The organism is Escherichia sp. TW09308, from assembly GCF_000208565.1.
In the GTDB taxonomy this organism is placed as follows: domain Bacteria; phylum Pseudomonadota; class Gammaproteobacteria; order Enterobacterales; family Enterobacteriaceae; genus Escherichia; species Escherichia marmotae.
Map to the genome: position 1 here is coordinate 2,125,723 of NZ_AEME01000001.1, position 230,686 is coordinate 2,356,408.

At 51.5% G+C, this 230,686-nt stretch carries 203 protein-coding genes, 5 pseudogenes and 1 riboswitch (2 of these 209 running past the window's edge); of the genes and pseudogenes, 85 read left to right on the top strand and 123 right to left on the bottom strand.

The window, feature by feature from the left end:
- The 19 genes and pseudogenes from pstB to asnC form a co-directional block, all read right to left on the bottom strand.
- Nucleotides 1–550 carry the 5' portion of a phosphate ABC transporter ATP-binding protein PstB gene (pstB, locus tag ESM_RS0110210; protein WP_000063126.1) on the bottom strand. It extends 224 nt beyond the left edge of the window, so only the first 550 of its 774 coding nucleotides appear in the window; its start codon is at nucleotides 548–550; its stop codon lies off the left edge, out of view.
- A 90-nt stretch (nucleotides 551–640) separates the two neighbouring features.
- Nucleotides 641–1,531: a phosphate ABC transporter permease PstA gene (gene pstA / locus ESM_RS0110215; RefSeq protein ID WP_001252002.1), complete on the bottom strand. Its 891-nt coding sequence runs from the start codon at nucleotides 1,529–1,531 to the stop codon at nucleotides 641–643.
- A complete protein-coding gene (gene pstC / locus ESM_RS0110220) occupies nucleotides 1,531–2,490 on the bottom strand; it encodes a phosphate ABC transporter permease PstC (protein ID WP_000741620.1) in 960 nt (319 codons plus the stop codon). The genes pstA and pstC overlap by 1 nt, the downstream gene beginning before the upstream one ends.
- 86 nt (nucleotides 2,491–2,576) lie before the next feature.
- Nucleotides 2,577–3,617 (bottom strand): phosphate ABC transporter substrate-binding protein PstS, encoded by a 1,041-nt coding sequence (gene pstS, locus ESM_RS0110225; RefSeq protein WP_000867170.1) that lies wholly within the window; start codon nucleotides 3,615–3,617, stop codon nucleotides 2,577–2,579.
- A gap of 310 nt (nucleotides 3,618–3,927) precedes the next feature.
- A complete protein-coding gene (glmS, locus tag ESM_RS0110230; protein ID WP_000334041.1) occupies nucleotides 3,928–5,757 on the bottom strand; it encodes a glutamine--fructose-6-phosphate transaminase (isomerizing) in 1,830 nt (609 codons plus the stop codon).
- A 161-nt stretch (nucleotides 5,758–5,918) separates the two neighbouring features.
- On the bottom strand, nucleotides 5,919–7,289 hold the full coding sequence (gene glmU, locus ESM_RS0110235) for a bifunctional UDP-N-acetylglucosamine diphosphorylase/glucosamine-1-phosphate N-acetyltransferase GlmU (RefSeq protein ID WP_000933745.1): 1,371 nt from the start codon (nucleotides 7,287–7,289) through the stop codon (nucleotides 5,919–5,921).
- 376 nt (nucleotides 7,290–7,665) lie between these two features.
- Complete coding sequence (locus ESM_RS0110245; protein WP_001251965.1) at nucleotides 7,666–8,085, bottom strand: F0F1 ATP synthase subunit epsilon; 420 nt, start codon at nucleotides 8,083–8,085, stop codon at nucleotides 7,666–7,668.
- 20 nt (nucleotides 8,086–8,105) lie between these two features.
- Nucleotides 8,106–9,488 (bottom strand): F0F1 ATP synthase subunit beta, encoded by a 1,383-nt coding sequence (atpD, locus tag ESM_RS0110250; RefSeq protein ID WP_000190506.1) that lies wholly within the window; start codon nucleotides 9,486–9,488, stop codon nucleotides 8,106–8,108.
- Nucleotides 9,489–9,514: 26 nt separating this feature from the next.
- Nucleotides 9,515–10,378, bottom strand: coding sequence for a F0F1 ATP synthase subunit gamma (gene atpG / locus ESM_RS0110255; protein ID WP_000896498.1), 864 nt, complete (start codon nucleotides 10,376–10,378; stop codon nucleotides 9,515–9,517).
- 50 nt (nucleotides 10,379–10,428) lie between these two features.
- A complete protein-coding gene (gene atpA / locus ESM_RS0110260) occupies nucleotides 10,429–11,970 on the bottom strand; it encodes a F0F1 ATP synthase subunit alpha (RefSeq protein ID WP_001176745.1) in 1,542 nt (513 codons plus the stop codon).
- Between the two features lie 12 nt (nucleotides 11,971–11,982).
- On the bottom strand, nucleotides 11,983–12,516 hold the full coding sequence (atpH, locus tag ESM_RS0110265; protein WP_001288591.1) for a F0F1 ATP synthase subunit delta: 534 nt from the start codon (nucleotides 12,514–12,516) through the stop codon (nucleotides 11,983–11,985).
- Between the two features lie 14 nt (nucleotides 12,517–12,530).
- On the bottom strand, nucleotides 12,531–13,001 hold the full coding sequence (gene atpF, locus ESM_RS0110270; RefSeq protein WP_001052219.1) for a F0F1 ATP synthase subunit B: 471 nt from the start codon (nucleotides 12,999–13,001) through the stop codon (nucleotides 12,531–12,533).
- A 61-nt stretch (nucleotides 13,002–13,062) separates the two neighbouring features.
- Nucleotides 13,063–13,302 (bottom strand): F0F1 ATP synthase subunit C, encoded by a 240-nt coding sequence (atpE, locus tag ESM_RS0110275; protein ID WP_000429386.1) that lies wholly within the window; start codon nucleotides 13,300–13,302, stop codon nucleotides 13,063–13,065.
- Between the two features lie 46 nt (nucleotides 13,303–13,348).
- Nucleotides 13,349–14,164, bottom strand: a complete 816-nt coding sequence (atpB, locus tag ESM_RS0110280) for a F0F1 ATP synthase subunit A (RefSeq protein ID WP_000135618.1) — start codon at nucleotides 14,162–14,164, stop codon at nucleotides 13,349–13,351.
- Between the two features lie 8 nt (nucleotides 14,165–14,172).
- On the bottom strand, nucleotides 14,173–14,553 hold the full coding sequence (atpI, locus tag ESM_RS0110285) for a F0F1 ATP synthase subunit I (RefSeq protein ID WP_000116664.1): 381 nt from the start codon (nucleotides 14,551–14,553) through the stop codon (nucleotides 14,173–14,175).
- A 616-nt stretch (nucleotides 14,554–15,169) separates the two neighbouring features.
- Nucleotides 15,170–15,793: a 16S rRNA (guanine(527)-N(7))-methyltransferase RsmG gene (rsmG, locus tag ESM_RS0110290; RefSeq protein ID WP_000932858.1), complete on the bottom strand. Its 624-nt coding sequence runs from the start codon at nucleotides 15,791–15,793 to the stop codon at nucleotides 15,170–15,172.
- Nucleotides 15,794–15,856: 63 nt separating this feature from the next.
- Nucleotides 15,857–17,745, bottom strand: a pseudogene (mnmG, locus tag ESM_RS01000000124595) (tRNA uridine-5-carboxymethylaminomethyl(34) synthesis enzyme MnmG).
- A 378-nt stretch (nucleotides 17,746–18,123) separates the two neighbouring features.
- A complete protein-coding gene (mioC, locus tag ESM_RS0110300) occupies nucleotides 18,124–18,567 on the bottom strand; it encodes an FMN-binding protein MioC (protein WP_000763754.1) in 444 nt (147 codons plus the stop codon).
- An 89-nt stretch (nucleotides 18,568–18,656) separates the two neighbouring features.
- Nucleotides 18,657–19,115, bottom strand: a complete 459-nt coding sequence (gene asnC, locus ESM_RS0110305; protein ID WP_000433019.1) for a transcriptional regulator AsnC — start codon at nucleotides 19,113–19,115, stop codon at nucleotides 18,657–18,659.
- A gap of 151 nt (nucleotides 19,116–19,266) precedes the next feature.
- On the opposite strand from asnC, the gene asnA reads away from it, so the two are divergent.
- Nucleotides 19,267–20,259, top strand: coding sequence for an aspartate--ammonia ligase (asnA, locus tag ESM_RS0110310; RefSeq protein WP_000845139.1), 993 nt, complete (start codon nucleotides 19,267–19,269; stop codon nucleotides 20,257–20,259).
- A 4-nt stretch (nucleotides 20,260–20,263) separates the two neighbouring features.
- On the opposite strand, the gene viaA is transcribed toward asnA, so the two are convergent.
- On the bottom strand, nucleotides 20,264–21,715 hold the full coding sequence (gene viaA, locus ESM_RS0110315; RefSeq protein WP_000956656.1) for an ATPase RavA stimulator ViaA: 1,452 nt from the start codon (nucleotides 21,713–21,715) through the stop codon (nucleotides 20,264–20,266).
- The gene (gene ravA / locus ESM_RS0110320; protein WP_010377977.1) at nucleotides 21,709–23,205 is read right to left on the bottom strand and encodes an ATPase RavA; all 1,497 of its coding nucleotides are present in this window, start codon (nucleotides 23,203–23,205) and stop codon (nucleotides 21,709–21,711) included. The genes viaA and ravA overlap by 7 nt, the downstream gene beginning before the upstream one ends.
- A gap of 222 nt (nucleotides 23,206–23,427) precedes the next feature.
- Here ravA and kup point away from each other — a divergent pair, with 222 nt between their 5' ends.
- From kup to rbsR, 7 genes are all read left to right on the top strand, one after another.
- Nucleotides 23,428–25,296: a low affinity potassium transporter Kup gene (kup, locus tag ESM_RS0110325; protein WP_000102299.1), complete on the top strand. Its 1,869-nt coding sequence runs from the start codon at nucleotides 23,428–23,430 to the stop codon at nucleotides 25,294–25,296.
- A gap of 167 nt (nucleotides 25,297–25,463) precedes the next feature.
- Complete coding sequence (gene rbsD, locus ESM_RS0110330; RefSeq protein ID WP_001517414.1) at nucleotides 25,464–25,883, top strand: D-ribose pyranase; 420 nt, start codon at nucleotides 25,464–25,466, stop codon at nucleotides 25,881–25,883.
- Between the two features lie 7 nt (nucleotides 25,884–25,890).
- Complete coding sequence (gene rbsA / locus ESM_RS0110335) at nucleotides 25,891–27,396, top strand: ribose ABC transporter ATP-binding protein RbsA (protein WP_000387763.1); 1,506 nt, start codon at nucleotides 25,891–25,893, stop codon at nucleotides 27,394–27,396.
- Between the two features lie 4 nt (nucleotides 27,397–27,400).
- The gene (gene rbsC / locus ESM_RS0110340) at nucleotides 27,401–28,366 is read left to right on the top strand and encodes a ribose ABC transporter permease (protein WP_000211871.1); all 966 of its coding nucleotides are present in this window, start codon (nucleotides 27,401–27,403) and stop codon (nucleotides 28,364–28,366) included.
- 24 nt (nucleotides 28,367–28,390) lie between these two features.
- Nucleotides 28,391–29,281: a ribose ABC transporter substrate-binding protein RbsB gene (rbsB, locus tag ESM_RS0110345; RefSeq protein WP_001056270.1), complete on the top strand. Its 891-nt coding sequence runs from the start codon at nucleotides 28,391–28,393 to the stop codon at nucleotides 29,279–29,281.
- Nucleotides 29,282–29,407: 126 nt separating this feature from the next.
- On the top strand, nucleotides 29,408–30,337 hold the full coding sequence (rbsK, locus tag ESM_RS0110350) for a ribokinase (protein WP_001517412.1): 930 nt from the start codon (nucleotides 29,408–29,410) through the stop codon (nucleotides 30,335–30,337).
- A gap of 3 nt (nucleotides 30,338–30,340) precedes the next feature.
- The gene (rbsR, locus tag ESM_RS0110355; RefSeq protein ID WP_000224458.1) at nucleotides 30,341–31,333 is read left to right on the top strand and encodes a ribose operon transcriptional repressor RbsR; all 993 of its coding nucleotides are present in this window, start codon (nucleotides 30,341–30,343) and stop codon (nucleotides 31,331–31,333) included.
- Nucleotides 31,334–31,346: 13 nt separating this feature from the next.
- Here rbsR and ESM_RS1000000126590 read toward each other — a convergent pair.
- From ESM_RS1000000126590 to ESM_RS0110395, 8 genes and pseudogenes are all read right to left on the bottom strand, one after another.
- Nucleotides 31,347–31,526, bottom strand: a pseudogene (locus tag ESM_RS1000000126590) (MFS transporter); the annotation flags it as partial.
- A 21-nt stretch (nucleotides 31,527–31,547) separates the two neighbouring features.
- Nucleotides 31,548–32,240, bottom strand: coding sequence for a FadR/GntR family transcriptional regulator (locus ESM_RS0110360; protein ID WP_001131156.1), 693 nt, complete (start codon nucleotides 32,238–32,240; stop codon nucleotides 31,548–31,550).
- A gap of 198 nt (nucleotides 32,241–32,438) precedes the next feature.
- A complete protein-coding gene (locus tag ESM_RS0110365; RefSeq protein ID WP_000671665.1) occupies nucleotides 32,439–33,287 on the bottom strand; it encodes an antA/AntB antirepressor family protein in 849 nt (282 codons plus the stop codon).
- Between the two features lie 77 nt (nucleotides 33,288–33,364).
- Entirely contained in the window at nucleotides 33,365–33,562 is a 198-nt protein-coding gene (locus ESM_RS0110370; protein WP_000072422.1) for a helix-turn-helix transcriptional regulator, read from the bottom strand.
- 227 nt (nucleotides 33,563–33,789) lie between these two features.
- The gene (locus ESM_RS0110375; RefSeq protein ID WP_000565284.1) at nucleotides 33,790–34,587 is read right to left on the bottom strand and encodes a hypothetical protein; all 798 of its coding nucleotides are present in this window, start codon (nucleotides 34,585–34,587) and stop codon (nucleotides 33,790–33,792) included.
- A 128-nt stretch (nucleotides 34,588–34,715) separates the two neighbouring features.
- Complete coding sequence (locus ESM_RS0110380) at nucleotides 34,716–35,930, bottom strand: tyrosine-type recombinase/integrase (protein WP_000772650.1); 1,215 nt, start codon at nucleotides 35,928–35,930, stop codon at nucleotides 34,716–34,718.
- A gap of 537 nt (nucleotides 35,931–36,467) precedes the next feature.
- On the bottom strand, nucleotides 36,468–37,127 hold the full coding sequence (locus ESM_RS1000000125895) for an HNH endonuclease signature motif containing protein (RefSeq protein WP_001107053.1): 660 nt from the start codon (nucleotides 37,125–37,127) through the stop codon (nucleotides 36,468–36,470).
- A 142-nt stretch (nucleotides 37,128–37,269) separates the two neighbouring features.
- On the bottom strand, nucleotides 37,270–37,746 hold the full coding sequence (locus ESM_RS0110395; RefSeq protein ID WP_010377994.1) for a hypothetical protein: 477 nt from the start codon (nucleotides 37,744–37,746) through the stop codon (nucleotides 37,270–37,272).
- A gap of 662 nt (nucleotides 37,747–38,408) precedes the next feature.
- Between ESM_RS0110395 and ESM_RS0110400 the strand changes: the two genes are divergently transcribed.
- The gene (locus ESM_RS0110400; RefSeq protein WP_000355484.1) at nucleotides 38,409–39,182 is read left to right on the top strand and encodes an LEM-3-like GIY-YIG domain-containing protein; all 774 of its coding nucleotides are present in this window, start codon (nucleotides 38,409–38,411) and stop codon (nucleotides 39,180–39,182) included.
- A gap of 57 nt (nucleotides 39,183–39,239) precedes the next feature.
- On the opposite strand, the gene pinE is transcribed toward ESM_RS0110400, so the two are convergent.
- Both pinE and gmhB read right to left on the bottom strand, forming a co-directional pair.
- Nucleotides 39,240–39,794: a site-specific DNA recombinase gene (gene pinE, locus ESM_RS0110405; RefSeq protein WP_000904985.1), complete on the bottom strand. Its 555-nt coding sequence runs from the start codon at nucleotides 39,792–39,794 to the stop codon at nucleotides 39,240–39,242.
- Nucleotides 39,795–39,983: 189 nt separating this feature from the next.
- Nucleotides 39,984–40,556, bottom strand: a complete 573-nt coding sequence (gene gmhB, locus ESM_RS0110410; protein ID WP_001140179.1) for a D-glycero-beta-D-manno-heptose 1,7-bisphosphate 7-phosphatase — start codon at nucleotides 40,554–40,556, stop codon at nucleotides 39,984–39,986.
- A 187-nt stretch (nucleotides 40,557–40,743) separates the two neighbouring features.
- Here gmhB and metN point away from each other — a divergent pair, with 187 nt between their 5' ends.
- From metN to ESM_RS0110445, 7 genes and pseudogenes are all read left to right on the top strand, one after another.
- The gene (metN, locus tag ESM_RS0110415) at nucleotides 40,744–41,775 is read left to right on the top strand and encodes a methionine ABC transporter ATP-binding protein MetN (RefSeq protein ID WP_000593986.1); all 1,032 of its coding nucleotides are present in this window, start codon (nucleotides 40,744–40,746) and stop codon (nucleotides 41,773–41,775) included.
- Nucleotides 41,768–42,422: pseudogene (locus tag ESM_RS01000000124610) on the top strand (methionine ABC transporter permease MetI). The gene metN and the pseudogene ESM_RS01000000124610 overlap by 8 nt, the downstream one beginning before the upstream one ends.
- Before the next feature lie 39 nt (nucleotides 42,423–42,461).
- The gene (metQ, locus tag ESM_RS0110425; protein ID WP_000874673.1) at nucleotides 42,462–43,277 is read left to right on the top strand and encodes a methionine ABC transporter substrate-binding lipoprotein MetQ; all 816 of its coding nucleotides are present in this window, start codon (nucleotides 42,462–42,464) and stop codon (nucleotides 43,275–43,277) included.
- Between the two features lie 117 nt (nucleotides 43,278–43,394).
- Entirely contained in the window at nucleotides 43,395–43,799 is a 405-nt protein-coding gene (gene rcsF, locus ESM_RS0110430; RefSeq protein WP_001202319.1) for an Rcs stress response system protein RcsF, read from the top strand.
- Nucleotides 43,796–44,503, top strand: coding sequence for a tRNA (N6-threonylcarbamoyladenosine(37)-N6)-methyltransferase TrmO (gene tsaA / locus ESM_RS0110435; RefSeq protein WP_000094002.1), 708 nt, complete (start codon nucleotides 43,796–43,798; stop codon nucleotides 44,501–44,503). Before rcsF ends, tsaA begins: the two co-directional genes overlap by 4 nt.
- A 110-nt stretch (nucleotides 44,504–44,613) precedes the next feature.
- Nucleotides 44,614–46,332, top strand: coding sequence for a proline--tRNA ligase (gene proS / locus ESM_RS0110440; protein WP_001260709.1), 1,719 nt, complete (start codon nucleotides 44,614–44,616; stop codon nucleotides 46,330–46,332).
- Nucleotides 46,333–46,384: 52 nt separating this feature from the next.
- Nucleotides 46,385–47,209, top strand: a complete 825-nt coding sequence (locus ESM_RS0110445; protein WP_001039672.1) for a YaeF family permuted papain-like enzyme — start codon at nucleotides 46,385–46,387, stop codon at nucleotides 47,207–47,209.
- 255 nt (nucleotides 47,210–47,464) lie between these two features.
- Here ESM_RS0110445 and nlpE read toward each other — a convergent pair whose 3' ends face one another.
- From nlpE to ESM_RS0110460, 3 genes are read right to left on the bottom strand one after another with little or no spacing between them, the layout of a single operon-like run.
- A complete protein-coding gene (gene nlpE / locus ESM_RS0110450; RefSeq protein WP_000251764.1) occupies nucleotides 47,465–48,175 on the bottom strand; it encodes an envelope stress response activation lipoprotein NlpE in 711 nt (236 codons plus the stop codon).
- A gap of 13 nt (nucleotides 48,176–48,188) precedes the next feature.
- Nucleotides 48,189–48,611: an alternative ribosome rescue aminoacyl-tRNA hydrolase ArfB gene (arfB, locus tag ESM_RS0110455; protein WP_000635552.1), complete on the bottom strand. Its 423-nt coding sequence runs from the start codon at nucleotides 48,609–48,611 to the stop codon at nucleotides 48,189–48,191.
- Nucleotides 48,608–49,153: a YaeQ family protein gene (locus tag ESM_RS0110460; RefSeq protein ID WP_001185278.1), complete on the bottom strand. Its 546-nt coding sequence runs from the start codon at nucleotides 49,151–49,153 to the stop codon at nucleotides 48,608–48,610. Before ESM_RS0110460 ends, arfB begins: the two co-directional genes overlap by 4 nt.
- A gap of 165 nt (nucleotides 49,154–49,318) precedes the next feature.
- Here ESM_RS0110460 and ESM_RS0110465 point away from each other — a divergent pair, with 165 nt between their 5' ends.
- Nucleotides 49,319–49,519: a YaeP family protein gene (locus ESM_RS0110465; protein ID WP_000417058.1), complete on the top strand. Its 201-nt coding sequence runs from the start codon at nucleotides 49,319–49,321 to the stop codon at nucleotides 49,517–49,519.
- Nucleotides 49,506–49,766, top strand: coding sequence for a Rho-binding antiterminator (gene rof / locus ESM_RS0110470; RefSeq protein WP_000062304.1), 261 nt, complete (start codon nucleotides 49,506–49,508; stop codon nucleotides 49,764–49,766). Before ESM_RS0110465 ends, rof begins: the two co-directional genes overlap by 14 nt.
- Nucleotides 49,767–49,817: 51 nt before the next feature.
- On the opposite strand, the gene tilS is transcribed toward rof, so the two are convergent.
- The 20 genes from tilS to rpsB form a co-directional block, all read right to left on the bottom strand.
- Nucleotides 49,818–51,113: a tRNA lysidine(34) synthetase TilS gene (gene tilS, locus ESM_RS0110475; protein WP_000176591.1), complete on the bottom strand. Its 1,296-nt coding sequence runs from the start codon at nucleotides 51,111–51,113 to the stop codon at nucleotides 49,818–49,820.
- 64 nt (nucleotides 51,114–51,177) lie between these two features.
- Entirely contained in the window at nucleotides 51,178–51,567 is a 390-nt protein-coding gene (locus tag ESM_RS0110480) for a VOC family protein (protein ID WP_000901101.1), read from the bottom strand.
- Between the two features lie 289 nt (nucleotides 51,568–51,856).
- A complete protein-coding gene (locus ESM_RS0110485; RefSeq protein WP_000644312.1) occupies nucleotides 51,857–52,111 on the bottom strand; it encodes a DUF4282 domain-containing protein in 255 nt (84 codons plus the stop codon).
- Nucleotides 52,112–52,333: 222 nt separating this feature from the next.
- Nucleotides 52,334–53,293, bottom strand: a complete 960-nt coding sequence (gene accA / locus ESM_RS0110490) for an acetyl-CoA carboxylase carboxyl transferase subunit alpha (RefSeq protein WP_000055741.1) — start codon at nucleotides 53,291–53,293, stop codon at nucleotides 52,334–52,336.
- Nucleotides 53,294–53,305: 12 nt separating this feature from the next.
- Nucleotides 53,306–56,788, bottom strand: coding sequence for a DNA polymerase III subunit alpha (gene dnaE, locus ESM_RS0110495; protein WP_001294787.1), 3,483 nt, complete (start codon nucleotides 56,786–56,788; stop codon nucleotides 53,306–53,308).
- Nucleotides 56,789–56,824: 36 nt separating this feature from the next.
- Nucleotides 56,825–57,421, bottom strand: coding sequence for a ribonuclease HII (gene rnhB / locus ESM_RS0110500; RefSeq protein ID WP_000569435.1), 597 nt, complete (start codon nucleotides 57,419–57,421; stop codon nucleotides 56,825–56,827).
- On the bottom strand, nucleotides 57,418–58,566 hold the full coding sequence (gene lpxB, locus ESM_RS0110505) for a lipid-A-disaccharide synthase (RefSeq protein WP_000840596.1): 1,149 nt from the start codon (nucleotides 58,564–58,566) through the stop codon (nucleotides 57,418–57,420). The genes rnhB and lpxB overlap by 4 nt, the downstream gene beginning before the upstream one ends.
- Nucleotides 58,566–59,354: an acyl-ACP--UDP-N-acetylglucosamine O-acyltransferase gene (lpxA, locus tag ESM_RS0110510; protein ID WP_000565976.1), complete on the bottom strand. Its 789-nt coding sequence runs from the start codon at nucleotides 59,352–59,354 to the stop codon at nucleotides 58,566–58,568. Before lpxA ends, lpxB begins: the two co-directional genes overlap by 1 nt.
- Before the next feature lie 3 nt (nucleotides 59,355–59,357).
- Entirely contained in the window at nucleotides 59,358–59,813 is a 456-nt protein-coding gene (gene fabZ / locus ESM_RS0110515; protein ID WP_000210739.1) for a 3-hydroxyacyl-ACP dehydratase FabZ, read from the bottom strand.
- A gap of 104 nt (nucleotides 59,814–59,917) precedes the next feature.
- The gene (lpxD, locus tag ESM_RS0110520) at nucleotides 59,918–60,943 is read right to left on the bottom strand and encodes a UDP-3-O-(3-hydroxymyristoyl)glucosamine N-acyltransferase (RefSeq protein WP_001139277.1); all 1,026 of its coding nucleotides are present in this window, start codon (nucleotides 60,941–60,943) and stop codon (nucleotides 59,918–59,920) included.
- 3 nt (nucleotides 60,944–60,946) lie between these two features.
- Complete coding sequence (gene skp / locus ESM_RS0110525) at nucleotides 60,947–61,432, bottom strand: molecular chaperone Skp (protein WP_000758958.1); 486 nt, start codon at nucleotides 61,430–61,432, stop codon at nucleotides 60,947–60,949.
- 121 nt (nucleotides 61,433–61,553) lie between these two features.
- Nucleotides 61,554–63,986, bottom strand: a complete 2,433-nt coding sequence (bamA, locus tag ESM_RS0110530) for an outer membrane protein assembly factor BamA (RefSeq protein ID WP_001240903.1) — start codon at nucleotides 63,984–63,986, stop codon at nucleotides 61,554–61,556.
- 29 nt (nucleotides 63,987–64,015) lie between these two features.
- A complete protein-coding gene (rseP, locus tag ESM_RS0110535) occupies nucleotides 64,016–65,368 on the bottom strand; it encodes a sigma E protease regulator RseP (protein WP_000948226.1) in 1,353 nt (450 codons plus the stop codon).
- Between the two features lie 11 nt (nucleotides 65,369–65,379).
- Complete coding sequence (cdsA, locus tag ESM_RS0110540; RefSeq protein ID WP_000922453.1) at nucleotides 65,380–66,237, bottom strand: phosphatidate cytidylyltransferase; 858 nt, start codon at nucleotides 66,235–66,237, stop codon at nucleotides 65,380–65,382.
- Nucleotides 66,238–66,249: 12 nt separating this feature from the next.
- Nucleotides 66,250–67,008 (bottom strand): (2E,6E)-farnesyl-diphosphate-specific ditrans,polycis-undecaprenyl-diphosphate synthase, encoded by a 759-nt coding sequence (ispU, locus tag ESM_RS0110545; RefSeq protein WP_001517776.1) that lies wholly within the window; start codon nucleotides 67,006–67,008, stop codon nucleotides 66,250–66,252.
- Between the two features lie 188 nt (nucleotides 67,009–67,196).
- Entirely contained in the window at nucleotides 67,197–68,393 is a 1,197-nt protein-coding gene (gene ispC, locus ESM_RS0110550) for a 1-deoxy-D-xylulose-5-phosphate reductoisomerase (protein WP_000811946.1), read from the bottom strand.
- Between the two features lie 91 nt (nucleotides 68,394–68,484).
- A complete protein-coding gene (gene frr / locus ESM_RS0110555; RefSeq protein WP_000622419.1) occupies nucleotides 68,485–69,042 on the bottom strand; it encodes a ribosome recycling factor in 558 nt (185 codons plus the stop codon).
- A 291-nt stretch (nucleotides 69,043–69,333) separates the two neighbouring features.
- On the bottom strand, nucleotides 69,334–70,059 hold the full coding sequence (gene pyrH, locus ESM_RS0110560; protein ID WP_000224575.1) for a UMP kinase: 726 nt from the start codon (nucleotides 70,057–70,059) through the stop codon (nucleotides 69,334–69,336).
- Between the two features lie 146 nt (nucleotides 70,060–70,205).
- Nucleotides 70,206–71,057 (bottom strand): translation elongation factor Ts, encoded by an 852-nt coding sequence (gene tsf / locus ESM_RS0110565; protein WP_000818112.1) that lies wholly within the window; start codon nucleotides 71,055–71,057, stop codon nucleotides 70,206–70,208.
- A 256-nt stretch (nucleotides 71,058–71,313) separates the two neighbouring features.
- Nucleotides 71,314–72,039: a 30S ribosomal protein S2 gene (gene rpsB / locus ESM_RS0110570; RefSeq protein ID WP_000246882.1), complete on the bottom strand. Its 726-nt coding sequence runs from the start codon at nucleotides 72,037–72,039 to the stop codon at nucleotides 71,314–71,316.
- 367 nt (nucleotides 72,040–72,406) lie between these two features.
- Here rpsB and map point away from each other — a divergent pair, with 367 nt between their 5' ends.
- The 5 genes from map to ESM_RS0110595 all read left to right on the top strand — a co-directional run bounded on the left by map (nucleotide 72,407) and on the right by ESM_RS0110595 (nucleotide 78,319).
- Nucleotides 72,407–73,201, top strand: coding sequence for a type I methionyl aminopeptidase (map, locus tag ESM_RS0110575; RefSeq protein ID WP_001018205.1), 795 nt, complete (start codon nucleotides 72,407–72,409; stop codon nucleotides 73,199–73,201).
- 179 nt (nucleotides 73,202–73,380) lie between these two features.
- Nucleotides 73,381–76,053, top strand: a complete 2,673-nt coding sequence (glnD, locus tag ESM_RS0110580; protein ID WP_001094595.1) for a bifunctional uridylyltransferase/uridylyl-removing protein GlnD — start codon at nucleotides 73,381–73,383, stop codon at nucleotides 76,051–76,053.
- A 30-nt stretch (nucleotides 76,054–76,083) separates the two neighbouring features.
- Complete coding sequence (gene dapD / locus ESM_RS0110585; protein ID WP_001186657.1) at nucleotides 76,084–76,908, top strand: 2,3,4,5-tetrahydropyridine-2,6-dicarboxylate N-succinyltransferase; 825 nt, start codon at nucleotides 76,084–76,086, stop codon at nucleotides 76,906–76,908.
- Between the two features lie 53 nt (nucleotides 76,909–76,961).
- Nucleotides 76,962–77,774 carry a phosphodiesterase YaeI gene (gene yaeI / locus ESM_RS0110590; protein WP_000625626.1) on the top strand — a complete coding sequence of 271 codons (813 nt, stop codon included), beginning with the start codon at nucleotides 76,962–76,964 and terminating at the stop codon, nucleotides 77,772–77,774.
- A 158-nt stretch (nucleotides 77,775–77,932) separates the two neighbouring features.
- Nucleotides 77,933–78,319 (top strand): DUF3461 family protein, encoded by a 387-nt coding sequence (locus tag ESM_RS0110595; RefSeq protein WP_000272188.1) that lies wholly within the window; start codon nucleotides 77,933–77,935, stop codon nucleotides 78,317–78,319.
- Between the two features lie 63 nt (nucleotides 78,320–78,382).
- On the opposite strand, the gene cdaR is transcribed toward ESM_RS0110595, so the two are convergent.
- From cdaR to dgt, 3 genes and pseudogenes are all read right to left on the bottom strand, one after another.
- Complete coding sequence (gene cdaR / locus ESM_RS0110600) at nucleotides 78,383–79,540, bottom strand: DNA-binding transcriptional regulator CdaR (RefSeq protein ID WP_000929415.1); 1,158 nt, start codon at nucleotides 79,538–79,540, stop codon at nucleotides 78,383–78,385.
- 154 nt (nucleotides 79,541–79,694) lie between these two features.
- Nucleotides 79,695–81,116 (bottom strand): annotated as a pseudogene (gene degP, locus ESM_RS0110605) (serine endoprotease DegP); the annotation flags it as partial.
- Between the two features lie 133 nt (nucleotides 81,117–81,249).
- Nucleotides 81,250–82,767, bottom strand: coding sequence for a dGTPase (gene dgt, locus ESM_RS0110610; RefSeq protein WP_000192051.1), 1,518 nt, complete (start codon nucleotides 82,765–82,767; stop codon nucleotides 81,250–81,252).
- Between the two features lie 83 nt (nucleotides 82,768–82,850).
- On the opposite strand from dgt, the gene mtnN reads away from it, so the two are divergent.
- The 3 genes from mtnN to ESM_RS0110625 are packed head-to-tail and all read left to right on the top strand — an operon-like array spanning nucleotide 82,851 to nucleotide 85,003.
- Entirely contained in the window at nucleotides 82,851–83,549 is a 699-nt protein-coding gene (gene mtnN, locus ESM_RS0110615) for a 5'-methylthioadenosine/S-adenosylhomocysteine nucleosidase (RefSeq protein WP_000689856.1), read from the top strand.
- The gene (gene btuF / locus ESM_RS0110620) at nucleotides 83,542–84,342 is read left to right on the top strand and encodes a vitamin B12 ABC transporter substrate-binding protein BtuF (protein WP_001129924.1); all 801 of its coding nucleotides are present in this window, start codon (nucleotides 83,542–83,544) and stop codon (nucleotides 84,340–84,342) included. The genes mtnN and btuF overlap by 8 nt, the downstream gene beginning before the upstream one ends.
- 37 nt (nucleotides 84,343–84,379) lie before the next feature.
- Entirely contained in the window at nucleotides 84,380–85,003 is a 624-nt protein-coding gene (locus tag ESM_RS0110625; protein WP_000964219.1) for a TRIC cation channel family protein, read from the top strand.
- 44 nt (nucleotides 85,004–85,047) lie between these two features.
- On the opposite strand, the gene erpA is transcribed toward ESM_RS0110625, so the two are convergent.
- The 4 genes from erpA to ESM_RS1000000129090 are packed head-to-tail and all read right to left on the bottom strand — an operon-like array spanning nucleotide 85,048 to nucleotide 86,954.
- Nucleotides 85,048–85,392: an iron-sulfur cluster insertion protein ErpA gene (erpA, locus tag ESM_RS0110630; protein WP_001295564.1), complete on the bottom strand. Its 345-nt coding sequence runs from the start codon at nucleotides 85,390–85,392 to the stop codon at nucleotides 85,048–85,050.
- Nucleotides 85,385–85,450 carry a small protein YadW gene (yadW, locus tag ESM_RS1000000128420; protein ID WP_122983118.1) on the bottom strand — a complete coding sequence of 22 codons (66 nt, stop codon included), beginning with the start codon at nucleotides 85,448–85,450 and terminating at the stop codon, nucleotides 85,385–85,387. Before yadW ends, erpA begins: the two co-directional genes overlap by 8 nt.
- Before the next feature lie 23 nt (nucleotides 85,451–85,473).
- On the bottom strand, nucleotides 85,474–86,895 hold the full coding sequence (gene clcA, locus ESM_RS0110635) for a H(+)/Cl(-) exchange transporter ClcA (RefSeq protein ID WP_000845418.1): 1,422 nt from the start codon (nucleotides 86,893–86,895) through the stop codon (nucleotides 85,474–85,476).
- Between the two features lie 11 nt (nucleotides 86,896–86,906).
- Nucleotides 86,907–86,954 (bottom strand): hypothetical protein, encoded by a 48-nt coding sequence (locus ESM_RS1000000129090; RefSeq protein ID WP_214678600.1) that lies wholly within the window; start codon nucleotides 86,952–86,954, stop codon nucleotides 86,907–86,909.
- A gap of 165 nt (nucleotides 86,955–87,119) precedes the next feature.
- Between ESM_RS1000000129090 and hemL the strand changes: the two genes are divergently transcribed.
- Nucleotides 87,120–88,400, top strand: a complete 1,281-nt coding sequence (gene hemL / locus ESM_RS0110640) for a glutamate-1-semialdehyde 2,1-aminomutase (protein ID WP_000045318.1) — start codon at nucleotides 87,120–87,122, stop codon at nucleotides 88,398–88,400.
- 34 nt (nucleotides 88,401–88,434) lie between these two features.
- Here hemL and fhuB read toward each other — a convergent pair whose 3' ends face one another.
- The 6 genes from fhuB to hrpB all read right to left on the bottom strand — a co-directional run bounded on the left by fhuB (nucleotide 88,435) and on the right by hrpB (nucleotide 99,702).
- Nucleotides 88,435–90,417, bottom strand: a complete 1,983-nt coding sequence (fhuB, locus tag ESM_RS0110645; protein ID WP_000044037.1) for a Fe(3+)-hydroxamate ABC transporter permease FhuB — start codon at nucleotides 90,415–90,417, stop codon at nucleotides 88,435–88,437.
- Nucleotides 90,414–91,304, bottom strand: coding sequence for a Fe(3+)-hydroxamate ABC transporter substrate-binding protein FhuD (gene fhuD, locus ESM_RS0110650; RefSeq protein ID WP_010378052.1), 891 nt, complete (start codon nucleotides 91,302–91,304; stop codon nucleotides 90,414–90,416). Before fhuD ends, fhuB begins: the two co-directional genes overlap by 4 nt.
- Nucleotides 91,304–92,101, bottom strand: a complete 798-nt coding sequence (gene fhuC / locus ESM_RS0110655) for a Fe3+-hydroxamate ABC transporter ATP-binding protein FhuC (RefSeq protein WP_001158928.1) — start codon at nucleotides 92,099–92,101, stop codon at nucleotides 91,304–91,306. Before fhuC ends, fhuD begins: the two co-directional genes overlap by 1 nt.
- Nucleotides 92,102–92,150: 49 nt before the next feature.
- On the bottom strand, nucleotides 92,151–94,394 hold the full coding sequence (gene fhuA / locus ESM_RS0110660) for a ferrichrome porin FhuA (RefSeq protein ID WP_000135211.1): 2,244 nt from the start codon (nucleotides 94,392–94,394) through the stop codon (nucleotides 92,151–92,153).
- 225 nt (nucleotides 94,395–94,619) lie between these two features.
- On the bottom strand, nucleotides 94,620–97,124 hold the full coding sequence (mrcB, locus tag ESM_RS0110665) for a bifunctional glycosyl transferase/transpeptidase (RefSeq protein ID WP_000918201.1): 2,505 nt from the start codon (nucleotides 97,122–97,124) through the stop codon (nucleotides 94,620–94,622).
- Nucleotides 97,125–97,272: 148 nt separating this feature from the next.
- On the bottom strand, nucleotides 97,273–99,702 hold the full coding sequence (hrpB, locus tag ESM_RS0110670) for an ATP-dependent helicase HrpB (protein ID WP_010378055.1): 2,430 nt from the start codon (nucleotides 99,700–99,702) through the stop codon (nucleotides 97,273–97,275).
- A 73-nt stretch (nucleotides 99,703–99,775) separates the two neighbouring features.
- On the opposite strand from hrpB, the gene thpR reads away from it, so the two are divergent.
- The 16 genes and pseudogenes from thpR to panC all read left to right on the top strand — a co-directional run bounded on the left by thpR (nucleotide 99,776) and on the right by panC (nucleotide 115,533).
- The gene (gene thpR, locus ESM_RS0110675) at nucleotides 99,776–100,306 is read left to right on the top strand and encodes an RNA 2',3'-cyclic phosphodiesterase (protein ID WP_001294671.1); all 531 of its coding nucleotides are present in this window, start codon (nucleotides 99,776–99,778) and stop codon (nucleotides 100,304–100,306) included.
- Nucleotides 100,307–100,322: 16 nt separating this feature from the next.
- Nucleotides 100,323–101,027 (top strand): DNA/RNA nuclease SfsA, encoded by a 705-nt coding sequence (gene sfsA, locus ESM_RS0110680; RefSeq protein WP_000396058.1) that lies wholly within the window; start codon nucleotides 100,323–100,325, stop codon nucleotides 101,025–101,027.
- A 177-nt stretch (nucleotides 101,028–101,204) separates the two neighbouring features.
- Complete coding sequence (dksA, locus tag ESM_RS0110685) at nucleotides 101,205–101,660, top strand: RNA polymerase-binding protein DksA (protein ID WP_001155227.1); 456 nt, start codon at nucleotides 101,205–101,207, stop codon at nucleotides 101,658–101,660.
- Between the two features lie 66 nt (nucleotides 101,661–101,726).
- On the top strand, nucleotides 101,727–102,623 hold the full coding sequence (gene gluQRS / locus ESM_RS0110690; protein WP_032141541.1) for a tRNA glutamyl-Q(34) synthetase GluQRS: 897 nt from the start codon (nucleotides 101,727–101,729) through the stop codon (nucleotides 102,621–102,623).
- Between the two features lie 59 nt (nucleotides 102,624–102,682).
- Nucleotides 102,683–104,080: a polynucleotide adenylyltransferase PcnB gene (gene pcnB / locus ESM_RS0110695; RefSeq protein WP_206748357.1), complete on the top strand. Its 1,398-nt coding sequence runs from the start codon at nucleotides 102,683–102,685 to the stop codon at nucleotides 104,078–104,080.
- The gene (gene folK / locus ESM_RS0110700) at nucleotides 104,077–104,556 is read left to right on the top strand and encodes a 2-amino-4-hydroxy-6-hydroxymethyldihydropteridine diphosphokinase (protein WP_000215161.1); all 480 of its coding nucleotides are present in this window, start codon (nucleotides 104,077–104,079) and stop codon (nucleotides 104,554–104,556) included. Before pcnB ends, folK begins: the two co-directional genes overlap by 4 nt.
- Nucleotides 104,557–105,020: 464 nt before the next feature.
- Entirely contained in the window at nucleotides 105,021–105,590 is a 570-nt protein-coding gene (locus ESM_RS0110705) for a fimbrial protein (RefSeq protein ID WP_001035584.1), read from the top strand.
- A gap of 82 nt (nucleotides 105,591–105,672) precedes the next feature.
- On the top strand, nucleotides 105,673–106,404 hold the full coding sequence (locus ESM_RS0110710; protein ID WP_000935954.1) for a fimbrial chaperone: 732 nt from the start codon (nucleotides 105,673–105,675) through the stop codon (nucleotides 106,402–106,404).
- Between the two features lie 86 nt (nucleotides 106,405–106,490).
- Nucleotides 106,491–109,081: pseudogene (locus tag ESM_RS01000000124620) on the top strand (outer membrane usher protein).
- Nucleotides 109,082–109,104: 23 nt separating this feature from the next.
- Nucleotides 109,105–109,665 carry a fimbrial protein gene (locus ESM_RS0110720; RefSeq protein ID WP_000197111.1) on the top strand — a complete coding sequence of 187 codons (561 nt, stop codon included), beginning with the start codon at nucleotides 109,105–109,107 and terminating at the stop codon, nucleotides 109,663–109,665.
- 12 nt (nucleotides 109,666–109,677) lie between these two features.
- Entirely contained in the window at nucleotides 109,678–110,256 is a 579-nt protein-coding gene (locus tag ESM_RS0110725) for a fimbrial protein (protein ID WP_000753931.1), read from the top strand.
- 31 nt (nucleotides 110,257–110,287) lie between these two features.
- Nucleotides 110,288–110,866 (top strand): fimbrial-like protein, encoded by a 579-nt coding sequence (locus ESM_RS0110730; protein WP_010378059.1) that lies wholly within the window; start codon nucleotides 110,288–110,290, stop codon nucleotides 110,864–110,866.
- Between the two features lie 33 nt (nucleotides 110,867–110,899).
- Complete coding sequence (locus ESM_RS0110735; protein ID WP_105282363.1) at nucleotides 110,900–112,165, top strand: fimbrial protein; 1,266 nt, start codon at nucleotides 110,900–110,902, stop codon at nucleotides 112,163–112,165.
- A gap of 190 nt (nucleotides 112,166–112,355) precedes the next feature.
- Nucleotides 112,356–113,603 carry a fimbrial-like adhesin gene (locus ESM_RS0110740; protein ID WP_077627678.1) on the top strand — a complete coding sequence of 416 codons (1,248 nt, stop codon included), beginning with the start codon at nucleotides 112,356–112,358 and terminating at the stop codon, nucleotides 113,601–113,603.
- Nucleotides 113,604–113,875: 272 nt separating this feature from the next.
- Complete coding sequence (gene panB, locus ESM_RS0110745; RefSeq protein WP_000805500.1) at nucleotides 113,876–114,670, top strand: 3-methyl-2-oxobutanoate hydroxymethyltransferase; 795 nt, start codon at nucleotides 113,876–113,878, stop codon at nucleotides 114,668–114,670.
- A gap of 11 nt (nucleotides 114,671–114,681) precedes the next feature.
- Entirely contained in the window at nucleotides 114,682–115,533 is an 852-nt protein-coding gene (gene panC, locus ESM_RS0110750) for a pantoate--beta-alanine ligase (RefSeq protein ID WP_000905373.1), read from the top strand.
- A 70-nt stretch (nucleotides 115,534–115,603) separates the two neighbouring features.
- On the opposite strand, the gene ESM_RS0110755 is transcribed toward panC, so the two are convergent.
- Complete coding sequence (locus ESM_RS0110755; protein ID WP_000351997.1) at nucleotides 115,604–115,873, bottom strand: hypothetical protein; 270 nt, start codon at nucleotides 115,871–115,873, stop codon at nucleotides 115,604–115,606.
- 68 nt (nucleotides 115,874–115,941) lie between these two features.
- Nucleotides 115,942–116,838: a recombination-promoting nuclease RpnC gene (gene rpnC, locus ESM_RS0110760; protein ID WP_000339936.1), complete on the bottom strand. Its 897-nt coding sequence runs from the start codon at nucleotides 116,836–116,838 to the stop codon at nucleotides 115,942–115,944.
- A gap of 273 nt (nucleotides 116,839–117,111) precedes the next feature.
- Between rpnC and panD the strand changes: the two genes are divergently transcribed.
- Nucleotides 117,112–117,492, top strand: a complete 381-nt coding sequence (gene panD, locus ESM_RS0110765; protein ID WP_000621515.1) for an aspartate 1-decarboxylase — start codon at nucleotides 117,112–117,114, stop codon at nucleotides 117,490–117,492.
- Between the two features lie 3 nt (nucleotides 117,493–117,495).
- On the opposite strand, the gene ESM_RS0110770 is transcribed toward panD, so the two are convergent.
- From ESM_RS0110770 to ESM_RS0110785, 4 genes are all read right to left on the bottom strand, one after another.
- Nucleotides 117,496–118,722 (bottom strand): polysaccharide deacetylase family protein, encoded by a 1,227-nt coding sequence (locus ESM_RS0110770; protein ID WP_000591612.1) that lies wholly within the window; start codon nucleotides 118,720–118,722, stop codon nucleotides 117,496–117,498.
- 56 nt (nucleotides 118,723–118,778) lie between these two features.
- Nucleotides 118,779–119,219: a PTS sugar transporter subunit IIA gene (locus ESM_RS0110775; RefSeq protein WP_000901999.1), complete on the bottom strand. Its 441-nt coding sequence runs from the start codon at nucleotides 119,217–119,219 to the stop codon at nucleotides 118,779–118,781.
- 104 nt (nucleotides 119,220–119,323) lie between these two features.
- Nucleotides 119,324–120,094 carry an ABC transporter permease gene (locus ESM_RS0110780; protein WP_000972195.1) on the bottom strand — a complete coding sequence of 257 codons (771 nt, stop codon included), beginning with the start codon at nucleotides 120,092–120,094 and terminating at the stop codon, nucleotides 119,324–119,326.
- Complete coding sequence (locus tag ESM_RS0110785) at nucleotides 120,091–121,017, bottom strand: ABC transporter ATP-binding protein (RefSeq protein WP_000150640.1); 927 nt, start codon at nucleotides 121,015–121,017, stop codon at nucleotides 120,091–120,093. The genes ESM_RS0110780 and ESM_RS0110785 overlap by 4 nt, the downstream gene beginning before the upstream one ends.
- A gap of 108 nt (nucleotides 121,018–121,125) precedes the next feature.
- Here ESM_RS0110785 and can point away from each other — a divergent pair, with 108 nt between their 5' ends.
- A complete protein-coding gene (gene can / locus ESM_RS0110790; protein WP_000651596.1) occupies nucleotides 121,126–121,788 on the top strand; it encodes a carbonate dehydratase in 663 nt (220 codons plus the stop codon).
- A 40-nt stretch (nucleotides 121,789–121,828) separates the two neighbouring features.
- Here the strand turns inward: can and hpt are convergent, their stop codons facing one another.
- On the bottom strand, nucleotides 121,829–122,365 hold the full coding sequence (gene hpt, locus ESM_RS0110795; protein ID WP_000683336.1) for a hypoxanthine phosphoribosyltransferase: 537 nt from the start codon (nucleotides 122,363–122,365) through the stop codon (nucleotides 121,829–121,831).
- Nucleotides 122,366–122,570: 205 nt separating this feature from the next.
- On the opposite strand from hpt, the gene gcd reads away from it, so the two are divergent.
- Entirely contained in the window at nucleotides 122,571–124,961 is a 2,391-nt protein-coding gene (gcd, locus tag ESM_RS0110800; RefSeq protein WP_001517753.1) for a quinoprotein glucose dehydrogenase, read from the top strand.
- Between the two features lie 46 nt (nucleotides 124,962–125,007).
- Here the strand turns inward: gcd and cueO are convergent, their stop codons facing one another.
- Nucleotides 125,008–126,576: a multicopper oxidase CueO gene (gene cueO, locus ESM_RS0110805; RefSeq protein WP_001189586.1), complete on the bottom strand. Its 1,569-nt coding sequence runs from the start codon at nucleotides 126,574–126,576 to the stop codon at nucleotides 125,008–125,010.
- A gap of 165 nt (nucleotides 126,577–126,741) precedes the next feature.
- Here cueO and ESM_RS0110810 point away from each other — a divergent pair, with 165 nt between their 5' ends.
- From ESM_RS0110810 to speD, 3 genes are all read left to right on the top strand, one after another.
- Nucleotides 126,742–127,089, top strand: coding sequence for a YacC family pilotin-like protein (locus ESM_RS0110810; RefSeq protein ID WP_000846616.1), 348 nt, complete (start codon nucleotides 126,742–126,744; stop codon nucleotides 127,087–127,089).
- A 105-nt stretch (nucleotides 127,090–127,194) separates the two neighbouring features.
- Nucleotides 127,195–128,061: a polyamine aminopropyltransferase gene (gene speE, locus ESM_RS0110815; RefSeq protein WP_000818362.1), complete on the top strand. Its 867-nt coding sequence runs from the start codon at nucleotides 127,195–127,197 to the stop codon at nucleotides 128,059–128,061.
- 15 nt (nucleotides 128,062–128,076) lie between these two features.
- A complete protein-coding gene (gene speD / locus ESM_RS0110820) occupies nucleotides 128,077–128,871 on the top strand; it encodes an adenosylmethionine decarboxylase (RefSeq protein WP_000734282.1) in 795 nt (264 codons plus the stop codon).
- A gap of 37 nt (nucleotides 128,872–128,908) precedes the next feature.
- On the opposite strand, the gene yacL is transcribed toward speD, so the two are convergent.
- The 3 genes from yacL to acnB all read right to left on the bottom strand — a co-directional run bounded on the left by yacL (nucleotide 128,909) and on the right by acnB (nucleotide 132,931).
- Nucleotides 128,909–129,271, bottom strand: a complete 363-nt coding sequence (gene yacL, locus ESM_RS0110825; protein WP_001517750.1) for a protein YacL — start codon at nucleotides 129,269–129,271, stop codon at nucleotides 128,909–128,911.
- Nucleotides 129,272–129,494: 223 nt separating this feature from the next.
- Nucleotides 129,495–129,827: a hypothetical protein gene (locus tag ESM_RS0110830; protein ID WP_000708862.1), complete on the bottom strand. Its 333-nt coding sequence runs from the start codon at nucleotides 129,825–129,827 to the stop codon at nucleotides 129,495–129,497.
- Nucleotides 129,828–130,333: 506 nt separating this feature from the next.
- Complete coding sequence (gene acnB, locus ESM_RS0110835) at nucleotides 130,334–132,931, bottom strand: bifunctional aconitate hydratase 2/2-methylisocitrate dehydratase (RefSeq protein ID WP_010378080.1); 2,598 nt, start codon at nucleotides 132,929–132,931, stop codon at nucleotides 130,334–130,336.
- 352 nt (nucleotides 132,932–133,283) lie between these two features.
- On the opposite strand from acnB, the gene ESM_RS0110840 reads away from it, so the two are divergent.
- Complete coding sequence (locus ESM_RS0110840) at nucleotides 133,284–135,041, top strand: DUF3300 domain-containing protein (protein ID WP_000705177.1); 1,758 nt, start codon at nucleotides 133,284–133,286, stop codon at nucleotides 135,039–135,041.
- Nucleotides 135,042–135,282: 241 nt separating this feature from the next.
- Here the strand turns inward: ESM_RS0110840 and lpdA are convergent, their stop codons facing one another.
- From lpdA to pdhR, 4 genes are all read right to left on the bottom strand, one after another.
- The gene (lpdA, locus tag ESM_RS0110845) at nucleotides 135,283–136,707 is read right to left on the bottom strand and encodes a dihydrolipoyl dehydrogenase (protein ID WP_000102487.1); all 1,425 of its coding nucleotides are present in this window, start codon (nucleotides 136,705–136,707) and stop codon (nucleotides 135,283–135,285) included.
- A 207-nt stretch (nucleotides 136,708–136,914) separates the two neighbouring features.
- The gene (gene aceF / locus ESM_RS0110850; protein ID WP_000963495.1) at nucleotides 136,915–138,807 is read right to left on the bottom strand and encodes a pyruvate dehydrogenase complex dihydrolipoyllysine-residue acetyltransferase; all 1,893 of its coding nucleotides are present in this window, start codon (nucleotides 138,805–138,807) and stop codon (nucleotides 136,915–136,917) included.
- Nucleotides 138,808–138,821: 14 nt separating this feature from the next.
- The gene (gene aceE / locus ESM_RS0110855; RefSeq protein ID WP_000003835.1) at nucleotides 138,822–141,485 is read right to left on the bottom strand and encodes a pyruvate dehydrogenase (acetyl-transferring), homodimeric type; all 2,664 of its coding nucleotides are present in this window, start codon (nucleotides 141,483–141,485) and stop codon (nucleotides 138,822–138,824) included.
- Between the two features lie 160 nt (nucleotides 141,486–141,645).
- The gene (gene pdhR, locus ESM_RS0110860) at nucleotides 141,646–142,410 is read right to left on the bottom strand and encodes a pyruvate dehydrogenase complex transcriptional repressor PdhR (RefSeq protein ID WP_000331776.1); all 765 of its coding nucleotides are present in this window, start codon (nucleotides 142,408–142,410) and stop codon (nucleotides 141,646–141,648) included.
- A 540-nt stretch (nucleotides 142,411–142,950) separates the two neighbouring features.
- Here pdhR and aroP point away from each other — a divergent pair.
- Nucleotides 142,951–144,324 carry an aromatic amino acid transporter AroP gene (gene aroP / locus ESM_RS0110865; RefSeq protein WP_000969908.1) on the top strand — a complete coding sequence of 458 codons (1,374 nt, stop codon included), beginning with the start codon at nucleotides 142,951–142,953 and terminating at the stop codon, nucleotides 144,322–144,324.
- 42 nt (nucleotides 144,325–144,366) lie between these two features.
- Here the strand turns inward: aroP and ampE are convergent, their stop codons facing one another.
- Both ampE and ampD read right to left on the bottom strand, forming a co-directional pair.
- Nucleotides 144,367–145,221, bottom strand: coding sequence for a beta-lactamase regulator AmpE (ampE, locus tag ESM_RS0110870; RefSeq protein WP_000171988.1), 855 nt, complete (start codon nucleotides 145,219–145,221; stop codon nucleotides 144,367–144,369).
- On the bottom strand, nucleotides 145,218–145,769 hold the full coding sequence (gene ampD / locus ESM_RS0110875; protein WP_000923708.1) for a 1,6-anhydro-N-acetylmuramyl-L-alanine amidase AmpD: 552 nt from the start codon (nucleotides 145,767–145,769) through the stop codon (nucleotides 145,218–145,220). The genes ampE and ampD overlap by 4 nt, the downstream gene beginning before the upstream one ends.
- Nucleotides 145,770–145,856: 87 nt before the next feature.
- Between ampD and nadC the strand changes: the two genes are divergently transcribed.
- From nadC to hofC, 4 genes are all read left to right on the top strand, one after another.
- On the top strand, nucleotides 145,857–146,750 hold the full coding sequence (gene nadC / locus ESM_RS0110880; RefSeq protein WP_001135155.1) for a carboxylating nicotinate-nucleotide diphosphorylase: 894 nt from the start codon (nucleotides 145,857–145,859) through the stop codon (nucleotides 146,748–146,750).
- A 203-nt stretch (nucleotides 146,751–146,953) separates the two neighbouring features.
- Nucleotides 146,954–147,394: a prepilin peptidase-dependent pilin gene (ppdD, locus tag ESM_RS0110885; RefSeq protein ID WP_000360899.1), complete on the top strand. Its 441-nt coding sequence runs from the start codon at nucleotides 146,954–146,956 to the stop codon at nucleotides 147,392–147,394.
- 9 nt (nucleotides 147,395–147,403) lie between these two features.
- Nucleotides 147,404–148,789 (top strand): type II secretion system protein GspE, encoded by a 1,386-nt coding sequence (gene gspE, locus ESM_RS0110890; RefSeq protein WP_001027409.1) that lies wholly within the window; start codon nucleotides 147,404–147,406, stop codon nucleotides 148,787–148,789.
- Nucleotides 148,779–149,981: a protein transport protein HofC gene (hofC, locus tag ESM_RS0110895; protein WP_000157279.1), complete on the top strand. Its 1,203-nt coding sequence runs from the start codon at nucleotides 148,779–148,781 to the stop codon at nucleotides 149,979–149,981. Before gspE ends, hofC begins: the two co-directional genes overlap by 11 nt.
- A gap of 34 nt (nucleotides 149,982–150,015) precedes the next feature.
- On the opposite strand, the gene guaC is transcribed toward hofC, so the two are convergent.
- Both guaC and ESM_RS1000000128805 read right to left on the bottom strand, forming a co-directional pair.
- Nucleotides 150,016–151,059 (bottom strand): GMP reductase, encoded by a 1,044-nt coding sequence (guaC, locus tag ESM_RS0110900; protein WP_001217354.1) that lies wholly within the window; start codon nucleotides 151,057–151,059, stop codon nucleotides 150,016–150,018.
- Nucleotides 151,060–151,214: 155 nt separating this feature from the next.
- Complete coding sequence (locus tag ESM_RS1000000128805) at nucleotides 151,215–151,259, bottom strand: hypothetical protein (protein ID WP_175419238.1); 45 nt, start codon at nucleotides 151,257–151,259, stop codon at nucleotides 151,215–151,217.
- Between the two features lie 24 nt (nucleotides 151,260–151,283).
- On the opposite strand from ESM_RS1000000128805, the gene coaE reads away from it, so the two are divergent.
- The 3 genes from coaE to yacG are packed head-to-tail and all read left to right on the top strand — an operon-like array spanning nucleotide 151,284 to nucleotide 152,851.
- Entirely contained in the window at nucleotides 151,284–151,904 is a 621-nt protein-coding gene (gene coaE, locus ESM_RS0110905; RefSeq protein WP_001270922.1) for a dephospho-CoA kinase, read from the top strand.
- A complete protein-coding gene (zapD, locus tag ESM_RS0110910) occupies nucleotides 151,904–152,647 on the top strand; it encodes a cell division protein ZapD (protein ID WP_001194740.1) in 744 nt (247 codons plus the stop codon). The genes coaE and zapD overlap by 1 nt, the downstream gene beginning before the upstream one ends.
- 9 nt (nucleotides 152,648–152,656) lie before the next feature.
- Entirely contained in the window at nucleotides 152,657–152,851 is a 195-nt protein-coding gene (yacG, locus tag ESM_RS0110915) for a DNA gyrase inhibitor YacG (protein WP_000005032.1), read from the top strand.
- Nucleotides 152,852–153,019: 168 nt separating this feature from the next.
- Here yacG and mutT read toward each other — a convergent pair whose 3' ends face one another.
- The 24 genes from mutT to leuO form a co-directional block, all read right to left on the bottom strand.
- Complete coding sequence (mutT, locus tag ESM_RS0110920) at nucleotides 153,020–153,409, bottom strand: 8-oxo-dGTP diphosphatase MutT (protein ID WP_000736001.1); 390 nt, start codon at nucleotides 153,407–153,409, stop codon at nucleotides 153,020–153,022.
- 59 nt (nucleotides 153,410–153,468) lie between these two features.
- Nucleotides 153,469–156,174 carry a preprotein translocase subunit SecA gene (gene secA, locus ESM_RS0110925; protein ID WP_000905806.1) on the bottom strand — a complete coding sequence of 902 codons (2,706 nt, stop codon included), beginning with the start codon at nucleotides 156,172–156,174 and terminating at the stop codon, nucleotides 153,469–153,471.
- 62 nt (nucleotides 156,175–156,236) lie between these two features.
- Entirely contained in the window at nucleotides 156,237–156,749 is a 513-nt protein-coding gene (secM, locus tag ESM_RS0110930) for a secA translation cis-regulator SecM (RefSeq protein ID WP_000014327.1), read from the bottom strand.
- A gap of 230 nt (nucleotides 156,750–156,979) precedes the next feature.
- Complete coding sequence (lpxC, locus tag ESM_RS0110935) at nucleotides 156,980–157,897, bottom strand: UDP-3-O-acyl-N-acetylglucosamine deacetylase (protein ID WP_000595484.1); 918 nt, start codon at nucleotides 157,895–157,897, stop codon at nucleotides 156,980–156,982.
- Nucleotides 157,898–157,997: 100 nt separating this feature from the next.
- Nucleotides 157,998–159,149: a cell division protein FtsZ gene (gene ftsZ, locus ESM_RS0110940; RefSeq protein WP_000462777.1), complete on the bottom strand. Its 1,152-nt coding sequence runs from the start codon at nucleotides 159,147–159,149 to the stop codon at nucleotides 157,998–158,000.
- 60 nt (nucleotides 159,150–159,209) lie between these two features.
- Nucleotides 159,210–160,472, bottom strand: a complete 1,263-nt coding sequence (gene ftsA / locus ESM_RS0110945; RefSeq protein WP_000588474.1) for a cell division protein FtsA — start codon at nucleotides 160,470–160,472, stop codon at nucleotides 159,210–159,212.
- A complete protein-coding gene (ftsQ, locus tag ESM_RS0110950) occupies nucleotides 160,469–161,299 on the bottom strand; it encodes a cell division protein FtsQ (protein WP_000075732.1) in 831 nt (276 codons plus the stop codon). The genes ftsA and ftsQ overlap by 4 nt, the downstream gene beginning before the upstream one ends.
- A 1-nt stretch (nucleotide 161,300) precedes the next feature.
- Nucleotides 161,301–162,221 (bottom strand): D-alanine--D-alanine ligase, encoded by a 921-nt coding sequence (gene ddlB, locus ESM_RS0110955; protein WP_000130029.1) that lies wholly within the window; start codon nucleotides 162,219–162,221, stop codon nucleotides 161,301–161,303.
- Nucleotides 162,214–163,689, bottom strand: a complete 1,476-nt coding sequence (murC, locus tag ESM_RS0110960) for a UDP-N-acetylmuramate--L-alanine ligase (protein WP_001096039.1) — start codon at nucleotides 163,687–163,689, stop codon at nucleotides 162,214–162,216. The genes ddlB and murC overlap by 8 nt, the downstream gene beginning before the upstream one ends.
- 53 nt (nucleotides 163,690–163,742) lie before the next feature.
- Nucleotides 163,743–164,810, bottom strand: coding sequence for an undecaprenyldiphospho-muramoylpentapeptide beta-N-acetylglucosaminyltransferase (gene murG / locus ESM_RS0110965; RefSeq protein ID WP_000016580.1), 1,068 nt, complete (start codon nucleotides 164,808–164,810; stop codon nucleotides 163,743–163,745).
- Nucleotides 164,807–166,051 (bottom strand): cell division protein FtsW, encoded by a 1,245-nt coding sequence (gene ftsW, locus ESM_RS0110970; RefSeq protein WP_001517743.1) that lies wholly within the window; start codon nucleotides 166,049–166,051, stop codon nucleotides 164,807–164,809. The genes murG and ftsW overlap by 4 nt, the downstream gene beginning before the upstream one ends.
- Nucleotides 166,051–167,367, bottom strand: coding sequence for a UDP-N-acetylmuramoyl-L-alanine--D-glutamate ligase (gene murD, locus ESM_RS0110975; RefSeq protein WP_000796427.1), 1,317 nt, complete (start codon nucleotides 167,365–167,367; stop codon nucleotides 166,051–166,053). The genes ftsW and murD overlap by 1 nt, the downstream gene beginning before the upstream one ends.
- Before the next feature lie 2 nt (nucleotides 167,368–167,369).
- On the bottom strand, nucleotides 167,370–168,452 hold the full coding sequence (gene mraY, locus ESM_RS0110980) for a phospho-N-acetylmuramoyl-pentapeptide-transferase (protein ID WP_000964135.1): 1,083 nt from the start codon (nucleotides 168,450–168,452) through the stop codon (nucleotides 167,370–167,372).
- Nucleotides 168,446–169,804, bottom strand: a complete 1,359-nt coding sequence (gene murF / locus ESM_RS0110985) for a UDP-N-acetylmuramoyl-tripeptide--D-alanyl-D-alanine ligase (protein WP_000626651.1) — start codon at nucleotides 169,802–169,804, stop codon at nucleotides 168,446–168,448. Before murF ends, mraY begins: the two co-directional genes overlap by 7 nt.
- Nucleotides 169,801–171,288 (bottom strand): UDP-N-acetylmuramoyl-L-alanyl-D-glutamate--2,6-diaminopimelate ligase, encoded by a 1,488-nt coding sequence (gene murE, locus ESM_RS0110990; protein ID WP_000785156.1) that lies wholly within the window; start codon nucleotides 171,286–171,288, stop codon nucleotides 169,801–169,803. Before murE ends, murF begins: the two co-directional genes overlap by 4 nt.
- Nucleotides 171,275–173,041: a peptidoglycan glycosyltransferase FtsI gene (ftsI, locus tag ESM_RS0110995; protein WP_000642204.1), complete on the bottom strand. Its 1,767-nt coding sequence runs from the start codon at nucleotides 173,039–173,041 to the stop codon at nucleotides 171,275–171,277. Before ftsI ends, murE begins: the two co-directional genes overlap by 14 nt.
- Nucleotides 173,042–173,056: 15 nt before the next feature.
- Nucleotides 173,057–173,422, bottom strand: coding sequence for a cell division protein FtsL (gene ftsL / locus ESM_RS0111000; protein WP_000625658.1), 366 nt, complete (start codon nucleotides 173,420–173,422; stop codon nucleotides 173,057–173,059).
- Nucleotides 173,419–174,360, bottom strand: coding sequence for a 16S rRNA (cytosine(1402)-N(4))-methyltransferase RsmH (gene rsmH, locus ESM_RS0111005; RefSeq protein WP_000970467.1), 942 nt, complete (start codon nucleotides 174,358–174,360; stop codon nucleotides 173,419–173,421). The genes ftsL and rsmH overlap by 4 nt, the downstream gene beginning before the upstream one ends.
- Nucleotide 174,361: 1 nt before the next feature.
- Complete coding sequence (mraZ, locus tag ESM_RS0111010; protein WP_000488289.1) at nucleotides 174,362–174,820, bottom strand: division/cell wall cluster transcriptional repressor MraZ; 459 nt, start codon at nucleotides 174,818–174,820, stop codon at nucleotides 174,362–174,364.
- A gap of 601 nt (nucleotides 174,821–175,421) precedes the next feature.
- On the bottom strand, nucleotides 175,422–176,426 hold the full coding sequence (gene cra, locus ESM_RS0111015) for a catabolite repressor/activator (RefSeq protein ID WP_000762409.1): 1,005 nt from the start codon (nucleotides 176,424–176,426) through the stop codon (nucleotides 175,422–175,424).
- Between the two features lie 81 nt (nucleotides 176,427–176,507).
- Complete coding sequence (locus ESM_RS1000000128430) at nucleotides 176,508–176,594, bottom strand: hypothetical protein (protein WP_032335334.1); 87 nt, start codon at nucleotides 176,592–176,594, stop codon at nucleotides 176,508–176,510.
- Between the two features lie 11 nt (nucleotides 176,595–176,605).
- Complete coding sequence (gene ilvN, locus ESM_RS0111020; protein WP_001252744.1) at nucleotides 176,606–177,097, bottom strand: acetolactate synthase small subunit; 492 nt, start codon at nucleotides 177,095–177,097, stop codon at nucleotides 176,606–176,608.
- A gap of 2 nt (nucleotides 177,098–177,099) precedes the next feature.
- Nucleotides 177,100–178,824, bottom strand: coding sequence for an acetolactate synthase 3 large subunit (gene ilvI, locus ESM_RS0111025; protein ID WP_000425629.1), 1,725 nt, complete (start codon nucleotides 178,822–178,824; stop codon nucleotides 177,100–177,102).
- A 316-nt stretch (nucleotides 178,825–179,140) separates the two neighbouring features.
- Nucleotides 179,141–180,094: a transcriptional regulator LeuO gene (leuO, locus tag ESM_RS0111030; RefSeq protein ID WP_001517740.1), complete on the bottom strand. Its 954-nt coding sequence runs from the start codon at nucleotides 180,092–180,094 to the stop codon at nucleotides 179,141–179,143.
- 658 nt (nucleotides 180,095–180,752) lie between these two features.
- Here leuO and leuL point away from each other — a divergent pair.
- The 9 genes from leuL (at nucleotide 180,753) to thiQ (ending at nucleotide 191,031) form a co-directional block, all read left to right on the top strand.
- Nucleotides 180,753–180,839, top strand: a complete 87-nt coding sequence (gene leuL / locus ESM_RS01000000124635; RefSeq protein ID WP_010378126.1) for a leu operon leader peptide — start codon at nucleotides 180,753–180,755, stop codon at nucleotides 180,837–180,839.
- Nucleotides 180,840–180,930: 91 nt separating this feature from the next.
- Nucleotides 180,931–182,502: a 2-isopropylmalate synthase gene (gene leuA / locus ESM_RS0111035; protein WP_000082825.1), complete on the top strand. Its 1,572-nt coding sequence runs from the start codon at nucleotides 180,931–180,933 to the stop codon at nucleotides 182,500–182,502.
- On the top strand, nucleotides 182,502–183,593 hold the full coding sequence (leuB, locus tag ESM_RS0111040) for a 3-isopropylmalate dehydrogenase (RefSeq protein ID WP_000042367.1): 1,092 nt from the start codon (nucleotides 182,502–182,504) through the stop codon (nucleotides 183,591–183,593). Before leuA ends, leuB begins: the two co-directional genes overlap by 1 nt.
- Before the next feature lie 2 nt (nucleotides 183,594–183,595).
- Nucleotides 183,596–184,996, top strand: a complete 1,401-nt coding sequence (leuC, locus tag ESM_RS0111045; RefSeq protein ID WP_001140679.1) for a 3-isopropylmalate dehydratase large subunit — start codon at nucleotides 183,596–183,598, stop codon at nucleotides 184,994–184,996.
- A gap of 10 nt (nucleotides 184,997–185,006) precedes the next feature.
- Nucleotides 185,007–185,612, top strand: a complete 606-nt coding sequence (gene leuD, locus ESM_RS0111050; protein WP_000818241.1) for a 3-isopropylmalate dehydratase small subunit — start codon at nucleotides 185,007–185,009, stop codon at nucleotides 185,610–185,612.
- A gap of 348 nt (nucleotides 185,613–185,960) precedes the next feature.
- Nucleotides 185,961–187,616, top strand: coding sequence for a DNA-binding transcriptional regulator SgrR (gene sgrR / locus ESM_RS0111055; RefSeq protein WP_010378131.1), 1,656 nt, complete (start codon nucleotides 185,961–185,963; stop codon nucleotides 187,614–187,616).
- A gap of 33 nt (nucleotides 187,617–187,649) precedes the next feature.
- Nucleotides 187,650–187,749, top strand: a riboswitch (TPP riboswitch).
- A 30-nt stretch (nucleotides 187,750–187,779) separates the two neighbouring features.
- Nucleotides 187,780–188,763 (top strand): thiamine ABC transporter substrate binding subunit, encoded by a 984-nt coding sequence (thiB, locus tag ESM_RS0111060; RefSeq protein WP_010378132.1) that lies wholly within the window; start codon nucleotides 187,780–187,782, stop codon nucleotides 188,761–188,763.
- Nucleotides 188,739–190,349 carry a thiamine/thiamine pyrophosphate ABC transporter permease ThiP gene (gene thiP / locus ESM_RS0111065; protein WP_000235719.1) on the top strand — a complete coding sequence of 537 codons (1,611 nt, stop codon included), beginning with the start codon at nucleotides 188,739–188,741 and terminating at the stop codon, nucleotides 190,347–190,349. The genes thiB and thiP overlap by 25 nt, the downstream gene beginning before the upstream one ends.
- Complete coding sequence (thiQ, locus tag ESM_RS0111070) at nucleotides 190,333–191,031, top strand: thiamine ABC transporter ATP-binding protein ThiQ (RefSeq protein WP_000945249.1); 699 nt, start codon at nucleotides 190,333–190,335, stop codon at nucleotides 191,029–191,031. The genes thiP and thiQ overlap by 17 nt, the downstream gene beginning before the upstream one ends.
- Before the next feature lie 111 nt (nucleotides 191,032–191,142).
- Here thiQ and ESM_RS0111075 read toward each other — a convergent pair whose 3' ends face one another.
- Entirely contained in the window at nucleotides 191,143–191,907 is a 765-nt protein-coding gene (locus ESM_RS0111075) for a DedA family protein (protein ID WP_001148417.1), read from the bottom strand.
- 85 nt (nucleotides 191,908–191,992) lie between these two features.
- Nucleotides 191,993–192,871 (bottom strand): arabinose operon transcriptional regulator AraC, encoded by an 879-nt coding sequence (gene araC / locus ESM_RS0111080; protein WP_001517733.1) that lies wholly within the window; start codon nucleotides 192,869–192,871, stop codon nucleotides 191,993–191,995.
- Between the two features lie 338 nt (nucleotides 192,872–193,209).
- Between araC and araB the strand changes: the two genes are divergently transcribed.
- From araB to rluA, 6 genes are all read left to right on the top strand, one after another.
- The gene (gene araB, locus ESM_RS0111085) at nucleotides 193,210–194,910 is read left to right on the top strand and encodes a ribulokinase (RefSeq protein ID WP_000951828.1); all 1,701 of its coding nucleotides are present in this window, start codon (nucleotides 193,210–193,212) and stop codon (nucleotides 194,908–194,910) included.
- Between the two features lie 10 nt (nucleotides 194,911–194,920).
- Entirely contained in the window at nucleotides 194,921–196,423 is a 1,503-nt protein-coding gene (araA, locus tag ESM_RS0111090; RefSeq protein WP_000151713.1) for an L-arabinose isomerase, read from the top strand.
- 306 nt (nucleotides 196,424–196,729) lie between these two features.
- Entirely contained in the window at nucleotides 196,730–197,425 is a 696-nt protein-coding gene (gene araD / locus ESM_RS0111095; protein ID WP_000888659.1) for an L-ribulose-5-phosphate 4-epimerase, read from the top strand.
- A 74-nt stretch (nucleotides 197,426–197,499) separates the two neighbouring features.
- Nucleotides 197,500–199,851, top strand: coding sequence for a DNA polymerase II (polB, locus tag ESM_RS0111100; protein ID WP_000035592.1), 2,352 nt, complete (start codon nucleotides 197,500–197,502; stop codon nucleotides 199,849–199,851).
- 163 nt (nucleotides 199,852–200,014) lie between these two features.
- Nucleotides 200,015–202,921, top strand: coding sequence for an RNA polymerase-associated protein RapA (rapA, locus tag ESM_RS0111105; protein ID WP_001116999.1), 2,907 nt, complete (start codon nucleotides 200,015–200,017; stop codon nucleotides 202,919–202,921).
- 11 nt (nucleotides 202,922–202,932) lie between these two features.
- Nucleotides 202,933–203,592, top strand: coding sequence for a bifunctional tRNA pseudouridine(32) synthase/23S rRNA pseudouridine(746) synthase RluA (gene rluA / locus ESM_RS0111110; protein WP_000525162.1), 660 nt, complete (start codon nucleotides 202,933–202,935; stop codon nucleotides 203,590–203,592).
- Nucleotides 203,593–203,709: 117 nt separating this feature from the next.
- Here rluA and djlA read toward each other — a convergent pair whose 3' ends face one another.
- On the bottom strand, nucleotides 203,710–204,525 hold the full coding sequence (djlA, locus tag ESM_RS0111115; protein ID WP_001200563.1) for a co-chaperone DjlA: 816 nt from the start codon (nucleotides 204,523–204,525) through the stop codon (nucleotides 203,710–203,712).
- A gap of 254 nt (nucleotides 204,526–204,779) precedes the next feature.
- On the opposite strand from djlA, the gene lptD reads away from it, so the two are divergent.
- Genes lptD through apaH form a run of 6 tightly spaced genes read left to right on the top strand, consistent with a single transcriptional unit; the run spans nucleotide 204,780 to nucleotide 211,512 of the window.
- Nucleotides 204,780–207,137 (top strand): LPS assembly protein LptD, encoded by a 2,358-nt coding sequence (gene lptD, locus ESM_RS0111120; RefSeq protein ID WP_000746182.1) that lies wholly within the window; start codon nucleotides 204,780–204,782, stop codon nucleotides 207,135–207,137.
- 52 nt (nucleotides 207,138–207,189) lie between these two features.
- The gene (gene surA / locus ESM_RS0111125) at nucleotides 207,190–208,476 is read left to right on the top strand and encodes a peptidylprolyl isomerase SurA (protein ID WP_000800488.1); all 1,287 of its coding nucleotides are present in this window, start codon (nucleotides 207,190–207,192) and stop codon (nucleotides 208,474–208,476) included.
- Entirely contained in the window at nucleotides 208,476–209,465 is a 990-nt protein-coding gene (pdxA, locus tag ESM_RS0111130; RefSeq protein WP_000241241.1) for a 4-hydroxythreonine-4-phosphate dehydrogenase PdxA, read from the top strand. The genes surA and pdxA overlap by 1 nt, the downstream gene beginning before the upstream one ends.
- Nucleotides 209,462–210,283 carry a 16S rRNA (adenine(1518)-N(6)/adenine(1519)-N(6))-dimethyltransferase RsmA gene (gene rsmA, locus ESM_RS0111135; RefSeq protein WP_001042778.1) on the top strand — a complete coding sequence of 274 codons (822 nt, stop codon included), beginning with the start codon at nucleotides 209,462–209,464 and terminating at the stop codon, nucleotides 210,281–210,283. Before pdxA ends, rsmA begins: the two co-directional genes overlap by 4 nt.
- A 2-nt stretch (nucleotides 210,284–210,285) precedes the next feature.
- Nucleotides 210,286–210,663, top strand: coding sequence for a Co2+/Mg2+ efflux protein ApaG (gene apaG / locus ESM_RS0111140; protein WP_000610905.1), 378 nt, complete (start codon nucleotides 210,286–210,288; stop codon nucleotides 210,661–210,663).
- A gap of 6 nt (nucleotides 210,664–210,669) precedes the next feature.
- Nucleotides 210,670–211,512, top strand: a complete 843-nt coding sequence (apaH, locus tag ESM_RS0111145; protein ID WP_000257165.1) for a bis(5'-nucleosyl)-tetraphosphatase (symmetrical) ApaH — start codon at nucleotides 210,670–210,672, stop codon at nucleotides 211,510–211,512.
- 77 nt (nucleotides 211,513–211,589) lie between these two features.
- Here the strand turns inward: apaH and folA are convergent, their stop codons facing one another.
- From folA to ESM_RS0111185, 8 genes are all read right to left on the bottom strand, one after another.
- Nucleotides 211,590–212,069, bottom strand: coding sequence for a type 3 dihydrofolate reductase (folA, locus tag ESM_RS0111150; RefSeq protein WP_000624377.1), 480 nt, complete (start codon nucleotides 212,067–212,069; stop codon nucleotides 211,590–211,592).
- Between the two features lie 194 nt (nucleotides 212,070–212,263).
- Nucleotides 212,264–214,123 (bottom strand): glutathione-regulated potassium-efflux system protein KefC, encoded by a 1,860-nt coding sequence (kefC, locus tag ESM_RS0111155; protein WP_000377142.1) that lies wholly within the window; start codon nucleotides 214,121–214,123, stop codon nucleotides 212,264–212,266.
- Nucleotides 214,116–214,646 (bottom strand): glutathione-regulated potassium-efflux system oxidoreductase KefF, encoded by a 531-nt coding sequence (gene kefF / locus ESM_RS0111160; RefSeq protein WP_000600731.1) that lies wholly within the window; start codon nucleotides 214,644–214,646, stop codon nucleotides 214,116–214,118. The genes kefC and kefF overlap by 8 nt, the downstream gene beginning before the upstream one ends.
- A gap of 106 nt (nucleotides 214,647–214,752) precedes the next feature.
- Nucleotides 214,753–216,084, bottom strand: a complete 1,332-nt coding sequence (locus ESM_RS0111165) for an MFS transporter (RefSeq protein ID WP_001183182.1) — start codon at nucleotides 216,082–216,084, stop codon at nucleotides 214,753–214,755.
- Nucleotides 216,085–216,142: 58 nt separating this feature from the next.
- Nucleotides 216,143–216,430 carry a ferredoxin-like protein FixX gene (gene fixX, locus ESM_RS0111170; RefSeq protein ID WP_000203750.1) on the bottom strand — a complete coding sequence of 96 codons (288 nt, stop codon included), beginning with the start codon at nucleotides 216,428–216,430 and terminating at the stop codon, nucleotides 216,143–216,145.
- Nucleotides 216,427–217,713 carry an FAD-dependent oxidoreductase gene (locus ESM_RS0111175; RefSeq protein WP_001287751.1) on the bottom strand — a complete coding sequence of 429 codons (1,287 nt, stop codon included), beginning with the start codon at nucleotides 217,711–217,713 and terminating at the stop codon, nucleotides 216,427–216,429. The genes fixX and ESM_RS0111175 overlap by 4 nt, the downstream gene beginning before the upstream one ends.
- Before the next feature lie 49 nt (nucleotides 217,714–217,762).
- Nucleotides 217,763–218,704: an electron transfer flavoprotein subunit alpha/FixB family protein gene (locus ESM_RS0111180; RefSeq protein WP_001091475.1), complete on the bottom strand. Its 942-nt coding sequence runs from the start codon at nucleotides 218,702–218,704 to the stop codon at nucleotides 217,763–217,765.
- A 14-nt stretch (nucleotides 218,705–218,718) separates the two neighbouring features.
- The gene (locus ESM_RS0111185) at nucleotides 218,719–219,489 is read right to left on the bottom strand and encodes an electron transfer flavoprotein FixA (RefSeq protein ID WP_000692178.1); all 771 of its coding nucleotides are present in this window, start codon (nucleotides 219,487–219,489) and stop codon (nucleotides 218,719–218,721) included.
- Between the two features lie 472 nt (nucleotides 219,490–219,961).
- Between ESM_RS0111185 and caiT the strand changes: the two genes are divergently transcribed.
- The 6 genes from caiT to caiE all read left to right on the top strand — a co-directional run bounded on the left by caiT (nucleotide 219,962) and on the right by caiE (nucleotide 227,229).
- Nucleotides 219,962–221,476 (top strand): L-carnitine/gamma-butyrobetaine antiporter, encoded by a 1,515-nt coding sequence (gene caiT, locus ESM_RS0111190; RefSeq protein ID WP_000650969.1) that lies wholly within the window; start codon nucleotides 219,962–219,964, stop codon nucleotides 221,474–221,476.
- Between the two features lie 29 nt (nucleotides 221,477–221,505).
- Complete coding sequence (caiA, locus tag ESM_RS0111195; protein WP_000347138.1) at nucleotides 221,506–222,648, top strand: crotonobetainyl-CoA dehydrogenase; 1,143 nt, start codon at nucleotides 221,506–221,508, stop codon at nucleotides 222,646–222,648.
- A 249-nt stretch (nucleotides 222,649–222,897) separates the two neighbouring features.
- A complete protein-coding gene (caiB, locus tag ESM_RS0111200; RefSeq protein WP_000349948.1) occupies nucleotides 222,898–224,115 on the top strand; it encodes an L-carnitine CoA-transferase in 1,218 nt (405 codons plus the stop codon).
- Nucleotides 224,116–224,187: 72 nt separating this feature from the next.
- Nucleotides 224,188–225,741, top strand: a complete 1,554-nt coding sequence (gene caiC, locus ESM_RS0111205; protein WP_001517723.1) for a crotonobetaine/carnitine-CoA ligase — start codon at nucleotides 224,188–224,190, stop codon at nucleotides 225,739–225,741.
- A 106-nt stretch (nucleotides 225,742–225,847) separates the two neighbouring features.
- A complete protein-coding gene (caiD, locus tag ESM_RS0111210) occupies nucleotides 225,848–226,633 on the top strand; it encodes a crotonobetainyl-CoA hydratase (RefSeq protein WP_000004392.1) in 786 nt (261 codons plus the stop codon).
- A 5-nt stretch (nucleotides 226,634–226,638) separates the two neighbouring features.
- Nucleotides 226,639–227,229, top strand: a complete 591-nt coding sequence (gene caiE / locus ESM_RS0111215; protein ID WP_000122899.1) for a carnitine operon protein CaiE — start codon at nucleotides 226,639–226,641, stop codon at nucleotides 227,227–227,229.
- Nucleotides 227,230–227,347: 118 nt separating this feature from the next.
- On the opposite strand, the gene caiF is transcribed toward caiE, so the two are convergent.
- On the bottom strand, nucleotides 227,348–227,743 hold the full coding sequence (caiF, locus tag ESM_RS0111220; RefSeq protein WP_000333133.1) for a carnitine metabolism transcriptional regulator CaiF: 396 nt from the start codon (nucleotides 227,741–227,743) through the stop codon (nucleotides 227,348–227,350).
- A gap of 259 nt (nucleotides 227,744–228,002) precedes the next feature.
- On the bottom strand, nucleotides 228,003–230,686 hold the 3' portion of the coding sequence (carB, locus tag ESM_RS0111225) for a carbamoyl-phosphate synthase large subunit (RefSeq protein ID WP_001126327.1). It continues 535 nt past the right edge of the window; only the last 2,684 of its 3,219 coding nucleotides appear in the window; its start codon lies beyond the right edge, outside the window; its stop codon occupies nucleotides 228,003–228,005.

Here is a 230,686-nt window from a genome sequence, read left to right on the forward strand (position 1 = left end):
GTGCCGAACACGGTTCATCGAGCAACAACACTTCCGGGCGAATAGCGATACCACGCGCAATGCACAGACGTTGTTGCTGACCACCAGAGAGAGAGTAACCACTCTGGTGTAATTTATCTTTGGTTTCGTTCCACAATGCGGCCTTGGTCAATGCCCACTGTACACGCTCGTCCATGTCGGCACGGGAGAGTTTCTCAAACAGACGGACACCAAAGGCAATGTTGTCGTAAATGGACATCGGGAACGGCGTCGGTTTCTGGAACACCATGCCCACTTTCGCACGCAGCAGGGCGATATCCTGAGTGTTGGTCAGGATGTTGTCGCCATCAAGCAGAATTTCACCTTCCGCACGCTGCTCCGGATACAGTTCAAACATTTTGTTGAAGGTACGCAGCAGCGTCGATTTACCGCAGCCAGACGGCCCGATAAACGCCGTAACCTGGTTTTTAGCGATATCCAGGTTGATGTTTTTCAGGGCATGGAATTTGCCGTAGTAGAAGTTCAAATTACGAACCTGAATTTTACTCGGGGCAGTTTCAACCATACTCATTGCAATCTTTTCCTCATCGTGCCTGATGCACTTCGCTAATCAGGCTTACCGTAGGCCGGATAAGGCGTTCACGCCGCATCCGGCAAAGTGTTAACCGTGTTTATTCTTGGCAAAAACAACGCGCGCCAGAATGTTCAGCAGCAGTACGCACAGGGTAATGATCAACACACCAGCCCAGGCCAGTTGCTGCCATTCCGCAAACGGGCTCATCGCGAACTTAAAGATCGTTACCGGCAGGTTAGCGATCGGCTGCATCATGTCCGTGCTCCAGAACTGGTTGGAGAGCGCGGTAAACAGCAGCGGCGCGGTTTCACCCGCAATACGAGCAATCGCCAGCAGAATACCGGTCATAATCCCGGAGACCGACGCTTTCAGAGTAATCGCGGAGATCATCTTCCACTTCGGCGTCCCCAGCGCATAAGCCGCTTCACGCAGGCTGTCCGGCACCAGTTTCAGCATGTTCTCGGTGGTGCGGATAACAATCGGCACCTGCAACAGTGCCAGGGCAATCACACCAGCCCAACCGGAGAAGTGCTCCATCTGAGCCACCACGATGGTATAAACAAACAGACCAACAACAATCGACGGCGCGGAGAGCAGAATGTCGTTAATGAAGCGAATAACTTCAGCCAGCCAGGATTTACGTCCATATTCCGCCAGATAAATCCCCGCCATAATCCCCAGCGGCGTACCGAATACCGTGGCCCACAAAATTAACAGGCCGCTACCCGCCAGGGCGTTCGCCAGGCCACCACCTTCTGTATTTGGCGGCGGCGTCATTTCGGTGAACAGCGCCAGAGACATACCGTCGATACCGCGGGTGATGGTGGACATTAAAATCCAGATCAGCCAGAACAGACCGAAAGCCATCGTCGCCATTGAGAGCGTCAGCGCAATACGGTTTTTGAGGCGGCGACGCGCCTGCATTTTGCGGCGGGATTCTGCCAGCGCCGCGGTAGTTTGTGTTTCAACCATAGCCATTAGCGTGCCCCCTCATTCTTAGCCAGGCGCATAATCATAAACTTCGATGCGGCCAGGACGATGAAGGTAATCACAAACAGGATCAGGCCGAGTTCCATCAGTGCAGCCACGTGCAGACCGGATTCTGCTTCCGCAAATTCGTTCGCCAACGCGGAAGTAATACTGTTACCTGGCATATACAGCGAGGCGCTGTCGAGCTGGTAGGTGTTACCGATGATAAAGGTCACCGCCATCGTTTCACCGAGCGCGCGCCCCAGACCCAGCATAATGCCGCCGATCACACCATTTTTGGTGAACGGAAGAACGATACGCCAGATAACTTCCCAGGTGGTGCAGCCGATACCGTAGGCTGACTCTTTCATCATCACCGGGGTTTGTTCGAAGACATCGCGCATTACCGCCGCAATGTACGGAATAATCATAATGGCGAGGATCACGCCCGCCGCGAGGATACCGATACCAAATGCCGGGCCGGAGAACAGCGCGCCAACAATCGGGATATTCGACATGATATTGCCGACTGGTTCCTGGAAGTAGACGGCAAACAGCGGTGCAAAAATAAACAGCCCCCACATGCCGTAAACGATACTTGGAATGGCTGCCAGCAGTTCAATGGCGATACCCAGCGGGCGCTTCAGCCAGCCTGGCGCAAGCTCTGTCAGGAACAGGGCAATCCCGAAACTCACCGGGACGGCGATCAGCAGCGCGATAAACGAAGTCACCAGCGTACCGTAGATCGGCACCAGCGCCCCGTAAATATCGTTCGGCGCATCCCACTCTTTGGTCCACAGGAAAGCCAGACCAAATTTCTGAATGCTCGGCCAGGAGGAGATGATCAGAGAGACAATAATGCCACCCAACATCAATAGCACAATCAGCGCCGCCAGTTTTACCAGCACGCTGAAAATTATGTCGCCCTTTTTACCCGGTGGGTTAAAAGCAGGCTTGGTTGCAGCCATAAGTTACTCTTCAGTTAAACGCGTTTACAAAGTCATTTTGTAATGCCGGATACGGTGTAAAACGCCTTATCCGGCCTGGAGTTTTATTAGTACAGTGGCTTACCGCTACTGTCTTTAATATTGGTCTTCCACGCAGCGCGAACCTGTTCAACTACGCTATCCGGCAGGCTGGCGTAATCCAGGTCGTTGGCCTGTTTAGCTCCGGTTTTGTATGCCCAGTCGAAGAACTTCAGCACTTCTGCACCTTGCTCTGGTTTCTTCTGATCTTTGTGAACCAGAATGAACGTGGTAGAGGTGATCGGCCACGCATCTTCGCCTTTCTGGTTGGTCAGATCCTGAGCGAATGTTTTGCTCCAGTCTGCGCCTTTTGCCGCATTTGCGAAGTTCTCTTCGGTCGGCGCAACAGGTTTACCATCAGCGGAGATCAGTTTGGTGTAGGCGAGGTTGTTTTGCTTCGCGTAAGCATATTCAACGTAGCCAATTGCCCCTGGCAGACGCTGAACAAATGCGGCAATACCGTCGTTACCTTTACCACCCAGACCGATCGGCCATTTTACGGTAGAGCCAGTACCAACGCTGTTTTTCCACTCTTCATTTACTTTCGCCAGGTAGCTGGTGAAAACGAAAGAAGTCCCGGAGCCATCTGCGCGGCGCACCACGGCGATGTTCTGTGAAGGCAGTTTCAGACCCGGATTCAGTTTGACGATCGCTTCGTCATCCCACTTTTTAATTTTGCCCAGGTAGATGTCACCGAGGGTTTTACCATCCAGCACCAGTTCGCCAGATTTAAGACCCGGCAGGTTAACTGCCAGCACGACGCCGCCAATCACGGTCGGAAATTGGAACAGTCCTTCCTGAGCCAGTTTTTCGTCAGACAGCGGTGCGTCAGAAGCACCGAAATCAACGGTGTTAGCGATAATCTGTTTTACGCCACCAGAAGAACCAATCCCCTGGTAGTTAACTTTATTACCGGTTTCTTTCTGGTAAGTGTCAGCCCATTTGGCATACACCGGCGCAGGGAAGGTTGCACCTGCACCTGTCAGGCTTGCTTCTGCAAACACAGAGAAAGCACTCATCGATAAGGTCGCGGCGACAACAGTTGCGACGGTGGTACGCATAACTTTCATAATGTCTCCTGGGAGGATTCATAAAGCATTGTTTGTTGGCTACAAGAAGCAAAATAGGACAAACAGGTGACAGTTATATGTAAGGTTTATGACAGTTTTATGACAGAGAAAGAAAGTCTTCACTCTTATTTAAATAACCATTTAAATTCAGTATGTTACAAATATTAATAAAGAAGAGATAACAGAAAATTTTCACTCTGTGACAGTGAAAAAATAGCCGAAGATGACGATTTGTCACATGACGTGGGCTGGATGTTTGATTAAAAACATAACAGGAAAAAATGCCCTGCGAAAGCAGGGCATCTGTGTATTACTCAACCGTAACCGATTTTGCCAGGTTACGCGGCTGGTCAACGTCGGTGCCTTTGATCAGCGCGACGTGGTACGCCAATAGTTGCAGCGGAACGGTATAGAAGATCGGAGCAATCACTTCTTCCACATGCGGCATCTCGATGATGTGCATGTTATCGCTGCTCACAAATCCTGCATCCTGATCGGCAAAGACGTACAACTGACCGCCACGCGCACGAACTTCTTCGATGTTGGATTTTAGTTTTTCCAGCAGTTCGTTGTTCGGTGCAACGACGATAACCGGCATATCAGCGTCAATCAGCGCCAGCGGGCCGTGTTTCAGTTCGCCCGCAGCATAGGCTTCGGCGTGAATGTAGGAGATCTCTTTCAGCTTCAATGCGCCTTCCAGCGCGATGGGGTACTGATCGCCACGGCCCAGGAACAACGCGTGGTGTTTATCAGAAAAATCTTCCGCCAGAGCTTCAATACGTTTGTCCTGAGACAGCATCTGCTCGATACGGCTCGGCAGCGCCTGCAGACCATGCACGATGTCATGTTCAATGGAGGCATCCAGGCCTTTCAGGCGGGACAGTTTTGCCACCAGCATCAACAGCACAGTTAACTGAGTGGTGAATGCTTTGGTGGACGCCACGCCAATTTCAGTACCTGCGTTGGTCATCAGCGCCAAATCGGATTCACGAACCAGAGAAGAGCCTGCAACGTTACAGATCGCCAGCGAGCCGAGATATCCCAGCTCTTTCGACAGGCGCAGGCCAGCCAGTGTATCCGCGGTTTCTCCCGACTGCGACAGGGTGATCATCAGACTGTTACGGCGAACAGCAGATTTGCGATAGCGGAATTCAGAGGCGATTTCGACGTCGCACGGAATACCAGCCAGCGATTCAAACCAGTAACGGGAAACCATACCTGAATTGTACGAAGTACCACAGGCGAGGATCTGAATATGCTCAACCTTCGACAGCAGTTCATCTGCGTTCGGCCCCAGTTCACTTAGATCCACCTGACCGTGGCTGATACGCCCGGCAAGAGTGTTTTTGATCGCGTTCGGCTGTTCGTAGATCTCTTTCTGCATGTAATGACGGTAAATGCCTTTATCGCCCGCATCATATTGCAGATTGGATTCGATATCCTGGCGTTTAACTTCCGCGCCAGATTTATCGAAGATGTTTACTGAACGGCGAGTGATTTCCGCAATATCACCCTCTTCAAGGAAGATAAAGCGACGGGTCACCGGCAGCAGTGCCAGTTGGTCAGAAGCGATAAAGTTTTCGCCCATGCCAAGGCCGATAACCAGCGGACTACCGGAACGAGCCGCCAGCAGGGTATCCGGGTGACGGGTATCCATAATTACCGTACCGTAAGCGCCACGCAGTTGCGGGATAGCACGCAGAACAGCTTCACGCAGGGTGCCGCCCTGTTTCAGTTCCCAGTTAACCAAATGCGCAATCACTTCGGTGTCGGTTTCAGAAACGAAGGTATAGCCACGCGCTTTTAACTCTTCACGCAGTGGTTCATGGTTTTCGATGATGCCGTTATGCACCACCACAATGTGTTCAGAAACATGCGGATGCGCATTCACTTCTGAAGGTTCACCGTGGGTCGCCCAACGGGTATGAGCAATACCCGTTCCGCCATGCAGAGGATGTTCTTCCGCTGCCTGGGCCAGCATTTGCACTTTACCGAGACGACGCAGACGGGTCATATTACCGTCCGCATCGACTACTGCCAGGCCAGCAGAGTCATAACCGCGGTATTCCAGACGACGTAAACCTTCAAGAAGGATTTCAGCTACATCACGTTGCGCGATCGCGCCAACAATTCCACACATAGTTTTTAATTCCGATTGATATCGTTGTCGGTCAACCTGTATGCCCGTTTTTCCGGGCGCCCCGAGCCTTGTAGAGAGTGGGGTTATTTTTATTGTTACTGCTTGCAGGCGGGAGATTATGTTATCTCCTCATCCCAGGAGGCCGGATTACCCGGCCAGAATTACTTTTTCTTTACTGGACGACGCCAACCTTCTTTTTGCGACTGCGGCACGCGGCTAATTGCCAGAGCGTTTTCGCCAACATTGCGCGTTACGGTAGTACCCGCAGCAATAGTCGCGCCTTTACCAACCGTTACCGGTGCAACAAGTTGGGTGTCAGAGCCGACAAACACATCGTCGCCAATAATGGTTTTAAATTTATTCGCACCATCATAGTTGCAGGTAATGGTTCCTGCACCGATGTTAACGTTATCACCGATTTCCGCATCGCCCAGATAAGTCAGATGACCGGCTTTTGAACCTTTACCCAGACGCGCTTTTTTCATCTCAACAAAGTTACCGACGTGTGCGCCTTCAAGCAGCTCTGCCCCCGGGCGCAGACGGGCAAACGGGCCAATGGTACAGGCCGCTGCCAGATTCGCGTCTTCCACCACTGTATATGGGCTGATTTCGCAATCATCACCAATCACGCTGTTTTTAATCACGCAACCAGTGCCAATTTTCACGCGATTGCCGAGAGTAACATTACCCTCGATGATAACGTTAGTATCAATTTCAACATCACGCCCGTGAGTAAGCGTTCCGCGCAGATCAAAACGGGCCGGATCGCGTAGCATAACCCCTGCCAACAGCAGTTTTTCAGCCTGTTCGGACTGATAAACGCGCTCCAGACGGGAGAGTTGCAGGCGGTTATTCACGCCTTCAACTTCGCTTAAGCGTTGCGGATGTACAGCGACGATTTCACGCCCTTCCTGATACGCCAGCGCAATAATATCGGTGATGTAGTATTCGCCCTGAGCGTTATTGTTAGTCAGCTTCGCCAGCCAGCGTTTCATATCTGCGCCGTTGGCGATCAGAATGCCGGTGTTGATTTCCTGAATCTGACGCTGCTCATCGGTGGCATCTTTATGTTCAACAATGCCAGTAACTTTGCCGTTTTCACGGGTGATACGACCATAACCGGTCGGGTCATCCAGTTTCACCGTCAACAGGCCAATGCCGCCCTGCGGTTTAGCATCACGCAGACGCTGGAGTGTTTCGACAGAGATCAGCGGTACGTCGCCGTAAAGCATTAAAATGTCTTCATCATCGGCAAAGAAAGGCGCAGCCTGCTGCATCGCATGACCAGTACCCAGTTGCTCTGCCTGAAGTACCCAGTTCAGGTTGTCATCTTTCAGCGCCTGTTTAAGCAGATCGCCACCGTGACCATACACCAGATGAACGTGTGCTGCGCCTAATTCATTCGCAGCATCAATGACATGCTGAACCATCGCTTTCCCGGCAAGGGTATGCAGCACTTTCGGAAGATCGGAATACATGCGAGTGCCTTTGCCCGCGGCAAGGATCACTACGCTCATAGCATTATTCAACATACGCGTCCTGACTGTAATTTGAGAACGAATTTAAACCGCTTCACCTTGAAAAAACTACATTTTTTTCATCGTGAAATGGACAGAGGATAAATTGTTCAATAACGGATTATCCTCGCTGGCGAAAGCACCATTTTCGACCATCGTCACGCCTTTTGTCTGCATAAAAGTAAGGCATCACCTTCATTTAAGCGTCAGCCTGATGTTTTTGCTCTTATTTCGATCAATGAATAAACAAGAAAACCAACGAAGGATTTCGCTGAGTTATAAAGACGGTTTAATTGCGGGATATAAAAACATAGCAGAACAAATCTCGCGGCGACGCGCGAAAAAAAGCCAGCCTGTTTCCAGACTGGCTTTTGTGCTTTTCAAGCCGGTGTTACATCGCTTTTTTAGTCAACTCGATAACGCGCAACTGCGCGATCGCTTTGGCCAGTTCCGCAGACGCCTGAGCGTAATCTACGTCGCCGTGAGAGCTGCTAATGTGCTCTTCAGCCTTACGTTTCGCTTCCATGGCTCGCGCTTCGTCGAGATCCTGGCCGCGAATTGCGGTGTCGGCCAGAACGGTCACGTTGCCAGGCTGCACTTCAAGAATGCCGCCAGACAGATAGATAAACTCTTCGTGACCGTGCTGTTTCACGATGCGAATCATACCAGGCTTAATGGCGGTGAGCAGCGGTGCGTGGCCCGGGTAAATTCCCAGTTCACCTTCGCTACCCGTTACCTGGATTTTCTCGACCAGACCAGAGAACATTTGTTGCTCTGCGCTGACGACGTCCAGGTGGTAAGTCATTGCCATATCACCCTCCGATTAAGGCGTTAAAGTTTTTTGGCTTTTTCCACAGCTTCTTCGATGGAACCGACCATGTAGAACGCCTGCTCCGGCAGGTGATCGTATTCGCCTTCCATGATGCCTTTAAAGCCACGGATGGTGTCTTTCAGGGAGACGTATTTACCCGGAGAACCGGTGAATACTTCTGCCACGAAGAACGGCTGGGACAGGAAGCGCTGGATCTTACGAGCGCGCGCTACCACCAGTTTATCTTCTTCAGACAGTTCATCCATACCCAGGATGGCGATGATGTCTTTCAGTTCCTGATAACGTTGCAGGATGGACTGTACGCCACGCGCGGTGTCGTAGTGTTCCTGACCAACTACCAGCGGGTCCAACTGACGGCTGGTGGAGTCCAGCGGGTCAACGGCCGGGTAGATACCCAGAGACGCGATCTGACGGCTCAGTACCACGGTTGCGTCAAGGTGCGCAAAGGTGGTGGCCGGTGATGGGTCAGTCAAGTCATCCGCAGGTACGTATACCGCCTGAACGGAGGTGATAGAACCTGTTTTGGTGGAGGTGATACGTTCCTGCAGAACACCCATCTCTTCCGCCAGGGTCGGCTGATAACCTACCGCTGAAGGCATACGGCCAAGCAGTGCGGATACTTCCGTACCGGCCAGGGTGTAACGATAGATGTTGTCAACGAACAGCAGAACGTCACGACCTTCGTCACGGAATTTCTCCGCCATGGTCAGGCCGGTCAGTGCAACGCGCAGACGGTTTCCCGGCGGCTCGTTCATCTGGCCATACACCAGGGATACTTTATCGATAACGTTGGAGTCGGTCATTTCGTGGTAGAAGTCGTTACCCTCACGAGTACGTTCACCTACGCCCGCAAACACAGAGTAACCGGAGTGCTCGATCGCGATGTTACGAATAAGCTCCATCATGTTTACGGTTTTACCAACACCCGCACCACCGAACAGACCAACTTTACCGCCCTTCGCGAACGGACACATCAGGTCGATAACTTTGATACCGGTTTCCAGCAGTTCCTGAGAGTTTGACAGCTCTTCGTAGGAAGGTGCTGCGCGGTGAATCGCCCAACGCTCTTCTTCACCGATCTCGCCTTTCATGTCGACCGGTTCGCCCAGTACGTTCATGATACGGCCCAGAGTCGCTTTACCTACCGGGACTTCGATCGGGTGTTCGAGGTCTTTTACATCCAGACCGCGACGCAGACCGTCGGAGGAACCCATTGCGATGGTACGCACGATACCGCCGCCGAGCTGCTGCTGAACTTCCAGCACCAGACGCTCATTACCATTTTGCACCTCAAGAGCATCGTACACGCGCGGTACGGCATCCTGAGGGAATTCGACGTCAACTACGGCGCCGATTACCTGGACAATCTTTCCAGTAGCCATCTTAAATCCTCTACGAAATAACCTGTTTAAACCGCGGCGGCCCCCGAGACGATCTCGGTGAGTTCCTGAGTAATGCTGGCCTGACGAGCTTTGTTGTATACCAACTGCAGCTCTTTAATCAGGCTGCCGCCATTGTCGGTCGCGGCTTTCATCGCCACCATACGGGCGGCCTGCTCGCTGGCCAGGTTTTCAACCACGCCCTGATAAACCTGAGATTCGACATAACGACGCAGCAGGGTATCCAGCAACGCCTTCGGATCGGGTTCGTACAGGTAATCCCAGGATTTATGTTTCAGATCATCATCATCTGACGCCGGTAACGGCAGCAGTTGGCTGATAGTCGGAACCTGAGACATGGTGTTAATAAATTTGTTGCTGACAATGTAAAGCTTGTCCAGACGGCCTTCGTCGTAGGCCTGCAACATCACTTTTACCGGACCGATCAGTTCGGACAGGGAAGGGTTATCCCCCATACCTGTAACCTGGGCAACAACATTGCCGCCCACGGAGTTGAAGAACGACACACCTTTCGAGCCGATCATTGCGAGGTCGCATTGAACGCCTTTGTCGGTCCAGGTCTTCATTTCCGCCAGCAGTTTTTTGAACAGGTTAATGTTCAAACCACCGCACAAACCACGGTCGGTCGACACCACCAGGTAGCCCACGCGTTTAACGTCGCGATCTTCCAGGTATGGGTGCTTATATTCCAGATTACCGTGTGCAAGGTGACCAATCACTTTGCGCATGGTTTCTGCATAAGGACGGCTGGCCGCCATGCGATCCTGCGATTTACGCATTTTGGAAGCGGCGACCATCTCCATCGCTTTAGTGATCTTTTGCGTGTTCTGGACGCTTGCGATCTTACTACGTATCTCTTTTGCGCCGGCCATGAGCTTCTCCTCAATGCCTTGCGGCCTGCCCTAAGGCAAGCCGCCAGACGTTACCAGGATTGGGTTGCTTTGAAGGAATCGAGGATGCCTTTCAGCTTGCCTTCGATTTCGTCGTTGTAGCCACCGGTCTGGTTGATCTCTTGCATCAACGGAGCGTGATCACGGTCGACGTAAGCCAGCAGAGCGGCTTCGAAGCTGCCGATTTTCGACAGTTCAACATCCGCCAGGTAACCACGTTCTGCTGCGAACAGAACCAGAGACTGCTGCGCAACGGACATCGGCGCATACTGTTTCTGTTTCAGCAGTTCGGTCACTTTCTGACCGTGGTCAAGCTGCTTACGCGTTGCATCGTCAAGGTCGGATGCAAACTGAGAGAACGCTGCCAGTTCACGATACTGCGCCAGAGCGGTACGGATACCACCGGACAGTTTTTTCATGATCTTGGTCTGTGCTGCCCCACCAACACGGGATACGGAGATACCCGGGTTAACCGCAGGACGAATACCGGCGTTGAACAGGTTGGTTTCCAGGAAGATCTGACCATCGGTAATAGAAATTACGTTGGTCGGAACGAACGCAGAAACGTCACCAGCCTGAGTTTCGATAATCGGCAGCGCGGTCAGAGAACCGGTTTTCCCTTTCACTTCACCTTTGGTGAAAGCTTCAACGTATTCGGCGTTAACACGCGCAGCACGCTCCAGCAGACGAGAGTGGAGGTAGAATACGTCACCCGGGAATGCTTCACGTCCTGGCGGACGACGGAGCAGCAGGGAGATCTGACGGTAAGCAACAGCCTGTTTAGACAGGTCATCGTAAATGATCAGCGCATCTTCACCACGGTCACGGAAGTATTCGCCCATTGCGCAACCCGCATACGGTGCCAGGTATTGCAGTGCAGCGGATTCAGACGCGGTTGCTACCACAACGATGGTGTTAGCCAGTGCGCCGTGCTCTTCCAGTTTACGTACCACGTTAGAAATGGTGGACGCTTTCTGACCGATAGCAACATAGATACATTTGATACCGGAATCGCGCTGGTTGATGATGGCATCGATAGCCAGTGCGGTTTTACCGGTCTGACGGTCACCGATGATCAATTCACGCTGACCACGACCGATTGGGATCATGGAGTCAACAGCTTTATAACCAGTCTGTACCGGCTGATCTACGGACTGACGTTCGATAACGCCCGGAGCGATAGCTTCTACAGCAGAGAAGCCGTCGTGATCCAGCGGACCTTTACCGTCGATTGGCGCACCCAGAGTGTTAACCACACGGCCCAGCAGGCCACGGCCAACCGGAACTTCCAGGATACGGCCAGTACACTTAACTTTCATGCCTTCGGCAAGGTCAGCGTACGGACCCATAACAACCGCACCTACAGAGTCGCGCTCGAGGTTCAGTGCGATAGCGTAACGGTTACCCGGCAGGGAGATCATTTCACCCTGCATACAATCGGCCAGGCCGTGGATGCGGATAACACCGTCACTTACAGAAACAATAGTACCTTCGTTGTGAGCTTCACTCACAACATTGAACTGAGCAATGCGCTGCTTGATCAGTTCGCTGATTTCGGTGGAATTCAGTTGCATGCTCCAGTCCCCTTAAGACTGCAAGACGTCTGCAAGGCGCTCAAGACGACCGCGTACGCTGCCATCAATGACCATATCACCCGCTCGGATGATAACGCCTGCCATTACAGACTTATCGATTTTGCAATTCAGCTTAACTTTGCGTGACAGACGTTTTTCCATCGCAGCAGAAATTTTCGCGAGCTGTTGTTCACTCAGCGCGGCAGCGGAAATGACGTCTACCTCAGCGGTAGCCTCACTCACAGCACGCAGGTGAATAAACTGCTCCAGAACATCCGGGAGCGCGTTAAGACGACCATTTTCAGCCATAACCCGAATCAGGTTCTGACCGTTTTCGTCCAGTTGCTCACCACAAACTGCGATAAACGACCCGGCGAGCGTTTCTGGTGCCAGTGCACCAGACAGAAGCTCTGCCATCTGTTCGTTTTTGGTTACCTCGGCGGCAAACGCCAGCATGTCCTGCCAGCGTTCTACACTTTGGTGTTCGACGGCAAAGTCAAAAGCTGCTTTGGCGTAGGGGCGAGCTACCGTAATAAATTCAGACATCAGCCCCTCCCTCCTTACAGTTCAGCGACAAGTTTATCCACGATGTCGCTGTTAGCAGCTTCATCCACGGAACGTTCGATGATCTTCTCGGCGCCAGCAACAGCCAGGATAGCAACTTGCTTACGCAGCTCTTCACGGGCACGTTTACGCTCGGCTTCAATTTCCGCCTGCGCCTGAGCCACGATTTTAGTACGTTCCTGTTCTGCCTCAGCTTTAGCTTCGTCCAGAATCTGAGAGCGACGTTTGTTCGCCTGCTCGATGATTACCTGGGCTTCCGCTTTCGCTTTTTTCAGCTGGTCGGTCGCGCTGGCCTTTGCAAGGTCAAGGTCCTTGTGTGCTCGTTCTGCGGAAGCAAGACCGTCAGCAATTTCTTTTTGACGTTTTTCGATGGCAGCCATTAATGGCGGCCATACGTACTTCATGCAGAACAGAACGAACAGGACAAACGCGATGGCCTGGCCGAGGATTGTTGCGTTAAGATTCACAGCACAATGCCTCTATTTAGTTAACGTTCTGATATTGCTCTTTAAATAAAAGCAACGCTTACTACGCGACAGCGAACATCACGTACAGACCCAGACCTACAGCGATCATCGGGATAGCATCCACCAGACCCATAACGATAAAGAACTGAGTACGCAGCAGTGGAATCAGATCCGGTTGACGCGCTGCGCCTTCCAGGAATTTACCCCCGAGGATGCCGATACCGATCGCAGCACCGATTGCCGCCAGACCCATCATCACAGCGGCAGCCATGTACAGCAGATCCATATTCAGGTTTTCCATGACAGTCTCCAGTTTGTTTCAGTTAAAACGTAGTAGTGTTGGTAAATTAATGTTCTTCAGACGCCATCGACAGATAGACGATCGTCAGAACCATGAAGATGAAGGCTTGCAGCGTAATAATCAGGATGTGGAAAATGGCCCACGGCACATTCAGGATCCACTGTGACCACCACGGCAACAGACCAGCAATCAGAATGAAAATCAGCTCACCCGCGTACATGTTACCGAACAGTCGCAAACCGAGTGAAACAGGTTTGGACAGCAGGCTTACCCCTTCAAGGATTAAGTTGACAGGAATGAACGCCCAGTGATTGAACGGCTGCAGCGTCAACTCTTTCGTGAAGCCGCCGATGCCTTTCATTTTGATGCTGTAGAACAGAATCAGGATAAATACGCCCAGTGCCATAGACAGCGTTACGTTCACGTCAGCAGACGGAACCACACGCAGAGCAGGCAGCCCCAGTACATGTTCAGCAATGTACGGCAGCAGATCGATAGGCAGTAAGTCCATCAGGTTCATCAGGAACACCCAGACAAAAATCGTCAGGGCCAGCGGAGCAATCAGCTTACTTTTGCCATGGTACATGTCTTTCACGCTACCATTAACAAAGCCGATTACCAGCTCAATCGCGGTCTGAAACTTACCTGGTACGCCGCTGGTTGCCTTTTTGGCTACGCTACGGAATAAAACCAGGAACAACAGACCCAGCACCACCGAGAAGAACATGGAGTCAATATTAATTGTCCAGAAGGTGGCTGGGGGGTTATGCGGATCCACCAGCGAGAATGTACGCAGGTCCAGCTGAAGGTTATTCAGGTGGTGTCCTATGTAATCCTGCGGCGTCATATTTTCTGAAGCCATGATGCCTTTTACCCTTTGTTGTTAATTACAGCCGGCGCCAGTATCTGAACCACCAGCACCAAAACCCACGTAACGATCAGCGGCAAGAATACCGCCTTTAAAACCGCCAACGCCACCACCAGTAACACCAACATTGCCAGAACTTTGAAAGCTTCGCCTAAAGCGAATGTCCAGGCTACCCGGCCTTTCGCTGGTGTATGCGCCTGGTGACGCCAGGCAAATATCATAAACAAAACGTTAGGCAGAAAGACTGCCAGGCCCCCGCTTAACGCAGAGACGCCCCAGAAGGGGTCTTTGAGGCTGAACAGCAATCCACTTGCTATCACCACCAGTAACTGAACGAGCAGAAGCTTCCGAGCAACGTTTCGACTCAAGAGCGACACAGACATCACGTTTTTCACTCCTGCTCCCTTCGAGGTATGCCGCGTGTCGTATAAAACTTTCTTTAAGGCTTAGAGTCAAGCATCAAAAAGCGGTCAAATTATACGGTGCGCCCCCGTGATTTCAAACAATAAGTAGCCAAAAGGTGAATAAATGTTTAAATATTTTTCCAGTGCATACAATTGCGACTTTTCTGCTAACCATGTCGGATCATGAAAAACTGTAAATAACGCGTAAACACTGGTGATAAAGCGTGCTTCAGATCACATATCGCGCATGTTCGCGCACAGCATATTTATTTACTTGGCAAATGATGCCATTGCAAGCTTCTGATATTTCAGTCTAAAAACAGATACTGTTTTCATAAATGACATTTACACAACAAAAACCAGCCATTGACATTCTTAATAATATTTTAACAGCAAGTTATGCTTCTTAGCGCCGATTTTTAGCCGGCTGATATTTTCACTAATGACTTATTTTCTGCTTATCAAAAAAAGCCACGTTACAGTATTGAATCAAAATCGTGAACGTGGCGTTAAATGTAACCAGTTATATCAGTAAAAAACCCGGTTGTTGTTAACAGTCAAACCGATTAATTTTTTATGATTTTTTTGATAAAAATTAAATTTTATTTGCTTTAATCACCACCAGATGACGTTCGCCATCCAGAGCCGGAACCTGAAGTTTAACCACTGATTCAACCTGATATTCTGCTGGTAGCAGGGCCATTTCATCTTCTGGCATTTGGCCTTTCAGCGCATAAAAACGACCTTGTTCACCAGGAAGATGATGGCACCAGCTCACCATATCGTTCAGAGAGGCAAAAGCACGGCTAATCACACCATCAAACGGTGGCTCTGACGGAAACTCTTCTACCCTACTCTGTACTGGCTCAATGTTCTCCAGTTTTAACTCATGTTGCACCTGACGAAGGAAGCGCACGCGTTTACCGAGGCTATCCAGCAACGTGAAGTGGGCCTCAGGACGCACAATAGAGAGTGGAATACCTGGCAGACCCGGTCCTGTACCGACATCGATAAAACGTTCACCTTGCAGATACGGTGCCACGACAATGCTGTCGAGAATATGGCGTACCAGCATCTCATTAGGATCGCGGACCGAAGTCAGGTTGTACGCCTTATTCCATTTATGCAGCATATTTACGTAGGCAATAAGCTGATTTTTCTGGTGATCGGTAAGCGAAATTCCTGCGTCTTTCAGCAGTGAAGAGAGTTTGTTGAGCACGGTGATTACCTGTTCTTGATGCGTTGCCCGGTAAGCGGGTGCTTACCAGGCATTTTTAATGCGTTATGCGCTACGACGCAGCATACCTTGTTTTTTCAGCCACACCAGCAGAATGGAGATGGCCGCAGGCGTGACGCCAGAAATACGCGAAGCCTGACCAATAGAGGCCGGTTTGTGATCGTTGAGTTTAGCGATCACTTCGTTAGACAGACCGGATACCTGGCGGTAATCCAGTGTCGCAGGCAGCAGTGTGTTCTCGTTACGCTGCTGTTTTTCGATCTCATCCTGTTGGCGCGCAATATAACCCTCATATTTAACCTGAATCTCAACCTGTTCCGCCGCCTGCTCGTCTGTCAACGCAGGGGCAAACGGCGTCAGCGAGGTTAATTTTTCATAGGTCATTTCCGGACGACGCAACAGATCTTCACCACTGGCTTCACGGGAAAGCGGCGCAGTCAGGTGAGCATTCACTTCGGCAGCAGCTTCCGCCGACGGGGTTACCCAAGTGGATTTCAGACGCTGACGCTCACGCTCGATATTTTCGAGTTTCTCGTTAAAGCGCGCCCAACGTTCATCGTCAACCAGCCCCAGCTCACGTCCGATTTCAGTCAGACGCAGGTCGGCGTTATCTTCGCGCAGCATCAGACGATATTCCGCACGAGAGGTAAACATACGATACGGTTCTTTAGTACCCAGTGTGCAGAGGTCATCTACCAGTACGCCGAGGTACGCCTGGGAGCGCGCCGGTGCCCAGCCTTCTTTGTCTGCAGACAGGCGAGCGGCGTTAAGACCGGCCAGCAAACCTTGCGCCGCCGCTTCTTCGTAACCTGTAGTGCCATTAATTTGACCGGCAAAGAACAGCCCCTGGATAAACTTGCTCTCCAGCGTAGGTTTCAGGTCACGCGGATCGAAGAAGTCATATTCAATGGCATAACCCGGACGCACGATCTTCGCGTTTTCCATCCCCTGCATGGAGCGGACGATTTGCATCTGCACATCGAACGGCAGGCTGGTGGAGATACCGTTCGGATAAATTTCGTTAGACGTTAACCCTTCTGGCTCAAGGAAGATCTGATGCTGGTTTCTGTCAGCAAAGCGCATGACTTTGTCTTCGATCGACGGACAGTAGCGTGGGCCGACACCTTCGATCACTCCGGCATACATCGGACTGCGATCGAGGTTACTGCGGATCACGTCATGCGTTTTTTCGTTGGTATGGGTGATGTAGCACGGCACCTGCTGTGGATGCTGGGCCGCATTGCCCATAAACGAGAACACCGGCATCGGGTTATCGCCATGCTGTTGTGCAAGGACGCTAAAGTCGATGGTACGCGCATCAATACGCGGCGGTGTCCCGGTTTTCAGACGACCAACACGCAGCGGAAGTTCACGTAAACGGCGCGAGAGCGGAATGGATGGAGGATCGCCAGCACGACCACCGCTGTAATTATCCAGACCGATATGAATCTTACCGTCAAGGAAAGTCCCGACAGTAAGAACGACAGCTTTGGCACGGAATTTCAGGCCCATTTGGGTAACAGCGCCGACCACGCGATCGTTTTCGACAATAAGATCTTCAACCGCCTGCTGGAAGATCATCAGGTTCGGTTGATTCTCCAAAGCAGTACGTACCGCTTGACGATAGAGCACGCGATCCCCTGTGCCCGGGTAGCCCGAACCGCTGGCCCCTTGCTGGCGTTTAGTATCCTAAACTGAATACCTGCATGGTCGATCGCTTTTGCCATCAGACCGCCGAGTGCATCCACTTCTTTTACCAGATGTCCCTTCCCAATACCGCCGATCGCCGGGTTGCAGCTCATCTGCCCCAGAGTGTCGATATTGTGTGTCAAAAGCAGAGTCTGTTGACCCATACGCGCCGCGGCCATCGCTGCCTCGGTGCCTGCATGACCCCCGCCAATGATGATGACGTCAAAAGGATCCGGATAAAACATGGTGATTGCCTCGCATAACGCGGTATGAAAATGGATTGAAGCCCGGGCCGTGGATTCTACTCAACTTTGACGGCTTGAGAAAGACCTGGGATCCTGAGTATTAAAAAGAAGATCTTTTTATTTAGAGATCTGTTCTATTGTGATCTCTTATTAGGATCGACCTGGTCTGTGGATAACAAGGATCTGGCTTTTAAGATCAATGACCTGCTGAGGATCATTAGCTGTGAATGATCGGTGATCCTGGTCAGTATAAGCTGGGATCAGAATGAGGAGTTATACACAACTCAAAAACTGAACAACAGTTGTTCTTTGGATAACTACCGGTTGATCCAAGCTTCCTACCAGAGTTATCCACAGTAGATCGCACGATCTGTATAGTTATTTGAGTAAATTAACCCACGATCCCAGCCATTCTTCTGCCGGATCTTCCGGAATGTCATGATCAAGGATGTTGATCTTCAGTGTTTCGCCAATCTGTTTCGCACCGGAATTTTTGAGTTCAGCATCGAGTTTATCGATAGCACCACAAAAAGTGTCGTATTCACGACTACCAATGCCGATTGCGCCAAAGCGTACCGCAGAAAGATCGGTTTTTTGTTCCAGCAATGCTTCATAGAAAGGAGAGAGGTTGTCCGGAATGTCTCCGGCACCGTGGGTAGAACTGATAACCAGCCAGATCCCAGAGGTAGATAACTCTTCTAACAACGGGCCGTGCAGCGTTTCGGTGGTAAAACCTGCCTCTTCCAGCTTTTCAGCCAGGTGTTCTGCCACATATTCGGCACCACCGAGGGTGCTGCCGCTGATAAGAGTAATATCTGCCATAAACCGCCACCTTTTTTAAGAGTGGCGTATTGTACGCTGTGAACGCTTTGGGATCTACCTGTGGAAAAGTATGGGATTAAAAAAGTCGATCATGGCTTGATAGTACGCATGATCGGGTTCTGCAGTACGATCAGAGTTTCAGTGGACTGAATTTCATCAATTGTTTGGATCTTGTTGATAAGTACATGCTGGAGAGCGTCGATCGAGCGGCACATTACCTTAATAAAGATGCTGTAGTGGCCGGTGGTGTAATAGGCTTCAGTTACTTCATCAAGGCTTTCCAGTTTTGCCAGCGCGGAAGGATAGTCTTTGGCGCTCTTCAATATAATGCCGATAAAGCAGCCTACGTCATAACCGAGCTGTTTCGGGCTAACATCAATCCGAGCACCAGTAATAATCCCTGCCTGCTTCATTTTCTCTACGCGAACGTGGATCGTTCCCGGACTGACGCCAAATTGTTTCGCCAGTTCGGCGTAAGCGGTACGCGCATTGCCCATTAATGCTTCCAGAATGCCGCGGTCCAGATTGTCGATTTGATAATTTTCCATAGATTTTTCTTATGAATATTAATGATTCAGTCTATTTTAGCCTTAATTTTTAATGAATCAAAAGTAAGCAAGGCTTTTTATTGAATGATTATTGCATGTGTGCCGGTTTTTGTTGCTTAATCATAAGCAACAGGACGCAGGAGTATAAAAAATGAAAACCGCTTACATTGCCAAACAACGTCAAATTAGCTTCGTGAAATCTCACTTTTCTCGTCAACTGGAAGAACGCTTAGGGCTGATTGAAGTCCAGGCGCCAATCCTTAGCCGTGTGGGGGATGGCACGCAGGATAACTTGTCGGGCTGTGAAAAAGCGGTGCAGGTAAAAGTGAAAGCGCTGCCTGACGCCCAGTTCGAAGTGGTTCATTCACTGGCGAAGTGGAAACGTCAGACATTAGGGCAACACGACTTCAGCGTGGGCGAAGGGCTTTACACGCACATGAAAGCCCTTCGCCCCGATGAAGACCGTCTTTCCCCGTTGCACTCGGTCTATGTTGATCAGTGGGATTGGGAACGCGTAATGGGCGACGGTGAGCGCCAATTCTCCACTCTGAAAAGCACGGTAGAGGCGATCTGGGCGGGAATTAAAGCGACCGAAGCCGCAGTTAGCAAAGAGTTTGGCCTGGCACCGTTCCTGCCGGATCAGATCCACTTTGTACATAGTCAGGAATTACTGTCCCGTTATCCGGATCTTGATGCCAAAGGGCGTGAGCGGGCGATTGCGAAAGATCTTGGCGCGGTATTCCTCGTCGGAATTGGCGGCAAGTTAAGCGATGGCCACCGCCACGACGTGCGCGCACCGGATTATGATGACTGGAGTACTCCTTCAGAGCTTGGATATGCGGGGTTGAACGGCGATATTCTGGTGTGGAACCCCGTACTGGAAGATGCGTTTGAGCTTTCTTCAATGGGTATCCGTGTGGATGCCGAGACGTTGAAACATCAACTGGCGCTGACCGGTGATGAAGATCGTCTGCAACTGGAGTGGCATCAGGCGCTGCTGCGCGGCGAAATGCCACAGACTATCGGCGGCGGTATCGGTCAGTCTCGTTTAACCATGTTGTTGCTGCAACTGCCACATATTGGGCAGGTTCAGTGCGGCGTATGGCCTGCGGCCGTTCGCGAGAGCGTCTCTTCTCTGTTGTAATGACTTATCGCCGCCAGCGTCTGAGCAGGCGGCTACGCATCCCGGTATCAAAGCGCCAGATATGATCGAAAATGCGCATGATGCCGGGTTTGCCGTGCGCCGACATCGCCACGGCATGAAAGCGATGCTGATGTACCCGCTGCAACTCTTTTACTTTACTCGTCACGTCGTCAGGCAACCGTTGGGCGATAAAATCAGAAATCACCACCGCATCGGCGTCAAACCATTCCCGGCTTTGCAAGCGCTCCATAATGGCGCGAAAACAACTGGCAAGATCGGTGCCGCCACGAAACTGCTGGCTTAAAAAACGGATCGCTTGCTCGATGCCTTGTGGGCCTGAAAGCTCATAACGGACGATCTCGGTGGAAAATAACATAATAAAGCAGCGCCTATTTTCAGCGAGGGCAATGCGCATCAAGGCCAGACAGAACGCTTTCGCGCACTGTTCATTAAAGCCGCCCATTGAGCCAGATGTATCTACGCAGACAATAAACGGCCCGCGCGGCTGTTCGTCATAATCTTTATGGACGACCGGACGTTCGATAACTTTTTCACGCCATGATTCACCGTGCAGGCGATAAGTGAGCAACTGTTTTTCCACCAGCCGACGGTAAAATTCATACTCCAGTTCAGTAATGCCCAGAGTCGCCAGTTCCGGCGGCAGAAGGCGTAAAATATCATCGCTTTGCTGCAAGCCATCAACCTGCTCAGGAACGGTCGCTGGTTCGCGTACCATTGTGCGGAAGGTTTCCATCTGCGCATCGTTGCGGGGGATCGATTTTGCTTCCCGTGAACGCCCTAACTGTTCTGCCAGACGTTTCAGCTCCGGCTGCTCGTTAAGAAATTCACCATATTTCACAATTAACTGATAGTCGCCGCGTTTGAGCTGACCGGCGCTCATATCCCACAGGCGACCGGCTGCGGTGTTGTTTTCCGCCAGAACCGGTTCAAGTTGACCGCTTAACGTCATGCGTTCCTGAACCTCGCTCAACAGTTGTTCGCGTTCTTCTTCTAATAATTGTTGATTTAACGTCGTCGCTTGCACGATCAGACTTAAGCGCCAACGTTGGAGAAAAAGCGTGTGTAATGCTGGGGTGATCGTGCTGTTGGCATCAACCAACTGCCGGGCTTGTTCGGCCCATGGGGAATTTAGTCGATGCAGTAAGTCCAGGAGCTGCGGTAACTGCACAATAAATTGCGGTGTGGAGAGAAGTTGGCTTTGCTGATAGCACATGACCTCTTCAGTGAGTTCCTGTGGGACGCGTGCATCTTTCAGCCGACTGCGCAGCGCCTCACGCCAGCGGGGAATATCATCAGTGATTGCCGCCTTCAGGCGTGGGAATTTTTCAAAGAAAACAGCCAGTTGTGGCGAGGCCAACAGCGTGATGATCATCTCTTCGATCAATCCCTCTTCGCTGACGGCCAGCATTACATTAAGCGTATCCAGTGTTAGCATTGTTGCGCCTGGCGAATCTGGGCACCGACATCCTGTAGGCTGGCTTCAATGCGACCTAACCAGTCGCTATGGATAAACAGACATTTTTGCTGTTCGCTGAATAAAACTTGTTGTTTACGCCAGTCACTTTCAAGCTCTTCCAGTTGTTGTTTTATTTCGCCAGGCAGGCCTTCTGCAGATGTGCCGGGGAGAGCCAGTGTCGTACCCTGCAAACTGACATCACGGACAACAAGATGTTGGGCGCTATCAACTTCCATATTCAGCTTCTGGGCAAAACCAATACCATTTAATTTGCCGCGAATTTCACCGCCTTTGTTCAGCCACTGTTCCAGTGCGCTACGCTCAAAAGCGATATGAACCACTTCCATATCATGCAGTTTTAATGGTTTTTGCAGCAGCAGGGTCAACGTGGAAGCGGTAACGTCGGCTGGAAGTTGATATTGTGGGCGACGGCTGAACATACCGCCCTGACGAATCACGGTAAAAGCCGTTTTATCGCTTTGTTGTTGCTGAAGTTGCAGGCGACGCTGCACAATCGCGCCCAGGCGAGTCAACATCCCTTGCTGTTGCCATGCGTGACCGGTCATCAATACATCAATTTGTTGTTGAATCAAATTCAGGCTTTGCGCGTCATACCACAGGCAATCTTTCAGCAAGATCAGATCAATCGGGGCAACCGCATTGCGACCGCTAAAAAAGGCGCTGGCCTGCAGTAAACGGATCGCTTTTTTCCAGCGGCGATCGGAAATATAGGGGGCATCCGGCAATTTATCCAGTTGTTGGCGCAGCATAAAAATCAGCTCAAATACATGATCGGGCAGCGTAATTTCACTAATCTCTTTCTGCCAGCGTTCATATTCCTCATCTGTAACCTGTAGAGAGGGAGGAACTGGATTGTCATTTTCATCCTGTTGGCTGGTCAACATGGAGCGGAAATTCGCTTTATCCTGCACTTTATCTAACCACAGACGAATCAGCATACGGTCATATAACGCTTCCAGGCTACTGTCTGCTTCCGGCAGTTCGTTGGAGGCCGCCACCAGCAAGCGCATAGGAATTTTTTCGACATGTGCACCGTTGCGGAAGTGGCGTTCATTAATAGCGGTCAGTAGGGTATTAAGAATCGCTGGCCCGGCTTTCCAGATCTCATCAAGAAAGACGATTTCTGCTTCCGGCAGGTAACCGGTGGTTAAACGCTCATAGCGGCCTTCATCTTTTAGCGCCTGAATGGAAAGCGGGCCAAAAACTTCTTCCGGGGTGGAGAAGCGGGTCATCAGATATTCAAACGCGCGAGCATTTTGAAAGGCGAATTTTAAACGCCGGGCAATCAGACTTTTGGCAATACCTGGCGGGCCGAGCAGGAATACGCTTTCGCCGCTTAATGCCGCTAACAAACACAGGCGGATGGCGTGGCTACGTTCATAAAGCCCCTTTTCCAGCGAACTGCTCAGGCGGGAAATTCTTTCCGCTAATAAATGAGGGTGAGCCATAATGAAGTGGCGTCCTTTCGTCAAAAGTTCTGCGTAAACTGCGAGTATAGACGTTTCTTGATGGTGGCAAAAATAGTCTCAAAGGAGGGCTATTTTTCTTTGAGCCAGGTTAATGTGACCGCATTTAGGAGTACGATTTTGCCGTTAATCGTGCATACTGAACGCTTTTTTGTGGGCCAAGGGACTACGCACACATTTCATATTTCAACGAAAGACTAGTCTATGAGCACTGATAATAAGCAATCGTTGCCCGCGATTACCCTCGCGGCGATTGGAGTTGTCTACGGCGATATTGGTACCAGCCCGTTATATACGCTTCGTGAATGTTTGTCCGGCCAGTTTGGTTTTGGCGTTGAACGCGATGCCGTGTTTGGCTTTTTATCGCTGATCTTCTGGCTGCTAATCTTTGTGGTTTCCATAAAATATCTCACCTTCGTGATGCGTGCAGATAACGCCGGTGAAGGGGGAATTCTGACGCTGATGTCGCTTGCCGGGCGCAATACGTCGGCGCGAACGACCTCAATTCTGGTGATTATGGGGCTAATAGGCGGCAGCTTTTTCTATGGTGAAGTTGTCATAACACCCGCCATTTCGGTAATGTCTGCCATCGAAGGTCTGGAAATCGTCGCCCCACAACTGGACACCTGGATTGTTCCCCTCTCAATCATCGTTCTCACGTTACTGTTTATGATTCAAAAACATGGCACTGCTATGGTCGGTAAGCTTTTTGCGCCGATTATGCTGACCTGGTTTTTGATTCTGGCAGCTCTTGGGTTACGTAGCATTATTGCCAATCCAGAAGTGTTGCATGCCTTAAATCCAATGTGGGCGGTGCATTTCTTCCTTGAATATAAAACCGTTTCCTTTATTGCGTTAGGCGCGGTGGTTCTGTCGATTACCGGTGTTGAGGCGCTGTACGCTGATATGGGGCACTTTGGTAAGTTCCCGATTCGCCTGGCATGGTTTACCGTCGTACTGCCTTCTTTAACCCTTAACTACTTCGGTCAGGGGGCGCTGCTGTTAAAGAACCCGGAAGCGATTAAAAACCCGTTTTTTCTGTTGGCACCGGACTGGGCGCTGATCCCGCTGCTGATCATCGCCGCACTGGCAACGGTAATTGCCTCGCAGGCGGTTATCTCTGGTGTCTTCTCATTGACGCGTCAGGCGGTACGTCTGGGCTATTTGTCTCCGATGCGCATTATTCACACTTCTGAAATGGAATCGGGGCAAATCTACATTCCATTTGTGAACTGGATGCTTTATGTCGCAGTCGTGATTGTGATAGTCAGCTTTGAGCACTCCAGTAACCTGGCGGCGGCATATGGGATTGCAGTTACCGGAACTATGGTACTGACGTCTATTCTTTCAACTACCGTGGCGCGCCAGAACTGGCACTGGAATAAGTATTTTGTTGCGCTGATTCTGATTGCCTTCTTGTGTGTTGATATCCCGCTGTTTACCGCTAACCTCGATAAACTGCTCTCCGGTGGCTGGTTGCCATTGAGCCTCGGTACGGTGATGTTTATCGTGATGACCACCTGGAAGAGTGAGCGTTTCCGCCTGCTGCGGCGGATGCATGAACATGGTAACTCTCTGGAGGCGATGATTGCTTCGCTGGAGAAATCACCGCCTGTTCGTGTGCCCGGAACTGCGGTGTATATGTCGCGCGCAATCAATGTCATTCCCTTTGCTCTAATGCATAACCTCAAACATAACAAGGTATTGCACGAGCGGGTTATTCTGTTAACTCTGCGTACTGAAGACGCGCCATATGTCCATAACGTCCGTCGGGTACAGATTGAACAACTGTCGCCTACTTTCTGGCGCGTGGTGGCAAGTTATGGCTGGCGGGAAACGCCAAACGTAGAAGAAGTTTTCCACCGCTGTGGTCTGGAAGGGTTAAGTTGTCGAATGATGGAAACGTCCTTCTTTATGTCACATGAATCACTGATCCTCGGCAAACGTCCGTGGTACTTACGTTTGCGCGGCAAGCTGTATTTGCTGTTGCAACGTAATGCGTTGCGCGCTCCGGATCAGTTTGAAATCCCACCAAACCGGGTTATCGAGTTGGGTACACAGGTCGAGATCTAACCCCAGACGCCTCCTTTCTCCATAAGGGGGCGTTTTTATTTTCATTGTTTGCTCTCGATATAAAACGTTTCGATGTTGATCACATTTCTGCAACGTCGCGATGGTTTTCCTTAATTAGACGGGATTAAACTGCGGGTCAGCGAAACGTTTCGCTGATGGAGAAAAAAATGAAAAAAGGCGCCGTTCTTAATTCAGGTATTTCGTCGGTGATCTCCCGCCTGGGGCATACCGATACGCTGGTGGTGTGTGATGCTGGTTTACCTATCCCCAAAAGTACAACGCGTATCGATATGGCATTAACCCAGGGCGTACCTTCTTTTATGCAGGTGCTGGGCGTCGTCACAAGTGAAATGCAGGTCGAGGCTGCCATTATCGCGGAAGAGATCAAACAACATAATCCGCAACTCCACGAAACGTTGCTCTCACATCTTGAGACGCTGCAAAAACACCAGGGAAATTTCATTGAAATTCGTTACATCACGCATGAACAATTCAAACAACAAACCGCAAACAGTCAGGCGGTAATTCGCAGCGGGGAGTGTTCCCCGTATGCGAATATCATTCTCTGTGCTGGCGTGACGTTCTGAGGCCGCCATGGAAGCATTACTACAGCTTAAAGGTATCGATAAAGCCTTCCCGGGCGTAAAAGCGCTTTCGGGAGCCGCGCTAAATGTCTATCCGGGTCGCGTGATGGCGCTGGTAGGTGAAAATGGCGCGGGTAAATCCACCATGATGAAAGTGCTTACCGGTATCTATACCCGTGATGCCGGTACGCTTTTATGGCTGGGCAAAGAAACGACGTTTACCGGGCCGAAATCTTCTCAGGAAGCTGGAATTGGCATTATCCACCAGGAACTGAATCTGATCCCGCAACTGACCATTGCGGAAAATATTTTCCTCGGCCGAGAGTTTGTGAATCGTTTTGGCAAAATTGACTGGAAAACCATGTATGCCGAAGCGGATAAATTGCTGGCTAAACTTAATCTGCGGTTTAAAAGCGACAAGCTGGTGGGCGATCTTTCCATCGGTGACCAGCAGATGGTTGAAATCGCGAAGGTATTAAGCTTTGAGTCGAAAGTTATCATTATGGATGAACCGACCGATGCGCTGACCGATACCGAAACCGAATCCCTGTTCCGCGTCATTCGCGAGCTGAAATTGCAAGGGCGCGGCGTTGTCTATATTTCCCACCGTATGAAAGAAATCTTCGAGATTTGTGATGACGTTACGGTTTTTCGTGACGGGCAATTTATTGCCGAGCGTGAAGTGGCATCACTAACCGAAGATTCGCTGATTGAGATGATGGTGGGTCGCAAACTGGAAGAACAATATCCACACCTGGAAAAAGCGCCGGGAGATATCCGTCTGAAAGTTGATAATCTCTGCGGACCTGGCGTTAACGATGTCTCTTTTACCCTACGTAAAGGTGAAATTCTCGGCGTCTCTGGTTTGATGGGCGCCGGCCGCACCGAACTGATGAAAGTGCTCTACGGCGCGCTGCCGCGCACCAGCGGTTACGTCACTCTGGATGGGCATGAAGTTGTTACCCGTTCACCGCAGGATGGCCTGGCAAATGGCATTGTGTATATCTCCGAAGACCGCAAACGCGACGGTTTAGTGCTGGGCATGTCAGTAAAAGAGAACATGTCGCTAACTGCCCTGCGTTACTTCAGCCGTGCTGATGGCAGTCTGAAGCATGCCGATGAGCAACAGGCGGTGAGTGATTTTATTCGTCTGTTCAATGTGAAAACGCCGTCGATGGAACAGGCAATTGGTCTGCTTTCCGGTGGCAATCAGCAAAAAGTGGCGATTGCCCGCGGTCTGATGACGCGCCCGAAAGTGCTTATCCTTGATGAACCCACCCGTGGCGTGGATGTCGGCGCGAAAAAAGAGATTTATCAACTGATCAACCAGTTCAAAGCCGATGGTTTGAGCATCATTCTGGTGTCATCGGAAATGCCAGAAGTATTAGGCATGAGCGATCGCATCATCGTTATGCATGAAGGGCATCTCAGCGGGGAATTTACTCGTGAGCAGGCCACCCAGGAAGTGTTAATGGCTGCCGCTGTGGGCAAGCTTAATCGCGTGAATCAGGAGTAAAAAAATGACAACCCAGACTGTCTCTGGTCGCCGTTATTTCACGAAAGCGTGGCTGATGGAGCAGAAATCGCTTATCGCTCTGCTGGTGCTGATCGCGATTGTCTCGACGTTAAGTCCGAACTTTTTCACCGTTAATAACTTATTCAATATTCTCCAGCAAACCTCGGTTAACGCCATTATGGCGGTCGGCATGACGCTGGTGATCCTGACGTCGGGTATCGACCTGTCCGTCGGTTCTCTGCTGGCGCTAACTGGCGCAGTTGCTGCCTCCATCGTTGGCATTGAAGTTAACGCGTTGGTGGCTGTTGCTGCCGCACTGGCATTAGGAGCTGCAATTGGCGCGGTAACCGGGGTGATTGTAGCGAAAGGCCGCGTCCAGGCGTTTATCGCTACCCTGGTGATGATGCTTTTACTGCGTGGCGTGACGATGGTTTACACCAACGGTAGCCCGGTGAATACCGGCTTTACCGAGAACGCCGACCTGTTTGGCTGGTTTGGTATTGGGCGTCCGCTGGGCGTACCGACGCCTGTGTGGATCATGGGTATTGTCTTCCTCGCGGCCTGGTACATGCTGCATCACACGCGTCTGGGGCGTTACATCTACGCGCTGGGTGGCAACGAAGCGGCAACGCGTCTTTCTGGTATCAATGTCAATAGAATCAAAATCATCGTCTACTCTCTTTGTGGACTGCTGGCATCGCTGGCTGGGATCATTGAAGTAGCGCGTCTTTCCTCTGCGCAACCGACGGCGGGGACTGGCTACGAGCTGGATGCCATTGCCGCGGTGGTTCTGGGTGGTACGAGTCTGGCAGGCGGAAAAGGTCGCATTGTTGGGACATTGATCGGCGCATTAATTCTTGGCTTCCTTAATAATGGTTTGAATTTGTTAGGTGTTTCCTCCTATTACCAGATGATCGTCAAAGCGGTGGTGATTTTGCTGGCGGTGCTGGTAGACAACAAAAAGCAGTAATAACGACTACAGGACATCTTGAATATGAACATGAAAAAACTGGCTACCCTGGTTTCTGCTGTTGCGTTAAGCGCCACCGTCAGTGCGAATGCAATGGCAAAAGATACCATTGCGCTGGTGGTTTCCACGCTCAATAACCCGTTCTTTGTATCGCTGAAAGATGGCGCGCAGAAAGAGGCGGATAAACTCGGCTATAACCTGGTGGTGCTGGACTCCCAGAACAACCCGGCAAAAGAACTGGCGAATGTGCAGGACTTAACTGTTCGCGGCACCAAAATTCTGCTGATTAACCCGACCGACTCCGACGCGGTAGGTAACGCCGTGAAGATGGCCAACCAGGCGAACATCCCGGTAATCACTCTTGACCGCCAGGCAACGAAAGGCGACGTTGTTAGCCACATTGCTTCCGATAACGTACTGGGCGGCAAAATTGCCGGTGATTACATCGCGAAGAAAGCAGGTGAAGGGGCGAAAGTTATCGAATTGCAGGGCATCGCCGGTACATCCGCTGCTCGCGAACGTGGCGAAGGCTTCCAGCAGGCCGTTGCAGCTCACAAATTTAACGTTCTCGCCAGCCAGCCAGCAGACTTCGACCGTACCAAAGGTCTGAACGTGATGCAGAACTTGCTGACGGCGCACCCGGATGTGCAGGCTGTATTCGCGCAGAACGATGAAATGGCGCTGGGCGCACTGCGCGCTCTGCAAACTGCCGGTAAATCGGATGTGATGGTTGTCGGATTTGACGGTACGCCGGATGGCGAAAAAGCGGTTAATGATGGCAAACTAGCAGCGACTATCGCTCAGTTACCCGATCAGATTGGCGCGAAAGGCGTCGAAACCGCCGATAAAGTGCTGAAAGGCGAGAAAGTTCAGGCTAAGTATCCGGTTGATCTGAAACTGGTTGTTAAGCAGTAGTCTTTAATCAGGTTTTATAACCTGATGGTGGCATAAATACGGCATCGACAGATGAACGTGTAATATAAAGAAAAGCAGGGCACGCGCCACCCTAACCCGGTGGCGCATTTTATGGACATCCCGAATATGCAAAATGCAGGCAGCCTCGTTGTTCTTGGCAGCATTAATGCTGACCATATCCTTAATCTTCAATCTTTTCCTACTCCAGGCGAAACCGTAACCGGTAACCACTATCAGGTCGCATTCGGCGGTAAAGGCGCGAATCAGGCTGTGGCCGCAGGGCGTAGTGGCGCGAATATTGCGTTCATTGCCTGCACAGGGGATGACAGCATTGGTGAGAGTGTTCGTCAGCAACTCGCCACTGATAATATTGATATTTCTCCGGTCAGTGTGATCAAGGGCGAATCGACAGGCGTAGCGCTGATTTTTGTTAATGCCGAAGGCGAGAACGTTATCGGCATTCATGCCGGGGCTAACGCAGCCCTTTCCCCAACGCTGGTGGAAGCGCAACGTGAGCGTATTGCCAACGCGTCGGCATTATTAATGCAGTTGGAATCACCACTCGAAAGTGTGATGGCAGCGGCGAAAATCGCCCATCAAAATAAAACTATCGTTGCACTTAACCCGGCTCCGGCTCGTGAACTTCCTGACGAATTGCTGGCGCTGGTGGACATCATCACGCCAAACGAAACGGAAGCAGAAAAGCTCACCGGTATTCGTGTTGAAAATGATGAAGATGCGGCGAAAGCTGCGCAGATACTACATGAGAAAGGTATCCGTACTGTACTGATTACCTTAGGGAGCCGTGGCGTGTGGGCCAGTGTGAATGGCGAAGGTCAGCGCGTACCTGGATTCCGGGTTCAGGCTGTTGATACTATTGCTGCCGGAGATACTTTTAATGGCGCGTTAATCACGGCGTTGCTGGAAGAAAAAACATTGCCTGAGGCGATTCGTTTTGCCCATGCTGCCGCTGCGATTGCTGTGACACGTAAAGGTGCACAACCTTCCGTTCCCTGGCGTGAAGAGATCGATACCTTCTTAGACAGGCAGAGGTGACGCTTGGCTACAATGAAAGATGTTGCCCGTCTGGCGGGCGTTTCTACATCGACAGTTTCTCACGTCATCAATAAAGATCGCTTCGTCAGCGAAGCGATTACCGCCAAAGTTGAAGCGGCGATTAAAGAACTCAATTACGCGCCATCAGCTCTGGCACGTAGTCTCAAGCTCAATCAAACACATACTATTGGCATGTTGATCACTGCCAGTACCAATCCTTTCTATTCTGAACTGGTGCGTGGCGTTGAACGCAGTTGCTTTGAACGCGGTTATAGCCTTGTTCTCTGCAATACCGAAGGCGATGAGCAGCGAATGAATCGCAATCTGGAAACGTTGATGCAAAAACGTGTCGATGGTTTGCTATTACTCTGTACTGAAACACACCAGCCTTCGCGTGAGATCATGCAACGCTATCCAACAATTCCTACCGTGATGATGGACTGGGCGCCGTTCGATGGCGACAGCGATCTCATTCAGGATAACTCGTTTCTGGGGGGGGATTTAGCGACGCAATATCTGATCGACAAAGGCTATACCCGTATTGCCTGTATTACCGGCCCGCTGGATAAAACGCCTGCACGTTTGCGGCTGGAAGGTTACCGGGCGGCAATGGATCGTGCTGGACTGGAAGTTCCTGATGGCTATGAAGTGACAGGCGATTTTGAATTTAACGGCGGGTTTGACGCGATGCAGCAGTTATTATCGCATCCGTTACGTCCCCAGGCTGTGTTTACTGGAAATGACGCGATGGCGGTCGGTGTGTACCAGGCGTTATACCAGGCTGGGTTACATGTTCCGCAGGACATCGCGGTGATTGGTTATGACGATATTGAACTGGCACGTTATATGACGCCACCGCTCACCACAATTCATCAACCGAAAGATGAACTGGGAGAGCTGGCAATTGATGTACTTATCCACCGGATGGCTCAACCAACCTTACAGCAACAACGATTACAACTCACCCCGATTCTGATGGAGCGCGGCTCTGCTTAGATTTTAAGCAAAATATTGTCGCCGTTAACGTATAACTGATAATGGCCGATTGCATGGCAAGGGGTGAGCGATTGAGGCTATGAGCGATAGCGGGGAAGGAAGTATTCAGAATGGCGGCATCGAGAGTCTGCATAAAGAAGGTCATTGCCGCAATCCACAATAAACTCGCCATACCACGCTTTTTATCGCTCATTCAGTGTTTCGTTAGGCTGTCTCACTTCTCGAGGGGAAGTAGCAGTGCCTGACAAGCTTTGAAAGCTGCGTTGCCATCACTATGGATTATCGCATCAACGATCGCCTGGTGCTGATCCAGTTTTATTACAGTGTTGCTGGTTATCGATGTAAAGTAGGTGTGATAAACCGAATGAAATAACGAGGCGAAAGAGGTCAAAAACGGGTTAGCACTCATTTTATAAATGTGTTCATGCCAGGCCATATCAACCTCAACCCAACGTTCCCGGCGGAAATTTTCTTTTAATGCCACCATTTCGGCCATCAGCGTATTAAGATGTGCCTTCTGTTCTGCGGTGCCCATCGTTGCTGCCAGTAAGCAGGCTTGCGGTTCCAGACAGATACGCATAACTAGAAAATGATCAATAACTTGATGAAAGTTATCTTCCGTCATCCACCAGGTAAGCAACTCTTGATCAAGAAAGTTCCAGTTGGATTGCGGCATGACACGCGTACCAATTCGTGGACGTGGCAAAACCATTCCTTTTGCCGTTAACGTCTTGACCGCTTCGCGTACCGCAGTACGGCTCACTCCAAATTGCTCACCCAGCTCAATTTCACCAGGCAGAATGGTGCCGGGTGCGTATTCACCTTTTAAGATCCGTTGCGCCAGCTTCTCAGCCAGAACATACGAAAGGTTTTTCTGTGCAGCTAACTGTTGTGCGCTTAATGGCATACTCATCTTCCTTATTCTTTTTTTCATCCTTAGTATGCCACCAGGAAGTGTGATTGCGGTTGCAAAAACGGCAAATTGCTTGTTTTATGGCGCATTAACAGGTGTTTTGAGACAGTAAGCAATATGGCGCAGTAGGCTATTCGTTCACAAAGGCGCTCCGGCAACGGGGCGCTTTCTCTTTTTGTAACGGTCAGAGCGTTACACATGGCTGTTTTCCTCCATGCGGCGGGCTAACCAACGCTGCGAAAGACGAATTAATTCAGCTTTCCGCTGGTGGTAGTCCTGGCCTAACTCAATCAGCGTGATATTGCTCTGCTCAAGGTAAGAAAGGTGCTCAAGCTGCAACGTGCTCATGTGGTCGCGTGGTTCGCCTGTGATGCCGTTCGCCAGTGCCCACTGTTTTGCAGTCATGCCACCCAGCACGATACGCGCCAGCATATTGGCTTCCGTGGTGTAGTGGTGCTGGAACGTGCTTTTACCCAGTTCAGCCCGGTACGCCTCCAGCGCGGCGCACATCGGCTTAAAGTAGCTGGCAACGGTGATACGGGCTTTCAGTTCCCGGCGTAACGCTGCGGAACGCACTGGCGCCACCTTGTGTAGATCCTCCTCGCATTTGATGAAATACTGGCGAACGGCGCGGCCTTGTTCGGTGCGTTCGACCATCGCCAGTTCTTTCGCCATGTTCGTGGAGATCAAATAGTCTTCACTGCGGCGATCACCGCCGCGCTTTGTTGTCCAATCAGAATCAAACTGTTCAATATTTACACTTTGGTTCCCCCGTTTCGGGGAATCAAAGTACAAATTTTCTACAACTTCAAAATCCACGCCATTTTTAAATCCGTACTCATCAATACGTCCTTTAATCCAGGTAGTGAAATCACGGCCTACCCCGAGCGCCTTATACAACGCTCTGGCGCTAACAATATTGGTTTCACGCCCGCCAATAACGCCGGAAATAACCGGGATAATTTCGCCAAAATTTTGCAGATTCTGGTTTTCAGGCCGAACGAAGCCCTGCCCCTGTACGGGCGTTTTTGGAAATTTCATAAAAACTCCTGCTATCGAATTAAGTTACTTTTATTTGCTGGTGGATAGCTGGGGGCAATAGCCCCGTAGCCATTTAATCAGGTAGCTGTTCCGCGTGATTCTGCAATACGCTGATTAATCCACTCGTCAATTTCACTCTCAACGAAAGCAATCGCTCGCGAGCCAATTTTAACTGATGCAGGAAATTTACCTTGCCCCATAAGGCGATAAATCCATGCCTTGCTATATCCAGTTCTACGCTGAACTTCTGTTAAACGAATAAGCGTATTTGACATATATTTACCTCATAACGTCTACTCAATTTGACGAGGTAATCATCGCACAGAAATAACGAATATTTTCATACCCTCAGGCCTAATGGTTACCGGAAGGAAATTAACCCTAAGGGTGATGGTAATCGGGAGGAAATCTACCCTAAGGGTGATGGTAAAATTGACGGGGAAGATAAAAAAATACCCTCAGGGTAACAGTAAATCACCCTCAGGGTATGCGGTATGGTGCGTTAATCCGGCTTTGCGTTCTTTTGGCTGTTGTCTCGGTTAATAGGGCAGGCAGTCCTCTCTATGAGCGTTGCAAGAGCATTACTTGCCCCCCACTGCTTAAGCTCCCTGGTTATCGCTTCTTGATTTCCCCTGGTGGCAAAATCATTTTCTGGATCGTAATTGGCCCACTCTCTGTTTCTAATCTCAATAGCCTTAGCTAATGGGTCTTTATCCCAGTATTTATATAAGTGTATCGGGCGCTCTTGCTCTAACTGCTCTATCCTTGCCCTTAACTCTGCGTTTTCTTTTTCCAGCATTGCGATTTGGGATAATAAATCATCCTCTGTACGCAACTCTTTCTTTTCAATATCGCGTCCTTGTGCCTCGTCATTTTCAGAAGAGTTAGCGCCTTCCAGCTTCGTTAACGCGTCAAGGACATCGGGAAAAATTGCGAAAATTTCACCCCTTATAAATCCAATGTTCTCAAATTCGGGATCTTCCCAATAACCGGACACCAGAAAACCATTTTCATCCCTCTCACCAGGTAAACAACCACGTTTCCGAACCGCATTCAGATTTCTATAAAGAACATCATAATCAAATTCATCCCGATACGGGTTACAAAAAGATTCCAACAGCTTAAATTCATTTACTGTGTACAGGCGGATATGTTCTCCGTTTATTCTCCTGAGTATCCAAGTTATGACATCTGAAACATCATAATCATCACCAGCGACCTTAAGCACGACCTCAAGAAATTCACGTAAAGAAATAAAATCTTTTTTGTATTCGTTTAATTCGGCATGAATATCAATCATACGCACACCTCAGCGTCCTCTACTGTAGTGGCTGTACCAGTCCGTCGAGGTGTACGGATTTTCGGGAGCGACCCTAGACACAGCCTTTTCTTTCGTCGCTCAAAGTCTACTACTGTATACTCAACCAGTCACCCGCATTTTCCGAACTCACCATGCACCACATTTCCGCCATGCTCGAGCGAATCCATATAGTCGGCATACCACTGGAGCATCTCCCGGCGACCATCCAGATATTGCGCATGGTTGTATGTGCCACGAATTGAGTTTTTATCGACGTGTGCAAGCTGTGTCTCTATCCACGCGGTGTTATAGCCCTGCTCATGCAAAATGGTGCTCATGGTGTGCCGGAATCCATGACCAGTAACCTTTCCGTTATAGCCGATGCGTTTAAATACTTGGTTTATGCTAGCCTCGCTCATTGTTTTCCTTGGATCATTACGGCCGGGAAACATAAGCGGATAATTGCCAGTTAATTCTTTAATCTGCCCAATAAGCGAAAGAGCCTGCTTAGACAAAGGCACCACATGAGGGCGACGCATTTTCATCCGTGAAGCAGGTATCTCCCAGATAGCCTTGTTGAGATCGATTTCATCCCATAATGCACCGCGCAGTTCGCCAGTCCGCAAACCGGTGATAATCAGTAGACGAGCCGCCATAACAACCAATGCACTTCCTGAGTAACTGGACAATGCCTTGAAAAAATCAGGTAATTCTTTGGCTGTGAGGAAAGGATAATGATTAGATTCATGACCTTGCATCGCGCTGGTGAGATCCGGTGCAGGGTTATACTCAGCACGTCCAGTGACAATTGCATAGCGGAAAACCTCCCCGCATCGCTGCCTCACTTTTTTGGCTTTTTCGGTAGCACCGCGCCCCTCGATGCGCCGCAGCACATTCAGCAGTTCAAGTGGTTTGATTTCGGCGATTGGTTTTTTGCCAATGTAAGGGAACACATCTTTGTTGAAGGCTTCGAGGATGTCTGAAGCATAACCAGCAGACCATTTTTTTAATTTGCTGCTGTGCCACTCAAGGGCAATATCTTTGAAGGTGTTGTTTAACTGCGTTTCCCGGGCAATCTTTTCCTCTCGTTTCGCTTCCATCGGATCGATACCCCCAGCGATACCCCTTTTAGCTTCTTCACGTTTTGCACGAGCATCAGCCAAGGTAACTTCAGGATACACACCTAGTGCTAACAGCTTCTCTTTACCAGCTACACGATACTTGAAGCGCCAATATTTTCCTCCACTAGGTTTTACCAAGAGATACAGACCGCCACCATCAGCCAGCTTGTAAGCCTTCTCTTTTGGCTTGGCAGTGTCTATTTGACGGGCATTGAGTTTCACTTGGGGGTACCTCCACTAAACCGAACAGCAAATACCCCCAAAAGTCCCCCCAATTGACTGTAGATTTTGGGGTACTTAAGTAGACGTCAAAAGACTAAAAGGGGCGCTAACATGCGGATTATAAGAGGTTTTTAAATACTTGAGTAGACTTGGGGAGACATTAGAATGGTGCCGATAAGAGGAGTCGAACCTCCGACCTTCGCATTACGAATTATAAGAATCCGCTTCTAATTCAAAGCATTACCCCATCAACACTGCGCTCACACGTCCCACCACATCAAAACATGTAAAGCCTTGCAAGCCATTGCGAGGCCTTATGTGTCTCAGTTTTGTCCCACCTTGTATTACGACTTGCATAGCCAATGAAGATAAACGTGACGACAACCGGCGCAGCAGTCTTCTTTTCCTTCATACTTTCCCCACCCAGCATGCATACCTTCTACCATAACTGTAGTGAATGTCTGTTATGAGCGAAGAGCAGACGTTGTTATTTGAGATATGCAGTGCTAACGAATCACCATAGTTAATATACTATCCCTATTCATATCTTTTTTTAAAGGCTTTCCATCTCTCAGAGAGATTGGGCCAATTTATATCACTAACAAAATCATTAATGACTTTGCCATGAAACTCTTTAATGTCAGAATCTATATCTAATACATTCTCCTTAAAGCAAATCATCCTAGTTACAGGGTCGATTGCGCAATCGCCTTTGTCAAACATTTGATGTATATCAGCACGGAGAAGCAGTCCATTACCTACAGAATAATCAATATTGTCTTTGTGTGGTACAATATGTGCAGATTGGAGTCGCGAAGGAATTGCACACCCAGTTACAACACATCTACCATAGCAGTTATTTCTGACAGCAATAGAAAATTCTGCCTGACCATTCCTAATTTCCGATAATGTATATTTTCGGTTTTGCTCGTCTAATGGAACTTGTAATTGAGATGGGAGGTTATCTTCCTTTATAGTGGAAAGGAATGATAAAAGCAGCAACTCACTTTGAGTCTCTATTCCTTCCTCCAAACAATGTTTAATATTTTTACGAATCCAATCAGACCAATCATATCTTAAGTTTTCAGGGATCAGTTCGTGAACTAAATCCGCCCAATCTTCGTTATCCGCAGCGATATTTTTGTTTAATTCATTTCGCAATCTTATCAGAGCGTTAGAGGGGTTTTTATAATTCAATTATTTTTTCTCTTTATGGGGGGAGTGATAATTAAAAACAATGATATTATTTTTTGGCAAGTAATTTACTTTAAACTGTGAATCGCAAGGGAGCATAATCAAGTGATTAGTGCCCCCTTTATGATGACTTGTCCGTGTAATTTTATCTTACTCGGTAAGCATGCTCCAACACCAATCTTGCTAAATCAGTTTGTTGATTTGATAAATCGACTCCATACGTAAAACATAGTAAGGATAATACTCTTGCAAATTTAACTCGCACTTTTTGCAAGGTTTTATAGAAAAGTATTTCATCTGTCGAATTTTGATGCTTATATAGTAACATTAAGTTTTGGCTTAGAGTGTGGATCAAATCCAATATTAAATGTTGTGCTTGCTTGGATTTTATATCTAATCGTAGTTGCTCTGTTTCCTCTTTGATTGATTCTAAGCTTTTGATTACTGCTTGTGAAACCTCTGAATCGAATGGTGCAATTAACACCCTTTTACCTTCAAGGTAGCTGAAATATTTCTCAAAGATTTTTTTATCCGGGTCAGATATAAATGGAATCAAATCTTTAGCTGTGATACCCGAGATAGATGCGAAATTTGCTAAACCACCAATTATTTCTAAAAACAATTTCGGCCTCCTAGTGACCAATTTGATAATTAGACTCTTCTTAAACAACTAAGTATCGAAAATTAGACGTTTTCATTGGAGTCAGGATGCTTTAGATAGTACTACGCATCGTTTAGGCTGCGCCACTACTAGATTTGCAACATTACGAAAATTTAGTTATCTGGTTAAAATGACTATAATCACTCAGTAATAATTTGAATGCTAAGCATCTCCATGTTCACCCGACCAGATTGTGTTTATAACAATTCCTGGTATTAGGCTATATTCCCTTCATGAATAAAGTCCGCTTCTGGCACATAGCAGCCCTAGAGACAGTGGCGTAAAGTCATGGAGAATCGGTGGGAGGATATTCAGTTTCATTCATGCCGAAATACGGTAAAATCTATAACAGATAGAAATCATTCAATATTCGCACTATTGGAAGTTCACCAGCCAGCCACAGCACGTTCTTGCATACAACGTGCCTGCGGTTTTTGAGACCGGTCCGATCATCAAACGAAACATAAAATTAATTCACATTATGAGGAAAAGTATCTTTTTTGTACTATGTAAATTCAAAGACTTAGCCTCATTTCCCCGATGGTTTTCTCAACACTACTGGTTGTGAGCCCTTGCAATGTTCATTAATATACGTCTCACAAATAATTCATAGATATTGCAAAATGGATATTACTGAGTTTCCTTCTGGAGTAATTGAACACCTTGGCTGGTATGTATACCGATTGATTGATCCGAGGGACGGAAGCACCTTCTATGTAGGGAAAGGCAAAGGTAACCGCGTATTTGCCCATATGCGCGGTGAAGTGGCAGCGACTGATGATGACGAGTTACTGAGCAACAAGCTAAAGCAAATTAGAGAAATAAGGTTAGCAGGACTTGAGGTTATCCATGTCATCCATCGACACGGAATGACTGATGAAAAGACGGCGTACGAAGTCGAAGCAGCACTTATTGATGCCTACCCTGGGTTAACGAATATCATGAATGGTGCTGGCAGCAATGAATTCGGCGCCGCGCATGTCAAAGAGTTGATAGCAACATATCAACCCGAAACCATAACATTTCATCATAAAGCATTAATGATTTCCGTTAACAGAAGTGCAAAGGATTCAGAGCTTTATGATGCGGTTCGATTTAGCTGGCGCATTAATGTCTCTCGCGCCAGCCAAGCAGAAGTCATTCTTGCTACTGTAAGGGGGATCGTTCGAGGGGTTTTCATTGCTGATAAATGGCTCAAATCAACACGTGAAAATTTCCCTACGATGAAATACTGGGACGAGGATCCGGACTTTGAGGCAACACAAAGTTCTCGCTATGGTTTTGAAGGTCGAGAAGCCCCACCTGAAATAGCTAATCTTTATCTTGGAAAAAAAATACCAGATGAATTAAGAAAAAAAGGAGCTATGTCCCCGGTCCGTTACTCACCTAATTTTTGAGTCTTTAAGTGATAAGCATAAACCGCAGCACGATCTTGCATACGACGTGCTACGGTTTCATTTATCTCCGACCGGAAACTTCTTATACAGTGTCGATATACCAACATCATAGATGATCGCCACCTTCTGGCGAGGAACGCCTGATGTAATTAATCGCCCGGCCTGCGCCCATTGTTCTGGTGTAAGTTTGGGACGACGTCCACCAATTCGTCCCTGTGCGCGAGCAGCTTCCAGTCCAGCTTTTGTTCGTTCAACAATCAGTTTTCGTTCCATTTCAGCCAAGGCCCCCATCACATGAAAGAAAAAACGCCCCATCGGTGTGCTGGTATCAATAGCATCCGTCAGGCTGCGAAAATTAACGCCACGTTCGCGCAACTCCTCAACCAGAATGACCAGATGCCGCATACTACGCCCCAGCCGATCCAGCTTCCAGACGACCAGAGTGTCACCTGCCGATAATGTCCTGAGCAGTTTTTTCAGTCCCGGCCTTTCGGACTTTGTACCGCTTATCTTGTCTTCAAAAATAAGCTCGCATCCTGCACAGTTCAGCGCATTACGTTGTAGATCTGTGTTCTGGTCATTTGTTGACACACGTACATAGCCAATAAGCATGGTAGATCTCCCTGACAAAAGCAGGAATGATGCCATTTGATCGTTATTTCTGCATTTTCATAAACGTAACCGGCCGTTTGTGTGAAGTGATTCACATCCGCCGTGTCGATGGAGGCGCATTATAGGGAGTCGTTTCAGGAAGACAAGCGGAAAAATGCATTTTTATTTCAACCGCTCATCTTTTAATCGTTACGCCGATTTTTGCTGCTTTTTTATCGCTTGCGGCAGGTCTGCCAGGCTATTTAACACCCAATCCGCTGCATTTTCAGCTTCAGGGGTAACAGGTTTCCCCGTACGCACCAGCACTTTTGTTCCCACGTTCGCCGCAGCCGCTGCCTGCATATCTTCTAATTTATCGCCCACCATATAAGAAGCGGCCATATCAATATGCAAATAATCGCGTGCTGACAAAAGCATTCCTGGATGTGGTTTACGGCAATCGCAGACCTGGCGAAACTCTTCAACACTGCCCTGCGGATGATGCGGGCAATAATAGATGCCATCCAGATCGACATCACGGTCCGCCAGCGACCAGTCCATCCACTCGGTCAGCGTTTCAAACTGCGCTTCAGTAAATTTGCCGCGCGCAATACCAGACTGGTTCGTTACCACCACCAGCGCAAAGCCCATTTTTTTAAGCTCACGCATGGCGTCAATGACACCGTCGATAAATTCAAAGTTATCGATCTCATGGACATAGCCGTGATCGACATTAATGGTGCCGTCACGGTCAAGAAAAATTGCGGGTACGCTCTTCGCCACCTTTTATAACTCCTTAATAAGGCATGTGCTGCTAGTATCGCATGTTTCGACCTGCAAGAAAGTGCTCTTCGTATAAACCTGATTGATTTAGACGTCTGGATGCCTTAACATCCATTTCATTGACGGCTTTGACCGTATCAGGCAGTCGAAATGCCACGACTAACTTAATGACGATAATAAATAATCAATGATAAAACTTTCGAATATCACCAAAGTGTTCCACCAGGGCACCCGCACTATCCAGGCGTTAAACAACGTCAGTCTGCATGTGCCAGCCGGACAAATTTATGGCGTTATCGGTGCCTCTGGCGCGGGTAAGAGTACGCTTATCCGTTGTGTAAACCTGCTGGAGCGCCCAACCGAGGGTAGCGTTCTGGTCGATGGCCAGGAACTGACCACGCTGTCAGAATCCGAGTTGACCAAAGCGCGCCGTCATATTGGCATGATTTTCCAGCACTTTAACCTGCTCTCTTCGCGTACTGTTTTTGGTAACGTGGCACTGCCGCTGGAGCTGGACAACACGCCAAAAGAGGAGATCAAACGTCGCGTGACGGAATTACTGGCGCTGGTTGGTCTTGGCGACAAACATGATAGCTACCCGTCGAATCTTTCCGGTGGGCAGAAACAGCGTGTGGCGATTGCTCGCGCATTAGCCAGCAATCCCAAAGTGTTGCTGTGCGATGAGGCCACCAGCGCACTGGACCCGGCAACCACGCGTTCTATTCTCGAACTGCTGAAAGACATCAACCGCCGTCTGGGTTTGACGATTCTGTTAATCACCCACGAAATGGACGTTGTGAAGCGTATTTGTGATTGCGTGGCGGTTATCAGCAATGGTGAGTTGATCGAGCAAGACACAGTAAGTGAAGTGTTCTCGCATCCGAAAACGCCGCTGGCACAGAAATTTATTCAGTCGACCCTGCATCTGGATATCCCGGAAGATTATCAGGAACGTCTGCAAGCGGAGCCGTTCACTGATTGTGTCCCCATGCTGCGCCTGGAGTTTACCGGTCAGTCAGTAGATGCCCCGTTGCTTTCTGAAACCGCACGTCGTTTCAACGTTAATAACAACATTATTAGCGCGCAGATGGATTACGCCGGAGGCGTTAAGTTCGGCATCATGCTGACCGAAATGCACGGTACACAACAAGATACGCAAGCCGCCATTGCCTGGCTGCAAGAACACCATGTAAAAGTAGAGGTACTGGGTTATGTCTGAGCCGATGATGTGGTTGCTGGTTCGTGGCGTATGGGAAACGCTGGCAATGACCTTCGTATCCGGTTTTTTCGGTTTTGTGATTGGTCTGCCGGTTGGCGTCCTGCTTTATGTCACACGTCCGGGGCAAATTATTGCTAACGCGAAGTTGTATCGTACCGTATCTGCGATTGTGAACATTTTCCGTTCCATTCCGTTCATTATTTTACTGGTATGGATGATTCCGTTTACTCGCATTATTGTCGGCACATCGATTGGTTTGCAGGCGGCGATTGTTCCGCTGACAGTTGGCGCAGCACCGTTTATTGCCCGTATGGTCGAAAACGCCCTGCTGGAGATCCCAACCGGGTTGATTGAAGCCTCCCGCGCAATGGGTGCCCACACCGATGCAGATCGTGCGCAAAGTGCTGTTACCAGAGGCGTTGCCGGGTCTGGTAAATGCCGCAACTATCACCCTGATTACTCTGGTCGGTTATTCCGCGATGGGTGGTGCAGTCGGAGCCGGTGGTTTGGGTCAGATTGGCTATCAATATGGTTACATCGGCTATAACGCAACGGTGATGAATACGGTGCTGGTATTGCTGGTCATTCTGGTTTATTTAATTCAGTTCGCAGGCGATCGCATCGTCCGGGCTGTCACTCGCAAGTAACGTTCAACACAACATAAATAATTGAAGAAGGAATAAGGTATGGCGTTCAAACTCAAAACCTTTGCGGCAGTGGGAGCCCTGATTGGATCACTGGCACTGGTAGGCTGCGGTCAGGATGAAAAAGATCCAAACCACATTAAAGTCGGCGTGATTGTCGGTGCCGAACAGCAAGTTGCAGAAGTCGCGCAGAAAGTTGCGAAAGACAAATATGGCCTGGACGTTGAGCTGGTCACCTTCAACGACTACGTGCTACCGAACGAAGCATTAAGCAAAGGCGATATCGACGCCAACGCCTTCCAGCACAAACCGTACCTCGATCAGCAACTGAAGGATCGTGGCTACAAACTGGTTGCAGTAGGCAATACTTTTGTTTATCCGATTGCCGGTTATTCCAAGAAAATCAAATCACTGGATGAACTACCCAATGAAGCACAGGTTGCCGTACCGAATGATCCGACTAACCTCGGCCGTTCACTGCTGCTGCTGCAAAAAGTGGGGTTGATCAAGCTGAAAGATGGCGTAGGTCTGCTGCCGACCGTGCTTGATGTGGTTGAGAATCCTAAAAATCTGAAAATTGTTGAGCTGGAAGCACCGCAATTGCCACGTTCCCTGGACGATGCACAGATTGCTCTGGCGGTTATCAACACCACCTATGCCAGCCAGATTGGCCTGACTCCGGCGAAAGACGGTATCTTCGTGGAAGACAAAGAGTCTCCTTACGTAAACCTGATCGTGACCCGTGAAGATAACAAAGACGCGGAAAACGTGAAGAAATTCGTCCAGGCTTATCAGTCTGATGAAGTTTATGAAGCGGCAAATAAAGTGTTTAACGGCGGTGCGGTTAAAGGCTGGTAATTTTTAGGCTGTTTCCACAATTTGTAATATCATTCAGGACGGGCGCTTGCCCGTCTTGTCATTTTTACAAGCGCCTGATTCAATATTGACGTTTTGATCATACATTGAGGAAATACTATGCGTGCTTTACCGATCTGTTTATTAGCACTCATGCTAAGCGGCTGTTCTATGTTAAGCAGATCCCCTGTCGAATCCGTTCAAAGCACTGCACCCCAGCCGAAAGCGGAGCCTGCAAAACCGAAAGCGCCGCGCGCCACGCCGGTCCGAATTTATACCAATGCTGAAGAATTAGTCGGCAAACCGTTCCGCGATCTCGGTGAAGTCAGTGGCGACTCTTGCCAGGCCTCTAATCAGGATTCTCCACCGAGCATCCCAACCGCACGTAAGCGGATGCAAATCAATGCCTCCAAAATGAAAGCCAATGCGGTATTACTGCATAGCTGTGAAGTCACCAGCGGTACGCCAGGCTGCTATCGTCAGGCTGTGTGCATCGGTTCAGCGCTTAACATTACGGCGAAATGAGCAGTTTCCAGTTTGAGCAAATAGGTGTTATTCGCTCACCCTATAAAGAAAAATTCGCCGTTCCGCGCCAGCCTGGGCTGGTAAAAAGCGCCAACGGAGAACTGCACCTTATTGCTCCTTACAACCAGGCCGATGCCGTACGCGGCCTGGAAGCGTTCAGCCATTTATGGATCCTTTTCGTCTTTCATCAAACGATGGAAGGTGGCTGGCGCCCGACTGTGCGTCCGCCTCGTCTCGGCGGTAACGCCAGAATGGGCGTTTTCGCCACGCGTTCTACTTTTCGCCCTAACCCGATTGGGATGTCACTGGTAGAGCTGAAAGAGGTTGTTTGCCATAAAGATAACGTGATTCTGAAGCTCGGCGGTCTGGATCTGGTCGATGGTACGCCGGTGGTGGATATAAAACCTTACCTCCCCTTTGCCGAATCGCTTCCCGATGCCAGCGCCAGCTATGCGCAAAGCGCGCCAGTAGCAGAGATGGCGGTGAGATTTACCGCAGACGTCGAAAAGCAACTTTTGACGCTGGAGAAGCGTTATCCGCAGTTAACGCTGTTTATCCGCGAAGTACTGGCGCAGGACCCGCGCCCGGCCTATCGTAAAGGTGAAGACACGGGTAAAACCTATGCCGTCTGGCTGCATGATTTTAACGTCCGCTGGCGAGTCACCGAGACTGGTTTTGAAGTCTTTGCGCTGGAAGCGCGTTAAATTCACGCCCTTCTCTTTTGACATTTCTTCTGCACTGGTAAACTAAATCACTTTTTTTGTCCCAGGCTCGCCTTGAGCCTGTTCTACCTTCCAACTGGAACCGTAACAACATGCGTACTAGCCAATACCTGCTCTCCACTCTCAAGGAGACACCTGCCGACGCCGAGGTGATCAGCCATCAACTGATGCTACGCGCCGGGATGATCCGCAAGCTGGCCTCCGGGTTATATACCTGGCTGCCGACCGGCGTGCGCGTTCTGAAAAAAGTCGAAAACATCGTGCGTGAAGAGATGAACAACGCCGGTGCGATCGAGGTGTCGATGCCAGTGGTTCAGCCAGCCGATCTGTGGCAAGAGAGTGGTCGTTGGGAACAGTACGGTCCGGAACTGCTGCGTTTTGTTGACCGTGGCGAGCGTCCGTTCGTACTCGGCCCAACTCATGAAGAAGTTATTACCGACCTGATTCGTAATGAGCTGAGTTCTTACAAACAGTTACCGCTGAACTTCTATCAGATCCAGACCAAGTTCCGTGATGAAGTTCGTCCACGTTTCGGCGTCATGCGTTCCCGCGAATTCCTGATGAAAGATGCTTACTCTTTCCACACTTCTCAGGAATCCTTGCAGGAAACCTACGATGCAATGTATGCGGCCTACAGCAAAATCTTCAGCCGTATGGGGCTGGATTTCCGCGCCGTACAGGCCGACACCGGTTCTATCGGCGGCAGCGCCTCTCACGAATTCCAGGTGCTGGCACAGAGCGGTGAAGACGATGTGGTCTTCTCCGACACCTCTGACTACGCAGCTAACATTGAACTGGCAGAAGCTATCGCGCCGAAAGAACCGCGCGCTGCTGCAACTCAGGAAATGACGCTGGTTGATACACCGAACGCGAAAACCATCGCTGAACTGGTTGAACAGTTCAATCTGCCGATTGAAAAAACCGTTAAAACACTGCTGGTTAAAGCCGTTGAAGGCAGCAGCTTCCCGCTGGTTGCGCTGCTGGTGCGCGGTGACCACGAACTGAACGAAGTAAAAGCGGAGAAACTGCCGCAGGTTGCCAGCCCGCTGACTTTCGCAACCGAAGAAGAAATTCGTGCCGTCGTTAAAGCAGGCCCGGGTTCACTGGGTCCGGTAAACATGCCGATTCCGGTTGTAATTGACCGTACCGTTGCGGCGATGAGTGATTTTGCTGCCGGTGCTAACATCGACGGTAAACACTACTTTGGTATCAACTGGGATCGCGATGTCGCAACCCCGGAAGTTGCTGACATCCGTAACGTAGTGGCTGGCGATCCAAGCCCGGATGGTCAGGGTACGCTGCTGATCAAACGCGGTATCGAAGTCGGTCACATCTTCCAGTTGGGTACTAAGTATTCTGACGCTCTGAAAGCCTCCGTACAGGGCGAAGATGGCCGCAACCAGATCCTGACTATGGGTTGCTACGGTATTGGGGTTACGCGTGTAGTGGCTGCGGCGATTGAGCAAAACTACGACGAGCGCGGCATCGTATGGCCTGACGCGATCGCACCGTTCCAGGTAGCTATTCTGCCGATGAACATGCACAAATCCTTCCGCGTACAAGAACTGGCCGAGAAACTTTACAGCGAACTGCGTGCGCAGGGAATCGAAGTCCTGCTGGATGACCGTAAAGAACGTCCGGGCGTGATGTTTGCCGATATGGAACTGATCGGTATTCCACACACTATCGTGCTGGGCGACCGTAACCTCGACAACGACGATATCGAATACAAATACCGTCGTAACGGCGAGAAGCAATTAATTAAGACCGGTGACATCGTCGATTATCTGGTGAAACAGATTAAAGGCTGATGCCAGAAAGGGTCCTGAATTTCAGGACCCTTTTTTACATGGATTGTATAAAATGAATAAACCAAAGGCGTACTGTCGTCTGCTTCTCCCTTGCTTTCTTTTACTTTCGGCCTGTACCGTTGATATTAGTCAGCCAGACTCATCAGCCACAGCGGTAGATGTCGAGGCGAAAACATGGGCAGTCAAATTCCAGCATCAAAGCTCTTTTACCGAACAAGCAATAACTGAAATAACTGAATCTGACCTCAAGCCCGGCGATTTGCTGTTCTCCTCAAGCCTTGGGGTAACCTCATTCGGTATCCGCGTCTTCAGCACTTCCTCGGTGAGTCACGTTGCCATCTATTTAGGTGATAATAACGTCGCAGAAGCGACAGGCGCTGGCGTCCAGATTGTTTCCCTGAAAAAAGCCATGAAGCATAGTGATAAGCTTTTCGTCTTACGAGCCCCGGATCTTACCCCGCAACAAGCCACAGATATCACCGCGTTCGCCAACAAAATCAAAGATAGCGGGTATAACTATCGCGGCATTGTCGAATTTATTCCGTTTATGGTGACCCGCCAGATGTGCTCACTGAATCCTTTTTCCGCAGATTTCCGCCAACAGTGCGTCAGCGGCCTGGCGAAAGCGCAGTTAAGCAGTGTTGGCGAGGGGGACAAAAAATCGTGGTTTTGTTCGGAATTTGTCACGGATGCATTTGCCAAAGCCGGGCATCCGCTTACGCTGGCGCAGTCAGGTTGGATTAGTCCTGCCGATCTGATGCATATGCGTGCTGGCGATGTCTCTGCGTTTAGGCCAGAAGCACAGTTACAGTATGTTGGGCATCTGAAACCAGGGATTTATATCAAAACGGGTCGCTTCGTTGGACTGACCCGGTGATAAAAGCCAGTCTCAGAGTGTTTATGCCGGATGTGGATTAAACGTTTGATCACTCCTAAGGAATGGGGGTGTTTTGTAGGCATGATAAGACGCGCCAGCGTCGCATCAGGCGTTGTGCACAGAATGCCGGATGCGGTGTGAACATCTTATTCGACCTACAAAATCGTGCTAATTCAAAACATTGCAATCTACTCTGTAGGCCTGATAAGCGTAGCGCATCAGGCAATTTTGCGTTTGTTTCTGCCACAAGCAGGTTTACTGCCCCAAACTACTGCAATCCTGGTTCGGGAAAAATTTACCAGCCGTATCGGGCGCTAATACCTTAGTCGGTGCCCCGATATCCGGATTAGCCTCAAGCGTAAAGTGACCTTCTACTGACAGCAGCACCGGTTTTTCACTGCTGCCGCGAGCAGCCAGATAGCCTCGTTCCAGCTCTGCGTTATTTGCCACCGCGAATCGTTTTCCGGTCGCACAATCAGTAAAAGTTGCTGCGTCAGCCATATAAAAATACATGCCACGCATGGTCATCGGCGTCATGGGCAAGCTGGATTTTGCCGGTTCCAGTGTGTAGTTGAACTGCGATTCAATCGGATTACCTTCACGATCGAGCATCTCCAGCGCATCACCTTTTGCCCGATAATATGACTTTTCGCCTTTAGTGTCGGTTAATACAAGTTTGTCTGCGGTTCTCGCCCATGTACCGTAGGAAGCAAAAGATGAAGGCTCTTCACGAGCGCCCAGATAGCGCTCATTCATTACCCAGGTTCCATCTTTTTCGAGAAACAAAGAGGTTTCGATCCCTTCACAATCAGCACACGGCAGCACACCACGCCAGCTTTGCGGCATCGGTTTCAGCTCGGCGGCCTGCGCTGGGGAAAGCATATCTACTTCGGCCCGATTATTACATCCCATTAGAGTAAAGAGACTGATTACAGTCATCGCTGCTACTATCGCTTTTCTCACCATCAATTCCTTCTTTTTATTCCCGACCGCTGCGCACTTTGCCACGCAACGCCTTCACGGTTGATTTTTGTGCTTTCGATACCAGCCTGCGCTCTTTCGATGCACGGGTAGGTCGCGTCGGTCGTCGGGATTTTTGTACCGTTGTTAATTCTTTAATCACTGCCACCAGTCGGGCCAGCGCCGCTTCGCGGTTCAGTTCCTGGCTGCGGTATTCCTGAGCCTTAATGACAATCACACCATCACTACTAATCAGGTGATGGCTGGCGGCGAGCAGGCGCTCTTTGTAATACTCTGGCAGGCTGGAGGCCCGAATGTCAAAACGCAGATGAATAGCCGTTGAGGTCTTATTGACATGCTGCCCGCCCGCCCCCTGAGCACGAATGGCGGTGATCTCAAGCTCGCCATCGGGGATAGCAACATGTCGGGAAATCACAATCATGACGGTTGTTGCCAGACAGTTAAGTTTACTTCCAGATTATTCTTATCATCCGATAACCAGATAATGCCGTCCTGAATCGTTGCCTGTAGTGTCATGGTGCGATCGGCAAAGGCACTCACTTTTGCCAGTTGCTCGTCGTCCAGATACCAGACGGAAAGATTGGCAAACTGCGCGCATTTGTTCTGATTTTGCTGCCACCAGATCTGCGCCGCCCGACTATTATAGGCAAACAGCGCCACTTCCGCGGCCTGGGTGCAGGCTTTCTTAATTCGCCGCTCGTCCGGCAGCCCCAGTTCAATCCACAAATCAATACCTAAATGATCATTACGCAGCCACGCTTCCGGCTCGTCATCGGCACACAAACCACGGGTAAATTGCAGACGTTCATCGGCATATTTCAGCCATGCCAGAAGGCGCAGCATCATGCGCTCCTGAGTTTCTGAAGGGTGGCGCGCCAGCGTCAGAGAGGCATCGAGAAACTGGTTGCGGTCAAGATCGGCCACATTAACCGTCGCTTTATAAATTGTCGCTTTAAGCGCCATAAGAAAACTCCTTTCGAATCAGGAGGCCATTGTAACGGAATACGTGCAGTTGCGGCGCTGATATTGCAGAAATGAGTGTGGTATAGTCACCTTGCGAAACAGGGTTTATCTTCGTAGGCTTAGACTTGCATCCACGGTTAAGTCAGAGTGCTGACAGGAGGGCATGTGGAAAAATATTGTGAGTTAATACGCAAGCGGTACGCGGAAATCGCCAGCGGAGACTTAGGATACGTTCCGGACGCGCTGGGCTGCGTTTTGAAAGTGCTGAATGAAATGGCTGCCGACGATGCCCTTTCAGAGGCTGTCAGGGAAAAAGCAGCATACGCTGCGGCAAACTTACTGGTGAGCGATTATGTCAATGAATGATACGTATCAACCTATCAATTGTGATGATTACGATAATCTTGAGCTCGCCTGCCAGCATCACCTGTTGCTGACGCTGGAGCTGAAAGATGGCGAAAAATTGCAGGGTAAAGCCAATGATTTAGTGTCCCGCAAAAATGTGGAATATCTGGTCGTCGATATCGCTGGCGAAACCCGCGAGTTGCGCCTGGATAAAATTACCAGCTTTAGCCATCCGGAAATCGGTACGGTAGTGGTGAGTGAGTCCTGATTCACTTTTGCCGGATGCGACGCATAGCGCGTCTTATCCGGCTACGCTGAACTAACTATTTCTCTGCCAGAAAAAACTTACACCAGCCTCATCTTCAGCAAAGCCTTCACGTGTAACAAAAATTCCCGCTGCCGCAATCAACGTTTCGCCATAAAACAGCAGTGGCGTAGTATCACGCAGCCACGGCGGCACGCCCAGTTCCTGCCAGATTTTCTTTAACTTACGTCCACCGTTGCGCCCGACAATGTGCAGCAATCCCGACGCCTTAAAACGAACGCTAACCGCTTCATCTGCACGCGGAGGGCGAATATCGCCTCCCGCAGTAAACTGCACACTTCCCAGATCAGCCGGTAATTCCAGCGGCTGTTGCCACGCCAGCCACGGCACAATGGTTTCGCTTTGCCCGGCAACGGATTTAATCCACCACAGTTGCGACAGATAGCGACGGATTTCAAACGCGCCAAAGCGCAAACAGGGGGAAGCATCTTCCCGCGCCAGTGCAACTTCTTGCCAAATCCGTACCAGCGCATCGCGGGAAGGCATCGGCGCATTCAGCCCAGCCAGCCAGCGGCGGATAATCGCCGCGCGGCGGACATCGCTCATCGCCATCATTGGCGCAATCTGTAGCGTTCCCTGCGACGTTTGGCAGTGCGCTAAATCATCCGCCAGCAGTTCATCCAACAGGCTCTCTTGTTCAGCGCAAAGCGTGGCGCTGCGTGCCGTTGCTTCGGCAAAATGCGGCCAACGCTGCTGTAATAACGGCACCACGTGCAGGCGCAGGAAGTTACGATCGTAGCTATCGTCCTGATTACTTTCGTCTTCAATCCAGCGTAAGCCATGTTTATGTGCCCACTGCTCCAGCTCTCCACGTGTGCGAGTGAGCAACGGGCGGATAAGCCGGGTTCCGGCAAAATCAGATACTTCTCCCATAGCGGAAAGCCCGGCAGGGCCACTGCCACGTTTTAACGCCAGCAAAAAGGTTTCACATTGATCGTTAAGATGTTGTGCAGTGACCAGAACTTCTCCGGGTAACAGCGTTCGGGCAAATGCCTGATAACGCGCCTGCCGTGCCTGGGCCTCAATGCCTAACCCCTCTTGCGCAAGCTGCACGCGCTCAACCACCAGCGACACCTGCCACTGCTGGCAGATATTTTCACAATGCACGACCCAGGCATCAGCATTAGCACTTAAACCGTGATGCACATGGATAGCGCGTAACGTGACGTCCGGATTTTCAGCCCGCCACTGCACCAGTTGATGCAGTAAAACGGTGGAGTCCAGTCCGCCACTAAAGGCCACCAGAATCTGGCGTGAGGCGAGAAGTTGAGTATTCAGCGTGAGTGTCATGATAGTGCGAATCTACAATAGAGATGCCCGGCACGTTACCGGGCAAATGCGGCGATGACAAGCCTTACTGCTCATACAGTTCCAGTGGCAGCCCGTCAGGATCGTTAAAGAACGTAAAGCGTTTTTGCGTATACGGGTCGACACGTATCGCTTCACATTTCACATTATGGCTTTCAAGGTGCGCCACTGCCGTATCAATATCATCAACGCTAAATGCCAGATGGCGCAGGCCGCAGGCTTCCGGTCGGCTGGGGCGCTCCGGTGGGAATGGAAATGAGAAAAGCTCAATCACGTACTGCCCGTTAAGCGCCAAATCCCCTTTCCACGAATCACGCGCTTCGCGATAAACTTCGCTTTGCAGCGTGAAGCCGAGAATATCGCAGTAGAAGGCTTTGCTCACCGCATAATCCGTCGCAATAATCGCAATATGGTGAACCTGTTTTAAACCCAACATAGAATCTCCTGCATTGATATGATACGCACGTGCATCGCTATATATTGATAATACGCACAAATTACAGGAAAGATGAATCAGACATTTATACTCGTCATACTTTAAGTTGCATGTGCTGCGTCTGCGTTCGCTCACACCAGTCACTTACTTATATAAGCTCCTGGTGATTCACTCGCTTGTCGCCTTCCTGCAACTCGAATTATTTAGAGTATACTCTGATTTTAAAACAACATCTCAAACGCCTGTAATAGCGGTTGAGATGCGGTTTGGTGAAGCGCTTTGCGGGAGATTACTCTGCGCTATTCTTGCTAACACTCTCGGCAATGCGGCGCAAATATTCGTTATTCTTAAACGCTATCATAATTAATTCGAAAGTCATACGACAGCTTATAAGGCCAATGACGGTATAAGCTACCCCTAAGATAATGTTTCCGCTAAATATGGAGAAGACACCGCCTATCAGTGTCAGCACCATAGCCAGCCAGTAAAAAAACACCAGAACACGCGGCATAAGAAGATGATCGAATCCTAAAATTGCTTTCATACTTTATCCTTAAAAATTCTATGAGATTGATAAAGTTATATTATTTTTGACCACTGTGTATATTTGTATATGCCTCCGAAATCGGAGTTATCAACATGAGTTCAAGAATTTTATGGCAGGGGAAAACGAAAGAAAGATTATCTAAATGTATTTATAATATGACTAAATAAACTACATAGAAAAAAAGGCCACCGAAGTGACCCTTTTCAGAAAATTTGCTGATTACGCGTAACCGTAGCTCATCAGTCGCTGATAACGACGATTTTTTAAATCTTCAGTGCTTAACACGTCGAGATCGGCCAGATCCGCCAGCAGTTGCGCTTTCAGAGACGCAGCCATCGCTTCCGGGTTACGGTGAGCGCCGCCCAACGGTTCCGGGATGATGGAGTCAATCAGTTTCAGTTCTTTCAGACGCGGAGCGATGATGCCCATCGCTTCAGCCGCCAGCGGGGCCTTGTCTGCGCTCTTCCAGAGGATAGAGGCACAACCTTCCGGCGAGATAACGGAATAGGTGCTGTATTGCAGCATATTCACTTTATCGCCCACGCCAATGGCCAGCGCACCGCCAGAACCACCTTCACCGATAACCGTACAAACGACCGGTACGCCGAGGCGAGACATTTCACGCAGGTTACGCGCGATGGCTTCAGACTGACCACGTTCTTCTGCGCCCACACCCGGATAAGCCCCAGGGGTGTCGATAAAGGTGATGATTGGCATCTTAAAGCGTTCAGCCATTTGCATCAGACGCAGTGCTTTGCGGTAACCTTCTGGCGCTGGCATACCAAAGTTACGACGAATTTTCTCTTTGGTTTCACGGCCTTTCTGATGACCAATGATCATCACCGGACGACCGTCAAGACGGGCGATACCACCGACGATAGCTTTGTCATCTGCATACGCGCGGTCGCCTGCCAGTTCGTCAAATTCATCAAATGCCAGGCGAACGTAATCCAGGGTATAAGGGCGCTGTGGATGGCGTGCCAGTTGGGCAATCTGCCATGCACCGAGATCGGCGAAGATTTTACGCGTCAGTTCTACGCTTTTTTCACGCAGACGATGCACTTCTTCATCGATGTTAATATCCAGTTTCTCATCCTGGCGGCTAACCGCAGTCAGAGAATCGATTTTCGCTTCCAGCTCTGCAATCGGCTGTTCAAAATCAAGGAAATTCAGACTCATAGTATTCCTGTATTAGTCAAACTCCAGTTCCACCTGCTCCGAACCAATGAGGCCACGGAGATCGTTTAACAAACGATCGCTCGGAGAGACACGCCACGTCGCGCCAAAACGCAACCGTGCACGTGCATCCGCCCTCTGATAGTAGAGATGTACTGGAATTGTCCCAGAGCGGTGGGGTTCCAGAGACTGACGGAGTCGGTTTAAAAGCTGGTCATCAATTTGCCTGTCCGTCAGCGAGATAGCAAGCCCGCGAGCATATTTTTCCCGGGCTTCGTCAATATCCATCACTTCGCGAGCGGTCATTTTAAGCCCACCGCTGAAGTCATCAAAGCTGACCTGTCCGCTGACGATAAGTATGCGGTCTTTTTCCAGCAATTGCTGGTATTTATCCAGGGCGTCAGTAAATAACATCACTTCCAGCCGCCCGGAACGGTCATCCAGCGTGCAGATACCGATACGATTGCCGCGCTTGGTGACCATAACCCGCGCGGCAACAACGAGCCCCGCAGCCGTGGTGACTTTACCACGTTCTGTCGGGTGCATGTCTTTCAGCCTTACGCCTCCGACATAACGCTCAATCTCTTTTAAATACTGGTTGATCGGGTGGCCCGTCAGGTACAGACCCAACGTTTCGCGCTCCCCATCTAACACCACCTGCTCCGGCCACGGCTGGCAGCTAGCGTAGGATTGTTCAATTTGTTCCGGCTCTTCTGCCAGCACGCCGAACATATCGGCCTGGCCGATGGCTTCCGCTTTCGCGTGTTGATCTGCCGCTTTTAACGCATCGCCCAGCGAGTTCATTAACGCCGCGCGGTGTGGCCCCAGGCGGTCAAATGCCCCTGACATGATCAGTTTTTCCAGCACCCGCCGGTTCAGTTTTTTGGTGTCGGTACGGGCGCAAAGATCAAACAGTTCGCGGAAGTAGCCACCTTTATTACGGGCTTCGATGATGGCCTCAATTGGCCCTTCACCCACCCCTTTGATAGCGCCAATACCATACACGATTTCCCCGTCATCGTTGACGTGGAAATGGTAAAGACCGGAGTTTATATCTGGCGGCAGGATTTTAAGGCCCATCCGCCAGCACTCATCCACCAGGCCAACCACTTTCTCGGTATTGTCCATATCGGCAGTCATTACCGCCGCCATAAACTCTGCCGGATAGTGCGCTTTCAGCCATAACGTTTGATAAGACACCAAAGCATAGGCCGCAGAGTGCGATTTGTTAAATCCGTAACCCGCAAATTTCTCTACCAGGTCGAAGATTTTCATCGCCAGTTCGGCATTGATGCCGTTCTTTTCTGCACCTTCGGCAAAAACAGAACGCTGCTTGGCCATCTCTTCCGGCTTTTTCTTACCCATCGCACGACGCAGCATATCCGCGCCGCCGAGGGTATAGCCAGAAAGTACCTGGGCAATCTGCATTACCTGTTCCTGATACAGGATAATACCGTAAGTTGGCTCCAGAACCGGTTTCAGGCTTTCATGCTGCCACTGCACGTCTGGGTAGGAGATCTCCTCGCGACCATGTTTACGGTCGATAAAGTTATCCACCATCCCTGATTGCAACGGACCTGGGCGGAACAGCGCCACCAGTGCGATCATATCTTCGAAGCAGTCAGGTTGTAGACGCTTGATCAAATCTTTCATGCCGCGCGATTCAAGCTGGAATACCGCTGTGGTTTCCGAGCGTTGCAGCATGTCGAAACTTTTCTTGTCATCCAGCGGGATCGCGGCGATATCCAGCGGCGGCTCGCCATTTTTCGCCCGCCGCTTGTTGATCATCTCCAGCGCCCAGTTGATGATGGTGAGAGTACGCAGGCCGAGGAAGTCGAACTTCACCAGTCCGGCGTATTCAACGTCGCTTTTATCAAACTGAGTGACCGGATGTTTGCCTTCTTCATCGCAATAAAGCGGCGCAAAATCGGTAATTTTGGTCGGCGCGATAACCACCCCACCGGCGTGTTTACCCGCGTTACGGGTAACCCCTTCCAGTTTACGCGCCATGTCGATCAGCGCCTTAACTTCTTCATCCGCTTCGTAAATTTCTGGCAACTGCGGCTCGGCTTCAAACGCTTTCGCCAGCGTCATCCCCGGATCTGGCGGGATCAGTTTCGAGATACGATCGACAAAGCCATACGGATGCCCCAGCACGCGACCTACGTCGCGGATCACCGCTTTTGCCGCCATCGTACCGAAGGTGATGATCTGCGATACCGCATCGCGACCGTACATGTCCGCCACATGTTCGATAACCTGGTCGCGTTTCTCCATGCAGAAGTCAACGTCGAAGTCAGGCATGGAGACACGTTCCGGGTTAAGGAAACGTTCGAACAGCAGGTCAAATTCTAGCGGATCGAGGTCAGTGATTTTCAGCGCGTAGGCCACCAGTGACCCCGCACCGGAACCACGGCCAGGCCCTACCGGTACACCGTTATCCTTCGACCACTGGATAAATTCCATAACGATGAGGAAGTAGCCAGGGAAGCCCATCTGGTTGATAACCTGGAGTTCAGTATCCAGACGCTCGTCATATTCCGGGCGGCGCTTAAGACGTTCTTCTTCGTCAGGGAATAAAAATGCCAGACGCTCTTCCAGACCTTCTTTTGCTCGCTTAACCAGATAATCTTCGGTGCTCATGTCCCCGGTCGGGAACTGCGGCAGGAAGTATTCACCAAGACGCACGGTCACGTTACAACGTTTGGCAATCTCCACGGTGTTAGCAAGAGCTTCCGGGATGTCGGCAAACAGCTCGCACATCTCCTCTTCGCTACGCATATATTGCTGCGGCGAATAGTTACGCGGACGTTTGGGATCGTCGAGGGTAAAGCCGTCGTGGATCGCGACGCGGATTTCGTGCGCGTCGAAATCACTGCTGTCAATAAAGCGCACGTCGTTGGTTGCCACAACAGGCAAACCGCGCCTTTCCGCCAGTTCCACCGCCGCGTGCAAATAGCTTTCTTCATCCGGCCTGCCGGTGCGAATCAATTCGAGAAAATAGCGATCCGGGAAGTGCTCTTCATAAAACGCGACACACTCATCTACCAGTGCGCTGTTACCACGCAAAAGGCTGCGCCCGACGTCGCCCATGCGTCCGCCGGAGAGGAGGATCAACCCTTCGTTTAATTCGATAAGCCAGTCGCGATCGATGATCGGCCCGGCGGCACCATACCCGCGCTGATACGCTTTTGAGATCAGCAACGTCAGATTCTGATAGCCGGTATTGTTCGCCGCCAGCACCGTCAGGTGGGTTAACTCATCACCCAGCAGGTCGCACTGGACATTAAAATCCGCCCCGACGATAGGCTTAATCCCTGCGCCATGTCCCGCTCCGTAGAACTTCACCAGACCGCAAAGGTTGGTGAAATCAGTGATCGCCAGTGCCGGCATCCCCAACGCCGCCGCCTTTTTTACCAGCGGCGCGGTTTTTGCCAGACCATCGATCATCGAGTAGTCGCTGTGCACCCGTAGGTGAACGAAACGTGGTTCAGACATCTTCAGATTCCGGTTTACTTAATCTCGACACAAGAATCAGGACGCAAGTCCCAGTGCGCGTTTGACAGGGCCAAAGCTGCGCCGATGGTGTTCGGTCGCACCGTGTTCAGCCAGTTTTTCCAGATGAAAAGCCGTTGGATACCCTTTGTGTTGGGCAAATCCATATTGTGGGTAAATGATGTCCAGCTCCGCCATTTCAGCATCGCGTGTCACTTTCGCCAGGATAGACGCCGCACTGATTTCCGGCACGCGACTGTCGCCTTTAACAACCGCCATCGATGGCATCGGTAATTTCGGGCAGCGGTTACCATCAATCAACACATATTCCGGCGCAATATGCAGCCCCGCTACGGCACGCTGCATCGCCAGCATGGTTGCGTGTAAAATATTCAGTTCGTCGATTTCATGAGGTTCCGCGCGACCCAGACTCCAGCTTAACGCCTTCTCTTTGATCTCTTCACAGAGCGCCAGACGGCGTTTTTCACTCAGCTTTTTGGAATCATTCAACCCGACAATCGGGCGCGCCGGATCGAGGATCACGGCAGCGGTAACGACCGCACCGACCAACGGCCCGCGCCCAACTTCATCCACACCTGCAACAAGCTGCGTATGCGGATAAACAAATTCGATCATTGTGCTAACTCCAGAACGGCCTGCGCCGCCTGCTCATCGGCATTGCAGCGGATCTGCTGATGCAGCTCGCGGAAAGTGTCGTGCATCGCATGGCTGGTTTTACCATTCGCCAACAGCGGTAACAGCGCCGCAGCCAGTTTTTGCGGCTCACACTCTTCCTGCAATAACTCTTTGACTAACTCTCTGCCCGCCAGCAAATTTGGCAGTGAGACATAATCAGTTTTCACCAGCCGTTTCGCCAGCCAGAAGGTGAAAGGCTTCATACGATAGCCCACCACCATCGGGCATTTCGCCAGCATACACTCCAGTGCTGCCGTGCCCGACGCCAGTAGCGCCGCATCGCTGGCGACCATCGCCTCACGGCCCATCCCATCCAGCAAATGAACCGACAGGTCTGGCGCGACTTCAGCTTTGATGCGTTCAAACTGCTCGCGGCGTTTGGCATTCACCAGCGGCACCACAATCTCAAGATCCGGATATGTCTGGCGCAAAAGCTGGGCCGTTTTCAGGAAATCGGCACTAAGCATTTCGACTTCCGCGCCACGGCTCCCCGGCAGCAACGCCAGGCAGTGGGCATCGTGAGGGATCCCCAACACATCTCGTGCGGCATTTTTATCTGGATCTAACGGCATGGCATCAGCCATTGTGTGGCCGATAAAACGGCACGGCACGTTGTATTTGTCGTAAAACGCTTTTTCGAAAGGCAGAAATGCGAGGACTAAATCAGTGGCTCTGCCTATTTTGAAAACGCGTTTCTGTCGCCACGCCCACACGGACGGACTGACATAATGAATGGTTTTGATACCCTGCTTTTTGAGGTTACCTTCGAGGGTAATATTGAAGTCAGGCGCATCAATGCCAACAAAAACATCTGGCTTCAGTTCGCCAAAACGCTTTGTCAGATCGGCACGAATATGCAGTAAGCGACGCAGACGACCAAGCACTTCAACAATGCCCATCACCGCCAGTTCTTCCATTTCGTACCAGGCTTCGCAGCCTTCAGCCTGCATCCGTGGCCCGGCAACACCGACAAAGCGGGCGTTGGGCACACGTTCTTTCAGAGCACGGATTAAACCGGCCCCCAGGATATCGCCGGAGGTTTCTCCGGCGACCAGGGCAATCGTTAATGGACGCTGTTCAGCCATTAACGAATCAGACCGCGCGTTGAGCGAGCAAAGAAATCGGCAAAGGCTTTCACTTCCGGATGCGTTTCCGCCAGTTCAGCAATTTCCGGTTTCACTTCATCAAGCGTTTTACCGCTGCGATAAATCAGCTTGTACGCATTGCGGATAGCGGTAATCGCCTCACGGCTGAATCCGCGGCGCTTCAGCCCTTCGATATTGACACCGAACGGCGTTGCGTGGTTACCCTGCGCAATGACATAAGGAGGGACGTCCTGTGCCACACCGGAGCAACCGCCAACCATCACATGCGCACCAATGATGCAGAACTGATGGACTGCGGTCATGCCGCCGATGATCGCAAAGTCGTCTACCGATACGTGCCCCGCCAGCGTTGCGTTGTTGGCGAGAATGCAGCGGTTACCTACCGTACAATCGTGCGCAATGTGCGCATTGATCATCAGTAAGTTGTCGCTGCCCACCTTCGTCAATCCACCGCCCTGGACTGTGCCACGATGAATGGTGACGCTTTCGCGAATGCGGTTACGATCGCCAATCTCCACACGGGTCGGTTCGCCAGCATATTTCAGATCCTGGTTAACTTCACCGATGGAGGCGAACTGATAAATCTCATTGTCGCGGCCAATTTTAGTATGACCATTCACGACAACGTGAGATTTCAGTACGGTATTCTCACCAATTTCGACATGGGGTCCAACGATACAAAAAGGACCAATGTGAGCGTTGGCACCAATCGACGCGCCCTCTTCCACAATGGCGGTTGGATGCACAAAGGCGGATTTATCAATCACGTATCAGGCCTCCCGGCTACGAGCACACATCATCGTTGCTTCGCAAACTACCTTACCGTCGACCAGAGCAACCCCTTTAAAACGGGTCAGGCCACGGCGCGTTTTTTCGAAAGTGACTTCCATGATCATTTGATCGCCTGGTACAACCGGGCGCTTGAAGCGCGCTTCATCAATACCGGCGAAGTAGTAAAGTTCACCCGGTTCCAGTTTTCCTACGCTTTTAAACGCCAGAATACCTGTTGCCTGTGCCATAGCTTCCAGAATCAGCACTCCCGGGAAAATCGGTTTTCCAGGGAAATGGCCCTGGAAGAATGGCTCATTGACAGAGACATTTTTAACTGCGCGCAGAAAACGACCTTCTTCAAAATCCAGCACGCGATCCACCAGTAAGAATGGGAAACGGTGCGGTAGAAGTTCTAAAATCTCTTCAATCTGCAGAGTATGAGTGTTAGTAGTCAAGATACTCTTCCTGTCAAAATATAAGAAACGATAATAATAACACGGCCTGCCGCAATCGTAAGAATGAGACAGGCCGTAAAGTTTGGCGAACAATAGATGGAACGTTAGTCTTGCTGATTAACCTTGCGCTCAAGCGATTTCAGACGCTTGCTCATATCATCAATGTTCATCACCAGTGCAGCGGTTTTGCGCCAGACTTTGTTGGGTTGCAGCGGAATGCCTGAGGAATAGACGCCAGGTTCAGTAATAGGACGCATCACCATACCCATGCCCGTAACCGTCACTTTATCGCATATTTCCATATGCCCGTTGATTACGCTGGCACCGCCGATCATGCAGTAACGACCAATTTTCAGGCTGCCCGCCATAATGACGCCACCGGCAACCGCCGTATTGTCGCCAATCACGACGTTATGTGCAATCTGACACTGATTATCAATGATCACGCCATTGCCGATCACCGTGTCATCCAGCGCGCCGCGATCGATGGTAGTACAGGCACCAATCTCCACGCGATCGCCAATAATCACGCGACCAATCTGTGGGATCTTCACCCAGTTACCACGATCGTTGGCATAGCCAAAGCCGTCTGCACCGATCACAGTTCCGGATTGGATCAGGCAATTCTGACCGATCTGGATCTCATGGTAAATGGTTACGTTCGCCCAAAGGCGCGAACCTGCGCCGATTTTGCTGTTTTTACCAACGAAGCAACCAGCACCGATAATCACGTTATCACCCAGCTCAACGCCGGACTCAATGACCGCGTTAGCGCCAATTGAGACGTTGTTACCCAGCTTCGCCGTTGCATCAATCACCGCACTTGGTGCAATGTTCTGCGCGGGCTGCGGCGTGGTATCTAAAATTTGCGCCATGCGCGCGTAAGTCAGGTAGGGATTCTTCACTACCAGTGCGGCACTTTTCGCGAAAGGAAGATCGTCCTGGGTCATCACAACCGCGGACGCCTGGCACAAGCCTAAATGTTCACGGTATTTAGGATTAACCATGAACGTAATATGACCTGTTTGTGCAGATTGCATGGACGCAACGCCGGTGATGACGATATCGCCATCACCGTGTAGTTCTGCATCCAACTGCTGCGCTAAATCAGCCAGTCGAATTGAAGGCATTACTTATTTAACCTGTTTCAGTACGTCGGCAGTGATGTCTTTTACATCGCTGCTGTTGTAAGCAACGGCGTTTGCATCAACAACCAGATCGATGCTCTGGCTGCTGGCAACGGATTTCACAGCAGTCTGGATACGAGTAACCAGTTTGCCGCGTTCTTCGTTGGAACGACGTGCGCGATCTTGTTCAAAAGCCTGCGCTTTCTGAGCAAAAGTCTGGCGCTGAGCCATCACGTCTTTTTCCAGCTTAGTACGATCGCTACCGGCTTTCATGGACTGCAGCTTTTTCATTTTAGCCTGCAGATCGGTTTCCATACGCTGCAGTTCGCTGGCACGGCCTTTGAACTCATTTTCCAGCGTGTTAGAAACACCGGTTTTCTGTGCTACCTGCTGGAACAGGCTACCCATATTGACGATTGCAATTTTGTCAGCCGCCTGAGCAGAAGTTGCCAGTGCTAAACCGAGACCTGCAGCTAATAACCACTTTTTCACAATAAACTCCTTACCATCCCATTTGCACCGGAAGGTGCAGTTCTTTGCGTGGCCCGGCGATCTTATAAAGATCGCCAAAAGTCATCGCTACACTACCACTACATTCCTTTGTGGAGAACACTTACCAGGTTTTACCAATGTTAAACTGGAACTGTTCTGCTTTGTCTCCATCGTACTTTTTGAACGGCTGGGCGTAGGAGAACACCAACGGCCCCAATGGGGACATCCATTGTAATGCGATACCCGCAGACATACGGATATTGCTTGGATCACTATAGTCCGGATATCCAGAATATTGGCTGGAATCCCAGTTTGTATCCCAAACAGTACCCATATCCCAGAAGAAGGAAGTGCGGACTGAGTTAGCATACTTGTCGCTAATGAACGGTGTCGGGGTGATGAGTTCGAGGCTGGCAACCGCCATGGCGTTACCGCCTACAGCATCATCCGATTTACACAGATCTTTTGCGCCGTCCTGAGTCGCACATTCGTAGTCGTAGTCCGGATCATAATTACTGGCCTGATGCGGGAAGTAAACCGCTTTCGGACCAATGGTGTTGGACTGGAAGCCACGTACGGTGCTGGAACCACCGGCATAGAAGTTTTCATAGAACGGCATCTCTTTGCCGCCTAAGCCATCACCGTAACCCCAACGAGTACGGCCCAGCACAACCCATTTGTGATCGTCGTCGATCGGCACATAGGTCGCCGTGTCTAACGTCACTTTGTAGTATTCGTTATCCGATCCCGGAATGGTCACTTTACCCGTCAGGTTGACACGCGAACCATCCGTCGGGAAGTAACCACGGTCGAGCTTGTTATAGGTCCAGCCATAGTTGAACGTGAAGTCGTCCGTTTTGAAGCTGTTATCTTGATCAGAGGTGCTCGGATGTTCACCCATAGAGTAGAGATAACGCCACATCGCGACCTGCGGCTGCATGTTAGACAAGGAGTTATGTACATAACCCAGACCTGCACGCAGCGAGTTGTATTCGTTAACCGGGAAGCCTAACGTCACGTCTGTACCATAACTCTTGTTGGTATAGTCGGACAGGTCGGCGTCATCTGCCTGGAAGTCATTATAGAAGACACGACCACCAAGGCTTACGCCATCTACAGTGAAGTATGGGTTGGTAACGGACAGTTCAGCATAGGTCTGGTAATCGTTTTTAGTACCGTTAATACCAACAGCATAACCCGTACCTAACCAGTTATCCTGCTGTACGCCCGCCTGGAAGCTCACGCCACTTTCTGTACCGTAACCAATACCGAAGTTGAAGCTACCGGTGTTACGTTCTTTGACCTTGTAAACCACATCAACCTGGTCCGGACTACCCGGGACACGTTGGGTATCGGTATCAACCGTTTCAAAGAAGCCCAGACGATTCAGACGTTCTTTACCCTGATCAACCAGATCGCTGCCTAACCAGGCACCTTCCATCTGGCGCATTTCACGGCGCAGGACGGCATCTTTCGATGTGTCGTTACCTTCAAAACGGATCTTACGCACGTAGAAACGGTTACCCGCATCGACATTCACACGTAATTTAACGGTTTTGTCGGCATCGTTAATTTCAGGCATCGACTGTACGCGCGGATAGGCATAACCATAGCGACCGAGAAGCTTTTTAATATCATCTTCCATTTTGGTCACTTTGGTGCCGTTATACAGCTCACCCGGCTCGATTTTCGTCAGTTGCTCAATTTCAGCGGAGTGGCCGGCAAGATTGCCGCTCACTTCAACACCAGAGAGCTTATACTGATCGCCTTCGGTGATGTTCACCGTGACGTAGATACCTTTCTTATCCGGCGTCAGACTGACCTGAGTCGAGTCAATGTTGAAACGGGCATAACCGCGATCCAGATAGTAACTGCGCAGGGTTTCAAGATCGCCCGCCAGTTTCTGTTTCTGGTATTTACGATCACCTACCACGTTCCACCACGGCACTTCGTCACGCAGTTGGAAATGAGAGATCAGTTCGTCGGTGGTGAAGGCATGGTTACCAACAATGTTGATTTGCTGGATTTCTGCTGACACACCTTCCTGGAACACCAGTTTAAGGTCAACACGGTTACGCGGCAGTGGTGTCACGACAGCTTTTACGCTGGCGCTGTATTTACCGACGCTGTAGTAGAAGTCTTCCAGACCTTTTTCGATATCAGCAATGGTGGTGCGATCAAGAGATTCGCCCACACGCACGCCAGAAGCCTCGAGGTTTTGCTTCAGCATGTCATCTTTCACCGATTTGTTACCGGAGAAAGTGATGCTGGCAATGGTCGGACGTTCTTTTACCTGAACCAGAAGGGTATCACCATCACGAAGGACGCGAACATCCTCAAAGTTGCCGGTAGCAAACAGAGCGCGAATGGTATTACTGATATCTTCATCATTAACCGTGTCGCCTGTGCGCACCGGCATACTGAGGAGGGCCGCACCAACGGCGACACGCTGAAGGCCTTCGAAATGAATGTCTTTCACTACGAACCCTTCAGCACCGTATACGGTGGCGCTGCTAAACAGCAGCGACGCTATGAGCAACTTTTTCATCGCCATCGTTATTATGCGTTCTTCCTAACTAACTCTCATAACCGAGAGAAATCATTGAAAAGTGCAAGCCCCATTAACAACACCAGCAGAATCGAGCCAATGCGATAACAAAAGTCTTGAACCCGCTCGGATACCGGTCCGCCCTTGATCTTTTCGATCGCAAGGAACAGCAGATGCCCCCCGTCAAGTACGGGCAACGGAAACAGGTTAATTATCCCTAAGTTCACGCTAATAAGCGCAAGAAACGGCAGATAATAAACAACCCCGAGTTCCGCTGTCATCCCAGCCCCCTTGGCGATAGAGATCGGCCCACTGAGGTTGTTCAGTTTCACATCACCGGTGATCAATTTTCCCAGCATACTGACCGTCAGCTTCATCAACTGCCACGTTTTGTCCGTGGCTTCGACGATGGCGTTGAACGGCCCATACTGGCGTACAACTTTATACTCATCTGGCAAAGGAATGACTTTCGGCTCAATACCGACAAAGCCAATCGCCTTGCCATTACCCGGTTTGCTCTCCGGGACTAATGTTAAAGACAAGGGACTCCCCTGCCTTTCAATTTCCAACGCTAAGGCTTTACCCGGGTTATCCCGGACAAGCATCACAAACGCCACCCATTGCGTTAATGGCTGACCATCGACTTTAACGATCCTGTCGCCTGCTTGCAAACCCGCCTTGCTTGCCGCTGAGTTTGGCTGCACATTTTCCAGTACAGGTTCAATTTGCGGCCCACGGGGACGAATCCCCAAAGAAGATACAGGATCTTCTTTATCAGGCTCAAACGCCCAGTGACGTAAATCGAGCCTTACATCGCGTCGCTGGTCGCTGCCGAATGGTGCTACGGTAACGGTGGTACTTTCATCGCCAATTTTATCGACCAACTGCAAACGCACAGCATCCCAATCAGGCGTTTCGATACCATCAACGGCTTTTAGTTCCGTACCTGGTGCAATTTGTGCTTGTGCAGCTATCGAGTTGGGCAATATTTCGCCAACCACCGGACGAACACCAGGCACGCCAATGATAAAAACCAGCCAGTAGGCAAAGATAGCAAAAATGAAGTTTGCAACCGGACCTGCGGCTATAATCGCCGCACGTTGGCCGACAGATTTATTATTGAAGGCCTGGTGGCGGAGTTCCGGAACAACCGGTTCTGCGCGCTCATCCAGCATTTTGACATAACCGCCCAACGGGATCAGGGCGATGACATATTCAGTGCCTGACTTATCAGTCCGGCGCCAGAGCGCCTTACCAAAGCCTATCGAGAATCGCTCAACGCGGACACCACAACGCCGGGCAACCCAGAAATGACCAAATTCATGCACGGTGATAAGCACACCCAGTGCAACGATGAACGAAGCCAAATCCCAGAGAAAACTCAGCATAATACCTTCCGTCAAAGCGTCCTGAATACCAGCAACAACAGACAAGCAAAGACCGGCACCGCAGCCGTCAGGCTATCAATACGATCCAAAATACCGCCGTGTCCTGGAATTAAATGACCGCTGTCCTTAATTCCTGCTTCACGCTTAAACATGCTCTCGGTCAAGTCGCCTAACACTGAGGCTAACGCCGCGACAATAGAGCAAATGAGTAAGGTGATAGGTGCAACGTTCAAATTCGCCCACATGCCGTAACCCCATGAGATTACCGCTGCGGTCGCGAGTCCGCCAATAAAGCCCTGCCAGGTCTTGCCTGGAGAAACCTTCGGTGCCAACTTATGTTTGCCAAACAATTTGCCAAACATATATGCGCCAGAGTCGGCTCCCCAGACCAGGATCATGACATAGAGCAGCCATATCGCGCCACTGTAATGATTCTCGTCATAGTGCCATGTCCGTAACGCCAGCATGCCCCAAAAGAAGGGAACAATGGTTAATACACCAAAGATAATGCGCAATGTTTTGGAGTTTCGCCAGATTGCCGCAGAACCGGGGTAGAATAACACCAATAACAACGCAGCAACCCACCAGCCAAGCGAAGCCCAAAGCGAGACTTCAACCAGCGGTTGATGGATATTTCGGTGATATTCTGGCAACAGAAAAAGCATCAGCGCCAGCAATAACCCGCACAGCACCGCCAGCCATACCCGCTGCGAGCGAGTGGTAAAACCGCTAAGCTGTCCCCATTCCCACGCTGCCAGCATACAGACCACCAGCGTAACAATAGCGAACCCCACCGGCGGCAACAGAAACAGTGCTGCGATGACTACGGGTATTAAAACAAAAGCAGATATCAGGCGATACTTCAGCAAAAGCGACCCCCATCAGGCTGTTTCATCACCAGGCTCGGTGCCGCCGAAACGACGCTCTCGATTAGCAAAGGCATTTAACGCCCCTTCAAAGTCTTGTTCATCGAAATCGGGCCAGAGAACATCTGTAAAGTAAAGTTCGGCATAGGCAATTTGCCAAAGCAAAAAGTTACTAATGCGATGCTCTCCCCCAGTCCTAATTACTAAATCTACAGGGGCCAGTTCATGCATACAGACATGCTGGTTTAGCATCTCTTCATCTATCTGATCCGGTTGCAGATTTCCTTGCTGCACCTTTTCAGCCAGTTGCCTGACGCCCTGGACTATATCCCAACGTCCACCGTAGTTCGCCGCAATATTCAACGTCAGACCGGTATTCCCGGCAGTTAACGCTTCAGATTTACGAATACGTTCTTGCAAACGCGAGTTAAAGCGACTGGTATCGCCAATAATACGCAGACGCACGTTATGCCGATGCAGGCTTTTTACTTCGCTATCAAGCGCCCACACAAACAGTTCCATTAACGCACTGACTTCCTGCGCTGGTCGGTTCCAGTTTTCACTACTAAAGGCATACAGCGTTAACGCCTCAATACCGTTGTTGGCCGCAAAAGAGACCGCCCGACGGACCGATTTAGCCCCGGCTTTATGCCCGAAGGCACGAATTTTCCCTTGCTTTTTTGCCCAGCGCCCGTTGCCATCCATAATGATCGCGACATGGCGACAGCCATGAACTGGCAATTTTTCGCTAAGTGGTTGAGTAGCAGACAACATCACGCGTTTCTTATTCCCTGAAAGGGTTTACGGTACTCAGGAATACTGAAGCCTATACAAAAAAAAGCCGTGTCAAACCACGGCATACCTGACCTTAGAAAGCCAACTACTTACGATCAGATGGCGCAGACTATATCACTGAAGCCCTACGCTAACAAATAGCACGACTCTCTGTAGCCGGATTATCCTCAGCTTGCGAGACGCATCACCTCTTTTCTGGCGACCTCGCGCGCATTGACATCAACAGACAACACATCGTCCACGCATTGTGGTTCGCGCATATCCATTTTTTCCAGCACGGATAAATTCAACGCGGCGATATCCGTAAAACGAATCCGTTGCGCAAGGAAGGCTGCAACACTAATTTCGTTTGCGGCGTTCAATGCCGTCGTCGCAGCCTGGCCTTGTTCAAACGCATCCATCGCCAGTTTCAGACATGGATAACGTTCATAATCCGGTGCGGAAAATGTCAACGCACTCAGTTTGCAAAAATCGAGCGGCTTCACGCCAGAGTTCACGCGATTCGGCCATGCCATGGTGTGGGCAATTGGCGTTCGCATGTCGGGTTCACCCAACTGCGCCAGAACACTGCCGTCCTGATAACGCACCATTGAGTGAATCACTGACTGCGGATGAATCAGCACTTCCATCTGGCTGGCGCTGGCGTTAAACAACCAGCGCGCTTCAATGTATTCCAGACCTTTGTTCATCATGGTGGCCGAATCGACGGAAATTTTACGTCCCATCGACCAGTTCGGATGACGACAAGCTTGATCTGGCGTCATTGTTGCCAAATCACGCAATGGCGTCTCACGGAAAGGGCCACCAGACCCGGTAAGTAAAATGGACACCACGCCATTTTGCTCAAGGTCAGCGTATCCCAGATTGTGCTGAATAGGTTGCGGTAAACTCTGAAAAATGGCGTTGTGTTCGCTATCGACGGGTAATAACTGCGCTTTGCTCTGCTTTACGGCGTCCATGAACAGACGTCCACAGGTGACCAGTGATTCTTTGTTTGCCAGCAGTATGGTTTTACCCGCGCGGATCGCGGCAAGCGTAGGTAGCAGGCCTGCGGCACCGACAATCGCAGCCATCACCTGATCAACATCGTCAAGCGCCGCCATATCGCAAGCAGCCTGCTGGCCACTTAAGACTTCGGTGCGGCTACCTTGTTGTTGTAGTGTCGTTTTAAGAAGTTTCGCACTCGCTTCATCGTCCATAACAGCATAGCGGGGAGAGAATTCCAGGCACTGTTCTACCATGCGAGTGACATTTTTTCCTGCCACCAGCGCAACTACGCGGAAGTGTTCGGGATTATGGCGCACCACGTCCAGCGTGCTGCAACCAATCGAGCCGGTCGAGCCCAGAATGGTGAGTTGCTTCATGAAACATCCAGAGTTGAGACAGAATAAAAAGCAAAACGCCGCCAGCCGATCCGCAAGGATCTACTGAGCGGCGTTTTTGTCGTTCAAGAAATCAGAACTGCATCAGTTCTGCTTCTTTGTCTGCCAGCGCCGCTTCAATTTTCTTGATTGCAGCGTCAGTCAGTTTCTGTACATCGTCTTGAGAACGGCGATCATCATCTTCGCTGATCTCTTTTTCTTTCAACAGTGCTTTCACTTTGTCGTTCGCGTCACGGCGCACGTTACGCACCGCAACACGTGCTTGTTCTGCTTCACCACGAACGATTTTGGTCAGATCTTTACGACGTTCTTCCGTCAGCGGAGGCAGTGGAACACGAATGTCGCTACCCGCAGAGTTCGGGTTCAGGCCGAGGTCGGACGCCATAATCGCTTTTTCAACGGCCGGAGACATTGAACGGTCAAACACGTTGATTTTCAGTGTACGGGAATCTTCTACCGTTACGCTTGCCAGTTGACGCAGCGGCGTCGGCGTGCCGTAATATTCCACGACAATGCCATCCAGCAGGCTGGGAGAAGCACGACCCGTGCGTATTTTGCTGATTTGGGTTTTGAACGCTTCTACGCATTTGTCCATGCGTACTTCAGCATCTTTTCTGATATCGCTAATCACGTTACGAATCCTTGAAAACTTGTCTCAGTCAGACCAGACAGTCACACACAGTGGAAGTGTGCTAAGTATAGCCCTGATTAAACATATTACGGGTAATCGTCTGGATTATTAGACTATTTTATTTGCCATTTTGACCCTGGGCAGTGCTCGCAATCCTCACGTACTTTTGTACGCTCCGGTTGTTGCGCGCTGGCCGTGACCAAACTGCCTGAAACAATAACGCCTTATAATCAGACTTACGCCCCCGCGATACTTATGCGGAATCTTACCCTTATTTATCCATTACGGGAATTATTCCGTAATCAAAGTCCCTTCTTTTTCACCCATTACCACACGGCGCAGCGCACCCGGTTTGTTCATGTTGAAAACACGAATCGGTAATTTGTGGTCACGAGCCAGCGTAAAGGCAGCCAGGTCCATCACTTTCAGTTCTTTCTCCAGCACTTCACTGTAGGTCAACTGCTCGTACATAGTTGCAGTTGGATCTTGCGCCGGGTCAGCGGTAAACACACCGTCAACTTTGGTTGCTTTCAGCACCACATCGGCTTCAATTTCGATACCACGCAGGCAAGCTGCAGAGTCAGTGGTGAAGAATGGGTTACCAGTACCGGCAGAGAGGATCACCACACGGTTATTACGCAACAGGCTGATAGCTTCGGCCCAACTGTAGCTGTCACACACGCCATTCAATGGAATAGCGGACATCAGACGAGCGTTCACATAGGCGCGGTGCAGTGCATCACGCATTGCCAGGCCGTTCATCACGGTCGCCAGCATGCCCATGTGGTCGCCCACAACGCGGTTCATACCCGCTTTCGCCAGACCAGCACCACGGAACAGGTTACCCCCACCAATCACCACACCAACCTGAATACCCAGTTCAACCAGTTCTTTGATTTCCTGAGCCATGCGATCCAGTATGCTTGCATCAATACCGAAGCCTTCAGTGCCCTGCAGAGCTTCGCCACTTAACTTAAGCAGAATGCGTTTATAGACGGGTTTTGCATTGGTAGCCATGTTTCTTTCCTGAGACTGTCAACGATTGAAATGAATTAATACTGGCGACATTGTACGTCGCTTTTCAGCGCAGCCCCATAAGGGTTAGCTGAATTTACAAGATGGGCGCAAAAAGAAGCCGCCCTCAGGCGGCTCCTTTTCGATAATTAAGACTGCTTGGACATCGCAGCAACTTCTGCTGCAAAGTCAGTCTCAACTTTCTCGATGCCTTCACCCACTTCGAAGCGGATGAAGCCAGTCACTTCAGCGTTATGCTCTTTCAGCAGTTGACCAACAGTTTTTGCCGGTTCCATAACGAACGGCTGACCGGTCAGAGAAACTTCGCCGGTGAATTTCTTCATGCGGCCTTCAACCATTTTCTCTGCGATTTCTTTCGGCTTACCAGACTGCATCGCGATGTCCAACTGTACCTGGTATTCTTTCTCTACCACTTCAGCGGATACGTCTTCCGGTTTGATGAATTCTGGTTTGCTTGCAGCAACATGCATAGCGATGTGTTTAACCAGCTCTTCGTCAGCGCCTTTAGCAGCAACCAGAACGCCGATACGCGCGCCGTGCTGATAAGAACCCAGAACGTCGCCTTCCAGCGCAGCAACACGGCGAATGTTGATGTTTTCACCGATTTTCGCTACCAGCGCAACACGTTCTTCTTCGAACTGTGCTTTCAGAACTTCAACGTCAGTGATTTTGCCAGCAACCGCTGCGTCCAGCACTTTGTCTGCGAACGCCTGGAAACCAGCATCTTTTGCCACGAAGTCAGTCTGGCAGTTAACTTCCAGAATGATGCCGTAGTTGCCGTCGATTTTGGTTTTGATCACGCCGTCAGCAGCAACGTTGCCTGCTTTTTTCGCTGCTTTGATCGCACCAGACTTACGCATGTTTTCGATTGCCAGCTCGATGTCGCCGTTAGCTTCAGTCAGTGCTTTTTTGCAATCCATCATGCCTGCGCCAGTACGCTCACGCAGCTCTTTTACCAGGGATGCGGTAATTTCAGCCATTCTAAAATCCTCGGAGATGTGATCTGCCCGGAATTAAACCGCACAGATATAAAAGTGAAAAAGGGGGCCATATGCAGGCCCCCTAACCAAACGTGTACTACCTGGTCTATAAGGGCTCTCCCCTTCATATTTCAAGCTGCAGGCGCGTTGTCTTCGCTCGCTCACTCAGGTCACTTACTTAAGTAAGCTCTCTGGGATTCTCGAGCTTGCCGCCTTCCTGCAACTCGAACTATTTCGGGGGAGTTATCAAGCCTTATTACTCAGCTTCTACGAAGCTTTCTTCCGCCTGGGAAGCCAGATCCTGAGAACGGCCTTCACGAACGGTTGCAGCAACAGCGCCCAGGTACAGGGTTACAGCACGGATTGCGTCGTCGTTACCCGGGATAACGAAGTCAACACCGTCCGGATCAGAGTTGGTATCAACGATAGCAAATACCGGAATACCCAGGTTGTTTGCTTCTTTGATAGCAATGTGTTCGTGGTCAGCATCGATTACAAACAGAGCGTCCGGCAGACCGCCCATGTCTTTGATACCGCCCAGGCTGTTTTCCAGTTTCTCCAGCTCACGAGTGCGCATCAGCGCTTCTTTCTTGGTCAGCTTGTCGAAAGTACCGTCCTGAGACTGAGTTTCCAGATCTTTCAGACGTTTGATGGACTGACGAACGGTTTTCCAGTTAGTCAGCATACCGCCCAGCCAGCGATGGTTCACGAAGAACTGGTCGCAGCTCAGAGCAGCGTCTTTCACCGCTTCGCTTGCAGCGCGTTTAGTACCAACGAAAAGGATTTTACCTTTGCGAGAAGCAATCTTGTTCAGTTCAGCCAGAGCTTCGTTGAACATCGGTACAGTTTTCTCAAGGTTGATGATGTGAACTTTGTTACGCGCACCGAAAATGAACGGCTTCATTTTCGGGTTCCAGTAACGGGTCTGGTGACCGAAGTGAACACCAGCCTTGAGCATGTCGCGCATGGAAACAGTTGCCATGATTAAAACCTCTATATAAAAGTTGGGGTTATGCCTCCACGTATCCCATATTACCGACCCCAAAGGGCACCCCGGAATATGTGCCGATACGTGTGTGTTGTTACACAAAGTGAGATTGTCGCTTCCGTCCAGTCTGTGTATACGAAATGGATCGGAAGTCCGGCGCGCTTTATACCACAAATACGCCGTGGACTCCAATAATTGTTGGTGCGGTGTACAACATCACACGATGAATTTTCTATTACAGGAAACCCTCGGTGGCACGTTTCGCGAAGTTCAGAATGATTCTCAATTTGGCAGGGTGTGATACCATTGACAGCACTTAAATATATATTGTCGGTATCACCGACGCTGATGGACAGAATTAATGGCTATCTCAATCAAGACCCCTGAAGATATCGAAAAAATGCGCGTCGCTGGCCGCCTGGCTGCCGAAGTGCTGGAAATGATCGAACCGTATGTTAAACCGGGCGTCAGCACCGGCGAACTGGATCGCATCTGTAATGATTATATTGTTAATCAGCAACACGCAGTTTCTGCCTGCCTCGGCTATCACGGTTATCCGAAATCCGTTTGCATTTCTATTAATGAAGTGGTGTGCCACGGTATCCCGGACGACGCCAAACTGCTGAAAGACGGCGACATCGTTAACATTGACGTCACCGTAATCAAAGATGGTTTCCACGGCGACACCTCAAAAATGTTTATCGTCGGTAAACCGACCATCATGGGCGAACGCCTGTGTCGCATTACGCAAGAGAGCCTGTATCTGGCGCTGCGTATGGTAAAACCGGGCATTAATCTGCGTGAAATCGGCGCGGCAATTCAGAAATTTGTCGAAGCAGAAGGCTTCTCCGTCGTTCGTGAATATTGCGGGCACGGCATTGGTCGCGGCTTCCATGAAGAGCCGCAAGTGCTGCACTATGACTCCCCAGAAACCAACGTCGTGCTGAAACCGGGGATGACCTTCACCATCGAGCCAATGGTCAACGCGGGTAAAAAAGAGATCCGCACCATGAAAGATGGCTGGACGGTAAAAACCAAAGATCGCAGCTTGTCTGCACAATACGAGCATACTATTGTAGTGACCGATAACGGCTGCGAAATTCTGACGCTACGCAAGGATGACACCATCCCGGCGATAATCTCGCACGACGAATAAGAGGAAGACAAACGCAAAATTGCCTGATGCGTCCTACCTTCTCCATTTGCAAGAAGTTGTAGGCAGGATAAGGCGTTCACGCCGCATCCGGCATGAACAAAGCGTACTTTGTCAACAATCTGAAGCCGGCGAATGCCGGCTTTTTTAATGCGATAATTTAATCTTATGGGTGGCGCACAATGAATACCCTTCCAGAACAGTACGCAAACACCGCTCTCCCCACCCTTCCCGGTCAACCGCAAAACCCTGGCGTCTGGCCCCGTGATGAATTAACCGTCTGTGGAATAAAAGCCCATATCGACACTTTCCAGCGTTGGCTGGGCGATGCCTTTGACAGCGGGATTTCTGCGGAACAATTGATTGAGGCGCGCACTGAGTTTATCGACCAGCTCCTGCAACGTTTATGGATAGAAGCGGGTTTCAGCCAGATTGCCGATCTGGCGCTGGTTGCCGTCGGTGGCTATGGTCGCGGCGAGTTACATCCGCTTTCAGATATCGATTTACTGATCTTAAGTCGTAAAAAACTCCCGGACGATCAGGCGCAAAAAGTGGGCGAACTGTTAACGCTGCTCTGGGATGTGAAGCTGGAAGTCGGTCATAGCGTGCGCACCCTTGAAGAGTGTATGTTGGAAGGGCTATCGGATTTAACCGTCGCCACCAATTTAATTGAATCACGTCTGTTGATTGGCGATGTGGCGCTATTTCTCGAACTGCAAAAGCATATTTTCAGCGAAGGATTCTGGCCTTCTGACAAGTTCTACGCGGCGAAAGTTGAGGAGCAAAACCAGCGCCACCAGCGTTATCACGGCACCAGTTACAACCTCGAACCAGATATCAAAAGCAGCCCCGGCGGCTTGCGTGATATCCACACCCTGCAATGGGTCGCCCGCCGACATTTCGGTGCTACATCGCTGGATGAAATGGTGGGGTTTGGCTTCTTAACGTCTGCGGAGCGGGCGGAATTAAACGAGTGTCTGCATATATTGTGGCGCATTCGCTTTGCCCTGCATCTGGTCGTTAGCCGTTACGATAACCGACTGCTGTTTGATCGCCAGTTAAGCGTCGCCCAGCGTCTGAATTACAGTGGCGAAGGTAACGAACCGGTCGAACGAATGATGAAGGATTATTTCCGCGTCACGCGTCGCGTCAGCGAACTCAACCAGATGCTGCTGCAACTGTTCGATGAAGCCATCCTCGCCCTCCCCGCAGATGAAAAACCACGTCCGATTGACGATGAATTTCAGCTACGTGGTACGCTGATCGACCTACGCGATGAAACGCTGTTTATGCGCCAGCCGGAAGCCATCTTGCGCATGTTTTACACCATGGTGCGCAATAGCGCGATCACTGGTATTTACTCCACCACGCTGCGTCAGTTGCGCCATGCCCGTCGCCATCTACAACAACCGCTGTGTAATATTCCGGAAGCGCGAAAACTGTTTTTAAGCATTCTTCGACACCCTGGCGCAGTGCGTCGCGGACTTTTGCCAATGCATCGTCATAGCGTGCTCGGTGCCTATATGCCGCAGTGGTCGCATATCGTCGGGCAGATGCAGTTTGACTTGTTCCACGCTTACACAGTGGATGAACACACCATTCGCGTGATGCTGAAACTGGAAAGTTTTGCCAGTGAAGAGACGCGCCCTCGCCACCCGTTGTGTGTGGATGTCTGGCCACGCCTGCCATCGCCGGAGCTGATTTTCATCGCCGCATTGTTTCATGATATCGCCAAAGGACGCGGCGGCGATCACTCCATACTCGGCGCACAAGACGTGGTGAATTTTGCTGAACTCCACGGGCTGAATTCGCGCGAAACGCAACTGGTGGCCTGGCTGGTTCGCCAGCACTTGCTAATGTCGGTAACCGCTCAGCGCCGTGATATTCAGGACCCGGAAGTCATCAAACAGTTTGCCGAAGAAGTACAAACGGAAAATCGTCTGCGCTATCTGGTATGCCTGACGGTGGCTGATATTTGTGCCACTAACGAAACGCTGTGGAATAGCTGGAAGCAAAGTCTGTTGCGTGAGCTCTATTTTGCTACCGAAAAGCAGCTACGACGCGGAATGCAAAATACGCCGGATATGCGCGAACGGGTTCGCCATCACCAGCTTCAGGCGCTGGCTCTGTTGCGCATGGATAACATCGACGAAGAGGCGCTGCACCAAATTTGGTCGCGCTGTCGCGCTAACTATTTTGTCCGCCATAGCCCAAATCAACTGGCCTGGCACGCGCGCCATTTATTACAGCACGATTTAAGTAAGCCGCTGGTATTACTTAGCCCGCAAGCCACGCGCGGTGGCACCGAGATTTTTATCTGGAGCCCGGACCGCCCATACCTGTTTGCCGCCGTTTGTGCCGAGTTAGACCGTCGCAATTTAAGCGTTCATGACGCGCAAATTTTCACCACCCGCGACGGTATGGCGATGGATACCTTCATCGTGCTGGAGCCAGATGGCAGCCCTCTGTCCACTGATCGCCATGAAGTTATTCGTTTTGGTCTGGAGCAGATACTGACACAAAGTAGCTGGCAGCCACCTCAGCCGCGTCGTCAACCCGCCAAACTGCGTCATTTTACCGTTGAAACCGAAGTGACGTTTTTGCCAACCCATACCGACCGAAAATCATTCCTCGAGCTGATTGCTCTCGACCAGCCTGGACTGCTGGCACGGGTAGGGAAAATTTTTGCCGATCTGGGAATTTCGCTTCATGGTGCCAGAATTACAACCATTGGTGAGCGAGTAGAAGATTTATTCATAATCGCCACCGCTGACCGACGTGCACTTAATAACGAGTTGCAGCAGGAAGTACATCAGCGGTTGACAGAGGCCCTCAATCCAAACGATAAAGGGTGATGTGTTTACTGATATGAAAAGAGTTTAACAATGCAGCAGTTACAGAACATTATTGAGACCGCTTTTGAACGCCGTGCCGAGATCACGCCAGCCAATGCAGACACCGTTACCCGCGAAGCGGTAAATCAGGTGATCGCCCTGCTGGATTCCGGCGCACTGCGTGTTGCGGAAAAAATTGACGGTCAGTGGGTGACGCATCAGTGGTTAAAAAAAGCGGTGCTGCTCTCTTTCCGTATTAATGATAATCAGGTGGTAGAAGGAGCAGAAAGCCGCTACTTCGATAAAGTGCCGATGAAATTCGCCAACTACGACGAAGCACGTTTCCAGAAAGAAGGCTTCCGCGTGGTGCCACCCGCGGCAGTGCGTCAGGGTGCGTTTATCGCCCGTAACACTGTGCTGATGCCGTCTTATGTCAACATCGGTGCATACGTTGATGAAGGTACGATGGTTGATACCTGGGCCACAGTCGGTTCCTGTGCGCAGATTGGTAAAAACGTGCACCTGTCTGGCGGTGTAGGTATCGGTGGTGTGCTGGAGCCGCTGCAGGCTAACCCGACCATCATTGAAGATAACTGCTTCATCGGCGCGCGTTCTGAAGTCGTTGAAGGCGTAATTGTCGAAGAAGGTTCCGTTATTTCCATGGGCGTATACATCGGTCAGAGCACCCGTATTTACGACCGTGAAACGGGTGAAATCCACTATGGTCGCGTTCCGGCAGGTTCTGTAGTTGTTTCTGGCAACCTGCCGTCGAAAGATGGTAAATACAGCCTTTACTGTGCTGTTATTGTTAAGAAAGTTGACGCGAAAACCCGCGGTAAAGTCGGCATCAACGAACTGCTGCGTACCATCGATTAAGAGTATGTACACGGGCAGCATGATGCTGCCCGTTTTCTTTGCAGGGAAAGATGATGATTTCACGCCGACGTTTTTTACAGGCTGCCACCGCAACGTTAGCCGCAGGCTCAGGTTTCGGCTATATACATTACCTGGAACCCGGCTGGCTTGAATTAACCCATCAGCACATCGTCTTTTTTAAAGATAAAGCCGCACCGTTCAAAATTCTTTTTCTTGCCGATCTCCATTACTCCCGCTTTGTTCCACTCACCCTGATATCAGAAGCCATTGCCCTTGGAGTGGCGCAAAATCCCGATTTGATATTGCTGGGCGGCGACTACGTACTATTTGATATGCCGCTGAATTTTTCGGCGTTTGGTGGCGTACTATCTCCCCTTGCCGAATGTGCGCCGACATTTGCCTGTTACGGCAACCACGATCGCCCCGTCGGTACGCAAAAGAATCGCTTAATTAGCGAAGCGCTGAAATCAGCGGGTATCAAGGTGTTGTTTAACGAGGCAACGGTTCTCTCCACACAGAATCGACAATTTGAACTGGTTGGCACTGGGGATTTATGGGCCGGGCAATGTAACCCTCCCGGCGTAAACGACGCTAATCTGCCACGGCTGGTGCTGGCACATAATCCCGACAGCAAAGAAATCATGCGTGATGCCCCCTGGGATCTGATGCTGTGCGGTCATACTCATGGCGGGCAGCTACGCGTGCCATTGGTTGGCGAATCTTTTGCACCAGTCGAAGATAAACGCTACGTCACTGGGTTAAATGCGTTTGGTGAACGAAAAATCTATACGACCCGCGGCGTGGGAAGTTTGTATGGGCTGCGGCTTAACTGCCGTCCGGAAGTGACGATACTGGAACTGGTGTAGAACGTAAAATCTATCGCCAGAATAAAGCAGGTAATTTTTTAATTTTTACGCCATGATAGAAGTCTGGAAAAAGGCTTTCTGCGATCACAGTCGAGCCGGGCGGGCCAGGCCAAATGCTAAGATAAGCACAATTTACTGACTCATTTTGAGGTAACGCTATGTACGACAATCTGAAAAGTCTGGGTATTACCAATCCTGAAGAAATTGATCGTTACAGCCTCCGGCAGGAAGCCAACAACGATATTCTGAAAATCTATTTCCAGAAAGATAAAGGTGAGTTTTTTGCCAAGAGCGTGAAGTTTAAATATCCACGTCAGCGCAAAACGGTGGTTGCAGATGGTGTGGGTCAGGGCTATAAAGAAGTTCAGGAGATCAGCCCGAATCTGCGTTATATCATTGATGAGCTTGATCAAATCTGCCAACGCGATCGTAGCGAAGTGGATCTTAAACGTAAAATTCTCGATGACTTGCGTCACCTGGAGTCAGTGGTGACCAATAAGATCAGCGAAATTGAGGCGGATCTGGAAAAGCTGACACGCAAATAATAGTAACTGATGTCATTCTGCGAGCCGGGTAAAGTATCACCCGGCTTTAATTTTGTTATGAACCTACCGCTCTTCATCCAGTTGCAACGCCACATACAGCAACAGCCTGTCATCAAAATTACCCAAATCCAGCCCGGTCAATTCAGAGATACGGTTGAGACGATACTCCAGCGTATTACGATGGATAAACAACGCCTTTGACGTTGCCAGCGGCTGCACATTATGGCGAAACCACGCCGCCAGCGTACGCCGTAGCAAACCGTTATTATCCATCGCTTTGAGCCGTGCCAGAGGACGAGCCAGTTCGTTGGCTTGCCAGTCACCGCGCAAACTATCAAGTAAAACAGGCAACATCAGATCCTGATAAAAATAGCAGCGATTTTCTGGCATTCGCTGCTTACCGACGACCATCGTCGTTTTCGCCGTGCGATAAGAACGGGCAATACTGCCATGACCGGTAAAATAGTTACCCAGCGAAACGCGGAAACGTAACTGACCATACTCTTTCATGCGGGTAATGAGTTGTTCAACTCGCTTACGATGATCTTCCGCATCCCAGCGCCCAAACTGATTCAACGCCGGTTTTAGCACCACCATTTCAGTCAGCGAAACAATCGCAACCAGATTATTACGTTCCGGCATAGTCAGCGCGTTTTGCAGTTGCTGTAATTCCGCCATCGCGCTATCGACGCCAAGCTGACCGCTGTCGACCTCGACAATGGCTACTACGCGGGGTTGATTGAGATCGATGCCCAACCTCTGCGCCCATTCGGTTAATGCTGGCGTACTCTCCTCAGCCTGAATCAGATGCATCACCAGCTCTTCACGCAGTCGGCTATCCTGCGCCAGCAGGTGCATCAACCGTGACTGTTCCAGCATCATTTCTGCCGTCATACAGACCAGCTCGCCATATTTACGCAAATGCTCCGGTTCACCGGTCAGTCCGATCACGCCGACAATTTCGCCCTCAAGCCGTAACGGTAGATTGATCCCCTGTCGCACACCATGCAGATGGCGCGCCACGGCATCATCAATATCGACTACTCGCCCCTGCGAAAGTACCAGCAATGCACCTTCGTGCAATTCACCAATACGCTCACGATCGCCGCTGCCGATAATTCGCCCGCGAGCATCCATTACATTGATATTGGTATCGATAATGCGCATAGTGCGCGCCACGATATCCTGCGCCATTTTGGTATCAAGATGCCAGCCAGCCATAAGCCCTCCGTTGAGCACGGTTTAGCATAAGGAAGTACGCAACGCACAGCATTGTGCAAATGCACAAAGGACAATGCAGAAATATGGAGTTGTGGAGGGAGTCACAAATTGAAAAGAGAACCCCTTCCCGTTTGCAGGAAGGGGTTGAGGGAGATTACTGCATTAACAGGTAGATGGTGCTGTCGCCGCGCTGAATGTTCAGTGCCAGAACAGACGGTTTGCTGTCGAGAACTTTACGCAGTTCAGCAATATTTTTCACTGCCTGCTGGTTCGCGCCAATAATCACATCACCTTTTTTCAGGCCGATCTGTGCAGCCGGAGTGCCCGTTTTCACGTTGTTCACTACCACGCCCTGATCTTTGCCTTTGTTGCTCATCTCTGCGCCTTCAATACCGTTGAAGATGGAGCTGGAATCAACCTGATTCTGGCTGCTCTGCTGCAGTTCCAGGTTCACGTTAACCTGCTTACCATCGCGCAGTAAGCCCAGGGTCAGTTTGCTACCCACCGGCATGGTGCCAACCTGGGCACGCAGCGCGGCAAAGCTGCTGATCGGTTTACCGTTCAGTGAGGTGATCACATCACCCGCTTTAATGCCAGCTTTCGCAGCGGAAGAGTTCGGCAGAACCTGACTTACGAAAGCACCGCGCTGGGCGTCAACTTTCATTGCTTTCGCCAGTTCAGAGTTCAGCTCGGTTCCCATAATGCCCAGCTCGCCGCGTTTCACCTGGCCGAATTCCACCATCTGCGAGGTCAGGTTTTTCACCATGTTACTCGGGATAGCAAAACCGATACCGATGTTACCGCCGTCCGGCGCGAGGATCGCGGTGTTAATGCCGATCAGTTCGCCGTTCAGGTTAACCAGCGCGCCACCGGAGTTACCGCGGTTGATTGCGGCATCGGTCTGGATGAAGTTTTCGTAGTTTTCGGCGTTCAGGCCGCTACGTCCCAGTGCAGAGACGATACCGGAAGTTACCGTCTCGCCCAGACCGAACGGGTTGCCGATTGCTACGGTGTAATCACCTACACGCAGCGCATCGGAATCCGCCATCTTAATTGCAGTCAGGTTTTTCGGATTCTGGATCTGGATCAGCGCGATATCAGAGCGCGGATCTTTGCCAACCATCTTCGCGTCGAACTTACGGCCATCGCTCAGTTGAACTTTAATGACCGTCGCGTTATCAACAACGTGGTTGTTGGTAACAACATAGCCTTTATCGGCATCAATGATGACACCGGAACCCAGCGCCATGAATTTTTGTTGCTGACCGCCGCCGTTACCGCCCTGGCCACCCTGGCAGAACGGAGAACTCTGGAACGGAGAACCGTCCTGGCAGAACGGAGAATCATCACCGAAGAACTGCTGGAAATTACGCGGCATACGCGGCGTATTAACAGTTGTGCTACCTTCTACGTTAATGCTGACCACTGAAGGCATCACCTTTTCGAGCATCGGTGCAAGGCTTGGCATCTGCTGGGCTGTCGTTGCTGAAGAAGTCTCAGCCGCCGTTGCAGAGAGCGGAGATAACGCCAAACCTAAACTCAGAGCCAGTGCACTCAGTGCTAATGTTGGTTTTTTTCATGTATTTCAGTCTCGATTAACAGATAACGCAAAATTGCTGTGTTCTTCAGATTCGTTTTATAGCGCGAAGTTCCGAACTAAAGTTTCTGCAAAAAGTAAAAATTTATTGTCCGTCTTTACAAAAGCCTGGTTATTGTTCTACAGCCATCAGACGCCGGTATTCATCCCACGCATAGAGGTCTGTCATACCGCTGATATAATCCTGTAGCAGGCGGCAGCGATAATAATATTCCCATAGAGGAAATTCAGGAGAATCTGATGATAATTTACTGACGGCCTCGACATAGGCCAGCCGATGGCGCGTGGAGAGCTTGTGGAATAAGCGCGATTCAATCGGGAAACGTTTCACCCGTTCTTTTTCTACCAGTTCAGTAAAGTCTGATAACGACAAACTTAATAAAGGACGATAAATCTCTAATAACCCACTAATCACCCGGTAGCCCTGTAATTCAAGCTGCTCGACATCTGGATGGCTAAATACATGTTTTACGGCGACATTTTTATATAACTTCAGAAGATCGCTACATTCACTGGCATCTTCCAACAGCGCATGATTAAACGTTCCGGCAAAAATCGTCGGTAAATTATCAATAAATCGTTGTGCCGCATAAGGCACCAGTTTATTGAGAGTATTAACCCGTAAATACATAAAAAACTGATCTTCCGTGCTGCGACTTAAGCTATTTGAGCGTGATTTTTCCCAGGCATTTTCTACTACCTGTGCAAACAGCGAACCTTTCTCATGCTGACCCCATGCCTCGTGGAGATGATGATAAAGCTGTTCAACGGTAAATATTCTTTTCTCAACCGCATCTTCAAGATCAGCCACACAATAAGAGATATCGTCGGCAGCTTCCATAATCCACGTTAATGGAAAACGACTGTAAAGAGCCAAATTAAGTTCTTTACGCAAACGGGAAATATAGACTTCTTCGGAAAGATAATAGCCCGGCTTTTTCATTAAATAGTTATGCGTCTCAGGCGTATCACCACGCCACCACGCCGGACGGGTATATTTTAAAATACCGCCAACCTGCGCCCAGGTGAGATTCATCCGCATCAATGTATGCACCAGGCGAATCCCCTGCGCATTGCCTTCAAAATGACATAAATCCTGACGAATTTTGCGCCGCAATTCATTAAGCGGTTCCTCTCCTTCCCTTAATCGCAACGTTGCCACACGACAGCGATCATCGGTCAGCGGCTGACTTTCGGCATCCCCCGGGTACAAACGCTGGCGAAACCAGTCATTAATCGCCGCTTCGCCAAAATGACCAAACGGCGGGTTACCGATATCGTGCATCAGGCATGACATCTCAACAATGCTTTCAAAGGGGCCGGTCAGCTCGTCCAGACCATACTCCTCCAACAATTTAAGCTCTTTCAGACGACTTAATATCTCTTTGGCGATATAGCGCCCTACCTGCTGCACTTCCATAGAGTGGGTAAGACGCGTGCGCACGGCGGCATTACGCTCAAGTGGGAAGACCTGGGTCTTTTGTTGCAGACGGCGAATTGCCGGGGAGTTGATAATACGTCCCCGATCGCTTTCAAAGATCCGCAGGATCTCATGCTCGGTTTTAACGCCCTGCGGTGAACGATAACGACGATGCCAGTTTATTTTTTTTCGGAAATCAATCTGTGTCATGTCCTCTCCCGCGTGAGAAATACGCTTCCCCTTAAGCGCATGATAAACTATGCCCTCAAATCGGGCTTATCGCGAGTAAATCTATGAAAATCGGCATCATTGGTGCAATGGAAGAAGAAGTTACGCTGCTGCGTGACAAAATCGAAAACCGTCAAACTCTCCGCCTGGGTGGCTGTGAAATCTACACGGGTCAACTGAACGGAACCGAGGTTGCGCTTCTGAAATCGGGTATCGGTAAAGTCGCTGCGGCGCTGGGTGCGACTCTACTGCTGGAGCACTGCAAGCCAGATGTGATTATTAACACCGGTTCTGCGGGGGGGCTGGCATCAACGCTGAAAGTGGGCGATATCGTTGTCTCTGACGAAACACGTTATCACGACGCCGACGTGACGGCATTTGGCTACGAATACGGTCAGCTACCTGGCTGCCCGGCAGGCTTCAAAGCTGATGATAAATTGATCGCGGCTGCCGAGTCCTGCATTGCCGAACTGAATCTTAACGCCGTGCGCGGTCTGATTGTCAGTGGTGACGCTTTCATCAACGGCTCCGTTGCTCTGGCGAAAATCCGTCACAACTTCCCGCAAGCCATTGCGGTAGAGATGGAAGCGACGGCTATCGCTCATGTCTGCCACAATTTTAACGTACCGTTTGTGGTGGTACGCGCCATCTCTGACGTGGCCGATCAGCAGTCTCATCTCAGCTTCGACGAATTTCTGGCCGTTGCAGCCAAACAGTCCAGCCTGATGGTTGAGTCACTGGTGCAGAAACTGACTCATGGCTAAGTCACTGTTCAGGGCGCTGGTCGCCCTGTCTTTTCTCGCGCCGCTGTGGCTCAACGCCGCGCCGCGCGTTATCACTCTTTCTCCCGCCAACACTGAACTTGCCTTTGCCGCCGGGATCACCCCGGTAGGGGTCAGCAGTTATTCCGACTATCCACCAGAAGCCCGGAAGATTGAGCAGGTTTCCACCTGGCAGGGGATGAATCTGGAGCGCATCGTGGCGCTGAAGCCCGATCTGGTGATTGCCTGGCGCGGGGGCAATGCCGAGCGGCAGGTTGACCAACTGATTTCGCTGGGAATAAAAGTGATGTGGGTCGATGCGACAAGCATTGAACAAATTGCTGATGCGCTACGCCAACTGGCACCCTGGAGCCCGCAGCCAGACAAAGCCGGGCAAGCCGCGCAAACCTTACTGGAACAGTATGCGCAACTGAAAGCGCAATATGCTGATAAACCTAAAAAACGTGTTTTCTTACAATTCGGCATTAATCCGCCGTTCACCAGCGGAAAAGAGTCGATTCAGAACCAGGTGCTGGAAGTTTGCGGCGGAGAAAACATCTTTAAAGACAGCCGGGTTCCCTGGCCGCAGGTTAGCCGCGAACAGGTATTAGCACGCGCCCCACAGGCTATTGTCATCACGGGCGGAGCGGATAAAATTCCTAAAATAAAGCAATACTGGGGCGAACAGCTCAAAATTCCCGTTATTCCTCTCACGAGCGACTGGTTTGAACGCGCAAGCCCACGTATTATCCTCGCTGCACAACAACTCTGTAATGCGCTTTCACAGGTGGATTAGCGCCTGATATTTTCAGGTGCTCAGTGGGGATTGAGAAATGCTCGTCTATTGGCTGGATATAGTCGGCACAGCGGTATTTGCCATCTCCGGCGTTTTGCTAGCCGGAAAATTGCGTATGGACCCTTTTGGCGTCCTGGTTCTGGGCGTGGTTACCGCAGTAGGTGGCGGGACAATTCGCGACATGGCGCTGGATCACGGTCCGGTATTTTGGGTGAAAGATCCCACAGACCTGGTCGTCGCGATGGTGACCAGTATGTTGACTATCGTTCTGGTACGCCAGCCAAGACGCTTACCAAAATGGATGCTGCCTGTGCTTGACGCGGTTGGCCTGGCGGTGTTTGTTGGTATTGGTGTCAACAAAGCCTTTAATGCGGAAGCAGGCCCACTGATTGCCGTTTGTATGGGTGTGATCACCGGCGTTGGCGGCGGGATCATCCGGGATGTACTGGCGCGTGAAATCCCGATGATATTACGCACAGAAATCTACGCGACGGCCTGCATTATCGGCGGTATTGTCCACGCTACAGCCCATTACACGTTCTCCGTACCGCTGGAAACAGCCAGTATGATGGGGATGGTTGTAACGCTATTGATTCGGCTGGCAGCTATCCGTTGGCATCTTAAACTACCGACGTTTGCACTGGATGATAATGGACGTTGAAGAGAAGATATGCCGGATAGGTTATCCGGCATATTAAAAGCAGATTAGATGCTGAAGGAAGAACCGCAACCGCAGGTGCTTTTCGCGTTCGGGTTGGTCACGATGAAACGTGAACCTTCCAGACCTTCGGTATAGTCAACGGAACCGCCGACCAGGTATTGCAGACTCATCGGGTCAACCACCAGGCCTACGCCCTGTTTTTCGATAGTCATATCGCCTTCGTTCACCTGATCATCAAAGGTGAAACCATACTGGAAGCCGCTGCAACCGCCACCAGTGATATACACGCGTAACTTCAGATTCGGGTTATCTTCATCAGCGATCAGGCTTTTAACTTTGTTGGCTGCTGCGTCGGTAAATTCCAGCGGCAGTGCTACGTCATCACTCATATTTTGCTCCAAACGACATCGGCAATTGGGCAAATTCTAACCCAATAATAAGCGCCATTATCTAATACCCTGGTATTTCGTTCAAGTATTCTCGCTGGCAGCCGCGGCCTTGCTTCGCGCCAGTTGTTCCGCTTCCTGTTTTGCCAGCGTGCGGGCAAGAATCGCTGAGTATAGCGGTTTTCCGCCGGTAAATTGTGCTAATAGTGTTGCGCCAAGACCAGTAATAATCATTGGCAAAATGAGCTGATAGTTATCTGTCATCTCAAGTACCAATATTATCCCGGTTAGCGGCGCACGAACGGATGCCGCCAGTAACGCGCCCATTCCAGCAATAGCAAATGTCCCTGCTTCAAGGTGATATTGCGGAAACAGTTCCGTAGCGACCATGCCAAATGCCGTTCCCAAAACCGTACCAAGCGCTAGCATCGGGGCGAAAATACCGCCCGGTGCACCAGAAGAAAAGCAGAGCAGTGTGGTGATCACCCGCGCAACAAAAATAAAAATCAGCATTCCCATGCTGAAATTCCCTGCTGTCGCGATAGGAATCAGGTTAAAACCACCGCCCGAAGTTTCTGGCGCAACGAAACCAAGCAAGCCACACAGGCCGCCAATCGCACCGCCCATCAGCACCCATTTCGTGATATTGCCGCCGTGCACACGGTGCAACAAATCCTGCATCCCCAGCACCCATTTATTAAAAATAGGGCCGAAGATACCAAAAATAATACCGAGGATCAGATAAAGCCAGAGCGTATTGAGCGGCGCATCAGAGAGTTTACCTACGTCAATTAACGCGACTTCGTGATTAAATATTCGGTACATAATGGTCGACATAATGACGCCAATAAATACCGCTTTAATCGAAATTAGCGTATAGCGGAATTGCGGACGCATCTCTTCGATAATAAAAAGAATGCCCGCGAGCGGCGCGTTAAAGGCCGCCGCCAGCCCCGCCGCCGCACCGGTTGCCAGCAACGTGTGACGAGCTTCATCACCTTTCATGCGGAAAATATCAAGCACCATGCGGCCAATGTTACCGCCGATCTGTACGGTTGGCCCTTCACGTCCCAGCACCATGCCACCGCCCAGCGTTCCCAGACCACCAAAGAACTTCACCGGCAATACACGCCACCAGCGGACGGGACGTTGATCTTCCAGCGCGCCTTCAATTTCCGGAATACCCGAACCACCTGCTTCCGGCGCGTATTTGCGCACCAAAAAATAACCGAACATCGCCAGCACCGCCGAACAGAGAAAAGCGACGGTCAACAAAAGTGGGTAATTGTCGGCAGTATGTACCAGCGCGCCCATACGTTGGTTCTGCAACCAGGCGACGCCTTTGTCAAAAGCTACTGCTGCCAGCCCGACAAGGGTGCCGACGACCGCAGCCATAAACAAAATGGCTAATGGCGTTTTGTCGCGCTCAAGAAGTTGACGAATCAGTTGTCTGCGTCGCAGACGCGCAGCCTGCGGTATTTCAGAAGAGGGTGTATCAGTTTTCATCCAATGATCACTTATTGGTCATACAAATAAGATGACGGCATTCTACTCGCTCGTTCGATGAAAATCCTTTGCAAAGCGTAATGTTTCAAATGCGCAAAACTTTTATACTCTTAGAAATCCGGGTTGCCGCAGTACAAGCAACCTGATGCTTGACGAGTATTTAACTTGTTATGAATAACATAGAATAGCAGCCATTCACTTTTTCTACGAATCAGGAACCCTCCATGAGTAAGTCTGAAAATCTTTACAGCGCAGCGCGCGAGCTGATCCCTGGCGGTGTGAACTCCCCTGTTCGCGCTTTTACCGGCGTGGGCGGCACTCCACTGTTTATCGAAAAAGCGGACGGCGCTTATCTGTACGATGTTGATGGCAAAGCGTATATCGATTATGTCGGTTCCTGGGGGCCGATGGTGCTGGGCCATAACCACCCGGCGATCCGTAACGCAGTAATTGAAGCCGCCGGGCGCGGTCTGAGCTTTGGTGCGCCGACCGAAATGGAAGTAAAAATGGCGGAACTGGTGACCGAACTGGTGCCGACGATGGATATGGTGCGTATGGTGAACTCCGGCACCGAAGCGACGATGAGCGCTATCCGCCTCGCCCGTGGTTTTACCGGCCGCGATAAAATCATTAAATTCGAAGGTTGTTACCACGGCCACGCCGACTGTCTGTTAGTGAAAGCAGGATCTGGCGCACTGACGCTGGGTCAACCGAACTCTCCGGGCGTTCCAGCGGATTTCGCCAAACATACCTTAACCTGTACCTATAACGATCTGGCGTCTGTACGCGCCGCGTTTGAGCAGTACCCGGAAGAAATTGCCTGTATTATCGTTGAACCGGTAGCCGGTAACATGAACTGCGTTCCGCCGTTGCCGGAGTTTCTGCCGGGTCTGCGCGCGCTGTGTGACGAGTTTGGCGCGTTGCTAATCATTGATGAAGTAATGACCGGCTTCCGCGTGGCGCTGGCGGGCGCACAGGATTATTACGGTGTCGTGCCGGATCTCACCTGCCTGGGTAAAATCATTGGCGGCGGGATGCCTGTTGGTGCCTTCGGCGGCCGTCGTGATGTGATGGATGCGCTGGCCCCGACCGGCCCGGTGTATCAGGCGGGTACACTTTCCGGTAACCCAATTGCGATGGCAGCCGGTTTCGCCTGTCTGAATGAAGTCGCGCAGCCGGGTGTTCACGAGACACTGGATGAGCTGACAACACGTCTGGCGGAAGGCTTGTTGGAAGCGGCAGAAGAAGCGGGGATTCCTCTGGTTGTGAACCACGTTGGCGGCATGTTCGGTATTTTCTTTACCGATGCCGGGTCAGTGACGTGTTATCAGGACGTAATGGCCTGTGACGTGGAACGCTTTAAGCGTTTCTTCCATATGATGTTGGACGAAGGTGTTTACCTGGCACCGTCAGCGTTTGAAGCGGGCTTTATGTCCGTGGCGCACAGCATGGAAGATATCAATAACACCATCGATGCCGCACGTCGGGTGTTTGCTAAGTTGTGATGATTTTGCCTCGCCCACCGGGCGAGGCATTTTATTAACGGCTCTGCTTTCTCAGCAAATAAATAAAATACGGCGCGCCGATAAACGTCGACAATAATCCCGCCGGGATCTGGAACGGAAACAACACCATCCGCCCGCACCAGTCCGCAAACACCAGCAGCAAACCACCCACCAGCGCCGAAATCACAATGTGCGGCATCGTCCGTCGAAAGCCCATCATCCGTGCAATATGTGGTGCCATCAGACCAACAAAACTCAATGGCCCAATGGTCATTGTCGCGGTCGCCGTCAGACAGGCCGCCAGCATCAGCAACGCAACTCGCGTCGGCGTCAGCGCCATCCCCACGGCTCGTGCGGTATCACCACCCAGCGGTAAAATGGTCAGCCAGCGACGGCACAGCGGCGTAATTGCCAGCAAAATCACCATCACAATTCCGGTGCGCCAGACCTGCGCATCGGTGGCATTGTAGGTCGAACCGGAAATCCAGGTCAGCACTTGCGCCATACGTGGATCGCCGCTCGCCTGCAACATCATCAGCAGCATAGTGAACGCGGTGCTTAATGCCATCCCCGCCAGCAGCATCCGATGTGGTGAAAATCCACCGCGCCCGGCGGCGATCATAATGATAAACAGCATCACCGCCGCACCGAGACTTCCCGCGGGCAGCAACCAGCCAAAGGCGTTGCCCGGCACCAGAAACAGCATCAGCACTACGCCAAACGCCGCACCAGAGCTGATCCCCAGCACTTCAGGGCTTGCCATCGGGTTTCCGGTCAGCCGCTGAATAATACAGCCAGCCACTGCCAGCATCACGCCTGCAAACAGTGCCGCCATAATTCGCGGCCAGCGCCAGGGCATTAAATCCTCAAGCAGTACCCCACTCGCCCACGTCCAGCCTTGCGAATCACGACCAAACGACAGCGCCACCACTACGGCAATCAGCAGCAGCACACCACCAGCGAGGGCAAACGCCAGCACATGTTGGCGTTCAATCGCGACCCGATCGTTAACCTTCATATCCGGCGCGCTAATGCTGCGTAAACGTGGCAGCAGCCATAGCAGCAGCGGCGCACCAATCAGTGCAGTGACCGATCCGGTGGAAACTTCCATCCATACGCGGGTTAGCCAGAGAATTATCTGATCGGAAAGCCAGAGAATGAGTGCCCCAATCAGTGACGCCAGCATCAGCCGCGGCAGCAGACGACGCGCGCCCAGCATTTTCGCCAGCAGCGGCGCGAACAAACCGATAAAGCCGATAATCCCGACCGCGTTCACCAGCAAGGCGCTGATAACAATCGCCAGAGACAGCGCAGCCAGACGCGCCAGCGACAGTGCCAGCCCCAGATTGCGCGCCACGCCATCATCAAGCCCCATCAGGGTTAACGGGCGCAGTAGTAGCAATGTCAGCATCACGCCGCCCAGTAACTGCGGCCATAAACGTTCAACGCCGCCCCAGTCGGTTTGCGTCAGCGTACCGGTGCTCCACAGGAACATGCTTTGCAACTGGTCATGATGAAAAATGACCAGTAACTGGTTGATTGCCCCGCAATAAAGGCTCACGACCAGACCCGCGAGGATCAACGTCACTGGCGAAAGGCGTTTACCCCACGCGACGCCAAAGACGATTAAGCCAACCACACAAGCCCCCGCCAGCGCGGCGAACTGACTTGCCGCCACACCAGGAATCGCCCACAGCGTGGTGACGGTAATCCCCAGTTGCGCGCCCGTTGCGACGCCAAGCGTGGTCGGTTCCGCCAGCGGGTTACGTAGCACTTGCTGAAACAGCACGCCAACCAGCCCCAGACCCGCGCCAACCAGCAGCGAAATAGCCAGACGCGGCAGCAAGCTGTAGTGAAAAATCATCTGCTCAATGACGTCAATATCCGGCGACCAGATTGCCTGAGTCCACTGGCTACGCGGCAGCCCATGCGAGAAGTTCATCCAGGTGAGCACCACAGCGGCAATCACCAGCAACGCCAACAATAACGCCGGAAAAAGCGCAATTCGTTTACTCACGCCTGGCCTCCAATGGCGTTATCCAGAATGCGCACAAAGTGCATTGCCGAAAGCGTCGCGCCATAGAACCAAACTGCGGGTACGCGTTGAAAACGCCCTGCACGGACAAACGGCATGGCCTGCCACAGCGGCGTCGCCATTAACGCGTCCATGTCCTTACTGTTATCGTGATCAAAACACAGCACATCAACATCTTTATACGCCGCCAGACGATCAATACTGACCGCGGTGCTGCCCCAGAAGTTGGTTTCCCCTTGCCATGCATTCACAATACCGTACTCATCGAGAATTTCCTGGAACAAGCTGTTTGGACCGAAGACCAGCATATGGCGCGGATCGAGAAGCGACGTCAGCAATAACGGGCGCGCTCCACGCTTTACAAAGCGGGGTTTCATACTGCGGATAAATTTTTCATATTGCGCTAAATGCTTTTCTGCCGCACTTTGCAGGTTGAGCAAATCCGCCATTTCCGTCAGTGACTTACGCGCCATCATCAGTGGCTGCTTGCCGTCGCTGAAGTTAAATCCGCGCCCCGGTGCAATGCGTGCCAGCATTTCTGGCGAAGGGCCATATCCTGCCGACCAGACCATAAACGACGGTTTCATTTCGGTCAGTAGTTCGAGGTTAGGTTCTGTACGCAAACCAACGTCAATCACCGATTCCGGTAATGGCGGTTCGCTGACCCACAGTCGATAGTTAATGGTGTCCGCCACACCGTAAGGCATGATGCCGAGCGCCAGTAGCAGTTCCACCGGCAACCACTCCAGCGCCACAATACGATGCGGATCAATCGCCGCCGCGCGAGCGGTATTCATCTGCCATAACAACGGAGAAAGCGCCATCGCCGTTAACAGTCGACGACGCGAAAGAAGAGGTAAGCCGCTCATCAATAAACAAAACTCACAGGTGCGGCACCCGCCGGATGCGGCAAAATACCCATCGGGATGCCATAAATCATTTCGAGGGTTTCGCCGCGCATAATTTCCGCAGGCGTTCCCTGAGCAATCATTTCACCGCCGCGCAGGGCGACCAGATAATCACAGTAACGCGCCGCCATATTGATATCGTGCAGCACAGCAATCACCGTCAGGCCGCGTTCCTGGCTTAAACGATGCACCAGCGCCAACACGTCAACCTGATGAGCGATATCCAACGCCGAGGTCGGTTCATCCAGCAGCAGGCATCGGCTATCCTGCGCCACCAGCATGGCGATCCACGCTCGCTGACGTTCACCGCCAGAAAGGCTATCCACCAGCCGATGCGCCAGTGGTTTTAAGCCGACAAGAGCGATGGCTTCTTCGACCTTTTCGCGATCTGCCACGCCAAATCGCCCCAACGCGCCGTGCCACGGATAGCGACCAATCGCCACCAGTTCGCGCACGGTCATCCCTTCAGCCGGAGGAATCTGCTGCGGCAAATAAGCGACTTTGCGGGCAAAGGCTTTACTGCTCCAGCTTTCCAACGGCTGGGCATCAAGAAGAATCTCGCCTTCCGACGGCGGCTGATGACGTCCCAGCATTTTGAGCAGTGTGGATTTACCAGAACCGTTGTGACCAATCAGGCCGGTCACTTTCCCGGCAGGAAAGGTTAACGACAGCGGATGCAAAAGCGTGCGCCCCGGCACACGAAAGGAAATATTACGCAGTGCAAAAGTGGTATCGGAATGATTCGTGTATTCCTGCATAACAGCCAACTTGTGAAGCGGGCACGGAAATCCGTGCCCAAAGCGAAAATTAGAAACGGAAGGTTGCGGTTGCAACGACCTGACGTTCTGCGCCCCAGAAGCAGCCATAGGTGTTAAAGCAACTGGCGACGTATTCACGATCGAACAGGTTGTTAACATGCAGCGCCACGTTGGAGCCAGCCATACCAACTCGCGCCAGATCATAACGCACTAACGCATCAACTACCGTATAACTTCCCACTTTAAAGGAGTTAGCCGGATCACCGTAGCTGGAGCCAGTATAACGACCGCCAGTACCCAGCGTCAGGCCAGAAAGTGGGCCGTCAAAGAAGGTATAGTCAGCCCACAGAGAAGCCATGTGTTTTGGCACCTGCGCAGGCGTATTACCTTTGTAGGTAGTATCGGTGGTGTATTCCGCATCGGTGTAGGTATAAGAACCGACCACGTTAACACTTGCCGACAGCGCCGCTTTTGCTTCGATTTCTACGCCACGCGCGCGGATCTCACCACCTTCAACCGAGAAGAATGAACCCTCAGGATCTGCCATCAGGTTGTTAGTTTTGGTGAGATTATACAGTGCACCCGTCACCACGATTGGGCGATCTTCCGGTACGTATTTCACGCCGACTTCGTACTGCTTACCTTTAGACGGTGCGAAAATATTACCATCCTTCCCGACCTGAGAAGAAGGTTCAAACGATTCGCTATAGCTGAAGTACGGTGTTACGCCGTTATCAAACAGATAGTTAACACCACCACGCCAGGTGAACTGTTTGTCATCACGTTTGTCAGTTGTTCCCGCTACGCGGTTAAGCGATTCTTGATCTGCCCAGTCATAACGACCGCCCAGAGTGACCAGTACTTTATCCCACTGCGCCTGATCCTGAACGTAAATGCCTGTTTGCTTCTGCTTATTCAGGATGCGGTACGGGCCGGAGTTATCCGGGTCTTTGGCATTGAAATCGAAATCGGTATTCACCGGATTATACAGATTCAACAGCGGCACAGAGTCGTCGTAACCAAACCAGGCGTTGATGTCATTACGCATACGCATAAAGTCGACGCCAGTCAGCAGAGTATGGTCGATATCGCCAGTGGCGAATTTGCTTTGTAACTGGGTATCAACAGAGAAGTTTTGCAGTTTCTCATCATCAACAACGTATTTCCGCGCCAGGTAGTGACCTTTATCCGCAGGTGCTATAGCTGCACACTGCTGGCTGTAAGCATTCGCCGGATCGGAGCAGACACCGTAGCCATAAACGCTGTTTTGCGAGGTTTTGTTTTCAGCAAAACGCAGGTTCTGACGCACCGTAAAGGTGTCGTTAAATTCGTGGTCGAAGCTGTAGCCCACCATCTTCTCGTTACGAGAATAGGTATTGTTCTTCGCACCTTCGTTAAAGTCGGTCGGCAGACGCTTACCGTTCGGCAGCGGCTCAACGGTTCCCTCTTTCGGCAACCAGCCGTAATAGCCCGTTTCCGGCTCGTTCTGGAAGTAAGAAAGGAAGGTGAAATTGGTTTTATCGTCCGGACGCCAGGTGAACGCAGGAGCAATAGCATAACGCTGCTCTTCTGCGCCCTTCTGCTGGGCATTAGCAGAACGCGCAAGACCGGTCAGACGATAAGAATAAACGCCGTCATCATCCAGCGCATCGCTGAAATCAAAACCAGTCTGGAACAGGCTGTCAGTACCGGCTTTAAACTGAACTTCTTTCAGCGGTTCGGTAGTCGGGCGCTTGCTGACCATATTCAACAAGCCACCTGGGCTGCTTTTCCCGTAAAGCACGGAAACAGGACCACGCATGATTTCAGCGCGCTCAAGCATATACGGATCGATAACCGCATCGTTATAGAAGTTACCCTGCATCTTCAGGCCGTTCAGATAGTTATTCTGACTTTGGCCTTCTGCAGCAAAACCACGGATGATCAGGTGGTCATAAGTGTTGGACGCACCACGCGTACCGACCGAAACTCCCGGCGTATAGCTAAGCGCTTCTTTTACGGACTTCGGCTGGTGTAGCGCCATCTCTTCGGCTGTGACCACAGAAATAGACTGCGGTACTTTTTGAATCGGCGTATCCGTTTTAGTACCGGTGGCTGACTGTCGCGCCGCAATAGTGGCTGCCGGCCCCCATGCGCTTTCTTGCGGCGCAGGTGCAGCGGTAACGGTGATAGTCTCTTCTTTCGGTTCAACCGCTGCCTGTGCATAAACAGACATGCCGCTAACCGCTGTGGCTACTACGACTGCGATTTTACGCAGCGAGTGTTTTGGCTGAGCAGTTTTGTAACGCGCCATTGGTATATCTCTGATGTAAAGTGAAAGTGAATGATAACGTAAACGAGAATGATTATTATAAAGATGAAATAATATTCGAAACGGCGAGACGATGGCAAGCAGTACCCATCAGAGAAGCAACCAAAGGGTCAATAAACAATCAGATGAAAAGAAAGGGTTAATGCTTTTGGAAGGATGTTATTTTACCGGATGGCGGCACGCCATCCGGTAGGCCACAGTTAAATGTTAATTACTACCAAACATTTCCTTAATCCAGCCCGCCACGCCGTCGCTGTCTTTCTGCTGCTGTTGAGCAGGTTGCTGTTGCGGCTGTGAAGACTGATCAAATGGATTGCCTGACGGCTGCTGCATCTCACTCTGTTGACACAGCGATTGCGGATCGCTGGTCCAGACCGGCAAGATACGCATTCCACCGCTGCAAACAAAGTTGCCGTCGTAGTCGACGCCCATATCCACGATATCTTCCGGCGGTACAAGATTCAGCGGCGTTGGCGTCTGGTTAGCCAGATAACGCTGGTAAATCGACATCGCCCCGCTGGCACCGTACAGCTTAGTCGGCTGGTTGTTATCGCGGCCTACCCAGGTGATGGTCACCGTGCTGCCGTCAATGCCCGCAAACCAGGTATCAACGTTGTTGTTGGTAGTCCCGGTTTTGCCCGCCAGGTGCAGATTCGGGTATTTCGCTCCCAATTGGCGACCAGTACCGCGTTGCACCACTTGCTGCATGGTCCATAGCGTCAGATACGCCGCTTGTGCCGGAACTGCGCGTTCCGCCTGCGGGAAGCTCTGATAGAGCACTTTACCGTCTTCGGCAATGACTGAACGCAATGCAGAAAGCGGCGCACGGTTACCGCCGCTGGCGATAGTCTGGAATGCCTGCGCCACTTCGATTGGCGTTAAGTTCAGCGCCCCAAGCAACATTGCCGGAACCGGATTCAACTGATCTTTCGGCACGCCCAGTTTAATCCAGGTGTCCGTTACCGCAGGTAACCCTAACGCCATCCCCAGATTCACCGTTGGCACGTTCATCGAACGGGTCAGCGCATCTACCAACATTACTCTGCCGCTCTCGCTATAACGGCGGTCATCGTTCTGTGGTGACCAGACCTGACCGTTAGGCTGACGCAGCGCGATTGGCGCATCGGCAATCCACGTATTCAGGCGATAGATTTTCGGCTGGCTTAAGGCCGTCAGATAGGTCGCTGGTTTTGCCAGTGATCCAATCGAACGACGCGCCTGCATCGCACGGTTGTAACCCGCAAACTGCGGTTCGGAGCCACCGACCATCGCGCGAACTTCACCGCTAAAGCGGTCAACAACCACAATCGCCGTTTCCAGATCGCTCAACTTACGCTGTTTCTTCAGTGCCGGAATGCCTTCCACGGCGGCTTTTTCTGCCGCGTCTTGAGCCACCGAGTCAAAAGTAGTGAAGATCTTCACGCCAGAGAGATCTTTCACTTTATCGCCCAGTTTCGCCTGCAACTCCTGGCGCACCAGTTGCATAAAGGCAGGCTGCGGAGAGATCACCCCACCGCGCGGCTGTACGCCCAGCGGACGTGCGCTCAACATGTCGTAGAGTTCTTGATCAATAATCTGCTGCTGTTGCAACAGACGCAGTACCAGGTTACGTCGCTCAAGCGCCAGTTTCGGGTTGCGCCACGGGTTATAGATAGACGCACCTTTCACCATACCGACTAACAGCGCCTGCTGATCAAGGCTCAACTCTTCTACCGGACGACCAAAGTAGTACAGGCTTGCCAGCGGGAAACCACGGATTTCGTTGTCACCGCTCTGACCGAGATATACCTCGTTCATATACAGCTCAAGAATGCGGTCTTTGCTGTAACGCGCATCCATGATTAACGCCATATAGGCTTCGTTCGCTTTACGCCAGTAAGAACGTTCGCTAGAGAGGAACAGGTTCTTCACTAACTGTTGAGTCAGCGTACTCGCCCCCTGCACCGTGCGCCCGGCGGTCAGGTTCGCCAGCACCGCACGTCCAATGGAGTAGAGACTGATACCATCATGCTCGTAGAAATGACGGTCTTCTGTCGCCAGCAAAGTATCTACCAGCAAATCCGGGAAGCCACTACGCGGCACAAACAGACGCTGTTCGCCGTTTGGTGAGGAGATCATGGTGATCAGACGCGGATCAAGACGGAAGAAACCGAACTGACGGTTGTTCTCCATATTGACAATAGTCGCCAGATGATCGCCCTCAAAAGTCAGACGCGCACGCACCTGCCCTTCTTTACTATCCGGGAAATCAAACGGACGGCGGATCATCTCAATGCTGTTGGCCTGCACGGTAAATTCGCCAGGACGGGTCATCTTCGACACCTGACGATATTGCGTGGCCTCCAGCAATTTCACCATCTCGTTCTTGCTGATGGTCATGTCTGGCTCAAGGTTTACCATCCGACCATAAACTGCCGCTGGCAATTGCCACACCTTGCCATCAATACGGCTGCGAATTTTTTGATCGAGATAAACACCGTAAACGGCGATTAACACCGCAAATACGATCCCCAGTTTCAGTAGCAGCCATAGCCAGCCGCGTTTACCACGAGGCTTACGCCCTTTGCCCTTACCTTTGCGTGGCATCGGTTCTTCATCCTCATAGTCATCATAATCGTCGTCATCTTCGTAGCGACGACGGCTTACCTTTTGTTTGACAGGACGCGTCGGTTTCCCTTTGCGTCCAATTGGCTCGCGGTCATTCCCGGCCATACATTTTCTCCGCAATATTCAGGCGCAAAAGCCCGATTTTCTATTCTTCTGTGACAAGACAGAAGAAGATATCTCTCAAAGTACTTTTCGCCCTCCCCCTATGGGAGAGAACCGGGGCGAAGGGACTGCCCGTGCCCGTTTACCAACCTCACGAATACTTTTTCGTCCGTCGCGTCGGTGCGGTATTCGCCGGGTCGTCCGGCCAGACGTGTTTGGGATAACGCCCTTTCATCTCTTTTTGCACCTCGCGATACGCTCCCTGCCAGAAGGCACTTAAATCACGCGTGATTTGCAGCGGCCTCTGGGCGGGTGAAAGCAATTCCAGCACCAGCGGCACGCGCCCCTGAGCGATAGTCGGATTAGTGGCTTCGCCAAACATCTCTTGCATTCTCACCGCCAGCGCGGGTGGGTTATCTTCATGATAACGAATGGCGATCCGGCTTCCCGTCGGCACAGTGTAATGCGCAGGCAATTCACTATCCAGACGTTGCTGCATTCCCCAATCAAGTAATCCGCGCAGCGCCTGATAAACATCAAGAGATTTCAGGCCACGCAGCGAATGTACGCCGGCCATATGTGGCAGCAGCCACGTTTCCAGCGACGCCAGCAAGCTCGCCTCATCCATTGCTGGCCAATCATATTCCGGTAACCACTTTGCAGCACACAGCAAACGCAAGCGTAGCTGCTCCGCTTCCGGCGTCCAGTTAAGAACGTTTAGACCTTTATCGCGAATACCGTTGAGCATTGCATGATGTAATTCATCTTCCGACGGTTTCGCCAGCGGCTGTACTTTTACTGTGAGCTGACCAATCTGCAACCGACGCCAGGCCTTCAGCGTGCCTTGTGCATCGTCCCATTCAACGGTGTCAGATTGCTGTAATAGCTGTGAGCAGCGTTGCACTAACTCATCAATATCGACCGGTAGCGCCAGTAGAATTCGCGCATCCGGCGAGGCGCTGCCCTGCAATAATAAAGGAGCGATCAACCACTCGTGGCGGCTTAAGGCATCATCCGCGTCCAGCATTGCTCCCATACCGTTCGCCAGTTGATAACGACCATCCTGGCCACGGCGACGAGCAATACGATCGGCAAAGGCCTGGGCAAGTAGCGGCGCAATAAACGCACTGTCGGCCTCGCCACCACGGACGTTTAAGCGCTTTAACAGTTGCTGACTACGCTGTTGCCAGGCCGGTTGATTGCGGGAAAACGCCACTTCCAGGTCGCTATTCCCCATGCGGGGCGGCTCTTCGAGAATGGCGGCAATTTTTGCGGCGGTAGCGGCTTCATCATCACTCTTCGCGCTCACCAGCATAGCGGCTAACCGCGGATCATTACCCAGCGTCGCCATTTTTTGCCCTTTCGCGCTAAGTCGTTCGCCATCCAGCGCGCCAAGCATCTGTAACAGGCGTTTCGCAGCCTGTAGATTCACCGTTGGTGGTTGATCCAACCAGTTCATCTGCGCCGGATCGCTGCATCCCCATTGCAGTAATTCCATCAGCAAACCGGAGAGATCGCTTTGTAAGATTTCCGGTTCACTTTGTGCAGCGGCGCGTTCCGCCTGTTCTTTGGCGATCAAATGCAGGCAAATGCCCGGTTCCAGTCGCCCGGCGCGCCCGGCACGCTGCGTCATCGACGCCTGACTAACTCGCTGGGTAATCAACCGTGTAAGACCCGTTCGCGGATCAAAGCGCGCCATCCTTTCCTGGGCGCAATCCACCACCAGGCGAATACCTTCGATAGTTAAACTGGTTTCAGCAATATTGGTTGCCAGCACCACTTTGCGCATCCCTTGTGGTGCCGGGAGGATCGCTTTTCGCTGATCGTTCAACGACAATGCGCCATACAGTGGACAAAGCAACACATCACTGCCTACACGCGAAGCCAGTTGTTCCTGCACACGCTGAATTTCCCCGACGCCAGGTAAAAACAGCAGCAGAGATCCTGCTTCCTGGCGTAGCAATTCGGCGGTGGTGACAGCAACGGCTTCGTCAAAACGTTGATGTGTAGGCAGCGACAAATAGCGGCGCTCCACCGGATACGAACGCCCTGCGGAAACAACAACGGGGGCTTCCGGCAACATTTGCTGTAAGCGCTCGTTATCCAGCGTGGCTGACATAATCAGCAGCTTCAGGTCATCGCGCAGCCCTTGTTGCACATCGAGTAACAACGCCAGCGCCAGATCCGCCTGCAGACTGCGTTCATGAAACTCATCAAGGATCACCAGACCGACGCCGCTTAGTTCCGGGTCGCGTTGGATCATGCGCGTCAACACCCCTTCAGTAACGACTTCCAAACGGGTATTCGGCCCGACGCAATTTTGCGCACGCATCCGGTAGCCAACGGTATCGCCGGGCTTTTCGTTAAGCAGCTCCGCCAGCCGTTGCGCGACGTTACGCGCCGCCAGACGCCGCGGCTCCAGCAGGATGATTTTCCCGCGAATACCAGGATGCGCCAGCAGTTGCAGCGGCAGCCAGGTCGATTTCCCGGCTCCGGTCGGCGCGCTTAATAACACCTGCGGTGCACAATCGAGGGCGGCAAGTAATTCAGGTAAGACGGCAGCAACGGGCAACGACGACACAAAACGCTCCTGAGGGTTAACATTCTTCGCGGCGCATTGTAGCATCGCGGTAATTCATAACCGAGTGCCTGACATGTCTGAACCGCAACGGCTGTTCTTTGCCATCGACTTACCTGCAGAAATCCGCGAACAGATTATCCACTGGCGCGCCGCACAGTTTCCACCAGAAGCGGGGCGTCCGGTTGCCGCTGAGAACTTGCATCTGACGCTGGCGTTTTTAGGCGAAGTGAGTGCAGAGAAAGAGAAGGCGCTCTCACTTTTGGCCGGACGGATTCGTCAACCCGGTTTCACACTAACGCTTGATGACGCCGGTCAGTGGCTACGTTCTCGCGTGGTGTGGCTTGGTATGCGCCAGCCGCCGCGCGGATTAATCCAACTGGCGAATATGCTTCGTTCACAAGCAGCGCGCAGTGGTTGTTTTCAAAGCAATCGACCGTTTCATCCGCATATCACCTTATTGCGCGATGCCAGCGAGGCGGTGACAATCCCGCCGCCTGGCTTTAACTGGTCGTATGCGGTGACGGAGTTCACCCTTTACGCTTCCTCGTTTGCCCGAGGACGCACACGCTACACGCCGCTAAAACGCTGGACACTGACGCAATAACAAGGGTTTTATCGCAATGGAATTTTCACCCCCTCTACAACGCGCCACGCTGGTTCAACGTTATAAACGTTTTTTAGCCGATGTGATCACACCAGATGGCCAGGAATTAACGCTACACTGCCCGAATACTGGCGCGATGACCGGTTGTGCAACACCTGGAGATACCGTCTGGTATTCAACTTCCGACAACACAAAACGGAAATATCCGCACACCTGGGAACTGACCCAAAGCCAAAACGGTGCATTTATTTGCGTCAATACACTTTGGGCAAACAGATTGACGAAAGAGGCTATCCTTAATGGGAATATTTCGGAGCTGTCAGGCTATAGCTCGCTGAAAAGCGAAGTAAAATACGGTGCCGAACGCAGCCGTGTTGACTTCATGTTACAGGCGAGGTTTCGACCTGACTGCTATATTGAAGTGAAATCGGTTACGTTAGCGGAAAACGAACAGGGATACTTTCCCGATGCAGTGACTGAACGAGGTCAGAAACATCTTCGGGAGTTGATGAGCGTAGCGGCTGAAGGCCAGCGTGCAGTGATTTTTTTCGCCGTGCTACATTCAGCCATTACACGGTTTTCACCCGCGCGCCACATCGATGAGAAATACGCGCAACTATTGTCAGAGGCTCAACAGAGGGGGGTAGAAATTCTGGCTTATAAGGCGGAACTTTCTGCTGAAGGTATGGCTCTTAAAAAATCACTGCCCGTTACTCTGTAGTTGAATAAGTAACTGGTTAATTTACATTCTGGTCGCGTGCGCAAATACGCTTTTCCTCACACAGTTGTCAAGTGTTACGTTTAGATAATTGCTATCCGGAAAAGCATCTGCTATTTATAGCGGCCTCATTTTTCCCCCGAACATGGGGATCGATAGTGCGTGTTAAGGAGAAGCAACATGCAAGAAGGGCAAAACCGTAAAACATCGTCCCTGAGTATTCTCGCCATCGCTGGGGTGGAGCCATATCAGGAGAAGCCGGGCGAAGAGTATATGAACGAAGCCCAGCTGGCGCACTTCCGTCGTATTCTGGAAGCATGGCGTAATCAACTCAGGGATGAAGTCGATCGCACCGTTACACATATGCAGGATGAAGCCGCCAACTTCCCGGATCCGGTAGACCGTGCCGCCCAGGAAGAAGAGTTCAGCCTCGAACTGCGTAACCGCGATCGCGAGCGTAAGCTGATCAAAAAGATCGAGAAGACGCTGAAAAAAGTGGAAGACGAAGATTTCGGCTACTGCGAATCCTGCGGTGTTGAAATTGGTATTCGTCGTCTGGAAGCGCGCCCAACAGCCGATCTGTGCATCGACTGCAAAACGCTGGCTGAAATTCGCGAAAAACAGATGGCTGGCTAATTAAAGCTGTTCCATCACGTTTACCACAGGCGGGAAATGCTCCCGCCTTATTTTTTGTTCAAAGAGATGACAGACACACACTATATTGGGCGCTTTGCCCCCTCACCTTCCGGCGAGCTTCATTTTGGTTCTCTGATCGCTGCGCTTGGCAGCTATCTGCAAGCACACGCCCGGCAAGGTCGCTGGCTGGTACGCATTGAAGATATCGACCCACCCCGTGAAGTTCCCGGTGCCGCAGAGACTATCCTGCGCCAACTGGAACATTACGGCCTGCACTGGGACGGCGATGTTCTCTGGCAATCCCAACGTCACGACGCCTATCGTGAAGCCCTCGCCTGGTTACGTGAGCAAGGACTAAGTTATTACTGCACCTGTACGCGCGCACGTATTCACAGTATTGGCGGTATCTACGACGGTCATTGCCGTGAATTGCATCATGGCCCGGACAACGCGGCTGTACGTATTCGGCAGGTGCATCCGGTTATGCAGTTCACTGACCAACTGCGCGGCATTATCCACGCCGACGAAAAACTGGCGCAGGAAGATTTTATTATTCATCGCCGTGATGGTTTGTTTGCCTATAACCTGGCTGTGGTGGTTGATGATCACTTCCAGGGCGTGACTGAAATTGTCCGTGGCGCAGATTTGATTGAACCCACAGTGCGGCAAATCTCGCTGTACCAGCTTTTTGACTGGCAAGCGCCAGATTACATTCATTTGCCGCTGGCGCTTAACGCACAAGGCGCTAAACTTTCCAAGCAGAATCATGCGCCTGCGTTACCAAAAGGCGACCCGCGCCCGGTACTAATCGCGGCACTTCAATTTCTTGGTCAGCAGGCAGAAACACATTGGCAGGATTTCAGCGTCGAGCAAATCCTTCAGTCAGCCGTCAAAAACTGGACGCTGACCGCCGTACCTGAGTCGGCAATTGTAAATTCAACATTCTCAAATGCGTCATGCTGAGCTATGATTAGCCGCTATTTTTTTGTCCTGAATGATGTTTGACACTACCGAGGTGTATTATTTTTACCCGAGTCGCTAATTTTTGCCGCAAGGTGCTAAGCCGCGAGGAGAGCGAGGCTGAACAGGCAGTCGCCCGTCCACAGGTGACGGTGATCCCGCGTGAACAGCATGCTATTTCCCGCAAAGATATCAGTGAAAATGCCCTGAAGGTAATGTACAGGCTCAATAAAGCGGGATACGAAGCCTGGCTGGTTGGCGGCGGCGTGCGCGACCTGTTACTTGGCAAAAAGCCGAAAGATTTCGACGTGACCACTAACGCCACGCCTGAGCAGGTGCGCAAACTATTCCGTAACTGCCGTCTGGTGGGTCGCCGTTTCCGTCTTGCTCACGTGATGTTTGGTCCGGAAATTATCGAAGTCGCAACCTTCCGTGGGCACCACGAAGGCAACGTCAGCGACCGCACGACCTCCCAGCGTGGGCAAAACGGCATGTTGCTGCGCGACAACATATTCGGCTCCATCGAAGAAGACGCCCAGCGCCGCGATTTCACCATCAACAGCCTGTATTACAGCGTCGCGGATTTTTCCGTCCGTGATTACGTTGGCGGCATGAAAGATCTGAAAGACGGCGTGATTCGCCTGATTGGTAACCCGGAAACGCGCTACCGTGAAGATCCGGTACGTATGCTGCGCGCGGTACGTTTTGCCGCCAAGTTGGGTATGCGTATCAGCCCGGAAACCGCAGAACCGATCCCACGCCTGGCTACCCTGCTGAACGATATCCCACCGGCACGCCTGTTTGAAGAATCACTCAAACTTCTACAAGCAGGCTACGGTTACGAAACCTATAAATTGCTGTGTGAATATCATCTGTTCCAGCCGCTGTTCCCGACCATTACCCGTTACTTCACGGAAAATGGCGACAGCCCAATGGAGCGGATGATTGAGCAGGTACTGAAAAATACTGATACGCGTATCCATAATGATATGCGCGTTAACCCGGCGTTCCTGTTTGCCGCCATGTTCTGGTATCCACTGCTGGAGACGGCACAAAAAATCGCGCAAGAGAGCGGCCTTACCTATCACGATGCTTTCGCGCTGGCGATGAACGATGTGCTGGACGAAGCCTGCCGTTCACTGGCGATCCCGAAACGTCTGACTACGCTAACTCGCGATATCTGGCAGTTGCAGTTGCGCATGTCCCGTCGTCAGGGCAAACGTGCATGGAAACTGCTGGAGCATCCGAAGTTCCGCGCCGCTTACGACCTGCTGGCACTGCGTGCAGAAGTGGAACGCAACGCTGAGCTGCAACGTCTGGCGAAATGGTGGGGTGAATTCCAGGTTTCTGCGCCACCAGATCAAAAAGGGATGCTCACCGAGCTGGATGAAGAACCAGCACAGCGCCGTCGTACTCGTCGTCCGCGCAAACGCGCGCCGCGTCGCGAGGGCACCACATGACAGTGGCATATATTGCCATAGGCAGCAATCTGGCCTCTCCGCTGGAGCAGGTCAATGCTGCCGTGAAAGCACTCGGTGAAATTCCTGAAAGCCGCATTCTTGCCGTTTCTTCGTTTTACCGCACCCCTCCGCTGGGGCCACAAGATCAGCCGGATTACTTAAACGCCGCCGTGGCGCTGGAAACAACTCTCGCACCTGAAGAGTTACTCAATCACACACAGCGTATTGAATTGCAGCAAGGCCGCGTTCGTAAGGCCGAACGCTGGGGGCCGCGCACGTTAGATCTCGACATCATGCTGTTTGGTGATGCGGTGATTAACACTGAACGCCTCACTGTTCCGCACTATGATATGAAGAATCGTGGTTTTATGCTCTGGCCGCTGTTTGAGATTGCGCCAGGTCTCGTATTCCCGGATAACCACACGCTTGCCCGGTTACTGACTGATGCACAATTTCCGCGCCCTTCTCTTTGGTAATACGTGTTCTCCTGTATTAATTAGCCCTGCTTTCGCGTAATACAAAAAATACGCACAAAAAAATAATTAAAACATCCTCTAATTTAATATTATTTCCCCCGTTCGCTTTGACATCAAACTTTAACCAATTACACATAATTTTATCTTAAATGTAATTTAATTTATTCTAACAATGATAAATATTGACTTTTAAAACGATTTAGAGTCATTTAAATGAAATAGAAAGAATATATATATCTTTCATCCACTTACCCTGCCAGATTTGCCGCCAAACAATTCATCACAGAAATAAAAAGCCACACATAATATTCATTATAAAAATAATATTTAATATAGAAATACAAATAGCCCATTAATATAAAAACAATATTTTACAAAAAAACACACTACTATTATATTGCCCATCCCGTAATTAACTTTACGTATCATTTTTTAACTCATTTAATATTTTATGGAGAATTATAATGAACAAGAAGCTTCTGGCGGTTGTTCTGGCAGCGTCCTGTTTTTCTGCTGGTAATGCAATGGCTGTGGATGGTGGTGAAATCAATATCAACGGTCTGGTTTCTGATGAAACCTGCCCGGCAACCGTTAACGGTGGCAGCAACGATGTTAACATCACCCTGAAAACCGCGAAACCAAGTGATATTACAGCGCTGAATGACAAAGCGCTGGGTGCATACCCTGCAGCAATCAGCATCTCAGTAAACTGCTCCAATGCAGCCGCAAATAAAACGGCAACAATGAGCTTTACCTCTACTTTCCACAGCTCCACCCAGGGTACTCTGGAAAATGACAACTCCATCAGCGGCCCGGCTAAAGGTGTCAACATCGCACTTCACGATGTCTCCGCCACCACCCCGGCACTGGTTAAAGTAAACGATCCTTCAAGCAAAATTTCTTCTCCTATCGATTCAACCAGCCATATCGCCACCTTCAGCTATATGGCGTCCTATGTGAAATCTTCTTCAACCGCAACCGTCACCAGCGGCCCGGTGAAAACCAACGCAACCTATACCCTGACTTATCAGTAATAGCGTTACCGTTGTAAAAATCACAAGGGGATGTGTTACATCCCCTGTTTCAGGATTTAGAGATGTTTCAGGGAGAGATAACATGTTGAATTATAACAAGACTATCGCTGCTATCGTTGTCGGTGCAACGCTTACGGCATTCAGCCCCATAACCCAGGCCGATATCGTTATCAACGGTACGCGCATCATCTATAAAGAAAGCGACAAAAAGATCACTGCTCGCCTGGAAAATAAAGGCTCTCGCCCATTGCTGGTGCAGTCCTGGCTTGATACCGGTGATGACAATGTAGACCCGGCTTTGATCAAAGTCCCGTTTAACGCGACCCCTCCGGTCTCACGCATAGATCCGAAAAAAGGCCAAACCGTTACCATCACCTATACCGGTACGCAGGCATTACCGAAAGACAGGGAAAGTGTGTACTGGTTTAACGTGCTGGAAGTTCCACCCAAAATGCAGGCAAAAGAAGCTGAAAATAAAAATGTCCTGCAACTGGCTTTCCGTACCCGTATCAAACTGTTCTATCGCCCTGATGGATTAGCCGGTGAGCATTTCAAAGCTCCAGAGCAATTAACCTGGCGCTGGAATGGCAATAAAATAAAAGTAACGAACCCAACGCCTTATTATGTTTCCTTCTCGTCTGTCGATGTGCAGTCGGGAAATAAAAAATATACCGTAGACGCCACAATGGTTGCGCCAAAAAGCGATGCCGAATTTACAGTACAGGGTCTGAATACCTCCCCTGGCGGCGCTAAATTACACTATTCAGCTATTAGTGATTACGGCAGTGAAATAAAAGGCGAAGCAAATATGTAATCTCACAAATTACATTATCGCCAGGGTAAATATCTTGAATTAATTATTGACTGAATGATTACAACGTCGAGCATAAGAAAAAACAGATGACTCATTGTAAACTGACACGGATTGCCGTTATTTTTGCCTGCATTTATGGCCACGCTGCCAATGCGGCAGAAAGTATTGAATACGATCCCAGCTTCCTGATGGGGAGTTCTGCCCAGGGGATTGACCTGTCGCGTTATTCCGACGGTAACCCTGCTATGCCCGGCAGCTATGACGTAAAAGTCTACGTCAATGAAAGTGCCGCAACGAGCATGACCGTAGAACTTATTGATACCGGCAAGAAAAGTGCCGACGCCTGTATTTCTCGTAAAATGCTCAATCAGTTGCATATTAAACAGCCGGATCTCAAAGACGGAGAGGCTGTATTACGCAAAGGCGAAGCGGAAGCTGATGATTGTCTCGATCTGGCGCGGGCGATCCCACAGTCAGAAGTCTATTTCGATACTAACGATCAGAAGTTGGATATCACGGTTCCGCAGATCTGGATCCTCAGTAATTATCAGGGATATATCGACCCGTCATTATGGGAAGACGGCATCAGTGCCGCCATGTTGTCCTACCGTATGAACGGCTGGCGCAACACGCGCCGGGGTGATGAAACTCAGTCGTTCTATACTGCACTCAACGCAGGGCTTAACCTCGGGAACTGGCATTTCAGAAGCAACGGTAACTATAGCTGGCAGCAGGATGTTGGCGGTAATTTTGATATCCAGAACAGCTATATGCAGCGCGAGCTGCCATTTATTCGTTCTCAACTTGTGGTCGGGGAGACCTACACCACCGGGGAAACCTTCGACTCTGTCGGCATTAAAGGCGCACGCCTGTACAGCGACGACCGCATGTTACCGCCTTCCATGACCAGTTTTGCCCCGGTGATCCGCGGCGTGGCAAACAGTAACGCCAAAGTCACCATCACCCAGGGCGGCTATAAAATTTACGAAGGAACCGTACCGCCTGGCGAATTCGCCATTGATGACATCATGCCTTCTGGCTACGGCAATGATCTGGTGGTCACCATTGAAGAAGCCGACGGTTCACGGCGGACATTCTCACAACCATTCTCCTCGGTTATGCAGATGCTGCGTCCGGGCGTCGGGCGTTGGGATCTCAGCGGCGGGCAAATCGTTCGCGACGATTTGCGCGAAGACTATAACTTGCTGCAAGGGTCATTCTACTACGGTATCAACAACACCTTCACCGGCTATACGGGTATCCAGTTCACCGATGCTGACTTTATGGCCGTGCTGCTGGGGCTGGGCGTAAACACCAGCATCGGCGCAGTATCGCTGGACGTCACTCAGTCGAAGGCGAATATCTACAACGATCAAACCTACACCGGGCAAAGCTATCGTATTTCGTGGAACAAAATGTTCAGTGCCACCAATACCTCACTAAACCTGGCCGCCTATCGCTATTCCACCAGTAATTACCTGGGGCTGAACGATGCCCTGACGTTACAGGATGATGCCAGACACAGCTCACCAGACGAGCAACGCACAATGGGGAATTATCAGCGTACCCGCAATCAGTTCACTATCAGTCTCAACCAGCCGCTGATGTTCGAGGAGGTCGATTACGGCTCGTTTTATCTTAATGGTAGTTGGACGGATTACTGGAGCGGAAGCCATAGCCAGAGCACGTACTCCATGGGCTACAGCAAAGGGACAAGTTGGGGAACATGGAGTGCCACAGTACAACGCACCTGGAATGAAGACGGCGATCAGGATGACAGTTTCTATCTGAGTTTCAGCATTCCGCTGGAAAATTTACTGGGCGGTAAACGTCGCGAAAGCGGCTTCCAGTATCTCGACAGCCGTATGAGCACTGACTTTAACGGCAGCCATCGTTTGAGCGCCAGCGCCAACGGCAGCAGCGGCGACGGGAAATATAACTACAGCGTGAATACCAATTACTCCACCAATAAGCAGAGTTCCAATCTGGCAGATATTGGCGGTTATCTCAGCTATGAATCGCAATGGGGTACATGGTCTGGCTCAGCATCGGCTGACACTGACCACAGCCGTCAGCTCTCTCTCAGCACCGATGGCGGCTTTGTCCTGCACGGTGGCGGGCTGACGTATACCAATCACAGCTTTAGCGATACCGATACGCTTGTCCTGGTGAAAGCCCCTGGAGCGCATGGCGCACGAATCAACTACAGCAGTAACACCATTGACCGCTGGGGTTATGGCGTCGCCACGTCCGCCTCTCCGTACCGTGAAAACAACATCACGCTCGATATTCAGGAGCTGGAAAACGACGTAGAGCTTAAGAGCACCAGTTCACAAACGGTTCCGCGCTACGGGGCCATTACCATGACCAGTTTCGAAACCGATCAGGGCCGCTCAGCGATGATCACGATGCGTCGTAGCGATGGCGAACCTCTGCCATTTCCGCCAATATCACCAATGAGCAAGGGCAATCTCTGGGCTACATCGGCCAGAACAACCAGGCCTTTGTACGCGGTATCGAAGATAACGGCGTGTTGCAGGTGAACTGGTCCGATAAGGACAACGTTCCGCAGCACTGCATCGCGCGCTATCAGGTTCCGGCATCCGCTGCTGACCAGCGCGGCAACCAGACCCTGTCACTGGATAACGTACTCTGTACGGTATCTGCAACTCACTAAAATCCGCGAGATATGGATAACCTATGACACGGAAAAATATACCTCTGGCACTCGCCGTGCTGACGCTCTCAGCCTCGGCACTGGCCGTTGATGTCGACGTTAAATTCAGGGCCGATATTATACAGCCGACCTGTGATATCAAACTGGAAGGAACCGGTACTTCTAAAACAGGTACTGATGCCTATAAGCTGGTCATTCCTGATATCAGGCTCGACCAGTTGCGCGCGAAAAGTCCCGAAACGGTAGGTGAATTTACCTTAAAAACGGAAAACTGTACGGGTAGCCCGAGCAAAATCATTTCTACCATCACGGCAGAGAAAAAAACCGGTGTCACGGGGATGAACCTGGCGATCCCTCTCACAGGTGGGGCAGGGTTAACGGGCAGTATCGGTGTCGGTTTCCGTCGGGCCAGTACGTCAACTGACACATTTTTTAAAGTTCAGAACGATGAAAAAATCACGTGGACAACTGCTGAAATCAGCGGCGGATTAAAACTGGCTGCCGTAATGCGAGAAACCCAGGCTAATCTGGGTACAATCGGTGATTTCAGCGCCAAAGTCACGTTTAACTTCACCTATGAATAACGGGGTAGCACAATGAAAAAAACAACTTTAGCCTGCTACGTCGTCAGCGCCATGGCATGCTTCAGCATTGGGATGAATACCGCCAATGCCACCACGGATTCCCTGGATCTTACCGTCGTGACAAAAGTCACCGCAGGAACCTGTAGCGCCGAAGTACAGGAAAACTCAAAGACAGTTACCGACATTGATTTTCAGGATGTTTTCATCCCGGAAGTGATCAGCGGAAACAAAGCAAAATCATTCAATCTGATACTCAGCAACTGCGCAGCCACATCCAGCGCAGAGTTCACATTGAAACCGGCCAGTGGTTCAACCTGTGATAGCGCAGGCGCGGGAGAAGCATTTGCCAACGCCTCCGTTGCAACCCCGAAAGCAGCAGCGGTCGCCGTTGAGGTCTGGGGGTCAGCAACCCCTAAAAGCGGTACACAACTGAAGTGTAAATCCGCCAACGCGTTCCCGGTCACCATGGTCGGTGGTGGCGCGACCGTGCCGCTCAGCGCACGGCTAATCCGCGATAGCGGTAAGGCTGACGCGGACGTCACTGCCGGTGAGTTTTCCAGCCAGGCAGTATTTGATATTACCTATAAGTGATTTACAGCGCAGCCTGTGTAAAAGGGACGTTATGAAAAAGCACGGTTTATCTACCACTCTTATCATTGTTGCTGCGCTATTTAGTGCCAGTACATTGGCTGATGTGAGTGTCGACTTTAACGCAAAAGTGCTGAGCACCACCTGCACGGTATCCGTTAGCAACAGCGGGACGGTCGATTTAGGTACGGTGAGCCTGGGTTACTTCGCCAGAGGCATTACAGCGGAGCAATATTTTTCAGGGGGTCAGGAATTCTTTATCCATTTGTATAACTGTTCCGGGAGTGCCCCAACAGGGACTACAAATTTGCATCTGGATTTCAAACCTAAAAGCGGCGCTTTTGCAGCAGGCTCGCGACAAATTTTTCCGAATGAGGAAGCTAATGGTGCCAAAAATGTTGGCGTGGTGATTTTCTCAACGCACGATCGCAGCAATATGTTTAACGTCTGGTCTCCAGCGGGTATTTCACGGTCAACATACACGGTGAATGCACAGGGTCTGAATAATTCGACCTGGGCTTTTTATACCCGAATGCAAAAAATTGATAATATTGCCTCTGTTACTGCCGGGAAAGTGGCAACCAGTGTACTGGTAGATACCTGGTACGATTAATTCAATGGAATGAAATATAAAGAGCGGATTCAGATGATTATTAACAGACTGAGTAAGACAGTAATTAGCCTGGTATTATTAATCAGCACAAGCGCTGTATTTTCAACATGGGCGGGAACACGTATTAGCTACGGCAAACCAGGTGGTGATGGTGATATTATACTCAGTATTTTTCCTCATGGAACAAACCCAGCCTCTGCAGGGAAGCCTTCGCCAGGGTTGATTAAGCCATTAGGCGTATCCGTGTTATCAAACTCTACAACCAATATGATTTACTGTTATTTTGGTGCCGCGTCCAGTGGCGATCAATCCGCTTCGGAGATTTACCATAACCTGATTAATTCAGGCAAACAGTATGATGGCAAGCCCTTATTTAATACAACGATACAAGGCGTCTATGTGTCGGTCGAAATCCTTAATTTCAGTAGCCCAGGCATAACATTTGGTATAGGAGCAGAACACAGCCTCCATGCTGATGGAGGCAATAGAGATGAATTCTCGGGCCATGTTGACGATCCATCACAATGTACAGGCTATCAACAACTCACTTTCCAGGTGAGAACCACCTATTACCTTGGCAGCGATTATAAGGCCGCTATATATAATGGCGGCGGTTCTGGCAGCTACGATTCATTTAGGGCAGAGATTGCCAGGAACACCAGTCTTGATACACGTGGTTTCGGTTCAACAAATGCCCCCGGTTTTAGCATCCGAAGCAGCACCCAGGGACAAGGGTATTATCTCGTAGTTGAGTTTAGCACCCATGGCCTGATGATTACGGCCCCAACCTGCTATGCCAATACCGTTGCAGGCACAAATGTTAAAGGTAACACCGTCGATTTTGGCAATGTTTTAACCACGGATATTAGTAACGGGACCAGTAATTCTAAACGTCAGTTCCAGATAGCGTTAAAAGACTGTGTGAGTATTGGAGACATACAAACGAAACTGTCCACCACAAAAACCGGGAACAGCGTCAGGCTATTGGGCAACCAACAGACAAACAATGCCGCCGGAGGAATTGGGGTAAAAATTAGCGGCCTGAACGATTCCCTGACCGGTCAAGCGGAACAGCTTTATCCTAACAATCAATATTCCGTTTATACAGAATATGAGTCTGCGACAAACCCCGACGGTTGGGTTGACGTTAATGCCATCGATGTGACGCACCCTGGGGTTGAACATACTCTGAACTTCGAAGCGCAACTGGTTCCCGATTTCGTGCAGGATCAACCTGCCCCGGTGATCACCGCAGGTGGATTTGAAGCAACAGGTACATTCTCTATTACCTATCCCTGATTTTACTTACAGCCAGGTGCGCACTGCGCCTGGCTGTAAGCGGTTTGTACCACATAACTACACTGATAAATTAAAAAATCACAACTCTATATCATTTCTATCATATTAATAAATGATGCTAGCTACGCAAAAGGGAACCAGCATTATGCTGATTAAATTTTACCATCACTAAATATCAAACACTCATGCAATGAGTGTCTGCAATGGAGTGCGTATGAAAACTACTCTACAATTTATTATTTTCACCATTCTTATCTTTATTAATTCTGTCTGTAACGCAACCGTCGATTTTATTGTTGGTGCGGGGCCTGATGGTGTACCGCCGGAAAGAAATGGCCGCGCAGATTTCCAGTATTCCGGGAGCAGTAATAACCTGGTATTTTACCACCCAACTCAACTCGGTCCGACTGGGGTACAATTACGCTGGCCCAATCAGGATACCCATGACAGTGGCAGTGTATATTGTACAGCGCATTCCAGTGCTACTGGCGGCCCTATCACTATAAGAAATAAAATGGTTGATTCAGGACTCATTTACGGGGGACATAAATTATTCAAAACATCCGTTCCAGGACTGTATTATACATTAAAAATATCAACCATATGGACAGCTTATAATACAACCGCTGACGTTCCGGATATATTTATCGGGGATGCACCAACACAAACTTTCCACTTTAGATTCCATGATGCCGATCTGCAACGAGCCTGTGAGCGACTGGATGGCCGTTTTACTCCAAAATTTTTTAGAATAGGTGGCGTTGTTCAAGACTTTACTGTTGAATTTTATTCAGATACGACATTCAACCCTACAGCCAGCCAAAAAATAACATTACTCAGCAGCAGCGATTACCTTTACAGTTTTAAGGCCGAGAATGCGGGGGGAACGGTTCAAGGGTACAGTGGGAGTATCTATTTTAACTTCAATTTAGCGAATGTGACCTTATCACTTCCGACCTGTTTTTCCTCAGTGATTACAGGAAAAACAGTCAATGGAACGACTGTTGAACTTGGCAGCTATACAACCGGTCAGATCAAAAATGGTGCAACTCCAGTACCTTTTCAAATATCCCTACAAAACTGTATTCGTGTGCAAAATATTGAAACCAAAATGTCCTCTGGAAACATTGGGGTGCAAAACAAAAAATTAATCACTAATACGTTGACTGGTTCCAATGCCGCAGAAGGCGTCGGTGTTCTGATCGAAGGGTTAAAAAACCGTGTGAGTGAAAAAATGGTTCTCGAACCTAACGTAGGAACCTCTGTGTATAAAGCTTATGAAGATGAAATCGATACTTCAGGTGGCATCTACCCAGGCAAAGGCCAGGGAACAACGCAGGTACTTGAGTTTCAGGCAACATTGCAACAAGACGGAAACGAAGCTATCAAGGGAGGCGCTTTCGAGGCCACCAGCAGATTCCAGATAACTTATCCTTGATAGACAGGCCAGATTGCTGGAAAAGCGTTCGTTGTTACACGCCGGATGTGACGCGGACACTTTATCCAGCCTATGAAATCGTGAAAAAATTCAATAAATTGTGACACACCATATGAGCCTGATAAGCGTAGCGCATCAGGCAATTTTGCGTTCGTCATCAGTCTCAAGTCATATCATCAGTTAACTGGTGATATGAGCGTACCGAAATGATTGCCCCACCCGATATGGCTGCTAGAATGCCAATAATTGCACTTTAGCCATCAGGATACGTTATGAAACCGACGACTATTTCGCAGCTTCAAAAATACAAGCAGGAAAAAAAACGCTTCGCGACCATTACCGCTTACGACTACAGCTTCGCCAAATTGTTTGCTGACGAAGGCCTTAACGTGATGCTGGTAGGTGACTCGCTAGGTATGACCGTTCAGGGACATGATTCCACCCTTCCCGTAACAGTTGAAGATATCGCCTATCACACCGCCGCCGTGCGTCGCGGTGCGCCAAACTGCCTGCTTTTGGCCGATCTCCCCTTTATGGCTTATGCCACGCCGGAACAGGCATTTGAAAACGCGGCCAGGGTAATGCGTGCCGGAGCCAATATGGTCAAAATTGAAGGCGGTGCATGGCTGGTAGAAACGGTACAAATGCTGACAGAACGTGCCGTGCCGGTATGTGGTCACTTAGGCTTAACGCCACAGTCCGTGAATATTTTTGGTGGCTACAAAGTGCAGGGGCGTGGTGATGAGGCTGGCGACCAATTACTCAGCGATGCGTTAGCACTAGAAGCCGCAGGTGCGCAATTGCTGGTACTGGAGTGTGTACCCGTTGAGCTGGCAAAACGCATTACCGAGGCACTGGCGATCCCCGTCATTGGCATTGGTGCGGGTAACGTCACTGACGGACAGATCCTCGTGATGCACGATGCATTCGGCATTACCGGTGGTCACATTCCTAAATTCGCCAAAAATTTCCTCGCTGAAACGGGCGACATCCGTGCTGCGGTGCGGCAGTATATGGCTGAAGTGGAGTCCGGCGTCTATCCGGGCGAAGAACACAGTTTCCATTAAGGAGTGACGTTGTGTTAATTATCGAAACCCTGCCGCTGCTGCGTCAGCAAATTCGCCGCCTGCGTATGGAAGGCAAGCGCGTGGCACTGGTGCCCACTATGGGTAACCTGCATGATGGCCATATGAAACTGGTCGACGAAGCCAAAGCCCGCGCCGATGTGGTGGTGGTTAGCATTTTCGTTAACCCAATGCAGTTCGACCGCCCGGAAGATCTGGCGCGCTACCCGCGCACCTTGCAGGAAGATTGCGAGAAGTTAAACAAGCGTAAAGTGGATTTGGTCTTTGCGCCATCGGTAAAAGAGATCTACCCGAACGGAACAGAAACCCACACCTATGTTGATGTTCCCGGCCTTTCCACTATGCTGGAAGGCGCCAGCCGCCCGGGACATTTCCGTGGCGTGTCGACCATCGTCAGCAAGCTGTTCAACCTGGTCCAGCCAGACATCGCCTGCTTCGGAGAAAAGGATTTTCAGCAACTGGCGCTGATCCGCAAAATGGTCGCTGATATGGGCTTTGATATTGAGATTGTCGGCGTGCCGATTATGCGCGCGAAAGACGGCCTTGCGCTCAGCTCCCGTAACGGTTATCTGACGGCAGAACAACGCAAAATTGCACCAGGTCTGTACAAAGTTTTAAGTTCGATTGCTGACAAATTGCAGGCTGGAGAGCGGGATCTCGATGAAATTATCGCCATTGCTGGGCAAGAGTTGAATGAAAAAGGCTTCCGCGCCGATGATATTCAGATTCGCGATGCCGACACGTTGCTGGAAGTCACTGAAAAAAGCAAACGGGCAGTGATTCTGATTGCCGCCTGGCTTGGCGATGCTCGCCTGATCGACAATAAAATGGTCGAACTGGCGTAATACTTAACTGGCGCTACGGCTGATAGCGCCAATTATTAATTGCCACGTCATCTGTCATAACACAGGTAACTTAGTTAAGGTTAATTAGCTTATCAATCTCTGTAAGTGGTAAATTTGCCAACTCTGCAACATCCTCACGAAGCATTCCTGTACTCAGAAGACGCAGGGCGAATTCCTGTCTTACCTTCTGTCTTACCTTCTGGAGTCCCTCTTTATATCCCTGCTGAAATCCCTTCTGAAATCCCTTCTGAAATCCCTTCTGAAATCCCTTCTGAAATCCCTTCTCTTCAAACCACTGCGCCAACGTCTGCCTGGTTTCTCTCCGTGTCTTTATGTCCATAGGTTCCCTTAATTATCTGGTCAGTTAATAATAATCATTATCTGGCTATAACTGATAATGTCGGCAACTTAGTTAATTAGCTTATCAAGCTCAGCAAGAGATAAATTCGTCATCTCTGCAACGTCTTCCCGAGACATCCCTTTACTCAGAAAACGCTGGGCGAATTCTTGCCTTTCCTCCTGTCTTCCCTGCTGAATCCCCTTCTCAATTCCCTTCTCTTCAAACCACTGCGCCAGCGTCATCATAGACTCCCCTCCCGTTTCCCTGTCTCTCACCACACCGTAAAACAAATCCGCTTGTTCAGTATGACCGCGTTGCAGCATATAGTTTTGCATGGCAACTAACTGACTTCCGCTAGTGTACCCTTCGTCAATCAGCGTGACCAGTTGCTCCAGCAATAACATTAAGTCGCGCTGGCGAATATGTTTTTGCAGCAGTTCGAGAATCGCAATCCGCCGATGTTTCATGATTTCATCATCTGGCGTGATGGTGATATCCACCAGCGGGAAAGGATTGTTATAGACACGTCGCGCCAGCTCCGGTGAGTAAAACATATCAAACCAGCACATCGAGAGTGGGTAAGGCGTGGCCTCGCCCTGATAAAACAGAATCGGCACCACCAGCGGCAGCTTATCGTGGTCCGCTTCCAGATGTCGGTGCATGGCGGCAATAGAGTAGCGCATCATGCGAAAGGCCATTTTTTTGTCCGGCTTGCTTTGATGTTCAATCACAACATGCAGATAGCCGGGATTACCCAGCATTTGCACAGAATAGAGTACGTCAGTGCTATGCCCTTTCAGGCTTTCTTCGATAAAACTCCCCGACTCAAGATGCAGCGTGTCGAGATCACACAGCTCGCGTAATTCCGCTGGCAAATGTATCTCCAGGAAATCGCGGGCCGTTTCCGCATGCATTAAAAATTGTTTAAAAACCGCGTCATGCGGAGTGGTACTTGGTGCGTCCATCTTCCCTGTCTTCCATGTTGGCTTGCGTGAAGGCAGTATCCAGTCAATGTATACCGTCGTCAGCCGTCTCTTTATTGTTTACCGAGCAGCGTTCAGAGAAATTTCAATCGGTTACAGGAGTTGCATAGCGGGCTTCGGCGCGGCACGCAAACTCCCGCTGTAAATGGCCTCAGATGAGTAGACACTAAACAAAAATCGGGCAATACTGCGTGAGAATTTTCTCAAGGCAGGCATCGCCTGCTTCGTTAACGACAGGGTAGAAAGGTAGAAGTTATGATTCGCACGATGCTGCAGGGCAAACTCCACCGCGTGAAAGTGACTCATGCGGACCTGCACTATGAAGGTTCTTGCGCCATTGACCAGGATTTTCTTGACGCAGCAGGTATTCTCGAAAACGAAGCCATCGATATCTGGAATGTCACCAACGGCAAGCGTTTCTCCACCTACGCTATCGCGGCAGAACGCGGTTCGAGAATTATTTCTGTCAACGGTGCGGCGGCCCACTGCGCCAGCGTCGGTGATATTGTGATCATCGCCAGCTTCGTCACCATGCCGGATGAAGAAGCCCGTACCTGGCGGCCAAACGTCGCCTACTTTGAAGGCGACAACGAAATGAAACGTACCGCAAAAGCCATTCCGGTACAGGTTGCCTGAGTATTACCCCTGCGGCTGGTTACTCACCAGCCGCGACATTGTCTCCAGCGAATCCGTTCTTAAGATATAAAGCCGTTTTAACAACAATGGATTATCCCCCGGTTTAACTTTACCTTTCATGGTGGTCACCGCCAGATGAAACCCGGCTTCATTTGCCGCTTTAACCGCTTTATCATTAAATCCGCCAAACGGGTAAGAAAGATACAATACATGCGGATTAAATTGCGTCAGCGCCCGGCGTGAGCGTTCGAAATCAAACAGAATATTGTGCTCACTACGGCTGAGTAATATTGGTCGTCGATAACCATCAACCCGATGTAAAAAATGGGTATGTGACTGGAAATCAAAAACATCGCTGACATCACGTAGTTCAGAAATACTCATAAACTGTAATGACTGCGGATTCCATTTTTGTGGGTGACGTTTAATACGCGAGGTAATAATAAATGCCGTCGCCTTCATACCATATTGTTTCAGAACAGGATACGCATAGCGACTTACCGATTTTAAGCCATCATCAAAAGTCAGCACAACCGCGCGAGCTGGAAGATTTATCGAATTATGCAAATATCCTTCCAGTTGATACAAGGTTAACGTGGTATATCCCCTGTCGCGCAACCAGGTCATCTGGTTATTGAATGCACGTACCGACGTTGTGGTCGAAGTATGGCGAAAATGGGTATTCTCTTCATCGCGTAAAATATGATGGTAGGTCAATACAGGAATACCATTATCCTGCTGCGCATCTAACGCACTGATATAGGCCAGACGTTCGCCAATACGAATTTGATACCAGGTTTGATTCAGGCGATCTTTCAATTTATTAATAATGGGATAACGCAAATTATCGGCCAGCACGCCAAATGGTGCGCTGCCAGCATCAGGCGCGTTATATATCGGTGTATCTTTCCAGGTAATAAGATTTTGGTTGCTCAGTGGCTTATGCAAATCCCCCAGGCCATCTTCAACTTTTTGCCGCCCTTGTACCGGTTCCAGATGACCTTTATCAATATATCCCGTACCAAAACCAAAGTTGAATTCATAATAATCGGCTGCGGTTGGCATGACCGAAATAATCTGCCCGGCGCGAATGTTACCAACAGTTACCGTTTTGTCGCCAATTTTACCCCAGATAGCCGCATCCTGAGTGGTTTGCATATAACGCATGGGAAGCGCTGCGCCGGCACCAGATGAAACCAGCAGCAGTAGAAAAATAAACTTTTTAATCATGAGGAAACAACCAGGCGAGAAACAACGCCGTTAGTGTAGCAAAATCGGAATGCGATTTAATACTCGAACCAATTGTGCTTGAGCACAAAGGGGGGATTTTTTTGTTGCTGATGCCAGAGACTACTGACTTCAGGAGCCCCCAGTTCGACAATGCGATTGCGGAACTCTGCACTCGACATTGTTTCACGACAAGCAATCATCTGTTCAATTAACGGTAGCGTGATACCAGAAATCACTTCGCAACAGGAATGTTTGTGGCTTAATAAAGACGCAACACGATAAGGCGCTGCGCCCGCGATATCCGTGAAAAAGATCACGCCATCGCCGGAATCCGTCCCATGCAGGGCATCACATAACATTCGGCTAAGCATATTGGCACTAAGACCACGCCAAAAATTCACTGCCCGGCACTGGATAAGTGCGCCATATTTTTTTTCCAGCGCATCCAGTATCTCTTGCGCCCGATCGTCGTGACAGGTAATGACCCAACCTAACATCGCTTTCCTCCTTAGCCGAAAATCAGTCTACCCTGACCATTGTTGATAAAGGGTGATAACCGTCAAAACTCCCCTCCCCCGCATCCGGAGGAGAGGAGATCAACTTAGCTACGCAAGCCGCGTCCGCGCTGAATCAGCGACCAGCAGATCAGATAAAACGCAATAATAAAGACAACCAGCACACCAAAGGTAGTAACCAACGGCACATCATTAATGCCGAGGAAGCCGTAGCGGAAACCACTGATCATATAGACTATCGGGTTCAGGTGCGACAGCCCCTGCCAGAACGGCGGCAGTAAAGTCAGGGAGTAAAATACCCCGCCCAAATAAGTGAGTGGCGTTAACACAAAGGTCGGCACCAGGCTGATGTCATCAAACGTTTTGGCAAACACACCGTTCAGCAGTCCGGCAAGAGAGAACAACACCGCCGTGAGCACCAGCGTTAAAGCAACAAATACCCACGAATGCACCTGAAACGGCACAAAGAATAGCGAAATAGCCGTCACCAGCATGCCAACAAGCAGTCCGCGCGCCACGCCACCGCCGACATATCCGGCAATGATGACGTGTGTTGGCACCGGCGCTACCAGCAATTCTTCAATATTACGCTGGAACTTGGCACCAAAAAATGATGATGCAACGTTAGCGTAGGCATTGGTGATCACCGACATCATGATCAGCCCCGGCACGATAAACTGCATATAACTAAAGCCATGCATATCGCCAATGCGCGAACCAATCAGGTTACCAAAGATAATAAAATAAAGGGTCATGGTGATGACCGGCGGCACCAGCGTTTGTATCCAGATACGCATAAAGCGATGGATCTCTTTCGCCCAGATGCTTTTTAGCGCCACCCAGTAAAGATGCATCATGCGCGATCTCCTTGTTTTTCATTAACCAGTGAAACAAACAGCTCTTCCAGACGGTTGGCTTTGTTACGCATACTTAATACCTGCACGCCCTGCTCACTTAGCTGCGTGAATACGCTGTTAATCCCCTGCTCGCGCAACACTTCAACTTCAAGCGTAGCGGTATCCACCAGCCGATACTGGTAGCCATCGAGCTTCGGTAATGGACTTTTCGGCGCAAGGTCGAGAATAAAGGTTTCCGATTTCAGCTTCGCCAATAGCGCCTTCATCGAAGTGTTCTCCACCAGTTCTCCATGCTGAATAATGCCGATATTGCGACACAGCATTTCTGCTTCTTCCAGGTAGTGCGTGGTGAGAATGATCGTGGTGCCTTTGTCGTTTAAATCCTTCAAAAATCCCCACATTGAGCGGCGAAGTTCGATATCCACGCCTGCCGTTGGTTCATCCAGAATCAGCAGTTTAGGTTCATGCATTAACGCACGGGCGATCATTAAACGGCGTTTCATCCCACCAGATAACATACGCGCACGTTCGTTGCGTTTTCCCCACAAATCAAGCTGCTTAAGATACTTTTCGCTGCGGATATACGCTTCTTTGCGCTCTACACCGTAGTACCCCGCCTGATTCACCACAATTTGCTGCACGGTTTCAAACGGGTTGAAGTTAAATTCCTGCGGCACCAGTCCTAACTGGCGTTTGGCGTTCACGACATCTTTTTCAAGATCGTAGCCAAATACGCTGACCCGCCCGGAGGTTTTATTCACCAGCGAGCTAATAATACCGATGGTGGTCGATTTCCCGGCTCCGTTCGGCCCCAGAAGCGCATAAAAATCGCCGGCTTCGACCTGTAAATCTATTCCACGAAGCGCCTGAACGCCGCCTGGATAGGTTTTTTTAAGCTGTTGAAGTTCCAGTGCAATGGTCATAAATTTTTACTTACCTTACGTTCTTACACTTTATCTGTGGTTTAAATCGTCCCGGAGTTGCCCTATATTAGCCAAACGTAATTATTTGGTTACAGGTCGTTAACCTCCATGAAAGACATAGATACACTCATCAGCAATAATGCACTATGGTCAAAAATGCTGGTGGAAGAGGATCCCGGGTTTTTTGAGAAACTGGCACAAGCGCAAAAACCGCGCTTTCTATGGATTGGATGTTCCGACAGTCGCGTTCCTGCAGAACGTTTAACCGGTCTTGAGCCGGGCGAACTCTTTGTTCACCGTAATGTTGCCAACCTGGTCATTCACACCGATCTCAACTGCCTCTCCGTGGTGCAGTATGCAGTGGATGTTCTCGAAGTTGAACACATTATTATCTGTGGCCACTATGGTTGCGGTGGTGTGCAAGCCGCGGTTGAAAACCCGGAACTGGGGCTGATCAACAACTGGCTGCTGCACATCCGCGATATCTGGTTCAAACATAGCTCATTGCTTGGCGAAATGCCGCCAGAGCGCCGTCTGGATACCCTGTGCGAACTGAACGTAATGGAACAGGTATATAACCTGGGCCACTCTACCATTATGCAGTCAGCATGGAAACGCGGGCAGAAAGTGACCATCCACGGCTGGGCTTACGGCATTCACGACGGCTTGCTGCGCGATCTGGATGTTACAGCCACCAACCGCGAAACCCTGGAGCAACGTTATCGCCACGGGATTTCCAACCTCAAGCTAAAGCACATCAACCACAAATAAATTCGCCATGCCGGATGCAACACATCCGGCACATCCGCACTTACTCGTCCAGCAGCACCACTTTGCCGATATACGGCAGATGACGGTAACGCTGTGCGTAATCGATGCCGTAGCCAACCACAAACTCATCCGGAATAGAGAAACCGATAAATTCTACCGGTACGTTCACTTCACGGCGAGACGGTTTATCCAGCAGCGTACAAATCGCCAACGATTTCGGTTCGCGCAGGCTTAAGATTTCACGCACTTTCGACAGTGTATTACCCGAGTCGATGATATCTTCAACAATCAGCACATCCTTGCCGCGGATATCTTCATCCAGATCTTTGAGGATTTTCACATCACGGGTGGTGGACATGCCGCTACCGTAGCTGGAGGCGGTCATAAAATCGACTTCATGAGATACCTGAACTTCACGGCACAGGTCCGCCATAAACATAAATGAGCCACGCAGCAGGCCTACCAGCACCATATCGCTGCCGCTGTCTTTGTAACGCTCAGTAATCTGACGACCCAGTTCAGCGATACGCGCTTTAATCTCCGCTTCGGGGATCATTACTTCTACAGTATGTTTCATATCTCTAACCATATGATTTAAAAACAAATCACTTCGCACGGGCGGGTTTCAGCGCCGCAACAAAGCGCAAGACACGCAGTATACCAGCAAAACTATTCATTGGCGGAATCTGTTAATAAAGCTCAAATTGTGATGACGATCACACATGTTAAAACCTATAATTAATTGCTACTAAAATATTAATGAATTGAAATGGTGTTTCTTTATGGCAATTAACAATACCGGCTCGCGACGCTTACTCGTGTCGCTAACCGCCCTTTTTGCAGCACTCTGCGGGCTATATCTTCTCATTGGCGGAGGCTGGTTGGTCGCGATTGGCGGCTCCTGGTACTACCCCATCGCTGGTCTGGTGATGCTTGGCGTCGCCTGGATGTTGTGGCGCAGTAAACGCGCAGCACTTTGGCTGTACGCCGCTCTGCTGCTCGGCACCATGATTTGGGGCGTCTGGGAGGTCGGTTTCGATTTCTGGGCACTCACTCCGCGCAGCGATATCCTGGTCTTCTTCGGTATCTGGCTGATCCTGCCGTTTGTCTGGCATCGCCTGGTCATTCCTGCCAGCGGCGCAGTTGCCGCACTGGTGGTCGCACTGTTGATTAGCGGTGGTATCCTCACCTGGGCCGGATTTCACGATCCGCAGGAAATCAACGGCACCTTAAGCGCTGATGCCACACCTGCCGAAGCTATCTCCCCCGTTGCCGATCAGGACTGGCCTGCCTATGGCCGCAATCAGGAAGGTCAACGCTATTCACCACTGAAGCAGATTAACGCCGATAACGTCCACAAGCTGAAAGAAGCCTGGGTGTTCCGCACAGGCGATGTGAAACAGCCGAACGATCCGGGCGAAATCACCAATGAAGTGACGCCGATTAAAGTAGGCGACACGCTTTACCTGTGTACCGCTCACCAGCGTCTGTTTGCGCTCGATGCCGCCAGCGGCAAAGAGAAATGGCATTACGATCCTGAGCTGAAAACCAACGAGTCTTTCCAGCATGTAACCTGCCGTGGCGTCTCTTACCATGAAGCCAAAGCAGAAACTGCTTCGCCGGAAGTGATGGCGGATTGCCCGCGTCGTATCATTCTTCCTGTGAATGATGGTCGCCTGATTGCAATTAACGCTGAAAACGGCAAGCTGTGCGAAACCTTCGCCAATAAAGGCGTGCTCAACCTGCAAAGCAACATGCCGGATACCAAACCGGGTCTGTATGAACCGACGTCGCCGCCGATTATCACCGATAAAACCATCGTGATGGCCGGTTCAGTCACCGATAACTTCTCAACCCGCGAAACGTCTGGCGTAATCCGTGGTTTTGATGTCAACACCGGTGAACTGCTGTGGGCTTTTGATCCGGGCGCGAAAGATCCGAACGCCATCCCATCAGACGAACACACCTTTACCTTTAACTCGCCAAACTCGTGGGCACCTGCGGCCTATGATGCGAAGCTGGATCTGGTGTATCTGCCGATGGGCGTAACCACGCCCGATATCTGGGGCGGTAACCGCACACCGGAACAGGAACGTTATGCCAGCTCGATTCTGGCACTGAATGCCACCACCGGGAAACTGGCGTGGAGTTACCAGACCGTTCACCACGACCTGTGGGATATGGATCTTCCGGCACAACCAACGCTGGCGGATATCACCGTTAACGGTGAAAAAGTGCCGGTCATTTACGCTCCTGCAAAAACTGGCAACATTTTTGTACTCGATCGTCGTAATGGCGAACTGGTCGTTCCGGCTCCGGAAAAACCGGTTCCACAAGGCGCAGCGAAAGGCGATTACGTTACTCCTACCCAACCGTTCTCTGAACTCAGCTTCCGTCCGACGAAAGATTTGAGCGGTGCGGATATGTGGGGTGCCACCATGTTTGACCAACTGGTGTGCCGCGTGATGTTCCACCAAATGCGCTATGAAGGCATTTTCACCCCACCATCAGAACAGGGTACTCTGGTCTTCCCAGGTAACCTGGGAATGTTCGAATGGGGCGGGATTTCCGTTGATCCGAATCGTGAAGTGGCAATTGCCAACCCAATGGCGCTACCGTTTGTGTCGAAACTGATCCCGCGTGGCCCGGGTAACCCGATGGAACAGCCAAAAGATGCCAAAGGCACAGGTACGGAATCCGGCATTCAGCCGCAATATGGCGTGCCGTATGGCGTAACGCTCAACCCGTTCCTTTCGCCGTTTGGTCTGCCGTGTAAACAGCCTGCCTGGGGATACATCTCGGCGCTGGATCTGAAAACCAATGAAGTGGTATGGAAGAAACGTATTGGTACGCCGCAGGACAGTATGCCGTTCCCGATGCCCGTTCCGGTGCCGTTCAATATGGGGATGCCAATGCTCGGCGGGCCAATCTCCACTGCGGGCAACGTGTTGTTTATTGCCGCTACGGCAGATAACTACTTGCGCGCTTACAACATGAGCAACGGTGAAAAATTGTGGCAGGGCCGTTTACCAGCAGGTGGTCAGGCAACGCCGATGACCTATGAAGTGAATGGTAAGCAATATGTGGTGATCTCCGCAGGCGGTCACGGTTCATTTGGTACGAAGATGGGCGACTATATTGTGGCTTATGCGCTACCGGATGATGTGAAGTAACCATAATGCCCGGAGAGATCCGGGCATATTCCCGAAGACGCTGTTTTTACACTGTAAACCCTAACATCATCCCCGTATCTTCATGCTCCAGCAGATGGCAGTGCGCCATATAAGCATGTTCTTTCGGTGCATCGTGATTAAACTTCACCAGCACCTCACTGACATTACCTTCCACCTTCACAGTATCTTTCCAGCCCGCGCGATGCACCGCTGGTGGTTGGCCATTTTCCGACAAGATACGGAACTGGGTGCCGTGAATATGGAACGGATGCAACATCATGTCGCCAACGCCAGAGATAATCCAACGTTCGAACTTCCCTTTCGCCGCCGCAAACATCGGCTTGTTCATATCGAAGGCCTGACCGTTGATTTTATTAGCATGGTGAAAATCGAACTTCCCGCCGTGGTTCATATGATTCATATTGCCGTGGCCCATGTGGCCCATGTGGCCCATGTGGCCCATCATCTGGCTGTGGTTCATTCCGCTCATTGCCTGATCGCCATATTTCTCCATTAACATCTGCATCCCCATCATATCGAGCATCGGATCCATAGAGAGTTGCAGTTTGCGTATCGTTAATCCGTCCAGCGAAGGTAACGCTGGCAGGCTACTCAAGGTATCCGGCAAAGCACCAGAGGCACTAATGGCAATCGGCTGAATACGCATTACCGGGTGCGGCTTGTCAAACGGTGCAATCGCCATTCCCATCTGGCTGACAGGCAGTGTCACCAGATCAAACGGTTTGTTGTCGTTAACCTCCACCAGCACTTCAAAACGCTCGCCCATCAGCACCGGAAGTTCACTCACCTTCACCGGTTCAGGCAACAGGCCACCATCGCTGGCGATCACATACAGCGGGCGATTGTCACTGGTGGCAAAATTGAGCGAGCGGGCGTTACAGCCATTGAGCAAACGCAGCCGCAACCAGCCACGCGGCGCGGCATGTTGCGGGTAAATAGCGCCGTTGGTCAGCAACGTATCGCCAAACCAGCCCACGGCGGCGGTCATCACATCGAGTTGATAATCAATCTGCCCGTCGGCGTTAAATTTTTTATCCTGAACAATCACCGGGACATCATCGATCCCCCACTGTTTTGGCAGCATTAATTTCAGGATCTCATCGTCCTCAATCACCACCAGCCCAGCCAGCCCCATCGCCACCTGACGCCCGGTTTTGCCATGTTGATGCGGGTGGAACCAGCAGGTAGCGGCAGGCTGATCGACATTCAGCGTCACTGTGCGTTTACCGCCAGGCGGAATAATTCCCTGCGGGCCGCCGTCCACTTCCCCCGGCACTTCCAGACCGTGCCAGTGCAACGTCGTCTCTTCCGCCAGTTGGTTATAGATATCAACCGTCACGGCTTTTCCACGCTGTAACTTCACCGCAGGCCCCAATAAATTGCCGTTATAGCCCCAGGTGGTCGCCGTTTTTCCAGCAAAGGTGGACTGGCCTGTGCCAATGGTCAACTGAATGCGATTACGGGCATCGGTAGCGAGCAAATCAGGGATCGGTAATGTTGGGCGTTCAGCAGCAAAAACCGCGCGGCTCCATAGTGGTAAAGCAGAAGCCACGCCCAACGCGACGGAATATTTTAAGAAATCACGACGTTGCATAGATATTTCCTTATTCTCAAGCAGGCGAAACAAAATCAAACGTTGAGCATAGTCCTTCCCCTTACGGGAAGGTCAAGCCACAGACACAACTTAATCCACAATAATGGTCGTCGCCTCGCTCGCAGTGTGCTAACGTTTATCTTCTTTAAGCCCCTGGTAGAAGCAATGAAGACGTTTTTCAGAACAGTATTATTCGGCAGCCTGATGGCTGTATGCGCAAACAGTTACGCGCTCAGCGAGTCTGAAGCCGAAGATATGGCCGATTTAACGGCAGTTTTTGTTTTTCTGAAGAACGATTGCGGTTACCAGAACTTGCCTAACGGGCAGATTCGTCGCGCACTGGTCTTTTTTGCCCAGCAAAACCAGTGGGATCTCAGCAACTACGACAACTTCGACATGAAAGCCCTCGGTGAAGATAGCTACCGCGATCTGAGCGGTATCGGCATTCCCGTCGCTAAAAAGTGTAAAGCCCTGGCCCGCGATTCCTTAAGCCTGCTTGCCTACGTAAAATAATTCCTGATACCTTTTTGTAGAAACATTGACCGTGCATCCGCGGTCAATGTTAGCTATTATGTTGCGCCCTTTTTTTACGGGTGTTAACAAAGGAGGTATCAACCCATGGCCGAAAAAAAACTGTGGCATGAAACGCTACACGACCAGTTTGGGCAGTACTTTGCTGTAGATAACGTTCTGTATCATGAAAAGACCGATCACCAGGATCTGATCATTTTTGAGAACGCCGCATTTGGTCGCGTAATGGCGCTGGATGGCGTAGTACAGACCACCGAGCGCGACGAATTTATCTATCATGAGATGATGACCCACGTTCCGCTGCTGGCTCACGGTCACGCTAAACACGTGTTAATCATTGGCGGCGGCGACGGCGCGATGTTACGTGAAGTAAGCCGACATAAAAACGTTGAGTCAATCACGATGGTGGAAATCGACGCGGGCGTAGTGTCTTTCTGCCGTCAGTATCTGCCTAACCATAACGCCGGTAGCTACGACGATCCCCGTTTTAAACTGGTGATCGACGATGGCGTCAATTTCGTGAATCAAACCAGCCAGACCTTTGATGTCATCATCTCCGACTGCACCGATCCCATCGGTCCCGGCGAAAGCCTGTTCACCTCAGCATTTTATGAAGGCTGCAAACGCTGCCTGAATCCTGGCGGTATTTTTGTCGCGCAAAACGGCGTCTGCTTTTTACAGCAGGAAGAAGCCATCGACAGCCATCGCAAACTCAGCCATTACTTCAGCGATGTTGGCTTTTATCAGGCGGCAATCCCGACCTATTACGGCGGCATCATGACCTTTGCATGGGCGACAGATAACGACGCCTTACGCCATCTCTCTACCGAAATTATTCAGGCACGTTTTCTCGCCTCTGGCCTGAAATGCCGTTATTACAACCCGGCAATCCACACGGCAGCGTTTGCCTTACCCCAGTATCTGCAAGACGCACTGGCTTCACAGGCGTCCTAAGGAGAAGATAAGAAATTGAAAAAACTGAAACTGCATGGCTTTAATAATCTGACCAAAAGTCTGAGTTTTTGTATTTACGATATCTGCTACGCCAAAACCGCCGAAGAGCGCGACGGTTATATCGCTTATATCGATGAACTCTATAATGCCAACCGTCTGACCGAAATCCTGTCAGAAACTTGTTCCATTATCGGGGCCAATATTCTTAACATCGCCCGCCAGGATTACGAACCACAAGGTGCCAGCGTCACTATTCTGGTGAGCGAAGAACCTGTCGACCCGAAACTTATCGACAAAACGGAACACCCCGGGCCGCTGCCAGAAGCCGTGGTTGCGCATCTCGATAAAAGTCATATTTGCGTCCATACCTACCCGGAAAGCCATCCTGAAGGCGGTTTATGTACTTTCCGCGCCGACATAGAAGTCTCTACCTGCGGCGTGATTTCCCCGCTGAAGGCGTTGAATTACCTGATCCACCAGCTTGAATCCGATATCGTGACCATTGATTATCGCGTGCGCGGTTTTACCCGCGATATTAACGGTATGAAGCACTTTATCGACCATGAGATTAATTCGATTCAGAACTTTATGTCTGAAGATATAAAGGCGCTGTATGACATGGTGGATGTAAACGTCTATCAGGAAAATATCTTCCATACCAAGATGTTGCTTAAAGAGTTCGACCTTAAGCACTACATGTTCCACACCAAACCGGAAGATTTAACCGACAGCGAGCGCAAAGAGATTACCGCTGCGCTATGGAAAGAAATGCGCGAAATTTATTACGGGCGTAATATGCCTGCCGTTTAACGGCTCTGGCGGAGCACGAAGGCTCCGCCAGATTTACCTACTTCTGCTGTACGAAATTGCGGTACGCCGCCACCACCTGAAGAAAATCCTCAACGCCGCACAGCGACAGGCTTTCTTCGTCGTAGTAGTTCATCCCTTCTTCCATTTCGTCACCCGCAAATTCCAGTTGATTGGCGCGGATCATCACCTCCTCGCCATCCATCCACAGGGTGTATTCGTGCCCTGCCCGCTGCCAGGAACGTTCGCTACCTTTTAATGTGCGCGCGGCTTGTTCCACTTCATCAAGCAAGGCCAGGTTTTCTTTCACCTCTTCATTAAACCAGTGCCCGACCACTTCATGCCCCATGGACATGCGCACCTTTACCACTCCGGTAATATCGCGCAGAAATTCGTAATCCATAGTGTGTTCCTCTGCTCCCGGCAATGCGCCGAAATCGCATTGCGCCATTGATGTAATTATCGCAGCCTTACCAGAGAAAAACAGCGGAACGACGATGGTTTAGAGATAAAAATAGTGAAAAAAGCGTTCCAACCACCATGGCCAGAATTTTTGTCATTTTCGACAGACATCTTCTTACCAGGGAAGAAGACAATCCAGTGCTACTCTGCGCACAAAACATAGATTAATAAAGAGGGTGAATTGTTTTATAATCAAAAATCCACCAGTCATCCGTAATCTTGCCATTATCATAAAGTTGAAGATCGCTACTTCCCTCTGCGTCGGTGGTTGTTATCACATCAGCATTTCGCTTCCAGTGTGATATAGGAGATTCAGTGCTCATGGTTAAAAGGTTTTCTTTCATCGGCTCACACTGTGCGCATCCCCTGACATTACCGTCCTCATAAAAACCCACTAATCCACCATTTGCGACAAACAAATATTGTAATTTTGCTGTCGCGGCAAAAGCGTTGCCGCATAGTAGAAAAAAGATAATTATAATAAACGCTTTTTTCATTCACTTTATCTCCATTAAGTGAAAAACTTCACCCTGTAATAACCAGCAGAAAACCAAATAAGATAAACACTATCAATATCTTATTTCGCCTATCAGAATTGAAATCGATTGATTTTTTAGCGAACATATTCATTTAAAACATAAAAATATAATTCACTAAAATGATAACGACATTATTATGATAATCGCTCTCTTACATGCAGGGAAACACTATCATTAAGGAAAAGAGTGCGGGTTCTGAGAATTAACGTTATTGAGTTGCCCGTCAGATATTCCGGCAAAAAAAAGCCACTCCCCAAAAGAAGTGGCTCAGATTGCTGACAAAGTGCGCTTTGTTCTTGCCGGATGCGGCGTAAACGCCTTATCCGGCCTACAAAATAGTGCAAATTCAATAAATTGCAGAAACGTTGTAGGCCTGATAAGCGCAGCGCATCAGGCAATGTTGCGTTTATCATCAGTCTTAGCCACTTCCCAAAAGAAGTGGCTTTTCACAACAGGCTACTACCTTAAACCGCAGTCTGGAAAATCACCCCATCCGCTTTTTCGGTGTACTGAGAAAGCTGGTTGAAGTTCAGATAACGGTAAGTATCAACGGCTGTTTTATCTACCTGCGCAACGTAGGTCTGGTACTCTTCCGGCGTTGGCAGTTTGCCAAGAAGCGCTGCAACGGCTGCCAGTTCCGCAGAAGCCAGGAAGACGTTCGCGCCAGTACCCAGACGGTTCGGGAAGTTACGGGTAGAGGTGGAAACCACCGTCGCGCCGTCCGCCACACGCGCCTGGTTACCCATGCACAGTGAACAGCCCGGGATCTCGATACGCGCGCCGCTCTTACCGAAGACGCTGTAGTAGCCTTCTTCTGTCAGTTGCGCGGCGTCCATCCGGGTTGGCGGTGCTACCCACAGGCGGGTCGGCAACTGGCCTTTATGCGCATCCAGCAGTTTACCTGCTGCACGGAAGTGACCGATGTTGGTCATGCAAGAACCGATAAACACTTCGTCGATCTTCTCGCCCTGAACCGCTGACAGCGGACGTGCGTCGTCCGGATCGTTCGGTGCACAGAGGATTGGCTCTTTGATATCTGCCAGATCGATGTCGATCACTGCCGCGTATTCGGCATCAGCATCGGCTTCCAGCAGCTCAGGATCCGCCAACCATTTTTCCATGCCCTGAATACGACGTTCCAGGGTACGACGATCGCCGTAACCTTCCGCGATCATCCACTTCAGCAGGACAATGTTGGAGTTCAGGTATTCGATGATCGGCTCTTTGTTCAGCTTGATGGTACAGCCCGCAGCGGAACGTTCAGCGGAAGCATCGGTCAACTCAAATGCCTGCTCAACTTTCAGATCCGGCAGGCCTTCAATTTCCAGAATGCGACCAGAGAAGATGTTTTTCTTACCTTTCTTCTCAACGGTCAGCAGACCTTGCTTGATTGCGTACAGCGGGATCGCGTGTACCAGATCGCGCAGGGTGATGCCCGGCTGCATTTTGCCTTTAAAACGCACCAGAACGGATTCCGGCATATCCAGCGGCATGACGCCAGTCGCCGCAGCAAACGCGACCAGACCAGAACCTGCCGGGAAGGAGATACCGATCGGGAAACGGGTATGGGAGTCACCACCGGTGCCCACGGTATCCGGCAGCAGCATACGGTTCAACCAGGAGTGGATTACGCCATCACCTGGGCGCAGCGACACACCGCCACGGTTCATAATGAAGTCAGGCAGCGTATGGTGCGTGTTAACGTCAACCGGCTTCGGATACGCCGCTGTATGACAGAAAGACTGCATCACCAGGTCAGCCGAGAAGCCCAGGCACGCCAGGTCTTTCAGTTCATCACGGGTCATTGGGCCGGTAGTGTCCTGAGAGCCGACAGACGTCATTTTCGGTTCGCAGTAAGCGCCCGGACGAATGCCTTTCACGCCACAGGCGCGACCCACCATTTTCTGTGCCAGCGAGAAGCCACGATCGCTTTCAGCGACATCTTTCGCCTGACGGAACACATCGCTCTGCGGCAGACCGAGCGCTTCACGCGCTTTGGTGGTCAGACCGCGACCGATAATCAGTGGAATACGACCGCCCGCCCGCACTTCATCAATCAGTACGTCGGTTTTTAGTTCAAAGGTCGCCAGCAGTTCACCGGTTTCGTGGTTACGCACTTCACCTTTGTACGGGTAAACGTCAATCACGTCGCCCATATTCAGGTTGGAAACGTCCACTTCAATTGGCAGCGCACCGGCATCTTCCATCGTGTTAAAGAAGATTGGCGCAATTTTGCCGCCGAGACACAGACCGCCGCCGCGTTTGTTCGGCACATGTGGAATATCGTCGCCCATAAACCACAGTACAGAGTTAGTGGCGGATTTACGCGAAGACCCCGTACCCACAACGTCACCCACATAAGCCAGCGGGAAACCTTTCTGTTGCAGGGCTTCGATCTGCTTGATCGGGCCAACAACACCGGGTTGATCTGGCTCGATCCCTTCGCGGGCGTTTTTCAGCATCGCCAGCGCGTGCAGCGGGATATCCGGGCGTGACCACGCATCCGGTGCCGGAGAGAGGTCATCGGTGTTGGTTTCGCCGGTGACCTTGAAGACGGTAACGGTCAGTTTTTCAGCCAGTGCCGGGCGATTCAGGAACCATTCAGCATCCGCCCAGGACTGCATAACCTGCTTCGCGTATTTGTTACCTGCTTTGGCTTTCTCTTCTACGTCATAGAAGTTATCGAACATCAGCAGCGTGTGGGACAGTGCTTTAGCAGCGATCGGTGCCAGTTTGGCATCGTCCAGCGCGTCGATCAGCGGATGAATGTTGTAACCACCCTGCATGGTGCCCAGCAGTTCAATGGCTTTTTCCGGAGTCAGCAGCGGAGATTTGGCTTCACCTTTTGCGACGGCGGCCAGGAAGCCTGCTTTTACATAGGCTGCTTCATCGACGCCAGGGGGAACACGGTTGGTTAACAGATCTAACAGGAATTCTTCTTCGCCCGCGGGCGGGTTTTTCAGCAGCTCTACGAGCGCGGCCATTTGGTTTGCATCCAGGGGTTTGGGCACAATCCCCTCAGCGGCACGCTCAGCTACGTGCTTACGGTATTCTTCTAGCACGACGGTTCTCCTCGCTCTCATTGTCATAGTGCGGCAGGCGATTCTCTTCACGCTCCTGTGAGACAGCAGTTTGTAGGGTAAATGCCCAGTACCGCAACGGGCAGAATAGCAGGATTTTGACGATGTGTTAATCTGTTTACAAAAAAGCAACATAAAAAAGTGGCTGAATCGTTAAGGATAGTCTAGAGATTGTTTCCCTCCGAAAAACCTGTTAATTCGCATTGTGATAATCACCCTTCTCAACAAATCCCAACATTAGTCAAAATTTAAACTACCGCCTCTTTATACTCGTGCCTACAGCACCTGCGGGTGGCAGTTCGTCGACCATTGCGATTTCCTTGAGATCAGGACTATGAAAATTACTTTGCCGTTTAAACCCCATGTGCTGGCGCTAATTTGCAGCGCCGGGCTATGTGCCGCTTCCGGTACGTTGTATGTGAAAAGTCGCACGGTGGAAGCCCCCGTAGTAGCGCAATCAACACAACAGTCTGCGCCTGACGTCGCTGCGGTTACGCTTCCTGCAACAGTTTCCATGCCCCCGGTAACGCCTGCCGTCGTCAAATCTGCCTTCAGTACTGCGCAAATCGATCAATGGCTCGCACCTGTCGCGCTGTACCCCGATGCACTGCTTTCGCAAGTGCTGATGGCATCGACCTATCCGGCAAATGTCGCCCAGGCCGTGCAGTGGTCGCACGATAACCCGCTCAAACAAGGCGATGCGGCTATTCAGGCAGTATCCGGTCAGCCGTGGGATGCCAGCGTCAAATCACTGGTGGCTTTTCCGCAATTGATGGCGTTGATGGGTGAAAACCCGCAGTGGGTACAAAATCTTGGCGATGCGTTTCTGGCGCAGCCGCAGGATGTGATGGACTCGGTACAACGTTTGCGGCAACTGGCGCAACAAACCGGGTCACTGAAGTCATCAACTGAACAGAAAGTTATTACGACCACGAAGCAAGCCGTACCGCTAAAACAGACTGTCACGGCTCCTGTCACACAATACAATACCGTTTCAACATCCAGCCCCGTCGTCGCAGAACCTGCGCCGACCGTAATAACCATTGAGCCAGCCAATCCGGATGTAGTTTATATTCCCAACTACAACCCAACCGTGGTTTACGGGAACTGGGCCAATACCGCGTATCCGCCGGTTTACCTGCCGCCACCAGCCGGAGAACCGTTTGTTGACAGCTTCGTGCGCGGATTCGGCTACAGCATGGGCGTTGCCACCACATACGCGTTATTCAGCAGCATCGACTGGGATGACGACGATCATGACCACCATCACCACGACAACGATGATTATCATCACCACGACGGTGGTCATCGTGACGGCAACGGCTGGCAACACAACGGCGACAACATCAACATCGACGTCAACAATTTCAACCGTATCACCGGTGAGCATCTTACGGATAAGAATATGGCATGGCGGCACAATCCGAATTACCGCGATGGTGTGCCTTATCATGATCAGGATATGACTAAGCGATTTCATCAAACCGATGTCAAAAGCGGTATGAGCGCCACACAACTACCCGCACCGTCGCGCGACAACCAGCGCCAGGCGGCTGCAAGTCAGTTTCAGCAACGAACACATGCTGCACCAGTCACTACGCGCGACACCCAACGTCAGGCTGCGGCACAGCGGTTTAATGAGGCGGAACACGATGGGAGTTATGACGACTTCCGCGAGTTCAGCCGTCACCAGCTACTGACCCGGCAGCAAAAGGACACCGCTCGCCAGCGTTATCAATCGGCCTCTCCTGAGCAGCGCCAGGCAGTCCGCGAGAAAATGCAAACCAGCCCGCAGAATCAGCAGCGAAGAGAGACGGCACGTCAGCATATTCAGTCCACTACTCCCGAACAGCGCCAGGTATTTAAAGAAAAAGTACAGCAGCGCCCGCAGGGCCAACAACAGCGTGATAACGCCCGCCAGCGTATTCAATCGGCATCACCAGAACAGCGGCAGGTCGCACGCGCGAGAATTCAGAAGAGTCACCCGCAGCGTTTAAACGACAATAACCGTCCGGCCAGACTGAATAACGAACAACGGTCAGCGGTACGCGAACGGTTGTCTGAGCGTGGAGCAAGGAGACTGGAAAGGTAAATTGCAGGCATAAAAAAAGCGGCGCTGTTAGCCGCTTAAGACTGATGACAAACATCGAATTGCCCGATGCGCAAGCTTATCGGGCCTACACGGAACCTGCAATATATTGAATTTGCATGATTTTGTAGGCCGAATAAGGCGTTTACGCCGCATCCGGCGTAAACAACCAGCACTTTGCCAACAATCTGAAGTGTCAGAATAGCCGCTTCTTAATTTACCGGATGCCCCGGCACAAGAAAAATTACTTCTTCTTCGCTTTCGGGTTCGGCAGGTCGGTAATGCTACCTTCGAACACTTCTGCCGCCAGGCCCACAGACTCGTGCAGAGTCGGGTGCGCGTGGATGGTCAGCGCGATGTCTTCAGCGTCGCAACCCATTTCGATTGCCAGACCGATTTCACCCAACAGCTCGCCGCCGTTAGTACCGACAATCGCACCACCGATCACACGATGAGACTCTTTGTCGAAAATCAGCTTGGTCATACCGTCCGCGCAGTCAGAAGCGATCGCACGACCAGAAGCAGCCCACGGGAAGGTGGCAGTTTCGTAGCTGATGCCTTTCTCTTTCGCTTCTTTCTCGGTCAAACCCACCCATGCAACTTCTGGTTCGGTATAGGCAATAGACGGAATAACTTTCGGATCGAAGTAGTGTTTTTTACCGGCGATAACTTCAGCGGCAACGTGACCTTCGTGAACACCTTTGTGTGCCAGCATCGGCTGACCGACGATATCACCGATAGCAAAGATGTGTGGTACGTTGGTACGCAGTTGTTTGTCAACGCGGATGAAGCCACGGTCGTCCACTTCCACGCCTGCTTTGCCTGCGTCGAGGTTTTTACCGTTCGGCACACGACCAATCGCCACCAGCACGGCGTCGTAACGCTGTGGTTCAGCCGGTGCTTTTTTGCCTTCCATCGTCACGTAGATACCGTCTTCTTTTGCTTCAACGGCAGTGACTTTGGTTTCCAGCATCAGGTTGAATTTCTTGCTGATACGCTTGGTGAAGACTTTAACGATGTCTTTATCTGCTGCCGGGATAACCTGGTCGAACATTTCAACCACGTCAATCTGTGAACCCAGCGCGTGGTATACCGTCCCCATTTCCAGACCGATGATACCGCCACCCATAACCAGCAGGCGTTCTGGCACTTCTTTCAATTCCAGAGCGTCAGTGGAGTCCCAGATACGCGGATCTTCATGCGGAATAAACGGCAGTTGGATCGGGCGAGAACCCGCCGCGATGATCGCATTGTCGAAGTTGATCACAGTCTTACCGTTCTCACCTTCAACTTCCAGGGTGTTCGCCCCGGTGAATTTACCCAGACCGTTGACCACTTTCACTTTACGGCCTTTCGCCATACCAGCCAGACCGCCGGTCAGTTGAGTGATAACTTTCTCTTTCCAGGTACGAATCTTGTCGATATCGGTTTTCGGCTCACCGAAAACGATACCGTGTTCAGCCAGTGCTTTGGCTTCTTCGATAACTTTTGCTACGTGCAGCAGTGCTTTAGAAGGGATACAGCCGACGTTCAGGCAAACACCGCCAAGGGTGTTGTAGCGTTCTACGATTACGGTTTCCAGACCTAAATCAGCGCAGCGGAAGGCAGCGGAGTAACCTGCGGGGCCTGCCCCAAGTACCACGACCTGAGTTTTGATTTCAGTACTCATCATGACCTCTATATATTTATCTCCGGCGGGTCTGACGTTTTTTTTATGACGCCCATTATCCACCGGGTCGTTCTATCCGTCGGTATTTTACAAAATTGTTAACAATTTTTAAACAACAAACGGCAACCGATTTGTCTATTACCTGATAACCTCAATATATTCATAAGATTACCAGAAAAAAGCCGGCCGTTGGGCCGGCTCTTTTATTTACATCACCAGACGGCGAATGTCAGACAGCGTGTTGTTAATGATGGTAATGAAACGCGCACCATCAGCACCGTCGATCACGCGGTGGTCAAAGGAGAGAGAAATCGGCAGCATCAGACGCGGCACGAACTCTTTACCATTCCACACAGGTTCCATCGCGGACTTGGAAACGCCGAGGATAGCCACTTCCGGTGCGTTCACAATCGGCGCGAAGTGGGTAGTACCCAGGCCGCCGATACTGGAGATGGTGAAGCAACCACCCTGCATTTCGCCCGCAGTCAGCTTACCGTCACGCGCTTTCTTGGAAATGGTCATCAGCTCGCGAGACAGCTCGATGATGCCTTTCTTGTTGACGTCTTTGAATACCGGAACAACCAGGCCGTTCGGAGTATCCACCGCCACACCGATGTTGATGTATTTCTTCAGGGTCAGACGCTGACCGTCTTCCGACAGCGAACTGTTGAAGCGAGGCATCTGCTCAAGTGCCGCAGCAACGGCTTTCATGATGAAGACAACCGGGGTGATCTTCACATCCAGCTTACGTTTCGCAGCTTCTTCGTTCTGCTGTTTACGGAACGCTTCCAGCTCGGTGATATCGGTCTTGTCGAAGTGGGTAACGTGCGGGATCATCACCCAGTTACGGCTCAGGTTAGCACCAGAGATTTTCTGAATGCGACCCAGTTCCACTTCTTCGATTTCACCAAACTTGCTGAAGTCCACCTTCGGCCACGGCAACATGCCTGGGATACCGCCGCCAGTCGCTGCCGGAGCCGCTTCTGCACGTTTGATGGCTTCTTTCACATAAGCCTGAACGTCTTCGCGCAGGATACGACCTTTACGGCCTGTGCCCTTCACTTTCGCCAGGTTAACGCCGAACTCGCGAGCCAGACGGCGGATCAGCGGAGTCGCGTGAACATAAGCGTCGTTTTCAGCAAATTCAGATTTGCCTTCCGCTTTTGCAGCCGGTGCTGCTGCCGGAGCTTCAGCTTTTGCAGCCGGGGCCGGAGCTGCCGCTTCCTGTTTCGCCGGAGCTGCCGCAGGCGCTGCGCCTTCAACTTCGAAAATCATAATCAGCGAGCCAGTTTTCACTTTGTCGCCAACATTCACTTTCAGTTCTTTCACCACGCCCGCGAACGGAGCCGGAACTTCCATAGAAGCTTTGTCGCCTTCTACGGTGATCAGTGACTGCTCAGCGGTAACTTTGTCGCCCACTTTCACCATCACTTCGGTCACTTCAACTTCGTCACCGCCGATATCCGGAACGTTAACTTCTTTCACGCCAGTCGCTGCCGCAGGTGCCGGAGCCGCTTCCTGTTTTGCCGCCGGAGCCGGAGCTGCCGCGCTGGCTGCCCCCGCAACTTCGAAGACCATAATCAGTGAGCCGGTAGACACTTTGTCGCCAACGTTCACTTTGATCTCTTTCACGATGCCCGCAAACGGAGCCGGAACTTCCATAGAAGCCTTGTCGCCTTCTACGGTGATCAGCGACTGTTCAGCTTCAACTTTGTCGCCCACTTTCACCAGGATTTCGGTCACTTCAACTTCGTCGCTGCCGATATCCGGAACGTTAACGTCTTTTGCCGCCGCAGCCGCTGGTGCTGCTGCCGGAGCTGCTTCTTTCTTCTCTTCTGCCTGAGCAGGTGCAGCGTCTGCTGCACCGTCGGCGGAATCGAAAATCATAATCAGTGCGCCGGTCTGGGTTTTATCGCCAACAGAGACTTTGATCTCTTTAACGATACCCGCCTGCGGAGACGGAACTTCCATAGAGGCTTTGTCGCCTTCTACGGTGATCAGCGACTGTTCGGCTTCAACTTTGTCGCCCACTTTGACCAGGATCTCGGTGATTTCAACTTCATCAGCCCCGATGTCCGGTACTTTGATTTCGATAGCCATTATTCTTTTACCTCTTACGCCAGACGCGGGTTAACTTTATCTGCATCGATGTTGAATTTGGCGATTGCGTCAGCAACCACTTTCTTATCGATTTCGCCACGTTTAGCCAGTTCGCCCAGCGCCGCAACCACGACATAAGAAGCATCAACTTCAAAGTGGTGACGCAGGTTCTCACGGCTGTCGGAACGACCGAAGCCATCAGTACCCAGTACGCGGTAGTCGTCAGCCGGTACGTAAGTACGGACCTGCTCAGCGAACAGTTTCATATAGTCGGTAGATGCCACTGCCGGAGCGTCGTTCATCACCTGAGCGATGTACGGAACGCGCGGAGTTTCCAGCGGATGCAGCATGTTCCAGCGTTCACAATCCTGACCATCACGCGCCAGTTCGGTGAAGGAGGTCACGCTATAAACGTCAGAACCTACGCCGTAATCTTTCGCCAGGATCTGTGCTGCTTCACGGACGTGGCGCAGGATAGAACCGGAGCCCAGCAGTTGAACTTTACCTTTGCTACCTTCAATGGTTTCGAGTTTGTAGATACCTTTACGGATACCTTCCTCAGCACCTTCCGGCATTGCCGGCATGTGGTAGTTTTCGTTCAGCGTGGTGATGTAGTAGTAAACGTTCTCTTGTTTTTCACCGTACATACGCTCCAGACCATCATGCATGATGACAGCAACTTCGTAAGCGTAAGCCGGGTCGTAAGAGATACAGTTCGGGATAGTCAGCGACTGAATGTGGCTGTGACCATCTTCGTGCTGCAGACCTTCGCCGTTCAGGGTGGTACGACCGGAAGTACCGCCGATCAGGAAGCCACGCGCCTGCTGGTCGCCAGCCGCCCAGCACAGATCGCCAATACGCTGGAATCCGAACATCGAGTAATAGATGTAGAACGGAATCATCGGCAGATTGTTGGTGCTGTAAGAGGTCGCCGCAGCCAACCAGGAACAACCTGCGCCCAGCTCGTTGATCCCTTCCTGCAGAATCTGACCTTTCTCGTCTTCTTTATAGTACGCAACCTGCTCGCGATCCTGCGGGGTGTACTGCTGACCGTTCGGGCTGTAGATACCAATCTGACGGAACAGACCTTCCATACCGAAAGTACGCGCTTCGTCAGCGATGATCGGCACAAGTCGGTCTTTGATCGACTTGTTCTTCAGCATCACGTTCAGGGCACGAACGAAAGCGATAGTGGTGGAGATCTCTTTGCTCTGTTCTTCCAGCAGCGCACCGAAGTCTTGCAGGCTCGGCAGCTCCAGCTTCTCGGTAAAGTTCGGCTGGCGGCTTGGCAGATAACCGTGCAGTTTCTGACGCTGAGCGTGCAGATAGGTATGCTCTTCAGAACCTTCCGGGAAGGTGATGTACGGCAGTTTTTCGATATCTGCATCAGACACCGGCACATTGAAACGGTCGCGGATATGGCGCACGCCGTCCATGTTCATTTTCTTAACCTGGTGCGCAATGTTTTTACCTTCAGCCGCATCGCCCATGCCGTAACCTTTAATGGTATGAGCAAGGATTACTGTCGCTTTGCCTTTGGTTTCCTGCGCTTTCTTGAATGCAGCGTAGATTTTCTTCGGATCGTGACCGCCACGGTTCAATGCCCAGATCTGCTCGTCAGTCCAGTCTGCAACCAGTGCTGCGGTTTCCGGATATTTACCGAAGAAGTGTTCACGAACGTACGCACCATCTTTCGATTTGAAGGTCTGGTAGTCGCCGTCAACGGTTTCGTTCATCAGTTGGATCAGTTTACCGCTGGTATCTTTACGCAGCAGCTCATCCCAACGGCTACCCCACATCACTTTGATCACGTTCCAGCCAGCACCTTCGAAGATGCCTTCCAGTTCGTTGATGATCTTGCCGTTACCGGTGACCGGGCCGTCAAGACGCTGCAGGTTACAGTTGATAACGAAGACCAGGTTATCCAGTTTTTCACGGGTAGCGATGGTGATCGCACCTTTGGATTCTGGTTCGTCCATCTCGCCGTCACCAAGGAATGCGTAAACGGTCTGTTTAGAGGTATCTTTCAGGCCACGGTGTTCCAGATATTTCAGGAACTTCGCCTGGTAGATAGCACCGATTGGCCCCAGCCCCATAGATACGGTCGGGAACTGCCAGAATTCCGGCATCAGTTTCGGGTGCGGGTAGGAAGAGAGGCCATTACCGTGGACTTCCTGACGGAAATTATCCAGTTGCTCCTGAGTCAGACGACCTTCCAGGAAAGCTCGTGCGTAAACGCCCGGGGAGATGTGCCCCTGGAAGTAAACCAGGTCGCCGCCATCCTGCTCGTTGCGTGCACGGAAGAAGTGGTTAAAACACACATCATAAATGGTTGCGGAAGACTGGAAAGACGCCATGTGGCCGCCCAGTTCCAGATCTTTTTTGGATGCACGCAGAACCGTCATGATGGCGTTCCAGCGGATAGCTGAACGAATACGGCGTTCCAGTTCCAGATTACCCGGATACTCCGGCTGTTCTTCAACGGGGATGGTGTTGATGTAGTTGCTGACGCCGGTGCCTGCGGCTACGTTGACTCCGCCTTTGCGGGCTTCAGCAAGCAGTTGGTCGATCAGATACTGAGCACGCTCAACACCTTCTTCACGGATGACCGATTCGATCGCCTGGAGCCAGTCGCGAGTTTCGATCGGATCCACGTCATTTGGGAAACGTTCTGACATGGGTTATTCCTTATCTATCTAATAACGTTGAGTTTTCTGGAACCTGTCCCATTGAACTCTCGCTGGAAAGCTCAATAAGACAGGTTCTACGTTTAGTTGCTGCGCTTTTATATGCGCTTGATTTACAACATCTTCTGGCTAATTTTCACCAGAAAAATCACTAATTCTTTCGTTGCTCCAGACGGCGCAGAGAACGCTCACGGCGGCTCTCCTCACGGCTTCTGTCGAGCAAGATTTCTTCGATAAAGGCCAGATGGCGATGCGATGCTTCGCGCGCTTCTTCTGGCTTACCGGCCATAATTGCTTCGAATATGCGAGTGCGGTGACTACTCACCAGCGGCAGCATCTCTCGACGCGAATAGAGCAATTCGAAGTTTTGACGGACATTCTGGGCCAACATCGGCTCCATACACCTTAGCAGATGAAGCAAAACCACATTGTGGGCCGCTTCGGTGACGGCAATCTGATACTGGAGTACGGCGTTTGATTCCGCGTCCAGATCGCCAGACTGCTGCGCCAGCTCTATGGCGTGGTGGAGTTCACGAATGCGTTCCTTGTCTTCATCGGTACTACGCAACGCGGCGTAATAGGCGGCTATGCCTTCCAGGGCGTGTCGTGTTTCGAGCAAGTCGTATTGTGATTCAGGATGGTCGGAGAGCAGCTCCACCAGCGGATCGCTGAAGCTTTGCCAGAGGCTGCTCTGGACAAAAGTGCCGCCACCCTGGCGACGAAGCAACAAGCCCTTCGCTTCGAGACGTTGAATCGCCTCACGCAATGAGGGACGGGATACATCGAACTGTTTTGCCAGTTCGCGTTCCGGTGGGAGTTTTTCACCCGGGCGGAGAGTGCCTTCGAGGATCAAAAACTCCAGTTGCTGCTCAATCACATCGGAGAGTTTTGGTTGGCGGATTTTGCTGTAGGCCATGAGTTCCTGTCTTAAGCCACTTGCCGAAGTCAATTGGTCTTACCAATTTCATGTCTGTGACGCTAAAGTAACAAAGTATTCACCTTATGTCTATACAGGTTTTGATTGAAATCATGAAACTGTGCACATTTTAACAACTTGACATATATAGCGTTTCAAAGTTGTAACTATGCACAAATGTAGGCTTTACGTGAGCAAGGTTTTTTTTAACGATTATTAAACTATAAAAATCCGAATTGAACCGATTCACTTACCAATTTTTCGATTTTTAATTCAATAAAAATGAATTTATATTCTTTGTTATGGGTGGGATTGTTTGAGACTGGTCTTTACAAATGGTTTCTTTTTAGACAACCCATCTTCAACCATGCATAAAGCGGGTGCATTCGCTGCGGCATACCATTATTCTTTATCTGACGGAAGTCTTTTTGTAACAATTCAAACTTCCAAGTTGTAAACAAATTAATACAACAAACGGAATTGCAAACTTACACACGCATCACTGCGTAGATCAAAAAAACAATCACCGCACGAGGTTTCATGATGGAAGGTCAACAGCACGGCGAGCAGCTAAAGCGCGGCCTTAAAAACCGCCATATTCAGCTTATCGCGCTGGGTGGCGCGATAGGGACCGGGCTATTCCTGGGAAGCGCCTCCGTAATACAGTCCGCAGGGCCAGGGATCATTCTGGGTTACGCCATTGCTGGTTTTATCGCCTTTCTGATCATGCGTCAGCTAGGTGAAATGGTGGTCGAAGAACCGGTAGCAGGCTCCTTCAGCCACTTTGCTTATAAATACTGGGGGAGCTTTGCTGGCTTCGCCTCAGGCTGGAACTACTGGGTATTGTACGTATTAGTTGCCATGGCGGAGCTTACTGCCGTCGGCAAATACATTCAGTTCTGGTATCCGGATATCCCAACCTGGGCTTCTGCCGCCGTGTTCTTTGTGGTGATCAACGCCATCAACCTGACCAACGTTAAAGTGTTTGGCGAGATGGAGTTCTGGTTTGCCATTATCAAAGTTATCGCGGTGGTGGCGATGATCATCTTCGGCGGCTGGCTGCTGTTCAGTGGCAACGGCGGTCCGCAAGCGACCGTCCGTAACCTCTGGGAACAGGGCGGATTCCTGCCGCACGGCTTCACCGGGCTGGTGATGATGATGGCGATTATCATGTTCTCGTTTGGTGGTCTGGAGCTAGTGGGGATCACCGCCGCAGAAGCCGATAACCCGGAGCAAAGCATCCCGAAAGCAACCAATCAGGTTATCTACCGCATCCTGATTTTCTACATTGGTTCGTTAGCCGTCCTGCTCTCACTGATGCCGTGGACGCGCGTTACCGCTGATACCAGTCCATTCGTGTTGATCTTCCATGAACTGGGCGACACCTTTGTGGCTAACGCCCTGAATATCGTGGTGTTGACGGCGGCACTTTCCGTGTACAACAGTTGCGTCTACTGCAACAGCCGTATGCTGTTTGGTCTGGCACAACAGGGAAATGCACCGAAAATGCTCGCTTCCGTCGATAAACGCGGCGTACCGGTCAACACCATTCTGGTATCTGCGCTGGTTACGGCATTGTGCGTACTGATTAACTACCTTGCCCCAGAGTCCGCATTCGGACTGTTAATGGCGCTGGTGGTTTCCGCTCTGGTAATCAACTGGGCGATGATAAGTCTTGCGCACATGAAATTCCGTCGTGCCAAACAAGCACAAGGTGTGGCTACCCGCTTCCCTGCCCTGCTCTATCCGCTGGGTAACTGGATCTGCCTGCTGTTTATGGCGGCGGTACTGGTAATTATGCTGATGACGCCGGGGATGGCGATTTCGGTTTACCTGATCCCGGTATGGCTGGTGGTGTTAGGCATCGGCTATCTGTTTAAAGAGAAAACAGCAAAAGCAGTAAAAGCGCATTAACCTCTCTCCGCCCTCACCCTGTCTGGGTGAGGGCAACAATCTTTACACCAATGTCCCGTAAATCGTCAGTAGCGCAATCACTACCACGACCACAAACGAGGTTTTCTTCGCCATTGAAACTGCTGCTTTCGGTGTCTCCACCTTATCGACATGCGGTTCACGCGCCAGAGAGAACTGCGCCAGACGCGTTAACACCTGATATTGCGAAGTATGGAAATCGGCCAGCGAAGCAAACCAGGCAGGTAACGCTTTCTCACCGTGGCCGATCAAGGCATAAACCACTCCCGCAAGGCGAACCGGCACCCAATCCGCGACATGAAGCACTGCATCAATCCCCGACTGTAAACGATGATGCGGCGTCTGGTAACGCGCCAGCCAGTATTGCCATGCGCGCAAAAACGCATACCCCATCAGCGTAACTGGCCCCCAACTTCCCCCCACAATCAACCAGAACAGCGGTGCCAGGTAAAAACGAAAGTTAATCCACAGCAGTGCATTTTGCAGTTCCCGCAAGTATTCACGTTCATCGCAGCCTGCAGGGACGCCGTGAATCATAGTGAGTTCGCCAGCCATTGTGGAACGGGCATGGCTATCATTACGTGAAGCGGCTGCCAGATAAGCATGATAATGAAGACGAACTTTACCTGCGCCAATACACAGCAAACCAATCAGCAGCCACACCAGCAGCGTCGGAACGTTGAACAATAGCCCATGCAACGCGCGCAACAGCAAAAAAGTCACCCCCATCGCAATAATGGTCATACCTAACGTGCGCCCGAGTGAAAAATGTTTCACCCGCCGAAAGAACGCTTCAAGGCGGTGATCAAGCTGCCAGTGCTCGCCCAACTTAAACAGGCGCTCAAAAATTAACACCAGTAAGGTTGTGAATAGCGTCATGTTGTCTCCTTGCTGACCAGCGCGCGAAACCGTGCCCAATCAAATGCAGGACCAGGATCGGTTTTACGATCCGGCGCAATATCGCAATGCCCCGTCATGTTATTAGCAATAGCTGGATAGCGATCAATCAGCGCCCGAGTGACCGCCGCCAGTTGCTGATACTGCGCATCGGTGTAAGCCAGCGTATCGGTGCCTTCCAGCTCAATCCCAATAGAAAAATCATTACAGCGTTCACGACCTTGATACTGAGAGACACCCGCGTGCCAGGCGCGTTTATCGAAAGGAACATACTGGACAATTTCACCATCACGGCGAATCAAACAGTGAGCGGAAACGCGCAAATGAGCTATCTCAGCAAAGAAGGGATGCGCCTGCGGATCAATAGTTCCGGTGAATAATGCGTCGATCCACGGGCCGCCAAACTCACCTGGCGGCAGGCTAATATTGTGCACCACCAGCAGGGTGGGAACTTCGTCATCCGGGCGACAATCGTAATGAGGCGAGGGAACGCGGCGCGCGCCGGTCAGCCACCCCTGTTCTAACAACATGCAGGATCTCCTTATATGTGGTGCTAATATCCGGTTCAGAGTAGCATGTTTCTACCTTATGATTCGTTAGCTATCTGGAGTTTTAACATGCCGCCTCGCCGCTATAACCCTGACACCCGACGTGACGAGCTGCTGGAACGCATTAATCTCGATATACCCGGCGCGGTGGCCCAGGCGCTGCGGGAAGATTTAGGCGGAACAGTCGATGCCAACAATGATATTACGGCAAAACTTTTACCGGAAAATTCTCGCTCTCATGCAACAGTGATCACCCGCGAGAATGGCGTATTTTGCGGCAAACGCTGGGTTGAAGAGGTGTTTATTCAACTGGCTGGTGACGATGTCACCATTATCTGGCATGTGGATGACGGTGATGTCATCAACGCCAATCAACTCCTTTTCGAACTTGAAGGCCCCTCCCGCGTGCTGTTAACGGGTGAACGCACGGCGCTCAATTTTGTACAAACCCTTTCTGGGGTTGCCAGTAAGGTTCGCCACTATGTCAAACTGCTGGAAGGCACCAACACGCAGTTGCTGGATACTCGCAAAACCTTGCCCGGTCTGCGTTCGGCTCTGAAATATGCGGTACTTTGCGGCGGCGGAGCGAATCACCGCCTGGGACTTTCTGACGCCTTCCTGATTAAAGAAAACCATATTATTGCCTCTGGCTCAGTACGTCAGGCGGTCGAAAAAGCGTCCTGGCTGCACCCGGATGCGCCAGTAGAAGTCGAAGTCGAGGATCTGGAAGAACTTGATGAAGCCCTGAAAGCAGGTGCCGATATCATCATGCTGGATAACTTCGAAACAGAACAAATGCGCGAAGCTGTCAAACGTACCAATGGTAAGGCGCTGCTGGAAGTTTCGGGTAACGTCACCGACAAAACTCTGCGCGAATTTGCCGAAACAGGCGTGGACTTTATCTCTGTCGGCGCACTGACCAAACACGTACAGGCACTCGACCTTTCAATGCGTTTTCGCTAATTGCTGACAGATTCATCCGCTCCGTAGCGAGCGGATGAATCTTACCTTCTCCAACTTTCTTCGTAACGCCTCGCAAATATCTTGTCTTTCACTGCAACATAATAAAAAACCTCGGAACCCGCCTTCCCGTTTCGTTTTTTGCCCCTCGCCTGTGCCGATGGCGTTTGCCAAAGTAGCGCCAACGAAATCAAGGAGCGAAACAGATGGACAAACAACGCGGCTTTACACTCATCGAACTAATGGTAGTTATTGGCATTATTGCCATTTTAAGCGCCATTGGTATTCCCGCTTATCAGAACTACCTGCGCAAAGCAGCGCTCACCGACATGCTGCAAACCTTTGTGCCTTACCGCACCGCCGTAGAATTATGCGCACTGGAGCATGGCGGATTAGATACCTGCGACGGCGGCAGTAACGGCATCCCCTCGCCCACCACCACTCGCTATGTCTCTGCTATGAGTGTGGCAAAAGGCGTGGTGTCGCTGACAGGACAAGAGAGCCTCAATGGGTTAAGCGTCATCATGACACCAGGTTGGGATAACGCCAACGGCGTCACCGGCTGGACGCGCAACTGCAATATTCAAAGTGACAGCGCGTTGCAGCAAGCCTGCGAAGATGTCTTCCGCTTTGATGACGCCAACTAAGGAGCGGCAATGAATATTTCACAGCTCACCGCTCTGTGCCTGCGTTACCAGGGCGTCTTGCTGGATGCCAGCGAAGAGGTGGTTCATGTTGCGGTGGTCGATGCGCCCTCACATGAGTTACTTGACGCTTTGCATTTCGCTACTACCAAACGCATTGAGATCACCTGCTGGACGCGCCAGCAGATGGAAGGCCACGCCAGCCGGTCACAACATAGGTTGCCCGTAGCAGCCCCGGAAAAATATCAGCCCAAAACAGAATTGCTGACTCAAACGTTACAATCTGCACTCGAACAACGCGCTTCTGATATTCATATCGAACCAGCGGACAATAGCTACCGCATCCGCTTACGCATCGACGGCGTGTTGCATCCTTTACCAGATGTTCCACTGGATGCCGGAATAGCATTAACCGCCAGATTAAAAGTGCTGGGAAGCCTGGATATTGCGGAACATCGCCTGCCGCAGGATGGGCAATTCACTGTCGAACTGGCGGGTAACACAGTCTCATTTCGCATTGCTACCTTGCCATGTCGGGGCGGTGAAAAAGTGGTATTGCGGCTGTTACAGCAGGTGGACCAGGCGCTGGATGTCAACACGCTGGGAATGCAGCAGTTACAACTGGCGGACTTTGCTCATGCCCTACAGCAACCACAAGGGCTGGTGTTGGTTACCGGTCCTACCGGTAGCGGTAAAACGGTCACACTTTATAGCGCTCTGCAAACGCTGAATACCGCCGATATTAATATTTGCAGCGTCGAAGATCCGGTGGAGATCCCCATCGCAGGGCTTAACCAGACGCAAATCCATCCGCGTGCTGGTCTTACCTTTCAGGGGGTTTTGCGTGCGTTATTACGTCAGGATCCCGATGTCATCATGATCGGAGAGATCCGTGATGGTGAAACGGCAGAAATTGCCATTAAAGCCGCACAAACGGGTCACCTGGTGTTGTCCACGCTACACACCAACTCTACCTGCGAAACACTGGTGCGTTTACAGCAAATGGGTGTTGCCCGCTGGATGCTCTCATCAGCACTCACGCTGGTGGTAGCCCAACGTCTGGTTCGCAAACTTTGCCCGCATTGTCGCCTGCAGCAAGGGGAAGCAATCCGCCTTCCAGGCAATTTATGGTCATCGTCGTTGCCCCGCTGGCAAGCACCTGGTTGTAAACATTGCTACCACGGTTTTTATGGCCGCACGGCCTTATTTGAAGTGTTGCCCATAACACCTGTCATACGCCAGCTCATTTCCGCTAATACCGACGTTGAATCGCTGGAAACGCACGCCCGACAAACTGGAATGCACACGCTTTTTGAAAACGGCTGCCTGGCCGTGGAACAAGGTTTAACCACCTTTGAAGAGTTAATCCGCGTATTGGGGATGCCACATGGCGAGTAAGCAACTCTGGCGCTGGCATGGCATAACCGGCGACGGCAATGCGCAAGATGGAGTACTGTGGGCAGAGAGCCGTTCTTTGCTACTTATCGCACTACAGCAACAAGCCGTTACCCCACTGCACCTGAAGCGGATATCTATTAATTCAGCCCAGTGGCACGCAGACAAAAGCGCGGAAGTCATTCATCAACTGGCAACATTACTCAAAGCCGGACTAACCCTTTCGGAAGGATTAGCCCTATTGGCGGAGCAACATCCGAGCAGGCAATGGCAGGCGTTATTGCAATCGCTGGCACACGATCTCGAACAGGGTATTGCCTTTTCCAATGCCTTATTGCCCTGGTCAGAGGTTTTTCCGCCGCTTTATCAGGCGATGATCCGCACAGGCGAACTGACCGGTAAGCTGGATGAATGCTGCTTTGAACTGGCTCGTCAGCAAAAAGCCCAGCGCCAGTTAGCCGACAAAGTGAAATCAGCATTGCGTTATCCCATTATCATTTTAGCGATGGCGATAACGGTAGTTGTAGCAATGCTGCATTTTGTTCTGCCCGAGTTTGCCGCTATCTATAAAACCTTTAACACCCCGCTACCGACACTTACGCAGGGGATCATGACGCTGGCAGATTTCAGCGGTGAGTGGGGCTGGCTGCTGCTGTTGTTCGGCTTACTGCTGGCAATAGCCAATAAGTTGCTGATGCGCCGCCCGACCTGGCTTATCGTGAGGCAGAAATCGCTGTTACGCATCCCAATTATGGGTTCACTAATGCGGGGACAAAAGCTCACGCAGATCTTTACGATTCTGGCGCTGACACAAAGTGCAGGTATTACTTTTTTGCAAGGGGTAGAGAGCGTCAAAGAGACAATGGGCTGCCCGTACTGGGCACAACTTCTGACACAAATCCAGCACGATATCAGCAACGGTCAGCCCATCTGGCTGGCGTTAAAAAATGCCGGTGAGTTTAGCCCGCTCTGTTTGCAGTTAGTGAGAACGGGAGAAGCATCCGGGTCGCTGGATCTCATGCTGGAGAATCTCGCCCACCATCATCGGGATAACACGTTGGCGCTGGCAGATAATCTTGCTGCTTTACTGGAACCGGCCTTACTGGTCATTACCGGAGGAATTATCGGCACGCTGGTGGTGGCAATGTATTTGCCAATTTTTCATCTGGGCGACGCGATGAGTGGGATGGGATAACGCTGGCGCAGTGATCCACGCCAGCATTGGGAGATTACAGGTTATTGAAGATGCGGTTTTCTTGTTCCAGTACGCGGATAAACGTGGTGCGCTTGGTCAGTTCTTTCAGGCGAGAAGCCCCAACATATGTACAAGCTGAACGCAGGCCACCCAAAATATCACGCGCGGTGTTTTCAACTGGGCCACGCAGCGGCAGCTTAACGGTTTTACCTTCCGCTGCACGATATTCTGCAACGCCGCCAACGTGACGTTTCATCGCAGACTCGGAGCTCATACCGTAGAACAACATAAATTTTTCGCCGTTCTCTTCGACGATACGACCGCCGCTCTCTTCGTGCCCCGCCAGCATACCGCCGAGCATCACGAAATCAGCACCGCCACCAAAGGCTTTAGCTACATCGCCCGGCGTGGTGCAACCGCCATCGCTGACGATCATCCCGCCCAGACCGTGCGCGGCATCAGCACATTCGATTACTGCAGAAAGCTGCGGGTAACCGACGCCCGTCTTGACGCGAGTCGTACAAACAGAACCTGGGCCAATGCCAACTTTAACGATATCGGCACCGGAGAGGATAAGCTCCTCACACATTTCACCTGTCACTACGTTGCCAGCACAAATGGTTTTGGTCGGCCACGCTTCACGCGCTTTCGCAACGAACTGTACGAAGTGCTCGGAATAACCATTCGCCACGTCAATACAAACGAAGTTTAATGCCGGGTTCAGGTCGAGAATCTGTTTAGTTTTTTCGAAATCCGCATCTGACGTGCCGGTAGAAACCATCACATGTTTCAGCACATCAGCGGAAGAATTGTTGATAAACGCTTGCCACTCTTCAACAGAGTAATGTTTATGTACAGCAGTCAGAATATCGAAAGAAGCCAATGCCGTAGCCATGGTAAAAGTGCCTACGGTATCCATATTTGCGGCGATAATCGGCACGCCGGACCAGCTCTGACCTGAATGTTTGAAGGTGAATTGACGTTCCAGTTCAACATCGGAACGGCTTTTAAGAGTGGAGCGTTTAGGACGGATGAGAACGTCTTTAAAACCTAACTTCAGATCTTCTTCAATACGCATGTGCGGATTCCTGGGGTTAATGGCTATAAGGGTAAGAGCACAACTCCAGTGACGCTATCATACGCACTAATCTATGTGGCGCAAGACTGCGAAATTGTCTTTTTTTACGCTACAATCCCATAAATTTACCTGGTAAATAATGGGCGAACGTTTCATTAATCCCGCTTTCGCGTGCTCATTTTTAATGTTTTGATAATCATGATGAATTCCCGGGAATATAAAATATGAGGTATACGGTTGCCTTAACGGGTGGCATTGGCAGTGGCAAGAGTACCGTTGCAAATGCGTTTGCTGACCTCGGAATTAACGTCATTGATGCCGATATTATTGCGCGTCAGGTAGTTGAACCGGGTAGACCTGCACTGCGTGCCATTGCTGAACATTTCGGCGCTGATATGATTGCTGCTGATGGAACATTGCAGCGCCGGGCCTTACGCGAGCGGATCTTCGCCAACCCGGAAGAGAAAAACTGGCTTAATGCCCTGCTACATCCGTTGATTCAGCAGGAGACGCAACATCAGATCCAGCAAGCAACTTCCCCCTATGTACTTTGGGTTGTGCCATTGCTGGTAGAAAACTCGCTGTATAAAAAAGCGAATCGTGTGCTGGTGGTGGATGTCAGCCCAGAAACGCAACTTAAGCGCACCATGCAGCGCGATGATGTTACTCGCGAACATGTCGAACAAATTCTTGCTGCCCAGGCAACGCGCGAAGCCCGCCTTGCCGTGGCAGATGACGTCATTGATAATAACGGCGCACCGGATGCTATTGCATCGGATGTTGCCCGCCTGCACGCAAATTACTTGCAGCTTGCGTCGCAGTTTGTCTCACAGGAAAAACCTTAATGCAGACCCAGGTCCTTTTTGAACATCCACTAAATGAAAAAATGCGTACATGGCTACGCATTGAGTTTTTGATTCAGCAACTCACTGTAAATTTACCCATCGTTGACTACGCTGGCGCTCTGCATTTCTTCCGTAATGTCAGTGACTTGCTGGATGTTTTCGAGCGTGGGGAAGTACGCACCGAATTGTTGAAAGAGCTTGACCGCCAGCAGCGTAAACTCCAGACCTGGATTGACGTGCCAGGCGTGGACCAGAGCCGTATTGAAGCATTAATTCAGCAGTTAAAAGCGGCGGGCAGCGTGCTGATTTCCGCACCGCGTATCGGGCAATTTCTGCGTGAAGATCGTCTGATTGCTTTAGTGCGCCAGCGTCTGAGCATACCCGGCGGTTGTTGTAGCTTTGATTTGCCAACTTTGCATATCTGGCTGCATTTACCCCAGGCGCAGCGCGACAGCCAGGTAGAAACCTGGATTGCCAGCCTGAATCCGCTCACCCAGGCACTTACCATGGTGTTAGATTTAATTCGCCAGTCGGCACCGTTTCGCAAACAAACCAGTCTGAACGGTTTCTATCAGGATAATGGCGAAGACGCTGATCTTCTACGGCTGAATCTGGCCCTTGATTCACAGCTTTATCCGCAAATTTCCGGTCATAAGAGTCGTTTTGCGATTCGTTTTATGCCGCTGGACAGTGAAAATGGTCTGGTGCCAGAGCGCCTGGATTTTGAACTGGCGTGCTGCTAAGGAGTTACGATGTCAGAAACTATTACGGTGAACTGCCCAACTTGCGGGAAAACGGTGGTATGGGGTGAAATCAGCCCGTTTCGGCCATTTTGTTGCAAACGTTGTCAGTTGATCGACCTCGGAGAATGGGCTGCTGAAGAAAAACGCATCCCCAGCAGCGGCGATCTGTCCGAAAGCGATGACTGGAGCGAAGAGCTGAAGTAATTAGGTGTAAGAGGTGAGGCATTGTCGGATGCGGTGTAAACGCCTTATCCGACCTGCAAGATCTTGCATATCAACGGATTACAAAATCCCGCAGGCCTGATAAGACGCGCCTGCGTCGCATCAGGCATCAGGGCAAATGTCGGATGCGGCGTGAACGCCTTATTTGACCTACAGGCGCTTAAGCTTCGCAATTACCGGTTCGTTGGCTGGCGGAAAATCTTCTGCATTGAGGCTGGCCAGCGCCATCCACTCACCAGGTTGCCCTTCTTTCCCCCACGGTTCCCCTTCCCAGCCTTCGACCAGCCAGAACCACAGTGTGATATGCCTGTCAGGGAACTGATATTCCAGCTTTTCAAACAGCGAAAAACGTTGTGGCGTAATCCCGACTTCTTCCTGAAGCTCCCGCACCACCGCCTGTTCTGGCGTTTCGCTCGCTTCAATTTTACCGCCAGGAAACTCCAACTTATTCGCCATGTGCGCATCTGCGGCACGGCGGGTTATAAAGATTTCGTGGTTCTCGTTGCGAATAATACCTACCGCAATTTGCAGTTTTTTCATTGTCTTAAACCTATAAAAAAGGCGCAGATTTCTGCGCCTTTTGTCTTATTGATTAGTTTTTATTGCAGGCGACCATGGCACTGCTTGTATTTTTTACCGGAACCGCACGGGCAAGGATCGTTACGCCCAACTTTACGCTCGCCGGTTTGTGCAGCCAGCGCCGCTGCGGCTGCAGAGTCGTCATCCTGATGGCTAAGCTGCTGCATTTGCGCTAAACGCTCGGCTTCCATACGACGCTGTTGCTCCAGCTCTTCAACTTCTTCCGGCATACGAACCTGAACTTTGCTCAGCGTGCTAACCACTTCATATTTCAATGATTCCAGCATCGCCGCAAACATTGCGAAGGATTCACGTTTGTATTCCTGCTTCGGATCTTTCTGCGCGTAACCACGCAGGTGGATCCCCTGACGCAGGTAATCCATCGCCGCCAGGTGCTCTTTCCACAGGGAGTCCAGCGTTTGCAACATCACACCTTTCTCGAAGTGACGCATCATCTCGGCGCCAACCACTTCTTCTTTACGCTGATACACTTCGATGGACTGCGCCAGAATACGCTCACGCAGCGTCTCTTCATGCAGCTCTGGCTCTTTGTCCAGCCACTCGGCAATCGGCATATCGAGATCGAAATCGTTTTTCAGACGCTCTTGCAGCCCAGGAATGTCCCACATTTCTTCCAGTGATTGTGGCGGAATGTAGGCATCGATGGTCGCTTTGAACACATCTTCACGAATGCTGTTGATGGTTTCGCTCACATCGCTGACATCCAGCAGTTCGTTACGCTGGGAGTAAATGGCGCGACGCTGATCGTTAGCTACGTCATCGTATTCCAGCAACTGTTTACGAATGTCGAAGTTACGGCTTTCAACTTTACGCTGGGCGTTGGCAATTGCTTTGGTTACCCAAGGGTGTTCAATCGCTTCTCCAGGTTTCATACCCAGTTTACGCATCATGCCGGAAACACGGTCGGAGGCAAAAATACGCATCAGCGCATCTTCCATCGACAGGTAGAAACGGGAAGAACCGGCATCGCCCTGGCGACCCGAACGGCCACGCAACTGGTTATCGATACGACGAGATTCGTGACGTTCTGTACCGATGATATGCAAACCACCTGCTGCCAGAACCGCGTCGTGGCGTACCTGCCAGTCAGCTTTAATTTTTTCAATTTGCTCTGCGGTCGGGTTTTCCAGCGCGGCAACTTCTGCCTGCCAGCTACCGCCGAGCACAATGTCAGTACCACGACCCGCCATGTTGGTCGCGATAGTCACAGCCGCCGGATAACCCGCCTGGGCAACAATCGCAGCTTCGTTGGCGTGGAATTTGGCGTTCAGAACGTTATGCTTGATACCCGCTTTGGTCAGCTCGTTTGATACCAGTTCTGATTTTTCGATGGAGATAGTACCAACCAGCACCGGCTGGCCTTTCGCGGTACGCTCTTTGATATCTTCAATGATCGCCTGGATTTTTTCCGCTTCGGTCATGTAGACCAGATCCGGCAGATCTTTACGAATCATCGGACGGTTAGTCGGAACGACGACGGTATCCAGCTTGTAGATTGAGCTAAATTCGAATGCTTCGGTATCAGCCGTACCGGTCATCCCCGCCAGTTTTTCATACAAACGGAAGTAGTTCTGGAAGGTGATAGAAGCCAGCGTCTGGTTTTCGTTCTGGATCTGCACACCTTCTTTCGCTTCCACAGCCTGGTGCAGGCCATCGGACCAGCGACGCCCTTGCATGGTACGACCGGTATGTTCGTCAACGATGATAACTTCACCATCTTTAACGATGTAATCGACGTCGCGGGTAAATAGCGCGTGGGCACGCAGCGCCGCCGTTACGTGGTGCATCAGCATGATATTAGCCGGAGAATACAACGACTCGCCTTCGGCCATGATCCCTTCTTTCACCAACAGCTCTTCAATCAGCACCAAACCACGTTCGGTCAGGTTCACCTGACGAGATTTTTCATCAACCGAGAAGTGACCTTCGCCCTGGAAGGTTTCAGAGTCTTCTTTTTCCTGGCGGATCAGGTGTGGAATGATTTTGTTGACGCGCTTATACATTTCCGAACTGTCTTCTGCCGGACCAGAAATGATCAGCGGTGTACGCGCTTCATCGATCAGGATGGAGTCCACTTCGTCCACCAGCGCATAGTGCAGTTTACGCTGTACACGCTCTTCTGGACTGAACGCCATGTTGTCGCGCAGGTAGTCGAAACCGTACTCGTTGTTAGTACCGTAAGTAATGTCGGCCGCATAGGCTTCACGTTTCGCTGGCGCAGGCATGCCCGGTAGGTTGATGCCGACGGTCATACCGAGGAATTCAAACAGCGGACGGTTGTTTTCGGCGTCACGCTGCGCCAGGTAATCGTTGACGGTAACAACGTGCACGCCCTTACCGGTTAATGCGTTCAGGTAAGCAGGCAGCGTTGCGGTCAGTGTTTTACCTTCACCAGTACGCATTTCCGCGATACAGCGTTCATTAAGAACCATGCCGCCGAGCAACTGAACGTCGAAGTGACGCATCCCAAAGACACGCTTACTTGCTTCACGCACAACGGCAAAGGCTTCCGGGATCAGGTTTTCCAGCACTTCGCCTTTTTCCAGACGTGCGCGAAACTCTGCAGTTTTTCCCTTCAGTTCTTCGTCGGAGAGTTTTTCCATCTCCGGTTCCATGGCATTGATGAGGTTGACGACTTTGCGCATCCGGCGCAGGGTGCGGTCGTTACGGCTACCGAAAACTTTTGTTAATAATTTGATTAGCATAATAAAATCTCAAACGCCCCGCAGTGCGGAGTTAATAAAATGAAATAAAGGTTTTGTCGTTATTAGCTAAGGCGTTGAGGGCCAGCACGGATACCTTGCGCCTGGCTGATCCAGACGGGCGTGCTGAATGCTGCTTGCGGAGTAAAATGCGCATAATCAATGCGATAACCATTTTCAGGCGGCGTGCCTTCCTGGGTCAGCAGCGCGCTGAGCGTATCCAGTAAAGCAAGATGTTGCGCCTGAAACGGTAAAGACTCTTCAGCAACGGGCAGCGTTTGCGGTGCCATTGCGAAGGAAAGATGACGGATTACCGTGCGAATTGCGTGTTGATGCCAGTAATCAACGGAATAGTTCGAGTTTGGGCGGCGCGTATTCGCTTCCAGCAAGGCCAACTGACTAAAGTTAACTTTGGCAGAAGGCTCGTGGTTGCGGGTTGTCGCTTTTGCGGGCGCATTTGGTTCGGCGGCGTTGCTGAGCGCAGGCAAACCTAAACTCGCCGCGACCATCCCTAATAAGAGATGCGGCCAGAAGTAGCGTTTACCAAACTGTCGCCAGCGCGTCAGTATTCCACTCACGTTATTGCCATCCCAATCGTATTCAAACGTTTTTAGCGCACAAATCTTATCATTAAAGGCCGAAGTCCACAGCAGGAATGAAGATAAGTTGTGCGTAAAAGTGCTTAAGAAAACAGCGTTCGCACCGTTTCTTACGGCCCTGATAACAACTCAAAAAAAACGACTGGTTCACCTGGCCGGAGAGAGTGCCAGATTTGCCAGTCGAATTTTATACGACAGTATAAATGTCGTTATGCCAGTACCGTCGAAGGCGCTTTGAAGGCCAACGGCAGTTCTGCGTCGTCCTGGAAGGTCACATATTCCCAGGCTTCCTGTTTTGCCAGGACAGCCTGCAACAGTTTGTTATTCAGTGCATGACCGGATTTATAGGCGGTAAATGCACCAATAATATTGTGACCACACATGAACAAGTCACCGATCGCGTCAAGCATTTTGTGACGCACAAATTCGTCTTCAAAACGCAAACCGTCTTCGTTCAGTACGCGATAATCGTCAACAACGATGGCACAATCGAAGCTGCCGCCCAGGCACAAACCACGAGACTGCAGATATTCAATATCGCGCATGAAACCGAATGTACGCGCACGGCTGATCTGACGCATAAACGCATCAGCAGAGAAGTTCATCGCATAGCGTTGATTGCTGGAATCGATAGCCGGATGGTTGAAATCGATGGTGAAATCCAGCGAAAAACCATTATATGGCTTAAATTCAGCCCACTTATCGCCATCTTCGACACGAACAGTCTCTTTGATGCGAACAAATTTCTTGGCGCAGTTGAGTTCGTCGATACCAGCATCAAGCAGCAGGTAAACAAACGGAGCAGCGCTGCCGTCCATAATCGGGATTTCCGGTGCGTTAACTTCGATAACGATGTTATCGATGCCTAAGCCCGCGAGCGCAGCGTTCAAGTGCTCAACGGTTGAAATCCGTACATCATGCTCGTTGACCAGACACGTACAGAGCATGGTATCACGCACAGATTTGGCATCGGCCGGGAAATCTACCGGTGGATTCAAGTCGGTGCGACGATAGATGACCCCGGTGTTGGCCGGCGCAGGGCGTAACGTCAGGGTGACTTTCTTGCCGGTATGTAAACCGACACCCGTCGCCTGAACGATACGTTTAAGTGTCCTTTGTTTGATCATCGTATTATCTCGCCAAATTATCTATCCAACCGAAGTGTACTATACATTCGGCAGGCCAGTTTAGCACAAAGAGCCTCGTAACCCAAATTCCAGCTTATTCTTAGTCAGCTTGCTTACGCAAGAATGCAGGGATATCCAGATAATCAGGTTCTTTCGCGGTTTGCGGCGTATTGTCGTTCACCACTTTAGCGACCGGTTTCTGTTCCTGAGTCAGCGGTGCCATACCGTGCTGTTGGTAACGATCCATCACCGGCTGCTGAACTTGTTTATTGGTCACGAGAGTGATTTCAGGACGTTTGTCCATGCCGATGCCTGTTGCAACCACGGTTACACGCAGTTCATCGTTCATATCCGGGTCAAGAGATGTACCGATAACCACAGTCGCGTTATCCGAAGCAAATGCACGGATGGTGTTACCTACGGTTTCGAATTCATCCAGACGCAGGTCGAAGCCCGCCGTGATGTTAACCAGCACGCCGCGCGCGCCAGACAGGTCGATGTCTTCCAGCAGCGGAGAAGAGATAGCCATTTCAGCCGCTTCTTCCGCACGGTCTTCGCCGCTTGCCACACCAGAACCCATCATCGCGTAGCCCATTTCAGACATCACGGTACGAACGTCTGCAAAGTCGACGTTCATCAAACCCGGACGAGTAATCAGTTCAGCGATACCCTGAACAGCACCTTTCAGCACATCATTCGCTGCGCCAAACGCATCAAGCAGGGAAATACCGCGACCGAGCACCTTCAGCAGTTTATCGTTCGGGATGGTAATCAGTGAGTCCACATGCTTGGACAATTCAGTGATCCCCTGCTCCGCGAAGGCCATACGCTTCTTGCCTTCAAAGTTGAAAGGCTTAGTCACGACAGCAACGGTCAGGATCCCCAAATCTTTTGCAACTTCAGCAACGACCGGCGCAGCACCTGTACCAGTACCGCCCCCCATACCTGCTGCAATAAATACCATGTCTGCACCTTCCAGCGCCGCACGCAGTGCATCGCGATCCTCATCAGCCGCATTACGGCCAACTTCTGGATTAGCGCCAGCTCCCAGTCCTTTGGTTATACCACTACCGATCTGAATCGTCTGCCCAACCGCTGTTTTACGCAGCGCCTGTGCATCGGTATTTACCGCGAAGAATTCAACACCTTCAATGCGCTCACGCACCATGTGCTCAACAGCATTACCGCCGCCGCCGCCGACGCCGATGACTTTAATCACCGCGTCGTTGGTAAGTTCCATTGGTTCAAACATAGTTTCTCTCCGATATGTGCCTGTCGCCTGAGGCCGTAATCACCGTCGACCTCATAAAAATTAAAACTCTTTTCGCAGCCAACTATTGAGTCGCTTGATCCACGAGCCAACTGATGCTGTAACACGTTTTTCTACTTCCGCTTCACCGTTAAGATGTGACTCTTTCCCGTAGTGAAGCAATCCCACAGCCGTCGAGTAATACGGCTCCTGAGCATAATCAGTTAAACCAGTGATATTCAGCGGCGCGCCAATACGCACCTGCGTATGAAACACTCGCTGAGCGCAGGCGGCAAGACCTTCGATCTGCGCCGCGCCACCGGTTAATACAATGCCCGCCGCCAGGTGATGTTTCACACCTTGTTGGCGAAGCTTTTCCTGCAACTGCAATATCTCTTCGTTGACCAGATTGAGCAGCTCGGTATACCGTGGCTCAATCACCTCCGCCAGCGTCTGACGTTGCAGACTACGCGGTGGTCGCCCACCTACGCTCGGCACTTCCACACTCTCATCTTTACCAACGATGGAGCCTAACGCGCAGCCATGGCGAACTTTAATCGCTTCGGCGTCGCTTGGCGGCGTGCCAAAGGCATAGGCGATATCACTGGTCACCACATTGCCAGCATAAGGAATTACCTTGGTGTGGCGCAATGCCCCACCGGTATAAACGGCGATATCCATTGTACCACCACCGATATCGACGACGCAGACTCCCAATTCACGTTCGTCTTCCGTCAATACCGAATAACTTGATGCCAGTCCGGCAAATATCAGTTGGTCAACTTTCAGGCCACAACGTTCAACCGCTTTAACAATGTTTTTCGCCATATCATTGTGACATGTGATCAGGTGCACTTTTGCCTGCATTCGCACGCCGGAAAGCCCCACCGGGTTCTTGATCCCTTCCTGATAGTCAATCGCGTACTCTTGCGGGATCACGTGCAACACACGATGTTCATCACGCACGCGCACCGATTTCGCGGTATGGACGACGTTTTCCACATCTTCTTGCGTCACTTCTTCTTCAGAAATGGGCACCATACCTATTTCATTCTGACAACTGATGTGCTTACCAGAAAGCGCCAGATATACTGAAGAGATCTGACAATCTGCCATCAATTCTGCCTGGTCAATAGCGCGTTGTACGCATTTGACCACGGATTCGAGGTCGTTAACCCCGCCTTTATCCATACCACGTGACGGGCAACTGCCCACACCAATGATATTGACCATACCGTCGGGCAGAACTTCCCCTACTAAAGCGGCAACCTTCGCGGTACCAATCTCCAGTCCTACTACCAGTTTTCTGTCCGTCGCCTTGATCATTGTTGTTCTGCCTGTGCCTGATTTTGTTGCTGAGTAGATTCCTCTGGCGGCAAGGGCGCCCAGCCTACTGCCGCACCAGAGTCATAACGCAAATCAACGTAGCTAATCCGTTTGCCATCGGTTTGCGCCTGCTGCTGTAAAACCGGATAAAGTTCTACAAAGCGAGCCAAACGTTTCATCGTATCGCCCCGGCCAAGGTTGAGCTTAATATCGTTATTCAGCGTCAACTGCCAGGAACGCCGCGCGGTCATCGCCGCTTCCTTCAGAGTAAATCTGTCCTTTGCCAGCATCTGCCCCATTTCGCGATAGCCCTGCAACACTTCATTTGCGCTGCCTTCCGGGCCATACAACATCGGGAGCACCTGCTTGCTGGTGCGATCTGGTGGCACGCTGAAGGTATTTCCTTCGGCGTCTACCATATGTTGATCATTCCACCGCGCAATCGGCACATATTCAACCAGATGAATCTTCAATTCATCAGGCCACTGCTTTCTGACGCTCACCTGCTTAATCCACGGCAGGCGTTGTTCTATTTGCGTCTGGATGATGTTGACATCCTGGGTCATAAAAGTACCCGGCTCACCCAACGCCAGGATCGACTGCCGGATATCGTCATTACGCGTGTAATGCCGTTCACCGGTCAACACCAGCTTTGAGAGCGGCAGGCGTTGCGCATCTTCCATCCAGCCCAACACGACCCAGCCGCTCACCAACACTGTCGTTAAAACCGTCAGCAGGAAAAGGATCCCCGCCAGACGTGTTCCATTATTGCGGCGAGAAGAAATCTCTTCCTCGCTGTTTCGCGTGTTCAGAGCAGCCTGCGACATATTAGTCCGCCAGTTCCAGAATTCGTACTACCAACTGCGAGAAGCTTAACCCCGCCTGACGCGCCGCCATCGGCACCAGACTATGGCTGGTCATACCCGGTGAGGTATTGGCTTCCAGCAGATAAAACTGTCCATCACTGTCCAGCATGACGTCAATACGCCCCCATCCTTTGCAGCCTAAAGTCGTCCATGCTTTCAGCACTAATGCCTGCAAATTGGCCTCTTGTGACGCTTCCAGACCTGCGGGGCAGAAATACTGTGTCTCATCAGAGAGATACTTTGCCTCATAATCATAGAAGGTTCCGGCGGGTTGAATACGTATTGACGGTAAAATTTCTTCACCGAGTATCGCAACCGTGAACTCCGGCCCACTTAGCCATTTTTCAATCAATACTTCTTCATCGTGCTGAAATGCCAATCTTAATGCATCTTGTAGAGCATTTTCTGCTACTACTTTTGACATTCCAACGCTGGAACCTTCGCGACTCGGCTTGACAATAAGCGGCAAACCTAAGGCAGAAATTTCTGCTAACTGCTTATCACTAAGGCCTTTTTCAAATTCTGCGCGGGTTAATGCCACCCACGGCGCTACCGGTAAACCGGCTCCCTGCCACAGCAATTTGCTGCGTAGTTTATCCATTGAAAGCGCAGATGCCATCACCCCGCTGCCGGTATAAGGTAGCCCCATCAGCTCGAGCATGCCCTGCAATGTGCCGTCTTCACCGCCGCGCCCGTGCAGAGCGATAAATACTTTCTGAAAGCCCATCGCCTTCAGTTGCGTCACGTCGACTTCTTTCGGATCGACAGGATGCGCGTTGATACTGCCTTCACGCAGCCCGGCTAACACTGCAGCACCAGAATTCAAAGAAACTTCTCTCTCTGCGGAGTTCCCGCCCAACAGGACCGCGATTTTATCAGTCATGTTGCTCTTCCTCCGGAGTTTGCGGCTTCAGTTTGATTTCAGCTAAAGAACGAGCAATTTTTCCGATATTACCCGCCCCCTGCACAAGAATCAGGTCGTTACCAGTTAATACCGGTGCTAACATCTCGGCTACCTGCGCCGGATCAGGCACCAGAATGGGATCAATTTTCCCACGTCCACGAATTGTACGACACAACGAACGGCTGTCCGCTCCCGGAATCGGTGCTTCGCCAGCCGGATAAACGTCCAGCATCAATAAGGTATCGACCTGGGTCAGGACATTGGCAAAATCGTCATACAGATCACGAGTGCGGGTGAAACGGTGCGGCTGAAACAGCATCACCAGGTTTTTATCCGGCCAGCCAGCACGCGCCGCTTTAATCGTGGCATCCACTTCTGTCGGATGGTGGCCGTAGTCATCGACCAGCATTGCTGTACCGCTTTTACCGTTGACCGGCTCCAGCGGAAACTCACCGAGGAAATCAAAGCGACGACCGGTTCCCTGGAAGCTCTCCAGCGCACGCAGAATAGCGTCGTCGTCAATCCCCTCTTCCGTGGCGACCGCAACCGCAGCGGCAGCGTTCAGCGCATTATGACGGCCTGGCGCATTCAGAGTAACGCGCATCGGCTCTTTGTCCTGGCGCAGCAACGTAAAGTGCCCCTGCGGGCCAATCTGCTGATAATCTTCCACACGAACGTCAGCATCTTCACTGAAACCATAAGTGGTAATCTGACGGCCAACGCGCGGTAACAACTCACGGATCACCGGGTCGTCAACACACATCACCGCACGTCCGTAAAACGGCAGGTTGTGCAGAAAATTAATAAAAGTCTGTTTTAAATTCTCGAAGTCACCCTGGTAGGTATCCATGTGATCGGCTTCGATATTGGTGACAATCGCCACCATCGGTTGCAGATGCAGGAACGATGCGTCGCTCTCATCCGCTTCGGCAATCAGGTAACGCCCGTGACCTAAACGCGCATGAACACCCGCCGCTTTTACCAACCCACCGTTAACGAAGGTCGGGTCGAGGCCCGCTTCTGCGTAGATGCTGGAAACCATCGCGGTGGTGGTGGTTTTACCGTGTGTCCCGGCAATGGCGATGCCATGACGAAAACGCATTAACTCAGCCAGCATTTCCGCACGACGAATAACCGGAATACGCGCTTCATGGGCAGCAACAATCTCTGGGTTGTCAGCAGAAATCGCGCTGGAAACAACGACCACGCTGGCGTCACGCACGTTTTCCGGGCGATGGTTGAAGTAAATCGTCGCCCCCAGATTCATTAACTGCTGCGTGACCGGATTTGGCGCTAAATCGGAACCACTGATCTGATACCCTTCATTGGCCAGAACTTCGGCAATACCGCCCATACCGGCACCACCGATGCCGACAAAGTGTATGTGCCGAACGCGACGCATTTCGGGCACGATGGAACGCAGTTTTGCCAATTGTTGTGTATTCATTCTTTACGCCATTAACTTCTCAAATTCATGCGATGCAAAAGGCATCGCCACAATTACGCCCGGGCAGCCCGGCTCACTTCATTTGCCACTCGCTCGGTGGCATCCGGAATGGATGCAGCACGGGCGCGTTCTGCCATGGTTAATAAGGTTTCTCGCGACCACCCGGCCAGGGTGTTGGCGACAGCATCCACAGTAAGTTGCGGTTGCTCGATAATTTTGGCTGCGCCCGCTTTTTCCAGCGGCAGCGCATTCCAGTATTGCTGGCGGTCTTTATGCTGAAACGGCACAAACAATGCCGGTAGCCCCGCCGCGGCGATTTCACTCACCGTCAACGCGCCGGAGCGGCAAACAACGACATCCGCCCATGCATAGGCCGCCGCCATATCATCAATAAATTCTGTCACTTTATGCTGCGGTTGCCCCGCTTCGGCATAAGCCTGTTCAACAGATTGTTGCGAACCTTTGCCACTCTGATGCCAGATAGTTACCGTATCGCCCAGCTTTGCTGCGACCTGAGGCATTGTCTGGTTAAGAATACGCGCGCCCTGCGAACCACCCACCACCAACACACGAATCGGGCCTTCACGCCCGGCCAAACGTTGCTGCGGTAACGGCAGCGCCAGCACATCGGTACGCACCGGGTTACCAACCACTTCCGCATTGGGGAAAGCGCCTGGAAACGCCTGCATCACTTTGGTGGCAATTTTCGCCAGCCATTTATTGGTCAAGCCTGCAATGCCGTTTTGTTCGTGAAGTACAACCGGAATGCCTAACGACCATGCTGCCAAACCACCTGGCCCGGAAACGTAACCGCCCATCCCGAGCACCACATCAGGCTTGTAAGCTTTCATAATTGCCCGCGCCTGCCGCCAGGCGTTAAAGATACGCAGCGGAGCCACGAGTAATGCTTTGATCCCCTTACCACGCAGGCCGGAGATACGAATAAAGTCGATCTCAATACCGTGCTTCGGCACTAAGTCCGCTTCCATACGATCGGCAGTACCCAGCCAGCGAACTTGCCACCCCTGGGTCATTAGATGGTGCGCAACCGCCAGCCCGGGGAACACATGTCCGCCAGTACCGCCAGCCATCACCATTAATCGCTTCCCTTGACCACTCATCGTGAACCTCGTGCAAACGCCTGCGCTTTCTCCAGACGCGTTTCATAATCAATACGCAACAGCATCATGATGGCTGTCGACATAATCAGTAAACTCGAACCACCGTAACTGATCAGCGGCAATGTCAAACCTTTGGTCGGTAGCATCCCCGCCGCCGCGCCTACGTTAACCAGCGCCTGGAAACTAAACCAGATGCCAATTGAACAGGCGAGAAAACCAGAAAAGCGGTGGTCAATTTCTAACGCTTTACGGCCAATCGACATCGCACGAAAAGCGACGAAGAATACCATTAAAAGCGCCAGCACCACACCGATATACCCCAGTTCTTCTCCGATAATGGCGAAAATAAAGTCAGTATGCGCTTCCGGCAGATACTCCAGTTTTTGTACCGAGTTACCTAAACCTTGCCCCCACAATTCGCCACGACCAAACGCCATCAATGATTGCGTCAACTGATAGCCGCTGCCGAACGGGTCTTCCCACGGGTTCCAGAACGCGGTAACGCGGCGAATACGGTATGGTTCAGCGAGGATCAGCAACACAACCGCTGAAATCCCCATGCCGATAATGGCAATGAATTGCCATAATTTCGCCCCCGCCAGGAACAGCATCGCCAGCGTGGTCACAAACAACACCACCACCGTACCGAGGTCAGGCTGCGCCAGCAGCAACACTGCCAGTACCAGAATCACCCCCATCGGTTTCAGGAAGCCGCGCAAGTTATTACGCACTTCGTCACCTTTACGCACCAGATAGTTGGCGATATAGCAAAACAGCGACAGCTTAGTCAGTTCCGCAGGCTGAATACGCAGCAGGCCGAGATCGATCCAACGCGATGCCCCTTTAACTGAGCTACCCACCACCAGCACGATCATCAGCAAGATGATTGACCCGAGCAGCATTGTGGCGCTGTAGCGCTGCCAGAACTCCATCGGCAGGCGCAGCGTAATGATCGCCAGAATGAACGCCAGGATCAGGTAAACACCATCACGCTTCGCGAAGAAGAACGGATCGTTGGTTAAGCGTTGCCCGATGGGCATTGACGCCGAGGTCACCATGATAAAGCCAATCGCCGCGAGGCCGAAGGTCAGCCACAGCAAGGTACGATCGTACATGATCAGGCTGTCGGTATCTTTTTCCCGCGAGCCCATCACCCAGCCCTTCAGCGCCGTGGAGATCCAGACCAGGATACTGAATCCCGGCAGACGCGGCATTTTCAGGCGAGGGAAAGATAAACGCATCAACCAAACTCCTTCGCCAGACGAGCAAATTCATTGCCCCGTTGTTCAAAGTTCTTGAACTGATCGAGGCTGGCACAGGCCGGAGAGAGCAGAACCATATCTCCCGGTCGCACGCGCGGAGCCAATAGACGCATCGCCTGCTCCATGGTTTCGGTTTGTTCAGCCACTTCCGGGCGTAAAGCCGCTAACTGCGCACCGTCGCGACCGAAGCAATACAGACGAACGTTATCGCCATTCAGATAGCGCGCCAGCGGACTAAAATCCGCCGATTTGCCATCGCCGCCTAACAACAAGTGCAGCGTACCGTCAACATGCAAGCCGTTTAGCGCGGCTTCCGTACTGCCGACGTTGGTAGCTTTCGAGTCGTTAATCCAGCGTACGCCGTTGTGCTCAAGCACCACTTCAAAGCGATGCGGCAGACCGGTAAAAGTCGTTAGCGCTGTCAGGCTGCTGGCTCGCGGTAACCCTGCGGCATCCGCCAGCGCCAGTGCCGCCAGCGCATTGGTGTAGTTATGTTGCCCTGAAAGTTTCATCTCTTTCACGTTCAACACTTTCTCACCTTTCACCCGCAGCCAGGTTTCGCCCTGCTGATGATTCAGGTGATAGTCACCCATGTTGACGCCAAAGCTGACGCAACGTTCATCCGCACCGCGGATCGGCATCGTTAAGGCATCATCGGCATTAACCACGCAAACTTTCGCATTTTCGTAAATGCGCAGTTTTGCCGCACGATACTGTTGCAAACCAAACGGATAACGATCCATATGATCTTCAGTTACGTTCAGAATGGTCGCTGCCACCGCCTGTAAACTGGAGGTTGTTTCCAGTTGGAAGCTCGACAGTTCCAACACGTACAGTTCGCACTCATCATCGAGTAACATCAACGCTGGCAGACCAATGTTGCCACCGACGCCAACGTTAACACCTGCTGCTTTCGCCATTTCGCCCACTAAGGTGGTGACCGTACTTTTGCCGTTAGAACCCGTGATCGCCACAATCGGCGCTTGCGCTTCGCGGCAGAACAGTTCGATATCACCAACGATTTCGATTCCGGCATCGGCAGCGGCGCTTAAGGATGGATGCGCCAGCGCAATGCCGGGGCTGGCGACAATAAGATCTGCCGCCATCAGCCATTCATCATTAAGACCGCCAGTATGACGTTCTACCGTTTCGGGTAATTTATCCAGGCCAGGCGGTGTCATACGCGTATCCATAACGCGCGGCGTCACGCCGCGAGCAAGGAAAAAGTCTACGCAGGAAAGCCCGGTGAGGCCCAGGCCGATAATGACGACATTTTTACCCAGGTAATCAGCCATGATTAACGCACCTTCAGCGTTGCCAGACCAATCAGGACCAGCATCAGCGAAATAATCCAGAAACGCACGATGACACGCGGTTCCGGCCAGCCTTTAAGTTCATAGTGGTGATGGATCGGCGCCATGCGGAAAATACGTTGCCCGCGCAGTTTAAAGGAGCCGACCTGCAAAATAACCGACAGGGTTTCGACAACAAACACGCCCCCCATAATCACCAGCAGGAATTCCTGACGCAGCAGCACAGCGATAATGCCCAACGCGCCACCTAACGCTAGCGAACCAACGTCGCCCATAAAGACCTGCGCGGGATAGGTGTTAAACCACAGGAAGCCCAGCCCTGCCCCGACTATCGCGGTGCAGACGATAACCAGCTCCCCGGCGTGTCGCAGATACGGTATATGTAAGTAGCTGGCAAAGTTCATGTTGCCGGTAGCCCAGGCCACCAGTGCAAAACCACCTGCGACAAAGACGGTCGGCATAATGGCCAGACCGTCGAGGCCATCGGTCAGGTTTACCGCGTTACCCGTACCGACAATCACAAAATACGCCAGCAGGATATAAAACAAGCCTAACTGCGGCATCACATCTTTAAAGAACGGCACCACCAGTTGCGTTGCTGGCGTGTCTTTTCCTGCAAGATAAAGTGCGAAAGCAACGCCCAACGCAATCACCGACATCCAGAAATACTTCCAGCGCGCGATCAAACCTTTGGTGTCTTTGCGCACGACTTTGCGATAGTCATCAACAAAACCAATAATGCCGTAACCGACCAGCACCACCAGTACGCACCAGACATACGGGTTGGAGGGATAAGCCCACAAGATCACGGAGACGACAATCGCAGTCAGGATCATGATCCCACCCATGGTCGGCGTGCCGCGCTTACTGAAGTGTGATTCAGGGCCATCGTTACGAACAACCTGCCCGAAGGAGAGTTTTTGCAAATGAGCAATCATGCGCGGGCCCATCCACAATGAGATGAACAGCGCAGTCAGCAGGCTGACGATGGCGCGAAACGTCAGATAGGAAAAGACGTTAAAGCCGGAATAATATTTGACCAAATGTTCGGCCAGCCAAACTAACATGTCCCATTCTCCTGTAAAGCGCGTACTACCTCTTCCATGGCAGCACTACGTGAACCCTTGACTAAAATCGTAATCACCTGTTGCTCTGCAATCAGTGATTTAAGACGCGTAATCAACGCGGATTTATCAGCAAAATGTTCGCCAGCACCGCTGGCGGTGCTGATAGCATGGCTTTGCTTGCCCACGCTTAACACGCGGTCAATACCAGCCGCCTTCGCCGCTTCCCCCACCTGGACATGACAGGCATCACTGTCAGCACCCAGCTCGGCCATATCACCAACCACCAGCACGCGATAACCCGGCATTTCAGCCAGTACCTGAACTGCGGCGGTCATTGAGCCAACATTGGCGTTGTAGGAGTCGTCGAGCAGCAACTGGTTTTCCGCCAGTTGAATGGGGAACAGACGACCAGGAACAGCTTGCAGATTTGCCAGTCCCGTTTTGATGGCATCAAGCGTTGCACCCACGGACATGGAGAGCGCCGCGGCAGCCAACGCATTTGCGATATTGTGACGCCCCGGCAGCGGCAGCAGAACATCGACGCTACCTGTTGGGGTTTGCAGCGTAAATTCAGTACCATGTGAAGTCACATGGATATTGGTAGCGGTAAAATCGCTGTTGGCGGCATTTGGCGAAAAACGCCACACTTTGCGTGAGCCAATCACACTCTGCCAGTTCAGCCAGTCGTTGTTATCGGCATTCATGATAGCGATACCGTTTTCTGGCAGGCCGGTAAAGATTTCGCCTTTCGCTTTCGCGACACCCGCAAGCGAGCCGAAACCTTCCAGATGCGCAGCCGCCAGATTGTTGACCAGTGCGGCTTCCGGACGGGTCAGGCTAACAGTCCAGGCAATTTCGCCCTGATGGTTAGCGCCAAGCTCAATGACCGCGTAATCGTATTCCGGCGTTAAACGCAGCAGCGTCATTGGCACGCCGATGTCGTTGTTGAGATTGCCAGCCGTATAAAGCGTGTTGCCACACTGACTTAAAATCGCCGCGGTCATCTCTTTCACAGAGGTTTTACCGGAGGAACCGGTCAGGGCAACCACACGAGCAGGAACTTGCTGACGAACCCATGCTGCCAGTTCACCAAATGTCAGACGCGTATCGTTAACGATTAACTGTGGCAGGTCGATATCCAGCGGACGGCTAACCAGCAGCGCGCCTGCCCCTCCAGCTTTCGCCTGGTCGGCAAAATCATGGGCATCGAAACGTTCGCCTTTCAGGGCGACGAACAGACAGCCAGGCGTCAATTTACGGGTATCGGTGGTTACGGCGTCAAGGGTGATATCAGCCCCTTTCAGTTCGCCGTTGAGAATATTCGCCAGTTGGCTAAGGGTTACACTAATCATGCGATTACCCCCAGCAAACGCGCCACCGTGACGCGATCGGAGTAGTCCAGACGCTGATTACCGACAATCTGGTAATCTTCATGGCCTTTACCCGCGACCAACACGACATCATTTTCTTTCGCCTGCATAACGGCGCACGTTACCGCTTCGGCGCGCCCTTCCATCACTTTGGCATGTCCGGCGTCTAACATCCCCGCCAGAATATCGTTGATGATGGCACGCGGCTCTTCAGTACGCGGGTTGTCATCCGTTACCACCGCCACGTCGGCAAACTCTTCAGCAATCGCCCCCATCAGTGGGCGCTTGCCTTTATCGCGATCGCCGCCACAGCCGAAGACGCACCACAGCTTACCCGCACAGTGCAGGCGCGCAGCCTGCAAGGCTTTTTCCAGCGCATCCGGAGTGTGAGCATAATCCACAACAACCGTCGGTTTGCCTGGCGCAGTGAACACTTCCATACGTCCGCAAACCGGTTGCAGACGCGCGGCGGTTTTCAGCAGGTCAGCTAATGGGTAACCGAGCGCCAGCAGCGTCGCCAGCGCCAGCAGCAGGTTACTAACGTTGAATGCGCCCATCAGGCGGCTTTCTATTTCCCCATCGCCCCAGCTTGAGGTGAAGCGAATGGTCGCACCGCTGTCGTGATAGTTCACGCCAGTCGCTTTCAACCAGCGGCCATGACAGTTCGGATTGATATTTTCTTCCATCGACACGGCAACCGCGTCCGGCAATTTTGCCAGCCAGCGGCGGCCTACTTCGTCATCAGCGTTGACAATCGCCTGACCGCAATGATGTTCGGAGTAAAGCAACCATTTCGCCGCTTCGTAGTGTTCCATATCACCATGATAATCAAGGTGATCGCGACTTAAGTTAGTAAAGACCGACGCCGCAAATTTCAATGCCGCCACACGGTGCTGTACCAGCCCGTGTGAGGAAACTTCCATTGCGCAAAAAGTCGCGCCCTGATCCACCAGCCCCGCCAGCTCATGCTGAACGTCGACTGCCGAACCGGTGGTATTTTCCGTCGGGATCACTTTACCCAGCAGGCCATTACCAACAGTGCCCATTACCGCGCTGGTTTCACCAAGCAGTTGGCTCCATTGCGCCAGAAGCTGAGTCGTTGTGGTTTTGCCGTTGGTGCCCGTTACGCCCACGAGACGTAGATTGTCAGAGGGTTCATGGTAAAAGCGACCCGCCAGTGCTGATAAACGCTCGTTGAGCTGACTGAGATAGATGACTGGTACACCGTGCATTTCACGGATTTCACCGTCGGTCGCCTCATCTTTCGCCTCTGCAATAATGGCAGCCACACCTTGCGCTATCGCCTGCGGGATATATCGACGCCCGTCCGCCTGATGACCTACTACAGCTACAAAGAGATCGCCCGACGCAGCCACACGGCTGTCAAGCGTCATCTCTCGCAGTGCTCGCGAAGGTGCGTCTGGCACCCACGGAGCAAGAAGGTCGCGCAAATTACGATCTGCCACCTGTCCCCTCGCCTTGATTAATCACAAATTCATTTTTATCACCCGTTGTCAGCGCATCCGGCTCGATGTTCATGGTGCGCAATACGCCGCCCATGATGGCACCAAAGACCGGCGCGGAAACGGCACCGCCGTAGTATTTACCCGCCTGCGGATCATTGATAACAACAACCAGCGCGAAGCGCGGCTGACTCGCAGGCGCAACGCCTGCGGTATAAGCAATATATTTATTGATGTAGCGACCATCCGGCCCGACCTTTTTCGCAGTACCGGTTTTAATAGCAATGCGATAGCCTTTAATCGCCGCCTTCACACCGCCACCGCCGGGTAGCGCCACGCTTTCCATCATATGTACCACGGTGCGGACAATGGATTCCGGGAAGACGCGCTCACCGGGAACCGGGGGGTCAACCTTGGTAATCGACAGCGGGCGATAAATGCCGTAGCTGCCGATGGTTGCGTAGACTCGCGCTAACTGTAACGGTGTTACCATTAGCCCGTAGCCGAAAGAGAAGGTGGCCCTCTCTATGTCAGACCACCGTTGTTTTTGAGGATATAAGCCACTGCGTTCTCCGACCAACCCCAAATTGGTCGCTTTTCCCAGTCCAAAACGTGAGTAAGTATCTACTAACGCTGAGGACGGCATCGCTAACGCCAGCTTGGAAACACCGACGTTACTCGACTTCTGTAAAACCCCGGTCAGGGTCAATTCGCTGTAGCGCGCCACGTCTTTGATTTCGTGGCCGTTAATTCGATAAGGAACGGTATTCAATACTGAGTTTTCCCGCACCACACCACGTTGCAACGCGGTCATCACCACCATCGGTTTAACCGTTGAGCCAGGTTCAAACACGTCGGTGATGGTACGGTTACGCATCGCCTCTTTCGGCGTGCCACTCAGATTGTTTGGGTTGTAAGACGGGCTGTTAGCCATCGCCAGCACTTCGCCGGTATTGACATCCACCAGCACGGCACTACCGGATTCTGCCTTGTTAAAGGCCACCGCGTTGTTCAGTTCGCGATAAACCAGCGCCTGCAGGCGTTCATCAATACTCAACGCAAGGTTGTGCGCCGCCTGGCTGTCGGTGGAAGAAATATCTTCAATTACGCGGCCGTAGCGGTCTTTACGCACAATACGCTCGCCCGGTTGCCCAGTGAGCCATTTATCAAAACTCTTCTCAACACCTTCAATCCCCTGGCTATCGACGTTGGTAAATCCAATGAGGTGAGCGGTCACTTCGCCGGACGGATAGTAACGGCGGGATTCCTCACGCAGATGAATCCCCGGTAGTTTTAGTTTTTTGATGTAGTCAGCCATGTCAGGGTTAACCTGACGCGCCAGATAGATAAAACGTCCTTTCGGGTTGGCGTTAATGCGGGCTGAGAGCTGATCCAGCGGAATGTTAAGTGCGTTAGCGAGCGCCTTCCAGCGGTCACCGACGCTGATGCCGCCAGCGTCATGCACTTCTTTCGGGTCAGCCCAAATCGCTTTTACCGGTACGCTCACCGCTAACGGACGACCAGAGCGGTCGGTAATCATGCCGCGGGAGGTGGAGACTTGCTGAACGCGAAGAGAGCGCATATCGCCCTCTTTCACCAACATGTCCGGGGAGATAACCTGTAACCACGCTACGCGTCCCAGCAGAAAAGCCAGTGCCAGCAAAATACAGCCGCATAACAACGCAAAACGCCAACTGATAAAGTTGGCATGTTCTTCCTGACGTTTTGGTTTCTGCGTTTTCGCCGCTGCTTTCATGCGTCGCGTTTATCCTTATTTTTGCACTACAATATTTTCTTGTGATGGATCAACATGCTGCATCTGCAGCTTCTCTGTGGCGATCCTTTCCACCCGGCTATGGTCACCGAGCGCATTCTCTTCAAGAATCAGGTTGCGCCATTCAATGTCTAAAGCGTCTCGCTCCAGCACCAGTTGTTCGCGCTGAGCGGTCAGCAAACGGGTATGGTGCGCCGTGGTCACCACGGTCACCGCCGTCAAGATAATGCAAATGAACAGACAGAGTGGCAGCTTCCCGAACCGCAAAAGATCGTCACCGATAACGCCAGGCAAGGCATGGCGCTCGTGGCTTCCCATCGATCCTTTAACTTTGCTTAGAGCTTCTGTCACTCTGCTGATCATGCGTTCGTCCTCTCTGCAATACGCAGAACTGAACTTCGGGCACGAGGGTTCTCAGCCACCTCTTCTTCGCCCGGCATCAACTTGCCTAGTGCTCGCAACTGACGGCCACCCAGTTTTTTGAGCTGCTCTTCGGTCATCGGTAACCCTGCCGGAACCTGCGGACCGCGACTGTTTTCACGCATAAAGCGTTTCACTATACGATCTTCCAGCGAATGAAAACTGATGATCGAAAGCCGCCCACCCGGGGCCAGCACGCTGAGCGAGCTTTTTAGCGCCTGCTCTATCTCCTCCAGTTCACTGTTCACCCAAATGCGCACCGCCTGGAAGGTACGGGTCGCGGGATGTTTGAATTTGTCCTTCACCGGGGTTGCCGCAGCAACGACTTCCGCCAGTTCTTTGGTACGGGTCATCGGCTGTTCGCGGTTACGCTCAACAATGGCGCGCGCAATGCGTTTGGCAAAACGCTCTTCGCCATAAGTTTTTAATACCCAGGCAATATCAGCTTCTTCTGCGCTTTGTAGCCACTCGGCGGCAGACTGGCCGCGTGTCGGATCCATACGCATGTCCAGCGGACCGTCGCGCATAAAGGAAAAACCGCGTTCTGCATCATCGAGTTGCGGTGAAGAGACACCAAGATCGAGAAGAATTCCGTCAATCTTGCCGATAAGATCACGCTCAGCGACGTATTCGCCCAGCGCGGAGAAAGGTCCATGTATGATGGAGAAGCGCGGATCATCAATAGTCTTTGCGACGGCGATAGCCTGCGGATCGCGATCGATTGCCAACAAACGCCCCTCTTCGCCAAGTTGCGAAAGGATCAGACGTGAGTGACCACCGCGACCGAAAGTCCCATCAATGTAAATGCCATCAGGACGGATATTGAGGCCGTTTACGGCTTCGTCCAGCAGCACCGTGGTGTGTTTATAGTTTTCCATCATTTTATAGAGACAAGTCCTGCAGTCGTTCCGACAAGCTTTCGGTAACAGACTGTTCAGCGTCGATATCTTCCCTGACCTGTTGATGCCAGGTTGTTTCATCCCACAGTTCAAACTTGTTGAACTGTCCAACCAACATCACTTCTTTTGTCAGCCCGGCATGTTGCCGCAGTACTGGCGCGATTAATAATCGACCTGCGCCATCCATCTGACATTCACTGGCATGGCCTAACAGAAGGCGCTGCACACGGCGCTCAACCGGGTTCATGCTCGACAGACGCGATAATTTTTGCTCGATAATTTCCCATTCAGGAAGGGGGTAAAGCAGCAGGCATGGGTGATGAATGTCAATGGTACATACCATTTGACCGGCAGCGTTCCCGAGCAGCTCTTCCCGATAACGGGTGGGCACCGATAAGCGCCCTTTACTGTCGAGATTGACTAACGTTGCTCCCCGGAACATGCCAGTCTTCTCCCAATTACCACTTTATCCCACAAATTCCCACTAAAAGGAGTTTACGGAGCGGAGGAAAAGCTTGTCAAGCCAGGAACATTCTTTACCGAAGCAAAAAACCAAATGTTTACGACTAATATCTGCATTGTTTAAAAATCGCCCAACGAACGAAGCAAATTAACGTCATGAATAGTTGTAAGAAAAATTCCCACTCATCATTACCGTTTTAAAAACGACTCCATTTTCCTTAATGAAAATATAAAGTGTCAGTTTGCGACGCGAGCGGCATTTTAGGACATATCGCCCCCGGATAACAGTCCCTGTTGCGCGTGCACCGCGCCTGACGCCAGTGGCTTTGTGTAAAAGTTTAGAAAAGTGTTTGTTTAATCGGCAATTGACGATTTGCATGTAACAAAATAATGCAATCGCAACCTGGCGTTACGCCTTAATTATCATTAGGCACAAAGAATGAAGTTAATTGGGGAGATATTTCGAAGGTCTTATGGATAATTGTCAGGAATAGTCTTATTTACATAAAGGATATTGATGTCCAATTACGTACTCAATGCGCCAGCGACAATCCGCTGACGCATCATTTTCTGTTTAACGCTTAGCTACGGCTGAGGATGCCACGGCGATAGAGATTTCGTTTGATGCGCGTTAAGCCCGGTTTTGGCTTACGCGGCTCATCCAGGCTCGCCAGGACAATCTCCAGCACGCGTTCTGCGACATCACGATGACGCTGAGCCACCGCCAGCACTGGGCATTGTAAGAAGTCGAGCAATTCGTTATCGCCAAAGGTCGCAATCGCCAGATCGGAAGGAAGTTTGCCATCGCGGCGCAACGTAACATCCATAACCCCCTGCAACAATGCAAAAGAGGTAGTAAACAGCGCCTGCGGCATCGGATGCGTTTCCAGCCATTTTTCGAATAGCTGGGCAGCGGCTTCCCGCTCATAGCTGTTGGCATAAAGAAAATGCACTTTGCGCGGATCATCTTTCCAGGCCGTGCGGAAACCCTGTTCACGCAGGAAGCTGACAGAAAGCTCCGGCAGTGCACCAAGATAAAGCACTGTCTCGGCCGGAAACTTACGTAACTCTTCCGCCAACATTTCAGCATCATCCTGGTCAGCGCCAACGACGCTGGTAAAGTGTTCACGATCAAGCGCACGATCCAGCGCGACAATCGGGAACGGGTCGTTAGCCCAGCGTTGATAGAAAGGATGCTCTGGCGGCAGCGACGTCGAAACAATGATGGCATCGACCTGACGCTGTAAAAGATGCTCAATACAACGCATTTCGTTGTCTGGCTGATCTTCGGAACAGGCAATTAATAGCTGATAACCACGTTGCCGCGCCTGGCGTTCAAGATAGTTAGCAATACGGGTGTAACTTGTGTTCTCCAGATCGGGGATCACAAGACCAATAGAACGTGTGCGTCCAGCACGAAGCCCAGCCGCCACGGCATTCGGGTGGTAATTGTGCTCACGCACCACAGCCATGACTTTTTCAACGGTTTTGTCGCTCACACGGTATTGCTTCGCTTTGCCGTTAATAACATAGCTTGCAGTGGTCCGCGATACTCCCGCCAGCCGAGCGATTTCATCCAGTTTCACAATTGCCCCTTGCGTAAAATGTAAAAACCATAACCATTGTACTGGTATGGATTAAATTCATTAACATCTAAGCGCAGAAAATTAACTGCGGCAACTGCTTTTATTCCAGGTTCCTACTGAATTCGCAAAAAAAGCCCAACGTGACATGCAGGGCTGTAAATTGCGCATTGAGATCATTCTTAACGCATTATTTTATCGCCGCGTGAAAGTCCGACAACGCCGGAGCGGGCAACTTCAACAATTTTCGCCACATCGCGAATCGATGCTAAAAATGCATCGAGTTTATCGCTGGTTCCCGCCAGTTGAACGGTATAAAGCGACGGTGTGACATCGATAATTTGCCCACGGAATATTTCCGTATTGCGTTTCACTTCGTCACGTCCGTAGCCACTGGCCTGAATTTTCACCAGCATAATTTCCCGCTCAACGTGCGCGCCCTGCCCCAGTTCGCTCACGCGCAAGACATCGACCAGCTTGTGTAATTGCTTTTCGATCTGCTCAAGCACTTTTTCATCGCCCACGGTCTGGATAGTCATGCGCGATAATGTCGGATCGTCGGTTGGCGCAACGGTCAGACTTTCAATGTTATAGCCACGCTGGGAAAAAAGGCCGATCACACGGGATAACGCGCCTGATTCATTTTCGAGTAATACTGATAATATCCGGCGCATAATCAGGTTCTCTCCGTTTTGCTTAACCACATTTCATCCATTCCACCCCCGCGAATATGCATCGGGTAGACATGCTCACTGCCATCAACGGTGACATCAACAAACACCAGACGGTTATTACCGACCTGCTCAAGTGCCTCGCTCAGTTTGCTTTCCAGCTCATCCGGACGTGAAATTTGGATACCCACATGGCCATAGGCTTCTGCCAGACGGACGAAATCTGGTAGCGACTGCATATAAGATTGTGAATGACGGCCGGAATAGATCATGTCCTGCCATTGCTTCACCATCCCCAGATAGCGGTTATTGAGATTCACCACCAGCACCGGCAGTTCATATTGCAAGGCTGTAGACAGTTCCTGAATGTTCATCTGAATACTGCCATCGCCAGTGACGCAGACCACGGTTTCTCCCGGCAGTGCCATTTTGACGCCCAGCGCCGCAGGTAAACCAAAGCCCATAGTGCCGAGGCCGCCGGAGTTGATCCAGCGACGCGGTTTATCGAAAGGATAATAAAGCGCGGCGAACATCTGGTGTTGCCCGACATCGGACGTCACATAAGCGTCCCCCTTCGTCAGTCGCCAGAGCGTCTCGATCACCGCCTGCGGTTTAATGCTTTCACTGTGGGTATCATATTTCAGGCACTGGCGAGCGCGCCACTGTTCAATTTGCTGCCACCAGTCGCGGATCTCATCCAGAGGTTGCGAAGAGGTTTCTTGCGGTAACAATTCCAGCATTTGCTCCAACACCAGACGCGCATCGCCAACGATCGGGATGTCGGCGGTCACGGTTTTTGAGATCGAGGTAGGATCGATATCAATATGTAACACTGTCGCATTTGGGCAGTACTTTGCCAGATTGTTAGTGGTGCGATCATCAAAGCGTACACCAACCGCAAAAATGACATCAGCATTATGCATCGTCATATTAGCTTCGTAAGTGCCGTGCATTCCCAGCATTCCCAAGGCCTGACGATGCGTTGCCGGAAACACACCTAATCCCATTAATGACGAGACGACAGGAAGATTAAGTTGCTCAATAATCTGTTTGAGTTGTTGATGGCAACCCGCAGTCACTGCGCCACCGCCAACGTAAATTACCGGTTTTTTCGCCGCCACCAGCGTTTGCAGCGCGCGTTTAATCTGCCCCTTATGGCCCAGCGTTGTTGGGTTATAAGAGCGCATACTGACCGACTCCGGCCAGACGTACGGTAATTTGTTCGCCGGATTAAGAATGTCTTTCGGTAAATCAACCACCACAGGCCCAGGACGACCGCTTGCCGCCAGCCAGAATGCCTTTTTCAGCACCTGTGGTATATCTTCCGTTTGCTTAACCAGAAAACTGTGTTTAACCACCGGCCGGGAAATTCCCACCATGTCACACTCCTGAAAGGCATCGTAACCTATCAGCGAGGTTGCTACCTGCCCGGAAAGGATAACCAGCGGAATGGAGTCCATATAGGCAGTGGCGATACCAGTAATTGCGTTGGTGGCCCCAGGGCCCGATGTCACCAGCACAACGCCCACTTCTCCGGTCGCGCGCGCCAGACCATCGGCCATATGCACTGCCGCCTGTTCATGACGAACTAATACGTGATCAATACCGCCCACGGTATGCAATGCATCGTAAATATCAAGGACTGCGCCTCCGGGGTAACCGAATACTTGTTTAACGCCCTGATCGATAAGCGATCGGACGACCATCTCGGCTCCAGACAACATCTCCATGGCTTGCCTCACTGTTTGGCGGAAAAAATGTGTAAAACACATTAACCGTCCGATCTGGCTTAAGCAATTGACAGGCAGAGTCACAAGCGTGAATAAATAAGAATAAACAGGAGGAAAGGAGAAAATAAACGATAAAATACTCCAGAATGGCGGACAGAATTGATAATAAATCGGCTAAATCTGCCTCGTTACAGCAATTTCTCTATTTTTTATTATTTCTAATATCAGGGTGAACATGCATTCAGAATAAAATTCTACATTGAATAAAAAATGCAGAATAAACCAGAGATGCACACCTGATTTACTCTGCCTCTGCTTAACGTTTACAAATAGAGACTAATTGCTCTTCCATCCATTGATGACCTTTATCACGCCCGGCTGCCTCATGCCAGGAGAGGTAACAGGTTCTGCTATTTTGTTTTAATGGTAGCGGTAATATCTGCAATTCTAAGGATTCAGCAAACTCCTCAGCCAGCCAACGAGGCGCAATAGCGACAAGATGCGTTTGTGACACCACGCTAAGGACGCTCATCATTGCCATTCCCTGATAAGCGATACTGGCTTGTTTATCTACTGTGTCGTACCACGGTTGACTAAACGACGCGAAACGGTCGAGCGAAACTGCCGCATGTTGTTCGTTATAAACATCATGTTTCAGTAATGGGCCGTTAATCGTCGGATGCTTCTTACTGGCTACCAGTACCATTTCATCTTTAAATAATGGAACGCTGGTAAATTCAGGACGATGGAAGTCTTCATAACTAATAACGAACTCTGTTTCCTGATAACGGAGTTGATGTTCGGTGTTCTGATTTAATGAAGACTTGAATATCACATGAATATTTGGCGCAATTTGCTCAATGTGATTATAAATCTGCGAGGTCAGAATGCTATCTAACGGGCTGCAAACGCAGAGATGGAATACGCGCTCGCTGCTGGAAGGCTCAAACCCTGAACCCGGTAACTCGTTTTGTACTAATTGCAGCGCCTGACGCACAGAGCCAAAAAGCTGAAATGCGCGGGCAGTCGGTTGGATGCCACGACCATAACGAACAAACAACTCGTCATTAAACATCACCTTCAGGCGTGCAACAGCATTACTGACCGCAGGTTGCGACATTCCCAGAACATGCGCGGCACGAGTAATATTCTGCTCCTGCATCACAGCATCGAAAACGGTTAATAAGTTTAAATCGACCATACGCAACTGTGGCTTGCTTAACTCCACAATCTCCGCAATCTCTGGATGATCTGTTTTTACCTCTGACATACTTAACTCCACTGTCACACTTAACTCCCTTTCCCTTATTGGAATGCAGAGAAATAATCCTGAAAAATATGATTTACCATGCATATAAAATAAGAAGAAGGAAAATGAGTAAAATTAGGAAAACATAAAGATAAGGGTTCTGATAAAAACAGAATCCATTGCCGTGCGAAGAGTCATTCATCACAGCTTAATAATCCATAATGTTTTTGTTGCGAAAACATTCTAATCATAACCACCGCGAATACTCAATCATCTAAAAAATGGATTAATTGTGCTAATTTAATGCTTATTTTATGCGTTTAATATATTAATCCTTAACATTAATCGATCAATAATATTCACTAAATCAATATAAAAACATTCGTACAGCATATAATTCAATACAAATCATCAGGATAGTTGCGGTAGCGAGCAAGTTTTACTCTTTCTTACCTCGTTGATTAAATGCAATAAATTATTCTGAAGTATGTCTACCAATGAAAAGTATGAGCGGTTAAACAGAAATTAATATCGACTGTTTTTACTCTTGCAGCACAATTAGCTAATTTGACGCATACAGAACTCTCGCTGGTGAACCGTTTTTGTTGCATCAGGGTTGACATCCGTTTTTGTATCCAGTAACTCTAAAAGCATATCGCATTCATCCGGAGCTGATTTAATGACTCACATCGTTCGCTTTAACGGTCTACTACTACTAAACGCATCTTCTTTGCGCGGTAGACGAGTGAGCGGCATCCAGCATTAAGCCAGCACGCAGTCAGACAAAAAACCCGCGCATTGCGCGGGTTTTTTTATGCCCGAAGCGAAGCGCCCTAAAAGAGACAAGGATCCAAACTATGAGCCAGCAAGTCATTATTTTCGATACCACATTGCGCGACGGTGAACAGGCGTTACAGGCAAGCTTGAGTGCGAAAGAAAAACTGCAAATTGCGCTGGGCCTTGAGCGAATGGGGGTTGACGTGATGGAAGTCGGTTTCCCCGTCTCTTCTCCGGGCGATTTCGAATCGGTGCAAACCATTGCTCGCCAGGTCAAAAATAGCCGCGTTTGTGCGTTAGCCCGTTGCGTGGAAAAAGATATCGACGTGGCGGCAGAATCCCTGAAAGTTGCCGAAGCCTTCCGTATTCATACCTTTATTGCCACCTCCCCAATGCACATTGCCACCAAGCTGCGCAGCACGCTGGATGAGGTGATCGAACGCGCCATCTATATGGTGAAACGTGCACGCAATTACACCGATGATGTTGAATTTTCTTGCGAAGACGCCGGACGCACACCGATTGCCGATCTGGCGCGAGTGGTCGAAGCAGCAATTAACGCCGGTGCCACTACCATCAACATCCCGGACACCGTGGGCTATACCATGCCATTTGAGTTCGCCGGAATCATCAGCGGTCTGTATGAACGCGTACCAAACATCGATAAAGCCATTATTTCCGTACACACTCACGATGATTTAGGCCTGGCGGTCGGCAACTCGCTGGCGGCGGTACATGCCGGAGCACGGCAGGTAGAAGGTGCGATGAACGGGATCGGTGAACGTGCGGGTAACTGTTCGCTGGAAGAAGTGATCATGGCGATCAAAGTGCGTAAGGATATTCTCAACGTCCACACCGCCATTAATCACCAAGAGATATGGCGCACCAGTCAGTTAGTTAGCCAGATTTGCAATATGCCGATCCCGGCAAACAAAGCCATTGTTGGCAGCGGCGCGTTCGCACACTCCTCCGGTATTCATCAGGATGGCGTGCTGAAAAATCGCGAAAACTACGAAATCATGACACCAGAATCTATTGGTCTGAACCAAATCCAGTTAAATCTGACCTCTCGTTCTGGTCGTGCGGCAGTAAAACACCGCATGGATGAGATGGGATATAAAGAAAGTGAATATAATTTAGACAATCTGTACGACGCTTTCCTGAAACTGGCAGATAAAAAAGGCCAGGTATTTGATTACGACCTGGAGGCACTGGCCTTTATTGGTAAACAGCAAGAAGAACCGGAACACTTCCGTCTGGATTACTTCAGTGTGCAGTCGGGTTCTAACGATATCGCCACTGCCGCCGTCAAACTGGCCTGTGGCGAGGAAGTCAAAGCAGAAGCCGCCAACGGTAATGGCCCGGTCGATGCCGTCTACCAGGCGATTAACCGTATCACTGACTACAACGTCGAACTGGTGAAATACAGCCTGACCGCCAAAGGCCACGGTAAAGATGCGCTGGGTCAGGTGGATATCGTCGCTAACTACAACGGTCGCCGCTTCCACGGCGTCGGCCTGGCCACCGATATTGTCGAGTCCTCCGCCAAAGCAATGGTGCACGTGCTGAACAATATCTGGCGCGCCGCAGAAGTCGAAAAAGAGTTACAACGCAAAGCTCAACACAACGAAAACAACAAGGAAACCGTGTGATGTCGAAGAATTACCATATTGCTGTTTTACCTGGGGATGGGATCGGGCCGGAAGTCATGACCCAGGCCCTGAAAGTACTGGATGCCGTGCGTAACCGCTTTGCGATGCGTATCACCACCAGCCATTATGATGTTGGCGGCGCAGCCATTGATAACCACGGGCAGCCGTTGCCGCCAGCGACGGTTGAAGGCTGTGAACAAGCCGATGCCGTACTGTTTGGCTCGGTAGGTGGCCCGAAGTGGGAGCATTTGCCGCCAGACCAACAACCAGAACGCGGCGCGCTGTTACCTCTGCGTAAACATTTCAAATTATTCAGCAATCTGCGCCCGGCAAAACTGTATCAGGGGCTGGAAGCATTCTGTCCGCTGCGTGCTGATATTGCTGCTAACGGCTTCGACATCCTGTGCGTGCGTGAGTTAACCGGCGGCATCTATTTCGGTCAACCGAAAGGCCGTGAAGGTAGCGGTCAGTATGAAAAAGCGTTTGATACCGAGGTGTATCACCGTTTTGAGATCGAGCGCATTGCCCGCATCGCGTTTGAATCTGCCCGCAAACGTCGCCGCAAAGTCACGTCAATCGACAAAGCCAACGTGCTGCAATCCTCTATTTTATGGCGGGAGATCGTTAACGAGATCGCCATTGAATATCCGGATGTTGAACTGGCACATATGTACATCGACAACGCCACCATGCAGTTGATTAAAGATCCGTCGCAATTTGACGTGCTGCTGTGCTCCAACCTGTTTGGTGACATTCTTTCTGACGAATGCGCGATGATTACCGGTTCGATGGGGATGTTGCCTTCCGCCAGCCTGAACGAACAAGGTTTTGGTCTGTATGAACCGGCAGGCGGCTCTGCGCCGGATATCGCAGGCAAAAACATCGCTAATCCAATTGCGCAAATTCTGTCGCTGGCGCTGCTGTTGCGCTACAGCCTGGATGCCGATGATGCGGCTTCCGCTATTGAACGCGCCATTAACCGCGCATTAGAAGAAGGCATTCGCACCGGAGATTTGGCCCGTGGCGCTGCCGCCGTAAGTACCGATGAAATGGGCGATATCATTGCCCGCTATGTGGCAGAAGGGGTGTAATTATGGCTAAGACGCTATACGAAAAATTGTTCGACGCTCATGTAGTTTACGAAGCTGAAAACGAAACCCCGCTGTTATATATCGACCGCCATCTGGTGCATGAAGTGACGTCACCGCAGGCGTTTGATGGTCTGCGCACCCACGGACGCCCGGTACGTCAGCCAGGTAAAACTTTCGCCACTATGGACCACAACGTCTCGACCCAGACCAAAGACATTAATGCCTGCGGAGAAATGGCGCGCATCCAGATGCAGGAGCTGATCAAAAACTGCAAAGATTTTGGCGTCGAGCTGTATGACCTGAATCACCCGTATCAGGGAATTGTCCACGTGATGGGGCCAGAACAAGGCGTCACCTTACCGGGAATGACCATTGTTTGCGGCGACTCGCATACCGCCACCCACGGCGCGTTTGGCGCACTGGCGTTTGGCATCGGTACTTCCGAAGTTGAACACGTGCTGGCAACGCAAACCCTGAAGCAGGGTCGTGCGAAGACCATGAAAATTGAAGTCCAGGGTAAAGCCGCACCAGGAATTACTGCGAAAGATATCGTGCTGGCAATTATCGGTAAAACCGGCAGTGCAGGCGGCACCGGGCATGTGGTGGAGTTTTGCGGTGAAGCAATCCGTGATTTAAGCATGGAAGGTCGCATGACCCTGTGCAATATGGCAATCGAAATGGGCGCAAAAGCCGGTCTGGTTGCGCCGGACGAAACCACCTTTAACTATGTCAAAGGCCGTCTTCATGCGCCGAAAGGCAAAGATTTCGACGACGCCGTCGCCTACTGGAAAACACTGCAAACCGACGAAGGTGCAACTTTCGATACCGTTGTCACTCTGCAAGCAGAAGAGATTGCGCCGCAAGTCACCTGGGGCACCAACCCAGGCCAGGTGATCTCCGTGAACGACAATATTCCCGATCCCGCTTCGTTTGCCGATCCGGTTGAGCGCGCGTCAGCAGAAAAAGCGTTGGCCTATATGGGGCTGAAACCGGGTATTCCGCTAACCGAAGTCGCTATCGATAAAGTATTTATCGGTTCCTGCACCAACTCACGTATTGAAGATTTACGTGCAGCGGCGGAAATCGCCAAAGGGCGGAAAGTTGCGCCAGGCGTTCAGGCACTGGTCGTTCCCGGCTCCGGCCCGGTAAAAGCGCAGGCAGAAGCAGAAGGGCTGGACAAAATTTTTATTGAAGCGGGTTTTGAATGGCGCTTGCCTGGCTGCTCAATGTGTCTGGCGATGAACAACGATCGCCTGAATCCGGGCGAGCGTTGTGCCTCCACCAGCAACCGTAACTTTGAAGGCCGCCAGGGGCGCGGCGGGCGCACGCATCTGGTTAGCCCGGCAATGGCGGCCGCCGCTGCCGTCACCGGTCATTTCGCTGACATTCGCAACATTAAATAAGGAGCACACCATGGCAGAGAAATTTATCAAACACACAGGCCTGGTTGTTCCATTGGATGCCGCCAATGTCGACACTGATGCCATTATCCCGAAACAGTTTTTGCAGAAAGTGACGCGCACTGGTTTTGGCGCGCATCTGTTTAACGACTGGCGTTTTCTGGATGAAAAAGGCCAACAGCCAAACCCGGACTTCGTGCTGAATTTCCCACAATATCAGGGCGCTTCCATTTTACTGGCGCGGGAAAACTTCGGCTGTGGCTCCTCGCGTGAGCACGCTCCCTGGGCGCTGACCGATTACGGATTTAAGGTGGTGATTGCGCCCAGTTTCGCGGACATCTTCTACGGCAACAGCTTTAACAACCAGTTGCTGCCGGTGAAATTAAGCGATGCCGAAGTGGACGAGCTGTTTACACTGGTGCAGGCTAATCCGGGAATTCACTTCGACGTGGATCTGGAAGTGCAAGAGGTGAAAGCGGGGAATAAAACTTATCGTTTTACCATCGATGCCTTCCGCCGCCACTGCATGATGAACGGTCTCGATAGCATCGGTCTGACGTTGCAGCACGGCGATGCCATTGCTGATTATGAAGAGAAGCAACCGGCGTTTATGCGCTAGTTTTATGAGTCGGATAAGGCATTCACGCCGCATCCGGCACTCAATCGCCAAAAAGAAAAAAGCCAGCAGGTATTCACTGCTGGCGTGGCGATTAACACCAATACTCAGTCACACATGATGTCTGCAGATCAGTAGTCAGAATGACTCCCCTCCCACTGCATCAGTTATTCAAGCATGGCTAATCGTTGTGGAACGCTTAACCAACTCAGTCAGCACATCATTGCTGTCATTGCAAAATAGTGCCGATAAAACTGACGAATGGGATACCTCCTTGCTTCATCGTTAAGAATTATTGACTTAATATAGGGATAATAAAATTGCTGACTTTTGCGCAGGAGTTCCCCTTTTATGCCTTCAGGTCGTCTGCAACAACAGTTCATCCGGCTGTGGCAATGCTGCGAGGGTAAATCGCAGAACACGACGCTCAACGAACTGGCAGAGTTATTGAGCTGTTCCCGCCGTCATATGCGCACCCTGCTAAACACCATGCAGGATCGTGGCTGGCTGACGTGGGAGGCGGAGGTTGGCCGCGGTAAACGCTCGCGTTTGACCTTCCTCTACACCGGACTTGCGCTTCAGCAACAGCGGGCGGAGGATCTGCTGGAACAGGATCGTATCGATCAACTGGTGCAACTCGTCGGTGATAAAACCGCTGTGCGGCAAATGTTGGTTTCCCATCTGGGGCGTAGCTTCCGCCAGGGGCGGCACATTCTGCGCGTGCTCTACTATCGTCCGTTGCGTAATCTGCTACCTGGCAGCGCATTACGCCGTTCCGAAACGCATATCGCCCGGCAAATCTTCAGCGCGTTAACCCGCATAAATGAGGAAAATGGGGAACTGGAGGCGGACATTGCCCACCACTGGCAACAAATTTCCCCACTTCACTGGCGTTTCTTTTTACGTCCCGGTATCCAATTTCATCATGGCCGTGAGCTGGAAATGGACGATGTCATCGCCTCTTTGAAACGGCTCAATACGCAGCCGCTCTATTCCCACATTGCTGAAATTGTTTCGCCAACGCCCTGGACGCTGGATATCCATCTTACGCAGCCCGATCGTTGGTTGCCGTTACTACTGGGGCAAGTTCCGGCGATGATCCTGCCGCGGGAATGGGAAACCATCAGCAACTTTGCCAGTCATCCGATCGGCACCGGTCCGTATGCGGTAATGCGTAACAGCGCCAATCAGTTGAAAATTCAGGCATTCGATGACTTCTTCGGTTATCGGGCACTCATCGATGAAGTTAACGTCTGGGTTCTGCCGGAAATTGCCGACGAGCCAGCCGGAGGGCTAATGCTGAAAGGGCCGCAGGGTGAGGAAAAAGAGATTGAAAGCCGCCTGGAAGAAGGTTGCTACTATTTACTGTTCGACAGCCGCACCCATCGCGGGGCGAATCAGCAAGTCAGAGACTGGGTAAGCTACGTTCTTTCTCCGAGCAATCTGGTCTACTTCGCGGAAGAACAGTACCAGCAACTCTGGTTCCCGGCCTACGGACTGCTCCCCCGTTGGCACCATGCCCGCCCCATGCATTGCGAAAAACCCGCCGGGCTGGAAAGCCTTACCCTGACCTTTTATCAGGATCATATTGAACATCGGGTAATCGCCAGGATCATGCAGCAAATTCTGGCGAGTCATCAGGTAACGCTTAACATCAACGAGATCAGCTACGATCAGTGGCATGCGGGAGAGATCGAAAGCGATATCTGGCTTAACAGCGCCAACTTTACGCTGCCGCTGGATTTTTCGCTGTTCGCGCATTTGTGCGAAGTGCCGCTGCTACAACACTGTATTCCGATCGACTGGCAAGCCGATGCCGCGCGCTGGCGCAATGGCGAGATGAACCTGGCGAACTGGTGCCAGCAGTTAGTGACCAGCAAAGCGATGGTGCCATTGATCCATCACTGGCTGATCATTCAGGGGCAACGCAGTATGCGCGGCCTGCGCATGAATACCCTTGGATGGTTCGATTTTAAATCAGCGTGGTTTGCGCCGCCGGATCCATGATTGCTGGTTGATAACAAACTCACTACACTAACGCCGTTCTCAACGGGGTGCCACGCAAATGCGTGCGCTGAGAAAATACCCGTCGAACCTGATCCGGATAACGCCGGCGAAGGGATTTGAGGCTCCTTCTCAAGTCCTTTGCCACTCTTCTTTGAGGTGCAAAGTGTTAAAAAAATGTCTTCCTTTGCTGTTGCTGTGCACAGCGCCCGTTTTTGCGAAACCTGTTCTGACCGTCTATACCTACGACTCCTTCGCTGCCGACTGGGGGCCAGGTCCGGTAGTCAAAAAAACCTTTGAAGCCGACTGTCATTGCGAACTGAAACTGGTGGCGCTGGAAGATGGCGTCTCGCTGCTCAACCGTCTGCGGATGGAAGGTAAAAACAGCAAAGCCGATGTGGTGCTGGGTCTGGATAACAATCTGTTAGATGCCGCCAGCAAAACCGGGCTGTTTACCAAAAGCGGCGTGTCAGCGGATGCGATCAATGTACCCGGCGGCTGGAATAATGACACTTTCGTACCATTTGATTACGGCTACTTCGCCTTCGTCTATGACAAGAACAAACTGAAAAATCCGCCGCAAAGCCTGAAAGAACTGGTTGAGAGCGATCAAAACTGGCGGGTGATTTATGAAGATCCACGCACCAGTACGCCAGGTCTGGGTCTGCTGCTGTGGATGCAAAAAGTCTATGGCGATGACGCCCCGCAAGCCTGGCAGAAACTGGCGAAGAAAACCGTCACCGTCACCAAAGGCTGGAGCGAAGCCTATGGCCTGTTTTTAAAAGGCGAAAGCGATCTGGTATTGAGCTACACCACTTCTCCGGCTTATCACATTCTCGAAGAGAAGAAAGATAACTACGCCGCCGCCAACTTTAGCGAAGGTCACTATCTGCAAGTGGAAGTCGCCGCCCGCACCGCTGCCAGCAAGCAGCCGGAGCTGGCACAAAAATTCCTCCAGTTTATGGTTTCTCCGGCTTTCCAGAATGCGATCCCAACCGGCAACTGGATGTATCCGGTAGCAAACGTCACACTACCTGCCGGTTTTGAACAACTGACCAAACCGGCCACCACGCTGGAATTCACGCCAGCCGAAGTGGCGGCACAACGTCAGGCATGGATTAGCGAATGGCAACGCGCCGTCAGCCGTTAATTCCTGGCTGGTTAATTCCAGGTGTAAGCGCCGCCACGCTGGTGGTGGTGGTTGCACTGGCGGCGTTTCTCGCGCTGTGGTGGAACGCGCCGCAGGGGGACTGGGCAACAATATGGCAGGACAGCTACCTGTGGCATGTGGTGCGCTTCTCCTTCTGGCAGGCGTTTCTCTCTGCGCTGCTCTCTGTCGTGCCCGCAATATTCCTCGCCCGCGCCCTCTACCGCAGGCGCTTTCCGGGGCGGCTGGCGCTGTTGCGTCTGTGCGCTATGACCTTAATCCTGCCTGTGCTGGTCGCTGTTTTCGGCATTCTTAGCGTTTATGGTCGCCGGGGCTGGCTGGCATCGCTCTGGCAATCGCTTGGGCTGGAGTGGACTTTTTCGCCCTACGGCCTGCAAGGCATTTTGCTGGCGCACGTATTTTTTAATCTGCCGATGGCGAGCCGCTTATTACTCCAGGCACTGGAAAACATCCCCGGTGAACAACGTCAACTTGCCGCCCAGCTTGGGATGCGCGGCTGGCATTTTTTCCGCTTCGTCGAATGGCCGTGGTTACGGCGACAAATCCCGCCGGTTGCTGCGCTTATCTTTATGCTCTGTTTCGCCAGCTTCGCCACCGTGCTGGCGCTGGGCGGCGGGCCACAGGCGACGACTATCGAACTGGCAATCTATCAGGCGCTGAGTTACGACTACGATCCCGCCCGCGCAGCAATGCTGGCGCTGATCCAGATGGTGTGCTGTCTGGGACTGGTGTTGTTGAGCCAACGATTAAGTAAGGCCATCGCCCCCGGCACTACGCTGCTGCACGGTTGGCGCGACCCGGACGATCGTCTGCACAGCCGCATTTGCGATACGGTGCTGATCGTGCTGGCGCTGCTGTTGTTGCTGCCACCGTTACTGGCGGTGATCGTTGATGGCGTGAATTACCAGTTGCCAGAAGTGCTGGCGCAACCGGTACTGTGGCAGGCACTGTGGACCTCATTGCGCATCGCGCTGGCGGCAGGCGTATTGTGCGTAGTGCTGACCATGATGCTGCTGTGGAGCAGTCGCGAACTGCGGGCGCGGCAGAAAATGCTGGCTGGTCAGACACTGGAGATGAGCGGAATGCTGATCCTCGCCATGCCCGGCATTGTGCTGGCAACGGGCTTCTTTTTATTGCTCAACAACACTACTGGCCTGCCACAATCTGCTGACGGCATTGTGATTTTCACCAATGCGCTAATGGCGATCCCTTACGCGCTGAAAGTGCTGGAAAACCCGATGCGCGATATCACCGCCCGCTACAGCATGTTGTGTCAGTCGTTGGGCATTGAAGGCTGGTCGCGTTTAAAAGTGGTCGAGCTGCGCGCCCTGAAACGTCCGCTGGCGCAGGCACTGGCTTTTGCCTGCGTGCTGTCGATTGGTGATTTTGGTGTGGTGGCATTGTTCGGTAACGATGATTTCCGCACCCTGCCGTTTTATCTCTACCAGCAAATTGGCTCTTACCGCAGCCAGGACGGCGCGGTCACCGCATTAATTCTGCTGCTGCTCTGTTTTCTGCTGTTTACCATGATTGAAAAACTACCGGGGCGAAATGTTAAGACTGACTGATATCACCTGGCTTTATCACCATTTGCCAATGCGTTTTAGCTTAACGGTGGAACGCGGCGAGCAAGTGGCGATCCTCGGGCCAAGCGGCGCAGGTAAAAGTACCCTGCTGAATTTGATCGCCGGTTTTCTGACGCCAGCCAGCGGTTCGCTGACTATCGACGGTATTGATCACACGACGACACCGCCGTCACGCCGTCCGGTATCAATGCTGTTTCAGGAGAACAACCTGTTCAGCCACCTGACGGTAGCGCAGAACATCGGGCTGGGATTGAATCCGGGATTGAAGTTGAACGCAATACAGCAGGAGAAAATGCACGCAATCGCCCGTCAGATGGGGATTGATAATTTAATGGCACGGTTACCGGGTGAGCTTTCCGGCGGCCAGCGGCAGCGCGTGGCGTTAGCGCGCTGTCTGGTACGTGAACAGCCCATTTTATTGCTTGATGAACCGTTCTCCGCACTCGATCCGGCGCTGCGTCAGGAGATGTTGACGCTGGTGAGCACGAGCTGCCAGCAGCAAAAAATGACGCTATTGATGGTGTCACATAGCGTAGAAGATGCCGCGCGGATCGCCACGCGCTCGGTGGTGGTTGCCGACGGGCGCATCGCCTGGCAGGGGAAGACAAATGAGTTATTGAGCGGTAAGGCGAGTGCTTCGGCGCTGTTGGGAATTAAAGGCTAATATGCACTGTCGGATGCGGCGTGAACGCCTTATCCGACCTACGGGGGCGTATTGTGGGCCTGATAAGACGCGGCAAGCGTCGCATCAGGCGCCCCGTACAAGACTATGCCCCTAAACCCCAACCACTTTACGCAAAATATCGATATACACCGGCATCAACGGATGGCGAATCAACACCACCAGCGCCACTACCCCAACGCCAGAAATTAGCGGCGTCAGCCACAGCAGATGACCACGCGACAAATAATGGCTTAAGCGATCGGTTACTTTGCCACTGCGCCATAACCGCCAGCACAACCAGCCGCCAACCCACAAAAACACCGCCGTTACCAGCAATAACCACTTAAATTCACCGCTCTGCATCCCGGCAGGAATATCAATCGCCGCCCCCGCCAGAATCCCCGGCAGGAAGTAAAACGGTGGCCACAGCAGGCAGCCGATAATATTTGGCGTAATAAATTTTGCTACGGGCAGATCCAACATCCCTGCCACCATTGGCACCAGCGGACGCGTCGGGCCGACAAAACGACCGACCAGAATGGTAAACATGCTGTGTTGATGCAACGCATGTTCGGTTTTATCGAGCAACGCTTTGTTTTTCTTCAGAAACGACCAACGATGGAGCGGCTTTTTAAAACGCCAGCCCAGCCAGAAAGAGATCCAGTCCCCCATCAGGCAGCCAACAATCCCCGCCAGCCAGGCGTGCCAGAAACTTAACTCGCCGCTGCCAATCAGCGCTCCCAGCCCCGCCATCAGTACCGTACCGGGCAAAATCAAACCGACCAGCGCCAGCGACTCCAGAAAAGCCACCAATACCACCGCCATCAGCGAATAAACGGTGGATTGGGTAATAAAGTGTTCCAGCAATGCTTGCATAATGTGCCTGTCAAATGGACGAAGCAGGGATTCTGCAAACCCAATGCTACTCCGTCAAGCCGTCAATTCTCTGATTCGTTACCAGTTATGACAACCTGACAGCTACATCATTCACTTTTTCTTCACAACCAGCACGGAACTCGCTTGGGCTGGCCCCAGTACATTTTTTAAATACCCGCGAGAAATAGAGTTGATCATCAAAGCCAACATTGCGCCCGACCGTCGCGATAGGCATCCGGGTTGTACTCAATAGCAGCTTCGCCTGGCTAATGCGTTGATCCTCACGCCAGCTTAAGACGCTAATCCCTAACTGCTGACGGAACAAATGCGACAAACGCGACGGCGACAGGCAGACATGCTGTGCAACGCTGGCGATATCAAAATTGCTGTCTGCCAGGTGGTCGCTGATGTACTGACAAGCCTCGCGTACCCGATTATCCATTGGCGGATGCATCGACTCATTGATCGCTTCCATCCGCCGCAGTAACAATTGCTCAAGAAGATTTATCGCCAGCAGTTCCGAATAGCGCCCTTCTCCTTGTCCGGCGTTAATAATTTGCCCAAACAACTCGCTGAAATGCGGCTGGTGCGCTTCGTCCGGGCGAAAGAAACCGGTATTGGCAAATATCGACGGCCAGTTAAGCCATTCGTGCCAGTAGGCGCGAGGACGAAAGTAAACCCACTGGTGATACCATTCACGAGCCTCCGGATGACGACCGTAGTGATGAATTTCTCCCGGCGGGAACAACAAAATATCCCCCGGTCGGCAAACAAATTCTCGTCCCTGATTTTTCACCACACCCTGTCCACGAATGGTGAGATTGAGAATATAGCCTTTCATTCCCAGCGGTCGGTCGATAAAAAAATCGAGATAACCGTTGGCCTCAATCGGTGTTAAACCCGCCACCAGATGGGCGTTAAACGAGTAACCCGGCAGCAAGGGATCATTTTGCGCTTCAGCCATACTTTTCATACTCCCGCCGTTCAGAGAAGAAACCAATTGTCCATATTGCATCAGACATTACCGTCACTGCGTCTTTTACTGGCTCTTCTCGCTAATCCAACCGGCAACCCCGCTTGTGAAAAGCATTTTGTAACAAAGGGGGCCGAAAGCCATGACAAAAACGCGTAACAAAAGTGTCTATAATGACGGCAGAAAAGTCCACATTGATTATTTGCACGGCGTCACACTTTGCTATGCCATAGCATTTTTATCCATAAGATTAGCGAATACTGCCTGACTGTTTTTATCGCAACTCTCTACTGTTTCTCCATACCCGTTTTTTTGGATGGAGTGAAACGATGGCGATTGCAATTGGCCTCGATTTTGGCAGTGATTCTGTGCGAGCTTTGGCGGTGGACTGCGCCACCGGTGAAGAGATCGCCACCAGCGTAGAGTGGTATCCCCGTTGGCAGGAAGGGCAATTTTGTGATGCCCCAAATAACCAGTTCCGTCATCATCCACGTGACTACATTGAGTCAATGGAAGCGGCGCTAAAAACTGTGCTTGCAGAGCTTAACGCCGAACAACGCGCGGATGTGGTCGGCATTGGTGTGGATAGCACGGGCTCCACGCCTGCACCAATCGACGCCGACGGCAACGTGCTGGCGCTACGCCCGGAGTTTGCTGAAAACCCGAACGCGATGTTCGTCTTGTGGAAAGACCACACAGCGGTTGAAGAAGCGGAAGAGATCACCCGCTTGTGTCACGCACCCGGCAAAGTTGACTATTCTCGTTATATTGGCGGTATTTATTCCAGCGAATGGTTCTGGGCGAAAATACTCCACGTTACCCGCCAGGACAGCGCCGTGGCGCAATCAGCCGCGTCGTGGATTGAGCTATGTGACTGGGTGCCAGCCCTGCTCTCTGGCACCACTCGCCCGCAAGATATCCGTCGCGGGCGTTGCAGCGCCGGACACAAATCACTGTGGCATGAAAGCTGGGGCGGTCTTCCACCAGCCAGTTTCTTTGATGAGTTGGACCCGCTCCTCAATCGACATTTGCCCTCCCCGCTGTTTACTGACACCTGGACTGCCGATATTCCAGTTGGCACTTTATGCCCGGAATGGGCGCAGCGTCTCGGTCTGCCTGAAAGCGTAGTGATTTCTGGTGGCGCGTTTGACTGCCATATGGGCGCGGTCGGCGCGGGCGCACAGCCTAACGCACTGGTAAAAGTGATCGGTACTTCTACCTGCGACATTCTCATTGCCGACAAACACAGCGTTGGCGAGCGCGCAGTGAAAGGTATTTGCGGTCAGGTTGATGGCAGTGTAGTGCCTGGGTTTATCGGCCTGGAAGCCGGTCAGTCAGCATTTGGTGATATCTACGCCTGGTTTGGTCGCGTACTCGGCTGGCCGCTGGAACAACTTGCCGCCCGGCATCCGGAACTGAAAGAACAAATCAACGCCAGCCAGAAACAACTGTTACCTGCGCTGACCGAGGCGTGGGCCAAAAATCCGTCTCTGGATCACCTGCCGGTGGTACTCGACTGGTTTAACGGTCGCCGCACGCCAAACGCTAACCAACGCCTGAAAGGGGTGATTACCGATCTGAACCTCGCTACCGATGCTCCTCTGCTGTTTGGCGGTTTGATTGCCGCTACCGCCTTTGGCGCGCGCGCAATTATGGAGTGCTTCACCGGGCAGGGGATCGCCGTCAATAACGTGATGGCGCTGGGCGGCATCGCCCGCAAAAACCAGGTCATTATGCAGGCCTGCTGCGACGTGCTGAATCGCCCGCTACAAATTGTCGCTTCTGACCAGTGCTGCGCGCTCGGCGCAGCGATTTTCGCCGCCGTTGCTGCAAAAGTGCACTCAGATATCCCATCAGCACAACAAAAAATGGCCAGCGCGGTCGAGAAAACGCTGCAACCGCGCAGCGAACAGGCACAACACTTTGAACAGCTTTATCGCCGCTATCAGCAGTGGGCGATGAGCGCCGAACAACACTATCTTCCAACTTCTGCCCCGGCACAGGCTGCCCAGGCCGTTCCGACTCTATAAGGACACGATAATGACGATTTTTGATAATTATGAAGTGTGGTTTGTCATTGGCAGCCAGCATCTGTATGGCCCGGAAACCCTGCGTCAGGTCACCCAACATGCCGAGCACGTCGTTAAGGCGCTGAATACGGAAGCGAAACTGCCCTGTAAACTGGTGCTGAAACCACTGGGCACCACGCCGGATGAAATCACCGCGATTTGCCGTGACGCCAATTATGACGATCGTTGCGCGGGTCTGGTGGTGTGGCTGCACACTTTCTCCCCGGCCAAAATGTGGATCAACGGATTGACCATCCTCAACAAACCACTGCTGCAATTCCACACCCAGTTTAACGCTGCATTACCGTGGGACAGCATCGATATGGACTTTATGAACCTGAACCAGACCGCACACGGCGGCCGCGAGTTCGGCTTCATCGGCGCTCGTATGCGCCAGCAACATGCCGTGGTCACCGGTCACTGGCAGGATAAACAAGCTCATGAACGTATCGGCTCCTGGATGCGCCAGGCTGTGTCTAAACAGGATACCCGTCATCTGAAAGTCTGCCGCTTTGGCGACAATATGCGTGAAGTGGCGGTCACTGACGGCGATAAAGTTGCCGCGCAGATCAAGTTCGGTTTCTCCGTTAATACCTGGGCAGTTGGCGACCTGGTGCAGGTGGTGAACTCGATCAGCGATGGCGATGTCAACGCGCTGGTTGATGAGTACGAAAGCAGCTACACCATGACGCCTGCCACACAGATCCACGGTGAAAAACGGCAGAACGTGCTGGAAGCGGCACGGATTGAGCTGGGAATGAAGCGTTTCCTGGAACAAGGTGGCTTCCACGCGTTCACTACCACCTTTGAAGATCTGCACGGTCTGAAACAACTCCCTGGTCTCGCCGTACAACGTCTGATGCAACAGGGCTATGGCTTTGCGGGCGAAGGCGACTGGAAAACTGCCGCCCTGCTTCGCATCATGAAGGTGATGTCAACCGGTCTGCAGGGCGGCACCTCCTTTATGGAGGACTATACCTATCATTTCGAGAAAGGTAATGACCTGGTGCTCGGCTCCCACATGCTGGAAGTCTGTCCGTCGATCGCGGCGGAAGAGAAACCGATCCTCGACGTTCAGCACCTTGGTATTGGCGGTAAAGATGATCCTGCCCGCCTGATCTTCAACACTCAAACTGGCCCGGCCATCGTCGCCAGCCTGATTGATCTCGGTGATCGTTATCGTCTGCTGGTTAATTGCATCGATACGGTGAAAACGCCGCACTCCCTGCCGAAACTGCCGGTGGCGAATGCACTGTGGAAAGCGCAACCGGATCTGCCAACCGCTTCCGAAGCGTGGATCCTCGCTGGTGGCGCACACCATACCGTCTTCAGTCATGCGCTGAACCTGAACGATATGCGCCAGTTTGCCGAGATGCACGACATTGAAATCACGGTGATTGATAACGACACCCGCCTGCCTGCGTTTAAAGACGCGCTGCGCTGGAACGAAGTGTATTACGGATTTCGTCACTAAGTAGCCGCATCAGGTATGTAACGCCTGATGCGACGCTGGCGCGTCTTATCAGGCCTACACGCTGCGATTTTGTAGGCCGGATAAGCAAAGCGCATCCGGCATTCAGCGCCTGATGCAACGCTGGCGCGTCTTATCAGGCCTGCGATTGCGAGCCGAAGGCTGATTTTGTAGGCCGGATAAGCAAAGCGCATCCGGCATTCAGCACCTGATGCAACGCTGGCGCGTCTTATCAGGCCTGCGATTACGAGCCGAAGGCTGATTTTGTAGGCCGGATAAGCAAAGCGCATCCGGCACGAAGGAGTCAACATGTTAGAAGATCTCAAACGTCAGGTATTAGAAGCCAACCTGGCGCTCCCAAAACACAACCTGGTCACACTGACCTGGGGCAACGTCAGCGCCGTTGATCGCGAGCGCGGCGTCTTTGTGATCAAACCTTCCGGCGTCGATTACAGCATCATGACCGCCGACGATATGGTCGTGGTCAGCATCGAAACCGGTGAAGTGGTTGAAGGAACGAAAAAGCCCTCCTCCGACACGCCAACTCACCGGCTGCTCTATCAGGCATTCCCGTCCATCGGCGGCATTGTGCACACCCACTCCCGCCATGCCACGATCTGGGCACAGGCAGGCCAGTCAATCCCGGCAACTGGCACTACCCACGCCGACTATTTCTACGGCACCATTCCCTGCACCCGCAAAATGACCGATGCGGAAATCAACGGCGAATATGAGTGGGAAACCGGTAATGTCATCGTCGAAACCTTCGAAAAACAGGGTATCGATGCGGCGCAAATGCCTGGCGTGCTGGTGCATTCTCACGGCCCGTTTGCGTGGGGTAAAAACGCCGAAGATGCGGTACACAACGCCATCGTGCTGGAAGAAGTCGCTTATATGGGGATTTTCTGCCGCCAGTTAGCGCCACGGTTACCGGATATGCAGCAAACGCTGCTGGACAAGCACTACCTGCGTAAACATGGCGCGAAGGCGTATTACGGGCAGTGATGACTGTATAAAACCACAGCCAATCGACCGAAACCAGGCTATACTCAAGCCTGGTTTTTTGATGGATTTTCAGCGTGGCGCAGGCAGGTTTTATCTTAACCCGACACTGGCGGGATACCCCGCAAGGAACCGAAGTTTCCTTTTGGTTAGCGACGGACAACGGGCCGTTACACGTTACGCTTGCGCCGCAAGAATCCGTGGCGTTTATTCCCACCGATCAGGTTCCCCGCGCCCAGCTCATTTTGCAAAGTGAGCAAGGATTTCGTCTGACGCCGCTGGCGTTAAAGGATTTTCACCGCCAGCCAGTACATGGCCTTTACTGTCGCGCCCATCGCCAGTTGATGAATTACGAAAAGCGCCTGCGTGAAGCTGGCGTCACCGTTTACGAGGCCGATGTGCGTCCGCCAGAACGTTATCTGATGGAGCGTTTTATCACCGCTCCGGTGTGGGTCGACGGTGATTTCCGTGATGGCGCTATCGTCAACGCCCGTCTGAAACCTAATCCCGACTATCGTCCGCCGCTCAAGTGGGTTTCTATTGATATTGAAACCACCCGCCACGGTGAGCTGTACTGTATCGGCCTGGAAGGTTGCGGGCAGCGCATCGTTTATATGCTGGGGCCAGAGAATGGCGACGCCTCCGCGCTCAATTTCGATCTGGAGTATGTTGCCAGCCGTCCGCAACTACTGGAAAAACTCAACGCCTGGTTTGCAACTCACGATCCGGATGTGATCATCGGCTGGAACGTAGTGCAGTTCGATCTACGGATGCTGCAAAAACATGCCGAGCGTTATCGCATTCCCCTGCGTCTGGGGCGCGATAACAGTGAGCTGGAGTGGCGCGAGCACGGCTTTAAAAACGGTGTCTTTTTCGCCCAGGCCAAAGGTCGGCTGATTATCGATGGTATTGAAGCGCTGAAATCTGCGTTCTGGAATTTCTCTTCGTTTTCGCTGGAAACCGTTGCCCAGGAATTGTTAGGCGAAGGCAAATCTGTCGATAACCCGTGGGATCGCATGGACGAAATTGACCGCCGTTTCACCGAAGATAAGCCTGCACTGGCGACTTATAACCTGAAAGATTGCGAACTGGTCACACAGATCTTCCATAAAACCGAGATCATGCCATTTTTACTCGAACGAGCGACGGTGAACGGCCTGCCGGTTGACAGGCACGGCGGTTCGGTGGCTGCGTTTGGTCATCTCTATTTTCCGCGTATGCATCGCGCCGGATATGTCGCCCCCAATCTCGGTGAAGTGCCGCCTCACGCCAGCCCTGGCGGCTATGTGATGGATTCACGACCCGGACTTTATGATTCGGTGTTGGTGCTGGACTACAAAAGCCTGTACCCGTCGATCATCCGCACCTTTCTGATTGATCCCGTCGGGTTGGTGGAAGGCATGGCGCAGCCTGATCCAGAGCACAGCACAGAAGGTTTTCTCGATGCGTGGTTTTCGCGGGAGAAACATTGCCTGCCGGAGATTGTGACTAACATCTGGCACGGGCGTGATGAAGCCAAACGCCAGGGCAATAAGCCGCTGTCGCAGGCGCTGAAGATCATTATGAATGCCTTTTATGGCGTGCTCGGCACCACCGCCTGTCGATTCTTCGATCCGCGCCTGGCGTCGTCGATCACCATGCGCGGCCATCAGATCATGCGACAAACCAAAGCGTTAATTGAAGCACAGGGTTATGACGTGATCTACGGTGACACCGACTCAACATTTGTCTGGCTGAAAGGCGCACATTGCGAAGAAGAGGCGGCGAAAATCGGTCGCGCACTGGTACAGCACGTTAACGCCTGGTGGGCGGAAACGCTGCAAAAACAACGGCTGACCAGCGCACTGGAACTGGAGTATGAAACTCATTTCTGCCGTTTTCTGATGCCTACCATTCGCGGAGCTGATACCGGCAGTAAAAAGCGTTATGCCGGGCTGATTCAGGAAGGCGACAAGCAACGGATGGTGTTTAAAGGACTGGAAACCGTGCGTACCGACTGGACACCGCTGGCTCAGCAGTTTCAGCAGGAGCTGTATTTGCGTGTCTTTCGCAATGAACCGTATCAGGAATACGTGCGCGAAACTATCGACAAACTGATGGCGGGCGAACTGGATGCCCGACTGGTTTACCGTAAACGGCTCCGCCGCCCGCTAAGCGAATATCAACGAAATGTGCCGCCTCACGTACGCGCTGCTCGCCTTGCCGATGAAGAAAACCAAAAGCGCGGCCGCCCCTTGCAATACCAGAACCGCGGCACCATTAAGTACGTATGGACCACCAACGGCCCGGAGCCGCTGGACTATCAACGTTCGCCGCTGGATTACGAACACTATCTGACCCGCCAGCTTCAACCTGTGGCGGAAGGAATACTCCCCTTTATTGAGGATAATTTTGCTACACTTATGACCGGGCAACTTGGGCTATTTTGAGCAAAAAAAGAGTTCGTCAGATGCCATTTTGATGCGTGACGAAAGCGCCGCCATCCAGTACCATAGCGCCCTTTCCATTCCTGGACCTGAATAACACCACTACCGCATTAGCCTGGTAGCGGGTAGTTATTGCCTGCAATTAAAGATATAGAGCCAAACACATATGCCTTTTACACTTGGTCAACGCTGGATCAGCGATACAGAAAGCGAATTAGGACTTGGAACCGTTGTCGCGGTGGATGCGCGAACTGTCACTTTACTTTTCCCATCTACTGGTGAAAACCGTCTGTATGCACGCAGTGATTCTCCCGTGACCCGCGTGATGTTCAACCCTGGTGATACCATTACCAGCCATGACGGCTGGCAGATGCAAGTCGAAGAAGTAAAAGAAGAAAATGGCTTGCTGACCTATATCGGTACTCGCCTGGATACCGAAGAGTCCGGCGTGGCTCTGCGTGAAGTTTTCCTTGATAGCAAGCTGGTGTTCAGCAAACCGCAGGATCGTCTGTTTGCCGGGCAGATTGACCGTATGGACCGCTTTGCGTTGCGTTATCGCGCGCGTAAGTATTCCAGCGAACAGTTCCGTATGCCGTACAGTGGCCTGCGCGGTCAGCGTACCAGCCTGATCCCGCATCAGCTCAACATCGCGCATGATGTCGGCCGCCGCCATGCGCCGCGTGTCCTGCTGGCTGACGAAGTCGGTTTAGGGAAAACCATTGAAGCCGGGATGATCCTGCATCAGCAACTACTGTCTGGCGCTGCCGAGCGTGTGCTGATTATCGTGCCGGAAACCTTGCAACATCAGTGGCTGGTAGAAATGCTGCGCCGCTTCAACCTGCGTTTTGCGCTGTTTGATGACGAGCGTTACGCCGAAGCCCAGCACGACGCCTACAACCCGTTCGATACCGAACAACTGGTGATTTGCTCGCTAGATTTTGCCCGCCGCAGCAAACAGCGTCTGGAACATCTGTGCGAAGCCGAATGGGATCTTCTGGTTGTCGATGAAGCGCACCACCTGGTGTGGAGCGAAGATGCGCCGAGCCGTGAATATCAGGCCATTGAACAACTGGCAGAGCATGTGCCTGGCGTTCTGCTGCTGACCGCAACCCCGGAACAACTGGGGATGGAAAGCCACTTTGCCCGCCTGCGTCTGCTGGACCCGAACCGTTTCCACGATTTCGCGCAATTCGTTGAAGAGCAAAAAAATTATCGTCCGGTGGCCGATGCCGTTGCCATGCTGCTGGCTGGTAACAAACTGAGCAACGACGAGCTGAACATGTTAGGTGAAATGATTGGCGAGCAGGACATCGAACCGCTATTGCAGGCTGCAAACAGCGACAGTGAAGATGCCCAGAGCGCCCGTCAGGAGCTGGTTTCCATGCTGATGGATCGCCACGGCACCAGCCGCGTGCTGTTCCGTAACACGCGTAATGGCGTAAAAGGCTTCCCGAAACGCGAACTGCACACCATTAAGCTGCCGCTGCCGACGCAGTATCAGACGGCAATTAAAGTGTCCGGCATTATGGGCGCACGTAAGAGTGCGGAAGATCGCGCTCGCGATATGCTCTACCCGGAACGTATTTATCAGGAATTTGAAGGCGATAACGCCACCTGGTGGAACTTCGATCCGCGCGTTGAGTGGTTGATGGGCTACCTGACCAGCCACCGCTCGCAGAAAGTGCTGGTGATCTGCGCCAAAGCTGCCACCGCGCTGCAACTGGAGCAGGTACTGCGCGAGCGTGAAGGTATCCGCGCAGCCGTGTTCCACGAAGGCATGTCGATTATCGAACGTGACCGCGCTGCCGCCTGGTTTGCAGAAGAAGACACCGGCGCGCAGGTACTGCTGTGCTCAGAAATCGGTTCTGAAGGGCGTAACTTCCAGTTCGCCAGCCACATGGTGATGTTCGATCTGCCGTTCAACCCGGATCTGCTGGAACAGCGTATTGGTCGTCTGGATCGTATCGGTCAGGCGCACGATATTCAGATCCACGTACCTTATCTGGAGAAAACAGCCCAGTCGGTACTGGTGCGCTGGTATCACGAAGGTCTGGATGCATTCGAGCACACCTGCCCGACCGGACGCGCTATCTACGATAGTGTGTACAACGATCTGATTAACTACCTGGCTTCACCGGATCAAACCGAAGGCTTTGATGAGTTGATCAAAAATTGCCGCGAGCAACATGAAGCCCTGAAAGCGCAACTGGAGCAGGGCCGTGACCGTCTGCTGGAGATCCATTCCAACGGCGGCGAAAAAGCCCAGGCGCTGGCTGAAAGCATTGAAGAACAGGATGACGATACCAACCTGATCGCCTTCGCCATGAACCTGTTCGATATTATTGGTATCAACCAGGACGATCGTGGCGACAACCTGATCGTACTGACGCCTTCCGATCATATGCTGGTGCCGGACTTCCCGGGTTTGTCGGAAGACGGTATTACCATCACCTTCGACCGTGAAGTAGCGCTGGCGCGTGAAGATGCACAGTTTATTACCTGGGAGCATCCGCTGATCCGCAACGGTCTGGATCTGATCCTTTCTGGCGATACCGGCAGTAGCACGATTTCGCTGCTAAAAAACAAAGCGCTGCCTGTAGGCACGCTGTTGCTGGAGCTGATTTACGTGGTTGAAGCACAGGCACCGAAGCAGTTGCAACTCAACCGCTTCCTGCCGCCGACACCAGTGCGTATGCTGCTGGATAAAAACGGCAACAACCTGGCGGCGCAGGTAGAGTTTGAAACCTTCAACCGTCAGCTTAACGCAGTGAATCGCCACACCGGTAGCAAGCTGGTTAACGCTGTGCAGCAAGAGGTTCACGCCATTCTGCAACTGGGCGAAGCGCAGATTGAGAAGTCTGCCCGTGCATTGATTGATGCGGCACGTAACGAAGCCGACGAAAAACTGTCTGCGGAACTGTCGCGTCTGGAAGCACTGCGCGCGGTTAACCCGAACATTCGTGACGACGAACTGGCTGCCATTGAGAGCAACCGTCAGCAGGTTATGGAAAGTCTGGATCAGGCAGGCTGGCGTCTGGATGCCCTGCGTTTGATCGTTGTAACGCATCAGTAACGGAGCCGAAGATGGGGATGGAAAACTACAATCCGCCGCAGGACCCCTGGCTGGTTGTCCTGTATCAGGATGATCACATTATGGTGGTCAACAAGCCGAGTGGGTTGTTGTCTGTGCCGGGGCGTCTGGAGGAGCACAAAGACAGCGTGATGACGCGCATTCAGCGTGATTATCCGCAGGCGGAATCGGTACATCGCCTGGATATGGCCACCAGCGGCGTGATTGTAGTGGCGCTGACTAAAGCCGCGGAGCGAGAATTAAAACGTCAGTTCCGCGAGCGCGAGCCGAAAAAGCAGTATGTGGCTCGCGTCTGGGGGCATCCATCCCCCGCCGAAGGTCTGGTCGATCTGCCACTGATTTGCGACTGGCCAAACCGCCCGAAACAGAAAGTCTGTTACGAAACGGGTAAGCCTGCGCAGACGGAATATGAAGTGGTGGAGTATGCGGCGGATAACACCGCAAGAGTGGTGTTAAAGCCGATTACCGGACGTTCTCATCAGCTACGTGTGCATATGCTGGCGCTGGGTCATCCGATTCTTGGCGATCGTTTTTATGCTTCACCAGAAGCGAGAGCGATGGCACCGCGGTTATTGTTACATGCAGAGATGTTGACGATTACCCATCCGGCATATGGCAATAGTATGACGTTTAAAGCGCCAGCGGATTTTTAATCGTCACGCTGGCGAAGTTCGGTAGGCCGGAGAAGGCGTTCACGCCGCATCCGGCAATTTTGCGCCGATTGCCTGATGCGACGCGGGCCGCGTCTTATCAGGCCTACAATTTGAAACTTATTTAAATCCTTTCTGCTGCTTAATCAGCTCATACGCTTGCTGAATTTCCTGTGCTTTCTGTTTCGCCATCTCCATCATCTCCGGCGGTAGACCTTTCGCCACCAGCTTATCCGGATGATGTTCGCTCATTAGCTTACGGTAGGCACGTTTAATGGTGGTCGCCTCATCCGTCGGCTTCACACCCAGCACATTACAGGCATCTTCCAGCGTCGGGCCTCGTTGCGCCTGCTGCCAGTTGCCACCGCCAGACTGTTGCTGATAACCGCCACCAAACTGCGCACCGCCCTGCATCATACGCAAGAACTGGTCAAACTGGGCGCGGGAGATCCCTAACTCTTCGGCAATCACATACAGCACTGCGCGTTCATTTGGATGCAGCGAACCATCGGCAAACGCCGCCTGAATCTGGATCTCCAGAAACATACGAATTAAGTCAAAACGACCAAAGCAGACACTGCGAAACTGTCGCATCTTTTCGCGCAGTGGGTAATTGTCTGATTTTCCGACCCGGAACGCATTTTGCGCCGCTGTACGGGAAGCGCCGTGTAAATTCATCCGATCCATGAGCAATGTGGCGACATGAATATCAGCCTCAGTAACACGTCCTTTGGATTTGGTTAAATGCCCCATCACTTCAAACGTGGTGGCAAAAAACAGCGCCTGACGCTCACGCTGGTTGGCGAACCACGCCATTTTGCGGCCACGGGCTTTATCAAACATATGGCCGATTAACAGACCTAATATAACGCCCCAAAAGCCGCCGCCCATCAGTAAGGCCACGGCCACGCCAATGATTTTTCCCCAATACTGCATATATTCCCCAAATCGACAGACGGATATCAGGGCTATCTCCCACAATATAAAGGTGCTTTTACCGTTTTCCGGCTGCGGTCAATTGTGGGACATCGCCTATAATTTGCATTATCATACCTGTCATTCAATGCCGTGCCTAACACCACTGACGCTATTCGGACAGGATTAACACTAGCGTAGAGATGACGAGTACGTTAGTCTCTGACCGTTTGTCACGCGCAACGTTACCGATGATGGAACAATAAAATCAACGTATGAAAAAACGTATCCCCACTCTCCTGGCCACCATGATTGCCACCGCCCTTTATAGTCAACAGGGACTGGCAGCCGACCTCGCCTCACAGTGTATGTTGGGCGTGCCAAGCTATGACCGTCCTCTGGTACAGGGCGATACTAACGACTTACCCGTGACGATTAATGCTGACCATGCAAAGGGGAATTACCCCGATGACGCCGTGTTTACTGGCAGCGTGGATATCATGCAGGGTAACAGCCGTCTGCAGGCCGACGAAGTGCAGCTCCATCAAAAAGAGGCACCAGGACAACCGGAACCTGTACGTACCGTTGATGCGCTCGGTAACGTCCATTACGACGATAACCAGGTGATCCTCAAGGGGCCGAAAGGTTGGACGAATCTGAACACCAAAGATACCAACGTCTGGGAAGGTGATTACCAGATGGTGGGTCGCCAGGGGCGCGGTAAGGCGGACCTGATGAAACAGCGTGGCGAAAACCGCTACACCATTCTGGATAACGGTAGCTTTACCTCCTGTCTGCCTGGTTCTGATACATGGAGCGTGGTAGGTAGCGAAATTATTCATGACCGCGAAGAACAAGTCGCAGAGATCTGGAACGCCCGCTTTAAAGTGGGTCCGGTTCCGATCTTTTATAGCCCGTATCTGCAGTTGCCGGTGGGTGACAAACGCCGTTCAGGTTTCTTGATCCCGAACGCCAAGTACACATCTACCAACTATTTTGAGTTCTACCTGCCATATTACTGGAACATCGCGCCAAATATGGATGCCACCATCACGCCGCATTATATGCATCGTCGTGGCAACATTATGTGGGAAAACGAATTCCGTTATCTCACCCAGGCGGGTGCTGGCTTGATGGAGCTGGACTATCTACCTTCGGATAAAGTCTATGAAGATGAACATCCAGAAGATAGCAATTCACGTCGTTGGTTGTTCTACTGGCAACACTCCGGGGTCATGGATCAGGTGTGGCGCTTTAACATTGACTACACCAAAGTTAGCGACCCTACCTATTTCAATGATTTCGATAACAAGTACGGTTCCAGTACTGATGGTTACGCAACGCAAAAATTCAGCGTTGGCTATGCGGTGCAGAATTTTGACGCCACTCTTTCGACCAAACAGTTCCAGGTCTTTGACAATAACAGTGGTAACAGCTACGCCGCTGAACCGCAGTTAGACGTCAACTACTACCATAACGATCTCGGTCCGTTTGATACCCGCATCTATGGCCAGGCAGTGCATTTTGTGAATACCAATAGCAATATGCCAGAAGCTACGCGTCTGCACCTGGAACCGACTATCAATCTCCCGTTGTCGAATAACTGGGGAAGCCTGAATACCGAAGCCAAACTGATGGCGACGCATTATCAGCAGACCAATCTCGACTGGTATAACAGCAATCCACAAAATAATAAGTTGGCAGACTCTGTTAACCGTGTAATGCCGCAATTTAAAGTTGACGGAAAAATGGTCTTTGAGCGCGATATGGAAATGCTGGCACCGGGTTACACCCAAACGCTGGAACCGCGTGCGCAATACCTGTACGTGCCGTATCGCGATCAGAGCGATATCTACAACTACGATTCTGCTTTGTTGCAATCCGACTACTCGGGCCTGTTCCGGGATCGGACTTACGGTGGTCTTGACCGTATTGCTTCTGCTAACCAGGTAACGACCGGTGTCACAACTCGCGTATATGATGACGCAGCCGTTGAACGTTTTAATATTTCCGTTGGTCAAATCTACTATTTCACGGAGTCTCGCACCGGCGATGACAACATAAAATGGGAGAATGACGACAAAACTGGCTCACTGGTATGGGCAGGCGATACTTACTGGCGCATCTCCGAGCGTTGGGGGCTGCGTGGCGGGATTCAGTACGATACTCGTCTGGATAACGTAGCAACCAGTAGCTCCAGCATTGAATACCGTCGGGATGAAGACCGTCTGGTGCAGTTCAACTACCGTTACGCCAGCCCGGAATATATTCAGGCTACATTGCCTAAATACTATTCCACTGCCGAACAGTATAAGAACGGTATTTCGCAGGTAGGTGCCGTCGCCAGTTGGCCGATTGCCGATCGTTGGTCAATCGTTGGAGCCTACTACTACGATACCAATGCGAACAAGCAGGCCGACTCAATGTTAGGTGTGCAATACAGCTCCTGCTGCTATGCGATTCGCGTCGGTTACGAGCGGAAGCTGAACGGTTGGGATAACGATAAACAACATGCGGTATATGACAACGCAATCGGCTTTAACATCGAACTGCGCGGCCTGAGTTCCAACTACGGTCTGGGTACGCAAGAGATGCTACGTTCGAACATTCTGCCGTATCAAAACTCTTTGTGATTTGTTGATTTACCACGTAATCCGCAGTGCGGTTAATTGAAATGGAAAAAGTATGAAGAACTGGAAAACGCTGCTTCTCGGTATCGCGATGATCGCGAATACCAGTTTCGCTGCCCCCCAGGTAGTCGATAAAGTCGCAGCCGTCGTCAATAACGGCGTCGTGCTGGAAAGCGACGTTGATGGATTAATGCAGTCGGTAAAAATGAATGCCGCCCAGGCAAGGCAGCAACTTCCTGATGACGCGACACTGCGCCACCAAATCATGGAGCGTTTGATCATGGATCAAATCCTCCTGCAGATGGGGCAGAAAATGGGAGTAAAAATCTCCGATGAGCAGCTCGATCAGGCGATTGCTAACATTGCCAAACAGAACAACATGACGCTGGATCAGATGCGCAGCCGTCTGGCCTACGATGGACTGAACTACAACACCTATCGTAACCAGATCCGCAAAGAGATGATTATCTCTGAAGTGCGTAACAACGAAGTACGTCGTCGCATCACTATCCTGCCGCAGGAAGTTGAAGCTCTGGCGCAGCAGGTCGGTAATCAGAATGATGCCAGCACTGAACTGAACTTGAGCCACATCCTGATCCCGCTGCCGGAAAATCCGTCTTCTGAGCAGGTGAACGAAGCGGAAACGCAGGCGCGCGCCATTGTCGATCAGGCTCGTAACGGCGCTGATTTCGGTAAGCTGGCGATCGCTCACTCTGCCGATCAGCAGGCGCTGAACGGTGGCCAGATGGGCTGGGGACGCATTCAGGAACTGCCAGGGATTTTCGCCCAGGCATTAAGTACCGCGAAGAAAGGCGATATTGTTGGTCCGATTCGTTCCGGCGTCGGCTTCCACATTCTGAAAGTTAACGACCTGCGCGGCGAAAGCAAAAATATCTCGGTGACCGAAGTACACGCTCGCCATATTCTGCTGAAACCATCTCCGATCATGACTGACGAACAGGCCCGCGTGAAACTGGAACAGATTGCTGCCGATATCAAGAGTGGCAAAACCACGTTTGCCGCTGCGGCGAAAGAGTTCTCCCAGGATCCCGGCTCTGCTAACCAGGGCGGCGATCTCGGCTGGGCTACGCCAGATATTTTTGATCCGGCCTTCCGTGACGCGCTGACCCGTCTGAACAAAGGTCAAATGAGCGCACCGGTTCACTCTTCATTCGGCTGGCATTTAATCGAACTGCTGGATACCCGTAATGTTGATAAAACCGATGCGGCGCAGAAAGATCGTGCTTACCGGATGCTGATGAACCGTAAGTTCTCGGAAGAAGCAGCAAGCTGGATGCAGGAACAACGCGCCAGCGCCTATGTGAAAATTTTGAGCAACTAATGGTTAAAACCCAACGTGTTGTGATCACTCCCGGCGAGCCAGCCGGGATTGGCCCGGACTTAGTTGTCCAGCTTGCACAACGTGAGTGGCCGGTCGAACTGGTTGTTTGTGCCGATGCCACTCTCCTTACCGACCGGGCAGCGATGCTCGGTTTGCCGCTTACCCTCCGCCCTTATTCCCCCAACTCCCCTGCGCAACCGCAAACTGCGGGCACATTAACGCTGCTTCCTGTCGCGCTACGTGCATCTGTAACTGTGGGTCAATTAGCGGTTGAAAATGGGCATTATGTGGTGGAGACGCTGGCGCGAGCGTGCGATGGCTGCCTGAACGGTGAATTTGCCGCGCTGATCACCGGGCCGGTGCATAAAGGCGTCATTAACGACGCCGGTATTCCGTTTACCGGTCATACCGAGTTTTTCGAAGAACGCTCGCAGGCGAAAAAAGTGGTGATGATGCTGGCGACCGAAGAACTTCGCGTCGCGCTGGCAACCACGCATTTACCGCTGCGCGATATTGCTGACGCCATCACCCCACAACTTCTGCACGAAGTGATTGCTATTTTACATCACGATTTGCGTACGAAATTTGGCATTGCCGAACCGCGGATTCTGGTCTGTGGCCTGAATCCGCACGCGGGCGAAGGCGGTCATATGGGCACGGAAGAGATAGACACCATCATTCCAGTGCTCGACGAGTTACGGGCGCAGGGGATGAAACTCAACGGGCCGCTGCCTGCCGATACCCTGTTTCAGCCTAAATATCTCGACAACGCCGACGCGGTGCTGGCGATGTACCACGATCAGGGTCTTCCCGTGCTAAAATACCAGGGCTTCGGGCGCGGTGTGAACATTACGCTGGGCCTGCCCTTTATTCGCACATCTGTTGACCACGGCACCGCGCTGGAACTGGCGGGACGTGGCAAAGCTGATGTCGGCAGTTTTATTACGGCGCTTAATCTCGCCATCAAAATGATTGTTAATACCCAATGAATAAACGAGTCCACCAGGGCCACTTAGCCCGTAAACGCTTCGGGCAAAACTTTCTCAACGATCAGTTCGTGATCGACAGCATTGTTTCTGCCATTAACCCGCAGAAGGGTCAGGCGATGGTCGAAATCGGCCCCGGTCTGGCAGCGTTGACCGAGCCTGTCGGTGAGCGTCTGGATCAACTGACGGTCATCGAACTTGACCGCGATCTGGCGGCACGTCTGCAAACGCATCCGTTCTTAGGCCCGAAACTGACGATTTATCAGCAGGATGCAATGACCTTTAACTTCGGTGAACTGGCCGAGAAAATGGGTCAGCCGCTACGTGTTTTCGGTAACCTGCCATATAACATCTCCACACCGTTGATGTTCCATCTGTTTAGCTATACTGATGCCATTGCCGACATGCACTTTATGTTGCAAAAAGAGGTGGTGAATCGTCTGGTTGCAGGACCGAACAGCAAAGCGTATGGTCGATTAAGCGTCATGGCGCAATATTATTGCAACGTGATCCCGGTGCTGGAAGTACCGCCATCAGCCTTTACACCACCACCAAAAGTGGATTCCGCCGTCGTGCGCCTGGTTCCTCATGCAACGATGCCTTACCCGGTTAAAGATGTTCGCGTGTTAAGCCGTATCACCACCGAAGCCTTTAACCAGCGTCGTAAAACCATTCGTAACAGTCTCGGCAATCTGTTTAGCGTCGAGGTGTTAACAGGAATGGGCATCGACCCGGCGATGCGAGCGGAAAACATCTCTGTCGCGCAATATTGCCAGATGGCGAACTATCTGGCGGAGAACGCGCCTTTGCAGGAGAGTTAACGATGATCAATTCGCCCCGAGTGTGTATTCAGGTTCAAAGTGTTTACATTGAAGCGCAGTCTTCACCTGATAATGAGCGTTACGTTTTTTCTTATACTGTAACCATACGCAACCTGGGGCGAGCGCCAGTGCAGTTGTTGGGACGTTACTGGCTGATCACTAACGGCAATGGCCGTGAAACCGAAGTCCAGGGCGAAGGTGTGGTGGGCGTCCAGCCACATATCGCCCCTGGCGAAGAGTACCAGTACACCAGCGGTGCGATTATCGAAACACCGATGGGCACCATGCAGGGTCACTACGAAATGATCGATGAAAACGGCGTTCCGTTCAGCATCGATATTCCCGTATTCCGACTCTCCGTTCCAATACTCATTCATTAAAATAATATGGCGACATACCTTATTGGCGATGTTCATGGCTGTTACGATGAACTGATCGCATTGCTACACAAAATAGAATTTACCCCTGGGAAAGATACCCTCTGGCTGACGGGCGACCTGGTCGCGCGCGGCCCTGGTTCGCTGGATGTCCTGCGCTACGTGAAATCATTAGGTGACAGCGTGCGTCTGGTACTGGGCAATCACGATTTACACCTTCTGGCGGTATTCGCCGGAATCAGCCGCAACAAGCCGAAAGATCGCCTGACTCCTTTACTGGAAGCACCTGACGCCGACGAGTTACTTAACTGGCTACGCCGTCAGCCTTTACTGCAAATCGACGAAGAGAAAAAACTGGTGATGGCCCATGCGGGGATCACGCCGCAATGGGACTTAGAGACCGCCAAAGAGTGTGCTCACGACGTAGAAGCGGTGTTGTCGAGTGACTCCTATCCTTTCTTCCTTGACGCCATGTACGGCGACATGCCGAACAACTGGACGCCAGAGTTACGTGGTCTGGCGCGACTGCGTTTTATCACCAACGCATTTACCCGGATGCGTTTTTGCTTCCCGAACGGTCAACTGGATATGTACAGCAAAGAGTCGCCGGAAGACGCACCTGCACCGTTGAAACCGTGGTTTACCATTCCTGGGCCAGTTAGCGAAGAGTACAACATTGTGTTTGGTCACTGGGCATCGCTGGAAGGAAAAGGCACACCGGAAGGCATTTACGCGCTGGATACCGGTTGCTGCTGGGGCGGTTCATTAACCTGCCTGCGCTGGGAAGATAAGCAGTATTTTGTCCAGCCGTCGAACCGGCACAAGGATATGGGGGAAGCGGCGGCGTCTTAAACACAGCCTGATACAGGAAGGCCGGATAAGACGCGACCGGCGTCGCATCCGGCACTAGCCGTCAATTCTATACAAACTTACCGCCGTTCCAGAATCTCAAAGCAATAGCTGTGAGAGTTCTGCGCATCGGCGTCGTGGAACTCGCTGAACACCGATTCCCAGTCATCCGGCTCGTAATCCGGGAAATGGGTGTCGCCTTCTACTTCCGCATCGATATGCGTCAGATACAGTTTTTGCGCTTTCGGCAGAAACTGCTCGTATACGCGACCGCCGCCAATCACCATAATCTCCGGTACGTCACCACAGGCAGCGATGGCTTCATCAACCGATTTCACCCACATTACGCGATCATCCGTACCCGGCTGGCTGCTAATGACAATATTCTTGCGTCCAGGTAACGGGCGACCAATGGATTCCCAGGTATGGCGACCCATAATCACAGGTTTATTTAAGGTGTTACGTTTAAACCAGGCGAGATCGGCAGGCAGATTCCACGGCATGGCGTTTTCCATGCCGATAACGCGATCTACCGCTAGCGCCGCAATCAAACTGATCATTGATGATTTCCCGATAAAAAAAATTGTCGTCACTATACGTAAAGCGTAAACCTTCGTCGACTGGCGAGAGGATGATGTTGAGGAAAATTTTTATTTTGCTGGCGAGTCCACGCTATGTCCCTGGACTCGCCGCATTACAGTTGCGCAAAAACAAACAGTTAGTTGTAAAGCATGCGACACATCACACTTTTTGATTACAACGGCTTAGTTTCTGGCTCATCCGCCATGTTGCCGGTATGTTTCCCTTCTTCGGTTCCCTGCCAGCCATGCCGTTGAATTAATGACAGATGTTCCCGGTCTTCAGTAATGATTTCGCTTAACATCGCGCTGGTGCGTTTATAGACTGCCGCGCGGGCTTTGGTGTCGTTTTCGCCCATCGCCATCTCTTCCACCATTTGAATATTAAAGCGGCGGAACACATCAGCACGTTCTCGCGCTTCATATGGCCCCAGGCCTAAACTTTCCAGCGCCAGACGCCCGGTTTTGAGCGCTCCCTCAAAGGTTTCACGCTCTGGCCTTTCCACGCCAGCCTGGCGCAAACGAATGTAGTGATCGACATCACGGGCGCGGGCAATAATCTGCAGATGCGGAAAATGTTCTTTCACCATCTCCGTCAGTTGCAGGTTGGTTTGCGGATCGTCAATGGCATTAATCAGCACTTCCGCTTTCGCCGCTCCGGCAGATTCCAGCAAATCCATCCGCGTGGCATCGCCGTAAAACACCTTCATGCCAAATTTGCGCAACGTTTCTATATGGTCAGGATCATGATCGAGCACAACCATTTTCACTCCGCTGGAGAGCAGCAAACGTCCGGTGATCTGACCAAAACGCCCGAATCCGGCAACAATCACCCGCGGCTGTTCTTCGTCGATCTCATCAGCTTCGCGCGCCTCTTCAGTGCCGGATTGCTCAAGACGGTTGAGGATCACCAGCAAAATCGGCGTTGCTGCCATCGACAGCGCCACCGCCAGGGTCAATGATTTCGCCCACTCCGGCTCCAGCACATTCGCCATTTGCGCCGCGCCAAACACCACAAAGGCAAACTCACTGCCCTGCCCTAACAGCACCGCAAACCAGCGACGCTGTTTATTCGGCACCTGCAACGGTTTGGCAATCAGCCACAGCATGGCAATCTTGATGATGAGGAAACCGAACAGCAGAATGACAATGCGCAACGGGTTTTCAATCAGCGTGCCAAAGTCTATCGACATCCCAACGCCGATAAAAAACAACCCTAACAACAAGCCTTTGAACGGTTCGATATCGCTTTCCAGCGCATGACGATATTCCGAGCTTGCCAGCAGCACGCCCGCCAGAAACGCGCCCATCGCCATCGACAGACCAACCTCTTCCAGCAGCAAACCGAAGCCAAACACGAGGAATAAAGCCACTGCACTAAACACTTCCCGCAAGCCAGAGCGGGCAACAAAACGCAGCGCCGGACGCGTGACATAGCGCCCCAGTAATACCACCAGCACCAGCGCGCCCGCCACTTTTAACGCCGAGAGAACAAATGCGCCCATCGTCGTCGAGGCACTGCTCGCTGCCAGTAGCGGGATCATCGCCACCAGCGGGATCGCTGCGATATCCTGGAACAGCAGCACCGCAAAGGCACTCCGGCCCATTTGCGTCACCATCAGATTGCGTTCATTCATCGCCTGCATGGCAATCGCCGTTGATGAGAGCGCCAGCGTCATGCCAATCAGTTCTGCCACCTGCCAGCGCATACCGAGTAACATGCAGAACAGCCCCAGCAGGCCGCCGCAAACCACCATCTGCAATGCGCCACCGCCGAATACTGCCGCCCGCAGCTTCCACAGCCTTTGTGGGTCGAGTTCGAGACCGATGATAAACAGCATCAGCACCACGCCGATTTCGGCAAAGTGCAGAATAGATTCAGCATCGGTCACCAGCCGCAGCCCCCACGGGCCAATAATGCAACCTGCAATCAGGTAGCCAAGTACCGAACCAAGACCGAGACGTACTGCAATCGGCACAATCAGCGCCGCCGAACCGAGATAAATCAGCGCCTGAATCAGCGTATGACTATCCATGATGTGCCTCCTGCCATTCCAGCAGACGTTGCTTATAGTGGCGCGCCTGCCCTTCGAGAGTTTCGTCGTCACAAATAAAGGTACAGTGCATGGCAAACGGCGGCAGCCATTTCAGCCCGCAGTAGATTGCCGTCGCCTGTAGCGGCTGCGACAACACATCAAAGCCCGGATGAGTACCAATCTCAAAATGACTTTCCCCACCGCCAGTCGTCACCGCCCACAGCAAATGTTTGCCATGCAACGCCGTACCGCCGTGTCCGTAAGCCCAGCCGTGTGAGAAGACTTTATCGATCCACAATTTGAGCAACGGCGGAATGCTGTACCACTGCATTGGGTGCTGCCAGACGATCAGATCGGCACGAGAGAGCGCCTCCTGCTCGGCCGCTATATCGATATTGAAGTCAGGATAGAGTTGATAAAGAGAGCGGATTTCGACGCCTTCCAGCGTCCTTGCCTGTTCAAGCATCCGTTTATTCGCATGGGAATGATGCGGATACGGATGCGCATAAATGATTAGAATCATAGTTAGCCTGCGCGTTTACACCTTTGTTTTCCACAAAGTGTAGTCACATATTCACGCGGCTTATAGTCAATAATATTGATTCAAAAAAGAGAGAAATCTGAATAAGTTATCCTGCACGCTGCCTGCGAATTGTCATATTACTGGTCTGCGCCAACGACATCCCACGCGTCTCCGGAGCAAACGCCACAGAAATCAGCAGGCCAAACAGCGAGATCCCCGCCCCCATCAGCATAGTATTGCTGATACCGTAATTATTAATAAAGATCGGCAGCGCCCAGGTTGAGATAATTGTACCGATACGACTCAGAGACATAATGACGCCCACGGCTGAGGCGCGAATATCCGTCGGGAAGAGTTCATTAGGATAAAGCCACTGCAAATTGCCTGGCCCGCCGGAGAAAAACGCGTACACCGCAAACGCCATGACCACCAGCCAGATCCCCATATCCGGGATCAGCCCCAAAACCGCCAATGCCAGCGTCATCATGGCAAAGCTGCCGATCAACAATGGACGTCGTCCGGCAGTGTTCAGCCAGAGCATCGGCGGAATACAGCCGAGCATAAAGAACAGGCTAATCACCACGTTTCCCAGCGCCGCGTTTTTGCCGACGCCTAACCCTAGAAGACCGACGATTTGTGGGCCAAAGGTGTAAATGGCGAACATCGGGATCACCTGGCAGGTCCAGATGGCGGCCACAAACAGGACAAAAGGAAAATGGCGGCGGTTAAACAGATCGCGAAAACGAGTTTGTTGCGGCTGCTCTTCATCGAAAACCACCGGTTCGCCAAACAATTTGATCATCATCTCTTCGCACTCTTTCACTCGCCCTTTGCGCAACAGCCAACGGGGGGATTCGGGCAGTTCGAATCGACCAATCAAAATCAACAAACACGGGATCGCCGCACTGCCCAGCATCCAGCGCCAGCCGCCTTCCACATCATAAAGCCAGTAGCCGACCAGATCGGCACAGGTCGCGCCGACATACCACATAGCGGCGATAAAGCTGATGGAGAACGCCCGCTGACGGGTGCTGGAGAACTCGGTGATCATCGAGGTGGCGATGGGATAATCCGCGCCGATAACAATGCCGATGAGCACCCGCATCACCAGCAGTTCGACAGGTGATGAGACAAACATCGTCGCAACAGAAATCCCCCCGATAGCAATGATATCGATGAGAAACATTTTGCGACGTCCGACTTTATCGGAGATATAGCCAAACAGCGATGTGCCAACGAACAGCCCGGCGAGGGTTCCCGCGCCCAGCAGGCCGATCCAGTCAGCGTCCAGTTTTAGCGCCGGTGTCAGTTGCTCCAGCGCCACGCCGATCATTACCAGCACATAGCCATCCAGAAACGGGCCACCGCTTCCCCACAGCAAAATACGGCGGTGAATAGAGGAGAATTTGAGATCGTCAAAGTTTCTGGACGGTTGCATGGGTTGATCCTGTTTTTTAGCAATGGGGGTCAGTACGGCGTTACGTATCAGACCAACATCAGCCGTAACGAAACTCCACGCCAAAGGTGCCGCGCGGGTATTCCCACTGCTCCAGCGCCGACCCCAGCCCAAGAATGCGGCAGGTTCCACACTCCAGACATCCGGCGTAATCGAAGCGTACGCTGCCGTCATCCTGTTTTTTGTACAGACCCGCCGGGCACGCTTTCACCAGCAGTTCCAACGCCTGTTTATCGGCATCAGACTTCACAACAATGTGCGGATGCTCTTCATCAACATTGAATTTATTGACGCCCAGTTTGACGTCCACATTGACGGGAGAAGTCATAAAACGGTCACTCCTTTCATGCCATCCTTGATCAGATTGATGAAACCCACTTTCTTGCTGTGGCGGAGGATTTTCTTGCGCATCAGTTCCGGCGCACTGCCATCAATGGTGAACAGGTCACGCGCCACACCCACCGCCAGTTCCGGATAGCCGCTAAACATACGTGGGTTATCAAGAAAAGCCGGTAGCTTCTGGTACATACGCATATCGCGCAGCGGGCCACTCTCCAGATGCTGACGATACTCCGCCAGTTTCTGCTTACTGAAATCGTCGTTTTTCATCGCTGAAAGCACGGTTTTCGCTGCTGCTTCTCCGGCGGCAATCGCCAGATCCATACCACGAATGGTAAAGCCGAGATTCATACACATTCCGGCGGCATCACCGGCAATCAGCACGCCGTCGCCAACCAGTTCCGGCAACATGTTGATACCCGCTTCTGGCACTACGTGAGCAGAGTATTCCACCAGCTTGCCACCCGCGATCAGCGGTGCAACTGCCGGATGCTGTTTGAAATCTTCCAGCATTTGTGGCACCGATTTCTTCGCGTCATGCAGATGATGCAGGCCGCAAACCAGCCCCAGTGACAGGGTGTTTTCATTGGTATAAAGGAAGCCACCGCCCATCAGGCCATCGGTGGGTGCCCCCGCAAACAGGCAGGCCGCGCCCTGATTACCCTGCAACTGAAAACGGTCTTCGAGAACCAACTTCGGTAACTCGATCAATTCCTTCACGCCAACCGCCACATCCGTCGGTTTGACGCGTTTCGCCATTCCCAGCTTTTCGGCAAGAATGGAGTTCACACCATCAGCGAGGATCACCGTTTTCGCTTCAATCACATCGCCATCGGCTTCTACGCTGACAACTTTGCCATCGCGCTGCACAAGGTTATCGACGCGAATTCCGGTAATTAACTGCGCGCCCGCTTCTTCGGCCTGCTCCATCAGCCAGGCATCAAATTTGCTGCGTAAAACGGAGTAAGAGCGCTGGGATGGCGAGGTTTCGTCGCCATTGCAGTAGTCCATAGTCATCGCTGACTTTTCGGTCATAAACGCAAGTTTTTCATGAGTGATCAGGCGTTCAACGGGGGCGCTTTCGGCAAAACCAGGAATGATGTGTTCCAGACTGTGGGCATAGAGACGCCCGCCGGTAACATTCTTAGCGCCAGCGGAATTGCCACGCTCGATAACTAACACTTGTGCCCCTTCGCGGGCGAGCACCAGCGCGGCAACCGAACCGGCCAGCCCTGCACCAACGATGATGGCATCAAAGATATCTTCGGACATAAGAACTCCCTGTCAGCGGCAGGGCCAAAAGCAGCCCTGCCAGAGTAGATCAACGCGCTAAAGCCGCCGTCAGCGCCGGAAGGATCTTCACGGCGTCGCCAACAATGCCGTAATCCGCGTACTGGAAGATCGGCGCATTTTTATCTTTGTTGATAGCGAAAATGGTTTGTGACGCATTAGCGCCAACCATGTGCTGGATCTGCCCGGAGATCCCCACGGCCAGGTACAGTTCAGGTTTCAGCATCAGGTTGGAGATACCAACATAGCGCTCGTGCTCCATCCATTTTTCGTTTTCCGCCACCGGACGAGAACAGGCCAACTCCGCGCCAATCACCTGGCAAAGTTGCTCTGCCAACGCAATGTTCTCTTTGCAGCCAATGCCGCGACCGACGCTAACCACCAGACGGGCTTTGTCGAGATCGACACTGTTGCTCTGGCGCGCCTGCGTTGCCGTGCGGGTAACCGCCACAGCCGGAGACTGCCACTCCACGGTGTGCGTTTCACCTGTACTTGACGTGTCCGGCTGAGCCGCATCGAACGTGCCGCTGCTGATGGTCAGTACCGCATACGGCGTGGCAATGCGTTCTTCGCCAATCGCCAGGCCGCCGTAAACCATGTGTTTCACCGTCGCTTTACCATCCTGCACGCTGACGGCGCTGGCATCGTTAGAAACCGCCGCTTTCAGGCGATAACCCAGTTTCGCCGCCAGTAATTTGCCGCGACGGGTGTTCGGCAGTAGTACCAGACCGTCTGTGCCGTGCTGGCGAATGGTGTCTGCCATCACTCCGGCGTAATCTTCGATCATCCGATCGTCCGGTTTGCCGCTTAATTTCCAGACATGATTAGCACCAAACTGGATTGCCTGTGCGCCGTCGTCGTCACTCAGAACAAACGCATTGATTTGATGAGCTAAAGCCTGCGCGCCGTTCATCAGTTCCGGCAGACGAGAAGGGGTATCGCTGAATACCCAGACTTGAGAAAACGTGTTCATAGCATCCCCTGTAATTAAATGACTTTGCGAAGATTTTCAGCAAATGCGGCGATCTGTTCTTCGCCGTCGCCTTCAATCACGATGCGCTGACGCTCGCGCTGTTTCGGTGCGGCAACCTGTTGTTCAGACCAGACTGCCTGTGCGTTAAAACCGATATCCGCCGCCGACCACACCTGAACTGGCTTTTTCGCCGCGCCGAGAATGGCTTTCATCGAAGGAATTTGTGGGGCATTGATATCAGTGGAAACAGCAACGACCGCAGGCAGCGGGATGCTTAAAGTTTCTGTTTCATCTTCCAGTTCGCGCTCAACGGTGAGGGTATCTGCCGTCAGGGAGAGGATTTTGCTGACACCGTTAACTGCCGGAATGTTGAGGATTTCACCCACCAGCAGACCAACCTGCTGGGCATAAAGGTCGGAAGAACCGTCACCACAGAGGATCAGATCAAAGCCTGCTTTCTGCGCCGCGGCAGCCAGTGCAGTCGCAGTTTGTTGCGGCAGTGCCTGCTCGAACTGGTCATCAATCACCACAATCAGTTCATCCGGGCCGCGAGACAGCACATCTTTACGTCCTTTGGCATTAGTCAGGACTTTGCCGCCCACACTTAAAGCCGTCACCTGCGCCTCAGTCGCCTGCTGTTTTAACTGGCAAGCCGCTTCAATAGCGTTCAGATCATATTGGCTTATTTTCGCATCGGCTTTGCTGAGATCTAATGAACCATCAGCATTATTGATCGCAATATCCTGTTCATCAGGCACGCATTTATAGCAAGTAATAATCTTCATTGCATCTCCAGAAATCATGAAGGAAACGTCGTTCATATCGGTGGTGTTAATTACAGATATCACGTCATTTAATTCTGGAATAAAACTTTAATCACCAATATTGAAAATGTCACACGTAGATAAATCCAACTTTCAATATTGTTAAGCGCCTCACCAATATTGAAAACACGGTGTTGAAAGAAGAAATTTTCAATATTGTTTTATGGATCACCAATATTGAAAGTCAGATGCTGGATTTTCACTCAAAACCAAACTCATTTAGTTGATTAATAACGAATATTTAAATTAAAACACTCTGTTTTTATCCGATAAAAACCTGTGATTACCATCACAGAATACAGCCAATTGAATACCCATTATGAGTTAGCCATTAACGCGTTCACGAGGTTAATAATAATTATATTAAATGTTAACAAAAATAAAACAAACGGGAACGTAAAATAAATATTTATTTTTACAGTGGAATTAACTCATGAAAGATGAAAAAAGAAAAACGGGAATAGAACCGAAGGTATTCTTTCCGCCGTTAATAATCGTTGGCATACTTTGCTGGCTTACAGTCAGAGATTTGGATGCGGCGAATGTCGTTATTAATGCCGTATTCAGTTACGTCACCAATGTATGGGGATGGGCATTTGAATGGTATATGGTGGTCATGCTTTTCGGCTGGTTCTGGCTGGTGTTTGGCCCGTATGCCAAAAAGCGTTTAGGTAACGAACCACCCGAGTTCAGTACCGCCAGTTGGATCTTTATGATGTTCGCCTCCTGTACGTCAGCCGCCGTGCTGTTCTGGGGATCGATTGAGATCTACTACTACATCTCCACGCCGCCATTTGCTTTAGAGCCAAACTCCACTGGCGCGAAAGAGCTGGGGCTGGCCTACAGTTTGTTCCACTGGGGGCCGTTACCGTGGGCGACTTACAGTTTCCTTTCCGTCGCCTTCGCGTACTTCTTCTTCGTTCGCAAAATGGATGTGATTCGCCCCAGCTCCACCCTGGTGCCGCTGGTGGGTGAAAAACACGCCAAAGGGTTGTTTGGTACTATCGTCGATAACTTCTACCTGGTGGCGCTGATCTTCGCAATGGGCACCAGTCTCGGCCTTGCCACACCGCTGGTGACCGAATGTATGCAGTATCTGTTTGGTATTCCGCATACCCTGCAACTGGATGCCATTATCATTACCTGCTGGATCATCCTCAACGCTATCTGCGTGGCCTGTGGTCTGCAAAAAGGGGTAAAAATCGCCAGCGATGTGCGCAGCTATTTGAGTTTCCTGATGCTCGGCTGGGTGTTCATCGTCAGCGGTGCCAGCTTCATCATGAACTACTTCACCGACTCGGTGGGGATGTTGCTGATGTATCTGCCGCGCATGCTGTTCTATACCGATGCCGTTGGCAAAGGCGGCTTCCCGCAGGGATGGACCGTATTCTACTGGGCATGGTGGGTGATTTACGCCATCCAGATGAGCATCTTCCTGGCGCGTATCTCCCGTGGTCGAACCGTGCGTGAACTGTGCTTCGGTATGGTGATGGGGCTGACAGCATCCACCTGGATCCTGTGGACTGTACTCGGTAGTAATACTCTGCTGTTGATGGATAAAAACATCATCAACATTCCGAATCTGATCGAACAGTACGGCGTGGCTCGCGCCATCATCGAAACCTGGGCCGCTCTGCCTCTCAGCACCGCCACCATGTGGGGCTTCTTTATTCTCTGCTTTATTGCCACTGTCACCCTGATTAACGCCTGCTCTTACACCCTGGCGATGTCCACCTGTCGTGAAGTGCGCGACGGCGAAGAACCACCGCTGCTGGTGCGCATTGGCTGGTCAATTCTGGTTGGCATTATCGGCATTGTTCTGCTGGCGCTCGGCGGCCTGAAACCGATTCAAACCGCCATTATCGCCGGAGGATGCCCGCTGTTCTTCGTCAACATTATGGTGACGCTCTCCTTTATTAAAGACGCGAAACAGAACTGGAAAGATTAATTACCCCCAAAATATCAAGAGGTTGAAAGATGGATTTTAATTTAAATGATGAGCAGGAACTGTTTGTCGCCGGTATCCGAGAACTGATGGCCAGCGAAAACTGGGAAGCCTATTTTGCCCAGTGTGACCGTGACAGCGTCTACCCGGAGCGTTTTGTCAAAGCCCTGGCGGATATGGGTATCGACAGTCTGCTGATCCCGGAAGAGCACGGTGGTCTGGACGCGGGATTCGTTACCCTCGCCGCGGTGTGGATGGAACTGGGTCGTTTGGGGGCACCAACTTATGTGCTGTACCAGTTGCCGGGCGGGTTCAACACTTTCCTGCGTGAAGGTACGCAGGAGCAGATCGACAAGATCATGGCTTTCCGCGGCACCGGTAAGCAGATGTGGAACTCAGCGATTACCGAACCGGGCGCTGGTTCCGATGTGGGTAGCCTGAAAACGACTTATACCCGTAGAGATGGTAAGATTTATCTTAATGGTAGTAAGTGTTTTATTACCAGTAGCGCCTACACCCCATATATCGTGGTGATGGCGCGCGACGGCGCTTCTCCGGACAAACCTGTCTACACCGAATGGTTTGTCGATATGAGCAAACCAGGAATCAAAGTGACCAAACTTGAGAAGCTCGGTCTGCGTATGGATAGCTGCTGTGAAATCACCTTTGACGATGTGGAACTGGACGAGAGAGACATGTTCGGTCGCGAAGGTAACGGCTTTAACCGCGTAAAAGAAGAGTTCGACCACGAACGTTTCCTGGTAGCCCTCACCAACTACGGTACTGCGATGTGCGCCTTTGAAGATGCGGCGCGCTACGCCAACCAGCGCGTGCAGTTTGGTGAAGCGATCGGTCGTTTTCAGTTGATTCAGGAAAAATTCGCCCATATGGCGATCAAATTAAACTCCATGAAAAACATGCTCTATGAAGCAGCGTGGAAAGCGGATAACGGCACCATTACTTCTGGCGATGCGGCAATGTGCAAATACTTCTGCGCCAATGCGGCATTTGAAGTGGTGGACAGCGCAATGCAGGTGCTGGGCGGTGTCGGGATTGCGGGCAACCACCGCATCAGCCGCTTCTGGCGTGACCTGCGTGTAGACCGCGTCTCCGGAGGATCTGACGAAATGCAGATCCTGACGCTGGGTCGTGCGGTGCTGAAGCAATACCGCTAAATCCGTGCGCTGCCTGATGCGCTTCGCTTATCAGGCCTACAGGAGCACAAATGCAGGCCGGATAAGGCGGTTACGCCGCATCCGGCAACCGTGCGGCGATGCCTGATGCGCTTCGCTTATCAGGCCTACGGGAGCACAAATGCAGGCCGGATAAGGCGGTTACGCCGCATCCGGCAACCGTGCGGCGATGCCTGATGCGCTTTGCTTATCAGGCTTACAAAGGCTACACACATTTTTCAGGAGCTAATAATGGATCATCTACCGATGCCGAAATTCGGGCCGCTGGCCGGATTACGGGTTGTCTTCTCCGGTATCGAAATCGCCGGGCCGTTCGCCGGACAAATGTTCGCAGAATGGGGCGCAGAAGTTATCTGGATCGAAAACGTCGCCTGGGCCGACACCATCCGCGTTCAACCAAATTACCCGCAGCTTTCCCGCCGCAATTTGCACGCGCTGTCGTTAAATATCTTCAAAGATGAAGGCCGCGAAGCGTTTCTGAAATTAATGGAAACCACCGATATCTTCATCGAAGCCAGTAAAGGCCCGGCCTTTGCTCGCCGTGGCATTACTGATGAAGTGCTATGGCAGCACAACCCGAAACTGGTTATCGCTCACCTGTCCGGTTTTGGTCAGTATGGCACCGAGGAGTACACCAATCTTCCAGCCTATAACACCATTGCACAGGCCTTCAGTGGCTACCTGATTCAGAACGGCGATGTTGACCAGCCAATGCCTGCTTTCCCGTACACCGCTGACTACTTCTCCGGCCTGACCGCCACCACCGCGGCGCTGGCAGCACTGCATAAAGTGCGCGAAACCGGCAAAGGCGAAAGCATCGACATCGCCATGTATGAAGTGATGCTGCGCATGGGTCAGTACTTCATGATGGACTACTTCAACGGCGGCGAAATGTGCCCGCGCATGACCAAAGGGAAAGATCCCTACTACGCCGGTTGCGGTCTGTACAAATGTGCCGATGGCTACATCGTGATGGAACTGGTGGGCATTACCCAGATTGCAGAGTGCTTTAAAGATATTGGCCTCGAGCATCTGCTCGGTACACCGGAAATTCCGCAAGGCACTCAGCTTATCCACCGTATCGAATGCCCTTACGGCCCTCTGGTAGAAGAGAAACTCGATGCCTGGCTGGCGGCACACACGATAGCAGAAGTAAAAGAACGCTTTGCCGAACTGAATATCGCCTGCGCCAAAGTGCTGACCGTGCCGGAGCTGGAAAGCAATCCACAGTACGTTGCCCGCGAATCAATCACCCAGTGGCAAACGATGGATGGCCGTACCTGCAAAGGGCCGAACGTTATGCCGAAATTCAAAAATAACCCAGGCCAAATCTGGCGCGGAATGCCGTCGCACGGCATGGACACCGCTGCCATTTTGAAAACCATCGGCTACAGCGAAAACGACATTCAGGAGTTGGTCAGCAAAGGTCTGGCCAAAGTTGAGGACTAAACGCGTGGTGCTAGTTGGCTTGCCTGACTAGCACCCGCCCAATAACAAACGAACAAAATGGATAGAGGTGCAATGGATATCATTGGCGGACAACATCTACGTCAAATGTGGGACGATCTGGCGGACGTTTACGGTCATAAAACGGCGCTAATTTGTGAATCCAGCGGCGGGAACGTCAACCGGTATAGTTATCTTGAGTTAAATCAAGAAATTAACCGCACGGCAAACCTGTTTTATACGCTGGGAATTCGCAAAGGCGACAAGGTCGCGCTGCATCTCGACAACTGCCCGGAATTTATCTTTTGCTGGTTCGGGTTGGCAAAAATTGGCGCGATTATGGTGCCGATTAATGCCCGACTGCTGCGTGAAGAGAGCGCGTGGATCCTGCAAAACAGCCAGGCGTGTCTGTTGGTGACCAGTGCACAATTTTATCCTATGTATCGGCAGATTCAGCAGGAAGATGCCACGCAACTACGGCATATTTGCCTGACCGATGTGGCGCTTCCCGCTGGTGATGGTGCCAGTTCGTTTGCACAACTGAAAACTCAGCAACCTGCAACCTTGTGCTACGCACCGCCGTTATCGACCGACGATACGGCGGAAATTCTTTTTACCTCCGGTACAACCTCCCGCCCGAAAGGGGTGGTAATTACCCATTACAATCTGCGCTTCGCCGGATATTACTCCGCCTGGCAATGTGCAGTGCGTGACGATGATGTCTACCTGACGGTGATGCCTGCGTTTCATATCGATTGCCAGTGTACTGCGGCGATGGCGGCATTTTCGGCGGGTGCGACCTTTGTGCTGGTGGAAAAATACAGCGCCCGCGCCTTCTGGGGGCAAGTACAAAAGTATCGCGCCACCGTCACCGAATGTATTCCGATGATGATCCGCACCCTGATGGTACAACCACCTTCTGCGAACGATAGGCAACACTGCCTGCGGGAAGTGATGTTTTACCTCAACCTGTCAGAGCAGGAAAAAGACGCGTTTTGTGAACGCTTCGGCGTCCGCTTGCTGACGTCTTACGGGATGACAGAAACCATTGTCGGCATTATCGGCGATCGCCCCGGCGATAAGCGTCGCTGGCCGTCGATTGGTCGTGCAGGATTTTGCTACGAAGCGGAGATCCGCGACGATCACAATCGCCCACTCCCCGCGGGGGAGATTGGCGAAATCTGCATTAAAGGCGAACCAGGGAAAACCATCTTCAAAGAATATTTTCTCAATCCGCAGGCCACCGCCAGAGTCCTGGAAGCCGATGGCTGGTTGCATACCGGCGATACGGGATACCGCGACGAAGAGGGCTTTTTTTACTTCGTCGATCGTCGCTGCAATATGATCAAACGCGGTGGCGAGAATGTCTCTTGTGTAGAGCTGGAAAATATTATCTCCGCGCATCCAAAAATTCAGGACATTGTGGTCGTTGGTATTAAAGATTCTATTCGTGATGAAGCCATCAAAGCGTTTGTGGTGCTGAATGAAGGCGAAACATTGAGCGAAGAAGAATTTTTCTTCTTCTGTGAGCAGAATATGGCGAAATTTAAAGTGCCATCTTATCTGGAAATCAGAAAAGATCTGCCGCGTAACTGTTCGGGGAAAATAATCAGAAAGAATCTTAAATAAATGAAACCGCGGGAATTATCTCGCCAGCTAATAATCACACCATAAAATAATATGCATTTTTTGCAGGGCATTGTCGTCCCTGAAAAAGCAAAAATGGAGAAAAGGAATGAGTGAATCATTACATCTGACCCGCAATGGATCAATTCTGGAAATTACCCTTGACCGTCCAAAAGCTAATGCAATTGATGCTAAAACCAGCTTTGAAATGGGCGAAGCATTTCTTAATTTCCGTGACGATCCGCAATTACGCGTCGCCATTATTACCGGTGCCGGAGAAAAATTCTTTTCCGCTGGCTGGGATTTAAAAGCGGCAGCAGAAGGCGAAGCACCAGATGCTGACTTCGGCCCAGGCGGTTTTGCCGGATTAACTGAAATTTTCAATCTCGATAAACCGGTCATCGCAGCCGTGAACGGCTACGCCTTTGGCGGTGGCTTTGAACTGGCGCTGGCAGCAGATTTTATTGTTTGTGCCGATAACGCCAGTTTTGCCCTACCGGAAGCTAAACTGGGCATCGTTCCGGACAGCGGCGGCGTGCTGCGTCTGCCGAAGATCCTGCCGCCTGCTATCGTCAATGAAATGGTGATGACTGGCAGACGGATGGGCGCAGAAGAGGCGCTGCGTTGGGGGATTGTCAACCGCGTGGTTAGCCAGGCGGAGCTAATGGATAACGCCCGCGAACTGGCACAGCAACTGGTTAATAGCGCCCCGCTGGCGATTGCGGCGCTAAAAGAGATCTACCGCACCACCAGCGAAATGCCGGTCGAAGAGGCGTATCGTTTTATTCGCAGCGGCGTGTTGCAACATTACCCTGCAGTGCTGCATTCGGAAGATGCCATTGAAGGGCCACTGGCGTTTGCTGAGAAGCGCGATCCAGTGTGGAAAGGGCGTTAACAACCGTGAGCTATTACGCCTTTGAAGGGTTAATTCCGGTGGTTCACCCGACGGCGTTTGTTCATCCCAGTGCAGTATTGATTGGCGATGTAATTGTGGGAGCCGGCGTTTACATCGGCCCCCTCTCCTCGCTACGCGGTGATTACGGACGGCTGATTGTACAAGCAGGAGCCAATATTCAGGATGGCTGCATCATGCACGGCTACTGCGACACTGACACCATTGTGGGGGAAAACGGTCATATCGGTCATGGTGCTATCCTGCATGGCTGTATGATTGGCCGTGATGCCCTGGTCGGGATGAACAGCGTGATTATGGATGGCGCGGTCATTGGCGAAGAAAGCATTGTTGCCGCCATGAGTTTTGTCAAAGCGGGCTTTAGCGGCGAGAAACGTCAGTTGTTGATGGGCACGCCAGCCCGTGCGGTGCGCAGCGTCAGCGATGAAGAGTTGCACTGGAAGCGGTTGAATACCAAAGAATATCAGGATTTGGTCGGGCGCTGCCATGCATCGTTACGAGAAACACAGCCGTTGAGGCAAATGGAGGAAAATCGCCCCCGTTTACAGGGGACGACGAATGTGACGCCAAAGCGGTAACATCGTCGGACGTGGCGTAAATGCCTTATCCGACCTGGCCGGAGAGCCCCCGTAGGCCAGATAAGATGCACCAGCATCGCATCCGGCAACCAGGTCTCGCGATATCCACAAGATTAAATTAACGACGCATACTCTTTGATAACATCATCTGCCACTTCTGCTCGCGGTTAAGCTCCGTGAGCGGAACGGTCGGAATACGCGGCGTCTTTCTTACGCCGACTAATTTTTCCCGGCTATTATTCCGCAGACGCGCATAAATTTGTGCATCAATCTCAACCACTTTTACTAACCGCTGACACTGACATCCCCGCCCTTCCAGCTTATTAGGGATCATCTTAACTTCGCAGCTTATTTCTGCGACCTCCGACAGAATATAAGTCAGGGTATTAATCGCCTTGCTGTGTTCAATATCGAAATGAATAGAGATCTCTCTTGCCGTCACCCACCGGTTTTCAACCATCATCCATTCAGCAATTAACAAATAGAGTGGTTTTTCAACATATCCTTCACACATACAAACTCCAGTTTCACAAATTAAAAATCTGGCTATGACTCGTTTTAAGCAATTAAACAAGGCCATATTAAAATTGTAGTTATATCGATAATATGCAACTTCACTGTTGATAAGTGTGAGCTAAATCCTGCTTACATCATCAAAAATATAGATTTCAGGAAAGATTTTCCTTATTGGTAAAAAAAACGGTTCTCATCAGAGAACCGTATTAGATATTTGATCAAAATGGCGGATAAAACATATCCGCCATGACACTCCATTATTTGATCTGCGCGTGCATTTCTTGTACCGAAATCACTTTTTCGGTCGCATCGGCATTCAGCGCCATTGCGGTAGCGAAACCGCCATTCAGGGTGGTGTCGTAATGCACTTTATATTGCAGCGCACTGCGACGAATCACGCGGGAGTCTTCAATCGCGCGACGGCCTGAAGTGGTGTTGATGATATAGGTATATTCGCCATTCTTAATACGATCCTGAATGTGCGGACGACCTTCATGCACCTTGTTAACCAGACGCGGGTTGATGCCCGCTTCACCCAGCACAATCGCTGTACCGTGGGTTGCATCCAGCTCGAAGCCCTGCTTCAGCAGTTTTGCTGCCAGGTCCACTACACGCTCTTTGTCGCCTTCGCGCACGGAGAGCAGCGCACGGCCCTGTTTCTTCATCGTGGAGTTGCTGCCCAACTGTGCTTTAGCAAACGCTTCAGCGAAGGTGCGACCAACACCCATCACTTCCCCGGTAGAGCGCATTTCTGGCCCTAACAGCGGGTCAACGCCCGGGAATTTGTTGAACGGCAGTACCACTTCTTTCACCGAGTAGTACGGCGGGATAACTTCTTTAGTCACGCCCTGCTCAGCCAGCGATTTACCTGCCATCACGCGTGCTGCCACTTTCGCCAACGGAACACCGGTGGCTTTGGAGACGAACGGAACGGTACGCGCCGCACGCGGGTTAACTTCAATCAGGTAGACTTCGTTGTTTTTCACTGCAAACTGCACGTTCATCAGGCCGCGCACCTGCAATTCGAAGGCCAGTTTCTGCACCTGCTGGCGCATTACATCCTGAATTTCCTGACTTAACGTGTATGCAGGCAGAGAACACGCTGAGTCACCAGAGTGCACACCAGCCTGCTCAATATGTTCCATAATGCCGCCAATCAGCACCATTTCGCCGTCGCAGATAGCGTCCACATCGACTTCTACCGCATCATCGAGGAAGTGATCCAGCAGCACGGGGGCATCATTGGACACGCTCACCGCGGTCTGGAAGTAACGACGCAGGTCGGCTTCGTCGTAGACGATCTCCATCGCCCGACCGCCAAGAACATAAGACGGACGCACCACCAGCGGGTAACCAATCTCTTTCGCCTTCTCAACTGCCATCTCAATAGCAGTAACGGTGGCGTTCGCCGGTTGCTTCAGTTTCAGACGGTCAACCGCGTGCTGGAAGCGTTCACGGTCTTCCGCACGGTCGATGGCATCCGGACTGGTGCCAATAACCGGTACACCAGCGGCTTCCAGCGCGCGCGCCAGTTTCAGCGGGGTCTGACCGCCGTACTGGACGATAACGCCTTTCGGTTTCTCGATGCGCACAATTTCCAGCACATCTTCCAGGGTTACCGGCTCAAAATAGAGACGGTCGGAAGTGTCGTAGTCGGTGGAGACGGTTTCCGGGTTACAGTTAACCATAATGGTCTCAAAACCGTCTTCGCGTAGCGCCAGCGAGGCGTGTACGCAGCAGTAGTCAAACTCGATACCCTGGCCGATACGGTTCGGGCCGCCGCCGAGCACCATGATTTTGTCACGCGTGGACGGATTCGCTTCGCACTCATCTTCATAGGTGGAGTACATGTACGCAGTGTCAGTCGCAAATTCTGCGGCACAGGTATCAACGCGTTTGTAGACCGGGTGCAGGTTGTACTGGTCGCGCAGTTTGCGGATTTCCGCTTCGCGCACACCTGCCAGTTTAGCCAGACGCGCATCGGCAAAACCTTTGCGTTTCAACTGGCGCAGGAAGTCAGCGTTCAGGCCAGTGATACCCACTTCTGCCACTTTCTCTTCCAGACGCACCAGCTCTTCAATTTGTACCAGGAACCAGCGGTCAATGTTGGTCAGGTTAAAGACGCCGTCTACAGACAGGCCCGCACGGAAGGCATCTGCGATGTACCAGATACGCTCTGCGCCTGCATCTTTCAGTTCACGGCGGATTTTAGTCAGGGCTTCCGGATCATCGAGGCTCACTTTCGGATCGAAACCGGTCGCGCCCACTTCCAGGCCGCGCAGGGCTTTTTGCAGCGATTCCTGCTGCGTGCGACCAATCGCCATCACTTCACCAACCGATTTCATCTGGGTGGTCAGACGGTCGTTAGCCCCGGCAAATTTCTCGAAGTTAAAGCGAGGAATTTTGGTGACCACGTAGTCAATGGACGGCTCGAAAGAGGCCGGAGTACGACCGCCGGTGATGTCGTTCATCAGTTCGTCGAGGGTGTAACCGACCGCCAGTTTCGCCGCCACTTTGGCAATCGGGAAGCCAGTGGCTTTCGACGCCAGCGCCGAAGAGCGGGATACACGCGGGTTCATTTCGATAACAATCAGACGACCGTTTTTCGGGTTAACCGCAAACTGGACGTTGGAACCGCCCGTTTCAACACCGATTTCACGCAGTACCGCCATCGAGGCGTTACGCATGATTTGATATTCTTTGTCGGTCAGCGTCTGGGCTGGCGCTACGGTAATGGAGTCACCGGTGTGGATGCCCATCGCATCGAAGTTTTCGATAGAGCAGACGATGATGCAGTTGTCGTTTTTATCACGCACCACTTCCATCTCGTACTCTTTCCAGCCAATCAGCGACTCGTCAATCAGCAGCTCTTTGGTTGGGGAGAGATCCAGACCGCGAGCGCAAATTTCTTCAAACTCTTCGCGGTTATAAGCGATACCGC

Coding starts and splice junctions, on each gene's coding strand:
- proS (WP_001260709.1), top strand. CDS start 44,614: ATGCGTACTAGCCAATACCTGCTCTCCACTCTCAAGGAGACACCTGCC.
- ESM_RS0110460 (WP_001185278.1), bottom strand. CDS start 49,153: ATGGCGCTTAAAGCGACAATTTATAAAGCGACGGTTAATGTGGCCGAT.
- fixX (WP_000203750.1), bottom strand. CDS start 216,430: ATGACTTCTCCCGTCAATGTGGACGTCAAACTGGGCGTCAATAAATTC.
- panB (WP_000805500.1), top strand. CDS start 113,876: ATGAAACCGACGACTATTTCGCAGCTTCAAAAATACAAGCAGGAAAAA.
- ppdD (WP_000360899.1), top strand. CDS start 146,954: ATGGACAAACAACGCGGCTTTACACTCATCGAACTAATGGTAGTTATT.
- clcA (WP_000845418.1), bottom strand. CDS start 86,895: ATGAAAACTGATACACCCTCTTCTGAAATACCGCAGGCTGCGCGTCTG.
- mraZ (WP_000488289.1), bottom strand. CDS start 174,820: ATGTTCCGGGGAGCAACGTTAGTCAATCTCGACAGTAAAGGGCGCTTA.
- ESM_RS0110375 (WP_000565284.1), bottom strand. CDS start 34,587: ATGATTGATATTCATGCCGAATTAAACGAATACAAAAAAGATTTTATT.
- nlpE (WP_000251764.1), bottom strand. CDS start 48,175: ATGGTGAGAAAAGCGATAGTAGCAGCGATGACTGTAATCAGTCTCTTT.
- glmS (WP_000334041.1), bottom strand. CDS start 5,757: ATGTGTGGAATTGTTGGCGCGATCGCGCAACGTGATGTAGCTGAAATC.
- dgt (WP_000192051.1), bottom strand. CDS start 82,767: ATGACACAGATTGATTTCCGAAAAAAAATAAACTGGCATCGTCGTTAT.
- rof (WP_000062304.1), top strand. CDS start 49,506: ATGTCAATGAATGATACGTATCAACCTATCAATTGTGATGATTACGAT.
- ESM_RS0111175 (WP_001287751.1), bottom strand. CDS start 217,713: ATGTCCGAAGATATCTTTGATGCCATCATCGTTGGTGCAGGGCTGGCC.
- yacL (WP_001517750.1), bottom strand. CDS start 129,271: ATGGATTACGAATTTCTGCGCGATATTACCGGAGTGGTAAAGGTGCGC.
- lpxC (WP_000595484.1), bottom strand. CDS start 157,897: ATGATCAAACAAAGGACACTTAAACGTATCGTTCAGGCGACGGGTGTC.
- gcd (WP_001517753.1), top strand. CDS start 122,571: ATGGCAATTAACAATACCGGCTCGCGACGCTTACTCGTGTCGCTAACC.
- ESM_RS0110360 (WP_001131156.1), bottom strand. CDS start 32,240: ATGCCATTAAGCGCACAACAGTTAGCTGCACAGAAAAACCTTTCGTAT.
- rpnC (WP_000339936.1), bottom strand. CDS start 116,838: ATGGACGCACCAAGTACCACTCCGCATGACGCGGTTTTTAAACAATTT.
- ESM_RS0110485 (WP_000644312.1), bottom strand. CDS start 52,111: ATGAAAGCAATTTTAGGATTCGATCATCTTCTTATGCCGCGTGTTCTG.
- caiF (WP_000333133.1), bottom strand. CDS start 227,743: ATGTGTGAAGGATATGTTGAAAAACCACTCTATTTGTTAATTGCTGAA.
- glnD (WP_001094595.1), top strand. CDS start 73,381: ATGAATACCCTTCCAGAACAGTACGCAAACACCGCTCTCCCCACCCTT.
- bamA (WP_001240903.1), bottom strand. CDS start 63,986: ATGGCGATGAAAAAGTTGCTCATAGCGTCGCTGCTGTTTAGCAGCGCC.
- asnC (WP_000433019.1), bottom strand. CDS start 19,115: ATGGAAAATTATCAAATCGACAATCTGGACCGCGGCATTCTGGAAGCA.
- caiC (WP_001517723.1), top strand. CDS start 224,188: ATGGATATCATTGGCGGACAACATCTACGTCAAATGTGGGACGATCTG.
- zapD (WP_001194740.1), top strand. CDS start 151,904: ATGCAGACCCAGGTCCTTTTTGAACATCCACTAAATGAAAAAATGCGT.
- ilvI (WP_000425629.1), bottom strand. CDS start 178,824: ATGGAGATGTTGTCTGGAGCCGAGATGGTCGTCCGATCGCTTATCGAT.
- ESM_RS0110480 (WP_000901101.1), bottom strand. CDS start 51,567: ATGTTGGGTTTAAAACAGGTTCACCATATTGCGATTATTGCGACGGAT.
- kefC (WP_000377142.1), bottom strand. CDS start 214,123: ATGGATAGTCATACGCTGATTCAGGCGCTGATTTATCTCGGTTCGGCG.
- ESM_RS0110445 (WP_001039672.1), top strand. CDS start 46,385: ATGAATAAACCAAAGGCGTACTGTCGTCTGCTTCTCCCTTGCTTTCTT.
- atpB (WP_000135618.1), bottom strand. CDS start 14,164: ATGGCTTCAGAAAATATGACGCCGCAGGATTACATAGGACACCACCTG.
- ilvN (WP_001252744.1), bottom strand. CDS start 177,097: ATGCGCCGGATATTATCAGTATTACTCGAAAATGAATCAGGCGCGTTA.
- ESM_RS0110705 (WP_001035584.1), top strand. CDS start 105,021: ATGAACAAGAAGCTTCTGGCGGTTGTTCTGGCAGCGTCCTGTTTTTCT.
- rbsC (WP_000211871.1), top strand. CDS start 27,401: ATGACAACCCAGACTGTCTCTGGTCGCCGTTATTTCACGAAAGCGTGG.
- mraY (WP_000964135.1), bottom strand. CDS start 168,452: ATGTTAGTTTGGCTGGCCGAACATTTGGTCAAATATTATTCCGGCTTT.
- erpA (WP_001295564.1), bottom strand. CDS start 85,392: ATGAGTGATGACGTAGCACTGCCGCTGGAATTTACCGACGCAGCAGCC.
- viaA (WP_000956656.1), bottom strand. CDS start 21,715: ATGCTAACACTGGATACGCTTAATGTAATGCTGGCCGTCAGCGAAGAG.
- aceE (WP_000003835.1), bottom strand. CDS start 141,485: ATGTCAGAACGTTTCCCAAATGACGTGGATCCGATCGAAACTCGCGAC.
- metN (WP_000593986.1), top strand. CDS start 40,744: ATGATAAAACTTTCGAATATCACCAAAGTGTTCCACCAGGGCACCCGC.
- surA (WP_000800488.1), top strand. CDS start 207,190: ATGAAGAACTGGAAAACGCTGCTTCTCGGTATCGCGATGATCGCGAAT.
- ESM_RS0110810 (WP_000846616.1), top strand. CDS start 126,742: ATGAAGACGTTTTTCAGAACAGTATTATTCGGCAGCCTGATGGCTGTA.
- ravA (WP_010377977.1), bottom strand. CDS start 23,205: ATGGCTCACCCTCATTTATTAGCGGAAAGAATTTCCCGCCTGAGCAGT.
- panD (WP_000621515.1), top strand. CDS start 117,112: ATGATTCGCACGATGCTGCAGGGCAAACTCCACCGCGTGAAAGTGACT.
- caiD (WP_000004392.1), top strand. CDS start 225,848: ATGAGTGAATCATTACATCTGACCCGCAATGGATCAATTCTGGAAATT.
- araD (WP_000888659.1), top strand. CDS start 196,730: ATGTTAGAAGATCTCAAACGTCAGGTATTAGAAGCCAACCTGGCGCTC.
- atpG (WP_000896498.1), bottom strand. CDS start 10,378: ATGGCCGGCGCAAAAGAGATACGTAGTAAGATCGCAAGCGTCCAGAAC.
- ESM_RS0110720 (WP_000197111.1), top strand. CDS start 109,105: ATGACACGGAAAAATATACCTCTGGCACTCGCCGTGCTGACGCTCTCA.
- rapA (WP_001116999.1), top strand. CDS start 200,015: ATGCCTTTTACACTTGGTCAACGCTGGATCAGCGATACAGAAAGCGAA.
- murD (WP_000796427.1), bottom strand. CDS start 167,367: ATGGCTGATTACCTGGGTAAAAATGTCGTCATTATCGGCCTGGGCCTC.
- caiA (WP_000347138.1), top strand. CDS start 221,506: ATGGATTTTAATTTAAATGATGAGCAGGAACTGTTTGTCGCCGGTATC.
- tilS (WP_000176591.1), bottom strand. CDS start 51,113: ATGACACTCACGCTGAATACTCAACTTCTCGCCTCACGCCAGATTCTG.
- lpxD (WP_001139277.1), bottom strand. CDS start 60,943: ATGCCTTCAATTCGACTGGCTGATTTAGCGCAGCAGTTGGATGCAGAA.
- mutT (WP_000736001.1), bottom strand. CDS start 153,409: ATGAAAAAACTGCAAATTGCGGTAGGTATTATTCGCAACGAGAACCAC.
- fhuA (WP_000135211.1), bottom strand. CDS start 94,394: ATGGCGCGTTACAAAACTGCTCAGCCAAAACACTCGCTGCGTAAAATC.
- ESM_RS0110245 (WP_001251965.1), bottom strand. CDS start 8,085: ATGGCAATGACTTACCACCTGGACGTCGTCAGCGCAGAGCAACAAATG.
- ESM_RS0110710 (WP_000935954.1), top strand. CDS start 105,673: ATGTTGAATTATAACAAGACTATCGCTGCTATCGTTGTCGGTGCAACG.
- dapD (WP_001186657.1), top strand. CDS start 76,084: ATGCAGCAGTTACAGAACATTATTGAGACCGCTTTTGAACGCCGTGCC.
- ESM_RS0111180 (WP_001091475.1), bottom strand. CDS start 218,704: ATGAACACGTTTTCTCAAGTCTGGGTATTCAGCGATACCCCTTCTCGT.
- rcsF (WP_001202319.1), top strand. CDS start 43,395: ATGCGTGCTTTACCGATCTGTTTATTAGCACTCATGCTAAGCGGCTGT.
- secA (WP_000905806.1), bottom strand. CDS start 156,174: ATGCTAATCAAATTATTAACAAAAGTTTTCGGTAGCCGTAACGACCGC.
- djlA (WP_001200563.1), bottom strand. CDS start 204,525: ATGCAGTATTGGGGAAAAATCATTGGCGTGGCCGTGGCCTTACTGATG.
- lpxB (WP_000840596.1), bottom strand. CDS start 58,566: ATGGCTGAACAGCGTCCATTAACGATTGCCCTGGTCGCCGGAGAAACC.
- caiB (WP_000349948.1), top strand. CDS start 222,898: ATGGATCATCTACCGATGCCGAAATTCGGGCCGCTGGCCGGATTACGG.
- yaeI (WP_000625626.1), top strand. CDS start 76,962: ATGATTTCACGCCGACGTTTTTTACAGGCTGCCACCGCAACGTTAGCC.
- lptD (WP_000746182.1), top strand. CDS start 204,780: ATGAAAAAACGTATCCCCACTCTCCTGGCCACCATGATTGCCACCGCC.
- yacG (WP_000005032.1), top strand. CDS start 152,657: ATGTCAGAAACTATTACGGTGAACTGCCCAACTTGCGGGAAAACGGTG.
- ddlB (WP_000130029.1), bottom strand. CDS start 162,221: ATGACTGATAAAATCGCGGTCCTGTTGGGCGGGAACTCCGCAGAGAGA.
- atpI (WP_000116664.1), bottom strand. CDS start 14,553: ATGTCTGTGTCGCTCTTGAGTCGAAACGTTGCTCGGAAGCTTCTGCTC.
- ftsA (WP_000588474.1), bottom strand. CDS start 160,472: ATGATCAAGGCGACGGACAGAAAACTGGTAGTAGGACTGGAGATTGGT.
- leuC (WP_001140679.1), top strand. CDS start 183,596: ATGGCTAAGACGCTATACGAAAAATTGTTCGACGCTCATGTAGTTTAC.
- guaC (WP_001217354.1), bottom strand. CDS start 151,059: ATGCGTATTGAAGAAGATCTGAAGTTAGGTTTTAAAGACGTTCTCATC.
- accA (WP_000055741.1), bottom strand. CDS start 53,293: ATGAGTCTGAATTTCCTTGATTTTGAACAGCCGATTGCAGAGCTGGAA.
- coaE (WP_001270922.1), top strand. CDS start 151,284: ATGAGGTATACGGTTGCCTTAACGGGTGGCATTGGCAGTGGCAAGAGT.
- rbsK (WP_001517412.1), top strand. CDS start 29,408: ATGCAAAATGCAGGCAGCCTCGTTGTTCTTGGCAGCATTAATGCTGAC.
- rnhB (WP_000569435.1), bottom strand. CDS start 57,421: ATGATCGAATTTGTTTATCCGCATACGCAGCTTGTTGCAGGTGTGGAT.
- rbsB (WP_001056270.1), top strand. CDS start 28,391: ATGAACATGAAAAAACTGGCTACCCTGGTTTCTGCTGTTGCGTTAAGC.
- ftsI (WP_000642204.1), bottom strand. CDS start 173,041: ATGAAAGCAGCGGCGAAAACGCAGAAACCAAAACGTCAGGAAGAACAT.
- cueO (WP_001189586.1), bottom strand. CDS start 126,576: ATGCAACGTCGTGATTTCTTAAAATATTCCGTCGCGTTGGGCGTGGCT.
- rbsD (WP_001517414.1), top strand. CDS start 25,464: ATGAAAAAAGGCGCCGTTCTTAATTCAGGTATTTCGTCGGTGATCTCC.
- ESM_RS0110830 (WP_000708862.1), bottom strand. CDS start 129,827: ATGAAAAAAGCGTTTATTATAATTATCTTTTTTCTACTATGCGGCAAC.
- rbsA (WP_000387763.1), top strand. CDS start 25,891: ATGGAAGCATTACTACAGCTTAAAGGTATCGATAAAGCCTTCCCGGGC.
- nadC (WP_001135155.1), top strand. CDS start 145,857: ATGCCGCCTCGCCGCTATAACCCTGACACCCGACGTGACGAGCTGCTG.
- arfB (WP_000635552.1), bottom strand. CDS start 48,611: ATGATTGTGATTTCCCGACATGTTGCTATCCCCGATGGCGAGCTTGAG.
- murC (WP_001096039.1), bottom strand. CDS start 163,689: ATGAATACACAACAATTGGCAAAACTGCGTTCCATCGTGCCCGAAATG.
- asnA (WP_000845139.1), top strand. CDS start 19,267: ATGAAAACCGCTTACATTGCCAAACAACGTCAAATTAGCTTCGTGAAA.
- speE (WP_000818362.1), top strand. CDS start 127,195: ATGGCCGAAAAAAAACTGTGGCATGAAACGCTACACGACCAGTTTGGG.
- rluA (WP_000525162.1), top strand. CDS start 202,933: ATGGGGATGGAAAACTACAATCCGCCGCAGGACCCCTGGCTGGTTGTC.
- ESM_RS0110365 (WP_000671665.1), bottom strand. CDS start 33,287: ATGAAATTTCCAAAAACGCCCGTACAGGGGCAGGGCTTCGTTCGGCCT.
- folK (WP_000215161.1), top strand. CDS start 104,077: ATGACAGTGGCATATATTGCCATAGGCAGCAATCTGGCCTCTCCGCTG.
- rsmH (WP_000970467.1), bottom strand. CDS start 174,360: ATGATGGAAAACTATAAACACACCACGGTGCTGCTGGACGAAGCCGTA.
- fhuD (WP_010378052.1), bottom strand. CDS start 91,304: ATGAGCGGCTTACCTCTTCTTTCGCGTCGTCGACTGTTAACGGCGATG.
- ESM_RS0110785 (WP_000150640.1), bottom strand. CDS start 121,017: ATGACCATTGCACTGGAACTTCAACAGCTTAAAAAAACCTATCCAGGC.
- ESM_RS0110725 (WP_000753931.1), top strand. CDS start 109,678: ATGAAAAAAACAACTTTAGCCTGCTACGTCGTCAGCGCCATGGCATGC.
- rseP (WP_000948226.1), bottom strand. CDS start 65,368: ATGCTGAGTTTTCTCTGGGATTTGGCTTCGTTCATCGTTGCACTGGGT.
- thiQ (WP_000945249.1), top strand. CDS start 190,333: ATGTTAAGACTGACTGATATCACCTGGCTTTATCACCATTTGCCAATG.
- ispC (WP_000811946.1), bottom strand. CDS start 68,393: ATGAAGCAACTCACCATTCTGGGCTCGACCGGCTCGATTGGTTGCAGC.
- leuD (WP_000818241.1), top strand. CDS start 185,007: ATGGCAGAGAAATTTATCAAACACACAGGCCTGGTTGTTCCATTGGAT.
- ampD (WP_000923708.1), bottom strand. CDS start 145,769: ATGTTGTTAGAACAGGGGTGGCTGACCGGCGCGCGCCGCGTTCCCTCG.
- ESM_RS0110840 (WP_000705177.1), top strand. CDS start 133,284: ATGAAAATTACTTTGCCGTTTAAACCCCATGTGCTGGCGCTAATTTGC.
- araB (WP_000951828.1), top strand. CDS start 193,210: ATGGCGATTGCAATTGGCCTCGATTTTGGCAGTGATTCTGTGCGAGCT.
- ESM_RS0110780 (WP_000972195.1), bottom strand. CDS start 120,094: ATGATGCATCTTTACTGGGTGGCGCTAAAAAGCATCTGGGCGAAAGAG.
- aroP (WP_000969908.1), top strand. CDS start 142,951: ATGATGGAAGGTCAACAGCACGGCGAGCAGCTAAAGCGCGGCCTTAAA.
- pdhR (WP_000331776.1), bottom strand. CDS start 142,410: ATGGCCTACAGCAAAATCCGCCAACCAAAACTCTCCGATGTGATTGAG.
- murG (WP_000016580.1), bottom strand. CDS start 164,810: ATGAGTGGTCAAGGGAAGCGATTAATGGTGATGGCTGGCGGTACTGGC.
- murF (WP_000626651.1), bottom strand. CDS start 169,804: ATGATTAGTGTAACCCTTAGCCAACTGGCGAATATTCTCAACGGCGAA.
- hemL (WP_000045318.1), top strand. CDS start 87,120: ATGAGTAAGTCTGAAAATCTTTACAGCGCAGCGCGCGAGCTGATCCCT.
- kup (WP_000102299.1), top strand. CDS start 23,428: ATGAGCACTGATAATAAGCAATCGTTGCCCGCGATTACCCTCGCGGCG.
- mrcB (WP_000918201.1), bottom strand. CDS start 97,124: ATGGCCGGGAATGACCGCGAGCCAATTGGACGCAAAGGGAAACCGACG.
- leuB (WP_000042367.1), top strand. CDS start 182,502: ATGTCGAAGAATTACCATATTGCTGTTTTACCTGGGGATGGGATCGGG.
- leuL (WP_010378126.1), top strand. CDS start 180,753: ATGACTCACATCGTTCGCTTTAACGGTCTACTACTACTAAACGCATCT.
- atpE (WP_000429386.1), bottom strand. CDS start 13,302: ATGGAAAACCTGAATATGGATCTGCTGTACATGGCTGCCGCTGTGATG.
- dnaE (WP_001294787.1), bottom strand. CDS start 56,788: ATGTCTGAACCACGTTTCGTTCACCTACGGGTGCACAGCGACTACTCG.
- hpt (WP_000683336.1), bottom strand. CDS start 122,365: ATGAAACATACTGTAGAAGTAATGATCCCCGAAGCGGAGATTAAAGCG.
- folA (WP_000624377.1), bottom strand. CDS start 212,069: ATGATCAGTTTGATTGCGGCGCTAGCGGTAGATCGCGTTATCGGCATG.
- gluQRS (WP_032141541.1), top strand. CDS start 101,727: ATGACAGACACACACTATATTGGGCGCTTTGCCCCCTCACCTTCCGGC.
- atpH (WP_001288591.1), bottom strand. CDS start 12,516: ATGTCTGAATTTATTACGGTAGCTCGCCCCTACGCCAAAGCAGCTTTT.
- sfsA (WP_000396058.1), top strand. CDS start 100,323: ATGGAATTTTCACCCCCTCTACAACGCGCCACGCTGGTTCAACGTTAT.
- ESM_RS0110770 (WP_000591612.1), bottom strand. CDS start 118,722: ATGATTAAAAAGTTTATTTTTCTACTGCTGCTGGTTTCATCTGGTGCC.
- leuA (WP_000082825.1), top strand. CDS start 180,931: ATGAGCCAGCAAGTCATTATTTTCGATACCACATTGCGCGACGGTGAA.
- fhuC (WP_001158928.1), bottom strand. CDS start 92,101: ATGCAGGAATACACGAATCATTCCGATACCACTTTTGCACTGCGTAAT.
- pstC (WP_000741620.1), bottom strand. CDS start 2,490: ATGGCTGCAACCAAGCCTGCTTTTAACCCACCGGGTAAAAAGGGCGAC.
- apaG (WP_000610905.1), top strand. CDS start 210,286: ATGATCAATTCGCCCCGAGTGTGTATTCAGGTTCAAAGTGTTTACATT.
- ftsZ (WP_000462777.1), bottom strand. CDS start 159,149: ATGTTTGAACCAATGGAACTTACCAACGACGCGGTGATTAAAGTCATC.
- pstA (WP_001252002.1), bottom strand. CDS start 1,531: ATGGCTATGGTTGAAACACAAACTACCGCGGCGCTGGCAGAATCCCGC.
- apaH (WP_000257165.1), top strand. CDS start 210,670: ATGGCGACATACCTTATTGGCGATGTTCATGGCTGTTACGATGAACTG.
- mtnN (WP_000689856.1), top strand. CDS start 82,851: ATGAAAATCGGCATCATTGGTGCAATGGAAGAAGAAGTTACGCTGCTG.
- atpD (WP_000190506.1), bottom strand. CDS start 9,488: ATGGCTACTGGAAAGATTGTCCAGGTAATCGGCGCCGTAGTTGACGTC.
- glmU (WP_000933745.1), bottom strand. CDS start 7,289: ATGTTGAATAATGCTATGAGCGTAGTGATCCTTGCCGCGGGCAAAGGC.
- hofC (WP_000157279.1), top strand. CDS start 148,779: ATGGCGAGTAAGCAACTCTGGCGCTGGCATGGCATAACCGGCGACGGC.
- ftsQ (WP_000075732.1), bottom strand. CDS start 161,299: ATGTCGCAGGCTGCTCTGAACACGCGAAACAGCGAGGAAGAGATTTCT.
- gspE (WP_001027409.1), top strand. CDS start 147,404: ATGAATATTTCACAGCTCACCGCTCTGTGCCTGCGTTACCAGGGCGTC.
- caiT (WP_000650969.1), top strand. CDS start 219,962: ATGAAAGATGAAAAAAGAAAAACGGGAATAGAACCGAAGGTATTCTTT.
- atpA (WP_001176745.1), bottom strand. CDS start 11,970: ATGCAACTGAATTCCACCGAAATCAGCGAACTGATCAAGCAGCGCATT.
- rpsB (WP_000246882.1), bottom strand. CDS start 72,039: ATGGCAACTGTTTCCATGCGCGACATGCTCAAGGCTGGTGTTCACTTC.
- can (WP_000651596.1), top strand. CDS start 121,126: ATGAAAGACATAGATACACTCATCAGCAATAATGCACTATGGTCAAAA.
- ESM_RS0111165 (WP_001183182.1), bottom strand. CDS start 216,084: ATGCAACCGTCCAGAAACTTTGACGATCTCAAATTCTCCTCTATTCAC.
- kefF (WP_000600731.1), bottom strand. CDS start 214,646: ATGATTCTAATCATTTATGCGCATCCGTATCCGCATCATTCCCATGCG.
- thpR (WP_001294671.1), top strand. CDS start 99,776: ATGTCTGAACCGCAACGGCTGTTCTTTGCCATCGACTTACCTGCAGAA.
- aceF (WP_000963495.1), bottom strand. CDS start 138,807: ATGGCTATCGAAATCAAAGTACCGGACATCGGGGCTGATGAAGTTGAA.
- pinE (WP_000904985.1), bottom strand. CDS start 39,794: ATGCTTATTGGCTATGTACGTGTGTCAACAAATGACCAGAACACAGAT.
- ESM_RS0110625 (WP_000964219.1), top strand. CDS start 84,380: ATGCTCGTCTATTGGCTGGATATAGTCGGCACAGCGGTATTTGCCATC.
- ESM_RS0110740 (WP_077627678.1), top strand. CDS start 112,356: ATGAGTGTCTGCAATGGAGTGCGTATGAAAACTACTCTACAATTTATT.
- thiP (WP_000235719.1), top strand. CDS start 188,739: ATGGCAACGCGCCGTCAGCCGTTAATTCCTGGCTGGTTAATTCCAGGT.
- mioC (WP_000763754.1), bottom strand. CDS start 18,567: ATGGCAGATATTACTCTTATCAGCGGCAGCACCCTCGGTGGTGCCGAA.
- ESM_RS0110400 (WP_000355484.1), top strand. CDS start 38,409: ATGGATATTACTGAGTTTCCTTCTGGAGTAATTGAACACCTTGGCTGG.
- ESM_RS0110370 (WP_000072422.1), bottom strand. CDS start 33,562: ATGTCAAATACGCTTATTCGTTTAACAGAAGTTCAGCGTAGAACTGGA.
- sgrR (WP_010378131.1), top strand. CDS start 185,961: ATGCCTTCAGGTCGTCTGCAACAACAGTTCATCCGGCTGTGGCAATGC.
- cdaR (WP_000929415.1), bottom strand. CDS start 79,540: ATGGCTGGCTGGCATCTTGATACCAAAATGGCGCAGGATATCGTGGCG.
- ESM_RS0111185 (WP_000692178.1), bottom strand. CDS start 219,489: ATGAAGATTATTACTTGCTATAAATGCGTGCCTGATGAACAGGATATT.
- ESM_RS0111075 (WP_001148417.1), bottom strand. CDS start 191,907: ATGCAAGCATTGCTGGAACACTTTATTACCCAATCCACCGTTTATTCG.
- ESM_RS0110775 (WP_000901999.1), bottom strand. CDS start 119,219: ATGTTAGGTTGGGTCATTACCTGTCACGACGATCGGGCGCAAGAGATA.
- ftsW (WP_001517743.1), bottom strand. CDS start 166,051: ATGCGTTTATCTTTCCCTCGCCTGAAAATGCCGCGTCTGCCGGGATTC.
- ESM_RS0110755 (WP_000351997.1), bottom strand. CDS start 115,873: ATGGACATAAAGACACGGAGAGAAACCAGGCAGACGTTGGCGCAGTGG.
- dksA (WP_001155227.1), top strand. CDS start 101,205: ATGCAAGAAGGGCAAAACCGTAAAACATCGTCCCTGAGTATTCTCGCC.
- araA (WP_000151713.1), top strand. CDS start 194,921: ATGACGATTTTTGATAATTATGAAGTGTGGTTTGTCATTGGCAGCCAG.
- rsmA (WP_001042778.1), top strand. CDS start 209,462: ATGAATAAACGAGTCCACCAGGGCCACTTAGCCCGTAAACGCTTCGGG.
- tsf (WP_000818112.1), bottom strand. CDS start 71,057: ATGGCTGAAATTACCGCATCCCTGGTAAAAGAGCTGCGTGAGCGTACT.
- lpdA (WP_000102487.1), bottom strand. CDS start 136,707: ATGAGTACTGAAATCAAAACTCAGGTCGTGGTACTTGGGGCAGGCCCC.
- pdxA (WP_000241241.1), top strand. CDS start 208,476: ATGGTTAAAACCCAACGTGTTGTGATCACTCCCGGCGAGCCAGCCGGG.
- metQ (WP_000874673.1), top strand. CDS start 42,462: ATGGCGTTCAAACTCAAAACCTTTGCGGCAGTGGGAGCCCTGATTGGA.
- ESM_RS0110730 (WP_010378059.1), top strand. CDS start 110,288: ATGAAAAAGCACGGTTTATCTACCACTCTTATCATTGTTGCTGCGCTA.
- ESM_RS0110735 (WP_105282363.1), top strand. CDS start 110,900: ATGATTATTAACAGACTGAGTAAGACAGTAATTAGCCTGGTATTATTA.
- ampE (WP_000171988.1), bottom strand. CDS start 145,221: ATGACGCTATTCACAACCTTACTGGTGTTAATTTTTGAGCGCCTGTTT.
- tsaA (WP_000094002.1), top strand. CDS start 43,796: ATGAGCAGTTTCCAGTTTGAGCAAATAGGTGTTATTCGCTCACCCTAT.
- ESM_RS1000000128430 (WP_032335334.1), bottom strand. CDS start 176,594: ATGCGCAATTTACAGCCCTGCATGTCACGTTGGGCTTTTTTTGCGAAT.
- ftsL (WP_000625658.1), bottom strand. CDS start 173,422: ATGATCAGCAGAGTGACAGAAGCTCTAAGCAAAGTTAAAGGATCGATG.
- araC (WP_001517733.1), bottom strand. CDS start 192,871: ATGGCTGAAGCGCAAAATGATCCCTTGCTGCCGGGTTACTCGTTTAAC.
- pstS (WP_000867170.1), bottom strand. CDS start 3,617: ATGAAAGTTATGCGTACCACCGTCGCAACTGTTGTCGCCGCGACCTTA.
- pyrH (WP_000224575.1), bottom strand. CDS start 70,059: ATGGCTACCAATGCAAAACCCGTCTATAAACGCATTCTGCTTAAGTTA.
- btuF (WP_001129924.1), top strand. CDS start 83,542: ATGGCTAAGTCACTGTTCAGGGCGCTGGTCGCCCTGTCTTTTCTCGCG.
- leuO (WP_001517740.1), bottom strand. CDS start 180,094: ATGTCAGAGGTAAAAACAGATCATCCAGAGATTGCGGAGATTGTGGAG.
- map (WP_001018205.1), top strand. CDS start 72,407: ATGGCTATCTCAATCAAGACCCCTGAAGATATCGAAAAAATGCGCGTC.
- ESM_RS0110595 (WP_000272188.1), top strand. CDS start 77,933: ATGTACGACAATCTGAAAAGTCTGGGTATTACCAATCCTGAAGAAATT.
- ispU (WP_001517776.1), bottom strand. CDS start 67,008: ATGTTGTCTGCTACTCAACCACTTAGCGAAAAATTGCCAGTTCATGGC.